188 protein-coding genes, 7 tRNA genes and 1 pseudogene (2 of these 196 running past the window's edge) are annotated in these 229858 nt (G+C 70.8%); 85 read left to right on the forward strand and 111 right to left on the reverse strand.

Annotated elements, in window-relative coordinates; all coding sequences use genetic code 11:
* Nucleotides 1-302: the 3' portion of a valine--tRNA ligase gene (locus tag AACH10_RS01065; RefSeq protein ID WP_341408496.1), read on the forward strand. Its footprint begins 2545 nt before the window's first position; only the last 302 of its 2847 coding nucleotides appear in the window; its start codon lies beyond the left edge, outside the window; it ends in the stop codon at nt 300-302.
* A 42-nt stretch (nt 303-344) separates the two neighbouring features.
* On the opposite strand, the gene AACH10_RS01070 is transcribed toward AACH10_RS01065, so the two are convergent.
* Nucleotides 345-1262, reverse strand: coding sequence for an NAD(P)-dependent oxidoreductase (locus AACH10_RS01070; RefSeq protein ID WP_341408497.1), 918 nt, complete (start codon nt 1260-1262; stop codon nt 345-347).
* 90 nt (nt 1263-1352) lie between these two features.
* On the opposite strand from AACH10_RS01070, the gene galU reads away from it, so the two are divergent.
* The gene (gene galU / locus AACH10_RS01075) at nt 1353-2219 is read left to right on the forward strand and encodes a UTP--glucose-1-phosphate uridylyltransferase GalU (RefSeq protein WP_341408498.1); all 867 of its coding nucleotides are present in this window, start codon (nt 1353-1355) and stop codon (nt 2217-2219) included.
* A 49-nt stretch (nt 2220-2268) separates the two neighbouring features.
* Here galU and AACH10_RS01080 read toward each other — a convergent pair whose 3' ends face one another.
* Genes AACH10_RS01080 through cysM form a run of 3 tightly spaced genes read right to left on the reverse strand, consistent with a single transcriptional unit; the run spans nt 2269 to nt 3993 of the window.
* On the reverse strand, nt 2269-2496 hold the full coding sequence (locus tag AACH10_RS01080) for a sulfurtransferase TusA family protein (RefSeq protein ID WP_341408499.1): 228 nt from the start codon (nt 2494-2496) through the stop codon (nt 2269-2271).
* A 37-nt stretch (nt 2497-2533) separates the two neighbouring features.
* Nucleotides 2534-3076 (reverse strand): NUDIX domain-containing protein, encoded by a 543-nt coding sequence (locus AACH10_RS01085; RefSeq protein ID WP_341408500.1) that lies wholly within the window; start codon nt 3074-3076, stop codon nt 2534-2536.
* A gap of 11 nt (nt 3077-3087) precedes the next feature.
* Complete coding sequence (cysM, locus tag AACH10_RS01090) at nt 3088-3993, reverse strand: cysteine synthase CysM (protein ID WP_341408501.1); 906 nt, start codon at nt 3991-3993, stop codon at nt 3088-3090.
* Nucleotides 3994-4160: 167 nt separating this feature from the next.
* On the opposite strand from cysM, the gene AACH10_RS01095 reads away from it, so the two are divergent.
* The 3 genes from AACH10_RS01095 to AACH10_RS01105 all read left to right on the forward strand — a co-directional run bounded on the left by AACH10_RS01095 (nt 4161) and on the right by AACH10_RS01105 (nt 6263).
* A tRNA-Leu gene (locus tag AACH10_RS01095) sits at nt 4161-4245 on the forward strand.
* 23 nt (nt 4246-4268) lie between these two features.
* A complete protein-coding gene (locus AACH10_RS01100) occupies nt 4269-4985 on the forward strand; it encodes a rhomboid family intramembrane serine protease (RefSeq protein ID WP_341408502.1) in 717 nt (238 codons plus the stop codon).
* A gap of 195 nt (nt 4986-5180) precedes the next feature.
* Entirely contained in the window at nt 5181-6263 is a 1083-nt protein-coding gene (locus tag AACH10_RS01105) for a S1C family serine protease (RefSeq protein ID WP_341408503.1), read from the forward strand.
* Between the two features lie 9 nt (nt 6264-6272).
* On the opposite strand, the gene AACH10_RS01110 is transcribed toward AACH10_RS01105, so the two are convergent.
* Nucleotides 6273-7178 carry an SDR family oxidoreductase gene (locus tag AACH10_RS01110; RefSeq protein WP_341408504.1) on the reverse strand — a complete coding sequence of 302 codons (906 nt, stop codon included), beginning with the start codon at nt 7176-7178 and terminating at the stop codon, nt 6273-6275.
* 79 nt (nt 7179-7257) lie between these two features.
* On the opposite strand from AACH10_RS01110, the gene AACH10_RS01115 reads away from it, so the two are divergent.
* The 3 genes from AACH10_RS01115 to AACH10_RS01125 all read left to right on the forward strand — a co-directional run bounded on the left by AACH10_RS01115 (nt 7258) and on the right by AACH10_RS01125 (nt 10646).
* Nucleotides 7258-8295, forward strand: coding sequence for a CDP-6-deoxy-delta-3,4-glucoseen reductase (locus tag AACH10_RS01115; protein ID WP_341408505.1), 1038 nt, complete (start codon nt 7258-7260; stop codon nt 8293-8295).
* A gap of 10 nt (nt 8296-8305) precedes the next feature.
* On the forward strand, nt 8306-9298 hold the full coding sequence (locus tag AACH10_RS01120) for a Bug family tripartite tricarboxylate transporter substrate binding protein (RefSeq protein ID WP_423228553.1): 993 nt from the start codon (nt 8306-8308) through the stop codon (nt 9296-9298).
* 100 nt (nt 9299-9398) lie between these two features.
* Nucleotides 9399-10646, forward strand: a complete 1248-nt coding sequence (locus AACH10_RS01125; RefSeq protein ID WP_341408507.1) for a nucleoside recognition domain-containing protein — start codon at nt 9399-9401, stop codon at nt 10644-10646.
* Here AACH10_RS01125 and AACH10_RS01130 read toward each other — a convergent pair.
* Nucleotides 10637-12712, reverse strand: coding sequence for a sensor histidine kinase (locus AACH10_RS01130; RefSeq protein ID WP_341408508.1), 2076 nt, complete (start codon nt 12710-12712; stop codon nt 10637-10639). The genes AACH10_RS01125 and AACH10_RS01130 overlap by 10 nt on opposite strands.
* Nucleotides 12697-14151 carry a sigma-54-dependent transcriptional regulator gene (locus tag AACH10_RS01135; RefSeq protein ID WP_341408509.1) on the reverse strand — a complete coding sequence of 485 codons (1455 nt, stop codon included), beginning with the start codon at nt 14149-14151 and terminating at the stop codon, nt 12697-12699. The genes AACH10_RS01130 and AACH10_RS01135 overlap by 16 nt, the downstream gene beginning before the upstream one ends.
* A 132-nt stretch (nt 14152-14283) precedes the next feature.
* Between AACH10_RS01135 and AACH10_RS01140 the strand changes: the two genes are divergently transcribed.
* Together AACH10_RS01140 and AACH10_RS01145 are read left to right on the forward strand one after the other, a co-directional pair.
* On the forward strand, nt 14284-15150 hold the full coding sequence (locus AACH10_RS01140) for a 3',5'-nucleoside bisphosphate phosphatase (RefSeq protein ID WP_341409187.1): 867 nt from the start codon (nt 14284-14286) through the stop codon (nt 15148-15150).
* Nucleotides 15151-15219: 69 nt separating this feature from the next.
* Nucleotides 15220-15852 (forward strand): L-threonylcarbamoyladenylate synthase, encoded by a 633-nt coding sequence (locus tag AACH10_RS01145; RefSeq protein ID WP_341408510.1) that lies wholly within the window; start codon nt 15220-15222, stop codon nt 15850-15852.
* A gap of 19 nt (nt 15853-15871) precedes the next feature.
* On the opposite strand, the gene AACH10_RS01150 is transcribed toward AACH10_RS01145, so the two are convergent.
* The 3 genes from AACH10_RS01150 to plsY are packed head-to-tail and all read right to left on the reverse strand — an operon-like array spanning nt 15872 to nt 17407.
* The gene (locus AACH10_RS01150) at nt 15872-16264 is read right to left on the reverse strand and encodes a glutaredoxin family protein (protein WP_341408511.1); all 393 of its coding nucleotides are present in this window, start codon (nt 16262-16264) and stop codon (nt 15872-15874) included.
* A gap of 39 nt (nt 16265-16303) precedes the next feature.
* Nucleotides 16304-16648 (reverse strand): RidA family protein, encoded by a 345-nt coding sequence (locus AACH10_RS01155; protein WP_341408512.1) that lies wholly within the window; start codon nt 16646-16648, stop codon nt 16304-16306.
* Nucleotides 16649-16651: 3 nt separating this feature from the next.
* Nucleotides 16652-17407 carry a glycerol-3-phosphate 1-O-acyltransferase PlsY gene (gene plsY / locus AACH10_RS01160; protein ID WP_341408513.1) on the reverse strand — a complete coding sequence of 252 codons (756 nt, stop codon included), beginning with the start codon at nt 17405-17407 and terminating at the stop codon, nt 16652-16654.
* A 208-nt stretch (nt 17408-17615) separates the two neighbouring features.
* Between plsY and AACH10_RS01165 the strand changes: the two genes are divergently transcribed.
* Entirely contained in the window at nt 17616-18125 is a 510-nt protein-coding gene (locus AACH10_RS01165; RefSeq protein WP_341408514.1) for a copper chaperone PCu(A)C, read from the forward strand.
* A 39-nt stretch (nt 18126-18164) separates the two neighbouring features.
* Here AACH10_RS01165 and AACH10_RS01170 read toward each other — a convergent pair whose 3' ends face one another.
* The 14 genes from AACH10_RS01170 to AACH10_RS01235 all read right to left on the reverse strand — a co-directional run bounded on the left by AACH10_RS01170 (nt 18165) and on the right by AACH10_RS01235 (nt 33554).
* A complete protein-coding gene (locus AACH10_RS01170; protein ID WP_341408515.1) occupies nt 18165-18533 on the reverse strand; it encodes a hypothetical protein in 369 nt (122 codons plus the stop codon).
* A 70-nt stretch (nt 18534-18603) separates the two neighbouring features.
* On the reverse strand, nt 18604-19353 hold the full coding sequence (locus AACH10_RS01175; protein ID WP_341408516.1) for a DnaJ domain-containing protein: 750 nt from the start codon (nt 19351-19353) through the stop codon (nt 18604-18606).
* A gap of 156 nt (nt 19354-19509) precedes the next feature.
* The gene (locus AACH10_RS01180) at nt 19510-21243 is read right to left on the reverse strand and encodes a methyl-accepting chemotaxis protein (RefSeq protein WP_341408517.1); all 1734 of its coding nucleotides are present in this window, start codon (nt 21241-21243) and stop codon (nt 19510-19512) included.
* A gap of 171 nt (nt 21244-21414) precedes the next feature.
* On the reverse strand, nt 21415-22137 hold the full coding sequence (gene rpe / locus AACH10_RS01185; RefSeq protein WP_341408518.1) for a ribulose-phosphate 3-epimerase: 723 nt from the start codon (nt 22135-22137) through the stop codon (nt 21415-21417).
* Complete coding sequence (gene fba / locus AACH10_RS01190) at nt 22137-23204, reverse strand: class II fructose-bisphosphate aldolase (RefSeq protein WP_341408519.1); 1068 nt, start codon at nt 23202-23204, stop codon at nt 22137-22139. The genes rpe and fba overlap by 1 nt, the downstream gene beginning before the upstream one ends.
* A 27-nt stretch (nt 23205-23231) precedes the next feature.
* On the reverse strand, nt 23232-24425 hold the full coding sequence (locus AACH10_RS01195) for a phosphoglycerate kinase (RefSeq protein WP_341408520.1): 1194 nt from the start codon (nt 24423-24425) through the stop codon (nt 23232-23234).
* A complete protein-coding gene (gap, locus tag AACH10_RS01200; RefSeq protein ID WP_341408521.1) occupies nt 24422-25453 on the reverse strand; it encodes a type I glyceraldehyde-3-phosphate dehydrogenase in 1032 nt (343 codons plus the stop codon). Before gap ends, AACH10_RS01195 begins: the two co-directional genes overlap by 4 nt.
* 30 nt (nt 25454-25483) lie before the next feature.
* Nucleotides 25484-26155: an HAD-IA family hydrolase gene (locus tag AACH10_RS01205; protein ID WP_341408522.1), complete on the reverse strand. Its 672-nt coding sequence runs from the start codon at nt 26153-26155 to the stop codon at nt 25484-25486.
* Nucleotides 26152-28227, reverse strand: a complete 2076-nt coding sequence (gene tkt, locus AACH10_RS01210) for a transketolase (RefSeq protein ID WP_341408523.1) — start codon at nt 28225-28227, stop codon at nt 26152-26154. Before tkt ends, AACH10_RS01205 begins: the two co-directional genes overlap by 4 nt.
* A 31-nt stretch (nt 28228-28258) precedes the next feature.
* Entirely contained in the window at nt 28259-29146 is an 888-nt protein-coding gene (locus AACH10_RS01215) for a phosphoribulokinase (RefSeq protein WP_341408524.1), read from the reverse strand.
* 26 nt (nt 29147-29172) lie between these two features.
* On the reverse strand, nt 29173-30252 hold the full coding sequence (locus AACH10_RS01220) for a class 1 fructose-bisphosphatase (RefSeq protein WP_341408525.1): 1080 nt from the start codon (nt 30250-30252) through the stop codon (nt 29173-29175).
* A 28-nt stretch (nt 30253-30280) separates the two neighbouring features.
* On the reverse strand, nt 30281-31237 hold the full coding sequence (gene cbbX, locus AACH10_RS01225; protein WP_341408526.1) for a CbbX protein: 957 nt from the start codon (nt 31235-31237) through the stop codon (nt 30281-30283).
* A gap of 37 nt (nt 31238-31274) precedes the next feature.
* The gene (locus AACH10_RS01230; RefSeq protein ID WP_341408527.1) at nt 31275-31718 is read right to left on the reverse strand and encodes a ribulose bisphosphate carboxylase small subunit; all 444 of its coding nucleotides are present in this window, start codon (nt 31716-31718) and stop codon (nt 31275-31277) included.
* Nucleotides 31719-32057: 339 nt separating this feature from the next.
* Complete coding sequence (locus tag AACH10_RS01235) at nt 32058-33554, reverse strand: form I ribulose bisphosphate carboxylase large subunit (RefSeq protein WP_341408528.1); 1497 nt, start codon at nt 33552-33554, stop codon at nt 32058-32060.
* Nucleotides 33555-33687: 133 nt separating this feature from the next.
* On the opposite strand from AACH10_RS01235, the gene AACH10_RS01240 reads away from it, so the two are divergent.
* The 3 genes from AACH10_RS01240 (at nt 33688) to AACH10_RS01250 (ending at nt 36490) form a co-directional block, all read left to right on the forward strand.
* Complete coding sequence (locus AACH10_RS01240) at nt 33688-34620, forward strand: LysR family transcriptional regulator (protein ID WP_341408529.1); 933 nt, start codon at nt 33688-33690, stop codon at nt 34618-34620.
* 46 nt (nt 34621-34666) lie between these two features.
* Nucleotides 34667-36055: a DUF3422 domain-containing protein gene (locus AACH10_RS01245; protein ID WP_341408530.1), complete on the forward strand. Its 1389-nt coding sequence runs from the start codon at nt 34667-34669 to the stop codon at nt 36053-36055.
* A gap of 93 nt (nt 36056-36148) precedes the next feature.
* Nucleotides 36149-36490, forward strand: coding sequence for a hypothetical protein (locus tag AACH10_RS01250; protein ID WP_341408531.1), 342 nt, complete (start codon nt 36149-36151; stop codon nt 36488-36490).
* 70 nt (nt 36491-36560) lie between these two features.
* On the opposite strand, the gene AACH10_RS01255 is transcribed toward AACH10_RS01250, so the two are convergent.
* Both AACH10_RS01255 and AACH10_RS01260 read right to left on the reverse strand, forming a co-directional pair.
* Nucleotides 36561-37052 (reverse strand): aminoacyl-tRNA deacylase, encoded by a 492-nt coding sequence (locus tag AACH10_RS01255; RefSeq protein WP_341408532.1) that lies wholly within the window; start codon nt 37050-37052, stop codon nt 36561-36563.
* A 107-nt stretch (nt 37053-37159) separates the two neighbouring features.
* The gene (locus AACH10_RS01260) at nt 37160-38221 is read right to left on the reverse strand and encodes an aldo/keto reductase (RefSeq protein ID WP_341408533.1); all 1062 of its coding nucleotides are present in this window, start codon (nt 38219-38221) and stop codon (nt 37160-37162) included.
* 220 nt (nt 38222-38441) lie between these two features.
* On the opposite strand from AACH10_RS01260, the gene AACH10_RS01265 reads away from it, so the two are divergent.
* Genes AACH10_RS01265 through AACH10_RS01275 form a run of 3 tightly spaced genes read left to right on the forward strand, consistent with a single transcriptional unit; the run spans nt 38442 to nt 39960 of the window.
* Nucleotides 38442-39008: a DUF2975 domain-containing protein gene (locus AACH10_RS01265; protein ID WP_341408534.1), complete on the forward strand. Its 567-nt coding sequence runs from the start codon at nt 38442-38444 to the stop codon at nt 39006-39008.
* Nucleotides 39009-39034: 26 nt separating this feature from the next.
* Nucleotides 39035-39301 carry a helix-turn-helix domain-containing protein gene (locus AACH10_RS01270; RefSeq protein WP_341408535.1) on the forward strand — a complete coding sequence of 89 codons (267 nt, stop codon included), beginning with the start codon at nt 39035-39037 and terminating at the stop codon, nt 39299-39301.
* Nucleotides 39298-39960 (forward strand): hypothetical protein, encoded by a 663-nt coding sequence (locus AACH10_RS01275; RefSeq protein ID WP_341408536.1) that lies wholly within the window; start codon nt 39298-39300, stop codon nt 39958-39960. Before AACH10_RS01270 ends, AACH10_RS01275 begins: the two co-directional genes overlap by 4 nt.
* A gap of 7 nt (nt 39961-39967) precedes the next feature.
* On the opposite strand, the gene AACH10_RS01280 is transcribed toward AACH10_RS01275, so the two are convergent.
* Together AACH10_RS01280 and AACH10_RS01285 are read right to left on the reverse strand one after the other, a co-directional pair.
* Nucleotides 39968-40822, reverse strand: coding sequence for a sulfurtransferase (locus AACH10_RS01280; RefSeq protein WP_341408537.1), 855 nt, complete (start codon nt 40820-40822; stop codon nt 39968-39970).
* Between the two features lie 69 nt (nt 40823-40891).
* Nucleotides 40892-41818, reverse strand: coding sequence for an alpha/beta fold hydrolase (locus AACH10_RS01285; protein ID WP_341408538.1), 927 nt, complete (start codon nt 41816-41818; stop codon nt 40892-40894).
* Between the two features lie 75 nt (nt 41819-41893).
* Between AACH10_RS01285 and AACH10_RS01290 the strand changes: the two genes are divergently transcribed.
* Entirely contained in the window at nt 41894-42427 is a 534-nt protein-coding gene (locus AACH10_RS01290) for a GNAT family N-acetyltransferase (RefSeq protein ID WP_341408539.1), read from the forward strand.
* Here the strand turns inward: AACH10_RS01290 and AACH10_RS01295 are convergent.
* On the reverse strand, nt 42424-43572 hold the full coding sequence (locus AACH10_RS01295) for an HD-GYP domain-containing protein (RefSeq protein ID WP_341408540.1): 1149 nt from the start codon (nt 43570-43572) through the stop codon (nt 42424-42426). The genes AACH10_RS01290 and AACH10_RS01295 overlap by 4 nt on opposite strands.
* Nucleotides 43573-43727: 155 nt before the next feature.
* Here AACH10_RS01295 and AACH10_RS01300 point away from each other — a divergent pair, with 155 nt between their 5' ends.
* A complete protein-coding gene (locus tag AACH10_RS01300; protein WP_341408541.1) occupies nt 43728-45440 on the forward strand; it encodes an acetate--CoA ligase in 1713 nt (570 codons plus the stop codon).
* 7 nt (nt 45441-45447) lie between these two features.
* On the opposite strand, the gene AACH10_RS01305 is transcribed toward AACH10_RS01300, so the two are convergent.
* Genes AACH10_RS01305 through AACH10_RS01315 form a run of 3 tightly spaced genes read right to left on the reverse strand, consistent with a single transcriptional unit; the run spans nt 45448 to nt 48710 of the window.
* Entirely contained in the window at nt 45448-45861 is a 414-nt protein-coding gene (locus tag AACH10_RS01305; protein ID WP_341408542.1) for a PIN domain-containing protein, read from the reverse strand.
* Between the two features lie 12 nt (nt 45862-45873).
* Nucleotides 45874-46101 (reverse strand): DUF6364 family protein, encoded by a 228-nt coding sequence (locus AACH10_RS01310; RefSeq protein ID WP_341408543.1) that lies wholly within the window; start codon nt 46099-46101, stop codon nt 45874-45876.
* A 56-nt stretch (nt 46102-46157) separates the two neighbouring features.
* Nucleotides 46158-48710 (reverse strand): UvrD-helicase domain-containing protein, encoded by a 2553-nt coding sequence (locus AACH10_RS01315; RefSeq protein WP_341408544.1) that lies wholly within the window; start codon nt 48708-48710, stop codon nt 46158-46160.
* On the opposite strand from AACH10_RS01315, the gene AACH10_RS01320 reads away from it, so the two are divergent.
* The 3 genes from AACH10_RS01320 to AACH10_RS01330 all read left to right on the forward strand — a co-directional run bounded on the left by AACH10_RS01320 (nt 48705) and on the right by AACH10_RS01330 (nt 51990).
* On the forward strand, nt 48705-49421 hold the full coding sequence (locus tag AACH10_RS01320; protein WP_341408545.1) for a hypothetical protein: 717 nt from the start codon (nt 48705-48707) through the stop codon (nt 49419-49421). The two genes, AACH10_RS01315 and AACH10_RS01320, sit on opposite strands and share 6 nt — an antisense overlap.
* 182 nt (nt 49422-49603) lie before the next feature.
* The gene (locus AACH10_RS01325) at nt 49604-50224 is read left to right on the forward strand and encodes a TRAP transporter small permease subunit (protein ID WP_341408546.1); all 621 of its coding nucleotides are present in this window, start codon (nt 49604-49606) and stop codon (nt 50222-50224) included.
* Complete coding sequence (locus tag AACH10_RS01330) at nt 50221-51990, forward strand: TRAP transporter large permease (protein WP_341408547.1); 1770 nt, start codon at nt 50221-50223, stop codon at nt 51988-51990. The genes AACH10_RS01325 and AACH10_RS01330 overlap by 4 nt, the downstream gene beginning before the upstream one ends.
* Nucleotides 51991-52114: 124 nt before the next feature.
* On the opposite strand, the gene AACH10_RS01335 is transcribed toward AACH10_RS01330, so the two are convergent.
* From AACH10_RS01335 to pmbA, 3 genes are all read right to left on the reverse strand, one after another.
* Complete coding sequence (locus AACH10_RS01335; RefSeq protein ID WP_341408548.1) at nt 52115-53197, reverse strand: TRAP transporter substrate-binding protein; 1083 nt, start codon at nt 53195-53197, stop codon at nt 52115-52117.
* Nucleotides 53198-53465: 268 nt separating this feature from the next.
* A complete protein-coding gene (locus AACH10_RS01340; protein WP_341408549.1) occupies nt 53466-54548 on the reverse strand; it encodes a TRAP transporter substrate-binding protein in 1083 nt (360 codons plus the stop codon).
* A gap of 147 nt (nt 54549-54695) precedes the next feature.
* Complete coding sequence (gene pmbA, locus AACH10_RS01345; protein ID WP_341408550.1) at nt 54696-56069, reverse strand: metalloprotease PmbA; 1374 nt, start codon at nt 56067-56069, stop codon at nt 54696-54698.
* Between the two features lie 104 nt (nt 56070-56173).
* Between pmbA and yjgA the strand changes: the two genes are divergently transcribed.
* Both yjgA and mog read left to right on the forward strand, forming a co-directional pair.
* Nucleotides 56174-56782, forward strand: coding sequence for a ribosome biogenesis factor YjgA (gene yjgA, locus AACH10_RS01350; RefSeq protein ID WP_341408551.1), 609 nt, complete (start codon nt 56174-56176; stop codon nt 56780-56782).
* Complete coding sequence (gene mog / locus AACH10_RS01355; RefSeq protein ID WP_341408552.1) at nt 56766-57368, forward strand: molybdopterin adenylyltransferase; 603 nt, start codon at nt 56766-56768, stop codon at nt 57366-57368. Before yjgA ends, mog begins: the two co-directional genes overlap by 17 nt.
* 7 nt (nt 57369-57375) lie before the next feature.
* On the opposite strand, the gene cysE is transcribed toward mog, so the two are convergent.
* Together cysE and AACH10_RS01365 are read right to left on the reverse strand one after the other, a co-directional pair.
* Nucleotides 57376-58155, reverse strand: a complete 780-nt coding sequence (gene cysE / locus AACH10_RS01360; protein ID WP_341408553.1) for a serine O-acetyltransferase — start codon at nt 58153-58155, stop codon at nt 57376-57378.
* A gap of 45 nt (nt 58156-58200) precedes the next feature.
* Nucleotides 58201-58875: an RNA methyltransferase gene (locus AACH10_RS01365; protein WP_423228554.1), complete on the reverse strand. Its 675-nt coding sequence runs from the start codon at nt 58873-58875 to the stop codon at nt 58201-58203.
* 268 nt (nt 58876-59143) lie between these two features.
* Between AACH10_RS01365 and AACH10_RS01370 the strand changes: the two are divergent.
* The 4 genes and pseudogenes from AACH10_RS01370 to AACH10_RS01385 form a co-directional block, all read left to right on the forward strand.
* A pseudogene (locus tag AACH10_RS01370) lies at nt 59144-60160 on the forward strand (inositol monophosphatase family protein); the annotation flags it as partial.
* A gap of 455 nt (nt 60161-60615) precedes the next feature.
* A complete protein-coding gene (mutS, locus tag AACH10_RS01375; RefSeq protein WP_341408555.1) occupies nt 60616-63237 on the forward strand; it encodes a DNA mismatch repair protein MutS in 2622 nt (873 codons plus the stop codon).
* A gap of 18 nt (nt 63238-63255) precedes the next feature.
* A complete protein-coding gene (locus tag AACH10_RS01380; protein ID WP_341408556.1) occupies nt 63256-64083 on the forward strand; it encodes a proteasome-type protease in 828 nt (275 codons plus the stop codon).
* A gap of 155 nt (nt 64084-64238) precedes the next feature.
* On the forward strand, nt 64239-65072 hold the full coding sequence (locus AACH10_RS01385) for an HDOD domain-containing protein (RefSeq protein WP_341408557.1): 834 nt from the start codon (nt 64239-64241) through the stop codon (nt 65070-65072).
* Between the two features lie 53 nt (nt 65073-65125).
* Here the strand turns inward: AACH10_RS01385 and AACH10_RS01390 are convergent, their stop codons facing one another.
* Together AACH10_RS01390 and AACH10_RS01395 are read right to left on the reverse strand one after the other, a co-directional pair.
* Nucleotides 65126-67033 (reverse strand): PEP-CTERM sorting domain-containing protein, encoded by a 1908-nt coding sequence (locus tag AACH10_RS01390; RefSeq protein ID WP_341408558.1) that lies wholly within the window; start codon nt 67031-67033, stop codon nt 65126-65128.
* A complete protein-coding gene (locus AACH10_RS01395; RefSeq protein WP_341408559.1) occupies nt 67030-67734 on the reverse strand; it encodes a PEP-CTERM sorting domain-containing protein in 705 nt (234 codons plus the stop codon). Before AACH10_RS01395 ends, AACH10_RS01390 begins: the two co-directional genes overlap by 4 nt.
* Nucleotides 67735-67896: 162 nt before the next feature.
* Between AACH10_RS01395 and AACH10_RS01400 the strand changes: the two genes are divergently transcribed.
* The 12 genes from AACH10_RS01400 (at nt 67897) to AACH10_RS01455 (ending at nt 80632) form a co-directional block, all read left to right on the forward strand.
* Nucleotides 67897-68454 (forward strand): ECF-type sigma factor, encoded by a 558-nt coding sequence (locus AACH10_RS01400; protein WP_341408560.1) that lies wholly within the window; start codon nt 67897-67899, stop codon nt 68452-68454.
* 25 nt (nt 68455-68479) lie between these two features.
* A complete protein-coding gene (locus AACH10_RS01405; RefSeq protein WP_341408561.1) occupies nt 68480-71377 on the forward strand; it encodes a serine/threonine-protein kinase in 2898 nt (965 codons plus the stop codon).
* A gap of 64 nt (nt 71378-71441) precedes the next feature.
* Nucleotides 71442-72275, forward strand: coding sequence for an alpha/beta fold hydrolase (locus AACH10_RS01410; protein WP_341408562.1), 834 nt, complete (start codon nt 71442-71444; stop codon nt 72273-72275).
* Nucleotides 72276-72379: 104 nt separating this feature from the next.
* A complete protein-coding gene (locus tag AACH10_RS01415; protein WP_341408563.1) occupies nt 72380-73735 on the forward strand; it encodes a dicarboxylate/amino acid:cation symporter in 1356 nt (451 codons plus the stop codon).
* 94 nt (nt 73736-73829) lie between these two features.
* Nucleotides 73830-74789, forward strand: coding sequence for a dihydrodipicolinate synthase family protein (locus tag AACH10_RS01420; protein WP_341408564.1), 960 nt, complete (start codon nt 73830-73832; stop codon nt 74787-74789).
* Nucleotides 74790-74884: 95 nt separating this feature from the next.
* Entirely contained in the window at nt 74885-76528 is a 1644-nt protein-coding gene (locus tag AACH10_RS01425) for a CTP synthase (protein WP_341408565.1), read from the forward strand.
* A gap of 16 nt (nt 76529-76544) precedes the next feature.
* A complete protein-coding gene (gene kdsA / locus AACH10_RS01430; protein WP_341408566.1) occupies nt 76545-77402 on the forward strand; it encodes a 3-deoxy-8-phosphooctulonate synthase in 858 nt (285 codons plus the stop codon).
* A 19-nt stretch (nt 77403-77421) separates the two neighbouring features.
* Nucleotides 77422-77730, forward strand: coding sequence for a DUF1330 domain-containing protein (locus AACH10_RS01435; protein WP_341408567.1), 309 nt, complete (start codon nt 77422-77424; stop codon nt 77728-77730).
* A gap of 81 nt (nt 77731-77811) precedes the next feature.
* Nucleotides 77812-79098 carry a phosphopyruvate hydratase gene (gene eno / locus AACH10_RS01440; RefSeq protein ID WP_341408568.1) on the forward strand — a complete coding sequence of 429 codons (1287 nt, stop codon included), beginning with the start codon at nt 77812-77814 and terminating at the stop codon, nt 79096-79098.
* 45 nt (nt 79099-79143) lie between these two features.
* Nucleotides 79144-79419 carry a cell division protein FtsB gene (gene ftsB, locus AACH10_RS01445; protein WP_341408569.1) on the forward strand — a complete coding sequence of 92 codons (276 nt, stop codon included), beginning with the start codon at nt 79144-79146 and terminating at the stop codon, nt 79417-79419.
* The gene (pnuC, locus tag AACH10_RS01450; RefSeq protein WP_341408570.1) at nt 79416-80078 is read left to right on the forward strand and encodes a nicotinamide riboside transporter PnuC; all 663 of its coding nucleotides are present in this window, start codon (nt 79416-79418) and stop codon (nt 80076-80078) included. The genes ftsB and pnuC overlap by 4 nt, the downstream gene beginning before the upstream one ends.
* Nucleotides 80075-80632 carry an AAA family ATPase gene (locus tag AACH10_RS01455; RefSeq protein WP_341408571.1) on the forward strand — a complete coding sequence of 186 codons (558 nt, stop codon included), beginning with the start codon at nt 80075-80077 and terminating at the stop codon, nt 80630-80632. Before pnuC ends, AACH10_RS01455 begins: the two co-directional genes overlap by 4 nt.
* Nucleotides 80633-80660: 28 nt before the next feature.
* On the opposite strand, the gene AACH10_RS01460 is transcribed toward AACH10_RS01455, so the two are convergent.
* From AACH10_RS01460 to flhB, 5 genes are all read right to left on the reverse strand, one after another.
* A complete protein-coding gene (locus tag AACH10_RS01460; protein WP_341408572.1) occupies nt 80661-81374 on the reverse strand; it encodes an RNA polymerase sigma factor FliA in 714 nt (237 codons plus the stop codon).
* A 30-nt stretch (nt 81375-81404) separates the two neighbouring features.
* On the reverse strand, nt 81405-82229 hold the full coding sequence (locus AACH10_RS01465) for a MinD/ParA family ATP-binding protein (protein ID WP_341408573.1): 825 nt from the start codon (nt 82227-82229) through the stop codon (nt 81405-81407).
* A gap of 57 nt (nt 82230-82286) precedes the next feature.
* On the reverse strand, nt 82287-83963 hold the full coding sequence (gene flhF / locus AACH10_RS01470; RefSeq protein WP_341408574.1) for a flagellar biosynthesis GTPase FlhF: 1677 nt from the start codon (nt 83961-83963) through the stop codon (nt 82287-82289).
* Between the two features lie 40 nt (nt 83964-84003).
* Entirely contained in the window at nt 84004-86085 is a 2082-nt protein-coding gene (flhA, locus tag AACH10_RS01475; protein ID WP_341409188.1) for a flagellar biosynthesis protein FlhA, read from the reverse strand.
* Nucleotides 86086-86177: 92 nt separating this feature from the next.
* Entirely contained in the window at nt 86178-87326 is a 1149-nt protein-coding gene (flhB, locus tag AACH10_RS01480; protein WP_341408576.1) for a flagellar biosynthesis protein FlhB, read from the reverse strand.
* 333 nt (nt 87327-87659) lie between these two features.
* Between flhB and AACH10_RS01485 the strand changes: the two genes are divergently transcribed.
* Nucleotides 87660-103301: a beta strand repeat-containing protein gene (locus AACH10_RS01485; RefSeq protein WP_341408577.1), complete on the forward strand. Its 15642-nt coding sequence runs from the start codon at nt 87660-87662 to the stop codon at nt 103299-103301.
* 262 nt (nt 103302-103563) lie between these two features.
* On the opposite strand, the gene AACH10_RS01490 is transcribed toward AACH10_RS01485, so the two are convergent.
* Complete coding sequence (locus tag AACH10_RS01490) at nt 103564-105021, reverse strand: glycosyltransferase domain-containing protein (protein ID WP_341408578.1); 1458 nt, start codon at nt 105019-105021, stop codon at nt 103564-103566.
* Nucleotides 105022-105285: 264 nt separating this feature from the next.
* On the opposite strand from AACH10_RS01490, the gene gmd reads away from it, so the two are divergent.
* Genes gmd through AACH10_RS01515 form a run of 5 tightly spaced genes read left to right on the forward strand, consistent with a single transcriptional unit; the run spans nt 105286 to nt 109382 of the window.
* Nucleotides 105286-106323 carry a GDP-mannose 4,6-dehydratase gene (gene gmd, locus AACH10_RS01495; protein WP_341408579.1) on the forward strand — a complete coding sequence of 346 codons (1038 nt, stop codon included), beginning with the start codon at nt 105286-105288 and terminating at the stop codon, nt 106321-106323.
* Entirely contained in the window at nt 106320-107243 is a 924-nt protein-coding gene (locus tag AACH10_RS01500) for an NAD-dependent epimerase/dehydratase family protein (protein WP_341408580.1), read from the forward strand. The genes gmd and AACH10_RS01500 overlap by 4 nt, the downstream gene beginning before the upstream one ends.
* 19 nt (nt 107244-107262) lie before the next feature.
* On the forward strand, nt 107263-107670 hold the full coding sequence (locus AACH10_RS01505; protein WP_341408581.1) for a cupin domain-containing protein: 408 nt from the start codon (nt 107263-107265) through the stop codon (nt 107668-107670).
* Nucleotides 107667-108251, forward strand: a complete 585-nt coding sequence (locus AACH10_RS01510) for a class I SAM-dependent methyltransferase (RefSeq protein ID WP_341408582.1) — start codon at nt 107667-107669, stop codon at nt 108249-108251. Before AACH10_RS01505 ends, AACH10_RS01510 begins: the two co-directional genes overlap by 4 nt.
* 18 nt (nt 108252-108269) lie before the next feature.
* A complete protein-coding gene (locus tag AACH10_RS01515; RefSeq protein ID WP_341408583.1) occupies nt 108270-109382 on the forward strand; it encodes a DegT/DnrJ/EryC1/StrS family aminotransferase in 1113 nt (370 codons plus the stop codon).
* Between the two features lie 169 nt (nt 109383-109551).
* On the opposite strand, the gene AACH10_RS01520 is transcribed toward AACH10_RS01515, so the two are convergent.
* From AACH10_RS01520 to flhD, 18 genes are all read right to left on the reverse strand, one after another.
* On the reverse strand, nt 109552-110280 hold the full coding sequence (locus AACH10_RS01520; RefSeq protein WP_341408584.1) for an FkbM family methyltransferase: 729 nt from the start codon (nt 110278-110280) through the stop codon (nt 109552-109554).
* A gap of 27 nt (nt 110281-110307) precedes the next feature.
* Nucleotides 110308-113607 (reverse strand): DUF268 domain-containing protein, encoded by a 3300-nt coding sequence (locus AACH10_RS01525; protein WP_341408585.1) that lies wholly within the window; start codon nt 113605-113607, stop codon nt 110308-110310.
* Between the two features lie 94 nt (nt 113608-113701).
* Complete coding sequence (locus tag AACH10_RS01530) at nt 113702-114388, reverse strand: glycosyltransferase family 2 protein (RefSeq protein WP_341408586.1); 687 nt, start codon at nt 114386-114388, stop codon at nt 113702-113704.
* Between the two features lie 46 nt (nt 114389-114434).
* On the reverse strand, nt 114435-115496 hold the full coding sequence (locus AACH10_RS01535; protein WP_341408587.1) for a hypothetical protein: 1062 nt from the start codon (nt 115494-115496) through the stop codon (nt 114435-114437).
* A 28-nt stretch (nt 115497-115524) separates the two neighbouring features.
* Complete coding sequence (locus AACH10_RS01540) at nt 115525-116682, reverse strand: glycosyltransferase family 4 protein (protein ID WP_341408588.1); 1158 nt, start codon at nt 116680-116682, stop codon at nt 115525-115527.
* A 22-nt stretch (nt 116683-116704) separates the two neighbouring features.
* Nucleotides 116705-118126, reverse strand: coding sequence for a TolC family protein (locus AACH10_RS01545; protein WP_341408589.1), 1422 nt, complete (start codon nt 118124-118126; stop codon nt 116705-116707).
* 118 nt (nt 118127-118244) lie between these two features.
* Nucleotides 118245-119483: a beta-barrel domain-containing protein gene (locus AACH10_RS01550; RefSeq protein ID WP_341408590.1), complete on the reverse strand. Its 1239-nt coding sequence runs from the start codon at nt 119481-119483 to the stop codon at nt 118245-118247.
* A 37-nt stretch (nt 119484-119520) separates the two neighbouring features.
* Complete coding sequence (locus AACH10_RS01555; RefSeq protein WP_341408591.1) at nt 119521-121842, reverse strand: type I secretion system permease/ATPase; 2322 nt, start codon at nt 121840-121842, stop codon at nt 119521-119523.
* 109 nt (nt 121843-121951) lie between these two features.
* Nucleotides 121952-123742, reverse strand: a complete 1791-nt coding sequence (locus tag AACH10_RS01560; RefSeq protein WP_341408592.1) for an O-linked N-acetylglucosamine transferase, SPINDLY family protein — start codon at nt 123740-123742, stop codon at nt 121952-121954.
* 216 nt (nt 123743-123958) lie between these two features.
* Nucleotides 123959-124600, reverse strand: coding sequence for a protein phosphatase CheZ (locus AACH10_RS01565; RefSeq protein ID WP_341408593.1), 642 nt, complete (start codon nt 124598-124600; stop codon nt 123959-123961).
* A gap of 21 nt (nt 124601-124621) precedes the next feature.
* Nucleotides 124622-125020, reverse strand: coding sequence for a chemotaxis response regulator CheY (cheY, locus tag AACH10_RS01570; protein ID WP_341408594.1), 399 nt, complete (start codon nt 125018-125020; stop codon nt 124622-124624).
* Between the two features lie 142 nt (nt 125021-125162).
* Nucleotides 125163-127517, reverse strand: a complete 2355-nt coding sequence (locus tag AACH10_RS01575; RefSeq protein ID WP_341408595.1) for a hypothetical protein — start codon at nt 127515-127517, stop codon at nt 125163-125165.
* 115 nt (nt 127518-127632) lie between these two features.
* A complete protein-coding gene (gene motB, locus AACH10_RS01580) occupies nt 127633-128577 on the reverse strand; it encodes a flagellar motor protein MotB (protein ID WP_341408596.1) in 945 nt (314 codons plus the stop codon).
* Nucleotides 128578-128709: 132 nt separating this feature from the next.
* Nucleotides 128710-129567 carry a flagellar motor stator protein MotA gene (gene motA / locus AACH10_RS01585; RefSeq protein ID WP_341408597.1) on the reverse strand — a complete coding sequence of 286 codons (858 nt, stop codon included), beginning with the start codon at nt 129565-129567 and terminating at the stop codon, nt 128710-128712.
* 60 nt (nt 129568-129627) lie between these two features.
* Nucleotides 129628-130503 carry a class I SAM-dependent methyltransferase gene (locus AACH10_RS01590; RefSeq protein ID WP_341408598.1) on the reverse strand — a complete coding sequence of 292 codons (876 nt, stop codon included), beginning with the start codon at nt 130501-130503 and terminating at the stop codon, nt 129628-129630.
* Between the two features lie 237 nt (nt 130504-130740).
* Entirely contained in the window at nt 130741-131793 is a 1053-nt protein-coding gene (locus tag AACH10_RS01595; protein ID WP_341408599.1) for an HD-GYP domain-containing protein, read from the reverse strand.
* Between the two features lie 184 nt (nt 131794-131977).
* Nucleotides 131978-132541 carry a flagellar transcriptional regulator FlhC gene (gene flhC, locus AACH10_RS01600; protein ID WP_341408600.1) on the reverse strand — a complete coding sequence of 188 codons (564 nt, stop codon included), beginning with the start codon at nt 132539-132541 and terminating at the stop codon, nt 131978-131980.
* 48 nt (nt 132542-132589) lie between these two features.
* A complete protein-coding gene (gene flhD, locus AACH10_RS01605) occupies nt 132590-132913 on the reverse strand; it encodes a flagellar transcriptional regulator FlhD (protein WP_341408601.1) in 324 nt (107 codons plus the stop codon).
* A gap of 321 nt (nt 132914-133234) precedes the next feature.
* Between flhD and AACH10_RS01610 the strand changes: the two genes are divergently transcribed.
* The 10 genes from AACH10_RS01610 (at nt 133235) to AACH10_RS01655 (ending at nt 143587) form a co-directional block, all read left to right on the forward strand.
* Nucleotides 133235-134038, forward strand: coding sequence for a response regulator (locus AACH10_RS01610; protein ID WP_341408602.1), 804 nt, complete (start codon nt 133235-133237; stop codon nt 134036-134038).
* 316 nt (nt 134039-134354) lie between these two features.
* A complete protein-coding gene (locus AACH10_RS01615) occupies nt 134355-135686 on the forward strand; it encodes a hypothetical protein (RefSeq protein ID WP_341408603.1) in 1332 nt (443 codons plus the stop codon).
* Between the two features lie 765 nt (nt 135687-136451).
* Nucleotides 136452-137315, forward strand: a complete 864-nt coding sequence (locus AACH10_RS01620; RefSeq protein ID WP_341408604.1) for a flagellin N-terminal helical domain-containing protein — start codon at nt 136452-136454, stop codon at nt 137313-137315.
* Nucleotides 137316-137589: 274 nt separating this feature from the next.
* Complete coding sequence (locus tag AACH10_RS01625) at nt 137590-138453, forward strand: flagellin N-terminal helical domain-containing protein (protein WP_341408605.1); 864 nt, start codon at nt 137590-137592, stop codon at nt 138451-138453.
* A gap of 339 nt (nt 138454-138792) precedes the next feature.
* Nucleotides 138793-139659, forward strand: coding sequence for a flagellin N-terminal helical domain-containing protein (locus AACH10_RS01630; RefSeq protein ID WP_341408607.1), 867 nt, complete (start codon nt 138793-138795; stop codon nt 139657-139659).
* Between the two features lie 181 nt (nt 139660-139840).
* Nucleotides 139841-141322, forward strand: coding sequence for a flagellar filament capping protein FliD (fliD, locus tag AACH10_RS01635; RefSeq protein WP_341408608.1), 1482 nt, complete (start codon nt 139841-139843; stop codon nt 141320-141322).
* Nucleotides 141323-141465: 143 nt separating this feature from the next.
* Entirely contained in the window at nt 141466-141900 is a 435-nt protein-coding gene (gene fliS, locus AACH10_RS01640) for a flagellar export chaperone FliS (RefSeq protein WP_341408609.1), read from the forward strand.
* A 27-nt stretch (nt 141901-141927) separates the two neighbouring features.
* On the forward strand, nt 141928-142227 hold the full coding sequence (locus tag AACH10_RS01645) for a flagellar protein FliT (protein WP_341408610.1): 300 nt from the start codon (nt 141928-141930) through the stop codon (nt 142225-142227).
* A 17-nt stretch (nt 142228-142244) separates the two neighbouring features.
* Nucleotides 142245-143018 carry a flagellar brake protein gene (locus AACH10_RS01650; protein ID WP_341408611.1) on the forward strand — a complete coding sequence of 258 codons (774 nt, stop codon included), beginning with the start codon at nt 142245-142247 and terminating at the stop codon, nt 143016-143018.
* A gap of 2 nt (nt 143019-143020) precedes the next feature.
* Nucleotides 143021-143587, forward strand: coding sequence for a pilus assembly FimT family protein (locus tag AACH10_RS01655; protein WP_341408612.1), 567 nt, complete (start codon nt 143021-143023; stop codon nt 143585-143587).
* A gap of 4 nt (nt 143588-143591) precedes the next feature.
* Here the strand turns inward: AACH10_RS01655 and fliE are convergent, their stop codons facing one another.
* Nucleotides 143592-143936, reverse strand: a complete 345-nt coding sequence (gene fliE / locus AACH10_RS01660) for a flagellar hook-basal body complex protein FliE (protein ID WP_341408613.1) — start codon at nt 143934-143936, stop codon at nt 143592-143594.
* A gap of 237 nt (nt 143937-144173) precedes the next feature.
* Between fliE and fliF the strand changes: the two genes are divergently transcribed.
* From fliF to AACH10_RS01730, 14 genes are all read left to right on the forward strand, one after another.
* Complete coding sequence (gene fliF / locus AACH10_RS01665) at nt 144174-145877, forward strand: flagellar basal-body MS-ring/collar protein FliF (protein WP_341408614.1); 1704 nt, start codon at nt 144174-144176, stop codon at nt 145875-145877.
* A 66-nt stretch (nt 145878-145943) separates the two neighbouring features.
* Nucleotides 145944-146939 carry a flagellar motor switch protein FliG gene (fliG, locus tag AACH10_RS01670; protein WP_341408615.1) on the forward strand — a complete coding sequence of 332 codons (996 nt, stop codon included), beginning with the start codon at nt 145944-145946 and terminating at the stop codon, nt 146937-146939.
* Nucleotides 146926-147999, forward strand: a complete 1074-nt coding sequence (locus tag AACH10_RS01675; RefSeq protein ID WP_341408616.1) for a FliH/SctL family protein — start codon at nt 146926-146928, stop codon at nt 147997-147999. The genes fliG and AACH10_RS01675 overlap by 14 nt, the downstream gene beginning before the upstream one ends.
* Nucleotides 147996-149492: a flagellar protein export ATPase FliI gene (gene fliI / locus AACH10_RS01680; RefSeq protein ID WP_341408617.1), complete on the forward strand. Its 1497-nt coding sequence runs from the start codon at nt 147996-147998 to the stop codon at nt 149490-149492. Before AACH10_RS01675 ends, fliI begins: the two co-directional genes overlap by 4 nt.
* A gap of 34 nt (nt 149493-149526) precedes the next feature.
* Entirely contained in the window at nt 149527-149985 is a 459-nt protein-coding gene (fliJ, locus tag AACH10_RS01685; RefSeq protein WP_341408618.1) for a flagellar export protein FliJ, read from the forward strand.
* A gap of 121 nt (nt 149986-150106) precedes the next feature.
* Nucleotides 150107-152380, forward strand: a complete 2274-nt coding sequence (locus tag AACH10_RS01690; RefSeq protein ID WP_341408619.1) for a flagellar hook-length control protein FliK — start codon at nt 150107-150109, stop codon at nt 152378-152380.
* A gap of 198 nt (nt 152381-152578) precedes the next feature.
* Entirely contained in the window at nt 152579-153223 is a 645-nt protein-coding gene (locus AACH10_RS01695; RefSeq protein WP_341408620.1) for a flagellar basal body-associated FliL family protein, read from the forward strand.
* A 73-nt stretch (nt 153224-153296) separates the two neighbouring features.
* Nucleotides 153297-154304 (forward strand): flagellar motor switch protein FliM, encoded by a 1008-nt coding sequence (fliM, locus tag AACH10_RS01700; protein ID WP_341408621.1) that lies wholly within the window; start codon nt 153297-153299, stop codon nt 154302-154304.
* Nucleotides 154297-154734 (forward strand): flagellar motor switch protein FliN, encoded by a 438-nt coding sequence (gene fliN, locus AACH10_RS01705; RefSeq protein WP_341408623.1) that lies wholly within the window; start codon nt 154297-154299, stop codon nt 154732-154734. Before fliM ends, fliN begins: the two co-directional genes overlap by 8 nt.
* A gap of 16 nt (nt 154735-154750) precedes the next feature.
* Nucleotides 154751-155134, forward strand: a complete 384-nt coding sequence (locus AACH10_RS01710) for a FliO/MopB family protein (protein WP_341408624.1) — start codon at nt 154751-154753, stop codon at nt 155132-155134.
* Complete coding sequence (fliP, locus tag AACH10_RS01715) at nt 155124-155924, forward strand: flagellar type III secretion system pore protein FliP (protein WP_341408625.1); 801 nt, start codon at nt 155124-155126, stop codon at nt 155922-155924. Before AACH10_RS01710 ends, fliP begins: the two co-directional genes overlap by 11 nt.
* 16 nt (nt 155925-155940) lie before the next feature.
* Nucleotides 155941-156210, forward strand: a complete 270-nt coding sequence (gene fliQ, locus AACH10_RS01720) for a flagellar biosynthesis protein FliQ (protein WP_341408626.1) — start codon at nt 155941-155943, stop codon at nt 156208-156210.
* A 9-nt stretch (nt 156211-156219) separates the two neighbouring features.
* Complete coding sequence (gene fliR / locus AACH10_RS01725; protein WP_341408627.1) at nt 156220-156981, forward strand: flagellar biosynthetic protein FliR; 762 nt, start codon at nt 156220-156222, stop codon at nt 156979-156981.
* Between the two features lie 112 nt (nt 156982-157093).
* Nucleotides 157094-157921, forward strand: coding sequence for an HDOD domain-containing protein (locus AACH10_RS01730; protein WP_341408628.1), 828 nt, complete (start codon nt 157094-157096; stop codon nt 157919-157921).
* A 37-nt stretch (nt 157922-157958) separates the two neighbouring features.
* Here AACH10_RS01730 and AACH10_RS01735 read toward each other — a convergent pair whose 3' ends face one another.
* The 4 genes from AACH10_RS01735 to AACH10_RS01750 all read right to left on the reverse strand — a co-directional run bounded on the left by AACH10_RS01735 (nt 157959) and on the right by AACH10_RS01750 (nt 164856).
* Nucleotides 157959-159665: a chemotaxis protein CheW gene (locus tag AACH10_RS01735; RefSeq protein WP_341408629.1), complete on the reverse strand. Its 1707-nt coding sequence runs from the start codon at nt 159663-159665 to the stop codon at nt 157959-157961.
* Nucleotides 159666-159678: 13 nt separating this feature from the next.
* On the reverse strand, nt 159679-162894 hold the full coding sequence (locus AACH10_RS01740) for a PAS domain S-box protein (RefSeq protein ID WP_341408630.1): 3216 nt from the start codon (nt 162892-162894) through the stop codon (nt 159679-159681).
* 175 nt (nt 162895-163069) lie between these two features.
* On the reverse strand, nt 163070-163705 hold the full coding sequence (locus tag AACH10_RS01745) for a response regulator (protein WP_341408631.1): 636 nt from the start codon (nt 163703-163705) through the stop codon (nt 163070-163072).
* The gene (locus AACH10_RS01750) at nt 163702-164856 is read right to left on the reverse strand and encodes a hybrid sensor histidine kinase/response regulator (protein WP_341408632.1); all 1155 of its coding nucleotides are present in this window, start codon (nt 164854-164856) and stop codon (nt 163702-163704) included. The genes AACH10_RS01745 and AACH10_RS01750 overlap by 4 nt, the downstream gene beginning before the upstream one ends.
* Before the next feature lie 171 nt (nt 164857-165027).
* On the opposite strand from AACH10_RS01750, the gene AACH10_RS01755 reads away from it, so the two are divergent.
* From AACH10_RS01755 to AACH10_RS01790, 8 genes are all read left to right on the forward strand, one after another.
* Nucleotides 165028-165489, forward strand: a complete 462-nt coding sequence (locus AACH10_RS01755; protein ID WP_341408633.1) for a hypothetical protein — start codon at nt 165028-165030, stop codon at nt 165487-165489.
* Nucleotides 165490-165551: 62 nt separating this feature from the next.
* On the forward strand, nt 165552-165914 hold the full coding sequence (locus tag AACH10_RS01760) for a response regulator (protein WP_341408634.1): 363 nt from the start codon (nt 165552-165554) through the stop codon (nt 165912-165914).
* 66 nt (nt 165915-165980) lie between these two features.
* Entirely contained in the window at nt 165981-168131 is a 2151-nt protein-coding gene (locus AACH10_RS01765; protein WP_341408635.1) for a chemotaxis protein CheA, read from the forward strand.
* Between the two features lie 91 nt (nt 168132-168222).
* On the forward strand, nt 168223-169983 hold the full coding sequence (locus tag AACH10_RS01770; protein WP_341408636.1) for a methyl-accepting chemotaxis protein: 1761 nt from the start codon (nt 168223-168225) through the stop codon (nt 169981-169983).
* 132 nt (nt 169984-170115) lie between these two features.
* Nucleotides 170116-171690 carry a methyl-accepting chemotaxis protein gene (locus AACH10_RS01775; protein WP_341408637.1) on the forward strand — a complete coding sequence of 525 codons (1575 nt, stop codon included), beginning with the start codon at nt 170116-170118 and terminating at the stop codon, nt 171688-171690.
* A 145-nt stretch (nt 171691-171835) separates the two neighbouring features.
* Entirely contained in the window at nt 171836-172381 is a 546-nt protein-coding gene (locus tag AACH10_RS01780; RefSeq protein WP_341408638.1) for a chemotaxis protein CheW, read from the forward strand.
* A 103-nt stretch (nt 172382-172484) separates the two neighbouring features.
* On the forward strand, nt 172485-174305 hold the full coding sequence (locus AACH10_RS01785; protein WP_341408639.1) for a methyl-accepting chemotaxis protein: 1821 nt from the start codon (nt 172485-172487) through the stop codon (nt 174303-174305).
* A 32-nt stretch (nt 174306-174337) separates the two neighbouring features.
* On the forward strand, nt 174338-176287 hold the full coding sequence (locus AACH10_RS01790; protein ID WP_341408640.1) for a methyl-accepting chemotaxis protein: 1950 nt from the start codon (nt 174338-174340) through the stop codon (nt 176285-176287).
* 40 nt (nt 176288-176327) lie between these two features.
* On the opposite strand, the gene AACH10_RS01795 is transcribed toward AACH10_RS01790, so the two are convergent.
* A complete protein-coding gene (locus AACH10_RS01795; RefSeq protein ID WP_341408641.1) occupies nt 176328-178925 on the reverse strand; it encodes an ABC transporter permease in 2598 nt (865 codons plus the stop codon).
* 133 nt (nt 178926-179058) lie between these two features.
* On the opposite strand from AACH10_RS01795, the gene AACH10_RS01800 reads away from it, so the two are divergent.
* Complete coding sequence (locus AACH10_RS01800; RefSeq protein WP_341408642.1) at nt 179059-179934, forward strand: DODA-type extradiol aromatic ring-opening family dioxygenase; 876 nt, start codon at nt 179059-179061, stop codon at nt 179932-179934.
* A 79-nt stretch (nt 179935-180013) separates the two neighbouring features.
* Here the strand turns inward: AACH10_RS01800 and AACH10_RS01805 are convergent.
* From AACH10_RS01805 to hemC, 6 genes are all read right to left on the reverse strand, one after another.
* Nucleotides 180014-180090, reverse strand: a tRNA-Arg gene (locus AACH10_RS01805).
* Between the two features lie 88 nt (nt 180091-180178).
* Nucleotides 180179-180255 (reverse strand) — tRNA-Arg (locus tag AACH10_RS01810).
* A 56-nt stretch (nt 180256-180311) separates the two neighbouring features.
* Nucleotides 180312-181556, reverse strand: coding sequence for a heme biosynthesis HemY N-terminal domain-containing protein (locus tag AACH10_RS01815; protein WP_341408643.1), 1245 nt, complete (start codon nt 181554-181556; stop codon nt 180312-180314).
* A gap of 33 nt (nt 181557-181589) precedes the next feature.
* Nucleotides 181590-182810: a uroporphyrinogen-III C-methyltransferase gene (locus tag AACH10_RS01820; RefSeq protein WP_341408644.1), complete on the reverse strand. Its 1221-nt coding sequence runs from the start codon at nt 182808-182810 to the stop codon at nt 181590-181592.
* A gap of 53 nt (nt 182811-182863) precedes the next feature.
* Nucleotides 182864-183667, reverse strand: a complete 804-nt coding sequence (locus AACH10_RS01825; RefSeq protein WP_341408645.1) for a uroporphyrinogen-III synthase — start codon at nt 183665-183667, stop codon at nt 182864-182866.
* A gap of 33 nt (nt 183668-183700) precedes the next feature.
* Complete coding sequence (gene hemC, locus AACH10_RS01830; protein ID WP_341408646.1) at nt 183701-184648, reverse strand: hydroxymethylbilane synthase; 948 nt, start codon at nt 184646-184648, stop codon at nt 183701-183703.
* Between the two features lie 202 nt (nt 184649-184850).
* On the opposite strand from hemC, the gene ppc reads away from it, so the two are divergent.
* Together ppc and AACH10_RS01840 are read left to right on the forward strand one after the other, a co-directional pair.
* The gene (ppc, locus tag AACH10_RS01835; RefSeq protein ID WP_341408647.1) at nt 184851-187712 is read left to right on the forward strand and encodes a phosphoenolpyruvate carboxylase; all 2862 of its coding nucleotides are present in this window, start codon (nt 184851-184853) and stop codon (nt 187710-187712) included.
* Between the two features lie 103 nt (nt 187713-187815).
* The gene (locus tag AACH10_RS01840; RefSeq protein WP_341408648.1) at nt 187816-188724 is read left to right on the forward strand and encodes a DUF4394 domain-containing protein; all 909 of its coding nucleotides are present in this window, start codon (nt 187816-187818) and stop codon (nt 188722-188724) included.
* A gap of 57 nt (nt 188725-188781) precedes the next feature.
* Here AACH10_RS01840 and AACH10_RS01845 read toward each other — a convergent pair.
* The 28 genes from AACH10_RS01845 to scpA all read right to left on the reverse strand — a co-directional run bounded on the left by AACH10_RS01845 (nt 188782) and on the right by scpA (nt 218297).
* Nucleotides 188782-188857: transfer RNA gene (locus tag AACH10_RS01845), tRNA-Glu, on the reverse strand.
* A gap of 52 nt (nt 188858-188909) precedes the next feature.
* Nucleotides 188910-188985: transfer RNA gene (locus tag AACH10_RS01850), tRNA-Ala, on the reverse strand.
* A gap of 141 nt (nt 188986-189126) precedes the next feature.
* Nucleotides 189127-189202, reverse strand: a tRNA-Glu gene (locus AACH10_RS01855).
* 52 nt (nt 189203-189254) lie between these two features.
* A tRNA-Ala gene (locus tag AACH10_RS01860) sits at nt 189255-189330 on the reverse strand.
* A 98-nt stretch (nt 189331-189428) separates the two neighbouring features.
* Nucleotides 189429-190844: a glutamate--tRNA ligase gene (gene gltX / locus AACH10_RS01865; RefSeq protein WP_341408649.1), complete on the reverse strand. Its 1416-nt coding sequence runs from the start codon at nt 190842-190844 to the stop codon at nt 189429-189431.
* A 6-nt stretch (nt 190845-190850) separates the two neighbouring features.
* Complete coding sequence (locus AACH10_RS01870) at nt 190851-192125, reverse strand: O-succinylhomoserine sulfhydrylase (protein ID WP_423228542.1); 1275 nt, start codon at nt 192123-192125, stop codon at nt 190851-190853.
* 7 nt (nt 192126-192132) lie between these two features.
* Nucleotides 192133-193659, reverse strand: coding sequence for an amidophosphoribosyltransferase (gene purF, locus AACH10_RS01875; RefSeq protein ID WP_341408650.1), 1527 nt, complete (start codon nt 193657-193659; stop codon nt 192133-192135).
* 67 nt (nt 193660-193726) lie between these two features.
* On the reverse strand, nt 193727-194257 hold the full coding sequence (locus tag AACH10_RS01880) for a CvpA family protein (protein WP_341408651.1): 531 nt from the start codon (nt 194255-194257) through the stop codon (nt 193727-193729).
* 9 nt (nt 194258-194266) lie between these two features.
* A complete protein-coding gene (locus tag AACH10_RS01885) occupies nt 194267-195169 on the reverse strand; it encodes an SPOR domain-containing protein (protein ID WP_341408652.1) in 903 nt (300 codons plus the stop codon).
* A gap of 95 nt (nt 195170-195264) precedes the next feature.
* A complete protein-coding gene (gene folC / locus AACH10_RS01890) occupies nt 195265-196596 on the reverse strand; it encodes a bifunctional tetrahydrofolate synthase/dihydrofolate synthase (protein ID WP_341408653.1) in 1332 nt (443 codons plus the stop codon).
* A gap of 64 nt (nt 196597-196660) precedes the next feature.
* Complete coding sequence (gene accD / locus AACH10_RS01895) at nt 196661-197533, reverse strand: acetyl-CoA carboxylase, carboxyltransferase subunit beta (protein WP_341408654.1); 873 nt, start codon at nt 197531-197533, stop codon at nt 196661-196663.
* A 41-nt stretch (nt 197534-197574) separates the two neighbouring features.
* Entirely contained in the window at nt 197575-198387 is an 813-nt protein-coding gene (trpA, locus tag AACH10_RS01900) for a tryptophan synthase subunit alpha (RefSeq protein WP_341408655.1), read from the reverse strand.
* Nucleotides 198384-199685 carry a tryptophan synthase subunit beta gene (gene trpB, locus AACH10_RS01905; RefSeq protein ID WP_341408656.1) on the reverse strand — a complete coding sequence of 434 codons (1302 nt, stop codon included), beginning with the start codon at nt 199683-199685 and terminating at the stop codon, nt 198384-198386. The genes trpA and trpB overlap by 4 nt, the downstream gene beginning before the upstream one ends.
* 74 nt (nt 199686-199759) lie before the next feature.
* The gene (locus tag AACH10_RS01910; protein WP_341408657.1) at nt 199760-200419 is read right to left on the reverse strand and encodes a phosphoribosylanthranilate isomerase; all 660 of its coding nucleotides are present in this window, start codon (nt 200417-200419) and stop codon (nt 199760-199762) included.
* Nucleotides 200416-201225 (reverse strand): tRNA pseudouridine(38-40) synthase TruA, encoded by an 810-nt coding sequence (gene truA, locus AACH10_RS01915; RefSeq protein WP_341408658.1) that lies wholly within the window; start codon nt 201223-201225, stop codon nt 200416-200418. Before truA ends, AACH10_RS01910 begins: the two co-directional genes overlap by 4 nt.
* Entirely contained in the window at nt 201222-203849 is a 2628-nt protein-coding gene (locus tag AACH10_RS01920) for a motility hub landmark protein FimV (RefSeq protein WP_479725272.1), read from the reverse strand. The genes truA and AACH10_RS01920 overlap by 4 nt, the downstream gene beginning before the upstream one ends.
* A 310-nt stretch (nt 203850-204159) precedes the next feature.
* On the reverse strand, nt 204160-205302 hold the full coding sequence (gene asd, locus AACH10_RS01925) for an aspartate-semialdehyde dehydrogenase (RefSeq protein WP_341408660.1): 1143 nt from the start codon (nt 205300-205302) through the stop codon (nt 204160-204162).
* 96 nt (nt 205303-205398) lie between these two features.
* The gene (leuB, locus tag AACH10_RS01930) at nt 205399-206490 is read right to left on the reverse strand and encodes a 3-isopropylmalate dehydrogenase (RefSeq protein ID WP_341408661.1); all 1092 of its coding nucleotides are present in this window, start codon (nt 206488-206490) and stop codon (nt 205399-205401) included.
* 371 nt (nt 206491-206861) lie between these two features.
* Complete coding sequence (gene leuD, locus AACH10_RS01935; protein ID WP_341408662.1) at nt 206862-207512, reverse strand: 3-isopropylmalate dehydratase small subunit; 651 nt, start codon at nt 207510-207512, stop codon at nt 206862-206864.
* A gap of 13 nt (nt 207513-207525) precedes the next feature.
* Nucleotides 207526-207648, reverse strand: a complete 123-nt coding sequence (locus AACH10_RS01940; RefSeq protein WP_341408663.1) for an entericidin A/B family lipoprotein — start codon at nt 207646-207648, stop codon at nt 207526-207528.
* A 20-nt stretch (nt 207649-207668) separates the two neighbouring features.
* Nucleotides 207669-209093, reverse strand: a complete 1425-nt coding sequence (gene leuC, locus AACH10_RS01945) for a 3-isopropylmalate dehydratase large subunit (RefSeq protein WP_341408664.1) — start codon at nt 209091-209093, stop codon at nt 207669-207671.
* Between the two features lie 4 nt (nt 209094-209097).
* Nucleotides 209098-210087 (reverse strand): LysR substrate-binding domain-containing protein, encoded by a 990-nt coding sequence (locus tag AACH10_RS01950; protein WP_341408665.1) that lies wholly within the window; start codon nt 210085-210087, stop codon nt 209098-209100.
* Nucleotides 210088-210371: 284 nt separating this feature from the next.
* On the reverse strand, nt 210372-210818 hold the full coding sequence (locus AACH10_RS01955) for a universal stress protein (RefSeq protein ID WP_341408666.1): 447 nt from the start codon (nt 210816-210818) through the stop codon (nt 210372-210374).
* 94 nt (nt 210819-210912) lie between these two features.
* Entirely contained in the window at nt 210913-211377 is a 465-nt protein-coding gene (locus tag AACH10_RS01960; protein ID WP_341408667.1) for a VOC family protein, read from the reverse strand.
* Between the two features lie 11 nt (nt 211378-211388).
* Complete coding sequence (gene accC, locus AACH10_RS01965) at nt 211389-213419, reverse strand: acetyl-CoA carboxylase biotin carboxylase subunit (RefSeq protein ID WP_341408668.1); 2031 nt, start codon at nt 213417-213419, stop codon at nt 211389-211391.
* A gap of 22 nt (nt 213420-213441) precedes the next feature.
* Nucleotides 213442-214974, reverse strand: coding sequence for an acyl-CoA carboxylase subunit beta (locus AACH10_RS01970; RefSeq protein WP_341408669.1), 1533 nt, complete (start codon nt 214972-214974; stop codon nt 213442-213444).
* A gap of 47 nt (nt 214975-215021) precedes the next feature.
* Nucleotides 215022-216062, reverse strand: a complete 1041-nt coding sequence (gene meaB, locus AACH10_RS01975) for a methylmalonyl Co-A mutase-associated GTPase MeaB (protein WP_341408670.1) — start codon at nt 216060-216062, stop codon at nt 215022-215024.
* Nucleotides 216063-216143: 81 nt separating this feature from the next.
* Nucleotides 216144-218297, reverse strand: coding sequence for a methylmalonyl-CoA mutase (gene scpA / locus AACH10_RS01980; protein ID WP_341408671.1), 2154 nt, complete (start codon nt 218295-218297; stop codon nt 216144-216146).
* 79 nt (nt 218298-218376) lie between these two features.
* On the opposite strand from scpA, the gene AACH10_RS01985 reads away from it, so the two are divergent.
* The 4 genes from AACH10_RS01985 to AACH10_RS02000 all read left to right on the forward strand — a co-directional run bounded on the left by AACH10_RS01985 (nt 218377) and on the right by AACH10_RS02000 (nt 223388).
* The gene (locus AACH10_RS01985; RefSeq protein WP_341408672.1) at nt 218377-219036 is read left to right on the forward strand and encodes a GntR family transcriptional regulator; all 660 of its coding nucleotides are present in this window, start codon (nt 218377-218379) and stop codon (nt 219034-219036) included.
* 108 nt (nt 219037-219144) lie between these two features.
* Nucleotides 219145-220305: an ADP-forming succinate--CoA ligase subunit beta gene (gene sucC / locus AACH10_RS01990; RefSeq protein WP_341408673.1), complete on the forward strand. Its 1161-nt coding sequence runs from the start codon at nt 219145-219147 to the stop codon at nt 220303-220305.
* A gap of 16 nt (nt 220306-220321) precedes the next feature.
* Entirely contained in the window at nt 220322-221221 is a 900-nt protein-coding gene (sucD, locus tag AACH10_RS01995) for a succinate--CoA ligase subunit alpha (protein ID WP_341408674.1), read from the forward strand.
* Between the two features lie 121 nt (nt 221222-221342).
* Nucleotides 221343-223388, forward strand: a complete 2046-nt coding sequence (locus AACH10_RS02000) for a secretin N-terminal domain-containing protein (protein ID WP_341408675.1) — start codon at nt 221343-221345, stop codon at nt 223386-223388.
* 13 nt (nt 223389-223401) lie between these two features.
* Here AACH10_RS02000 and AACH10_RS02005 read toward each other — a convergent pair whose 3' ends face one another.
* The 8 genes from AACH10_RS02005 to AACH10_RS02040 form a co-directional block, all read right to left on the reverse strand.
* Nucleotides 223402-224280: a type VI secretion system-associated FHA domain protein gene (locus AACH10_RS02005; protein ID WP_341408676.1), complete on the reverse strand. Its 879-nt coding sequence runs from the start codon at nt 224278-224280 to the stop codon at nt 223402-223404.
* A gap of 242 nt (nt 224281-224522) precedes the next feature.
* Nucleotides 224523-225836, reverse strand: a complete 1314-nt coding sequence (gltA, locus tag AACH10_RS02010) for a citrate synthase (protein WP_341408677.1) — start codon at nt 225834-225836, stop codon at nt 224523-224525.
* 24 nt (nt 225837-225860) lie between these two features.
* The gene (locus AACH10_RS02015) at nt 225861-226160 is read right to left on the reverse strand and encodes an FAD assembly factor SdhE (protein WP_341408678.1); all 300 of its coding nucleotides are present in this window, start codon (nt 226158-226160) and stop codon (nt 225861-225863) included.
* A gap of 70 nt (nt 226161-226230) precedes the next feature.
* On the reverse strand, nt 226231-226935 hold the full coding sequence (locus AACH10_RS02020; RefSeq protein ID WP_341408679.1) for a succinate dehydrogenase iron-sulfur subunit: 705 nt from the start codon (nt 226933-226935) through the stop codon (nt 226231-226233).
* Nucleotides 226936-227032: 97 nt separating this feature from the next.
* The gene (sdhA, locus tag AACH10_RS02025) at nt 227033-228844 is read right to left on the reverse strand and encodes a succinate dehydrogenase flavoprotein subunit (RefSeq protein WP_341408680.1); all 1812 of its coding nucleotides are present in this window, start codon (nt 228842-228844) and stop codon (nt 227033-227035) included.
* 29 nt (nt 228845-228873) lie between these two features.
* Complete coding sequence (gene sdhD / locus AACH10_RS02030) at nt 228874-229236, reverse strand: succinate dehydrogenase, hydrophobic membrane anchor protein (protein WP_341408681.1); 363 nt, start codon at nt 229234-229236, stop codon at nt 228874-228876.
* 41 nt (nt 229237-229277) lie between these two features.
* On the reverse strand, nt 229278-229715 hold the full coding sequence (gene sdhC, locus AACH10_RS02035) for a succinate dehydrogenase, cytochrome b556 subunit (protein WP_423228543.1): 438 nt from the start codon (nt 229713-229715) through the stop codon (nt 229278-229280).
* 127 nt (nt 229716-229842) lie between these two features.
* Nucleotides 229843-229858, reverse strand: the final stretch of a protein-coding gene (locus AACH10_RS02040; protein ID WP_341408683.1) for a GntR family transcriptional regulator. 782 nt of this gene lie beyond the right edge of the window; 16 of the gene's 798 nt are visible here — the last part of the coding sequence; the start codon falls outside the window, past its right edge; its stop codon occupies nt 229843-229845.

The following is a 229858-nucleotide window of genomic DNA, read 5'->3' on the forward strand; positions in this document are numbered from 1 at the left end:
AGGTGCAGGTGTTCACCGACGACGCCGCCTTCGCCGCGGCCAGCGCCATGGCCCCGGTGGCCGTGCAGGGCACGCTGCGCCTGGCGCTGAAGGTGGAGATCGACGTGGTCGCCGAGCAGGCGCGCCTGGGCAAGGAGATCACCCGCCTGGAAGGCGAGATCACCAAGGCCGAGGCCAAGCTTGGCAACGAGAGCTTCGTGGCCCGTGCGCCCGCCGCCGTGGTGGAGCAGGAGCGCGGTCGCCTGGCCGAGTTCGGCGCCACGCTGGCCCGCCTGCGCGAGCAGCTGGCACGGCTGGGCTGACCGGCGACGGGCCGCGATCGACGCGGCCCGGGTGCGCCCCGCTCAATAGGCGTTGGGCATCGCCGGCAGTGACAGCGCCATGTCGATGCGCTTGGCCACGTCCCAGGCCGCACGCACGCGCGACTCGCGCGTGGTGCTGGCCACGCGCGGCGTCACCTGCAGCGTGTCGATCTGGTGCAGCGGCCGGCCGGGCTCGAGCATCTGCGGCTCCATGCTGTCGAACCAGGCCGCGGCCATGCGGCCCGTGCCCAGCACATCGGCCAGCGCGGCCTCGTCGAACAGGCTCGACGGCGTCAGGCTCACCAGCACCTGGTTGGGCTTGCAGAACGCCAGGTAGCGCTCGCCCAGCAGCTGCTGGTAGCGGGGGAAGTAGCTCAGCATCACCGCGACGCAGTCGCTGGCCTCCATCAGTTCGCGCAGGCCCACCGGCTCCACGCGCAGCATCTGCCAGGCCGGGTCGTTGGCGTGCAGCATCGGGTCGTAGCCGATCACATGCGCACCAAAGGCCTCCAGCAGCCGTGCCAGCGGCTCGGCCGCCGGTGCCATGCCGATCAGGCCCACCGTGGTGTCGCCCAGTTCGCGCCCGACCAGCAGGCCCTCGGCATTGACCACCGGCACGCGGCGCAGCATCTGCAGCAGCGCACCGATCATGAACTCGGCCTCGGCCTGCGAGGTGGCATCGCCGGGCCGGATCACATCCACCCCGGCCCGTGCGCAGGCCTCGGCATCGATGTTCTCCACGCCGGCCGACAGGCGGCCCACGGCCCTGAGCATCGGCGCCTCGGCCAGCGCGTCGGCATCCACCGACACCGGGGGCGGGATGATCAGCGCCCGCACCTGCGGCAAGGCCTGACGCAGCGCGCGCGGATCACGTGCCAGATCAGGGGCATAGCGCACTGGATGACGGGCCACCAGCCACTGCATCACCTCGGGGTCGATCGGCTCCACGACGAGGATCATCGCGACGCTCCCCGCGTGACTTCTGGGGGGGCAACCGTCACGGACGGCATGCCAGAATCATTCGAATCCCACACGACAACTGCTGTTCTTATGATGGTCAAGAAGGCGATCTTCCCTGTAGCGGGCCTCGGCACGCGGTTCCTGCCGGCCACCAAGGCGCAACCCAAGGAGATGCTGCCGGTGGTCGACAAGCCACTGATCCAGTACGCCGTGGAAGAGGCTTATGCGGCGGGCGTGCGCGAGATGATCTTCGTCACCGGTCGGCACAAGCGCCCGATCGAAGACCACTTTGACATGACCTTCGAGCTCGAGGTAGCCCTTGAACAAGCGGGTAAAGCCGAATTGCTGGAAGTTGTCCGCAGCGTCAAGCCGGCCGACATGGAGTGCATCTACGTGCGCCAGGCCCAGGCGCTGGGCCTCGGCCACGCCGTGCTGTGCGGCCGCCGGCTGGTCGGCAACGAGCCCTTCGCCGTGCTGCTGGCCGACGACCTGATGGTCGGCGAGAAGCCCATCCTGAAGCAGATGGTCGAGCAGTTCGCCGAGTGGCAGGCGTCCATCCTGGCCGTGCAGGAAGTGCCGCCCGAGCACACCAAGCGTTACGGCATCGTCGCCGGTACGCAGGTCAATGACCGCCTGGTCGACATCACCCGCATCGTCGAGAAGCCGGCACCCGAGGTCGCGCCGTCCAACCTGGGCGTGGCCGGCCGCTACATCCTCACGCCCGGCGTGTTCCGCGAGATCGAGAACCAGCCGCGTGGCGTGGGCGGCGAGATCCAGCTCACCGATGGCATCGCCGCGCTGCTGCGCCGCGAGAAGGTCTTCGCCTACCGCTACGACGGCCGGCGCTACGACTGCGGCAGCAAGGAAGGCTTCCTCGAGGCCAATGTCGAGCTGGCACTGGCCCACCCGCAGCTGGGCCCGGGTTTCCGCGAGTTCCTGAAGACGCTGCCCCTGTGAGCGCCGGCGCCGGTGGCGCCGTGGCAGTGATGCCAGGGCGCCCATCGGCTCAGCGGCGGCGCAGCAGGTGCACGAACTCGCCGCCGGCGCTGGTCTGCTCGACCAGCTCGTTGCCGGTCTGACGGCAGAAGGCCTGGAAGTCGCGCACCGATCCGGGATCGGTGGCCACCACCTTCAGCAGCTCACCGCTGTGCAGTTCGGCCAGGGCCTTCTTGGCCTTCAGGATGGGCAAGGGGCAGTTCAGCCCGCGCGTGTCGAGTTCCTTCTGGGCTTGCATGGTGGGACGCCGATCGTGCAAAAAAAGCGCCGCGATTCTAGGTGCGCGGCGGGAACTCGATGAACTGCGGCTCGTGGCCGCGGCTGCGCAGCCAGTCGGCCAGGGCGATGCCGGTGCCGGCCCGCCAGCAGCGCAGGTCGGCCAGGTCGAACAGCTTGTACTCCGACAACTCGGGCGACAGCCGCACCTCGCCACGCGCCAGCGCGTGGTAGGCGATGATGACCTGGTTCATGCGCTGGAAGTCGTAGACGCCCACCAGCTTCAGGTCCAGCACCTCCAGCGCGGTCTCCTCCGCCACCTCGCGGCGGATGCCGTGCTCGGGCGATTCGCCGGCCTCCATGAAGCCGGTGATCAGCGCGAACATGCGGCCGCTCCAGGCGGCATTGCGCGCCAGCAGCACCTTGCCGCCCTGGTCGGCACACTCGACGATGGCCGCCAGCACCGGCGTGGGGTTGTTCCAGTGCGTCCAGCCGCAGGCCGGGCAGCGCAGCCGGGTCTTGGGGCCGCCGTCCTCCCACTGCTCGATGGCCTCGAGCGGCGTGGCACAGCTGGGGCAGAAGCGGAAGGCGTCGCGCGACATGGCGGGCGCGCTCAGGCCGGGAACACGCCGGTGGACAGGTAGCGCTCGCCGCGGTCGCAGACCACGAAGGCAATCGTCGCGTCGCGCACCTGCTGCGCAATCTGCAGCGCCACCCAGCAGGCACCCGCGGCCGAGATGCCGGCGAACAGGCCTTCCTCGCGCGCCAGGCGGCGCGCCATGTCCTCGGCATCGGCCTGGCTGACCAGCACCAGTTCATCGACGCTGCTGGCGTCGTAGATCTTCGGCAGATAGGCCTCGGGCCACTTGCGGATGCCGGGGATGCGCGAGCCCTCGGACGGCTGCGCGCCGACGATGCGCACGCCCGGGTTGCGCTCCTTCAGGTAGCGGCTCACGCCGGTGATGGTGCCGGTGGTGCCCATCGCGCTGACGAAGTGGGTGATGCGCCCCTGGGTCTGCTGCCACAGCTCGGGGCCGGTGGTCTCGTAATGGATGCGCGGGTTGTCGGCGTTGGCGAACTGGTCGAGCACATGCCCCTTGCCGTCGTTGCGCATCTGCTCGGCCAGGTCGCGTGCGTACTCCATGCCACCCGAGCGCGGCGTGAGGATCAGTTCGGCGCCGAAGGCCTTCATGGTCTGGGCGCGCTCGATCGACAGGTCCTCCGGCATGATCAGCACCATGCGGTAGCCGCGGATCGCGGCCGCCATCGCCAGCGCGATGCCGGTGTTGCCGCTGGTGGCCTCGATCAGCGTGTCGCCCGGACGGATGTCGCCACGCTCCTCGGCGCGGCGGATCATGCTCATCGCCGGCCGGTCCTTCACCGATCCGGCCGGGTTGTTGCCTTCGAGCTTGCCGAGGACCACATTGCCACGGGCCGCGCCTGCGGCGCCGGGCAGGCGCTGCAGCTGCACCAGCGGCGTCTGGCCGATGACATCCTCGATCGTGGGGTAGCGGGGCATGGACACGTGATGAACCTCCGGGCGACGATTGTGTCAGCGCCGGGCGGTGGCTGCTGTGTGCCCCGCGACATCCCGCGGCGGCCTTCGGCGCACCCGGCGGCCACCGGATGCGGCGCACCCCCATGACATAATCCGAGGCCACGCCGCTCCTTCCCCGGAGCGCTCCTGCCCGCGTGACGAAATCGGTAGACGTAGCGGATTCAAAATCCGCCGCCGCAAGGCGTGCCAGTTCGAGTCTGGCCGCGGGCACCACTGCTCTCCCAGCCCACCTGCCGATGCTGCAACTGCCCCCGGTCACCAAGGCGCTGCTGCTGGCCTGCATCGCCGTGTTCTGCGTGCAGTCGCTGCTGCCCATCCTGCCGATCGGCGCCTACCTGGCGCTGTGGCCGTTGTCCAGCGGGCACTTCTGGCCGTGGCAGGTGCTGAGCTACGGTTTCCTGCACGGCGACTTCACCCACCTGCTGTTCAACATGCTGGGCATGTGGATGTTCGGCCGCGAGCTCGAAAGCCTGTGGGGCGGCAAGCGCTACGCCCACCTGCTGCTGGCCAGCCTGGTGACGGCCGCCATCGCCCAGTTGCTGGTCACGCTGCTGATCGGCAGCCGCGCGCCGACGGTGGGCGCCTCGGGCGCGCTGTACGGCCTGCTGCTGGCCTACGGCATGGTGTTCCGCCACCGCATGTTCGATCTGGTGGGCCTGCTGCCGATGGCACTGATGCTGCTGCCGGGCGACATCTTCCAGACCCTGGGCCTGATCCTGTTCGTGCTGCTGCTGGCCAACCGCCAGATGGTGCCGATCCCGCCGGTGATGATCCCGGCGATGACGATGGTGGCCATCTTCGGCGGCATCGAGTTGTTCATGGGCCTGATGCACTACCGGGATTCGGGCATCGCCCACTTCGCCCACCTGGGTGGCATGCTCGGCGCTTGGCTGCTGATGCGCCACTGGCGCAACGGCGGCGGCACGCGCGGCAAGGTGCGCCGCATCCACTGAGCGGCCCGTCGGCCCGTCGGGCCGGCGCTGGCCGCGTCGCGTCCACCATCCTTGGGATGTGACCGCCCGCCCGTCACAGACCGATACCCACGTCCTCCTGCAGAGGTCTAAGCTGTGCCCAACCCCCCATCGTGAGCGGGGAACTCGGGAATGCCTCATGCTTGCACGCATCGCATTCCCGTCGGGAGCGCTGCCATGCACCGAGGTCTGTCCCCCTGGAGTCTGACCGCCTGGACCGCCATGCTGGCGGTGGTGGCCGCCGTGCTACTGGTGTGGCCGGGACTGGGCAACGCCCAGGGCCTGCTGCCCGCCGGGGCCACGCCCGCCGCGCTGGCCGACCGCTCGAAAGCCCTGGACCGCGCCCGCGAAGCCATGGTGGGCGTGCAGGTCACGGCGGTGGACGACGCCCGCTCGATCCGCAGCCTGGGCCGCGAGCGCGCCGGCTCTGGCGTGGTGATCGAGCGCGACGGCCTGGTGCTGACCATCGGCTACCTGGTGCTGGAAGCCGAGTCGGTGCTGCTGCAACTCGACGACGGGCGCACCGTGCCGGCGCGCGTGCTGGGCTACGACGGCGCATCGGGCCTGGGCCTGGTGCAGGCGCTGGCGCCACTGGGCATCGCGCCGGCGCCGCTGGGTCGGCCGGGGGCCCTGGACCTGCAGCAGCCGCTGCTGGTGGCCACCGGCGGATCGGATGCGGCGGTCAGCACCACGGCACTGGCCGCGCGGCGCGCCTTCGCCGGCACCTGGGAATACCACCTCGAGCAGGCGCTGATCACCGCGCCGGCGCGGCGCGATCACAGCGGCGCCGGTCTGTTCGATGACCAGGGGCGACTGGTGGGCATCGGCTCGCTGTTCCTGGCCGACGGGCGCGCTGGCGGTGAGCCGACCGCGCCGGCCGAGGCCGGCGGCCCGGCCAACCTGTTCGTGCCGGTGGACCTGCTGCCCCCGGTGCTGGACGAACTGCGCCAGCGTGGCACCACCCAGGCCAGCCGACGTGCCTGGCTGGGCCTGAACTGCGTGGAACTGGCCGGCGCGCTGCGCGTGGTGCGCGTCACCCACGACAGCCCGGCCGATGTGGCCGGCCTGGAGGTGGGCGACCGCATCCTGCGCATCGATGGCGCCGAGGTCCATTCACTCGCCGCGCTGTGGCAGGCCCTGTGGGCCGGCGGTGCCGAGCGCGAGGTGGTGCTCGACATCCTGCGCCAGGGCGAAGCCCAGGCCGTCAAGGTCTACAGCGTCGACCGCCTGAAGACCCTGCGCCGGCCGCAGGGCATCTGAGGCCGGCGTTCAGCCGGTCAGGCCCTCGACCACCGTCGGGTAGCGCAGCACCAGGCGCAGCTCGCGCTTGAGCCGGCCGTTGAGCAGCCGGCGCGATTCGGCCATGAAACTCAGCTGCATCGGTGACAACTGGCCCGCCGCCTCGGCCCGGCGCACGCGCGGCGGCGGCGCCAGGCCGCACAGCCGGGCCGCCAGATCGAAGTACTCGCCCATGCGCAACTCGGTGTCGTCGCTGGCATGCAGCACGCGCTGCGGTTGCCCACGCAGCAACGCCGCCACGCAGGCACGCGCCAGGTCGTCGGCGTGGATGTGGTTGGTGTAGACGTCGTCCTCGGGTGCCAGCACCGGCGTGCCGCGCAACAGGCGCTCGCGCGGGTGGCCGCCGGGCCGGTCGGGCGCGTAGATGCCGGGGATGCGCAGGATGCTCACCGCCACGCCGACCTCGCGGCCGAAGCGGCGCACCTGGCGCTCGGCATCGACGCGGCGGCGCGCGCGGTCGGTGGCCGGGGCCACCGTGCGGGTCTCGTCGAAGCGCGCGCCGGCGCAGTCGCCGTACACGCCGGTGGTGCTGGCATAGACCAGGCGCTTCAGCCGCCCGGGCTCGCGCGCCACGCCGCGGGCCAGCGCCTGCAACAGGTGCGCGGTGCGTGTGTCGGTGGCGCCCTGCCCTGGCGGCGGCGCCAGGTGCAGCACCGCATCGGCCAGGCCGGCCAGGCGGCGCAGGCTGGCGGCATCGTCCAGGTTGCCCACCAGCGGCACGGCGCCGGCGGCACGCAACTCGGCGCAGCGCGCCGGGCTGCTGGTCAGCGCCAGCAGGCGCCAGCGCCCGGCCAGCAGGCGCAGCACGCGCAGGCCCACATCGCCGCAGCCCACCACCAGCAGCGTGGGTCGGCGGTGGCGGGGTGTGGGCGTCATGGTCGGTGGGCTTTGGGCAGGGGCAGGCAAAATGGCGGGTTCAGTGTAGTTCGCACGCCTCCCCAGCCCCGCCTTCACCATGACCTTCACCGTCACGCTCCAGCCCTCCGGCCGCGCCTTCGATGTGGCACGCGACGAGACCGTGCTCGCCGCCGCCATTCGCCAGGGCATCGGCCTGCCTTATGGCTGCCGCGACGGCGCCTGCGGCTCGTGCAAGAGCAAGCTGATGGACGGCCGCGTGATCCACGGCGCGCACCAGCTGAAGGCGCTGAGCGAGGCGGAAGAAGCCGCCGGCATGATCCTCACCTGCTGCGCCACGCCGCAGACCGACTGCACCGTGGAGGCGCGCAGCGTGCCCGGCGCGGGCGAGTTCCCGGTGCTGAAGATGCCCACCCGCGTGCTGGCCATCAGCAAGCCCACGGCCGATGTGGCGCTGCTGCGCATGCTGTTGCCGGCCAACCAGAGCTTCCAGTACCGCGCCGGCCAGTACGTCGAGTTCCTGCTGCGCGACGGCTCGCGCCGCAGCTACTCGATGGCCAATGCGCCCACCAACGTCGGCGAGCCGCCCAGCATCGAGCTGCACATCCGCCACATGCCCGGCGGCAAGTTCACCGACGTGGTGTTCTCCACGCTGAAGGAGAAGGACATCCTGCGCATGGAAGGCCCGTTCGGCAGCTTCTTCCTGCGCGAGGGCGACAAGCCCATGGTGCTGCTGGCCTCGGGGACCGGCTTCGCACCGATCAAGGCGCTGATCGAGCAGCTCAAGACCAGCGGCAGCCAGCGCCCGGCCGTGCTGTACTGGGGCGCGCGCCGCAAGGCCGACCTGTACATGCACGACTGGGCGGTGCAGGCCGCCGCCGAACTGCCCAACCTGCGCTATGTGCCGGTGCTGTCGGAGGCCACCGCCGACGACGCCTGGACCGGCCGCACCGGCTTCGTGCACCAGGCCGTGATGGCCGACCTGCCCGACCTGTCGGGCCACGAGGTCTATGCCTGCGGCGTGCCGGTGATGGTGGATGCGGCGCAGCGCGACTTCACGGCGCAGTGCCAGCTGCCGGCCGACGCGTTCTTCGCCGACGCGTTCACGTCGGAAGCCGACAAGAACCCCGCGGCCTGAGCCCATGCCGATGTCTTTCCTGCCGCGCCGCTCGCTGCTGGCCACCCTGGCCCTGTGTACCCTGGCCGGGGCCGCCGCGGCCCAGCCCGCGCCCAAGCCCATCCGCCTGATCGTGCCCTACCCGCCCGGCGGCCCGCTGGACATCGCCGCGCGCACGCTGGCCGCCGCGGTGAAGGATTCGCTGGGCACCGTGGTGGTCGACAACAAGCCCGGTGCCGGCGGCAACCTGGGCGCCGACCTGGCGGCCAAGGCCGCACCCGACGGCACCACGATCGTGATGGGCGCGGTGGCCACGCATGCCATCAACCCCTGGCTGTTCAAGAAGCTGCCCTACGACCCGATCCGCGACTTCACGCCCATCACCCGTGTGGCGCAGGTGCCCAATGTGCTGGTGATGAACGCCGAAGCGGCGCAACGCCTGCACATCGCATCGCTGGCCGACCTGGTGGCCTACGCCAAGAAGAACCCCGGCCGCCTGAACTACGGCTCGGGCGGCAACGGCAGTGCCGGTCACCTGGCCGGCGAGATGTTCAAGGCCCAGGCCGGCGTGTTCATGGTGCACATCCCGTACGCCGGCGGCAACCCGGCGCAGCTGGGCCTGCTGTCGGGCCAGGTGGACCTGAACTTCGACAACCTGGCCACGGCTTCGGCCAACATCAAGAGCGGCAAGCTCAAGGCGCTGGCGGTCACCGGCACGCGCCGCAGCGCCGCGCTGCCCGAGGTGCCCACCGTGGCCGAGGCCGGCGCCAAGCTGGGCCTGGCGCAGTTCGACGTGGGCACCTGGTTCGGCCTGTTCGCACCGGCCGGCCTGCCCGCGCCCGAGCTGGCGCGCCTGCACAAGGCCTTCACGGCCGCGCTGGACGCGCCCGACACCAAGGCCCGCTTCGCCCAGCTGATGGCCGAGCCCTCGCCCACCACGCCCGAGCAGTTCGCTGCCTTCGTGAAGGCCGAGCTGGCCAAGTACGGCCCGGTGGTCAAGGCCTCCGGCGCGACGGTGGATTGACGTGCCCCCACGTCGCGTCGCTCCTGCCCCCCGAGGGGGCGCTCAGGCCCTTCGGGCGGCCGGGCGGGCCTGAGACCCGCTGCGACCCCAGCGCGCAGTCATGGTGCTGAACCTCGTCTGGATCGCCTTCGTGCTGCTGGGCCTGCTGGCCACCGCGGTGCAGGTGGCGCAGGGCCAGGCCGATGCCGCCACCCGTGTGCTCACCGGCCTGTTCGACGCGGCCAAGACCGGCTTCGACATCTCGCTGGGCCTGGTGGGCGTGATGTGCCTGTGGCTGGGCCTGATGAAGATCGGCGAGCGGGCCGGCGTCATCGGCCTGTTCGCGCGCGGCATGGCGCCGTTCTTCCGGCGCATCTTTCCCGGCATCCCGCCTGGCCACCCGGCCGGCGGCAGCATCGTGATGAACGTCAGCGCCAACATGCTGGGGCTGGACAACGCCGCCACGCCGCTGGGCCTGAAGGCCATGCGCGAGCTGCAGGAGATCAACCCGGACAAGGCCGTGGCCAGCGATCCGATGATCATGTTCCTGGTGCTCAACACCGCGGGCATCACGCTGATCCCCACCTCGGTGATCGCCATCCGCCAGGCCATGGCGGCCGAGCAGGGCCTGGCCGGCTTCAACGGCGCCGACATCTTCCTGCCCACGCTGCTGGGCACCTTCGTGTCCTTCGTGGCCGGGCTGCTGGCCGTGGCCTGGGTGCAGCGCATCCGCCTGCTGAACTGGCCGGTGGCGGCCTTCTTCGGCGGCTTCGCGGCGCTGATGGGCGGACTGTGGGCCTGGCTGGCACCGCTGCCAGCGGCCGTGATGGCTCAGCGCATCGGCCTGCTGGGCAGCGGCTGCATCCTGGCCATCGTGGCACTGTTCGTGGCCGCCGGGGCGCTGCGGCGCGTGAACGTCTACGAGGCCTTCGTCGACGGTGCCAAGGAGGGCTTCGGCGTCGCGGTGCAGATCATCCCGTACCTGGTGGCCATGCTGGTGGCGATCTCGGTGTTCCGTCACAGCGGCTGCATGGCCTGGCTGATCGACGGCATCGCCGCCACGGTGCGCGCGCTGGGCCTGGACGACCGCTTCGTGCCCGCCCTGCCGGTGGGGCTGATGAAGACGCTGTCGGGCAGCGGTGCACGCGGCCTGATGGTGGACGTGCTGAAGACCTACGGCGTCGATTCCTTCCAGGGCAAGCTGGCGTCCATCATCCAGGGCTCCACCGAGACCACCTTATACGTGCTGGCGGTGTATTTCGGCAGCGTCAACATCAGCCGCACCCGCCATGCGCTGGCCTGCGGGCTGTTTGCCGACGCCGTCGGCCTGGTGGGCGCGATCTTGATCGGCTACGCCTTCTACGGCTGAGGTCTGCCGCCCTCGGTCAGCAGCAGCACCTGCATCGCCGCGCCGCCCTCGGCACGGTTGGCCGCGCGGATGTCGCCGCCGTAGCGCTCGACGATGCCGCGGCTGATCCACAGGCCCAGGCCGGTGCCGTCCTTCTTGCGCGTGACGAAGGGCTGGAACAGCTCGCGCAGCAGGCCTTCGTCCAGGCCCGGTCCGGTGTCGGCCACCTCCAGCAGCACGCCGGGACGGCCCTGGTCGTCGGCCCAGTCGCGCGTGGCCAGCGTCAGCGTGCCGCCGCCGGCCATGGCCTGGATGGCGTTGACCATCAGGTTCACCAGCACCTGCTGCAGTTCCTGGCGGTTGATGCCGGCCGGCCGCGTGGTCTCGAAGTGCCGCTGCACCGCGATGCGGCTGCTGGCCAGCAGGTGGCTCACCAGCACCAGGCTGTCGTCGATGGCGCGGGCGGGGTCCACCGCCTCCACGTAGCCGGCGTATTCGTTGGGCCGGGCGAACTGCAGCAGCTGGGTCACGATCAGGCGCATGCGCTCGATCTGCTCGTCGGCCAGGCGCAGCTCGTCGGCCACCTTGCGCGCATCGGGGCCCAGCAGTTCGCGCGCCAGGTCCAGGTTGCCCTGGATCACCGCAATCGGGTTGTTCACCTCGTGCGCGATGCTGGCGGTGAGCTGGCCCACGGTGGCCATCTTCTCGCTGCGCAGCAGTTGCTGCTGGGCGGCGGCCAGCGCCGCGGTGCGCTCGGTGACCTTGGCGTCGAGCTCGGCATTCCAGCGCTGCAGCTGGGCGTTGCGCTCGGCCAGCGTCTCGAGCAGGCGGTCGAGGTGGCCGGCCAGCGCGCCCAGTTCGTCGCCGCTGTCCACATCGCCCACGCGGGCGCCCAGCGTGCCGGCCTCCACCTGCTGCATCGTGCGGTCCATCTGCTCGATGGGCCGGAAGATGCGCCGCGCCAGCCGTGCCGACGCGGCGGCCGCCGCGATCATCACGCCGAAGAACACCGCCCCGATGCCGGCCAGCACGCCCCACTTCAGCCAGGTGAAGGGCCGCTCGAGAAAGCCCACGTAGAGCATGCCCACGCGCCGGCCCTGCGCGTCGTGCAGCGGCTGGTAGGCCGAGACATACCAGTCGCTGACCACGAAGGCACGGCCCAGCCACAGGTTGCCGCGCTCCAGCACCGCCTCGCGCACCGCCTGCGACACGCGCGTGCCGATGGCCCGCGCCTCGCCGCCCTGCCCCTGACCGTCGCCGAACAGGCGCACATTGGTGGAGATGCGCACATCGTCGAGGAACAGCGTGGCCGTGCCCTGGCTGCCGAAGGGCAGTGCGCCCTCGGGGTAGACGATGGCATTGATGTGGTCGATGAAGGGCAGGTTGCGGTTGAGCAGCAGGCCGGCCTGCACCCAGGCCAGCACCTGGCCCTGCGCGTCGCGCACCGGGGCCAGCGCGCGCAGCACCATCGCGCGGTCTTCCACCTGGCGGTCGCTGGGCTGGGCGGCGCGCGTGCTCAGCAGGCCCACCGCCACGCGCTGGCGCAGCGCCAACGGCAGCAGACCCTGCTCGGTGGGCGACAGGATGGCGACGCTGGCCTGCACGCGTTCGTCGGCCGGCGGCAGGGCCGGGGCCGCGGCCTCGCGACCCGAACCGCCGTCGGCTTCGCCATCGCCCACCCACAGCCGGCCATCGGGATGGCGCAGGTTGATGAAGTCCAGCCCCTCGCGCGCCTGGATGCGCAGCAGCAGCGCGCGCACCGCGGCGTCGCTGACCGGGGCTGGCTGCAGCGCCCCGCGCAACACACCGCGCAGCACCTCGTGCAGCGCCTGCGATTCGGCCACCGCGCGCGTGCTGGCCGCCACCTCGCCCTGCACGCGCTCGAAGTAGCCCTGCGCCACCGCCAGGTCAGAGCGTGCCTTGGTCACCAGCAGACGGTCCACCGCCGCGTCGCCCCAGGCCAGCAGCACCAGGCCCAGCAAGGGCAGCACGCCCAGCAGCGGCAGCAGGGCCAGCGCCTGCAGCTTGCGGCGGATGGGCCAGGCGCCGAAGTCGCGCCAGGGCGCTGCGATCAGCCCGCGCCCCACTCGGCCACCCGGCGTTCCAGCGTGCGGCGTGAGATGCCCAGCAACTGCGCGGCGCGGGTCTTGTCCTGGTCCACGGCGGCCAGCACGGCCTGGATGTGCTGCTTTTCCAGCGTCTGCAGGTCGGTGGGCCGGCCACCGCCCATGCCCGCCCCCACGCCCGCCCCCGCCGCCGCGCCGGCGTAGGGGCCGCCGGCCTTGTCCTGCCGGGCCAGGCCCTGGTACAGCGCCGAGACGTTCAGCGCCCCCAGGATCAGCGAGCGCTCCACCAGGTTGCGCAGCTCGCGCACATTGCCCGGCCAGTCGTACTGCTGCAGGTAGTGCAGCTCGTCGTCCGTGACCTCGATCGGCGCCACGCCCAGGCGCGGTGCCAGCGTGGCGACGAAGTGCGCCACCAGCGCGGCGATGTCTTCCTTGTGCGCGCGCAGTGGCGGCAGGTTGATCTCGACCACCTGCAGCCGGTAGTACAGGTCGGCACGGAAGCGCCCGGCCGCCACCTCGTCGGCCAGGCGGCGGTTGGTGGCGGCGACGATGCGCACATCCACCGGCACCTCCTGCTCGCCGCCCACCGGGCGGATGCGCCGCTCCTCCAGCACGCGCAGCAGCGTGGCCTGCAGGCGCGGCGGCAGCTCGCCCACCTCGTCGAGGAACAGCGTGCCGCCCTGGGCATAGACGAACAGGCCGTCGCGGCCCGGCTGCGCCGTGTCGCCGGGCTCGGGATGCGGCGTGCCGGCATGGCGCCAGGCCTGGCCAAACAGCTCGATCTCGATGGCCTCGGGCGACAGCGTGGCGCAGTTCACCGGCACGAAGGACCCGTCGGCGCGCGGGCTCAGCCGGTGCAGGGCCAGCGCGGCCAGCTCCTTGCCGGTGCCCGATTCGCCGCTCAGCAGCACCGTGCTGTGCACCGCCGCCACGCGGTGCAGCGCCGCCTGCAGGCCGCGCATGGCGATCGAATCACCCACCAGCGCATCGGCCGCCGGCTGCTGCTGGCGCGACAGGCTGCGCCGCAGCACGAAGTTTTCGCGCCGCAGCGAGGCGCGCTCCAGCCCGCGCTCCAGCGCACTGACGATCTGCGTCACACGGAAGGGCTTGAGGATGAAGTCGCTGGCGCCGGCGCGCAGCGCCTCGATGGCGGTATCGAGGTCGGCAAAGGCGGTGATCAGCACCACCTCGGCGCCGAAGCCGCGCTCGCGCAGCTGCTTGAGCCAGTCGATGCCGCTCTGCCCCGGCAGCGCGATGTCCAGCACCACCAGGTCGACGCGGTGGCGCTGCAGCAGCGCCTCGCCGGCCTCGGCCGATTCGGCCGACAGCACCTGGCCTACGCGGCTGGCCAGCGTCTTCTCCAGGAAGTTGCGCATGCCCGGCTCGTCGTCGACCACCAGCACGGCGGCCAGCGGCCAGCGCACGGTGGCAGAGGGTTCGGCAAGCTCGCGGGGGACCATGGCGCGGCATTGTAGAAACGCCCTGCGCCGCGCTGGGCAGCGCCCGCCGGTGACAATGCGGGCGTGTCTGAATCCACCACCCGCCCACCGGCCGCGTCCTCGCCTGCGCCCACGCCGAGCCCGCTGAATCCGCTGAGTCCGTTGACCAATGCCGACCTGCACAGCCACTCGCGCTGCTCCGACGGCACGCTGAGCCCCGGCGCGCTGGCCGAGCGCGCCCATGCCCAGGGCGTGCAGCTGTGGGCGCTGACCGACCACGACGAACTGGCCGGCCTGCCCGAGGCCGCCGAAGCCGCGCACGACCTGGGCCTGGACTTCCTCACCGGCGTGGAGCTGTCGGTCAGCTTTGCTGGCGAGACGGTGCACATCGTCGGCCTGGGCTTCGACGCCGACCACCCCGACCTGGCCGCCGGCGTGGCGCGCACCCGCGGCGGCCGCATCGAGCGCGCCCGCGCCATGGCCGAGGGGCTGGCCCGCGCCGGGCACCCGGGCGCCTTCGAAGGCGCGCTGGCCTACACCGGCAACCCCGACCTGATCGCCCGCACGCACTTCGCACGCTGGCTGATCGAGACCGGCGTGTGCAGCGACATGGGCATGGTGTTCCGCAACTACCTGAAGCCCGGCAAGCCCGGCTATGTGCCGCACCAGTGGGCCGGGCTGGGCGACGCGGTGCGCTGGATCACCGCTGCCGGCGGCATGGCGGTCATCGCCCACCCGGGCCGCTACCCCTTCAGCCCGAGCGCCGAGTACGCGCTGTTCAGCGAGTTCCACACCCATGGCGGGCGCGGCGTCGAGGTGCTGACCGGCAGCCACGGCCAGGCCGACACGCTGAAGTACACCGACATGGCGCGCGAGTTCGGCCTGGCCGCCTCGCGCGGCAGCGACTTCCATTCGCCCGAGGAAAGCCGCACCGACCTGGGCGCCCTGCCCGACCTGCCGGGCACGCTGACGCCGGTGTGGATGGCGCTGGCGCACCGGGTGAACCGTACCCGCGCCTGAGGGTTCGGCGCTGGCCCGGCGACCGGCGGCACGGGCGTACAGTGTGAGGGCACATCACCGGCCCCGCGCATGTCGCAGTACTTCGAAGTCCACCCCGAGAACCCGCAGGCCCGCCTGCTGCGCCAGGCCGCGCAGATCCTGCACGCCGGCGGCGTAGCGGCCGTGCCCACCGACTCCAGCTACGCGCTGGTGTGCCACCTGGATGACAAGGCCGCGGCCGAGTCGCTGCGGCGCATCCGCGGTGTCGACGACAAGCACCACCTCACGCTGCTGTGCCGCGACCTGTCGGAGCTGGCCAGCTACGCCCGCGTCGACAACAAGCAGTACCGGCTGCTGAAGCTGGCCACGCCGGGGCCCTACACCTTCATCCTCGAAGCCACCAAGGAGGTGCCGCGGCGGCTGTCGCACCCGTCGCGCCGCACCATCGGCCTGCGCGTGCCCGACCATGCGGTCACCCAGGCCCTGCTGGCCGAGCTGGGCCAGCCGCTGCTGGCCACCACGCTGATCCCGCCGGGCGAGACCGAGCCGCTGAACGATCCCGAGGAGATCCGCGAACAGTTCGAGAAGCGCATCCAGGCCGTGGTGGATGCCGGCGCCTGCCAGCGCGCGCCCACCTCGGTGATCGACCTCACCGGCGACGAGCCGGTGGTGGTGCGCGCCGGCCGCGGTGATCTGGCCCGTCTGGGCCTGTCGGTCGACTGACCTGGCGCACCCGGCCCGGTCAACCCGGCTGGGCCAGCCGGTCGCGCAACTGCTGCGGGCTGAAGCCCAGCTGCACCTGGCCGCGCACCAGCAGCACCGGCGTGCCCGGCTGCATCAGCGCGCGGAACTGCGCGTCGCAGGCCGCGTCGCGCTCGATGAAGCATTCGGTGAACGGCACCTGCTGCGCCTGCAGCCACAGGCGGGCCTGGGTGCAGTAGTGGCAGGTCACGGACGACAGCATGCGGATGTCGCCCGGCCGGGCCACGGCCGCCAGTTCGCGGCCCAGCGCGCCGTCGCGGTGCTGCTGCCACCAGGACAGGGCCGCCGAGGTGCCCAGCACCAGTGCCGCTGCCACCCACAGCGAGCGGCGTGAGCCGGCGGGCGGGGTGCCGGGGGCGGTGGGTTCGGCCATGCGCTCAGACTCGGCGAGGACGGCGCCGGCCGCGTGCGGTCAGAGCGCCGCGGTGACGACGATCTCGACCTTCCACTCGGGCTTGGCCAGCGCGGCCTGCACGGTGGCGCGCGGCGGCGTGTGGCCGGGCACCACCCAGGCTTCCCACACGCTGTTCATGCCGGCGAAGTCGGCCAGGTCGGCCAGGAAGATCTGCGCGCGCAGGATCTTGGTCTTGTCGCTGCCGGCGCGGGCCAGCAGCGCGTCGATGGCAGCCAGCACCTCGCGGGTCTGCTCCTCGATGGTGGGGGCGGCGCCCACGGCCACCTGGCCGGCCAGGTAGCACACCCCGTTGTGCACGGCCATCTCGGACATGCGGGCACCGACATCGAAACGCTGGACCATGGATCAGTTTCCTTTGGATGAAGAAGATGAAGACGAAGAGGAGGCTTGGGCGCCCGGCGCGCGGGTGTCGGGTGCCTCGACATGCAGGCGATGGCGGCGGTGCCGGCGACGGCCCCGGCCGGACTCGTCGGGCTTGGCGCCCAGCTTCGATTCCTTGCCGGCGACCAGGTTCATGATGTTGCGCCAGTGCCGCCAGATCAGCATCAGGCTCATGATCGTGACGGCCAGCGCCACGACCGGGCGGTCGAAGAACATCAGCGTGAAGAACGGGGCGAACACCGAGGCGATGATGGCCGCCAGCGACGAGTAGCGGAACATCGCCGCCACCAGCACCCAGACGATCAGCGTGGCCACGCCCAGCATCGGCTCATACGCCAGCAGCACGCCCAGCGCGGTGGCCACGCCCTTGCCGCCCTTGAACTTGAAGAACACCGGGTACAGGTGGCCCAGAAACGCGGCCACGCCGACGAAGGCGATGGTGGCGTCCACCAGGCCGAAATCGGCGGCGTAGTACGACACCAGCGCCGTGGGCACGTAGCCCTTCAGCGCGTCCAGCAGCAGGGTCAGCGCGGCGGCTTTCTTGCTGCCCGAGCGCAGCACATTGGTGGCGCCCGGGTTGTTGGAGCCGTAGGTGCGCGGGTCGGGCAGGCGCATCAGCTTGCTGACGATCACCGCGAACGACAGCGAGCCGATCAGGTAGGCGACGAACATCGCCGCGTAGCTGTAGATCAGGTCGAGGTGGGGACGGATCGCATCCATGGCATCGAGACTTCGAGGGGGCAGCGCCGCCACACGGCGCTGGCAATGCTTCAGTGTAAGGCGGCGTTACAGCCGCCGCCGGCCGCCGGCGACGCGCTCCCCCGGATCACGCGCCACCGGGACAGGGGCCGGCGCCACGTATGCTGGCGGCCTGCCGGCACCGGCCGGCGCGTTCCCAACTGTCTGGCACCCTGCCTGGAGATCGACCATGTTCCTGTTCCATGCCCACTGGCTGCGCCCGGCCGCCACACTGGCCGCCTTGGCCCTGGCCGGCCTGTCCGCTTCCGCCCAGACCACCGTGCAGGACGCCTGGGTGCGTGGCGTGGTGGCCCAGCAGAAGGCCACCGGGGCCTTCATGCAGATCACCTCGGCCCGCGGCGGCAAGCTGCTGTCGGCCAGTTCGCCGGCCGCCGGTGTGGTCGAGATCCACGAGATGGCCATGGACGGCAACACCATGAAGATGCGCGCGCTGACTGAAGGGCTGCCCCTGCCCGCCGGCAAGCCGGTGGCGCTGAAGCCGGGCGGCTACCACGTGATGCTGATGGACCTGAAGGCGCCGCTGAAGGCCGGCGACACCGTCGAGCTCTCGCTGGTGGTCGAAGGCAAGGACGGCAAGAAGGAAACCGTGCCCGTGAAGGCCGCGGTGCGCGCGATGGGTGGCATGGGCGCCGCCTCGGGCGCCGGCCACGATCACCACGGCATGCACAACAAGAACTGACGGCGCGGCGGCAGGCCGGCGCGCCGGTTCAGCCCCGGGTCAGCGCGGGCTGCGCTTCTTGGCCGCCGGCTTGCGCGCCGGCTCGTCGACCGGGTGGCCGCCCGGGGGCGCCGAGAACAGCTTGGCGGCGCGGCCCTTGAGCTCCAGCAGTTCGCTGGGGGTGATCGAGTAGGTGCGGCCGACCACGTCGACCTCGATGCGGAACTCGACTTCCTTGCTGCCGTTGGACAGCGTGCCGCAGGTGAAGTCGTAGTCCTCGCTCTCGGCGGGGAAGCCCTCTTCCTCGATGTCGAAGTCGACGTACTTGACCTGGGTGATCTCGCCGCTGGCCAGGTCGAGCATGCCCTTGGATTCGATCACCTCGTCGGCGAGTTCGTCGTGGATGGTGATCGGCAGCTTCAGGTCCATGGTGCGCTTGCGGCGGTTCGGCAAAGGGGCGGCATCATGCCACAGCCGCCCGCCCAGGCGGCCACCCCGCTCAGGCCCGCGCCGACACGAACACGCCGGTGGGCTGCAGCAGCATCGCACTGATCAGGCGGCCGTGCATCAGGTGCCAGGGGCCCTGGGCGCGGTGGCTGTCCACCACCTCGGCCACCGCCTCCAGCGCGCCGTCGATCAGGTGCACGCGCTGGCCCGGCTGCAGGGCCGCCGGGGTGTACAGGCTCAACCCGGTCAGCGACAGGTCGCGCCAGCGCACCGGCACCGGCTGGCCGGGCCAGCCAACCTGCAGGCTGGCCACATGGTGCTTGTCGCGCCGCACCGCGCCGCGCCGGCCCAGCAGCTCGTGCGCCTGGCTACCGGGCACCGGCAGCGCGGCCAGCGGCGCGTGGCAGCGCGTGCAGCGGCTGTCGGGCCGCGGATGGTGCGGGCCCGGCAGCGCGCACAGCGGGCACGGCCGGCCGGCCAGTGCCGGCTCGGGCGCCAGCGGCGCCAGGCCGCGCGCGGCCTCGGTCTGCCGGCGCAGCTCGCGGTCGTACTCAGCGCGTCGCTCGGGGTCGCCCAGCACCTGCCAGGCGGCATTCACCAGCGCCGCCTCGGCATGGCTGCCGCCCAGGTCGGGGTGCAGCCGCAGGCGCTGCATCAGCGTGCGGTAGCTGGCCTGGATCACGGCCGCGGGCGCCTCGGGCTGCACATGCAGCACGCGGTAGAGGTTGCGGCGGTTGTCCGGCGCCGCGCCACCGGGGGCCACGTCGAGGGGGTCGTGCGGCAGGTCGGTGGGCGCGGTCATGCTGCGTTTCTCGGGGAGGATCGCCTCTCATCGGCAGCTGGCGCCACAACTTGAGCCGGAAGTGCGCCGGTTCACCCCGCCAGTCACCCGGCCAGTCACCCGGCTGATACCCCCGTGCAGCCCTGCACAGGGGCGCCGGGCCGGGGCCGCAGCGGGTCAGAAGGTTTCCCAGTCGGCCTCGGCCTTGCTGGCCGACGGCGCGGCCAGGGCAAGCGCGGGCGCGGGCGCGGGCGCCGGTGCGGCACGCACCGCGGCCTGCGGGCGCACCGCCGGCGCCGCCGACGGCATGGGCCGGCGCGTGGCGGCGGGCAGCACCTCCACCGCAGCCGGCAGACCGCGCGCCGACGCCAGGCGGAAGGTGCCCACCAGCGCGGCCAGCTTGCCGGCCTGCTGCTTCAGGCTCTCGGCGGCGGCGGCGCTCTGCTCCACCAGCGCGGCGTTCTGCTGCGTCACCTGGTCGAGCTGGGTCACGGCCTCGTTGACCTGGCCCATGCCCTGCGACTGCTCCTGCGTGGCGGCGCCGATCTCGGTGATCATGTCGGCCACGCGCTGCACCTGGTGCACCACGTCGCCGATGCTGGCGCCGGCCTCGGACACCAGCTGCGCACCGGCCGATACCTTCTCCACGCTCTGGTGGATCAGGCCCTTGATCTCGCGTGCCGCGTCGGCGCTGCGCTGCGCCAGCGTGCGCACCTCGCCGGCCACCACCGCGAAGCCGCGGCCCTGCTCGCCCGCGCGCGCAGCTTCCACCGCCGCGTTCAGCGCCAGGATGTTGGTCTGGAAGGCGATGCCGTCGATGGTGCCGATGATGTCGGCGATGCGGCGCGAGCTGGCGCTGATTTCGTCCATCGTGGTCACCACGCGGCCCACCACCTCACCGCCGCGGCCGGCGGCCTGGCTGGCCGACTGGGCCAGCTGCGTGGCGGTGCTGGCGGTGTCGGCGCTCTGTCGCACGTTGGCCGTCATCTGCTCCATCGACGCCGCGGTCTGCTCCAGGTTGGAGGCCTGTTCCTCGGTGCGCTGGCTCAGGTCGGCATTGCCGCTGGCGATCTGCGAGGAGCCGGTGGCGATCGAATCGCTGCTCAGGCGCACCTGGCTGACGATGTCCACCAGGCTGTCGTTCATGCTCTTGAGCGCCGACAGCAGCTCGGCCAGCTCGTCACGGCCCTGCACGTCGATGTGGGCGCTGAGGTCGCCCGCGGCCACGGTGCGGGCCACGGTCACCGCACGCGCGATCGGGCCGGTCAGCGAGCCCGTCACCCACCAGGCCAGGCCGCCACCCAGGCCCACCGCCAGCACCAGGCCGGCCATCACCCACAGGCGCGCATTGGCATACAGCACGTCGCCCTGGCGACTGGCATCGTCGGCGCCCTTGGCATTCAACGCGATCAGCTGGTCGAGCACGGCGTCGAGTTCCTCGAAGCGCTTCTGCGACTCGCCCCGGATCAGCGTGGTGGCCTCCTCGTTGCGGTTCTGGCGCGACAGGGCCAGCACCTTGTCATGCTCGGCCAGGTAGGCCGTCCACAGGCCCTTGAAACGGTCGTAGAGCTGGCGCTCCTCGGGGCTGGAGATCAGCTTCTCGTAGGCCGAGCGCTCCTTCTCCAGCTTCTGCAGCAGGCCGGTCATCTGGGCTTCCCAGCCGGCCATCGCCTTGTCGTCGGTGGACAGGATGTGCTGCAGCTCGCCCACCCGCAGGTCCGACACGAACATGGCCATGGCCGCGGTGCCGCGCACGCTGGGCAGCCAGTTCAGCTCGATGTCGGTGGAGGTCTGGTTGACCCGCGCCAGCTGCAGCGTGGCGAACACGCCCAGCAGCACGGTGAGCACCAGCACGCTGGCGAATGCGAGGCCCAGGCGGGCGCCAATGCGCAAGTTTCGGAGATGGTCCATGGGGCAGCGGTCTTCTAGCGGACAGAGGAGCCGCGCGCCCGCACAGGCAGGACGGCACGGCCGGCAAACGAAATGCCGGCAGCCTTGCCCCAGGACTTCAGGCCGGCTGCCAGAAAGCAGCAGACAGAGCCTACCGGCCGCCCGCCTGCGGCAATCGCCCGAGCAGGCCGCCTAAGCCCCGCCTGTTGCGCCGAGCGCCGCCACGGCCCCAGCCCGCAGCGACGCGATGCTGGCCGACCAATCGGCGCTGCCGAACACCGCCGAGCCGGCCACGAAGGTGTCGGCGCCGGCCGCGGCGATGGCGCCGATGTTGCCGGGCTTGACGCCGCCGTCCACCTCCAGCCGCAGCGCACGGCCGCTGGTGGCGGCATACGCATCCAGCCGCGCCCGCACCTGCCGCAGCTTGGGCAAGGTGGATGGGATGAAGCGCTGGCCCCCGAAACCGGGGTTCACGCTCATCAGCATCACCAGGTCCAGCTGGTCCATCACGTCGTCCAGCCAGGCCAGCGGCGTGGCCGGGTTGAACACCAGGCCGGCCTGGCAACCGCAGTCGCGGATCAGCGCCAGCGTGCGGTGCAGGTGGCGCGTGGCCTCGGGGTGCACGCTGATCAGGCCGGCGCCGGCCTGGGCGAACATCGGGATCAGCGCATCCACCGGCTCGACCATCAGGTGCACATCCAGCATGGCCTGGCCGGCATGGGGCTTGATCGCCTCGCACACCATGGGTCCGAGGGTGAGGTTGGGCACGTAGTGGTTGTCCATCACGTCCACATGGATCCAGTCGGCCCCGGCGGCCAGCACGCCCGAGACGGCCTCGCCCAGGCGGGCGAAGTCGGCCGACAGCAGGCTAGGCGCGATGACGGTGGGCTGGCGTGCGTCGGGCGGCGTGCGCATCAGGCCGCCTGCTTCAGCGCCGCGCGCTCGCCGTCGTAGCGCTGCGCCATGGCCGCCAGCGGCAGCACCTGGATGCGGCTGGCCTGGCCGGCGCAGCCAAAGGCCTCGAAACGCGCCATGCAGATGCCGCGCGCCGCCGCGGTGGCGGCCTTGAAGAAGGCGCGCGGGTCGAACTCCTCCGGCTTCTCGGCCATCAGCTGGCGCATCGCGCCGGTCATGGCCAGGCGGATGTCGGTGTCGATGTTGACCTTGCGCACGCCCGAGCGGATGCCGCGCACGATCTCCTCCACCGGCACGCCGTAGGTCTCGCGGATGTCGCCCCCGAAGCGGCGGATGGTGGCCAGCCACTCCTGCGGCACGCTGGAGCTGCCGTGCATCACCAGGTGGGTGTTCGGGATGGCGGCATGGATGGCCGCGATGCGCTCGATGGCCAGGATGTCGCCAGTAGGCTGGCGGGTGAACTTGTAGGCGCCGTGGCTGGTGCCGATCGCGATCGCCAGCGCATCGACGCCGGTGGCGGCCACGAAATCGGCGGCCTGGTCGGGGTCGGTCAGCAGTTGGCTGTGATCGAGCGTGCCTTCGGCGCCCACGCCGTCTTCCTCGCCGGCCTGGCCGGTCTCCAGGCTGCCCAGGCAGCCCAGTTCACCCTCGACGCTGACGCCCACCGCGTGGCTCATTTCCACCACGCGGGCGGTGACGGCCAGGTTGTGGTCGTAGCTGGCAGGCGTCTTCTGGTCTTCCAGCAGGCTGCCGTCCATCATCACGCTGGAAAAGCCCGAGCGGATGGCCTGCTGGCACACGGCCGGCGAGGCACCGTGGTCCTGGTGCAGGCACACCGGCAGCTGCGGGTACTGCTCCAGCACCGCCTCGACCATCTTGCGCAGGAAGGGCTCGCCGGCGTATTTGCGCGCACCGGCACTGGCCTGCAGGATCACCGGCGCACCGCAGGCCTCGGCCGCCTGCAGGATGGCCTGGATCTGCTCCATGTTGTTGACGTTGAAGGCGGGCACACCGTAGTCGTGCTCGGCGGCGTGGTCGAGCAATTGGCGCAGCGAGATCAGGGGCATGGCAGGTCTCCTTGATGAATGGCGATGTCAGTGGGAGGCACGCTCGCTGAGCACGACCAGGGCCGGCAGCGTCTTGCCTTCGAGCAGTTCGAGGAAGGCGCCGCCGCCGGTGGAGATGGTGTCCACCTGGCCGGCGATGCCGTACTGGGCGATGGCCGCCAGCGTGTCGCCGCCACCGGCCAGGCTGTAGGCCGGGCTGGCGGCGATGGCGCGGGCGATGGTGGCCGTGCCCTGGCTGAAGGCCTCGAACTCGAACACGCCGACGGGGCCGTTCCAGACGATGGTGCCGGCGGCCTGCAGGCGCTCGGCCAGGCGGGCCGCGGTGCGCGGGCCGATGTCGAGGATCAGGTCATCGTCGGCCACCTCGGCGGCGGGCTTGATCGTGGCCACCGCGTCGGCAGCGAAGGTCTTGGCGCAGACCACATCCTCGGGAATGGGCACCTCGGCGCCGCGGGCCTTCATGGCCGCCATCACCGCACGCGCCTCGTCCAGCAGCTCCGGCTCGGCCAGGCTCTTGCCGATGGGTAGGCCGGCGGCCAGCATGAAGGTGTTGGCGATGCCGCCACCGACGATCAGGCCATCGACCTTTTCGGCCAGGTTGCGCAGGATGCTGAGCTTGGTGCTCACCTTGCTGCCGGCCACGATGGCCACCAGCGGGCGCTTCGGTGCCTGCAGCGCCCGCGTGATGCCCTCCACCTCGGCCGCCAGCAGCGGTCCGGCGCAGGCGATGGGTGCAAAGCGCGCAATGCCGTGCGTGCTGGCCTCGGCGCGGTGCGCCGTGCCGAAGGCGTCGTTGACATACAGGTCGCACAGCGCGGCCATGCGGCGGGCCAGCGCCTCGTCGTTCTTCTTCTCGCCGGGGTTGACGCGGCAGTTCTCCAGCATCACCAGCTGGCCGGGTTGCACGGCCACGCCATCCAGCCAGTTCGTCAGCAGCGGTACCTCGCAGCCCAGCAGTTCACCCAGGCGCTGCGCCACGGGCGCCAGCGAGTCCTCGGGCCGCAGTTGGCCCTCGGTGGGCCGGCCCAGGTGGCTGGTGACCATCACCGCGGCGCCGGCCTTCAGCGCCATCTGGATGCCGGGCACCGCGGCGCGGATGCGGGTGTCCTCGGTGATGCGGCCCTGGGCATCCTGCGGCACGTTCAGGTCAGCGCGGATGAACACGCGCTTGCCGCTGGCAAAGCCCGAGGCCAGCACATCGGCCAGGTGCAGCAGCTTCATCGCTCGGCTCCGCTGTTGGTGGTGCCCAGGTCGGCGCCGATCACGCGCGCCATCTCCAGCACCTTGTTCGAGTAGCCCCACTCGTTGTCGTACCAGGACACCACCTTCACGAAAGTCTTGTCGAGCGCGATGCCGGCTTCGGCGTCGAACACCGAGGTGCAGCTCTCGCCGCGGAAGTCGGTGGCCACCACCTTGTCCTCGGTGTAGCCCAGCACGCCCTTCATCGCGCCTTGACTGGCCGCCTTCATGGCCGCGCAGATCTCGGCATAGCTGGCTTCCTGGTCCAGCTCGACGGTCAGGTCGACCACCGACACGTCGCTGGTGGGCACGCGGAAGGCCATGCCGGTCAGCTTCTTGTTCAGCTCGGGGATCACCACGCCCACGGCCTTGGCGGCGCCGGTGCTGCTGGGGATGATGTTCTCCAGAATGCCGCGGCCACCGCGCCAGTCCTTGTTGCTGGGGCCGTCCACGGTCTTCTGCGTGGCGGTGGCGGCGTGCACGGTGGTCATCAGGCCGCGCCGGATGCCGAAGCTGTCGTTCAGCACCTTGGCCACCGGGGCCAGGCAGTTGGTGGTGCAGCTGGCGTTGCTGATGATGGTCTGGCCGGCGTAGGTCTTGTCGTTGACGCCGTAGACGAACATCGGCGTGTCGTCCTTGCTGGGGGCCGACATGATGACCTTCTTGGCGCCGGCCTTCAGGTGGGCTTCGGCGGTTTCCTTGGTCAGGAACAGGCCGGTGGACTCGACCACGAGGTCGGCGCCCACGTCGCCCCAGGCCAGCTCGGCCGGGTTCTTCACCGCGGTCAGGCGGATCTTCTGGCCGTTGACGATCAGGTTGCTGCCGTCGACCGAGACCTCGCCCTTGAAGCGGCCGTGCACGCTGTCGTAGGTCAGCATGTAGGCCAGGTAGTCGGGCTCCAGCAGGTCGTTGATGCCGACCACCTGGATGTCCGAGAAGTTGGCGATGGCGGCGCGGAACACCATGCGCCCGATGCGGCCGAAGCCGTTGATGCCGATGCGAAGAGTCATGGAACTGCTCGAAGGAGAATGAGAAAGGGATCAGGCGATGGCCATGCGTGGCGCGGCCTGGGGATGGAAGTCGTCGAAGTGCGCGATGAAGCCGTCGGGCGCGTCGGGGCCGGTGGCGGGCAGCTCGGCCTGCGGGTAGCCATGGCGCACCAGCCACACGCCGATGCCGGCGGCGCGCGCGGTGCGCAGGTCGGTCAGCGAATCGCCCACCAGCAAGGCCTCGTGCGGTTCGGCCTGCAAGGCCGTGAGCGCGTGCTGCACCACGCCGGGGTGCGGCTTCTTGACGTTGAGCGTGTCGCCTGCCACCACCAGGTCGAAGGCCTCGGCCAGGTCATGCCGCGCCAGCAGACGGTGCGCGAAGCCGGCCTCCTTGTTGGTCAGCACCGCTAGGCGAAAGCCTTGGGCGCGCAGCCGCGCCAGCAGCGGACGCACGCCGTCGAACACGCGGCTGTTGGTGCCGCAGCGGTCGGCATAGTCCCAGGCGAACTCGTTCCATGCGCTCAGCGCCTTGGCTGGTGGCGCGCCGGCATGGCTGAGCGCCTTGGCCAGCAGCGCCCGCGCGCCATCACCGATCCAGCCACGCACCAGGTCGGCATCCACCGGCGGCAGATCGGCACGGCGCAGCGTGAGGTTCAGCGCATCGCCGAGCTCGGGCGCGGTGTCGATCAGCGTGCCGTCGAGATCAAACAGGATGACCTTCATGCGGCGACCCGCTCGGCAATGGCCACGCGCTGGCGCACGGCCGCCATCACGCGTTCTGCCGTGAAGCCGAAGTGCGCCATCAGCTGCGGCCCGGGCGCCGAGGCGCCGAAGCTGGCGATGCCCAGCACCGCACCGGCGCGGCCGGTGTAGCGGCGCCAGCCGTCGGGGTGGCCGGCCTCCACCGCCACCACCGGCAGCGTGGGCGGCAGCACGGTGTCGCACCAGCCCTCGCCCTGGGCGTCGAAGCGCTGCGTGCAGGGCATGGACACCACGCGCACGGCCAGGCCCTCCTCGTCCATCAGGCGGCGCTGGGCTTCGAGGGCCAGGGCCACCTCGCTGCCGGTGGCCAGGATCACCGCCTTCGGTCGCTGTCCGGCCGGCGCGTCGCGCAGCACATAGCCGCCGCGGGCGATGTCGGCGCGCTGGGCCGGCGTGGCGGCCTGCGGCAGCGCCTGTCGCGACAGGATCAGCGCGCTGGGGCCGTCACCGCGGGCCAGCGCCTCGGTCCAGGCCACGGCGGTCTCCACGCCATCGGCCGGGCGCCACACATCCAGGCCGGGGATCAGGCGCAGCGAGGCGATGTGCTCGATGGGCTGGTGCGTGGGGCCGTCCTCGCCGACGCCGATGGAGTCGTGCGTGAACACCTGCACCACGCGCTGGCCCATCAGCGCGGCCATGCGGATGGCGTTGCGGCTGTAGTCGCTGAAGGTCAGGAAGGTGCCGCCGTACGGGATGAAGCCGCCGTGCAGCGCCATGCCGTTCAGCGCCGCGGCCATGCCGAACTCGCGCACGCCCCAGCTGAGGTAGTTGCCGGCGCGGCCGGGGCCGGCCTTGCGGTGGCCCTTGAAGTCGGTGAGGTTGCTGCCGGTCAGGTCGGCCGATCCGCCCAGCAGTTCGGGCAGGCCGGGCGCCAGTGCGTCGAGTGCCAGCTGCGAGGCGCGGCGCGTGGCGATGGGCTTGGCATTGGCCTCGGCCAGCGCCTGCACGGCGGCGGCGGCATGGTGCTCGTAGTCCAGGGGCAGCGCGCCCTGCTGGCGGCGGCGGAACTCGGCCGCCAGTGTCGGGTGGGCATCGGCATAGGCCGCGAAAAGCGCCTGCCATTGCGCATGGCGCTGGCCACCGGTGTCGCGCGCATCCCAGGCCTGGCGCAGGGCCGCAGGCACCTCGAAGGGTGCGGCGGTCCAGTCCAGCGCCGCCCGCAGCGCGGCGATGCCGGCCGCGCCCAGCGGCGCACCGTGCACATCCGCCGTGCCCTCGTGGCCGATGGCACCCTTGCCGATGGTGGTGCGGCAGACGATCAGTGTGGGCTTGGCACCGGGCCGGCGCGCCTGCGCCGCGGCGTGGCCGATGGCGGCATCCAGCGCGGCCAGGTCATGCCCGTCCAGCGGACCGATGACGTCCCAGCCGCAGGCGCGAAAGCGCGCCGGCGTGTCGTCGGCGAACCACTCGCCCACCTGGCCGTCGATGCTGATGCCGTTGTCGTCGTACAGCGCGATCAGCTTGCCCAAGCCCAGCGTGCCGGCCAGCGAGAGGGCCTCCTGGCTGATGCCTTCCATCAGGCAGCCATCGCCCAGCGCCACCCAGGTCAGGTGGTCGACGATGGCGAAGCCGTCGCGGTTGAACTCGGCCGCCAGCAGGCTCTCGGCCAGCGCCATGCCCACGGCATTGGCCAGGCCCTGACCCAGCGGGCCGGTGGTGGTCTCGACGCCGGGCGTGTGGCCCACCTCGGGATGGCCGGGCGTGCGGCTGCCCAGCTGGCGGAAGCGCTGGAGCTCCTCGATGGGCAGGTCATAGCCCGTCAGGTGCAGCAGGCCGTAGAGCAGCATCGACGCATGGCCGTTGCTGAGGACGAAGCGGTCGCGGTCGGGCCAGCGCGGATCGGCCGGGTCGTGCTTCAGGTGGCGGTGCCACAGCACGGTGGCGAAATCGGCCATGCCCAGCGGTGCGCCGGGGTGGCCGCTGTTGGCCTGCTGCACGGCATCGGCGGCCAGCACGCGCAGCGCATTGGCCATGCGGCGCAGCTGCGGGATGTCGGCGCCCGTGGCGGCCGGCAGGTGTTCGGGGGCGTTCATGATGGGTCTCCTCGGTGTCCGGGCGGCGCGTTCACTGCGCCTTGCGCTTGAGATCCATCAGCCGCAGGATCATCGGCGTGAAGATCAGCTGCATGGCCAGGCCCATCTTGCCGCCCGGCACCACGATGGAGTTGGGCCGCGTCATCCACGAGCCGTGCAGCATCGACATCAGGTACGGGAAGTCGATGCCGCGCGGCTTGGCGAAGCGGATCACCACCATCGACTCATCGGCCGTGGGGATGTCCTTGGCGATGAACGGATTGCTGGTGTCCACCGTGGGCACGCGCTGGAAGTTGACATGCGTGCGGCTGAACTGCGGGCACAGGTGGTTCACGTAATCGGGCATGCGGCGCAGGATGGTGTCCACCACCGCCTCCTGGCTGTAGCCGCGCAGCGTCTGGTCGCGGTGCAGCTTCTGGATCCACTCCAGATTGATGATGGGCACCACGCCAACCAGCAGATCCACATGGCGCGCCACGTCCACGCCGGCATGCTCGCCCTGGCCCACGTAGCCACCGTGCAGGCCCTCGTAGAACAGCAGGTCGCTGCCCGGCGCCATGTCCACCCAGGGCGTGAAGGTGCCGGGCTCGCCGCCCAGCGCCTTGGCCTCGTCGGCATCGTGGATGTACTTGCGCACCTGGCCGCCGCCGGTCTCACCGTAACGCGCGAACGTGGCGTCCAGCTCGGCCAGCAGGTTGCTTTCGGGGCCGAAGTGGCTGATGCGCGGGCCCTCGCCGGCATCGGCCGCGCGCACACGCTCGCGCATGGCCTGGCGGTCAAAGCGGTGGAAGGAATCGCCCTCGACCACCTGGGCCTGGATGCCCTCGCGGCGGAAGATGTGGGCGAAGCTCTTCATCACCGTGGTGGTGCCTGCGCCGCTGCTGCCGGTGATCGCGATGATCGGGTGCCTCTGAGACATGTTTGCTCCTGATTTGATGAAGGGGCTCAGGCCGGCTGCTGCGCCCGGTACAGCGAGCGCTCGTTGAACAGCGGTGACTCGAAGGGCTGGTCGGTGCCGCGGTCGTGCTCGGCGTGGTAGCGCTCGATGCGCTCGACCTCGTGGCGCGAGCCCAGGATCAGCGGCACGCGCTGGTGCAGGCCGTCGGGGGCCAGATCCATGATGCGGGCGCGGCCGGTGCTGGCGCTGCCGCCGGCCTGCTCCACCAGCCAGGCCATCGGGTTGGCCTCGTACATCAGGCGCAGGCGGCCGGCCTTCGTCGGATCCTTGGTGTCGCGCGGGTAGAGGTAGACGCCGCCGCGCATCAGGATGCGGTGGGTGTCGGCCACCATGCAGGCGATCCAGCGGGTGTTGAAGTCGCGCCCGCGCTCGCCCGCGCGGCCGGCCTGGCATTCGGCGATGTAGCGCGCCACCGGCGGCTCCCAGAAGCGCGCGTTGCTGGTGTTGATCGCGAACTCGCTGCTGTCCTCGGGGATGGTCAGATCCGGATGCGTGAGGATGAAGTTGCCGATCTCGCGGTCCAGCGTGAAGCCGTGCGTGCCGCGGCCCACGGTCAGCACCAGCATCGTGGCCGGGCCGTAGATGGCATAGCCCGCGGCCACCTGGCGGCTGCCGGGCTGCAGGTAGTCGGCCTCGGCGGGCGCGGCCTCGCCGTCGTGGCGCAGCACCGAGAAGATGCTGCCCACCGAGGCGTTGACGTCGGTGTTCGACGAGCCGTCCAGCGGGTCGTAGACCAGCAGGTAGCGGCCGCGCGAGAACTCCGCGGGGATGGGCAGCGGGTGCTCGTGCTCCTCGCTGGCCAGGCCGGCCAGCAGGCCGCCCCACTCGCAGCTGCGTACGATGGCCTCGTCGGCCAGCACGTCGAGCTTCTTCTGCTGCTCGCCCTGCACGTTCTCGTTGTCGATGGCGCCCAAGTAGGCGCCGAGCGCGCCCTTGGCGGTCATCGCGGCAATGGCCTTGACGGCGGCGGCCACATCGACCAGCAGCGCGCCCAGGTCGCTGGCATCGGGCATGTCGTGCAACTGCTGGATCAAAAACTTCGACAGCGTGGTGCGTCCGAGGTGCATGGGAAATCCTTGGAACTTCAGGGGGGTGTCAGGTGGATGCGGCGAACACCCGGCTGGCGCGGATGTCGTCGGCGGTGATCGTGGTCAGTGCATCGCGGTCGAGCACGCGCTCGGCATCGGCGAACAGGCGCGAGGCCTGGCGCAGCCGCGCGCGGTCGAGCGCGTTGCGCACGCTGCGCGCATTGGCAAAGTGCGGCTGCGTGATGCGGCGCGCGATGTACTCGGCGAACGCGCCCTCGGCCGCCGCATCGAAGCGGTAGTGCTGGCCGTGCAGCAGGCGCAGCGCGATCTGCAGCAGCTCAGGCGGGCTGTAGTCCGGAAAGTCGAGGTGGTGCGCGATGCGCGAGCGCAGGCCGGGGTTGCTGTGGAAGAAGGTGTCCATGCGGTTGCCGTAGCCGGCCAGGATCACCACCAGGTCGTCGCGCTGGTTCTCCATGGTCTGCAACAGGATCTCGATGGCCTCCTGGCCGTAGTCGCGCTCGTTCTCGGGGCGATACAGCGTGTAGGCCTCGTCGATGAACAGCACGCCGCCCATGGCCTTTTTCAGCACCTCGCGGGTCTTGGGCCCGGTGTGGCCGATGTAGCTGCCCACCAGATCGTCACGGGTCACGGCCACCAGGTGGTCGCGCCGCACATAGCCCAGGCGGTGCAGCAGCGTGGCCATGCGCAGCGCCACGGTGGTCTTGCCGGTGCCGGGGCGGCCGGTGAAGGCCATGTGCAGCGTGGGCGAGGTCGTCGTCAAGCCCTGTCCCAGCCGCAGCCGGTCGATCACCAGCAGCGCGGCGATGTCGCGGATGCGGGCCTTGACCGGCGCCAGGCCGACGAGCTCGGTGTCCAGTTCATCCAGCACGGCCTGCACCTGGCTGCCGGCCATGACCTCGGCCACGGTGCGGGGGGCTGGCGCGACAGCAGGCGCATCGGCCGGCGCCGGAGTCGTGGCCGCAGGCACGGTGGTGCCTGGGATGGAATACAGCGGTGCGCCCATGGTGCTCGTCGCCTCGATGCAGCCGTGATGTGGACGCTCAGACGCCGGTGTAGCGCTCGGCCTCGGGGCGGTCGGTGGCGTACGAGTGCACGGTGGTGCGCATCGTGCGGCCGGCCACTTCCTGGCGCGCCAGGCCGAAGCCGGGCTCCACCGCCGGGCGGTTGACGATGAAGCTCATCGTGATCGACTCGACGCCGCGGGTCGAATCGAAGGCCATCAGGCGGATGTAGTGGCGCGGAAACGCGGCGCGGCACGCGTTCATCTCCTGCAGCACACCGGCGGCGTCCTGCAGGTCGAACATGGGCATGCCGTACATCTCCCAGTACGTGTTGCGGGGATGCGGGTCGTCGGTGTATTCCACGCTCCAGGCGTAGCCCTTGTTCAGGCCGTACTGGATCTGGGCCGCGATCTCTTCGTTCGTGAGATCGGGCAGGAAGCTGAACTGGCCCTGGGTGAGGCGGCCGGTGGGGTTGGTCATCATGGTTGGGTTCTCCTGTTCAGGAATTCGTTATTGCTTGCTGATGTCTGCACGAGTCACAGGCGGCTGGGGTGGCGTACTCCGCTCATGTCCTCTGCCGCCGGCCATAGGCCGGCGGCTCCCCCTTTACTTCGCTCCGCACGCCACCCCATCCACCTGTGCAGCACCATCCCCGCACGCCGAGGGCATGCCACGGTGGTGCCGGAGCGGGACGGCAGGGGGCTTCCCAGAGCGAAGTAAAGGAGGAGCCGAATGCCGAAGGCGTTCGGCGGGGGACATGAGCGGCGGGAAGCCCCCTGGCGGCCCGCTCAAGCGCAGGTCATCGCAAGCAGAAGAGCAATCTCAAGCAGCAACCGCAGGGGTCACCGCAAAGTCGCTGGTATCCGTGCTCGCATAGTTGAAGGACACGTCCTTCCACGTCTCCAACGCCTGCTTCAGCGGCGTGCAGAAGCGCGCAGCGGCTTGAAGAATCTCCGGACCTTCGGATGCAATGTCACGGCCCTCATTGCGCGCCTTCACCATGCACTCCAAGGCCACACGGTTGGCCACCGCACCCGCCTGGATGCCCGCCGGGTGGCCGATGGTGCCGCCGCCGAACTGCAGGATCACGTCGTCGCCGAACAGGTCGATCAGCTGGTGCATTTGGCCGGCATGGATGCCGCCCGAGGCCACCGGCATCACCTTGCGCAGGTCCGCCCAGTCCTGGTCGAAGAACAGGCCGCGGGACAGGTCCTGCTTCGTGTAGCTGTCTCGGCACACGTTGTAGTAGCCCTGCACCGTCATCGGATCGCCTTCGAGCTTGCCGACTGCCGTGCCCGTGTGCAGATGGTCCACGCCCGCCAGGCGCAGCCATTTGGCCATCACGCGGAAGCTCACGCCGTGATTCTTCTGCCGCGTGTAGGTGCCGTGGCCGGCGCGGTGCATGTGAACGATCATGTCGTTCTTGCGCGCCCAGTTGGCAATGCTCTGGATCGCGCTCCAGCCGATGATCAGGTCGACCATGATCACCACGCTGCCCAGTTCCTTGGCGAACTCGGCGCGCTCGTAGATGTCTTCCATCGTCGCGCCGGTCACGTTCAGGTAGCTGCCCTTGACCTCACCGGTGGCGGCGCTGGCCTTGTTGACGCCTTCCATCACGTACAGGAAGCGGTCACGCCAGTGCATGAAGGGCTGCGAGTTGATGTTCTCGTCGTCCTTCATGAAGTCCAGGCCACCCTTCAGCCCTTCGTAGATCACACGGCCGTAGTTGCGACCGGAGAGCCCCAGCTTCGGCTTGGTGGTCGCGCCCAGCAGCGGGCGGCCGAACTTGTCCAGGCGCTCGCGCTCCACCACCAGGCCGGTGGGCGGACCGCGGAAGGTCTTCACCAAGGCCACCGGCATGCGGATGTCTTCCAGCCGGGCCGCCTTCAGCGGCTTGAAGCTGAACACGTTGCCGATCAGGCTGGCCGTGATGTTGGCGATCGAGCCCTCTTCGAACAGGATGATGTCGTAGGCCACCCAGGCGAAGTACTCGCCGGGCCGGCCGGGCACGGCTTCCACCTTGTAGGCCTTGGCGCGGTAGCTGTCGCAGGCGGTCAGGCGGTCGGTCCACACCACCGTCCAGGTGGCGGTGCTGCTCTCACCGGCCACGGCCGCCGCGGCCTCGATCGGGTCCACCCCCTCCTGCGGCGTGATGCGGAACAGGCACAGCGTGTCGGTGTCCTTGGGCGCGTAGTCGGCGTCCCAGTAGCCCATCTGGCGGTACTTCAGCACGCCGGCGCTGTAGCGCTTTTTCTGGTCGGTGATCTGGCCCTCGGCGGCGGCGGGCGCCAGCGTGGCAGCGGTGTTCGGTGCGTTCATCGGGTGTCTCCGGTGGGCAGTGGGGGTGCGTTGGAACGCACTCTAAAAACCGGAATGGATAAGCACCAGTCAAACTTGCTTGCCTTTGACTTCAGCTTTTGCTTAAATCAGGGTGAACCCTAGATCCCTGGTCATGAACATCACCTTCCGTCAGTTGCGCGTGTTTGCCGAGGTCGCCCGCAGCGGCAGCGTGCAGCGTGCGGCCGAGGCGCTGCACCTCACGTCGCCGGCGGTGTCGATGGCGGTCAAGGAGTTGGAGGGCCAGGTCGGCATGCCGCTGTTCGACCGCGGCAGCCGCAAGCTCGTCCTGTCGACGGCGGGCGAGTACTTCCTGGTCTACGCCCGGCGCCTGCTGGCCACGCTGAAGGAGGCCGAGGACGCGATGGCGCGCTTCACGCGCATCGAGACCGGCCTGCTGACCGTGGGCATGGTCAGCTCGGCCAAGTACTTCCTGCCGGCGCTGCTGGCCGAGTTCCACCGCGAGCACCCGGCCGTGGAGGTGCGGCTCAAGCTGGGCAACCGCGAGCAGCTGGCCGCGATGATGGCCGCCAACGAGGTGGACTTGGCCATCATGGGCCGCCCGCCCAAGGAGTTTCCGAACCGCGCCGAGCCCTTCGCCATGCACCCGCATGTGCTGATCACGGCGCCCGAGCACCCCTTCACCGCGCTGGAGACCGTGCCCGCCGCCGCGCTGGCGCGTGAGCCCTTCATCGTGCGCGAGGCCGGCTCGGGCACCCGCGCGGCGCTGGAGGAATACCTCGACACCCACCACCTCAAGCCCATGGTGGTGATGGAAATCGACTCCACCGAGGCCATCAAGCAGGCCGTGATGGCCGGCCTGGGCGTGGCGCTGGTGTCGCTGCACACCATCGGCCTGGAATGGCGCAACGGCCTGGTGGCCGCGCCGGCCGTCGAAGGCCTGCCGCTGATGCGCCGCTGGCATGTGGTCAACACCGCCGCCAAGCTGCTCTCGCCCGCCGCTGAAGCGTTGCGCTATTTCGTGCTCGAACACGGCGAGGCCCGGCTGGCCGCGATGTTCGGCGACGACGCGCCGCAGGTGCTGTGAGACCACCGACCGGCACGACCCAATTTCCCACCTCCGAGCCCCGCCCATGACCACCGACCCGAGCACCACCTCGCACGGCGTGCCCTTTCCGCCACGCGATCTGCTGGCCCTGCACCAGGAGCTGCACGCCCGCCCCGCCCTGCCCACACGGCCCACCTGCGTGGTGTCGTCGTGGGTGCATGCCGGCATGAGCGCCGAGCGGGCCGAGGCCGCGCTGGCCACGCTGTGCCTGGCCTGCGGCAGCACGCCACCGGCACCCGACGCGCGCCACCATGTGCTGCACGCGCCCGGCTTCGCGCTGAAGCTGGAGCGGCATGGCGAGTTCGTGAGCTTCCAGCTCAACCGCCCGCTGCCCGACATCGCGGCGGCCGGAAACGAGCCCGACGACGCCACGCTGTCGGCCCTGCTGCAGAGCGCCAGCGCGCTGCCGGTGCTGCCCGACGCCTTCGTGGCCCTGCTGTCGGGCGAGGGCGCCGGCCGCCTGGTGGCCGCCAGCCATGTGCTGCTGATCGACGCCCGCGAGCACGAGGCCATGCTGGGCCGCTGCCAGGCCTTGCTGAAGGCCCAGGCCGGCGGCGGCCAGGACGATGCCGCCACGCTGGCCGGCGCCTGGATCGGTGATGGCCAGCGCGGCGCCCTGCTCACCCACCTGCGCCTGGGCACCGACGGCTTCACGCGCTTCGTGCTGCTGGACTTCGGCCTGCCGCTCGACCAGGCCGCGCGCGAGGCCCAGCGCCTGGGTGAGATCGAGGCCTACCGCATGCTGGCGATGATGGGCTTCCCGGTCGCGCAGCAGGAGGCCGCGCTGCTGGGCGAACTGGAGCGCACGCTGCAGGGCACCGTGGACGCCATGGCCAACGACCGCAGCGCCGACGACACGCAGGCCTTCGAGACCCTCACCCGCCTGGCCGCCGAGGTGGAGCACAGCACGGCGCGCACGCGCTACCGCTTCTCGGCCACGCGGGCCTACCACCGCATCGTCGAGCGCCGCCTGGCCGATCTGCGCGAGCAGCGCATCCCCGGCGTGCAGACGCTCTCGGGCTTCCTGTCGCGCCGGTTCACGCCGGCCATGGCGCTGTGCGAAAGCACCGATGGTCGGCTGACCGACATCGCTGAGCGCATCAACCGCGCCACCAGCCTGGCGCGCGTGCGCATCGAGGTGCGGCGTGAAGAGGGCAACCAGGAGCTGCTGCGCGCGCTCGCCACACGCCAGAAGCAGCAGCTGCAGCTGCAGCAGACGGTGGAAGGCCTGTCGGTGGTGGCCATCAGCTACTACGCGCTGGGCCTGGTGGGCTACCTGGCCAAGGCCGCCAAGGTGCTGCCGGTGCTGGAGCCGCTGCACCTGCAGCCCGACCTGGTGGTGGGCCTGGCGGCCCTGCCCATCGTGGCCGGCGTCGCGTGGTTCGTGCAGAAGTTACGCAAGCACCTCGAATGACCGGAACGGCCCCCGCGAATGGGTGGTGCCACCCCCTGCTCACGGGCTGCGCGCGCCTTGAGCCTGCCATGTAACGGATCGATACTGCCCTACATGGAAAGTATTTCGACACCCCGCCGGTCCGGTCTGCCCTGGGCAGCCAACCTCGCCACGCTGGCCGTGGTGGTGGTGACCACGTGGTGGTCGGGTGCCCAGCGCCCGGCCCCGGCGTCCACGGCCCAGGTCGAACAGGCTGCGCAGCCGCAGCCCGGCGCCCTGCCCGCGCAGCAGCCGGCCCATGCCGCGCAACCGCCCGCAGCCGAGCCGCTGCCGCTGCGCGTCAAGGCCGACGGTGCTGCGGCCACCGGCGCCACGGTGGCCCAGGCCACGCTGCTGGGCGGCAGCCTCGCCGCCAGCCCGCTGCAGCCGGTGGCCTTCAAGGCCCTGACGCGCTGATCATCCCCCCAGGCCGGTCACGGCCCGGTACCGACAGGGGCGCTGCGGCGCCCCTGGTCGTTTCTGCCGCTCAGATGGCGCAGCTGACCGGCTGGGCCCCCAGCACCTGGGCCAGCACCGCGGGCGCCAGACCCACCAGGTAGCCGCGCCGGCCACCGTTGATCAGGATGCGCTCGAGCGCCATCACGCTGGCCTCCACGTACACCGGCACGCCGGCGCGCTTGAAGCCGAAGGGCGAGGTGCCGCCGACCAGGTAGCCGCTGTGGCGCTGCGCCTCCTCGGGCTTGCAGGGCTCCACGCCCTTGGCGCCGATCGCCCGCGCCAGGTTCTTGGTGCTCACCTGCTTGTCGCCGTGCATCAGGATGATCAGCGGCTCGCTGCGTTCGTTCTTCATCACCAGCGTCTTCACCACCGCATGCTCGGGCCAGCCCAGCTGCTTGGCCGATTCGGCCGTGCCGCCGTGGTCCACGTAGTCGTAGACATGCTCGGTGAAATCCACCCCGGCCTGGCGCAGCAACGCGGTGGCCGGGGTCTCGCTGACGTGTTTGTCCTTCTTCGCCACGTGGCGCTCCCAAACGGAGGAGCCGGACGAGCGCCCGGCCGCCCGAAGCCGGCCGGCCGACCCGCCCGGCGGGTGGCCCCGCGTCACCGCGGGGCCGGGTGCTTCATTCACTGCGCGGGGTCGCGGAGTTCCCAGCGGATCTTGTCGACAGCGGCCAGCAACTCGGGGGACAGCTGCACGTTCCAGGCGTCCAGGCACTCGTCGAGCTGGGCCACGCTGGTCACGCCGATGATGGTGCTGGCCACGCGCCAGCTGCGGTAGCAGAAGGCCAGCGCCAGCTGCGTGGGTGTCAGGCCGTGCTCGCGCGCCAGGGCGTTGTAGCGGCGGGCGGCGGTCAGCGTGTCGGCTCGCGCCCAGCGCTGCGCGCGCATGCTTTCGAATTTGGCCAGCCGGCCCAGCTGCGGCTGCGCGGGGTCGAAGCCCGGGCCGTCGTACTTGCCGGTCAGCGCCCCGAAGCCCAGCGGCGAGTAGGCCAGCAGGCCCACGCCGGTGCGGTGCAGCACCTCGTCCAGACCGTTGTCGAGCGAGCGGTTCACCAGCGCATAGGGGTTCTGCACGGTGGCCACGCGCGGCAGGCCATGCTGCTCGGCCAGGCGCAGAAATTCCATCAAGCCCCACGGCGTCTCGTTCGACAGGCCGATGTGGCGCACCTTGCCCGCCTTCACCAGGCCGGCCAGGGCCTGCAGCTGGTCGTGGATGGACGTGAATTCGCGGTCCTTGGACGGGTCGAAGTAGATCGCGCCGAAGGCCGGCGCGTTGCGGTTCGGCCAGTGGATCTGGTAGAGGTCGATCACCTCGGTGCGCAGGCGCTTCAGGCTGTCGTCGCAGGCGGCCACGATGTGCTCGGGCTTCAGGTCGGCGGCGCCGTCGCGGATCCAGGGCATGCCACGCGACGGACCGGCCACCTTGGTGGCCAGCACCAGCTTCTGGCGCGCCCCGGGGCGGGCGTCGAACCAGCGGCCGAGGATGGTCTCGGTGGCGCCAAAGGTCTCGCGCCGCGCCGGCACGGCGTACATCTCGGCGGTATCGATGAAATTGATGCCGCGCTCGCGTGCGCGGTCGAGGATGGTGAAGGCGGTGGCCTCGTCGACCTGCTCGCCGAAGGTCATGGTGCCGAGGCAGATCTGGGTGACGCGCAGATCGCTGCCGCCGAGTTGCGTGAAGTCCATGGAAGAGCCCGAAGGGTTGTCGTGGATCGGTGCACGCGCCGCGGCGGATGCACCAGGAAGGCTGCGCCGCGCAGTGTGCCGCATGCCACGGTGGCGGCCGTCGCGGCGGCGACGCAAGCTCGGTCCGTGCCCCTCGCGGGCGGGCCATCCACAGACCTGCGCATGCATCTCGCTGGACGATCAATGTTTATTGTTTTACAGTAATTTCATCATGCCTGACGTGAAACTCAATCCTGTGGTGACGCCGGTCTTCCCGACCGATGCCTTGCGCTGGCGCGTGGGCACGGTGCGGGCGCTGGTGCTGCTGGGCGCCGTGGCGGCGCCCTTGTTGACGCTGGTGCTGTGGACCTCCGACGACTGGCTGCGCGCCGTGGCGCCGCAGCTCACCGGTCTGGCCGCCGACACCCGCTTCACCATCGACGACCGCGCCCGTGCCTGGGGTGCCGCGGCTTCGCTGCCGGTGCTGGCCCTGGTGCTGTGGACGCTGTGGCGGCTGTGGCAGCTGTTCGGTGAATACGCCCGCGGCCAGGTGTTCAGCCGTGCCGCGCTGGGCCACCTGCGCGGCTTTGCCCGCGGCCTGCTGGCGCTGGGCCTGGCGGGCCCGTTGCTGCGCACCGCCGTGGCGCTGGCCCTCACCGTCGGCAACCCGCCTGGGCAGAAGCTGCTGGTGCTGAGCATCGACCTGTCCGACTACGCGCAGATGCTGGTCGGCGCGGTGCTGCTGACCATCGCCGCGGTGATGGACCATGCCGCCGCGCTGGCCGAAGACAACGCCGGCTTCGTGTGACGCGGCCCGCCGCTCGGAGCTGACGCATGCCCATCGTCGTGCACCTGGACGTGATGCTGGCGCGGCGCAAGATGCGCTCGCGCGAGCTGGCCGAGCGCATCGGCATCACCGAGCAGAACCTGTCGCTGCTCAAGAGCGGCAAGGTGCGCGGCGTGCGCTTCGACACGCTGGCGCGCATCTGCGCGGTGCTGCAGTGCCAGCCGGGTGATCTGCTGGGCTGGGAGCCTGGGCCGCAGGACGCTGCCGAGCCGGCGTCCGGCCCCGAGCCCGACCCGGAGCCCGACCACGCGTGAAGCCGCCCCGCCACCGCGCGCTGGGCCTGCTGGTGCTGGCCCTGCACCTGGGCCTGGGGCTGAGCCTGCACCTGGCGCTGCGGCGCCCACCCGCCACACCCGCCACACCCACCCGCCCGGGGCCGGTGCATGTGTGGATCTCGCCGCCGGCAGCCCGACCCGAGCCACCAGCGCCCGCGCCGGTTCGCCCGTCGCCGGCCGCGCTGCGGGCCGCGATCCCGGAGCCACCGGCGCTGCGCACGCGGCCTGATCGCGAGGTGGCGGCCCAGGCCATCACCCTGCCCGTGCCGACGGCTGCAGCGGCCGCATCCGCCAGCCCCACCGCCACTGCCACCACCACGACCACCACCGCCGCGACACCGGCCACGCCATCCGCCTCGGCCCCCTTGAACCTGGCGCTGCCTGCGCGCCCGGCCTCGGCCCCGCTGCCCTCCGGCTGGGCGCGTGACGACCCGCGCGTGCACAGCCCGCCGTTGAATGGCGACGAACGCATGGCGCGCGCATTGGGCACCGACACCACGCTGCGCACCGTGCGCCGGGGCGATGGCTTCGAGCTGCGGCGCGGCAACGGCTGCGTGCAGGTGCAGCCCAGCCGCGCCGGCCAGATCCTGCCGGCCGACAGCAGCGCACCGCGGCCCTCGCTGGTGGGCAGTTGCTGAGGCGGCTTCAGCCGGTGGCCACCACCGCATCCGGCTGGGCGCACCACTCGCTCCACGACCCGGGATAGAGCGTGGCGCCGGCCAGGCCGGCCGCCTGCAGCGCCAGCAGGTTGTGGCAGGCCGTGACGCCGGAGCCGCACTGCATCACCAGCGCATCGGGCGTGTGGCCGGCCAGCAGCGCCTGCCATTCGGCGCGCAGCGTGTCGGCTGGCTTGAAGCAGCCGTCGGCGCCCAGGTTCAGCCGGAAGAAGCGGTTCAACGCACCGGGAATGTGGCCACCCACGGGATCGAGCGTCTCGTTCTCGCCGCGGAAGCGGTCGGCCGCGCGGGCATCGACGATCAGCCGGCCCGGCGTGCCCAGACTGGCGCGCAAGGTGGCGTAATCCAGCGTGGCCTGCAGCGGCTCGCGCAGCGCGAACGCGGGTTGCGCCGCCAGCGTGCGGGCCGGGCCGCTGTTCAGCGCGCCACCGGCCGCCTGCCAGGCGCCGATGCCACCATCGAGCACCTGCACGTCGGCATGGCCCAGCCAGCGCAGCATCCACCAGGCGCGCGCGGCGTACATGGCGCCGGCCTGGTCGTAGGCCACGATCGGCAGGTCGTCGCGCAGCCCGCGCGCCGCCAGCGTGGCGGCAAAGGTCTCGCGTGTGGGCAGCGGGTGGCGGCCGTTGCGGCCGGTCTTGGCGCTGGACAGGTCGCGGTCCAGGTGCAGGCGGATGGCGCCCGGCAGGCGGGCCTGCTGGTGCAGCCGCTCGCCGGCGGCGGGATCGGCCAGGTCGAAGCTGCAGTCGACGATCTGCACGGGCGTGCCGGCAGCCAGCCGGGCCTGCAGTTCAGCGGCGGAAATCAGGGGCGAGGTGGACATGGCGACAAGCGGCTCCCGCGGCGGTGTGATGCCCGCCATCATCGCCCAACCACCCTCCGGCGCCGCGTATTACCGCAGGAAGTCGGCCATCGCGGCCGCCAGGGCCTGCGGCTGGTCATGGTGCAGCATGTGGCCGGCACCGGGCAGCAGACATTCGCGCACGTCGCGCACCTGGGCCAGGCGTTGACGGAACTCGGCCAGCGTGTAGCGGCCGTTCCAGAACTTCTCGGGCGTGGATTCGCCGCCCTGCACCCACAGCGTGGGCGCGGTGATGGCCGCCCAGGTGGCCATGGCATCGGCCGCGCGATAGGGCACCGGGTTGACGCGGCGGTGCGCGGCATCGGCCCGCAGCTGCCACTGGCCGTCGGGCTGGCGCTCGGCCCAGTGCGCGGCCAGCCATTCGGCGCGGTCGGCCGGCAGGCGCGGGTTGTTCTGGCGCAGGCGCTGCGCCACGTCGGCCAGGCTGGCATAGGGCTTCAGGCGTTGCGGCGTCTTCAGCTCGTCCAGCCACTGCGCCAGCCGGCCGGGCGCCTGCGCGGGCGGCAGGTCGGGCAGGCCGAAGCCTTCCAGGTTCACCAGGCGGCGGATGCGCTGCGGGCGCACGCCGGCATAGGTCATGGCCACGTTGCCGCCCATGCTGTGGCCAATCAGGTCCACCGGCACGTCGGATGACAGCGCATCGAGCAAGCCGTCCAGATCGCCCACATAGTCGGGGAACCAGTAGGCATCGGTGCCGGGCGGTGGCAGCGTGCGGCCGAAGCCGCGCCAGTCGGGTGCGATCACGCAGGCCTCGTCACCCAGCGCATGCAGCGCATCGACGACGAACTGGAACGAGGCCCCCACGTCCATGAAGCCATGGGCCATCACGCGCAGCGGCACGCCGGGCTGCGGCTCGCCCCATTGCAGCAGGTGGATCTGCAGCCCGCGCACCGGCACGAAGCGGCTGCGGGCATGGCGCAAGGCCTGGTAGGGCGTGGGGCTGGGGGCGGGGCTCATCGGCGCGCACTGTAGGCGGCGGCCGGGCCGGCGGCTGTCGCTGCGCCGACAGGCCCCGATGCCAGAATGGCCCGCATGAGCCTCGAACCCGCCCACGCCTTCACCCTGCGCCCGGCCGAGCCGCGCGACGTGCCCGCCATCGTGGGCCTGATCACCGAGCTGGCCGAGTTCGAATCGCTCACGCATCTGCTGCAGGTGACGCCCGAGACCCTGCACCCGCACCTGTTCGGCGAGCGGCCGGTGGTGGAAAGCGTGGTGGCCGAAGTGCCCGGCGCGACGGCGGGCGCAACGGCTGGCGAAGTGCCGCGGGTGGTGGCCTTCGCCCTGTTCTTCACCAACTTCTCCACCTTCCTGGCCAGGCCGGGCCTGTACCTGGAAGACCTGTACGTGCAGCCGGCGCAGCGCGGGCTGGGCATCGGCCGTGCGCTGCTGCAGCACCTGGGTGCACTGGCGGTGGCGCGTGGCTATGGCCGCTTCGAATGGAGCGTGCTCGACTGGAACGTCAACGCCATCGGCTTCTACGAGAAGATGGGCGCCACGGTGATGCCCGACTGGCGCATCTGCCGCGTGGCGGGCGAGGCACTGCAGGGCTTTGAACGGAAGATTTAGCCCGCCGCCAGCATCACCAGCATCTCGGGCGAGATGCCCGACTGCAGCATCTGTCCGCTGATCACGGCCTGGATGGCATAGCCCTTGATCGAGGTGTCGCGACGCAAGGGCTGGCGCAGCGGTGTGCCGCTGGGCGTGCTCATCACCGCCACCACCGGCGTGGTGACGGTGGGGCCGCGGCGCACCACCAGGCCGCACTCGCCCGACACCAGGCGCACATAGCAACCCGGCGGGTAGACGCCGAACTCCTTGACCAGCGCGGCGGTCATCGGGTGGCCGGGGTCCTGCATGAACATCTGCCGTCCGGCCTGGTCGGCGGCCATGGCCTGGCGGCTGCCGCGCGGGCTGAGCTTGGCGGTGTAGATGTCGGCGCGGCGCACCAGGTCGGCGGTGTCGCAGATGCTGCGCGCGCCGCTGGGGTAGCCGCTGCCATCGGGCACCTCGTGGTGCTCGGCCACGGCGCGCAGCCACTCGGCATCGCTCACGCCGCTGAGCTCGAGCATCAGGCGGCTGAAATCGGGGTGGGCGCGGATCGCGTCGCGCTGCTCGTCGGTCAGCGGCGTGCTCTGCTGGGCCAGTTCGCCCTGCAGCTCCAGCATCGAGATGTTCATCGTCAGCGCCACCTTGAAGGCGCGCTGCGCATCGTCGGCCGCCCAGCCCAGGCGCTGGGCCACCAGCAGCGCGGTGATGGCCGCGTGCATCGAGCGGTTCACGCCGTACTGCGCCATCGCGTTGCCCTCCTGGCGCAGCACCTGGAAGATGGCCAGGTCGCGGTCGCGCTCGATCAGCGTCACCACGGTGGGTGTGGCGGCGTCCAGCGCGTCGACGAAGGCCTCGTCACCGGCGGCGTGGCGCAGCGTCTCGCCCAGGTGGTACAGGCTGCGGTTCCACAGGCCGGGCAGTTCGTGCGGCTTGGCACGCCGCGCCTCGGCGGCGGGGTCGGCCAGCTCGGCGATGTCCACCAGCGCGCCCCGCTCGAACAGCGCGCACATCTGTTCGTAGTTCTCGACCAGCTGGCCGCGCGCCAGCAGCAGCGTGCGGTCGGCGTCGTACACGTTGAACGGCAGCGACGCTGCGATCGCCACGCGATGCTTGAACTGCGACAACGGGGAAAACTGCACGGTGGCGGGAGCGGTGGACTGCATGGGACGGCTCGCTGTGAGGACTATCAGAACTGATAGAAGTGACCTGCTTGGGGGCGTTATCGGGTCAGGCCAGCGGGACTTGAGGGGAACCCTCAATCGGTTGCAGGTGAAATCCGCAAAAAGTGAAAGGGTCAACTCCACCACAATGGCAGGCCATGAGTGCGCCCACCGACCGCCATGCCGCCCTGCACGCCAGCTTCCGCTGGCAGGTGCCGGCGCAGTTCAACATCGCCGAGGCCTGCTGCGGCCGCTGGGCCCGGCGCACGCCGCGCGCGGTGGCCATCCGCTGGCAGCGTGAGAACGGCGAGCGCGGCAGCCTCAGCTACGGCCAGCTGCAGCGCCAGGCCAACCGCCTGGCCCATGCCCTGGCACGGCGCGGCGTGGCGCGCGGCGACCGCGTGGCCATCGTGATGCCGCAGCGCGTGGAAACTGCCGTGGCGCACATGGCCGTGTACCAGCTGGGCGCGGTGGCCATGCCGCTGTCGATGCTGTTCGGCCCCGAGGCGCTGGAGTACCGGCTGCGCGACAGCGGCGCGCGGGCAGCCATCGTCGACGAAAGCGCCATCGCCAACCTGCGCGCCGCGCGGCCGGCCTGCCCCGCGCTGGCCTGCGTGATCGCGGTGGGCCAGGCCACCGGCCAGGGCGACATGGACTGGGCCCCGGCGCTGGCCGCCGAGCCCGACCGCCACGACCCGGTCGTGACCGGCGCCGACGACCCCGCGGTGCTGATCTACACCAGCGGCACCACCGGCCCGCCCAAGGGCGCGCTGATCCCGCACCGGGCGCTGATCGGCAACCTGTCGGGCTTCGTCTGCAGCCAGAACTTCTTTCCGCAGGACGACGCGGTGTTCTGGAGCCCGGCCGACTGGGCCTGGACCGGCGGCCTGATGGACGCGCTGCTGCCCACGCTGTACTTCGGCCGGCCCATCGTCGCGTACCAGGGCCGCTTCGACCCCGAGCGCGCGCTGGCGCTGATGGCCGAGTACAAGGTGACCCACAGCTTCCTGTTCCCCACCGCGCTGAAGGCCATGATGAAGGCCGTGCCGGAACCCAGGCAACGCTTCAGGCTGCGGCTGCGCGCGGTGATGAGCGCCGGCGAGGCGGTGGGCGACGCGGTGTTCGCCTGGTGCCAGCAGGCGCTGGGCGTCACGGTCAACGAGATGTTCGGCCAGACCGAGATCAACTACATCGTCGGCAACTGCACCCGCAGCCTCGATGCCCAGGGCCGCCTCGCCCCCGGCTGGCCCGCCAAGCCCGGCAGCATGGGCCGCGCCTACCCCGGACACCGCGTGGCGGTGATCGATGACGACGGCCGCGAATGCCCGCGCGGCACGCCCGGCGACGTGGCCGTGCACCGGCTGGACGTGCATGGCCAGCCCGACCCGGTGTTCTTCCTGGGCTACTGGAACAATCCGCAGGCCACCGCCGCCAAGTTCACCGGCGACCCGGCCGATTCATGGTGCCGCACCGGCGACACCGCCGTGATGGATGCCGACGGCTACCTCTGGTACCAGGGCCGCAGCGACGACGTGTTCAAGGCCGCCGGCTACCGCATCGGCCCCAGCGAGGTGGAGAACTGCCTGGTCAAGCACCCGGCCGTGGCCAACGCCGCCGTGGTGCCCAAGCCCGACGCCGCGCGCGGCGCCGTGGTCAAGGCCTATGTGGTGCTGTCGCCGGGCTTCAGCGGCGACACTGGCCTGGTCGAGGCGCTGCAGCAGCACGTGAAAGGCCGGCTGGCGCCGTATGAATACCCGAAGGAGATCGAGTTCATCGACGCGCTGCCGATGACCACCACCGGCAAGGTGCAGCGGCGGGTGCTGCGGCTGCAGGAAGAAGATCGCGCGCGGGCGGCAACAGCCGGCCGCTGAACCTGGCTCAGGCAGAGGCGAAGGGGTTCTCGACCAGCAATTTGCCCAGGCGCCGGCCGGCCTGGAAGTCCTCGCTGCACAGGCGGGCGCAGCCGCTGACCATGGCCGCCTGCGCGATCAGCGCGTCGTAGAACGACAACCCGTGGGTGACATGCAAGTCCAGCGCGGCCTGGATCAGGTCCGGCGTGGTCGGCACCACCTCGAAGCCGGCGTAGAAGGCCAGCCTCTCGCGCACCAGCGCCGGCGGCAGGCCCAGTTTGCGCAGCGCCACATTGGCGAATTCCTGCAGCACCTGGGTGGACAGCAGGCCCTCGCCGGCCAGGCGCAACTCGCAGATCAGGGCCAGCGCGCGGGTCTGCTTGGCCGGCTCATCACCGGCATCGGCGTAGACCAGCACGTTGGTGTCGATGAAGCTGCGCATGAGAGCTGGCGGTCAGCGCCGCTCATTGGCCTCGTCGCGATCGAAGCGCCAGCCGCCTAGCCGGCCAGGCGTCTGCTGGGCCGACGCCTCGAAGCTGGCCACTTCGGCCTCGCGTTGCTGCGCGCCAGCCAATTGCTCGAGGTAGTCCCGCACGGCCTGGTTCAGGCTCTTGCCCATCGCCTGGGCGGCCTGGCGGGCACGGTCGGCCAGTTGCTCGTCGACGGACAGGGTGATGTTCATGGCAGCCCTCAATGTACACACATATTATGTGTGCACGGTAACCGGAAATTCAAGCCTCAATCCACCGGCGTCAGCTTGGCCACCGACAGCGCCAGCCACTTCGGCCCGTGGCGGCCGAAGTTGACCTGCGCGCGGGCGTCGGCGCCCGAGCCTTCCAGCGTGATCACCACGCCCTCGCCGAACTTGGTGTGGAACACCGCCTGGCCCACGCGCAGTCCGTGGCCCGACTTGGCCGCCTGCGCGTTGGCCATCGCCGTGGGCACCGGGCCGCCGCCGGTCAGCGGCGCGTCGCGGCCGGCGCCGTAGCCGTCGCGGCCGCCCCAGGGCACGCGCTTGCCGTCGCCGCTGTCGCCACCGCTGTCACGGCGCCAGCTGGGCGGGCGGTTGTCCTGCCGGCCGGCGCCGACGATGCCGCCGGGGCCGGTGCCACGCTGCCAGGCCTGCTGGTACTCCTTGGCGTAGCCCGAGCCGAAGCCCTGGTTGCGCGGCGTCAGCCACTTCAGCGCACCCTCGGGCAACTCATCCAGGAAGCGGCTCTTGACGTTGTAGCGCGTCTGGCCGTGCAGCAGCCGGGTCTGGCTGTAGCTGAGGTACAGGCGCTTGCGCGCCCGCGTGATGGCCACGTACATCAGCCGGCGCTCTTCCTCCAGGCCGTCGGTGTCGCTCATCGCGTTCTCGTGCGGGAACAGGCTTTCTTCCAGCCCGGTGATGAACACCGCATCGAACTCCAGGCCCTTGGCCGAGTGCACGGTCATCATCTGGATCGCGTCCTGGCCGGCCTGGGCCTGGTTGTCGCCGGCCTCCAGCGCCGCGTGGGTCAAGAAGGCGGCCAGCGGCGACATGATCTCGCCGGTCTCGGCATCGGGGGCCAGCGGCGCCACCGGTGCCGGGGCGATGCCATCCGGGCCCTCGCGACGGTCCGCCAGCGTGCCCGGCCCGATCTCGTCGACCGGCAGCGCGACCGCGTCCTTGCCGAAGCCCTCCTGCGTGACGAAGGCCTCGGCGGCGTTGACCAGTTCCTCCAGGTTCTCGATGCGGTCCTGGCCTTCCTTCTCGGTGCGGTAGAAGTCCAGCAGGCCGCTGGTGGCCAGCATCTTCTCGATGATCTCGCGCAGCGTCAGGCCGCGCGTGGCCTCGCGCAGGCCGTCGATCAGGCCGTTGAAGCCCAGCAGGTTGGCGCCGCCCTTGCCGGCCACGGCCGACACGCTTTGGTACAGGCTGCGGCCGCTCTGGCGTGCGGCGTCCTGCAGCAGCTCCAGCGTGCGCGCACCGATGCCGCGGGTGGGGAAGTTCACCACCCGCAGGTAGCTGGTGTCGTCGTTGGGGTTCTCCACCAGGCGCAGGTAGGCCAGCGCATGCTTGACCTCGGCACGCTCGAAAAAGCGCAGCCCGCCGTACACGCGGTATGGCACGCCGGCATTGAACAGCGCGCTTTCCATCACCCGGCTCTGCGCGTTGCTGCGGTACAGGATGGCGATCTCGCTGCGCGCCAGGCCGCCGCGGTGCAGGCCTTGCGCCTCCTCCAGCAGCCACTGGGCCTCGGCGTAGTCGCTGGTGGCCTCGTGCACGCGCACCGGCTCGCCAGGGCCGGCCTCGGTGCTGAGGTTCTTGCCCAGACGCTTGCTGTTGTGGGCGATCAGGGCATTGGCCGAGTCGAGGATGTTGCCGAACGAGCGGTAGTTGCGCTCCAGCTTGATCAGGTGGCGCACGCGGTACTCGCGCTCGAAGTCGGCCATGTTGCCCACCTGCGCCCCGCGGAAGGCGTAGATGCTCTGGTCGTCATCGCCCACCGCGAACACGCTCTGGCGCAGCGTGCCGCGCGCGCGCTCGCCGGTGTTCTCGGGCGGCGCGAACATCTTCAGCCAGCGGTACTGCAGGCGGTTGGTGTCCTGGAACTCGTCGACCAGGATGTGCGCGAAGCGGTGCTGGTAATGCTCGCGCAGCGCCGGCTGGTCGCGCATCAGCTCGTAGGTGCGCAGCATCAGTTCGGCGAAGTCGACCACGCCCTCGCGCTGGCATTGCTCTTCATAGGCGCGGTAGATCTCGACCATGGTGCGCGTGTTGGGGTCGCGCGCATCCACATCGGACGGCCGCTCGCCCTCCTCCTTGCGCGCGGCGATGAACCAGCTCACCTGCTTGGGCACGAAGCGCTGCTCGTCCAGGTTCATGGCCTTGATGACGCGCTTGACGGCCGAGAGCTGGTCGCCGGTGTCCAGGATCTGGAAGCCCTGCGGCAGGCCGGCCAGCTTCCAGTGCGCGCGCAGGAAGCGGTTGCACAGGCCGTGGAAGGTGCCGATCCACATGCCGCGCACCGGCACCGGCAGCATGGCCGACAGCCGGTGCAGCATCTCCTTGGCCGCCTTGTTGGTGAAGGTCACGGCCATCAGCCCGCCGGGGCTGACCTGGCCGGTGGCCAGCAGCCAGGCGATGCGGGTGGTGAGCACGCGGGTCTTGCCCGAGCCCGCGCCGGCCAGGATCAGCGCCGGTTCGGCAGGCAGCGACACGGCCGCATGCTGCTCGGGATTCAGGCCTTCGAGCAGCCGGGCGGTGCCACCCGCCCCAGGTGCGGGCGGGGAGAACGGATCGTCGTGAAAATGCGGCGCATGCATCCATGGATTCTAGGAGTGGGCCTGACCCTGGCTGGTCTCGCCGGCAGTGCCGGCGCAGCGCAGCCCGCGGCGACGCCGGGCCCCTGTCCGGCCGCCCAGGCCCCGGTGCGCGAGCGCTTCACGGCCGCCGACTGCACCGACTGCTGGGCCGCGCCCGATGCCGCCGACACCACGGGTGCGGCGGACGCCGCCGGGAAGGCCGGCCCGCCCGGCCGAACCGGCCGCACCCGCCCGGCCACCTGGACGCTGGACTGGCTGCTGCCGCGCGGCGACGACGCGCCGATGTCTGCCGCCGCGCTGCCCGCCGGCACCGAGCGCCAGCAACGCGCCGCAGCCGCGCTGGCCCAGCCGTCCGGCGCCTGGCCACGCGGGGCGCGGTTGCAGGTGGAGTCCGGCCCCGCCTGGCAGGGCTACTTCGGCCTGCGCCTGAGCCTGCGCACCCCACGCGGCCTGCCCCCGGGCGCCACCGCCTGGCTGGCGCTGGTGGAAAAGCTGCCGGCCGGCAGCGAGGGCTCGGCCGCGCCCCGGTGGCTGGTGCGCAACGTGGCCGGCCCGCTGCCGCTGGACACGCTGCAGCCGGGCCGCGCATTCAGCCACCTGACCGCGCTGCGCTGGCCCGACGGCGCCCAGCCCGAGCGCCTGCGCGCCCGCGGCTGGATCGAGTCGGCCGACGGCCGTGTGCTGGCCATGGGCGCCGACCGCTGTCCCTGAGCACGCCACCGCTGGCGGTTCAGTGCTTTCCCTAGAGCCGCCGAACTTTCAACTGACGTTCAGGCGTGCGTCCTTACATTTGCCATGTGCGCAGGCGCACGGGTGCAGTCTTGCGCCCGACAACAACCACGGACGCGCCGCACGCCCTCTCCCACCCAACGACAACCATCCCCGGAGGTGACGTGACTCCCTTACTGCCCCTGTCGCGGGCGATCGACAAGCTCAATGAGTGGGTCGGTTCCGCGGTTTCGTGGCTCGTGCTCGCGGCGGTGCTGATCAGCGCCGGCAACGCGATCGTGCGCAAGGCCTTCAACAACAGCTCGAACGGTCTGCTGGAGATCCAGTGGTACCTGTTCGCCGCCGTGTTCCTGCTGGCAGCCGGCTACACCATGCTGCGCCAGGAGCACGTCAAGATCGACGTGATCCTGGGCAAGTTCAGCCGCCGCACCCAGGTGAAGGTGGAGATCTTCGGCATCGTCGCCTTCCTGTTCCCGTTCTGCTGGAAGGTCATCACGCTGGTCTGGCCGCTGGTGGTGCAGGCCTACAACACCGGTGAGATGTCGTCCAACGCGGGCGGCCTGATCCGCTGGCCGGTGTACGCGCTGGTGCCCGCAGGCTTTGCGCTGCTGTGGCTGCAGGGCGTGTCCGAGCTGATCAAGCGCCTGGGCTTCCTGGCCGGCGTGTGCGACGACCCCGCGGTGAAGAAGGACGCCAAGTCCGCCGAGGAAGAACTGGCCGAGATCATCCGCGCCCGCGCGGAGGCCGAAGCCGCCGAGAAGGCTGCCAAGGGAGCCCAGGCATGAGCGAGTTCCTGCACGCCTACATGGCGCCCCTGATGTTCGGGGGCCTGATCGTTTTCCTGCTGATGGGCTTCTCGGTGGCGTTCTCGCTCGCCGCGTCGGGCCTGTTCTTCGGCTGGGTCGGCATCCAGTATGGACTGCTGCCCGAATCGCTGATGCAGGCCCTGCCGCTGCGGGTGTTCGGCATCATGCAGAACGACACGCTGCTGGCGATCCCGTTCTTCACCTTCATGGGCCTGATCCTCGAGCGATCAGGGATGGCCGAGGACCTGCTCGACACCATCGGCCAGCTGTTCGGCCCGATCCGCGGCGGCCTGGCCTTCGCGGTGATCCTGGTGGGCGCGATGCTGGCCGCCACCACCGGTGTGGTGGCCGCGTCGGTGATCTCGATGGGCCTGATCTCGCTGCCGATCATGCTGCGCTACGGCTATGACCGGCGCGTGGCCTCGGGCGTGATCGCCGCATCCGGCACGCTGGCGCAGATCATCCCGCCCTCGCTGGTGCTGATCATCATGGCCGACCAGCTGGGCAAGAGCGTGGGCGACCTGTACAAGGGCGCCTTCATCCCCGGCTTCGTGCTGACCGGCCTGTACATCGGCTACATCGTGCTGGTGGCCATCATGCGCCCCAGCTACGTGCCGGCGCTGCCGCCCGAGGCCCGCACCATCCGCGAGCCCGACGGCGGCTCGGGCCTGCGCTCGCTGGGCCTGCTGTTCGTGGCCTCCACCGGCCTGGCCGTGGCCTTCGCCAAGACCCGTCCGGCCACCACGCCCACCGACGAGCTGATCGTCGTGAGCATGTGCGTGGGCGTGGGTGTGGCCTTTGCGCTGTCGGTGGTCAACAAGACGCTGAACCTGGGCCTGCTGTCGAAGATGGCCGAGCGCGTGACCTTCGTGCTGATCCCGCCGCTGGGTCTGATCTTCCTGGTGCTGGGCACCATCTTCCTGGGCGTGGCCACGCCCACCGAGGGTGGCGCGATGGGTGCCGTCGGCGCCCTGGCCATGGCCCTGGCCCGCAAGCGCATCGACCTGAAGCTGCTGCGCCAGGCGATGGACTCGACGATGAAGCTCAGCTGCTTCGTCGTGTTCATCCTGCTGGGCTCCACGGTGTTCAGCCTGGCCTTCCAGGGCGTGGACGGCCCGAAGTGGGTGGAGCACCTGCTGACCAGCCTGCCCGGCGGCCAGCTCGGCTTCCTGATCGTGGTGAACATCCTGGTCTTCGTGCTGGCGTTCTTCCTCGACTTCTTCGAGTTGAGCTTCATCGTGGTGCCGCTGCTGGGCCCAGTGGCCGAGAAGCTGGGCATCGACCTGGTCTGGTTCGGCGTGCTGCTGGCGGTGAACATGCAGACCTCGTTCATGCACCCGCCGTTCGGCTTCGCGCTGTTCTACCTGCGCAGCGTGGCGCCCACCAACGACTACAAGGACCGCGTCACCGGCAAGCCGGTCGAGAAGGTCACCACCGGCCAGATCTACTGGGGCGCGGTGCCCTTCGTCATCATCCAGATCATCATGGTGGGCCTGGTCATCGCCTTCCCGAACCTGGTGTCGGGCGGCCTGGACAAGAAGGCCGAGATCAACGTCGACAACGTGCAGCTCGAGGTGCAGCCGGCCAACGACGGCGGCAAGGAGATGGACGCGGCCAAGCTGTTCGGCGTCGAGCCCTCGGCCTCGGCACCGGCCGGCGCCGAGCCGGCCAAGGACGCACCAAAGGACGAAGATCCGATGGAAGCCGTCAAGCGCAGCCTGCAGCAGGACGCGCAGAAGAAGTGAGCGACGTGCGGGGCGTGCGCGCCCCGCACACCCTGTGCCCCCAAAGCAAAAGGGCCCTGCCGCGAGGCAGGGCCCTTTTTTCATGGCCAGGTGGCCGGGCGGTGCACCGCCCGGTGCGCCGGGCTCAGAGCTTTTGCGACTGCATGAAGTCGTCGAAGCCGGCCTCGGCGAAGCGGAACCACAGGTTCTGGTCGCGACGGAAGTTGGCGTAGTCGTCGTACACCTTCTTCCAGTTCGGGTTCTTGGCGCTCAGGTCGCTGTAGAGCGCCAGCGATTCCTTGAAGGCCAGGTCCATCACGTCCTTCGGGAAGCGGAACAGCTTGGTGCCGCCGGCCACCAGCTGCTTGAGCGCGCCGGGGTTCTTGGCGTCGTACTTGGCCTGCATGTCCACATGGGCGTAGGCGGCCGCGCACTCGACGATGGCCTTGTACTCGGCCGACAGGCCGTCATAGGCCTTCTGGTTGATGAAGAAGTCCAGCTGCGGGCCGCCCTCCCACCAGCCGGGGTAGGCGTAGAACGGGGCCACCTTGTTGAAGCCCAGTTTCTGGTCGTCGTAGGGGCCGATCCACTCGGCCGCGTCGATCGTGCCCTTCTCCAGCGACTGGTAGATCTCGCCACCGGGGATGTTCTGCGGCACGCCGCCCATGCGCTCGACCACCTTGCCGGCGAAGCCGCCGACGCGGAACTTCAGGCCCTTGATGTCGGCCGCGCTCTTGACTTCCTTGCGGTACCAGCCACCCATCTGCGAGCCGGTGTTGCCGCCCGGGAAGCTCATGATGTTGTACTGCTTGTAGAACTCGCGCATCAGCTTCAGGCCGTTGCCCTCGAACATCCAGGCCGTCATCTGGCGGCTGTTCAGGCCGAAGGGGATGGCGCAGCCCAGCGCGAAGGTCTCGTCCTTGCCGAAGAAGTAGTAAGGCGCGGTGTGCGCGGCCTCGATGGTGCCGTTCTGCACGCCATCCACCACGCCGAAGGCGGGCATCAGTTCACCGGCCGCATGGGTGGAGATGGTGAACTTGCCGCCCGACAGTTCCTTGACCTTGGCGGCGAACACGTCGGACGCGCCGAAGATGGTGTCCAGCGACTTCGGGAAGCTCGAGGCCAGACGCCAGCGCACCTGCGCCTGGGCATGCACGATGGCCGGTGCCGTGCCGGCAGCCAGCACGCCGGCCAAGCCGGCACCACGAACGAACGAACGACGCTCCATGGAACGGTCTCCTCGAAGGGGGATTGAGTGGAAATGCAGACCCGCTCTGCACTGCCGCCGCATTCTAGGGAGGCCCTGCCGGAACCCGATGGGGTGAAGCCCTTGGTTTTGCGCGCGCCGGCGCCCCATCGCGCCCCGATCGCGCGCCATGGCCACACCGCGCCGAAAACGCCGAAAGCCCCATGGGCCGACAAGGCACATGGGGCCGTTCGCGCCAGCCCTGGGCGGGCCGTGCGCGCTGCCGCCGGACAGCCCGGCGGCGCTCAGGTCACAGCTTCTGGGCCTGCATGAAGTCGTCGAAGCCGGCCTCGGCGAAGCGGAACCACAGGTTCTGGTCGCGGCGGAAGGTGGCGAAGTCCTCGTACACCTTCTTCCAGTGCGGGTTCTTGCCGCTCAGTTCGCTGTACAGGGCCTGCGATTCCTTGAAGGCCAGTTCCATCACGTCCTTGGGCAGACGGAACAGCTTGGTGCCGTTGGCCACCAGCTGCTTCAGGGCCTGGGGGTTCTTGGCGTCGTACTTGGCCTGCATGTCCACATGGGCGTAGGCCGACGCGGCCTCGACGATGGCCTTGTACTCGGCCGACAGCGCGCCATAGGCCTTCTGGTTGATGAAGAAGTCGATCTGCGGACCGCCCTCCCACCAGGCCGGGTAGGCGTAGAACGGGGCCACCTTGTTGAAGCCCAGCTTCTGGTCGTCGTAGGGGCCGATCCACTCGGCCGCGTCGATCGTGCCCTTCTCCAGCGACTGGTAGATCTCGCCGCCGGGGATGTTCTGCGGCACGCCGCCCATGCGCTCGACCACCTTGCCCGCAAAGCCGCCGATGCGGAACTTCAGGCCCTTGATGTCGGCCACGCTCTTGACTTCCTTGCGGTACCAGCCGGCCATCTGGGCGCCGGTGTTGCCGCCCAGGAAGTTGATCATGTTGTAGTTGGCGTAGAACTCGCGCATCAGCTTCAGGCCGTTGCCTTCCAGCATCCAGGCGGTCATCTGGCGGCTGTTCAGGCCGAAGGGCACGGCCGCGCCCAGCGCGAAGGTCTCGTCCTTGCCGAAGAAGTAGTACGGCACGGTGTGGCAGGCCTCGATGGTGCCGTTCTGCACGCCGTCCACCACGCCGAAGGCGGGCATCAGTTCACCGGCGGCATGCACCGAGATCTGGAACTTGCCACCCGACAGCTCGCCGACCTTCTTGGCGAACACGTCGGCCGCGCCGTAGATGGTGTCGAGCGACTTCGGGAAGCTCGAGGCCATGCGCCAGCGCAGCTGCGCCTGGGCGTTGACGACGGCGGGGGCGGCACCAGCGGCCAGGATGCCGGCCAGGCCAGCGCTGCGTACGAAGGAACGGCGTTCCATGCGGGATCTCCTCGTCTGAATGGCAGCGCCGCAACAGGTGGCGCCGGATCGGGCGGGAGTCTCGGACAGGGCAGCTTGCAGTTCCCTGAAGACGCGGTCAGGTGCGCGCGGAACCGAGGGTAAGCCCTGATCCGCCGCAAGAAACGCTCAGCTGCCGGCCACCTTCATGCGGTCGATCAGCAGCGAGCCGATGCGCTTGCCGCCGAGCTGGTACTCGTCGGCGCCGAGCGCCACGATGCCGCGCAGCATGTCCTTCAGGTTGCCGGCGATGGTGACCTCGTGCACCGGGTGCACGATGCGGCCGCCCTCGACCCAGAAGCCCGCGGCGCCACGGGAATAGTCGCCGGTGACGCCATTGACGCCCTGGCCCATCAGCTCGGTGACGAACAGGCCGCGGTCCAGCTTGCGCAGCATCTGCTCCAGGTGATCGCCGGGCTGGGTCAGGCGGCTGGTCAGGCGCAGGTTCTGCGCGCCGCCGGCGTGGCCGGTGGTCTTGAGCCCCAGCTTGCGCGCCGAGTAGCTGGACAGGAAGTAACCCTGCAGCACGCCGGCCTCCACCACGCGGCGCTGCCGCGTGGCCACGCCCTCGTCGTCGAAGGGCGCGCTGCCCTTGCCCTTGGGGATGTGCGGCGCCTCGTCGAGGTCGAGGTGGTCGGCCATCACCTGCGTGCCCAGGCTGTCCAGCAGGTAGGTGGCGCGGCGGTACAGCGCGCCACCGCTGGTGGCGCCCACCAGCGCGCCGATCATGCCGGCGGCCAGCGTGTTCTCGAACAGCACCGGCACCTCGCAGGTGGCGATCTTGCGCGCGTTCAGGCGCGACAGCGCGCGCTCGGCGGCATAACGGCCCACGGCCTCGGGCGCGGCCAGCTCCATCGGGTCGCGCATCGAGGTGTACCAGGCGTCGCGCTGCATGTCGCGGCGGTGCGAGGCGATGGGCGCCACCGAGATCGAATGCCGCGAGCTGGCATAGCCACCGCGGAAGCCACGCGAGTTACCGGCCCAGAAGTGCGACTGCTGCGCCGAGACGCCCGCGCCCTCGCTGTTGCTGATGCGCGGATGGGTGGCGAAGGCCGCGGCCTCGCTGCGGCGTGCCAGCTCGGCGGCGGTGTCGGCGTCCAGCGCCCAGGGGTGGAACAGGTCGAGGTCCATGCCGGCCACGTCGGGCGTGGCCAGGTCCTCGGCCTCGGGCAGGCCGGCGGCGGGGTCTTCGGCGGTGAAGCGGGCGATGTCGTAGGCCGCACGCACGGTCTGCTCGATGGCGGCACGCGAGAAGTCGCTGGTGCTGGCATTGCCGCGGCGCTGGCCCAGGTAGACGGTGACGCCCAGGCTCTTGTCGCGGTTGCGCTCCACGTTCTCGAGCTCGCCCTTGCGCACCGACACCGACAGGCCGGCGCCCTCGCTCACCTCGGCCCCGGCGTCGCTGGCGCCCAGGCCCTTCGCGATGGCCAGCGTGTCCTCGATGATCTGCTGGAACTGCTCGCGGTCGAAGGCGAAGCCCTGGGAGGTGGTGGATCCGGACATGGGGTGCTTTGGCTGGCGCGCGGCGAAGCGGCTGGAGAGGGGGGAATGAACGGGAACCGAGGTAAGAGACAATCATAGCCACCCCACCCAACCTGTCTGGCCCCATGCGGCAACGTCCCACCGACGCCCTCCCCGATGAATCTTCCGGCCTGGATGGCATTGCCATCGAGACCGGCCGCCCCAGCAAGACGCGCATGAAGCAGCAGGCCCATGACCTGCAGAAGCTCGGCGCCGAGCTGGCCGCCCTGCCCGCCAGCCGCCTGGCCGCGCTCGACATGCCCGAGGCGCTGCGTGATGCCATCGCCGAGCTGCGCCGCACCAAGAGCCACGAGGGCAAGCGCCGCCAGCTGCAGTTCGTCGGCAAGCAGATGCGCTTTGCCGATCCCGAGCCGCTGCGCGAGGCCGTGGCCGCCTTCAAGCTGGGCTCGGCCCAGGACACGCTGCGCCTGCACGACACCGAGCGCTGGCGCGACGAGATGGTGGCCAGCGACGACGCCATCACGCGCTGGGCCAGCGAGTTCCCGGGCAGCGACCTGCAGCAGCTGCGCAGCCTGGTGCGCGCCGCGCGCACCGATGCCGCCGCCGCGCCCGAGAAGCGCAACGGCCGCGGCTACCGCGCGCTGTTCCAGTTCATCAAGCCCTGGCTGGCGGCCGATGGCGCGGCCGACCCCGACGACGAATCCAGCGAAGACGACGATGAGCACGACGAGTGAACTGCACGACCCGGTGACCATTGGCGTGGTCTCGATCAGCGACCGCGCCTCCACCGGCGTCTACGAGGACAAGGGCATCCCGGCGCTGCAGGACTGGCTGGGCCGGGCGCTGAAGAACCCGATCACCTGGCAGCCGCGCCTGATCCCCGACGAGCGCGAGACCATCGCCGCCACGCTGCGCGAGCTGGTGGACGAGGTGAAGTGCGACCTGGTGCTGACCACCGGCGGCACCGGCCCGGCGCTGCGCGACGTGACGCCCGAAGCCACGATGGATGTGGCCGACAAGGAGATGCCGGGCTTTGGCGAGCAGATGCGCCAGATCAGCCTGAACTTCGTGCCCACGGCCATCCTGAGCCGCCAGGTGGCGGTGATCCGCGGCAAGACGCTGATCATCAACCTGCCCGGCCAGCCCAAGAGCATTGCCGAGACACTGCAGGGCCTGCCGCATGCCGAGCGCCCGGTGCACGGCATCTTCGCCGCCGTGCCCTACTGCATCGACCTGATCGGCGGCCCGTACCTGGAGTGCAACGACGAGTTCACCAAGGCCTGGCGGCCGAAGACGGCCGTCAAGCCGCAGCGCGGCTGAACGCGGCTTACTTGACCAGGCGGTTCAGGCGCTCGGCGTCGAATCGCTCGGTCACGCAGGCGTCGTCGGGCACGCAGTCGCCGGCCGGCAGTTCGCGCGCGCCGGACGACAGCGTCTCGATCGCCCGCCACAGCAGCGCGATCTGGTGCTCGTGGCTGGAGGCGTTGTCGATCAGGCCCTTCATGGCCTGGGCCACGGGGTCGTCGCCCTGAGTCACGCCGTAGGCCGAGAAGCCCATCTTGGCCGCGGCCTGTTCGCGCGCGGCATCGGCGCTCTTTTGCACGATGCGCGCCGGAATGCCCACCGCCGTGGCGCCGGCCGGCACCGGCTGCAGCAGCACGGCATTGCTGCCCACGCGCGCGCCGTCACCCACGGTGAAGCTGCCCAGCACCTTGGCGCCGGCCGAGACGATCACGCCGCGGCCCAGCGTCGGGTGGCGCTTGGCGCCCTTTTCCAGCGATGTGCCGCCCAGCGTCACGCCCTGGTAGATGGTGCAGTCGTCGCCGACCTCGGCAGTCTCGCCGATCACCACGCCCATGCCGTGGTCGATGAACACGCGACGGCCGATGGTGGCGCCGGGGTGGATCTCGATGCCGGTGAGAAAGCGGCCGATGTGCGACAGGAAGCGCGCCGGCCAGCGCATGCCGCGCAGCCAGAAGCGGTGCGCCAGGCGGTGCCAGATCAGTGCATGCAGGCCCGGGTAACAGGTGAGCACCTCCCAATTCGAGCGCGCGGCGGGGTCGCGCTCACGAATGCAGGCGATGTCTTCACGAAGGCGGCTGAACATGACGGAACTTCCAGCGGAATAGCCAGGGCAGTGTAGCGGCGGGGCTCAATCCTTGCTGGCCGGGGCGGTGGCGGCCGCGGCGCGGGCTATGCCGCGCAGGATGTGCACCTCCTCGCGCGTGAGCTGGGCGCGGTTGAGCAGCTGGTTCAGCCGCGGCATCAGCTTCTTGGGTGCCACGGGGTCGAGAAAGCCGATGGCTTCGAGCGTGCGCTGCCAGTGCGCCAGCGCGCCGGCCACCTCGTCGGCGCCGGCCAGCGCGGCATCGGGCGTGCGCGGCTGCACGGCAAAGCCGCCCAAGGCCATGCGCCAGTCGTAGGCGATCAGCTGCACCGCCTGGGCCAGGTTCAGGCTGCCGTAGTCGGGGTGGGTGGGGATGCTCAGGCAGGTGTGGCAGCGCCACACGTCCTCGTTGGCCAGACCGTGGCGCTCGCTGCCGAAGACGAAGGCCACCGCCGGCGCCGGCGCCGGCTGGGCCGGATCGGCCAGCGTGGCGAAGTGCTGGCGCGGCGCGACCGTGGGCGGGCCGAAGTCGCGCGGCGTCATCGCCGTGGCGCAGGCGTGGGTGACGCCGGCCAGCGCGGCGTCCAGCGTGTCGACGATGCGCGCGCGGGCCAGGATGTCGGCCGCGCCGCTGGCCAGGGCCACGGTCTCCTCCTGGCTCAGCACGTCGGCGAAGCGCGGCTGCACCAGCACCAGATCGGCGAAGCCCATCACCTTCATCGCCCGGGCCGCGGCGCCCACATTGCCGGGGTGGCTGGTGCGCACCAGCACGAAACGTGTGCCATTCACGGGCGGCGGCAAGGGCTGAATGTCGGCGAGGTCGGTCACAGGCGGCTAAAATGCGGGTTTTCTTGGGTGGACTCGGCCGGCAATTGTCGGCGGTCAGCCCGGAACGCGCGCTCTTTTCCTCCGTCGGCCCCCTTTCCTTCCCGCCCGTCCGGTGCGTTCGCTTGCGATCCACGGCGCGCCCGGACCTCCAGGACTTTCCATGTCGCAATCCCTGCACCCCATGCTCAACATCGCGATCAAGGCCGCCCGGGCCGCAGGCGCGATCATCAACCGGGGTTCGCAGGACCTGGACCTGCTGAAGATCAGCCACAAGGGGCCGAACGACTTCGTCAGCGAAGTCGACCACGCGGCGGAAGACGCCATCATCGAGACCCTGCTCGAGGCTTATCCCGGCCACGGCATCCTGGCCGAGGAGTCGGGGCGCGAGCGCGGGGCCAAGCACAGCGACTACGTCTGGATCATCGATCCGCTGGACGGCACCACCAACTTCCTGCACGGCCTGCCGATCTATGCCGTGTCCATCGCGCTGGCCTACCGCGGCAAGGTGGAGCAGGCCGTGGTGTACGACCCCAACCGCAACGACCTGTTCTACGCCTCCAAGGGCCGCGGCGCCTTCCTGAACGACCGCCGCCTGCGCGTGTCCAAGCGCGTGCGCCTGGCCGATTCGCTGGTGGGCACCGGCTTCCCGTTCCGCCGCGGCGACAACTTCCAGCGCTACATGAAGATGTTCGAGAGCGTGATGCAGAACTGCGCCGGCCTGCGCCGCCCCGGTTCGGCCGCACTCGACCTGTGCTACGTGGCCGCCGGCTGGTACGACGGCTTCTTCGAGACCGGCCTGTCGCCCTGGGACCTGGCGGCCGGCTCGCTGATGATCACCGAGGCCGGTGGCCTGGTGGGCAACTTCACCGGCGAAGCCGACTTCCTCTACCAGCGCGAACTGGTGGCCGGCAACCCGAAGGTCTATGCCCAGTTGGTGACGCTGCTGGCGCCGTACTCGCGCGCCATCAGCCGTGACGAGGACGCGCCGGCCGACGGCGCCGAGACGCCGGCTGGCGAGCAACCTGCCGCCGCGCTGGCCGCGGCCCTGGGCGTCAGCGCCGACACCGCCGCCGCACCGGCCGCCGCCGAGGCCTCGGGCGACGCCGCGGCCCCGGCCGTGCGCGAGCGCAAGCCCGTGCGCATCCGCAAGCCCGAGCCGGTGGCCGAGGCCGCCGACGGTGCCACCGGCGAGGCAGCCGCCCCCGGCGACGCCCCGGTCGAACGCGCCCCGCGCCCCGCGCCCACGGTGACCCGCAAGCCGGCCGAGGCCCGTGACCCGCGTGACCCGCGTGACCCGCGCGATGCCCGCGGCCCCCGCAGCGGCGGTGGTGGTGGGTTTGGCGGCGGTTTTGGCGGTGGCCGCGACGCCGGTGGCCCCGGTGGCCCCGGTGGCCCGCGTGGCCCGGCCCGCGGCGGCCCGCAGGGCGATCGCCGTCCGCCGTCCAAGACCGCCGGCGGCCCGCGCCCCGGTGGCAAGCCCGGCTTCAAGACCGGCGGTGGCCGTGGCGGCCAGGGCGGCGGTGGCCAGGGTGGCGGCCGCGGTGGCCGCGGCGGCCCGGCGCCGTTTTGAGCGCGCGCTGAACGCCGCCGCTTCGTCCCCGTCTCACCGTCCCACGCAGTCCCCGTTCCGCGATGACCGGCGCGCCCGCCACGCCTGAGCCGTCCCTGCCCGATCTGTCGGCCCACACGCCGATGATGCAGCAGTACCTCCGGATCAAACACGAGTTCCCCGAGACGCTCGTGTTCTACCGGATGGGCGATTTCTACGAGCTGTTCTTCGACGACGCGCGCAAGGCCAACCGCCTGCTCGACATCACCATCACCACCCGCGGCCAGAGCGCCGGCGAGCCGGTGGTGATGGCCGGCGTGCCGGTGCACTCGGTCGAGAACTACCTGGCGCGCCTGATCAAGCTGGGCGAGGCCGTGGCCATCGCCGAGCAGGTGGGCGACGTGGCCACCGCCAAGGGCCCGGTGGAACGCAAGGTGGTGCGCGTGGTGACGCCCGGCACCGTGACCGACAGCGAACTGCTGGCCGACCGGGTGGACACCCTGCTGCTGGCCGTGACCAAGCAGCGCGCCACCTGGGGCCTGGCCTGGCTGGGCCTGGCCAGCGGGCATCTGGGCGCCACCGAATGCGGCGAGCGCGAGCTGGCCGGCTGGCTGGCGCGGCTGGATCCGGCTGAGTTGCTGCTGCCGCAGGAACTGGCGGCCAACCCGACCACCTTGCCGGCCGCCATCACCCAGCACCGCGCCGCGCGCACCGTGCGGCCCGACTGGCAGTTCGACACCGCACTCGGCGTGCGCAAGCTCACCGCGCTGCTGAAAGTGGCCTCGCTGCAGGGCTTCAATGCGCAGGACCTGCCCGTGGCCCAGGCCGCCGGCGCCGCGCTGCTGGCCTATGCCGAGCACACCCAGGGCCAGGCGCTGGCGCATGTCACCGCGCTGACGGTGGAGCGCGCCACCGAACTGCTGGACCTGCCGCCGGCCACGCACCGCAACCTCGAGCTCACGCAGACGTTGCGCGGCGAGGACGCGCCCACGCTGCTGTCGCTGCTGGACAGCTGCCGCACCGGCATGGGCAGCCGCCTGCTGCGCCACTGGCTGACGCACCCGCTGCGCGACCGGTCCGCCGCCACAGCACGCCACGAGGCCATCGGCGTGCTGATCGCCGCCGGCGAAGGCCGCGACGGCCCGCTGCGCCAGGCGCTGCGCCACATCAGTGACGTGGAACGCATCACCGCCCGGCTGGCGCTGCGCCAGGTGCGCCCGCGCGAGCTGTCGGGCCTGCGCGCCACGCTGCTGGCCCTGCCGGCGCTGCGCGAGCTGGCGCCGCATGGCGCGCCGCTGCTGGAGGCCGTGCACGCCGGCCTGGCGCCTGAAGGCACCCTGGCCCAGCTGCTGGCCGCGGCGATTGCCGAAGAACCCGCCGTGCTGCTGCGCGACGGCGGCGTCATCGCCACCGGCTTCGATGCCGACCTGGACGAGTTGCGCGCCATCGGCCAGAACTGCGACGCCTTCCTGATCGACCTGGAACAGCGCGAGCGCGCGCGCACCGGCATCGGCAACCTGCGCGTGCAGTTCAACCGCGTGCACGGCTTCTACATCGAGGTGACGACCAGCGGCCTGGACAAGGTGCCGGCCGACTACCAGCGCCGGCAGACGATGAAGAACGCCGAGCGCTTCATCACGCCGGAGCTCAAGGCCTTCGAGGACAAGGCGCTGAGCGCGCAGGACCGTGCGCTGGCGCGCGAGAAGTGGCTGTTCGAGCAGCTGCTCGATCAGTTGCAGGCGCACCTGCCGGTGCTGGGCGCGCTGGCCCGCGCACTGGCCACGCTGGACGCGCTGGCGGCACTGGCCGAGCGCGCCGCCACACTCGACTGGTGCCGCCCGCAGTTTGTGCCCCACCCGTGCATCGACATCTCCCAAGGCCGCCACCCGGTGGTGCAAGCGCGCCTGGCCGAGACCGGCGGGCCGGATTTCATCGCCAACGACTGCCGGCTGGATGCCAAGACCCGCATGCTGGTGATCACCGGCCCGAACATGGGCGGCAAGAGCACCTTCATGCGCCAGGTGGCGCTGATCGTGCTGCTGGCCAGCATGGGCTCGTACGTGCCGGCGCGCGACTGCCGCCTGGGGCTTGTGGACGCCATCCACACCCGCATCGGCGCCGCCGACGACCTGGCCAATGCGCAGTCGACCTTCATGCTGGAGATGACCGAGGCCGCCGCCATCCTGCACAGCGCCACCGAGCACAGCCTGGTGCTGATGGACGAGATCGGCCGCGGCACCAGCACCTTCGACGGCCTGGCGCTGGCCGGCGCCATCGCCAGTCACCTGCACGACCGCAACCGCGCCTTCACGCTGTTCGCCACGCACTACTTCGAGCTGACCGAGTTTCCGGTCAAGCACACGCAGGCGGCCAACATGCATGTCTCGGCGGTGGAGAGCGGGCACGACATCGTGTTCCTGCACGCCATCGAGCCCGGCCCGGCCAGCCGCAGCTACGGCGTGCAGGTGGCGCGCCTGGCCGGCATGCCGGCCACGCTGCTGCGCCAGGCCCGCCATGCGCTGGAATCGCTGGAAACCCAGGCCAAGGCCGGCGATGCGCAGGTGGACCTGTTCGCCGCGCCGCCCGAGGCCGCCGCGCCCGAGCCCAGCCGCGTGGAGGCCGCACTGGCCGCCATCGACCCCGACAGCCTGACCCCGCGCGAGGCGCTGGACGCGCTGTACCGCCTCAAATCCCTGCAGCCTTGAGCCACGACTGACCCTGCCATGACCTACTGCATCGGCATCCGCCTGAACGCCGGCCTGGTGTTCCTGAGTGACAGCCGCACCAATGCCGGCATCGACCAGATCAGCACCTTCCGCAAGATGATGGTCTACGAGAAGCCGGGCGACCGCTTCATGGCGCTGCTGTCGGCCGGCAACCTGAGCATCAGCCAGAGCGTGCGCGAGATCCTGCAGCTGGAAAAGCTGGATCGCGGCCCCGACCAGGAGCCGCTGACGATCTGGAACGCCGAGAGCATGTTCGACGCCGCCCGCGTGCTGGGCGCCGCGGTGCGCCGCGTGTACGAGCAGGACGCCCCGGCGCTGCGCAACGCCGGCATCGACTTCAACGCCAGCTTCATCTTCGGCGGCCAAATCAAGGGAGAGGCGATGCGCATGTTCCTGGTCTATTCGGCCGGCAACTTCATCGAGGCCACGCGCGAGACCTGCTTCTTCCAGGTGGGCGAGAGCAAGTACGGCAAGCCCATCCTCGACCGCATCCTGACGCCCGAGACGCCGCTGGACGAAGCCGCCAAGTGCGCGCTGGTGTCGATGGATTCGACGCTGAAATCCAACCTGGGCGTGGGCCTGCCGCTGGACCTGCTGGTCTACGAGGCCGACAGCTTCCAGAGCGCGCAGCATGTGTGCATCGACGAGCACAACGCCTACTTCCGCATGATCCGCAACACCTGGGGCCAGCGCCTGCACGAGGTGTTCGAGGCCATCGACGACCCGCGCTGGGACGGCGGCGACACCACCCACCCGCTGATGGGCGGCAGCGCGCGCTACGAGCCGATGCGCAAGATCAGCAAGCCGGGCGACCGCATCGTGTGATCCGGCGCGCCCGGCCGTCGGCGGCGCGGGCGCAGCGGGTTTTCCCGCATCATGCTGCAGCGCGACGGCGTCGATTCGTCGGAAGCGCCTCGGCCTGGCAGGCAGTCGGAGGGGTCGGCGCACAGCCCTTCCCATTGCCCCCGGCGAGGTGATCCATGGACCGACAAGACCCTTTCCTGCAACAGGCCGCCGCGATGCCGGCCATGCCCGAAGTCGCACGCAAGTTGTTGAAATCCTTCGATCGCGATGACCTGGCGATCGGCGAACTCACCCACCTGATCGGACAGGACCAGACCCTGTCGGCCAAGGTGCTGCGCATGGCCAACTCGGCCCGCTACGCCCCCACGCGCACCATCGCCGTGCTGTCGGACGCTGCGGCCTGCCTGGGCATGCGCACGCTGCGCGACCTGACCCTGTCGGCGTCGATGACCGGCGCCTTCCCGTCGCTGCCCGGCTTCGACCGCCTGGTCTTCTGGCGCGACAACCTGGCCAACGCCGCCTATGCCCAGACGCTGGCGCGCGGCCTCGACGCCGACCCCGACGTGGCCTACCTCGGCGGCCTGATGCTGCGCACCGGCCAGGTGCTGATGGCCATGGTGGTGCCGCAAGCCATGGCCGAGGTGGCCCGCCACCACCTGGACATGGACGTGGACACGCGCATCGGCTTCGAGCAATCCATCGTCGGGCGCTCGCACCCCACCGTGACCGCGGCGCTGGCCCGGCACTGGCAGTTCCCCGAGGCGCTGGCCTCGGCCTTCGAGGCCGCCGCCGAGCCGCTGGCGGCGCGGCCCTTCTGCCGGCTGGGCGCGGTGCTGCGCCTGGCCAGTGTGGTGACCGAGTCGCGCGACCGCGGCCTGAGTGCCAGCGCCGGCCTGCTGGCCGCCCAGCCTGAGTTGGTGGAGCACCTGCAACTCGACCTGGAGTGGCTGGAAACCCACCTGCCCGCCCACGCCCTGGCCACGGCCGGTGCCGACATGCTGATGAACTGACAACCGGTGGCCGGTGGCCGATTGACGAAAAGGCCACCGCGCCGTCAGCGGCGTCAGCGGCGGCGCATGCGCCGCACGCCGGCCAGCACCGGCAGGCCCAGCAGCCACAGCCAGGCCGCGCCGGGCTCGGGCACCGCCGACGCCCAGGCCACGGCGGGCAGAGGCGAATCCACGCCGCCGATGCGCAGCAGCGTGACGCCGGGGCTCACCGTCAGCGACAGCTGCGCGCCGAAGTCCAGCGCCATCGGCGCGCCGGGCTGCGCCTCGATGGCGCCGCTGGCCAGCACGCGGCCGCGCAGGTCCAGCGCGGCATACAGGCTCACGAAGCCGCTGCACAGGCCGCGCGCCACGCTGCAGCCGCCGTTGTTCAGCATCCCGGCATAACCCAGCACGGCGCCGGCCACGTCCTGTTCGCTGCGCCACACCGGATCGAGCATCGGGTGCGACTCGCCGGTGTCCGCGCCGGCCAGCTGCAGGTAAGCCTGCACGCCGCCGATGCGGCCGTTGGCACCGGTGTTGCCATCCACCTGCCCGTCGATGCGCAGGCTCAGCGCCACGTGCACCGGCTCGGCACGGGCGATCGGGTAGACCAGTTCGAAGGTCTCGAACAACTCGGCGAACGGATAGGCCGCCACATACGCCTCGCGCACACCGCCGCCCGGCGCGGCGTAGGCCACATGCGTGGTGTCGAAGCGCAGCCCCAGGCGGCCGGCCAGCAGATCGCTGGACACCTCGGTGCTGCCGGCAAAGGCCAGCGCCTCGGGCACGCCCGGCTGGCGCAGCCCGGCACGGCCCTGCAGCACCACGCGCGCACTGTCGCTGACAGGCGCCGTGTCCTCGCGCAGGCTGGCCGCAGCGGCGTCGTTGAACGGGGTGGACGTCACCACCACGCTGTGCTGCAGCAGGCCGTCGCGCCAGCGGCTGCCGCTGACCTGGGCGTCCTGCAGGTCGCCGTTGGCCCAGGTGCCCAGCGAGGCACCCACCTGGGCCCGTCCGGCCTGGGCCACCAGAGGCAGGCCCAGCAGCAGGCAGCCGGCGATCACCCCCCGGCGCAGCCAGGCCGGGCCACGGCGCACCACACGGCGCACCACGCGGCCGCCCTGGCGACAGGATCGGCCCGCCTGTCGCAGGGCGCCGAGCGCCACGCCGCCCAGCATCAGCGCCCAGGTGCCGGGCTCGGGCACGGCGGTGGCGAAGTCGTACCCGCTCGCCCCCAGGGTGTTGAGGCCCGCCACCGACGGCGCCAGCCTGTAGCCGGCCGAGTGGTAGAAGTCGACCTCGGCGCTGCGCGCCACCCGGGCGCCGGCGGCGACGTAGGTGCCGGCGTAGAGCATGCCGTCGATGGCCAGCGTGTGGCCCACGGTGGTGTCCAGCGTCAGCGAGAACACACCGGTGGCCTGGTTGCGCGCATCCCAGTGCAGGCTGACGGCGGCACCGCTGCTCACGTCGCGCAGGCGGGCTTCGGCGATCGCATCGGCGCTGTAGCGACCGCCGATCTCGAAGTTCGGGCTGCTCACCGTGCCGTCCAGGCGCAGGTCCAGCCGGTAGCGCACCGGCGTGCCGGCGGCCAGGCCGGCGCCCTGCACCAGCACCTCGTCGTAGAAGCGCAGTTCGGCCGTGCCATCGGCGTAGCCGTCCTGCACCGTGACGCCACCGCTGCAGCAATAGGCGTAGTCGGACGCGGCATAGGCCTTGAGCAGGCCGATGCGCCCGAGCAGCCGCGCCGTGGCACTGCCATGCGCGGTGCTGGCAAAGCTGTCCAGCGCCTGCAGTTGCGTCGCACCGGGCTGGTTCAGCAGGTCGATGTCCTGGTTGTCGGTGCCGCCCAGGCCGGGCACCGGATAGGTGGTGACGGCATGCGCCCGTGCGTGGCCGCTGAACTGGTAGGTGGCCTGGGCCGGCAGCGACAGGCTGGCGGCCAGCGTCAGACTGGCCAGTCCGATGGCGCGTGCGAGGTTCATGCCCGGTCCTCCGTCGGCGATGTGGCGTCGATGCTGACGCGACGCCGCGCGCGCAACCATCCCGCACATCCCAGGCCGGCCAGCCACAGCAGCCCGGTGGCGGGCTCGGGCACGGCACTGGTCAGCATCTCCACGCGCAGGCCGGTGGGGCTTTGCGTGCTGAGGGTGTCGAACTCCAGCACGTTGACGCCCGGCAGGATGCCCTGGGTGATCGTGAACGCCTGCCAGCCGGTGGCATCGGGCACCGTGAAGCCGCTCAGCGCCATGCCATTGAGGCGGATGGCCACGCCGCCATCGTCGGCTGCCCAGCGGCCGACGATCTGCCAGGCCGGGGCACTGTAGGCCGACAGGTCGAAGGTGGTGCGGTAGGTGATGCGGTCGGTGCTGCCATCGGGCGCATCGGTGATGTACAGCGCGGCCGAGGGCGTGATCCACGACGAGGCGCCAGCCAGGCCATCGGTCAACCACGCGCCGGCCGGCGGCCCGCCCAGCGGTGCGCCATCGGCATCGTGGAAGGCATAACCCGGGCCAAACACCGATGGGCTGACGATCTGGTAATGCGGATCCACCGCATAGCTGGCCAGCGGCGCGCCGGCATTGTCGACACCGGTGTTGTACGGACCGGGCCGGGCGGCCAGCACGGGGCCGGCGGCCGCCAGCAGGACGCCGAGCGCCAGGGCGGCGCGGGTGATCGGATGCATGGTGTCACTCTCCTGGTTGGGGTTTCGGGGTGGCCCGCCCGGTGCCGGATGCAGGCGCACGGACAGCCCATGCACCAGCCAACGGCGCCCGACCCTGCCCCCGGACACGCGCCCCTGCATTCATGGGGGTAGGCCCGGCGTGCCCATGCGAAGATGGCCCGCATGCCGCCCGACACCCCGGCCGCGCTGCCCCCGGCCTGGGCCGCCGCCTACCCCGAGCTGAAGAAGATCGCCCGCGCGCGGCTGCACGCCGCCGTGCCGGCCGGTGCGCCGGTGGCGGGGCTGAACACCACCGCCCTGGTGCACGAGAGCTTCTTGCGCCTGGCGCAGCGGCTCGAGGCCCTGCAGTTCAGCAGCCACGGCCACTTCTACGCCTATGCCTCGCAGGTGATGCGCTCGGTGATCGTCGACCTCGTGCGCGAGCAGCAGGCCCAGCGCCGCGGCGGCGACCTGCAGGCGGTGACGCTGGACACCGCACTGTCCGAAGCGCTGGCCACGCCAGCCGACGGCACCGAGACCGAAGCCGAGGCCCTGCGCGTGGACGCCGCGCTGACCGCGCTGGCCCGGGTGGAGCCGCGCCTGGCCCAGGTGGTGGAGATGCGCTATTTCGCCGGCATGAACGACCTCGAGATCGCGCAGGCACTCGGCCTGACCGACCGCACCGTGCGGCGCGACTGGGACAAGGCGCGCGCGCTGCTGCGCACCATGCTCGCCGGATGAGCGTCCAGGCCCGGCGTCCACCGCGATGAACCCGCCACCGCTGCCTTGCCCGCCCGAGCGCTGGCCCGTGTTCAGCGCCCGGCTGGATGCCCTGCTGGCCTTGCCCGATGCCGCCGCCCGCGCCGCCGCGCTGGCCACCCTGCCCGCCGACGAGGCCGACCTGGCGCCGGCCCTGGCCGCGGTGCTGGCCGCCACACCCGCCACCGTGGGCGATGGCTTCCTGGATGCCGGCCCGCAGTGGCCCGCCAGCCCGGCCGGCGGCGAAGCGGACGCCGCTCCCGGCCTGCAGGCCGGCCAGCGCATCGGCCCGTATGCGCTGCTGCGCGAGCTGGGCCGCGGCGGCATGGGCGTGGTGTGGCTGGCCGAGCGCGCCGATGGCGCCTTCCAGCGCCAGGTGGCGCTGAAGCTGCCGCACCGCCACCTGCTGGAGAACCTCAACGCCGCCGCGGTGCGCGAACGCTTCGCCCGCGAGCGCGACATCCTGGCCGGGCTGGCGCATCCGCACATCGCCGCCTTCTTCGATGCCGGCGTCACGTCCGAGGGCCAGCCCTGGCTGGCGCTGGAGGCCGTGCCGGGCGAGCCGATCACCGACTGGTGCCGTTGCCATGCCCTGCCGCTGGCGCAGCGGCTGGCGCTGTTCGGCCAGGTACTCGATGCGGTGGACCATGCCCACGCCCGCTTCGTGGCGCACCGCGACATCAAGCCGGCCAATGTGCTGGTGACGCCCGAGGGCCAGGTCAAGCTGCTGGATTTCGGCATCGCCCGCCTGCTGCACGCCGACGACCCCGCCGGTGCCGACAGCACCGCGCTGACGCGCGAAGGCAGCGTGCTGGCCACGCCGCGCTACGCCGCGCCCGAGCAGCTGGCCGGTGGCCCGGTGACCGCCGCCACCGACGTGCATGCGCTCGGGCTGATGCTGTTCGAGCTGCTGACCGACACGCCCGCCTTCGACGGCGCCGCACCCGCACTCGCACCCGCGCGACCGCAGGACCGCGAGCCACCGCTGCCCTCGCGCCGCGCGGCCACCCCGGCGCTGCACCGCGCGCTGGCCGGCGACCTGGATGCGATCACGGTGCGCGCGCTGCAGCCCGATCCGGCGGCGCGCTACGCCTCGGTGGCGGCGCTGGCCGATGACCTGCGCCGCCAGCGCGAGCACCGGCCGATCCGCGCGCGCCGCATCACCGTGTGGGCCCAGGCATGGCGCTACGCAAGGCGGCACCGCCTGCCGGTGGCGCTGGCCTCTGCGCTGGTCGTAGCACTGCTCGCCGGCAGCGCCGGCGTGGCCTGGCAGGCGCACGAGGCACGCACCCAGGCGCGCCGTGCCGAGGCCGTGAAAGACTTTCTGCTGGGCGTGTTCAGCGCCGCCGATCCGCGCCTGGCCGGTGGCAAGCCCGATGGCGCCACCACCGCCAAGACCCTGCTCGACCGCAGCGCCGCGCGCATCGACGAACGCTTTGCCACCGACCCCGAGCTGCGCATCGAGCTGCTGCGCACCGCCGCCGACATCTACCGCGAGCTGGGTGAGCAAGGCGCCTACCAGGCCCTGCAGCAGCGCCAGCTGGCCCTGGTGCGGGATCGATTCGGGCCGTTGCACGACAACATCCTGACGGCCGGCCTGGAAGCCGCGACCCAGGCCTATTTGGCCGGCGACCCGGCCGAGTGCCGCCGCCTGCTGGCCGGCCTGGACGCGCCGATCCGCCAGGCCGGCCGCGACCGCTCGGCGCTGCGCGCGCACTGGTGGATGAACCAAGGCATCTGCCAGCGCGACCAGCCCGACCAGGCCGCCGCGCGCCTGGCCGCGCTGCAGCGCGCCGAGGCCCTGTTCGCCGATGTCGAGCCTGGCCAGCGCGGCCATGTCACGGCGTGGGCGGAGATCGCCACCGAGCACAACTCGGCGCTGCGCCTGACCGAGGCCATGGCCGCCAACCAGCGGGCCATTGCGCTGGCCGAGCAACTGCCGCAGCGCAACGAGGCCGAGCTGCAAACCCTGTACGGCAACCTTGGCCTGTACCTGCAGCAGGCCGGGCGGCTGGCCGAGTCGGCGGTGGCGCTGGGCCGCGCGGCCGACATCGCCGAGCGCACCAGCGGTGCCGACTTTCCCACCGCCTGGGTGCCGCGCGCCCGCCACGCCCGCACGCTGCACCTGGCTGGCGACCGCGCCGCCGCCCTGCCGCTGTTCGAGGCCCTGATGCGCCGCCTGCCGCCGGCCGAGCAGGCCACGCCCGACGCCAGCCTGGCGCGTGAGCAGTACGGCGAGCGCCTCACCGCCGAAGGCCGGCCCGATCTGGCGCTGCCGCTGCTGCAGGCCGCCGAAGCCGGCTTCCGGCGCAAGGCCAGCTTCGAGTTCGACCTGCGCCGCTGCCGGCGCAGCCTGGGCGATGCGCTGGCCCAACTGGGCCGCCTTGACCAGGCGCGCGAGGTGCTGGCCCTGGCCAAGGCCGACTACGAGGCGCATGACGCGCCGCAGGCCCAGCCCAGCGTGGCGATGCAGGAACGCTGGGCCCGCCTGCTGCTGGAAACGGGCGATCTGGCGGGCGCGCAGCAGCACTACCAGCGGCTGATCGCCGTGGCCGCCAACCAGAACTGGGCGCATGTGACGCTGGCCCATGCCGGCCTGGCGCGCGTGGCGCTGGCCCGCGGCGAGTCCGCGGCGGCGCTGCAGCACAGCGCCGATGCGCTGGCCGGCTGGCAGGCGCTCACCGGCTTTCGCGACGTGCGCATGCAGCACCACCTGTGGCGGGTGCGCGCCGCCGCGCTGCTGGCGCATGGCCAGGCGGGCCAGGCGGGCCAGGCCGCCCAGACGCCCCAGACGCCCCAGGTGGCCGAAGGCCGTGCGCTGCGCGAGCAGGCGCTGGCCGCCGCCCGCCGCACCGACGCGCCCGGCAGCCGCACGCTGACCCAGGCCGACTACCTGGGGCTGTGACGCGCCAGCGCGCTGGACGCGGCACTCCAATGGCCGCACCGGGCAGCCGCGACAATCCCGGCCCATGTCCGTTCCGCAGTCCGGCGATCGCGCCCACGCCCCCACCCTGGTCTTCGCCCACGCCAACGGCTTTCCGGCCTGCAGCTACCGCCAGCTGTTCGCAGCGTGGCGCGCCGCCGGCTGGCGCGTGGTGGCGCCGCCCATGCTGGGCCACGACCCGGCCTACCCGGTGGCCAGCAACTGGGCGCGGCTGCGCGACCAGCTGGCCGATTTCAGTGCCCGGGAAGCCCCCGGCGGCGCCTGGCTGGTGGGCCACTCGCTGGGCGGGCTGCTGAGCCTGATGGTGGCCAGCAAGCACCCCGAGCGCGTGCGCGGCGTGGTGCTGCTGGATTCACCGGTCATCACCGGCTGGCGCGCGCACAGCGTGCAGGTGCTCAAGGCCAGCCGGCTGATGCCGCGCGTGTCGCCCGGCAAGGTGTCGCAGACCCGGCGCATGGCCTGGCCCAGCCGCGAGGCGGCGCACGCCCACTTCGCGGCCAAGCGCAAGTTCGCACGCTGGGCGCCCGACGTGCTGGCCGACTACCTGCGCGACGGGCTGGTCGAGGCCGCCGACGGCAGCGTGACGCTGGCCTTCACGCGCGAGGTGGAAACGCGCATCTACAACACCCTGCCTCACCACCTGGGCACGATGCTGCGCCGCCACCCGCTGCGCTGCCCGCTGGGCTTCGTGGCCGGCACGCGCTCGCGCGAGGTGCGCCAGGGCGGGCTGGACACCGCCCACCGCCTGGCCGGCGAGCGCTTCGCCTGGATCGAGGGCTCGCACCTGTACCCGATGGAACGCCCGGCCGAGACGGCCGCCACGGTGCTGACGCTGCTGGGCACCATGGTCGCGGTCTGATCCCCGTCAGCCGGCCGCCGGGCGTGGCGGCGGGCTGTGGAAACTACGCACGTCAGGGTTTTCCCGTGGTCGCATGATGCGCGACCCCTGAGGAAAACCCTGATATGGCCGACCATTCCACCCCGATCACCGCTGCGGCTGCCAAGCCGCCGTTCTACCGCTCGCTGTATGCGCAGGTGCTGGCCGCCATTGCGCTCGGCGTGCTGCTGGGCCACTTCGCCCCGGCCACCGGCGAGGCCATGAAGCCCCTGGGCGACGGCTTCATCAAGCTGATCAAGATGATCATCGCGCCGATCATCTTCTGCACCGTCGTCGTCGGCATCGCCGGCATGGAGGACATGAAGAAGGTGGGCAAGACCGGCGGCCTGGCGCTGCTGTACTTCGAGATCGTCAGCACGCTGGCGCTGATGATCGGCCTGGTCATCGTGAACCTGGTGGGCCCCGGCGTGGGCATGCACGTGGACGCCAAGGCGCTGGACACCAAGGCCATCGCCGCCTACACCGCACCGGGCAAGATGGGCAGCACCACCGAGTTCCTGCTCAACGTCATCCCCAGCAGCGTGGTCGATGCCTTCGCCAAGGGCGACATCCTGCAGGTGCTGCTGTTCTCGGTGCTGTTCGGCTTCGCGCTGCATGCCTTCGGCGGCCGCGGCACGCTGGTGTTCGACTTCATCGAGAAGCTCAGCCACGTGCTGTTCCGCATCGTCGGCATCGTCATGAAGGTGGCGCCGATCGGTGCCTTCGGCGCGATGGCCTTCACCATCGGCAAGTACGGCGTGGGCTCGCTGGCCGCGCTGGGCCAGCTGATGGCCACCTTCTACCTGACCTGCGTGGTGTTCGTGTTCGGCGTGCTGGGCCTCATCGCCAAGGCGCACGGCTTCTCGATCTGGCGCTTCGTGCGCTACATCCGCGAGGAACTGCTGATCGTGCTGGGCACCAGCAGCAGCGAGAGCGTGCTGCCGCGCATGATGGCCAAGCTGGAGAACCTGGGCGCCAGCAAGAGCACCGTGGGCCTGGTGGTGCCCACCGGCTACAGCTTCAACCTCGACGGCACCAGCATCTACCTGACCATGGCCGCGGTGTTCATCGCCCAGGCCACCGACACGCCGATGACGCTGACCCAGCAGCTCACGCTGCTGGCCGTGCTGCTGCTGACCAGCAAGGGCGCGGCCGGCGTCACCGGCTCGGGCTTCATCGTGCTGGCGGCCACGCTCAGCGCCGTGGGCAACGTGCCGGTGGCCGGCCTGGCGCTGATCCTGGGCATCGACCGCTTCATGAGCGAGGCGCGTGCGCTGACCAACCTGGTGGGCAACGGCGTGGCCACGCTGGTGGTGGCCAAGTGGTGCGGCGAGCTCGACAGCGACCGGCTGGAACACCACCTGGCGCACGAGACGCTGGAAGAAGGCGACGCGCCCGAGGCGGTGCTGGACGCCACCGACGCGCAGATGGCCGGCCGCTGACCGCGGCGGGCGGCAGGCCTGCGGAATAATTGGTCATACGATAAGACCAAGTCGCAGCGAGCAGCTGCCAGCCATCCGCAGGAGACAAGCCGCCATGAGCCCCGCGCAAACGACCACCCCGACAGCCACCGCCGCCGCCACCGCCCGCTACCGCGGCGTGTTCCCGGTGGTGCCCACGCCCTTCCACCCCGACGGCAGCCTCGACCTGCCGGGCCAGAAGCGCGTGGTCGATTTCATGATCGACGCCGGCTCCAACGGCCTGTGCATCCTGGCCAATTTCAGCGAGCAGTTCGTGCTCAGCGACGACGAGCGCGAGACGCTCACGCGGCTGATCCTCGAACACGTGGCCGGGCGCGTGCCGGTGATCGTCACCACCACGCACTTCAGCACCGACGTGTGCATCGCCCGCAGCCTGCGCGCCCAGGCGCAAGGCGCGGCCATGGTGATGGTGATGCCGCCCTACCACGGCGCCACGCTGCGCGTGGGCGAGGCCGCGGTGGGCGAGTTCTACCGCCGCCTGGCGGCCGCGCTGGCCATTCCGGTGATGGTGCAGGACGCGCCGATGGCCGGCACGCCGATGTCGGCCGCCTTCCTGGCCCGGCTGGCGCAGGAGACCGCGAACGTGCGCTACTTCAAGATCGAGACACCCGGCGCCGCCACCAAGCTGCGCGAGCTGATCGCGCTCGGCGGCGAGGCGATCGAGGGCCCCTGGGACGGCGAGGAAGCCATCACGCTGCTGCCCGACCTGCACGCCGGCGCCACCGGCGCGATGACCGGCGGCGGCTACCCCGACGGCATCCGCCAGATCCTGGACGCCTGGACCGCCGGCGACCGCGACACCGCCGCCGAGCGCTACGCGCGCTGGCTGCCGCTGATCAACTACGAGAACCGCCAGGGCGGCATCCTCACCGCCAAGGCCCTGATGCAGGCCGGTGGCGTGATCGCCTGCGACGCGCCGCGCCACCCCTTCCCGCCCATGCATCCGGCCGTGCGTGAAGGCCTGCTGGCCACCGCACGCCCGCTCGACCCGCTGGTGCTGCGCTGGGGGCGCTGAGCGGCCCACCCCTATAATCGCGCTTTACCACCAGAGCATTCGTGGGCGGCGCCGGCCAGCAGCCAGGCTGAGGTCCCGCACGGATGCGTCACGACATGACCAAGTACGTCTTCGTCACCGGCGGTGTGGTGTCCTCCCTCGGCAAGGGCATCGCGTCGGCCTCGCTGGCTGCGATCCTGGAATCGCGCGGCTTGAAGGTCACCCTGATCAAGCTGGACCCCTACCTCAACGTCGATCCGGGCACCATGAGCCCGTTCCAGCACGGCGAGGTGTTCGTCACCGACGACGGTGCCGAGACCGACCTCGACCTCGGCCACTACGAGCGCTTCATCACCACGCGGATGAAGCGCAGCAACAACTTCACCGCGGGCCAGGTCTACAAGAGCGTGCTCGAGAAGGAGCGCCGCGGCGACTACCTGGGCAAGACGGTGCAGGTGATCCCGCACGTCACCAACGAGATCCAGGAATTCGTCAAGCGCGGCGCTGAAGGGCACGATGTCGCCATCGTCGAGATCGGCGGCACCGTGGGCGACATCGAGTCGCTGCCCTTCCTGGAGGCCGTGCGCCAGATGAGCCTGCGCGCCGGCCCCAATGCCGCCGCCTTCGTGCACCTGACCTACGTGCCCTACATCGCCGCCGCGGGTGAGCTCAAGACCAAGCCCACCCAGCACACGGTGCAAAAGCTGCGCGAGATCGGCATCCAGCCCGACGTGCTGCTGTGCCGCGCCGACCGCGAGGTGCCGGCCGACGAGCGCGAAAAGATCAGCCTGTTCACCAACGTGGTCCAGCACGGCGTGATCAGCATGTGGGACGTGGACACCATCTACAAGGTGCCGCGCGTGCTGCACGAGCAGGGCCTGGACGAGCAGATCTGCATGAAGCTGCAGCTTCTGACCAAGCCGGCCAACCTGCAGCGCTGGGACCACCTGGTGCACGAGGTGCTGCATCCGAAGCACCAGGTCACCATCGCCATGTGCGGCAAGTACACCGACCTATCGGACAGCTACAAGTCGCTGAACGAGGCGCTGCGCCACGCCGGCATCCACCACCACGCCCGCGTGAAGATCGAGTACGTCGACGCCGAAACGCTGACGCCCGACACCGTGGACAGCCTGGCCCAGTTCGACGCCATCCTGGTGCCCGGCGGCTTCGGCAAGCGCGGCATCGAGGGCAAGATCCTGGCCGCGCAGTACGCCCGCGAGCACAAGCTGCCGTATCTGGGCATCTGCCTGGGCATGCAGGTGGCCACGATCGAGTTCGCACGCCATGTGGCCGGCCTGGCCGACGCCAACTCCACCGAGTTCGAGCCCGCCACGCCGCACCCGGTGATCGCGCTGATCGACGAATGGCAGGACCGTGACGGCACGATCCAGAAGCGCGATGCCAGCAGCGATCTGGGCGGCACCATGCGCCTGGGCGCGCAGAGCTCCGACGTCAAGCCCGGCACCATCGCCTTCGAGATCTACGGCGCGGTGGTCACCGAGCGCCACCGCCACCGCTACGAGGCCAACGAGAAGTACCTCGACCAGCTGCAGAAGTCCGGCCTGGTGATCAGCGCCATCACCCAGCGCGAGAAGCTGACCGAGATGGTCGAGCTGCCGCGCGAGGTGCACCCGTGGTTCGTGGGCGTGCAGTTCCACCCCGAGTTCAAGAGCACCCCGTGGGACGGCCATCCGCTGTTCATCGGCTACATCGGCGCGGCCCTGGCCCATGCCGGCAAGCCGGCCGTGACCGACTGATCAGGGAGCGCGCGCGATGCAACTGTGCGGATTCGACGTCGGCCTGGACCGGCCCTTCTTCCTGATCGCCGGCACCTGCTCGATCGAGAGCCTGCAGATGTCGCTCGACGTCGCCGGCACGCTGAAGGAGGCCTGCACGGCGCTCGGCATCCCGCTGGTCTACAAGGGCTCGTTCGACAAGGCCAACCGCTCGTCGGGCACCAGCCAGCGCGGCGTGGGCCTGGACGCCGGCCTGAAGATCCTGGATGAAGTGCGGCGCCAGACCGGCCTGCCGGTGATCACCGACGTGCACGACGAGGCCCAGGTGGCCCCGGTGGCCGCGGTGGTCGACATGCTGCAGACCCCGGCCTTCCTGTGCCGCCAGACCGATTTCATCCGTGCCGTGGCCCAGTCGGGCAAGCCGGTGAACATCAAGAAGGGCCAGTTCCTCGCGCCCTGGGACATGACCAACGTCATCGACAAGGCGCGGGCCGCGGCCCGCGAGGTGGGTCTGAGCGAAGACCGCTTCCTGGCCTGCGAGCGCGGCGTGAGCTTCGGCTACAACAACCTGGTGGCCGACATGAGCAGCCTGGCCGAGATGCGCAAGTCGGGCGCGCCGGTGGTGTTCGACGTGACCCACTCGGTGCAAAAGCCCGGCGGCCTGGGCGGCAGCAGCGGCGGCGCGCGCGAGATGGTGCCGGTGCTGGCGCGTGCCGGCGTGGGCGCCGGCGTGGCCGGCCTGTTCATGGAAACCCACCCCGAGCCGGCCAAGGCCTGGTCGGACGGCCCCAACGCCGTGCCGCTGAAGCACATGCGCGCGTTGCTGGAGCAGTTGGTGGCACTCGACCGCGTGGTCAAGAGCCGGCCGCTGCTGGAAAACGACTTCGCCGCCTGACCCCGACCGGAGCCCCGCCATGCCCGCCGCCTACCTGATCGTCGAATCCAACATCAGCGACCCCGAGGCCTTCAAGCGCTACATGGCGGCGGCGCCCGAGGTGGTGAAGGCCTTCGGCGGCGAGTACCTGGTGCGCGGCGGCCGCATGGCCGTGCAGGAAGGCGACTGGACACCGGCCCGCCTGACCGTGCTGCGCTACCCCAGCTTCGAGGCCGCGCAGGCCATGTACAACAGCCCCGGCTATGTTGCGGCCCGTGCCCTGCGCCAGGGCGCCACGGCCTGCTTCAACATGGTGCTGGTCGAAGGGGTGGACGCGCAGCCGGTCTGAGCCGCCGCCCGCCCGAGAACCCCGCCTCGACCCGACCCGACCCGACCCGAGAATTCCAACTCCACTTTTCTGAGGACTTGCATGAGCGCCATCGTCGACATCGTCGGACGTGAGATCCTGGACAGCCGCGGCAACCCCACCGTCGAGTGCGACGTGCTGCTGGAAAGCGGCGTGATGGGCCGCGCCGCCGTGCCCTCGGGCGCCAGCACCGGCAGCCGCGAGGCCATCGAGCTGCGCGATGGCGACAAGGCGCGCTACCTCGGCAAGGGCGTGCTCAAGGCCGTCAACCACATCAACACCGAGATCTCGGAAGCCGTGCTGGGCCTGGATGCCGCCGAGCAGGCCTTCCTGGACAAGACCCTGATCGACCTGGACGGCACCGAGAACAAGAGCCGCCTGGGCGCCAACGCCATGCTGGCCGTGTCGATGGCCGTGGCCCGCGCCGCGGCTGAAGAGAGCGGCCTGCCGCTGTACCGCTACTTCGGCGGCATGGGCGGCGTGCAGCTGCCGGTGCCGATGATGAACGTCATCAACGGCGGCGCCCACGCCAACAACAGCCTGGACCTGCAGGAACTGATGATCATCCCCGTGGGCGCGCCGTCGTTCCGCGAGGCCCTGCGCTGGGGTGCCGAGACCTTCCATGCACTGAAGAAGATCCTGCACGACAAGGGCATCAGCACCGCCGTGGGCGACGAGGGCGGCTTCGCCCCCAGCGTCGAGAGCCATGAGGCCGCCATCCAGCTGATCCTGCAGGCCATCGACATGGCCGGCTACACCGCCGGCGAGCAGATCGCCATCGGCCTCGATTGCGCCGCCAGCGAGTTCTACAAGGACGGCAAGTACGTGCTGGAAGGCGAAGGCGGCATCGCGCTGACCGCCGCGCAGTGGACCGACATGCTGGCCAGCTGGGTCGACAAGTACCCGATCATCAGCATCGAAGACGGCATGCACGAGGGCGACTGGGACGGCTGGAAGCTGCTGACCGAGCGCCTGGGTGGCAAGGTGCAGCTGGTGGGCGACGACCTGTTCGTCACCAACACCAAGATCCTGAAGGAAGGCATCGACAAGGGCATCGCCAACTCGATCCTCATCAAGATCAACCAGATCGGCACGCTGACCGAGACCTTCGCCGCCATCGAGATGGCCAAGCGCGCCGGCTACACCGCCGTGATCAGCCACCGCTCGGGCGAAACCGAAGACTCCACCATCAGCGACATCGCCGTGGGCCTGAACGCCGGCCAGATCAAGACCGGCTCGCTCAGCCGCTCGGACCGCATGGCCAAGTACAACCAGCTGCTGCGCATCGAGGAAGACCTCGGCGAAGTGGCCGTGTACCCCGGCCGCGCCGCGTTCTACAACCTGCGCTGACCGGCGCAGCCGCGCACCCACCGCGACGACGAGAGGCGGCCCGCCATGCGCTTCGTCACCCTGGCGCTCGTGGCCCTGCTGGCCGTGGTGCAGTACAGCCTGTGGCTGGGTGACGGCGGGCTGCGCCACGTGGCCGCCAAGCAGCGCGAGCTGGACGGCAAGCTGCGCGCCAATGCCGAACGCCAGCGCACCAACGAGCGCCTGCTGGCCGAGGTGGACGACCTGCGCCAGGGCCTGGAGATGGTGGAAGAGCGCGCGCGCAGCGAGCTGGGCATGGTCAAGCCCGACGAGGTGTTCGTGCAATACCTCGCCAAGCGTTGAACAGCCTGCTCGCCGCGCTGTCCGACGCCCTGCTGCAGCCCCTGGCCGCCCCCGGCGGCAGCCCGATCACCGGGCTGGAGCTGGCGGCCTGCGTGCTGTCGGTGTGGATGGTGGTGTGCAATGCGCGCGTCAACCCGCTGGGCTGGCCGCTGGCCATCGCCAGCTCGGCGCTCTACGCCTGGCTGTTCGCGCACAGCAAGCTGTACGGCGAGGCCGCGCTGCAGGGCGTGTTCATCGCCGCGGCGCTGTGGGGCTGGTGGCAGTGGCTGCGTGGCACCGGTGACGACGGCGCGCCGCTGGCGGTGCGCCGCCTGGGCCGCGGCGGCCTGCTGAAGGTGGCGCTGGCCACGCTGGCCGCCTGGCCGCTGCTGGCGCTGCTGCTGTCGCACGCCACCGATTCCGACGTGCCCTGGCTCGATGCGCTGCCCACCGTGGGCAGCCTGGCCGGCACCTGGCTGCTGGCCCGCAAGTGGCTGGAGAACTGGCCGGCCTGGGTGATCGTGAACCTGGTCAGCATCGGCCTGTTCGCGGTGAAGGGCCTGTGGCTCACCGTGGGCCTGTACGCGCTGTTCACCGCCATGGCGCTGTGGGGCTGGAAGGCCTGGGCGGCGCTGGCGCGCGCGCCAGCCGCCGCACCGGCCAGCACGGCCCGCCCATGAGCGGCGGCACCACGCCGCGCCCGGCCCGGGTGATCGGCATCCTGGGTGCCGAGAGCACCGGCAAGACCGCGCTGGCCCAGGCCCTGGCGTCGCAGCTGGCGGCGGCCACCGGCCTGCGCTGCACCTGGGTGAGCGAGTGGCTGCGCCACTGGTGCGAGGCCGAGGGCCGCACGCCCCGGGCCGACGAGCAGGCCGACATCGCACGCGCGCAACATGCGCGCATCGACGCCGCGGCGGCCACGCACGACCTGGTGATTGCCGACACCACGGCGCTGATGACGGCGGTCTACAGCCAGCAGTTCTTCGGTGACGACGGGCTGGACACGCTGGCCGTGGCCCTGCACCGGCGCTGCGACGCCACGCTGCTGACCGCGCCGGACCTCGCGTGGCAGCCCGATCCGCTGCGCGATGGCCCGGCCGTGCGGGCGCAGGTGGACACGCGCCTGCGCGACATGCTGACGCGCCACGCCCTGCCCTGGCACGGTGTGCAGGGCCTGGGCGCGGCGCGGGTGGGATCGGCGCTGGCAGCACTGGCGCCGCTGCTGGCTCGCTGAGACGGGCGGCAAGGCGCCGCCATCCTCATCACCAGGTGCGCAGGCGCGAGCGCAGGCGCGCGATGCTCTGGCTGTGCAGCTGGCACACCCGGCTCTCGGTCACCTTCAGCACGGCAGCGATCTCCTTGAGATTCATGTCGTGCTCGTAGTACATGCTCATCACGTACTGCTCGCGCTCGGGCAGGTTCTTGATGGCCTCGACCAGCGCCTCGCGCATGCGGCGGTCTTCCAGCAGGGCCAGCGGATTGGCTTCCTCGTCGGCCACATGGCGGTCGAGGTAGTCGTCGTCGCCGTCCTCGCCGGTCATGTCCTCCAGGTAGACCAGCTGGGTGCCACGCACCTTGCCCAGCAGTTCCTGGTACTCGCTGAGCGACATCTCCATTTCCTTGGCGATCTCGCTCTCGCTGGGCGCGCGGCCCAGGCGCTGCTCGAGCTTGTGCACCGCGGCCTCGATGCTGCGCTGTTGGCGGCGTTCGCCACGGCTCATCCAGTCGCTGCCGCGCAACTCGTCGAGCATGGCGCCGCGGATGCGCTGGGTGGCGAAGGTCTCGAACTGCACGCCCATGCTGGCGTCGAAGCGCGACAGCGCGTCGGACAGCCCGATCATGCCCACCTGGATGAGGTCGTCCAGCTCCACGTTGGCCGGCAGCTTGGCGATCATCTGGTGCGCCAGCCGTCTGACCAGCGGGCTGTACTGCTTGAGCAGCGCGTTCGCGTCGAGTCGGCCCTTTTCGGTGTACATGGCGAGGCTCCGGGGGGACGGTACGGTCATTCAGTTCAATCGGCCGGGCTGCGATGCAGGCATCGCAGCGGCATGCAGGTAGGCGTGGCTGGCGCCGGCATCGCCCAGGTCGGCGCCCGAGGGGCGCTCCTGGGGCAGCTGCGCCTGGGCCAGGAAGTGCAGGTCGTCGCTGACGGCGGCGCGCGCCGGCGCGGTGGGGTCGACCACCGCCCAGCAGCCGATGGCGGCGCCCAGGAAGTGGTCGGCGCACTGCGCCAGGCGTTCGGCGGTCTGGCGCGCGCGGCGGGCGGACATGTCGCCCACCACCACGGTGTCGTAGGTCAGCGGGCCCAGGCGCTGGCCCAGCAGTTTCATCGCCGCATAGGCCTCGGTCAGGCTGTCGGGGCGCAAGCCGGCCATCAGCACCGGGCGCGGCGCCCGGCCGCTGAACAGCCGGCGCAGGTCGGACGCGCCGGCATGCACCAGCACGATGTCGGCCTGCGGCGCGGCCACCGACAGCGCCTGCAGGAAGCCGGCGGTGCTGGCGCGGTGGTCCAGGTAGCGCATCGGCAGGCCGCGGGCGGCCAGGTAGCCCACGCTGGGCGACAGGCGTTCGATGCAGGCCGCCAGGTCCACCGCGGCCAGCTCGTGCGGCGCGCTGGCGGTGTCGGCGGCATCGACCACCAGGGTGCGCAGGCCGGCACCGGCAAAGGCCGTGCACAGGCGCTCCATCACCACGCCGCCGAAGCCGACATGCGGGTTGTGCACCAGGGGCACGAAGCGCTGGCGGCTGCCGGCGAACAGCTGCCGCAGGCCATGGGCCTGGTCGACGGGCTGGCGGCGCGGGCGGGCGACGGTGGCGGCGTGCTGGGTCATCGGGGGTACGGCGGCGGTCGGATGGGCGGGGGGTTCGGGGGATCGGGGGATCGGGCCTCAGGCGTGCAGGCCGGTGCCGCGCGCGGCGGCCGCGCCCTGCGCCGCCGGCGTGGCAGCGAAGAGCAGGTTCACGTCGTCGGCGTCCAGGCGCCAGGTGGCCCCGCCGCTGGGACGCAGCGCGCGCTGCACCAGGGCCTGGGCGCTCAGGCGGTGCCAGTCCTCGGGCACGCGCTGGCCGTTGGCCACGCCCACCACGCGGGACTTGTGCCGGATCAGCGCATCCAGTGCCGGGCCCAGCTTGACGGCCTCGTCGAGCTTGGACAGCACCACGCCGTGGCAGCGCGCCACGTCGTAGCCGACCATCACGTCCTCCACGGTCTCGCCCTGGGCCGCGGCATTGAGCACCAGCAGCTTGCGGATGGCCGGGTGCGACAGCATCTCCAGCAGTTCGCGGGTGCGGGTGTCGCGCTGGGCCATGCCGGCCGTGTCGATCAGCACCAGGCGCTTGCTCTGCAGCAGCTCCAGCAGGTCTTCCAGCGAGGCGCGGTCGTGGGCGGTGTGCACCGCCACGCCCAGGATGCGGCCATAGGCGCGCAACTGCTCGTGGGCGGCCACGCGGTAGGCATCCAGCGTGATCAGGCCCAGGTTGTGCGCACCATACTTGGTGGCGAAGGCGGCGGCGATCTTGGCCGTGCTGGTGGTCTTGCCCACACCGGTGGGGCCGATCAGCGCCAGCACGCCCTCGTGGTCCTCGATGGCCGGCTGGCCCTCGTCGGTGACCAGGTTGCGCTCCAGCACCTCGGCGGCCCAGGCCAGGTCGTCGGGCAAGTTGGCGGGCAGCTGTTGCACCAGCTTGCGCACCAGGCCGGGCGACAGGCCGGTGTCGAAGAGCCGCTGCGCCAGCGCCACCTGCTTGGGGTTGCGCTGCAGCTTCTCCATGAAGGCCAGCATGCCGAAACGCTCTTCGATCAAGCTGCGCACCGAGCGCAGCTCGGCCAGCGTCTCGTCCTGGCCCGACAGGTTCACCGGCGTGGCCGCGCGCAGGCCGCGGGCCGGGCGGATGACCGGCGGCGGCTCGTCGTGCAGCGGGGCCTCGTCGTCCAGCAGCGGCGCATGGCGGCGCACGCGGGCGGCCAGGCCGCTGGCGGGCGCTTCGGCCGCGTTGCGGCGCGGACCGCCGTTGACCACGCGCAGGCCCGGCGCCTCGGCGCCCGGCTCGGGCACGCGTGCGCCCTGGCCGGCCGCCTGCGTGGCAGCCAGGCTGGCCGCCAGCGTCTGGCCGCTGTGGCCGGCCTCGCGCTCGAGCTCGTTCTGGCGGCGGCGCAGCATGCGTTCACGCACATAGTCCTGGAACGACAGCGTGCTCATGCCCAGGCGCTGCACGTCCTCGTCGACACCGGACGGGCCGGGGGCGTCGAAGGGCGCGGCACCGGCCGGCATCTCGATGCGCGGCTCCAGGCGCTCGCCGCGCGCGGCGATGCGCTCGGCCAGGCTGGGGCGGCGCTCGGCCGGGGCGGCAGGCGCCGCGGCACGGGCCGGGCGGGCCGGCGTGGCCGCCGGAGCGCGCGACGCCGCACTCTCGATCTGCTGCATGCCGTCCGGCGCCATGGCCAGCACTTCCACGCCACCGGGGGCGGGCCGGGTGGAGAGCACCACGGCGTCGTCGCCGAGCTGCTCGCGCACCTGGGCCAGTGCCTCGCGGGAGGTCTTGGCGGTGTATCGCTTGATGTTCATGCGGCCTCCGGTACGACGCGCTCAGGGCAGGCGTTTGAAATCATGCGGTGCCTCCGATGATGGAGCCGATGCGGATGGTGTGGGTCTCAGGAATCTCGCTGTGCGACAGCACCTTCAGCCGGGGCGCCGCGCGCTTGAGCAGGCGGGCCATGGGCATGCGGATGGGGTCGGGCACCAGCAGGCAGGCGGGCTGCCCGAGGTCTTCCTGTTTGCGGGCGCTTTCGGCGGCCTCGCGGGCCAGGGTGTCGGCCACGCCCGGGTCCAGCGCCGCGCCATGCGGCGAGGTCAGGGCCTGGGTGACCAGACGCTCCAGTTCGGGTTCGAGCGCGATCACGTCGAGTTCCTTGGCCGGCCCGTAGATCTGCTGGACGATCAGGGGCGCCAGGTGCACGCGGATGCGCTTGGCCAGCTCGCCGGGGTCGGTGATGGTGGCCGCGTGCTCGGCGATGCCTTCGATGATCGAACGCATGTCGCGGATGTGCACGCCCTCCTCCAGCAAGAGCTGGAGCACCTTCTGCAGGGGGGCGATGCCGATCATCTTGGGAACCACGTCTTCGATCAGTTTCGGGGCCAGTTTGGTCACGTGCTCGACGAGCTGCTGGGTCTCGACGCGGCCAAGCAGGCGTGCCGCCGAGACTTGCATCAAGTGTGAAAGATGGGTCGCCACGACGGTCGAGCAATCAACCACCGTAAATCCGTTCATCTGTGCCATCTCGCGGTGGCGCTCCTCGATCCAGGTGGCGGGCAGGCCGAAGGCCGGATCGATGGTGGGTGTGCCGGGCAGCTTGACGCTGGCGCCACCGGGGTTGATGGCCAGGTACATGCCCGGGAAGGCCTCGCCCTCGCCCACCACGGCGCCGCGCAGCAGCACGCGGTACATGCTGGGCTTGAGCTCGAGGTTGTCGCGGATGTGCACGGCCGGCGGCAGGAAGCCCACCTCCTGCGCGAACTTCTTGCGCACGCCCTTGATGCGGCTGAGCAGATCGCCCTGGCGCGCCTTGTCCACCAGCGCGATCAGGCGGTAGCCCACCTCCAGGCCCAGCGCGTCCACCGGCTGCAGGTCGTCCCAGCTGGCCTCGGCATTGGCGGCCTGGGCCTCGGGCGGGGCCGGCGGCGGCGCGTCCTTGCTGGCCTTGGCCTGCTTGTCCAGCCACCACGCCAGGCCGCCGAGCGAGGCCCCCATCAGCAGGAACACCAGGTGCGGCATGCCGGGAATCAGGCCCAGCAGCGCCACGATGCCGCCGGCAATGCCCAGCGACTTGGCGCTGGAGAACACCTGCGCACCGATCTGGCTGCCGATGTCGGCATCCTTGCCCACGCGCGAGACCACCATGGCCGCGGCCACCGAGATCAGCAGCGCCGGAATCTGCGCCACCAGCGCATCGCCCACGGCCAGCAGCACGTAGCGGTCGGCGGCGTCGCCGGCGCCCATGCCGTGGCTGACCACGCCGATGATGAAGCCGCCGACGATGTTGATCACCAGGATCAGCAGGCCGGCCACGGCGTCGCCGCGCACGAACTTGCTGGCACCGTCCATCGAGCCGAAGAACTCGGCCTCGGTGGCCACCTCGGCGCGCCGGCGCTTGGCCTCCTTCTCGTCGATCAGGCCGGCCGACAGGTCGGCGTCGATGGCCATCTGCTTGCCAGGCATGGCGTCCAGGGTGAAGCGCGCGCCGACCTCGGCGATGCGCTCGGCGCCCTTGGTGACCACGATGAAGTTGATCACCACCAAAATGGCAAAAACGATCAGGCCGACCGCGAAGTTGCCACCCACCAGCACCTTGCCGAAGCTCTCGATCACATGGCCGGCGGCAGCGGCGCTCTGGTGGCCCTCCATCAGCACCACGCGGGTGGAGGCCACGTTCAGGCTCAGGCGCATCAGCGTGGTGATCAGCAGCACCGTGGGAAAGGCCGCGAAATCCAGCGGCTTGATCATGTGCGCGGCCACCAGCATCACCACCAGGGCCATCGCGATGTTCACGGTGAACAGCAGGTCCAGCGCCAGCGCCGGCAGCGGCAGCACCATCATCGCCAGCACCAGCACGATGAACACCGGCGCGCCCAGCATGCGCAGCAGCCCCAGGTCCAGGCCGGCGATGCGCTGCTCCACGCGCTGGCCCATGGGGCTGGCGCGCACCGGGCCCAGCAGGGCGTTCAGTCGGGCGATCAGTTCGTTCATCGCGTGTGTCGTGGGTTAGGCAGGCCGCGCGGCCATCAGGTCGGTTCAGCGGCCGCGGCGTACAGCGGGTCCATGTCGGCCGGCACCTCGATGGCGCCCAGATCGGGCGGCATCGGCCCGCGGCCGGCCAGCGCATTGCGCAGGCGGTACACATAGGCCAGCACCTGCGCCACGGCGGTGAACAGGCGCTGCGGCACCTCCTGGTCCACCTCGGTGTGGGCGTACAGCGCACGCGCCAGCGGCGGCGCCTGCAGCACCGGCACCTTGTGCTCGCGGGCGATGTCGCGGATCTTGAAGGCCAGCAGGTCGGTGCCCTTGGCCACCACGCGCGGCGCGGCCATCTGGCCGTCCTCGTACTTCAGCGCCACGGCGTAGTGGGTCGGGTTCATCACCACCAGGTCGGCGGTGGGCACGGCGGCCAGCATGCGCTTGCGGCTCATCTCGCGCATGCGCTGGCGGATGCGGCCCTTGACCTCGGGGTTGCCTTCGTTCTCCTTGTGCTCCTGCTTGGCTTCCTGGTGGCTCATGCGCAGCTGGCGCATCAGCATGAAGCGCTGCAGCGGCACGTCGATGGCGGCGGACACCGCCAGCGCGATGACCAGCAGCATCAGCCCCGAGACCAGGGTGTCGGCGGTGTGGGTGATGGCCGGCAGCAGCGGCATGCCCAGCGCGTCGCGGAAGACCGGCAGGCGCAACCAGACGTAAGCGGCACCGATGACGCCCACCACCAGCGCCAGCAGGCAGGCCTTGCCCAGATCGGCCAGGCGGCGGCCCGAGACGATCTGGCCCAGGCCGCTGATCGGGTTGAGCTTGCCGAAATTGGGCGCCAGCGGCTTGAAGGTGAAGTTCCAGCCCCCGGCGGCCACGCTGCCAGCCAGTGCCAGGCCCACCGCCAGCACGCCCAGCACGGCCAGCATCTGCAGCCACACCCAGCCCAGCTCGGCCAGGCGGTCGAGCATCGCGCCCTCGTGTGACAGAAGTCGCGCATCGAAACTCAAGCCCGAGCGCAGCACGGCCGACAACCGTTGGCCGAGGTGCGGCATCAGCACCACCAGCAGCGCGCCCCCCGCGCCCACGACCACCAGATGCGCCAGGTCGCGCGAACGCGCCACCTGGCCCTCTTCGCGGGCCTTGCGGATCTTGCGTTCCGATGCGGGTAATTGGCGGTTCTGGTCGTCGGCCATGGTGGGCGGGACGGCGCACGCGCACGTCCCCCAAGAGATCAGGCGACGCCATGTTGCCCGCCGGTCCGGGCCCGCCAGAGAGCGATAAGGCCCCGCAAAGCCTCGGTTTTCGGGCCAGTGTGTCGCCCCGGAAACGCCGACAGTGGCCGACAGCGTGAATTGGTGTGCCCGCACCTTCCGTTACGACGACGGAATTCAAGTTGGCACAGGCCGCGCCCGATAAGGCAACGAGGAACGCGCCGAAGGTGCGGCCATCGTTGCCATTGAAGGCGGCGACGCACCCCAACCGGCTGCCAGACAGCTCCAGACATCAGTGCCGAAGGATCCAAGACCATGGCTTCCAACATCTCGAACATGACGCCCGCGGAGATCGCTGCGCTGACCACGACCCAGATCGCGGCACTGACAGCGTCCGACTGGGCCGTGTTCAGCGTCGACCAGATCGCTGCCCTGACGGCGGATCAGATCGGCGCGATCTCGGTGCAGCGCATGGCGGTGCTGAACTCGGCGCAGATCGGGGCCTTCGACCCGGCCGACTTCGCGGTCATGAGCACCGCGCAGCTGCGTGCGATCGCCACCAGCGCCGTGCCGGCGATGGCGGCGGCAGACTTCGACGCGCTGAGCCCGACGCAGATCAGCGCGCTGACCACCGGCCAGGTGCGGGCGATCTCGACCACCGAGGTGGCCTCGATCGCCGGCAGCACGCTGACCGGCATGAACACGCTGCAGATCACGTCCCTGAGCAGCGCCCAGCTGGCCGCCCTGACCGATGGCCAGATGCAGACGCTGAGCAGCGCGCAGCTGGTGGCCCTGAACACCGCGCAGCTGGCCTCGCTGGCCAGCGATGACCTGCGCTCGCTGACCGCCGACCAGTTCGCCACGCTCACCAGCCGCCAGCTCGGCGCGCTGTCGAGCGCCCAGGTCACCAGCCTGGAAGCCACCTACGTGGCCGGCCTCAGCACCGCCCAGCTGCGCGGCCTGAGCACCGCCGCCGCCGCAGGCCTGGAATCGTCGGACCTGCTGGCGCTGAGCTCGGCCCAGATCGCCGCCTTCACCACCAGCCAGGTGCGCGCGCTGGGCAATGCCGCGCTGGCCGGCATGGATGCCGACACCGTGGGCCGCTTCTCGTCGGCCCAGATCGCCGCGCTGAGCAGCGAGCAGATCGGTGCCCTCACCTCCACCCACCTGCAGGCCCTGTCGCTGGGCCAGGTGGCCGCGCTCACCAGCGCCCAGTTCGGCGCCCTGGGCGTCAACGGACTGAATGCACTGACCACGGCCCAGTTCCAGGGCTTGACCAGCGTGCAGATGGGCATGCTGTCGGCCACCCAGGTGGCCGGCCTCGAGACCGAAGACCTGGCCGCGCTGAGCGCGGTGCAGCTCAGGGGTCTGGGCACCGCCGCCATCGCCGCGCTGAACAGCGCCGAGCTGGCCGTGCTGAGCCCGGCCCAGGTGGCCCTGCTGGGCACGGCCCAGGTGCGCGCGCTCGACAGCGCCGACCTGTCGGCCCTGGGCACCGCCACGATTGCCGCCTTGTCCAGCACCCAGATGCCCGGCCTCACGCTGGGCCAGCTGGGCGCCCTGAGCTCCGACCAGCTGCAGGCCCTGACCAGCCAGCAGCTGCGCGCGCTGACCACCGCCCAGCTGTCGGGCCTGGGCAGCGACGACCTGAACGCGCTGACCAGCACCCAGTTCCAGGCACTGACCAGCGTGCAGATCGGTGCGCTGACCTCGGCCCAGGTGCGAGCGCTGGAATCGGATGACCTGGCCGCGCTGACTTCCACCCAGCTGCGCGCGCTGGCCCCGTCGGTGCTGGCCGCCCTGGACAGCACCGACGTCGCGGCCCTGACGGCCGACCAGCTCGGCGCGCTGAACTCGGCCCAGCTGCGCGCCCTCGAAACCGCCGACCTGGCGGCCGTGGACGCCAGCCGCCTGGCCGGCCTGAGCTCGGCCCAGATCGGCCAGATCACCAGCAGCCAGCTGCGTGCGCTGACTTCCGATCAGCTGCAGGCCCTGGGCAGCTTGCAGCTGCGCGGCCTGACCTCGGCCCAGGTGGCCGCGCTGGGCACCGACGACGTCAACACCCTCACGGCCACGCAGATGGCCACACTGGGCACAGCCCAGATGGCCGCGCTGACCAGCACCCAGCTGGGTGCGCTGTCCACCGAGCTGCTGGCCACCCTGGGCACCGCCCAGATCCGCGCCATCGACGCCGACGACATCGCCGCACTCGACAGTGCGGATTTCGCCGTCATGAATGCCGGCCAGCTGGGCGCGCTCACGTCCAGCCAGCTGGCCAAGATCGACACCGCGGACCTGGCCGGTCTGCAGTTGTCGGCGCTGGCCGGACTGACCAGCAACCAGTTGGCCGCACTCAGCTCGGCCCAGCTGGCCGCACTGTCCAGCGACCAGCTGCGCGCATTCACCACGGCCCAGCTCTCGGGCCTGACCACCGCCCAGCTGGCCTCGCTGGGCACCGATGACCTGAACACGCTCACCAGCGCACAGATTTCGGCGCTGAGCACCAAGCAGATCGTCGGCCTGACCAACGCCCAGATCGGGGCGATGGCCAGCGACGACCTGGTGGCCCTGAGCAGCGCACAACTGCGCGCCCTGGGCACCCGTGGCATTGCCGCGCTGGACAGCACCGACCTGGGTGCGCTGACCACCGCCCAGCTGGCCACGCTGACCACCGCACAGATCGGAGCCATCGAGACCAGCGACATCGTCGGTCTGAGCGTGGCCTCGCTGGCCACGCTGGCCACCCCGCAGATCGCGGCGCTGTCCAGCGCCCAGCTGGGGGCCCTCACGTCCGACCAGCTCCAGGGCCTGACCACCGGCCAGCTGCATGCGCTGAGCCCCGAACAGGTGGCGTCGCTGTCCAGCGACGACCTGAACGTGCTGACCTCGGCCCAGCTGCAGGCGCTGACCACCTCGCGCATCGCGGCACTGACCTCGGACCAGATCGACGCGCTGAGCTCGGATGACCTGCGCGCGCTGAGCACGCTGCAGATCCGCAGCCTGACCACGGCACAGATCCATGCATTGGCCACGGACACGGTCAACACGCTCACCACCGACCAGTTCGCCGCACTGAGCAGCGTGCAGATCGGCGCGCTGAGCACCGACCAGGTGGCCAACCTGTCCAGCGATCACCTGGGCGCGCTGAGCACCTCGCAGATCCGCGGCCTGAGCACCGGCGACATCGCCGCGCTGAGCAGCGCGGACGTCTCGCTGTTCAGCTCCAGCCAGCTCGGCGCACTGAGCTCGGCCCAGCTGCGTGCCATCGAGACCGGCGACATCGTCGGCATCGACACCGAGACCCTGTCGCTGCTGGGCTCCGCCCAGATCGGGCAGCTCACCGTGGCCCAGCTCGGCGCCATGAGCAGCGACCAGCTGCGCGCCATCACCACGCTGCAGGTGCGTGGCCTGACCACCGCGCAGGTGGCGGGCCTGGGCACCGATGACCTGGTGACGCTGTCGACGGCCCAGTACGCCGCGCTGTCCACCGCCCAGGTGGCCGCCCTCACCAGCGATCAGGTCGCTGCCATCGCCAGCGACGACCTGCGCGCGCTGACCTCGGCCCAGATCCGCGCCATCGAGACGCGTGACCTCGCCGCCTTCGACAGCGCCGACCTGAACGCACTGACCGCTGACCAGGTGGCTGCGCTGGGTTCGGCACAGATCCGCGCGCTGGCCACCGATGACCTGGCCGGCCTGTCGGTCAGCCAGCTCACCGCCAGCCAGGTCGGGGCGCTGACAAGCGCCCAGCTGGCCGCACTCGGCACCGACCAGCTGCAGTCCCTCACCAGCACCCAGCTCGGCGGCCTGACCAGCACGCAGATCGCCCAGCTGGGCACCGATGACCTGCGCAGCCTGACCACGGAGCAGTACACCCAGCTGGTGACGCGCCAGATCGCGGCCATGACCAGCCTGCAGGTGGCCAACCTGGCCAGCGACGACCTGGCCAGCCTGTCCAGCGACCAGATCCGCGCGCTGGGCACCGGCATGATGCGCGCCTTCGACAGCGCCGACCTCGCCGCGCTGGGCGCCGACCAGATGGCCGGCTTCAGCTCGGCACAGCTGCAGGCGCTGGACAGCGCCGACCTCAAGGGCCTGTCCAACAGCGCCCTGCAGGCCCTGAGCACGGCCCAGGTCGGTGCCTTGACGTCGGCGCAACTCACGGCACTGGCCTCCGACCAGCTGGTGGCCCTGACCACCAGCCAGGTGGCGGCGCTGGGCACCGCACAACTGGCCGCACTGGGCACCGACACGCTCAACACGCTCACCGCCACGCAGTTCCAGGCGCTGAGCACACGCCAGATCGCTGCCCTGAGCGGCACGCAGGTCGGCAAGCTCGAAACCACCGACCTGGCCGCACTGAGCTCGGCACAGATCGCCGCGCTGTCCACCGCCGGCATCGCCGCGCTGGACAGCACCGACCTGCAGGCCATGGGCACGGCCCAGTTCGCGGCGCTGAGCACGACGCAGGTGCGCGCCCTGGAAACGGCCGATCTGGCCGGCCTGGGCACCGACGACATCGCCGCCCTGAGCTCGCTGCAGGTGGCCGCCCTCAGCACCCAGCAGCTCGGCGCACTGGGTTCCGACCAGATGCGCGCACTCAGCAGCCTGCAGATGGCCGGCCTGTCCACCGCGCAGCTGGCGGCCCTGGGCACCGACGACCTGGCGGCGCTGACCACGGCCCAGATCCAGGCCCTGAGCACCAGCCGCATCGCCGTGCTGACCAATGCCCAGCTCGCCAACCTGACCAGCGACCAGCTGCAGGCCCTGACCTCTGCCCAGGTGCGCAGCCTGACCACCGGCCAGATCGCCAGCCTGGGCAGCGACGACCTCAACACCCTCACCTCGGCGCAGTTCATCCAGCTGACGACGGCACAGATCGCCGGTCTGTCGAGCAGCCAGATCGGCACGCTGACCACCGAAGACCTGAGCGCGCTGACCAGCGCCCAGGTGGTGGCCATCGAGACCCGTGACCTGGCCGCGTTCGACAGCGCCGACCTCGCCGCACTGACCTCGGGTCAGCTGGCCGCGCTGCGCACGTCCCAGATCGCCGCGCTGGACAGCCAGGACATGGTCGGCCTGAGCGTGTCCAGCCTGGCCGGTCTGGCCACCGCCCAGATCGCCGCGCTGACCACGGCCCAGCTGGCGGCACTCAGCAGCGACCAGCTGCGTGCCCTGTCGGAGACCCAGCTGCGCGGGCTCACCTCGCAGCAGATCTCGTCGCTGTCGACCGACGACCTCAACACGCTGACCAGCACGCAGTTCCAGGCGCTGACCTCGACCCAGATCTCCTGGCTGACCGAAGCCCAGATCGCCAAGCTCGAGTCGCAGGACCTGGCCGCGCTGTCCAGCGTGCAGATCCGCGCCATCGAGACGCGCGACATCGCCGCGCTCGACAGCGCCGATTTCGCCGCCCTGACCAGCGGCCAGCTCGCCGCACTGTCCAGCGCCCAGCTGCGCGCCATCGACAGTGCCGACATGGGCGGCCTCAGCGTGGGCACCCTGGCCGGCCTGAGCAGCGTACAGATCGCCGCACTGGCCACCAACCAGCTGGCGGCCCTGGCCAGCGACCAGTGGCGCGCACTCGACACCGGCCAGCTGCGCGGCCTGACTACCGGCCAGATCGCCCAGATGACCACCGATGACCTGGGCGCGCTGACCAGCACCCAGCTGTCCTCGCTGGCCACGCTTCAGATCAGCGCACTGACCAGCGCCCAGCTGGCGGCCCTGCCGTCGGACAGCCTGGCGGCGCTCGGCACCGCGCAACTGCGCGCCATCGATTCCCGCACGCTGGCCGGACTGGACAGCGCCGACATCGCCGCCCTCACCTCGGTGCAGGTGTCGGCCCTCACCTCGGCCCAGCTGCGCGGCCTGGAGACCGGTGACGTGGCCGCCCTGAGCGTGGGCGCGCTGCAAGGCCTGGGCACGGCCCAGATCGTGGGCCTGACCAGCCAGCAGCTGGCCGCCATGGGTTCCGACCAGTGGCAGAGCCTGGGCACCGCCCAGTTGCGCGGCCTGACCACCAGCCAGATCGCCGGCCTGACCAGCGATGACCTGAATGCGCTGACCTCGGTCCAGATCTCGCAGCTGGGCACGCAGCAGATCGCAGCGCTGACCAGCGCCCAGCTGGGCAAGATGGAGTCGACCGACCTGGCCGCGCTGAGCAGCGCCCAGCTGCGCGCGCTGAGCAGCCTGGCCATGACCGGGCTGGACAGCGCCGACCTGGCCGCGTTCGGTGTCGAGCAGACGGTGGCCATGACGGCCGACCAGGTGCGCGCCCTGGGCAGCGACGACATCGTGGGCCTGAGCACCCGTGCCCTGTCCGGCCTGGGCAGCACCCAGTTCGCCGCGATGAACAGTGCCCAATTCGGCAGCCTGAGCTCCGACCAGGTGGTGTCGCTGTCCAGCGACCAGCTGCGCGGTCTGAGCACCCAGGCCCTGGCCGCCCTGGGCAGCGACGACCTCAACGTCCTGACCACCACCCAGTTCTCGCAACTGAGCACCGCCCAGATCGCGGCCCTGACCAGCGCCCAGCTGTCCAAGCTGGAAAGCGCCGACCTGGCGGCCCTCACCAGCGCGCAGATCCGCGCGATCGAGACACGCAACCTGGCCGCGCTGGACAGCGCCGACCTGGCCGCCCTGTCCTCGGCCCAGCTGGCCGCGATGACGTCCACCCAGCTGGCGGCCCTGGACAGCGCCGACCTGGTGGGCCTGAGCGCCTCCGCACTGGCCGGCGTGGCGCCCTCGCAGATCTCCGGCTTCACCACGGCCCAGCTGGCGGCCCTGGGCAGCGACCAGTGGCGTGCGCTCGGCTCGGCCCAGCTGCAGGCCCTGAGCTCGCGCCAGATCGCCAACCTGACCAGTGACGACCTGAATGCACTGACCACGACGCAGTTGCAGGACCTGACCACCACCCAGCTGAGCATGCTGACCAGCACCCAGCTGGCCGGCCTGGCGTCCGACAGCCTGCAGGGCCTGAGCAGCGTGCAGCTGCGCGGCCTGACCACCGCCCAGCTGGCCTCGCTGGGCTCGGACGACCTGCGCGTGCTGACGAGTGACCAGTTCACCCAGCTGACCACCGCGCAGGTGGCCGCGCTGACCACCTACCAGCTCAGCGCGCTGGAGAGCACCGACCTGGCCGCGCTCAGCTCGCTGCAGCTGCGCGCCATCGCCAGCCGCGACCTCGCCGCCTTCGACAGCGCCGATCTGGCCGTGCTGAGCTCGACCCAGATCTCGGGTCTGACCACCTCGCAGATCCGCGGCCTGGACAGCGCCGACCTGGTGGGCCTGAGCACCGACACCCTCAGTGGGTTGAGTGCGGCTCAGATGGCTGGCTTCAGCACCACCCAGCTGGCGGCCCTGGGCAGCGACCAGTGGCGCTCGCTGAGCAGCACCCAGCTGCGTGGCCTGAGCACCGAACAGATCGTCAACCTCACCACCGACGACGTCAACGCGCTGACCAGCAGCCAGCTGGCCGCCCTGACCACGGCCCAGATGCTGGCCCTGTCCTCGGTGCAGCTGTCCTCGCTGGGCAGCGACGACATCGCCTCGCTGACCACCGCCCAGATCCGGGCCCTGGAGACGCGTGACATCGCCGGCCTGGACAGCGCCGACTTCGCCGCCATGAGCTCGGCCCAGGTGGCCGCCATGACCACCGAGCAGCTGCGCGCCATCGAGTCGGGCGACCTCGCGGCCATGAGCACCGCCGGCATCGCTGCCATCGCCACGGCCGGTCTGGCCGCGCTGAGCACCGTGCAGCTCGGCGCCCTGGGCTCTGACCAGTGGCAGGCCTTGTCCAGCGTGCAACTGCGGGGCCTGACCACCGCGCAGATCGCCGGCATGTCCACCGAGGACCTCGGCGCCCTGACCACCGACCAGCTCGGCGCCCTGACCACCGAGCAGCTGCGCAGCCTGACCACCTCGCAGGTGGCCTCGCTGGACAGCACCGACATCGCCTCGCTCAGCTCGACCCAGCTGCGTGGCTTCGGCACTGCGCAGATCGCCGCGCTGGACTCGGCCGACCTGGCCGGCCTGACCACGCAGCAGGCCGCCGGCCTGAGCTCGGACCAGCTGCGCGCCATCGAAACCGCCGACCTGGCCGCGCTGAACACCACGGCCCTGGCCGCGCTGGGCACCGGCAACATCGCGTCGTTCACCACGGCGCAGCTGGCCGCCCTGGGCAGTGACCAGTGGCGCTCGCTGTCGACGGTGCAGCTGCGCAGCCTCACGGCCACGCAGATCGCGAACCTCACCACGGACGACCTGGGCGCGCTCACCACCGACCAGCTGTCGCGTCTGAGCACCGACCAGATCGCGGCACTGACCACCACCCAGGTGGCCTCGCTGGACAGCAGCGACATCGCGTCGCTGACCAGCGCCCAGCTGCGCGCGCTGAACACGCCCGACATCGTGGCGCTGGACAGCGCCGACCTGGCAGCCCTGAACACCGCCCAGGTGGCCTCGCTGACCGTGGCCCAGCTGCGTGCCCTCGAGACTGCCGATCTGGCGGCCATCACCACGGCCGGCATCGCCGCCCTGGCCAACGCCAGCATGTCGGCCTTCAGCACGCGCCAGATCAACGCGCTGACCAGTGACCAGCTGCAGGCCCTGACCACCGGTCAGATCCGTTCCCTGTCCACCGAGCAACTCACCGGCCTGGGCACCGACGACATCGTCGCGCTGTCCACCACGCAGATCGCCAAGCTCAGCACCGAACAGCTGAGCTCGCTGAGCACGGTTCAGATCAACGCCCTGCAGAGCGAAGACCTCGCCGTGCTGGGCACCGATCAGATCCGGGCCCTGAGCAGCGCCGCCATCGCCGCGCTGGACAGCGCCGACCTGGCCGTGCTGACCTCGGCCCAGGTGGCCGCCATGTCGTCCGACCAGCTGCGTGCCATCGAGACCGCCGACCTGGCAGCCATGACCACGGCGGCGATCCTCACGCTGCCCACCGAGGCGCTGAGCGGCTTCAGCACGGCCCAGCTGGCGGTGCTGGGCAGCGACCAGTGGCGTGCGCTGAGCACGCAGCAGCTGCGCGGCCTGACCACGGCCCAGGTGGCCAACATCACCACCGAGGACCTCACAGCACTTTCCACCAGCCAACTGGCCGGCCTGAGCGGCGACCAGATCGCGGCCTTGAGCACGGCGCAGATCGCCGCGCTGGACAGCAGTGACTTCGCAGCCCTCGGTACCGACCAGATCCGCGCCATGGAGACGCGTGACCTCGCCGCGCTGGAGACCGCCGACGTCGCCGCACTGACGTCCACCCAGGTGGCCGCCCTCACCGGCGACCAGCTGCGTGCCCTCGAGACCGCCGACCTGGCAGCCATGACCACCCAGGCCCTGGCAGCTATCGGCGCCGACAAGATGGCCTCGCTGAGCACACTGCAGCTGGCCAACCTGGGCAGCGACCAGCTGCGCGCACTGACCACCGACCAGCTCCGCAGCCTGACCACGGCCCAGATTGCCTCGCTGGCCACCGACGACCTGGGGGCCCTCTCCACCGCCCAGCTGGCCTCGCTGACCGACGACCAGATCACCGGCCTGTCGACGACGCAGTTCGCCTCGCTGGACAGCTCGGACATCGCGGCACTGGGCTCCGACCAGATCCGCGCGATGGAAACCCGCGACATCGCGGCGCTGGACAGCGCCGACATCGCGGCCCTGTCCTCGGTGCAGTTCACGGCCATGGGCACCGGCCAGCTGGCGGCCATCGAATCGGCCGACATCGGCGGCATCACCACGGCCTCGCTGGCGGCGATCAGCGCCGCCAACGTGTCGGCCTTCAGCACCCGCCAGCTGGCGGCGCTGGGCAGCGACCAGTTCCGCGCCCTGACGGCCGAGCAACTGGTCGGCCTGACCACCAGCCAGGTGGCCGGCCTGGGCAGCGATGACCTGAATGCACTGTCGACGACGCAGTTCGCCGCCCTCAGCTCGAACCAGATCGCCGCGCTGACGACCAGCCAGATCAGCACGCTGGAAAGTGCCGACCTGGCGGCCCTGACCGCCGGCCAGATGGCCGCCATGAGCACCCGCGGCATCGTCGCGATCGACAGCGCCGATGCCCCGGCACTGAGCTCGCTGCAACTGGCCGCGCTGAGCACGGCCCAGATCCGCGCCTTCGAGACCGCCGACCTGTCGGTGCTGACCACCCAGGCCCTGGTGGGGCTGAACACCGTGCAGCTCACGGCACTCAGCACCGCCCAGCTGGCGGCGCTGGGCACCGACCAGCTGCGCGCACTCACCACCGAGCAGGTGCAAGGCCTGTCCACGGCCCAACTGGCCAGCCTGGGCACCGACGACCTGCGCAGCCTGAGCGCCGACCAGTTCGCCGCCTTCACCAGCACGCAGCTGCAAGGGCTCACCACCCAGCAACTCGCCAACCTGGAAAGCGCCGACCTGGCCGCGCTGAGTTCGGTGCAGATCCGCGCCCTCACCACCCAGGGCATCGCGGCCTTCGATTCGGCCGACCTGGGCGTGCTGAGCGCCGACCAGGCCGGCGTGCTGACCACCAGCCAGGTTCGCGCCATCGAATCGGCCGACATTGCCGGCCTGTCGATCAGCGCCCTGGGCGGCCTGGGCACCAGCCAGATCGCCGCGCTGACCACCACCCAGCTGGGCGCCATGTCCAGCGACCAGCTGCAGGCGCTCAACGCCACCCAGCTGGCCGCGCTGAGCACCGCACAGCTGGCCGGCCTGGACAGCGCCGACCTGAACACGCTGACCGGTGACCAGTTCAGCTGGCTGAGCACGGCACAGGTCGCCGGCCTGACCACGCTGCAGTTCTCGACCATCACCAGCGCCGACCTGCAGGCGCTGACCACGGCCCAGGTGCGCGCCATCGAGACGCGCGACATCGAGGCCCTGGGCTCCGACAGCATCGCGGCCCTCACCGGCAACCAGCTGGCGGCCCTGAGCACGGCACAGATCCGCGCCATCGACTCCGGCGACATCAGCGGCATCGGCGTCAGCGCCCTGGCCAGCCTGAGCTCGACCCAGGTCGCCGCGCTGACCACCGCCCAGCTCGAGGCCCTGGGCAGCGACCAGATCCGCGCACTCAGCGCCGACCAGCTGGGCGGGCTGAGCACCGTGCAGCTGGGCAGCCTGGGCAGCGCCGACCTGAACGCGCTGACCGCCAGCCAGTTCCAGCAGTTGAGCACGCTGCAGATCGCCGGCCTGACCTCGCTGCAGCTGAGCACGATGGAGTCCACCGACCTGCTGGCACTCAGCCCCAGCCAGGTGGTGGCGATCGAGACCCGTGACCTGGTGGCACTGGACAGCGCCGACTGGTCGGCGATGACCGCCACGTTCGTCGGCAACCTGAGCACTGCCCAGGTGCGCGCCATCGAGACCGGCGACATCATCGGCATCGGCGTCGGCGCCCTGGCCGGCCTCAGCTCGGCCCAGGTGGCTGCGCTGAGCACCGCCCAGCTCGCCGCCATGGGAACCGACCAGCTGCAGGCCCTGAGCCAGCAGCAGATGGCCGGCCTGACCACGGCGCAGATCGCCTCGCTGTCGACGGAGGACCTGAACACCCTCACGGCAACCCAGTTCGGCTACTTCTCCACGGCGCAGATCGCTGCGCTGGGCACCGAGCAGGTGGCCAAGCTCGAGACCACCGACCTGGCCGCACTGAGCGCCGCCCAGGTGGGTGCCCTGAGCACCCGTGACATCGTGGCGCTCGACACCGCCCAGGCCAATCTGCTCAGCGCCACCCAGGTGGCCGGGCTGACCACGGCCCAGGTGCGCGCCCTGCAGACCGAGGACCTCGCGGCGCTGTCGAACGCGGGCTTCGCGGCCCTGAGCTCGGCCCACATCGCCGCGCTGGGCACCGACCAGCTCGGCGCCCTGGGCACCGATCAGCTGCAGGCCCTGAGCAACAACCAGCTCGCCGGCCTGACCACGCAACAGATGGCGACCCTGTCCACCGAGGACCTGAACACCTTCACGGCCAGCCAGTTCCAGGCCCTGAGCACGCGTCAGATCGCTGCGCTGGGCACCGAACAGGTCACGCTGCTGGAGACCGCCGACCTGGCCGCGCTCAGCTCGGCCCAGATCCGCGCCCTCAGCGCCGCCAGCATCACGGCGATGGACAGCTCGGACCTGGCCGTGCTCTCGGCCGAGCAGGTCTCGGGCTTCAGCTCGACCCAGCTGCGCGCCATCGACAGCCAGGACATCGTGGGCCTGTCGGTCAGCGCCGTGCGCGGCCTGACCTCGACCCAGATCGCCACGCTGACCAGCGACGAAATCGCCGGCCTGTCGTCCGATCAGGTGCAAGCCCTGTCCGACACCCAGTTGCGCGGCCTGACCGCCGGCCAGGTGGCGGCGCTGACCAGTGACCAGCTCGGCACGCTGACCGGATCGCAGTGGGCCGGCCTCTCGACCGCCCAGATCGCAGCCCTGACCAGCGAGCAGGTCAGCGTCATCGCCAGCGAAGACCTGATCATGCTGACCACGGCCCAGGTGCGCGCTCTGGCCACCGAAGACATCGTGGCCATGGACAGCGCCGACCTGATCGCCCTGACCGGCGAGCAGATGCAGGCCCTGAGCGCAGCCCAGGTGCAGGCGATCCAGACCGACGACATCAATGCGATGCTCGGCTCGCTGAACGACCTGGGTGTCACGCAGATCCGCGCGCTGAGCCAGGCGCAGATCAACGCCATGGCCACCGACACCGTGGTGGCCCTGAGCGCCGACAGCGTGGCGGCCCTGACCACCGAGCAGGTGAGCTGGCTGGACAGCACCGACCTGCGCGTGCTCACCGCCGACCAGCTCGGCGCCATGACCAGCAGCCAGCTGCGCGCCCTGGACACGGCCGACATCGGCAGCATCACCGTGGCCACCCTGGGCGGCCTGACGGCGGCCCAGGTGGCCAACCTGACGAATGCCCAGCTGGCGGCCCTGGGCAGCGACCAGCTGCAAGGCCTCAGCGACAGCCAGATCGCCGGCCTGACGACCAGCCAGCTGCGCTCGCTGGGCACCGATGACCTGGCCACGTTGACCGGCACCCAGTTCCAGGCGTTGACCACGCGCCAGATCGCCGGCCTGGGCACCGACCAGATCAACGCCCTGACCAGCGAGGATCTGCAGGCCTTCACCGCCTCGCAGATGGCCGGCTTCAGCACCCTGCAGCTGGCGAAGATGGGCAGTGACGACGTGGCCCTGCTCACCGGCGAACAGCTGGGTGCGCTGAGCACGACCCAGCTGCGAGCCATCGAGAGCGTGGACATGGTGGGCATCGGCCTGACCGCCCTGGCCGGTCTGTCGGCCACCCAGGTGGGCGCGCTGACCAACGGCCAGCTGGCCTCGCTGAGCAGCGACCAGCTGCAGGCGCTGACCGACGAGCAGTTGCGCGGCCTCGGCACCAGCCAGATCGCCAACCTGGGCACCGACGACCTGAACACGCTGACCGCCAACCAGTTCCAGCAGCTGACCACGGCCCAGGTGTCGGCCCTGACCGCCACCCAGCTGCAGAAGCTGGAGAGCACCGACCTGTCGGCGCTCAGCGGCACCCAGATCGCGGCGCTGCGCACGGCGCAGATCGCCAGCCTGAGCAGCGACAACCTGGCTGTGCTGACCGGCGAGCAGCTGGCTGCGCTGACCAGCGCCCAGCTGCGGGCCATCGAGACCGGCGACATCGGCGCCATCGGTGTCACCGCGCTGAGCAGCCTGCGCGCCGACCAGATCGCCGTGCTGACCACCCAGCAGCTCGGCGCGATGGGCAGCGACCAGCTGCAGTCGCTCAGCAACGAGCAACTGGCAGGAATGGGCACCGCCCAGCTGGCCGGCCTGTCGACCGACGATCTGAACACGCTGACGGCGACGCAGTTCGCGTCCCTGTCGGCCAGCCAGATCGCCGGCCTGACCACGCTGCAGGTTTCGAAGCTGGAGTCCACCGACCTGGCCGCCCTGAGCGGTGACCAGATGGCGGCCCTGCGCACCGCACAGATCGCCGGCATGGACTCGGCCGACCTCGCCGTGCTGAGCGCCGAGCAACTCGGTGCCCTGAACACGACGCAGCTGCGCGCCATCGAGACGGCGGACATCACCGGTGTCACCGCCGCCGCCCTGTCGGGCCTCACGGCCAACCAGGTCGGCAGCCTGACGACCGCCCAACTGGCGGTGATGACCAGCGACCAGCTGCAGGCGTTCAGCGCCGACCAGCTGGCGGGCCTGACAACGGCCCAGCTGGTGGCCCTGTCGACCGACGACCTGAACACCTTCACCGCCTCGCAGTTCCAGGCGCTGTCGGCCAGCCAGATCTCGTCGCTGCTCACCAAGCAGATCGCCAGCCTGCAGAGCGAGGACCTGAACGCGCTGTCGGCGCACCAGGTCCGGTCGATGACCACCGCGCAGCTGGCGGCACTGGACAGCGCCGACCTGGCCGCCCTCACCGGCGAGCAGCTGTCGGGCCTGTCGAGCACGCAGATGCGGGTGCTGGACAGCGCCGACGTGGGCGGGCTGAGCAACGACGCCCTGGCCAGCCTCACCGGCGCCCAGGTGGGTCAGCTCACCGTCGGACAGATCAGTGGCCTGTCGACCGACCAGCTGCAAGCCCTGTCGGAGCAGCAGATCGCCGGCATGACCACGGCCCAGATCGCGGTGCTGGACAACACCGATCTCGCGGCACTGACCGACGCCCAGTTCCAGGCCCTGACCACGGCCCAGATCGCCGGCCTGTCGACGTCGCAGATCTACAACCTGACCGCCAGCGACTTCACCTTGCTGAGCGTGGCCCAGGTGCGTGCGATCGAGACGGCAGACATCGCCGCGATGACGGCCTCGGGCCTGGCTGCGCTCGACGGTGACCAGTTCGCCGCCCTGAGCACGGTGCAGATCCGCGCCATCGAGACGGCGGACATCGCGGCGCTGTCGGCCAGCGACCTGCAGGAGTTCACGACGGCGCAGATCCGGGCGCTGACCACGCAGCAGTTCGCCGCGCTGGACAGCACCGACCTGCCGCAGCTGTCGGCCACGCAGTTCGCCGCGCTGGGCACGCAGCACATCCGCACGCTGGACAGCGGCGACATCGCCTCGCTGACCAACGAGCAGATCTCGGCGCTCACCACGGCCCAGGCGGCATCGCTGACCACGGCGCAGATCGTGGCCCTGACCGACGGCCAGATCAGCGCGCTGGAGGTGGCCGACATCTCGGCCATGTCGATGACCCAGTCCGCGGCCTTCTCGACCGACGACTACAACCTGATGAGCGCCTCGCAGCAGGCCGCCCTGAATGCGTTGTCGCCGATCGTGCTGGACCTGGACGGCAACGGCGTCACCACGCTGTCGGCGGCCGAGGGCGTGCAGTTCGACCTGACCGCCACCGGCAACGTGGGCCAGTACGGCTGGGTGGGTGGCAACGACGGCCTGCTGGTGCGCGATGTCAACGGCGACGGCGTGATCAACGACGGCAGCGAGCTGTTCGGCGCCGCCACCAAGCTGGCCGATGGCCGCAGCGCCGGCAACGGCTACGTGGCGATGACCGCACTCGACAGCAACAGCGACGGCAAGCTGAGTGCGGCCGACACCGCCTTCGGCGAGCTGAAGGTGTGGGTCGATGCCGACCACGACGGCCAGACCGACCTGGGCGAACTGAAGGGTCTGGTCGACCTGGGCATCGCCTCGCTGGATCTGGCGCACAACAGCTCGACCGAGACCGACAACGGCAACCTGCTGGCGCTGCAGGGCAGCTACACCACGACCGACGGGGCTTCGCACCAGATGGTCGACGTGTGGTTCGCCAAGCAGTCCGCCGACGGCAGCGCGCCGGCGATCGGCGACCTGCTGGCCGCCCCGGCCACCGACCTGGTGCCGGGCGCCACGGGCGATGCGGCGGCCGGACCGGCCACGCCGGCCAGCACCCAGGTGGCGGCCGCGGGCGATGCCGCTGCGGCGCCGACGACGCAGCTCACGTCGATCGAGGAAGAGCTGCTGCGCAACCAGCCGCCGCTGGTCTGACGCCAGGCCGGCCGCCAGCAGCGGACCGGCAGCACCCAACCGGTGCCCACTGCGGCGCACCATCCCGAAAGGGGTGGTGCGCCGCAGTCACGTTCGCTCCCCGGCCTCGACACGCGGCGCAGCACGGCGCCGGGTCGGCGCGAGGCCCCGACCGAAGGGCGAACGGCGAACGGCGAATGAGAAACGCCGCCGATGCGGGGCACGGGCGGCGTGACGGATCAGGATGGCGGGGCGTCGGCCCGCCGGTGCTGTCAGGCTTGGCTCAGGTGGACGGTGCGCCCCAGGCCAGAGCCACCAGCGCGTTGGGCACCGGATCGGCCAGGCTGTCGTGATGGGCCGGACCGAGCGAACTGCGTGTCGGCGAACCGGTCACGTCGGCCATCAAGGCCTCGGCAGCACGGGCCTCGTCGAGCGAGGCCGACCCTGCCAGCACCGCGACGAACAGGCCGGCGTTCCGCGGCTGCAGCCGCGCCAGCTTCTGCGTGGCGGCCTGCAATTTCGCAGCCGGCACACCCAGGGCGATCAGCACGGGGTAGGCCCCACCCTGCGGCAGGGCGAACACGCGACCGGCGCTGGCCAGATCGTCAAAGCCCACATCGAGCACGTCGGTCCGGCTGCCCGGGCCGAAGAACTGCACCAGGGCATGCGAGGCGGCATCCAGTTCGGCGGCCGAGAAGCCCAGGGCGTCCGGCACATCCGTCAGGCGCACCACCAGCACGCGCTGGCCGTCGCGTCGCCAGGGCCGCATCAGGCCCTCCAGCGCCCCGGCCAGGCCGCGCCGCGGTGACACCTGGGCGCCCAGGCTGGCACGGTGCTGCCAGCACAGGTACTCCAGCAGTTCGGTGCGGCACTGGTACTGCGGCTCACCGCCGCGCCCGTGGGCCAGCGCATGGCGGCGCGGGTTGGCCACGGCCTCGGGGTCGTCACGGTGCTGCCAGGCATAGCGTCGCGCATCGAAGCTGGCGCGCAGGCGCTCGGGCGACAGCGACCCCTGCCAATGCAGGAACTCGTTGTCGCGGGTGATGCCGGGAAAGTAGTCGATCTCGATGCCGGCGCGCCGGCGCGCCATGTCCAGCGACAGCTGGTCGCGCTTGCTGTAGGCCAGAATGCTCTCCCACCACAGGCGGCCGAAGTGCCGCACCACCGGCGCCTGGTGGCTGCGCAGCAGCACCGTGCCTGTGGTCAGCGGCGTGATCTCGGCCAGCGGCCCCTGCTGGGCATACGCATCCAGCTGGCGGCACACGGTGGCGACATCGTCGTAGCCCAGCATCGCGATGGCGCCGGCCTCCTGGTGCAGGTGGGTGTGGCGCGAATGCTTGAAGGCGCGGAACACGAAGGCCCGGCCCTCGGCATCCACCTGCCGCGTGTGCAGGTCGGCCGACTGCGGCAGGCGCTTGAAGGTGACGGTGTTGTCGATGTAGAGGCTGTAGGCCGCGTCCGGGAAGTAGGCATCGGGCATGGCCTTGGCGCGGCGCGAGGCCTTCTCGGGCGCCAGGTGCGACTCGTCGATCGGCACACAGCGCCACACCGGCGAGCGCAGCTCGGGGTTGTCGGTCAGGCACACGAAGTCGAGCACCAGATCGCTGCCGGCGCCGGCCGGCAGGACCGACAAGGGGTTGTTCAGCGCCTCCTTGGCACCGATCAGCACCGTGTAGATCACCAGGCGCGTGCCGGGACCCGCCGGTGCGGGCGCTTGCGAGGAGGACGGAGGGACGCTCATGGTCGTTGATTCTGGACAGCGGCGGCCGCGGCCGAGGCCACGAAATGCGCCCGCTTTGCCGGCCTGAAGCTGCCGCCACAGCGGCGCCGGCACCGGCCACACCCGCTCGCCAGGCTGGGAACAGCACCGTGTTTGCCCGCCTTTTGCCGCTCAAGTCCGGCGCTGGCCGGTGTCCAATGCGCAGCAAGTGGCGGCATGCCGGCCTCGCCTGCGGGTGGGGTCCTGCCCGGTGCGGCCCCCCAACTTCGAGCCAGGGACACCCTCATGAAAAAAGCGTTCATCACCGGCATCACCGGCCAGGACGGCTCCTACCTCGCCGAATTCCTGCTCGCCAAGGGCTACGAGGTGCACGCCATCCTGCGCCGCAGCTCGGTGTTCACCACCAACCGCATCGACCATGTGCTGGACCACGAGCGGGTCAAGACCTACCACGGCGACCTCACCGATTCCAGCAACCTGCACACCCTGCTGTCGCGCGTGCAGCCCGACGAGGTCTACAACCTGGGGGCGCAGTCGCACGTGGCGGTCTCGTTCGAGGTGCCCGAATACACCGCCGAGGTGGACGCGCTGGGCACCATCCGCCTGCTCAACGCCATCAAGGACCTGGGCCTGAAGCCGCGCTTCTACCAGGCCAGCACCTCCGAGATGTTCGGCGGCCTGCCCGAAACGGCACCGCAGAGCGAGCGCACGCCCTTCCACCCGCGCTCGCCCTACGGCGCGGCCAAGCTCTATGCCTACTGGGCCACGGTGAACTACCGCGAGGCCTACGGCCTGCACGGCAGCAACGGCATCCTGTTCAACCACGAGTCGCCGCGCCGCGGCGAGACCTTCGTGACCAAGAAGGTCACCAAGGCCGTGGCCCGCATCGCCCAGGGCCGCCAGCAGCAACTGAGCCTGGGCAACCTGGACGCCAAGCGCGACTGGGGCTATGCCAAGGATTACGTGGAAGCCATGTGGCTGATGCTGCAGCAGGAACGGCCCGACGATTACGTCATCGCCTCCGGCGAGACCTACAGCGTGCGCCAGTTCGTCGAGATGGCCTTCGCCGTCACCGGCGTGGCGCTCGACTGGGTGGGCGAAGGCGTCCATGAGCGCGGCGTGTGCCGCGTCACCGGCAAGACCCGCGTCACCGTGGACCCGCGCTACTTCCGCCCGTCCGAGGTGGATCTGCTGTGGGGCGACCCGACCAAGGCGCGAGAGAAGCTGGGCTGGCAGGTCAAGACGCCGATCAAGGACCTGGTGCGCATCATGGTCGAGTACGACCTGCGCCACGACGACTACGGCTGGAGCGACGAAGAATGATCCTGGTCACCGGCGCCACCGGCTTCGTCGGTCGCCGCGTCTGCCGCCAGCTGGCGGCGCGCGGCCTGGCTCACACGCCCACCAGCCGCTCGCTGGGCCTGGACCTGCGAGACGCCGCCGCCACCACGGCCTTCTTCCGCGAGCTCAGGCCTACCCAGGTGATCCACTGCGCGGCCCATGTGGGCGGCATCCAGTGGGGCGCCAAGCGGCCGGTGGAGATCTTCCAGCACAACCTGCAGATGACGCTGTCGCTGTGCGAGGCCGCGCAGGCCAGCGGTGTGCAGCGCATCGTCAACCCGATCTCGAACTGCGCCTACCCGGCGCAGGCCACGCTGTTCAAGGAAGACGAATTCTGGGACGGCCCGCTGCATGAATCGGTGCTGGTCTACGGTTTCGTGCGCAAGGCCTCGTGGGTGGCCAGCTGGGCCTGGCGCCAGCAGCACGGGCTGGACACGCTGAACCTGATCCTGTCGAACATGTACGGCCCCGGTGACCACTTCGAGGAAGAGCGCTCGCATGCGCTGGGCGCGCTGGTGATGAAGATCGTGCGCGCCCACCAGCAAGGCCTGCCCGAGGTGGTGGTGTGGGGCAGCGGCACGCCGGTGCGCGAATGGCTGCATGTGGACGACGGCGCCGAGGCGCTGATCCGCGGCCTGGACGCCCCGGCCACCGCCGAGCCGGTGAACGTGGGCGTGGCCCACGGCGTCAGCATCATGGCCATGGCCGAGCTGATCCGCGACGTGGTGGGCTACCGCGGCCGCCTGGTGCTCGACCCCGCCAAGCCCGACGGCGCGCCCCACAAGACCGTGGACGGCACGCGCGGCGCGGCACTGCTGGGCTGGCGCCCGTCGCGCGACTTCGAGGCCGGCGTGCGCGAGACCGTGGCCTGGTACCTGCAATCCCTGGCCCAGGCCAGCTGAACACGACGGAGCGCCACGCATGGCCATCACCGAGATCAAGCAGGACGCGCTGGTGCTGGCGCGCCACATCCCCGCCGCCGACGCCTGGGGCGACGGGCTGAAGTTCTTCTCGCCCGATGGCGACTACCAGCAGGTGGGCACCTGGGGTTATGACGCCGGCAAGACCCTGCAGGCGCACAGCCACAACGAGGTGACACGCAGCGTGCTGTGGACGCAGGAGGTGCTCTACATCCGCGCCGGCCGCGTGCTGGCCGAGGTGTACGACACCGCTGACCAGAAGGTGGCCGAGCTGGAAGCCGGCGCCGGCGACCTGCTGGTGCTGCTGCGCGGCGGCCACGGCTACCGCATCCTGGAGGACGGCACCCAGGTGCTGGAGATCAAGAACGGCCCCTACGTGGGCGCCGATGCCGACCGGAGGCGCCTGTGAGCACCCCCGCGCCAGGCACCGGCCTGAAGCTGCACCTGGGCTGCTGGCACCGCCACTTCCCCGGCTGGGTGCATGTGGACCTGTGCGACATGCCGCACATCGACCACCGCTCGTCCATCGACCAGTTGCCCTTCATCGACGACGGCGCGGCGCAGCTCGTCTACTGCAGCCACGCGCTGGAGTATTTCGACCGCCAGCAGGCGCTGGGCGTGCTGGCCGAATGGCGCCGCGTGCTGGCCCCCGGCGGCACGCTGCGCCTGGCCGTGCCCGACTTCGAGGCGCTGATCCAGGTCTACCAGCGCACCGGCGAGCTGGCTCGCGTGCTGGGCCCGCTGTACGGCCGCATGGCCATCCCCACGCCGCAGGGCGAGCAGTGGCTGTACCACCGCACCACCTACGACGAGCGCTCGCTGACCGCCCTGCTGGCCGAGGCCGGCTTCACCGCGCCGCGGCGCTGGGACTGGCGCGAGACGGAACATGCCCACATCGACGACCACTCGCAGGCCTACTTTCCGCACATGCAGAAGGAGACCGGCCTGCTGGTCTCGCTGAACATGGAATTCACCCGCCCTGCGGACTGACCCCGGCCTGGATACCCCATGAGCGACACCGACTTCATCCCCCAGATGCGCCCGCTGTTCGGCGCCGACGAGCGCGCCGAGCTGCTGAGCTACCTCGACGAGGACGGCTTCTTCACCGAGTTCAAGCGCACCGAGGCCTTCGAGGCCGAGATCGCCCGCTACACCGGCGCACGCCACTGCGTGGTGGTGAACAACGGCACCGTGTCGCTCACCCTGGCTGCGGTGGCGCTGGGCATCGGCCCGGGCGACGAGGTGATCTGCCCCGACTACACCATGATCGCCACGCCCAACTCGGTGCAGATGCTGGGCGCCAGGCCGGTGTTCGTGGACGTGGAGCCCGACACCCTGGTGATGGACGTGGCGCTGGCTGAGCGCGCCATCACGCCGCGCACCAAGGCCATCATGCTGGTGTCGGCCAACGGCCGCGCACCGCGCGCCGGCATCGCCGCCTTCGAGGCCTTGTCGCAGCGCACCGGCATCCCGCTGATCGAGGACGCCGCGCAGTCGCTGGGCTCGTGGTACGACGACGGCCGCACTGAGCGTCGGCATGTCGGCCGCGCCGGCCGCATCGGCAGCTTCTCGTTCTCGGCACCCAAGATCATCTCCACCGGCCAGGGCGGCGCCCTGATCACCGACGACGACGCCCTGGCCGCCCGCCTGCGCAAGCTCAAGGATTTCGGCCGCTCGGGCGGCGGCAACGACGTGCACGACAGCATCGGCTGGAACTTCAAGTTCACCGAGCTGCAGGCCTGCGTGGGCCTGGCGCAGATGCGCCAGCTGCCCGACCGGGTGGTGCGCAAGAAGGCCATCTGGCGCCGCTACGCCGAAGGCCTGGCCGGCGTGAGCGGCTACCGCCTGTTCGACCATGACCTGTCGCTGTGCACGCCGTGGTTCATCGACGGTGTGGCCGAGCGCCGCGACGAACTGGCCGCGCACCTGAAGGCCCGCGGCATCGGCACGCGCACGATGTACCCGCCGATCCACCGCCAGAAGGCCTATGACCTGCCGGGCGACCACCCGGTGGCCGAACGCATCGGCCGTGACGGCCTGTGGCTGCCCTCGATGATCCAGCTCACCGACGCGCAGATCGACCGCATCTGCGGCGAGATTGCGGCGTTCTACGCCGCCTGAGCACGGGGCTGGCCGCCCTGGGCGGCATGCAAGCTGCATTGGACACCCTGCCCGTCGCGGTCACAGGGTGAATCGCTCGACCGCCGCCGCGTGCGCGCCTGGCGCGCGCCGCTGCGGTGTCTGCCGGGCCCGCGCCCGGCATCGCACACGGGCGCGACAGGGCGGCGGGTCAACGCACCGGAACGTTCAGGCGATGGGCGATCGAGAACACGTTCTCGCCGATGTAGACGAAATCGCGGTCACGGTCGGCCACCGCGCGCAGAAAGTTGCGCGATGTGCCCTGGGTGGGCAATGCCCAGTCGTGGAGTTCGGTGATCATCAGCGCGAACTCGTCGATCCAGTCGCAACGGCCTTCGAACAGCGTCGACTCATAGCCTTCGATGTCGACCTTCAGGATGAACGGCAGGTAGCCGTCGCGCCAGCTGAAGCGCTCCAGTAGTTCAGGCATCGTCACCGTGTCGATGCCGCTGCACTCGCACGCACGCGTGCGAAAGCCCACCGGATCGGTCTCGGGATTGGCGATCTCCACGCGTTCGTGGCGGCTGCTGGCTGCCCGGTGCAAGGCGACGATCTGGTCGCGCTGGCGTGCGTTGGCCTGCAGCATCTCGAAATTGGACGACTCCGGCTCCACGGCCACCACGGTGGCCTCTGGCCACATCAGGCTGAAGTAGGCCGCGCTGAGCCCGATGTTGGCGCCGAGGTCGACGATCAGGGGCTTCCAGCCCTGGGCCAGCGCCTGCTCGTAGAAGCGTTGCAACTGCGGCCCGCGCTTGAGGCGGCTGAGCGAAAAGGGCTGCTGCCCGAAGATCTGGTCATACAGCTGCACTTCGTACTTGTCAGCCCGCAGCGCCACGGTCAGGGTCTGGGCCCCGTGGGAAATGGTCCGGCTCTCGATCACGCGCTTCTCCCTATCGGTCGTTGCCGCTCAGAGCACATCGGCGGCCAGCCGTTCCCGCACCGCTGGCGGTACGAAATCGAAGATGTTCGAGGCCAGCACCAGATCACCGGCTCCGGCATCGACCTCTTCGATGGAGGCGACCTGGTAGCGAACCGGCGTGCGGCCCAGGAAATCGCGCACCGCGTCGTAGTTCGCGTCACTGGCCAGCCAGGAGCCCGGGCCGTTGACCAGGCAGTTCGAATCGCGGAACTGCTCCCGCGCGTCGTGGATGTCCAGGCGTGCGGCCACGTCGATGCGGTTGTCGCCCACGTTGCGCATGCCCCAGACCTGCAGACCATTGCCCTGCGGCTGCACACGCGCGAAGGCCAGCGTGCGCAGGATGTCGAACACCTCGCGCTCGTACAGCGCACCCACCCGGGCTGCGCGCAGCAACCGCTGGGTCAGGGGTTCGGCGGCCGACACCGCCATGCGGCCGTCGGCGGCCAGATCCACCGGCGCCAGCAGGTAGCGTTCGACGAAGTCGCGCCGCGTGGGCGACTGGGTGATCAGCCCGTGCACCGCGCGCGAGAAGGCCACGGTGCAGGGGTTGACGTCGAACATCACCAGCTCGGCAAACCCCTGGTCGCCGCAGGCCACCATCTGGTCCAGGCTGAAGAAGCCGCCGCAACTGGCCACCAGACGGCGGCCCTGCCAGCGGCCACGCCCGTCGCGCAGCTGCTGCACATGGCGCGCCACCAGGCTCATGGCCTCGGCGGTGCCCAGATACACATCGTTCCAGCCGCTGAAGGACGCCCGGCCACGCGCCGCGGCGTCGAGACCCAGCGCCTGGTAGAAGCCGGGCACGCTGTCGTAGGGCACGGTGGCGTCGAGCCCCTGCAGCGTGAACAGCAGGTTGCGCGCCGTGCATTGCACGCCCGGCAGGCGCGCGATGGGCGACACGCGGGTCGAGCACAGCGCCGCCAGTGCGGCCAGCTGCGGTTCGTCCAGGCAGTTGGCGATGCAGTGCTCGGTGCGCACCGCCTCGGTGGCCCAGTCGCGGCTGGCGGCGTTGTGCTCCAGCACATGCACATGGCGGAAGCGTGCCAGCGCCCAGCGCAGCACGGCCACCATGCGCTCGCGGGGCACATCGCAGCCCAGCAGCACATGCAGCACGCAGTGCTCGATGCCGGCATGCACCGCAGGATCAGCAGCCAAGGCTTCGTCCACCGACAGATTGATACGCTGCGCCTCCAGTTCGCGGAAGCCGAAGGGACGCACATGCGTCACCTCGACGAAGCGGGCGCCACCCACGGCCTGCGCCGTGGCCTGCAAGGCCACCAGGTGCGGGTCGACGCCCACACGCACCGGGCCCTGGGCCGCGGCCCGGGCGATCGCCTGGGCGGCCAGGCCCGCAGCATCCTGGTCCGGGGCCGTCGCCACCGGCGCGGAGGCACCCGACACCCGGCCACGCCCCGTCTCGAAGCCCGCATTGCTGAAGCCCGGCGCTCCGAAGCACAGCAGCGGCTGACGCAGCTTGCCCAGCGGCAGGCGTCCCAGGCTGTCCAATGTCCAGCCCTGACGCAGCGTGGGTTCGGTCTCTTCACGGGCCAAGTACTCGGCATCCGGCGTGGACAGTCCCACCAGGTTCAATCCGCCGACGCGCCCCAGGGCCTGGATGCGCGTGGGCCCGTAGATGCGGTGGGCATTGAAGTGCGTGAGGTCCTGCCCCACCGGCACTGCCAGCCCGCACAGGCCGTGCGGCGCCAGGCAGCGCGACATCAGGTAGAAGGTGTAGAGGTCGCCCAGCGGCTGGAAGCGGTCGCCATAACGGCCCAGGCCCGAATGCTCGATGGAGCTGTACGACAGCACCATGTCATAGCCCGCCGCATGCTGCGGCAGCTCGGTCAGGTACTGGTCCCAGGTGATCGAGCGCAGGCGCGTGGGCACGGCCGGCAGGCCGTCGGTCCAGGCGATCTCGCGGTACTCCACGGTCACCACCTCGCGCGCGCCGTACAGCGCGCACAACAGCTCCAGCCAATAGGTCTCCGAGCCGATGATCAGCACGCGGCTGCCGCGCACATGACCGGCCAGGCGGCTGATCTGGCCGCGCGCCTCGGGGTACGGGCACAGCGCCCGGAACTGTGCCTCGGACAAGCCGGCATCACCGCCAGCCACCAGGCGCTCGAACTGGCGCGTGTCCCAGCGCAGCGTGGGCGTACCGTTGCTGGTGTTGATCATGCGCTCGAGCATCGGCACCTTCCAGCCCAGCGTCTCCCAGTACAGGTAGTCGCGCGGCAGCGTCTCCAGCGGCGCCGGGCCGGCCACTGAGCCCTCGGTGGGCAGGTGGTGGCCCTGTGCGCCTCGCGGCAGCAGCGCGGTGCACCGAGCGACGAAGTCAGCGTTCAACATTTCCGGCGTCAGCGCGTCCGCCGTCGCGCTTGCAGCAGCGTCGGCCTGCAGTACGCCGTGCAGGTGGCGCGAAATCTCGGCAAAGGTGCTGCCGGGATGAAACACCACCAGATCCACGCAGCTGAGCAGGTAGATGTCGGTCAGCGCGTCGAGGCCATGCTCGACGCTGATGGTGTAGCTGTCGGGATCGCCCCAGACCTGCTTGCCCTCATTGAGCGCCAGGTGCAGGCGGTCGTTGCGGCTGATCACCTGGCCGGGGAAGGCCTCGCGCAGGCCCTGCTCAAGCTGCGCGTCCTCGGTCGACAGGAAGAACCGCTGTCCACCCAGGCGCTCTCGCACCAGCTGGCTGTACTGTTCGATGGCCTGCTGCAGGCCGAAGTCGGTCCCGCGGGCATGCACGCCCTTCAGCGACTGCCAGGGCTGGCCGGGGCCGGCCCACAGGCCCAACTCGGCGGCCTGGGCGATGACCTTGTCGCGCACCTCGGCCGACGGCACCAGGCTGCGCAACGCGGCGATGCTGCGCTCGCGCGGCACGCTCTGCAGGTAGTCGTTGTCGTAGACGATGACCACGTCGGCGCTCTCATCCAGTCGAAGGGCCTGGCTGTGGCGTGGCGGGGTGCGCTGGGCCAGCTTCAGCAACTGGTCGCGGCCGAAGCGCTCGGCTTCGCGCTGCACGTTGTGGCCGGGCCCCTTCTCGGTGAACAGGGCCAGGCTGAGCTCACTGCGGCCCAGCGCCTCGATCTCGTCGAGCGTGATGGCCTCGAAGCGTGTGTCGAACAGGCGCTCCAGCGGTGTCAGGCAGCCATTGGGCGTGATGTTGTCCCAGTAGACGCGCAGCCGGCGGCCGGTCATCTGGCAGTAGGCCATGGCAGCGGCCAGTGGCCGCAGCCGGTTGCCCAGGCCGCTGGTGCAGTAGACGATGTAGAGCTTGTCGGACATGCGGGAACCCCCAGTAGGTGCTCCCGCAGTGTGGCCAGACTTGAGCTGGCCGAAGCCCGGAAGAACGGTCCTGCGGGCGCCCTGTCCGACGCTTTCAGGCGATGGAGGCCACCTCATGCCACCCGAACCGCAGCAGCCCCTTGGGCTTGGGCAGGCCGATCTGCTGCTTGAACTGCGCCAGCGCATGGTTGTGCGTGGTGTCGCGGCTCAACCCGCCGGTGCGAAAGCCCATCTGCTCGAAGGCGATGTCGGTCAGCAGCAGTTCCTGGCCGACATGCTTGCGCCACATGGTGCGGAAGACCACGTCCTCGTAGCCGTAGTGGCCGCAGAAGTCCTCGTCGTAGCCGCCGGCCTGGAAGAAGCCGCGGCGCGTGATCAGGAAGGTGTTGATGTGCGGCTCGACATCCACGCCGTTTTCCACCCGGCGGAACACATACAGGCGCAGCGGGTCCAGCCGCGGCAGGGCCGCCACCAGCTTGGCGATGGCGGCCTCGTCGGCGATGTTGTCGGCGTCGAAGTACAGCATCCACTCGGTGCGCGACTGGATGGCGGCCAGGTTGCGGCAGCCGGGCATGTTCCAGTCGATGTCGTCGTCCACGCGCAGCAGGCGCAGGTCCAGCGGGCCGGGGTCGATCTGCAGCGGCGTGTCGGAGTGGTCGTCGATGATCAGGAACTGCAGCTGGCTCAGCAGTTCGGGCGCGAAGCGCTTCCAGCGCTCGATCTGCCGGTCCACCGGCCCCTGGGCGTTGTAGACATGGGTGATCAGGGTCAGCTGCGGCATGGTCATCGGGGCTCGTGCGGGGGTGGGCCGGCGTGGTGGGCCGGGCTCAGGCGATGTGGGTCAGGCACTGGGGGTTGATGTAGAGCCGCGCGCCGGCGGCGCACAGCGCGGCGTGGTAAGGCACGTGCTCGCACACCTCGCGGCCGTGCACCAGGCCGGTGTAGCGGCCCCGGGACGCGATGGCGCCCTTGTACAGGCCGAAGCCGGCGAAGGCCGAGCGCACCGGCACCCAGCCCTTGACGCGCTGCGGCGCCAGGATCTGCGTGGCGGCGTGGATGTCGCGGCCCTCGTACAGCGCGGCGTTCAGCCGGTGCTTGCCCTCGCCCACGTAGTCGTCGCGGCAGAAGTGGTCTTCGCGCAGCGCGTAGGTGTCGTAGTACAGCGGCCAGGACAGCGGGAACACCGCGTCCCAGGCCGCTTCGTGGCGGAAGTTGCTGAGGAACCCGGCGGTGGAGAAACGCGGGCCCACCAGGCCGTCCAGGTCGGCCCAGGCGATGTAGTCCCACGGTCCACGGGCCAGCGCATGGTCGAGCAGCCGGTTTCGGCCGTAGGCCAGGCGCTCGGTGCGCAGCGGCATGCGCGCGGCGATGCCGCGCTCGCTGTGCAGGTGCAGCAGGCGGTCGCGCGCCATCTGCGCCAGCAGCGCGTCGGTGCCATCCACCGAGTCGTTCTCGTAGACGTGGATCTCGTGCGCCGCGAACAGCGTGCCCAGCTCGCGCAGCCGGGTGATCGAGGCCGGCAGGGCCTTGGCGCAGTCGCGCGCCGTGCCCAGGAAGGCGATGCGCGCGCCGCGCAGGCGCTGGGCGATCTGCTCGTCGCTCTCGGCCGGCAGCATGTCCAGCCGCCCCAGCGGCGCCACCTCGGCGGCCGCATCGGCGCCCGGCGCGGCCAGGATGTCGAAGCCGAAGCGCGCCCAGTTGTCCGGCCGGTCGAAGCGGATCTGCGCCATGTCGCCGTCGATCTGCAGCCGGCAGGCCGGCGTGTCCCAGTCCAGCGGCTCGTGCACGCGGGCCACGCCGATGCGCACGTCGAGGATGGGCACGCCCGGCGTGCGCAGGGTCAGGCCCTGCACGAAGCCGAAGCCGTCGTTGGCGAGGCGGTGTCTCATGGCCGGTGCTCTCCGGGCGGCAGCCGGCTCACAGCTGGGCCAGCAGGTCCTGGGTCACGCGGGCCCAGGTGTAGTCGGTGGCCAGGCGCGCGCGGGCGGCCAGGCGCTCGGGGGTGTCGCGCGGCACGCGGCCAGCGGCCACGGCCTGCATGCACTCCACCAGGGCGTCCACGTCGGGCACCAGGAAGCGGCCGAACATGTTGGGCTCGTCGGCGGCGGTGCCCTCGCGCGAGGGCAGCTTCAGCGCCAGCGCCTCGGGGCAGAAGTCGTCGGTGGCGCCGCCGTCGGTGACGATCACCGGCGTGCCGCAGGCCATGGCCTCCAGCACCGGCAGGTTGAAGCCTTCGGCCCGGTACGGCGAAACATAGGCATCGGCCACGCCGTACAGCGCGCGCAGCTGGCCCTGGTCGAGGCTGCCGCTGATCAGCGACACGCCGGCCAGCACGTCGGCCGTCATCAGACCCGGGTGCTCGCGCGCCACCTGGGCCAGCACGCGGTCGGCGCCCAGGCCGTACATGGCCTTGTGGTCCTTGAGCAGCAGGCGCACCTTGGGGTTCTTCTGGCGCACACGGGCGTAGGCCTGTACCAGCAGGTCCAGGCCCTTGTTCCAGGTGGCCACGCCCACGTTCAGGAACAGCGTCTCGTCGTCGGCCACGCCCAGCGCGGCGCGGCCGGCGCGGCGGTCCAGCGCGTTCAGCGGCTGGAAGGTGTCGGCCTTGTAGCCATGCGGCACCACGGCCACGCCGGCGGGGTCGAAGCCATGCTCCAGCAGCCGGTCGCGCGACCAGCGCGAGGGCGTGACGATGCGGTTGCCGTCGCGCGTGTAGGCGCCCAGGTCGGGCGGCACGGCGTCGAAGCATTCGGGCGTGATGCCGCATTCGGTGACCATGAAGGTCACGGTCTTCTGGTTCGCCGGCAGCACGCTGGCAAAGGGCGACGAGATGCGCAGCAGCGTGTCGATGGCCTCATCTTCGGGCGGCGCCGGGATGGCGTCGATGCGCGCCTGCTCCGCCGGCGAGAAGCCTGCGGGCATCTCCTTGGCGTTCCAGCGCTTCATGAAGAAGGGCACGTCGCGGTGGTACAGGCGCAGACCGGGCTGCTCCAGCATCACCAGCAGCTGGAACTGGTTGACCAGGGCGATCGAATGGCTGATGCCGCGCCAGCCTTCGACACAGATCGTCTTCATGCGGTGTGCTCTCCGGCCGCCCTCAGGGCAGCCAATTCCTCAGGCCGCTGCCCATCGACAGCAGCATGGCGTTCATCTGCTGGCCGTCGTGCAGCGCGTTGACGTACTGCACGCGCAGGTTGTAGTGCTCGCTCTCGGCGGCGATCACGTCGAACAGCGAGCGCCGGCCCAGCTGCTGCCACTGCTGCAGCGTGAAGTTGCGCAGGCGGTCGCTCTCGCGCAGCACCAGGCTGATGCGGCGCAGGCGGTCGAAGGCATTGCCGGTCTGCTCGTGGATCTCGGTGATGCGCTGGCGGCGCTGCTCCAGCGCGTCGGCGCGCTGCAGCGAGGCCGCCTCGGCGCGCTTGCGCGCGGCGGCGACCGAGTGGTCCACGGCCTTGTTGATCAGCGGCACGCTCAGTGTCACGCCGGCGCTCAGCGTGCCGTTGTGCCGGCCACTGGTGCCCACCGCCGAGCCACCGGCCACGGCGGCGCTGCCGTTGACGTTCCAGCCCACCTGCGGCCGCGTGCCGGCTTCCACCGCGCGCGCCATCTCGCGCATTGCGGCGGCGTTGGCGCCCAGCTGTTCGATCTCCACCGAGCCCTCGGCGGCGGTCAGCACGTCGGCCAGGTCAGGCACGGCCAGCAGCACGGTGCTCAGGCCGTCGATCGACGGCAACCCGGCGCCCACCACGCGGCGCAGCTTGGCCTCCACCTGCCGCGCCTGCGACACGGACTGGGCCTGCTGCAGCTCGGCCTGCATCAGCTGCTTGCGCGCCTGCACCAGCTCGCTCTGGCGGCCGCGGTCGGCGGCCACGATGGTCTCCAGCGCCTCCACCAGGCAGCCCATCTTGCGCGCGTTCTGCCCGTAGATGGCGGCCGTCATGCGGTAGCGGCTGCGCTCGAAGGCCAGCGACACGGTGGACAGCGTGATCTGCTCCTGCGTGCTCAGGTGGCCCAGGCGGGCCACCTCGGTGAGCTGACGCCGCCAGTCGATCACGCGGTCGGCGCGGCCGCCGTCCCACAGCATCTGGCTCAGCGTGATGCCGGCACTGGCCTGCACCTGGCTGCCGCGCAGCGCGCCGGTGTCCACCAGCGACGGCGACATCGAGCCGGTGAGTGCCGCCTGCGGCAGCTTGCCGGCACGGGCCTCTTCCAGGTCCTGCAGGGCGGCGTCCACCAGGGTGCGGGCGGCGTTGATGCCGTTGCTCTGCGCGATGGCGTCGCGCACCAGTTCGCCCAACTGCTGGCGCGCGTCGGTCGGCTGCGCAGCCGTGCCGGAGGCCGGGGCGGTGGCGGCGTCGCTGTGGGCCTGGGTGCCACCGGCCAGCGGCGCCTGGGGTTCGACGCGGGATTCGTCGACGCAGGCGGCGTGCAGTGCGGGGGCGGCCAGGGCCAGCGAGGCGGCCAGCGCCGTGACGGCCTGGCGGGGTCGTGCAACGAGGAGACGGCGGGTGCGTGGCATGGCGGATCGGTCACGGCGCCACCCGGAAGGCGGGTGGCTTGACAGCCATTACACGCTGCGTGGGGCCGCGTCGATCGGGCGAACAGGGCGCCGTTTGACGCCGTTTCCGGCCCGGCGGTCAGCGCTCGGTGAAGGCCTCCTGGGCCTTCATCATCGGCCGCACCAGGTAGGCCAGCACGGTGCGCTGGCCGTTGCGGATCTCGGCCGTGCCCAGCATGCCGGGCAGCACCTGCAGCGGCTTCTTGCCGGCTTTCAGCGTGCTGGGATCGGCGCGCACCAGCGCGCGGTACCAGGTGGCCTCGGCACCGGCCGGGCTGGCGTTGGCGTCGCCGATCGCGTCGGGGCTCAGCGTCTGCAGCTTGCCGTGCAGCATGCCGTAGATGGTGTAGTCGTAGGCGGTGAGCTTGATCTCCACCTGCTGCCCCACCTTCACGAAGCCCACGTCGGCCGGCTTGATGCGCAGCTCCACCAGCACGTCGGCGGCCAGCGGCACGATCTCCATCACCGGCGCGCCGGCGGTGATCACGCCGCCCAGCGTGTTGACGCGGATGTTCTTGACGATGCCGCGCACCGGGCTGGTCAGCGTGGTGCGGCGCAGCATGTCGTCGCGCACCACCTGCTGCTCCTCCAGCATGGTCAGCTCGGTTTGCACCTTCACCAGCTCGGCGCTGGCGTCCTGGCGGAAGCGGTTGCTGCGCTCGGCGTTCTGCATGCCCATGTCGTTGACCTGGCGGCGCAGGCGCATCACCTCCACCTCGCTGACCAGGCCCTTGGCCGACATGCTCTCGCTGACCGCCAGTTCCTTCTCGAGCAGGCGCTGGTTGCGGCTGTTGACGGCCAGCGCGTCGCCCAGCGCGCGCTGGCGCGACTGGTACACGTCGGTCTCGGCGCGCAGCACGCCGGGCACGGCCTTCACATCGGCCGGAAATTCCAGCGCACGGCCGCTGGCCTCGGCCTGCAGGCGGGCCACCTGGGCCATCAGGCTCAGGCGCTTGGCGCGGCTCTCGCCCTGCTGGGCCTCCACGCGGGTGGGGTCCAGCAGCGCCAGGGCCTGGCCGGCTTCCACCGTCTCGCCCTCGCGCACCTTCATCTCGCGCAGGATGCCGCCCTCCAGGCTGGCGATGACCTGCTCGCGGCCCTCGGGGATCACGCGGGCGTCGGCGCGGGTGATCATGTCCACCTTGGCCAGCGAGGCCCACACGATGGCCGCCACCAGGGCCGCCAGCATCAGGTAGATCGACCAGATCGCCGCGCGCGCCGGCTCCAGGTGCAGCGCCGCCTGCGTGGGCGTCAGGAACTGCTCGTCGCCGGGGCGCAGGGCACCCAGGCCGTCGCGGGCGAACGGGGAGGTGGACATCGCGGGCGCGCCTCGGCTGGCTGCGTTTCAGGGGGGCTCAGACCGCCGCGCGGCGCTCGGCCGGCTGCGTGCTGGGATGGCGGTGCACATTGGCCGGCGGCGCACCGGCGCCCTGCCCTGGCGCCGCCTGCGCGGCCGGCTTGGCGCCCGACAGCGCCGCCAGCACCGCGGCCTTGGGGCCGTCCATCACCACGCGGCCGGCATCGACCACGATGATGCGCTGCACCAGCTCCAGCACCGCCGGGCGGTGCGTCACCATCACCAGCGTGCAGCCCTGGGCGGCCTCGTTGAGCTGGCGCAGGAACACCAGCTCGCTCTGGGCGTCCATCGAGCTGGTGGGCTCGTCCATCAGCAGCACCTTGGGCCGGGTGATGAGGCTGCGCGTCAGCGCCACCAGCTGGCGCTGGCCGCCCGACAGCAGGCTGCCCGATTCGCCCACCGGCATGTCCCAGCCCAGCGGGTGGCTGTCGACCACGCGCTGCAGGCCGGTCAGGCGCGCCACCGCGCCCAGGCGGCCCAGGTCGGCGCTGGCGCGGCCCAGCAGCACGTTGTCGCGCAGCGTGCCGTTGAACAGCCGCGAATCCTGCGGCACATAGCCCACCGCCGCGCGGAAATCATTCGGGTCGATCTGGCGCAGATCCACGCCATCGACATCCACCATGCCCTCGCCCGGCCGGTACAGGCCGGCCACCAGGCGCAGGATGGTGCTCTTGCCGCTGCCGATGCGGCCCAGGATGGCCACGCGCTCGCCGGGCTCGAACACCAGGTTCACGCCCTTGAGCACGCCCGGCGCCTGCTGGCCGGGCGCGGCCGGGTAGGCAAAGCTCACATCGTGCAGCGCGATGCGGCCGCGCAGTCCGCGCAGCGGAATGTAGGACTGCCCCTCCACCCGGTCGGTGGGCTGGGACATCACGCGGTCCAGCGCGATCATCGCGGCGCGGGCGCCCTGCCAGCGGTTGGCCAGCGTGACCAGCGAGGTCAGCGGCGCGATCGCGCGCATCGCGAACATCACGCCGCCCATCAGCGCGCCGGCGGTGATGACCTTGGATTCGATCAGGTACACGCCCCACACCAGCATCACCAGCGTGACCAGCTGCTGCGACAGCATCGACACGTTCATCGACAGGTTGGTGATGGCGCGCGACTTGATCTGGCTGTGCACCGCCGCGGCGGTGCTGTGCTCGTAGCGGTGCAGGAAGCGGCCCTGCGCACCGGTGGCCTTGATGTCCTCGATGCCCTCCACCGCCTCGACCAGCAGGCCGTGCAGGTCTGCCTGCTGCTGCATGTGGGCGGTGCTGGCGCGGCGCATGGTGCCCTGCACCACCACCAGGCCGATCAGGATGATGGGCACGGCCAGCAGCGGCACCACGCCCAGCGGGCCGGCCATCACGAAGGTCATACCGATGAAGATGGCGATGAACGGCAGGTCGCTGGCCGCCGACATGGTGGCCGACGAGCAGAACTCGCGCACCAGCTCGATCTGGCCGACGATGTGCGAATACGCGCCGGCCGATTCGGGCCGGTGCTCCATGCGCACTGCCAGGCTCTGGCGGAACAGCTGCGTGCCCACCAGCAGGTCGGCCTTCTTGCCGGCCAGGTCGATCAGGTAGCCGCGCAGCTGGCGCGCACTCAGGTCGAAGATCAGCGCCAGGCCGCCGCCGATGGCCAGCGCCCACAGCGTGGCGAAGGCCTGGTGCGGGATCACCTTGTCGTAGATCACCGAGGTCAGCGTGCCGGTGGCCAGCATCAGCGTGTTGCTGAGCAGGGCCGCCAGCATGGCGCCGCGGTAATAGGGCGAGAAACGGCGCAGCGTGCCCCACAGCCAGTGGCTGCCGGGGTCGCGCATGGCCTCGCGGATTTCGGGCGCGGCCTGGGCCGAGGCCCGCGTCTCGACGGGCTTGGGCGTGGCCACCAGGGCCACACCGGCGTATTCGGCGCGCAACTCGTCCAGCGTGGCCTGCAGGCTCTGGTGCTCGGGGCCGGGCATCACCAGGTCGCACAGCTGGCCGCCGTCGGCCAGCGGCGTGCGCGCCACCAGCACGCAGGCGTCGCCGCTGCGCAGCAGCAGCACCGCCGGCAGCAGCACCGGGGCGATGTCGGCGATCTCGCGCTGCACCAGGCCGGCGTTGAAGCCGGCCTCGCGCAGCGCGCGCACGGCCTGGTCGGGGCCCAGCGCGCCGTTCAGTTCCTGCCCGTGCAGCAGCGACGCGATCGACCGCTCCTGCCCGTGGTGCTGTGTCAGCCACAGCAGGGCATGGGCGAGCGCATCCTCGGCCAGGCCCGCGGGGCCCGGCTCGTCGACGCCGGCGGGCACCGGCTCGGGCGCCGCGTCGAACGGTGGAATGTGGCGTTGGCTCACGAGGTCGGCAACAGATCACGGCGCCTGCCGGCAGGCAGCCGCGACGGATGGGCCCGCCATCGGCGATGGCGGTGCGGGGCTCGGGATGCGGTGTGCGCGCGGGTCGGTGTCAGTGGCGGTGGGCGAGCGCCAGGCGCTCGAATTCGGTCTCGATGTCGCGCACCAGGCGCGGCACGTCGAACAGCGGCGAACTTCGCCCGTGTTCGTCCAGGTAGCGGCGGTACGAGGCGGCACGCGCCGGCTCGCGGCCGATGCGGATCGCCAGCTTCTCGTACTCTGCCAGCGAGTCGGTCACCAGATCGGGCAGGCCGGCGGCGGTGAGCAGGCTGCCGGCCATGCGCGAGATGTAGGTGCGCCCCGACCAGGTGACGATGGGCAGGCCCATCCACAGCGCATCGCTGGCCGTGGTGCCGGCGTTGTACGGGAAGGTGTCCAGCATCAGATCCGCACAGCGGAATCTGGCCAGGTAGTCCGGCGGCGCGGCGCGCCCGGCGAAGATCAGCCGCTCGCGCGCCACGCCATGGGCATCGGCACAGCGCAGCATGTTGTCCTGGGCCGTGTCGTTGTCGGCCAGCAGCCACAGGACGCTGTCGGGCACGCCGGCCAGGATGCGCATCCAGGCCGAGAACACCGGCTCGGTGAACTTGTGGTTGTTGTTGAACGAGCAGTAGACGAACTTGTCCGGCGGCAGCCCGGCCTCGGCCCGCGTGGGCGTGCGGCCCACCTCGCGCTGGCGGTCGCTCACCTGGTAGCAGTGCGGCACGCGGATCGGCCTCTCGGTGCAGTACGGCTCCAGCTCGGGCGGCAGCACGAAGTGATCGGCCAGGATCCAGTCCACCCCCGGCAGGCCCGAGGTGCCGGGCAGGCCCAGGTAGCTGACCTGGATGGGTGCGGCGCGGTAGCCCAGGATGGCCGGACGCGCGCCGTTGGTCAGCCCCTGCAGATCCACCAGCACGTCGATGCCGGCCTCGGCGATCAGCCTGGCCGCCGTGGCGTCGTCCACGCCGTCCAGCCGCACCACATGGTCCATCGCGCGCAGGATGCGCTGGCGCTGCGGCATGTTGCTCTCGGGCGTCCAGCAGAAGGCCCAGACCTCGAATTTCGAGCGGTCGTGCAGCTCGAACAGCTCGGGCGTCAGCAGGCCCACGGCATGCATGTGCAGATCGCCCGACAGGTAGCCGATGCGGATCTTGCCGGTGCGTGGCGGTGCCACCGAGTGCAGCGGCACCGGCTGCGCCTTGGGCACGCGCTCGCTGGCGAAGCGCACCGCCGACAGCAGCTGCATCGCCGGATCGTCGGACAGACCCATCATCGCCAGCAGCGAGGTGCCCATCACCAGCTTGTTCGGCCCCACCTCGCCCACCGGCTCCCAGGCCGGCCATTCGCACTGCTTCTGGCGCAGGTGCACATAGTGCTGCACCACGTTGGGCTGGTCGGCGTTGAGCTCGAGGCTGCGCTTGAGCTCGGCCTCGGCCTCGGGGTAGCGGCGCAGTTGCTCCAGCAGGCGGCCGCGGTTGTTCAGCGCGTGCACCCGCAGGTCGGCCTGCGCGGCGCCGTCGAGCACGGCCTGCCACTGGGCCAGCGCGCCATCGGTGTCGCCGCGGCGCTCCAGCAGGTGGCCCAGGTTCAGCCGGGCGTGGGGGAAATCGGGCTGCAGCGCGATGGCGCGCAGGTAGGCGGCCTCGGCCTCGTCGGCGCGGTTCATCGCGCCCAGCAGCGTGCCGAGGTTGAAGCAGGCCACATGCACCATGGCCTGCGGCGCGGTGTCGATCCAGTCGCGGTAGACCTGCACCGCAGCAGCCATGTCGCCCGCCGACTGCAGGCGCTGGGCCTCATGCACCAGTTCCACCAGCGTGCGCGGCGGCACGGCCGGGTGGGCGGGGGTGTGCGGGTTCGACATGGGGGCGCTCTGGGACATCAGGGTGGCAGCGGACATGCAGGCTCCGGCAAGGCGTTCAGGAATTCGGCCATGCTAGGAGCCCGCCCCCTGCGCCGTTGCCCCGATAAGGGCCCCATTCCCTGGCCTTTCGGCACCCGCCCCGCCCCCGCGCGCGGCGGCGCCACAAACACGAAAGCGGCCCGCAGGCCGCCTTTCACATCGTGGGAACCGGGCTGTTCAGAAGCCCAGGCTGGCGAGCAGATCATCCACTTCGCCCTGGTCCTGCACGATGTCGGTGCGCCCTTCCGGGTTCACCACGGGGCCGTGCAGCACGTTCGGATCGACCTTCTCGCGCTGCTCGGGCGGCACCACCTGCACCAGCAGCTTGACCAGGCTGTCTTCCAGCTCGTTGGCCAGGGTCACGACCTTCTGCACGACCTGACCGGTCAGGTCGTGGAAGTCCTGGGCCATCATGATGTCGGTCAGGTGCGCGTCCACGGCGTTGGTGCGCCGCTCGACGTCGCTGACGAAGTTCATCACCGCGCCGCTGGCGATGGCACGCACCGGGTCGGCCGTCAGTTGCTGGGCCAGTGCCCGCGTCTGGTCGGCGATCTGGGCCTGCTCGGCCTTGGCCTGGTCGACTGAGTTCAGCACCTTCTCGGCGGCTGCGGCGGTCTTGGCGGCGATGTAGGTCAGGCGGCTGCGCGCGTCGGGCAGGCCGTCGGCGGCGATCTGCAACTGCGGCATCACGCCCAGCTGGCGCAGTGTGTCGTGCAGCAGCCGGGTGATCTCGCCGATCTTCTGTACCACCTCGGGCGAGGCCATGGCATTCGACGTCGCCCCTGCAGGCAGCAGGGCTTCCATGTTTTCCATCTTCATGTCAGCGGTCTCCAGGCTGCCTCAAGCCGCGGCGGCTTGGAGTTTCTGCATGATCTTGGTCACCTTCTCCTCGAGCGTCGCCTTGGTGAAGGGTTTGACCACGTAGCCGGCCGCACCGCTCTGGGCGGCCAGCAGGATGTCCTCCTTGCGGGCCTCGGCGGTGACCATCAGCACGGGGATGTGCTTGAGGGCCGGGTCGGCCTTGACCGCCTTGAGCAGGTCGAAGCCGTTCATGTTCGGCATGTTGATGTCGCTGACGACGAAGTCGTAGCGCGCGTTCTTCAGCATCTGCAACGCGACGGCACCGTCCTCGGCTTCGTCGGCGTTGTTGGCCCCCATCTCTTTGAGCAGGCCCCGCACGATGCGACGCATCGTGTTGAAGTCGTCGACGATCAAGAACTTCAGGTCGGCGGGATTCATCGCATTCCTCTGGTCAGGTGTTTCCGGTCACGAGCGTTCCTCGTTATCGGAGGCAGCGCCGGAAACTTGAATGGCGTGCCAGCGGTCGTCGCCGGCCGGCCCAAAGACCCTGAACCAGGCTCATCAGGGGCTTTGGACAGGGTCAGGCGGCCATCAGCCGGTGGCCGGGCAGCCCGCTGCCGCTGCCGCTGCCGCCGCTGCCACCACCACCACCGCCGCTGCGCCCCGGCGGGGGCAGGCGGGCGGGCCGCGGCGGGCCGACCACCGCGTTGTCGCTGCGCTGGCGCAGCGCCGACGCGAAGTCCACCGCGTAGACCCGTCCGCGAGCGGCCGGACGCAGGCTTGCGGCGGCGGTGTCGGCCCTGTCGGTGGCCAGGGTCGCCGCCTGCGGAATCGTTCGCGGCACCGGCCGGGCAGGCGCCGGCGCAGCACGCGGGCGCAGGCTGGCGTTCAGGCAGGCGTGGCGCAGCGGCGCCCACAGGCCGTCGCGCACCGTCGCCCGGCCCCAGGCCAGCGGCAGGCCCTGGGCCAGACAGGCCACGGTGACGCTGGCCTCGACCAGCGCATCGACCGCATTCACCGGCAGCGTTCGAACACGCCGCCGCCAAGCCTCCACCGGCAGCGCGGCCGCCCAAGGCGCCCACGACGCCCACGGTGGCGCCGCACGTGCCCGCTGGGCCCGTGCAGGCTGGCCGGGCCCGGACGGCAGCCGATCCCCCGCGGTGACTCGGGCACCGGAGTCGACGGCTCGCCGGTGCGCCGGCCACAGCGCCGGCCACAGCCCCGCCAGCCTGGCGACCAGCGTGCCGGTCGGGGCTGTCTGGGCTGTCTGAGCTGTCGGGGCGGGCGCCAGGCCCACCGTCGCAGCACCGGGGTCGCCGGCCACCACGGCGGCCAGGCCCGGCGGCGGCGCCCCCAGGCGTCCGGCCGGCCATCGGGCCCATTGCGGCCAGCGTGTCCACTGGCGCCAGGCGGCCCATTGCGGTGATCGCTGAGGTCGATGCCGTTGCACCGATTGCGGCGATTGCGTCGTTCGCGGCCTTCGCAGCGCTTGCAACGCTTGCAGCGGTTGGGACCACCGTGGCCACCCGGGCACGGACAGGCGCACGCCTCGCCGCGCGGACTGGGCGGGTGGCGGCGTGGACCGGCGGTCCGGCGGCGCGTCGGCAGCGTCCAGCAGCCATCGTCGGTCGATGGCTGTGTCACGCCAGCGCAGCACCGCAGCGCCACCCGGTGGCGCGGTGGTTCGTCGGTCGGCCGTTGGCGGATCGGCCAGCATGGGTTCATGGCGGGCGTGGCGTGCCAGGCCGGCGGAGCGGTCCAGGCCGGGATCCCAGCCCGGTTCGGGCAGGGGTTCGCGCCAGACGTTGGTGGACGCAGCCGGCTGGGGCTCGCGCCGCGGTGTTGCGGCCCAAGCGACCGTGGCCGACGGGCCGCGCAGGCGCAGGCGGCGCACCAGCGCCCCCACCCACACCTGCACGCGGCGCAGGCGCCCGACAAACTGGCGCCGCATCTGCGCGGCACCGCTGTGATCGTCGAGAAAGCGCAGATCCAGCACCACGCCGTCCTGGGCCGCGTCGGCACGCGCCACGGGTTCGGGCGCCAGCGCCGGCGTGTCCGCCAGATCCGGTATCGGCCGTGGCGACGGCGTCCGGGCTTGCGCCGGCACGGTGTCGCGCGGCAGCGTCTGTGCCTGTGTCTGCGTCGGTGTGTGCGTCGGCGGCAAGGCCTGCGTCGGCGGCAGCGTCTGCAGCGGCATCGGGGGCTGCGCCGGCGCCTGCGCCAGGTTCCAGCGCGGCAGCGGCAGCTCGATCACGTCGTCGAGCACCGGAAGGTCTTCGGGCACCAGCGGCCGGCCAGCCGCCGAGGTGGCCATCGGCGCCGCCCGCGGTGCCGGCGACGGCGTGGGCACCAACGGTGCGGGGCCTGTTGGGCTGGGCACCGACGGCGCACGCGCCACGGGCGGCACACCAGGCCGGCCCGCTGTCGCTGGGGGCGTGGCCACCGGGGCCGCCGTGGCCGCCGGGGCGGCACGCCGGCCCTGCACGCGGCGCATCAGCAGGCCCGGGCCGACGCATTCGCCGGCCAGTTCGGTGTCGGTGACGGCGAAGGCCATCGGCTCGGGGGTGAAGACCACCACCTCGCAGCGCCGGGCCTCGCCGGGCCGCCCGTGCAGGGCCGTCACCACGCAGGCGTCGCCGGTGGCCAGGGTCAGCACGGCCGGCAGGTCGGCCGGCATCAGCTGCACCGGGCTGGTGTGTCCGATGTAGGTGTCACAGCCCAGCCGCTGCAGGGCCTGCAGCGTGCGGTCGGGGTCCTGGGCGAAGGCGGCGGCGTCCAGGCCGCTGAGGGCCATCACGTCGGGCTGCAGGCCCAGGTGGGCGGTGAGCCAGGGCAGCACCTGCGCGATCGAGCCAGCCGGCGGCAACGCGGGCGCGTCGGCCAGCCAGATCATCGGCGGATCGGACAGCAGGTCTCTGGAATCGAAGGCGATCATGGCGGTACCCCTCAGGAGAGCGGAGCTTGACCACCATGGTAGGCAGGGGTGCCGGGAACATGAGCCCGATGAGCCGGGCTTTCACCGGCCAGTTCGGCGCCGGGGCGCCGCGGGGTCAGCGGCCGGCGGCCGGCTTGGGCGCGACGTTGAGCGCCGGGGCCTCGTCGCTGTCGGCGTTGTCCGGTGCGCCGGGCCGCAGGAAGCGGTTCTCGGCGTCGCGGTTCATCACGATGATGCTGATGCGCCGGTTCTGCGGGTCGTTGGGATCGGCCGGGTTGAACGGCTGGCTGGAGGCCAGGCCCAGCACGCGCAGCACCCGGTCGTCGCCCAGGCCGCCGCCGATCAGTTCGCGCCGCGCCGCGTTGGCGCGGTCGGCCGCCAGTTCCCAGTTGCCGTAGCCCTTGTCACCGCCGGGGAACGGCATGGCGTCGGTGTGCCCTTCCAGCGTGATGCGGTTGGGCACCTCGGCCAGCACGCTGCCGATGGCGCGCAGCAGGTCGCGCATGTGCGGCTTCACCAGCGGGCTGCCGGAATCGAACATCGGCCGGCTCTGCTCGTCGACGATCTGGATGCGCAGGCCGTCGCGGGTCATGTCCAGCTTGATCTGCGACGAGAACTGGGCGAGTTTGGGGCTGTTCTGCAGCTCCGACTGCACTTTCTCGCGCAATTCCTCGAGCATGGCGCCCTCGACGCGCTGTTGCTCGGCCTTCAGGCGCTGCAGGTTGATGGTGTGGCGCGGTGCCGGCACGTCGCCGGCCTTGACCTGACCGTGGCTGCGGCTCAGGTCGGTGCCGCCGCCCTTGATCACGCTGGACGAATCGCCCGAGCCGGAGCCGCCGTTCAGCAGCGCCACCTTCAGCGGCGAATTGAAGTAGTCGGCAATGCCCTTCTTGTCGCCCTCGGTGGTGCTGCCCAGCAGCCACATCAGCAGGAAGAAGGCCATCATCGCGGTCACGAAGTCGGCGTACGCGATCTTCCACGCCCCGCCATGCGCCGCATGGCCGCCCTTCTTCACCTTCTTGATGATGATGGGCTGCAGCTTCTTGGCGTCACCAGCCATGGTTCTCCCCGAAGCGCACCGGTGGCGGCAGGGTCGCGGTCAAACCAAGCAGCCGCCGCGGAGCCGGCTTTGCCGGGCCGCTGGCTGCGCCCCCCTGGGGGGAAGCGCCGAAGGCGCTACGGGGGTCGGCCATCACTTCTTCTTCACGTGCTGTTCGAGTTCGGAGAACGTCGGACGGTCGTCGGAGAACAGCACCTTGCGGCCGAATTCGATCGCCACCTGGGGCGCGTAGCCCTGCATCGAGGCCAGCAGCGTGGTCTTGATGCACTGGAATTCCTTGCCGGCGTCTTCCACCTTCTGCTCCAGCAGGCCGCCCAGCGGCTCCACGAAGCCGTAGGCCAGCAGAATGCCCAGGAAGGTACCCACCAGGGCCGAGCCGATCATGCCGCCCAGCACCGCCGGGGGCTGGCCCACCGAGCCCATGGTGTTCACCACGCCCAGCACGGCGGCCACGATGCCGAAGGCCGGCAGGCCGCCCGCCAGCCGCCCGATGGCGGCCACGGCGGCGTGCTCTTCCTGGTGGTGCGTCTCGATCTCGCTGTCCATCAGGCTCTCGATCTCGTGGGCGTTCAGGTTGCCCGAGACCATCATGCGCAGGTAGTCGGTGATGAACTCGACCACGTGGTGGTCGTTGCCCACCACCGGGTACTTCTGGAAGATGGCCGAGTTGTGCGGGTCTTCGACGTCCTTTTCGATCGACATCAGGCCCTCCTTGCGGGCCTTCTGCAGGATGTCGTACATCAGCGCCAGCAGCTCCATGTAGCGGGCCTTGCTGAATTTGCTGCCCTTGAAGCACTGGCCCAGGCCGGCCAGCGTCTTCTTGGTCACCTTCATCTGGTTGTTGGCCAGGAAGGCGCCGAAGGCCGAACCGAAGATGGTGGTGAACTCGAAGGGCAAGGCCTTCAGGATCACGCCCATGTTGCCGCCGTGCACGATGTACACGCCGAAGATGCAAGCCAGCGCGAGAACCCAACCGATGATGACGAACATGGTGCGTTTTCGAAGGTGAAACCGGTCGGCACGCCCCGCGGGACGCACCGGTTCGCTGATTTATCGGCGGCCCGGGGTGCGGATTGAGCCGGAACTGGCGCCCCGGTACGGCTTGTTCTCGATGCGGTAGACCCACACCGGTTGCGCGCCGGGCCGGCGCAGCACGCGCGCCGGCGGCACGCCGGGCACGGCGAAGTCCAGGCTCACCAGCCAGCGGCCGGGTGCCATCTCGGCGCAGGCCTTGTCCCAGGCGCGGGCCATCGATTCAGGACGCTGGAACAGGTACACCAGGTCCAGGCCCGACCAGTCCTCGGCCCACAGGTCGCCGCGGCGCACCTGGGCGAAGCGGCAGCGCCAGCGCGCGGCCAGGGCCAGCGGCCAGCTCCATTCGGTGCCCTGCAGCCGGGCCTGCGGGTATTCGGTGTGCAGGGCCTCCAGACCCTGGCCCAGGCCGCAGCCGGCGTCGAGCACGCGTGCGCCAGCCGGCAGCGGCACCTGGCGGGCCAGGCCCTGCAGCGCCCGCGGCGGCGTGGGAAACAGCGGCGCATCGCGCCAGGCGCGCAGCGGGTAGGCCACCAGCAGCAGGCCCAGCGGCAGCAGCCAGGCCCAGGCCGGCACGCCCTGCGCCAGGCCGCTGCCCAGCATGGCCAGCGGGAAACCGCCACCCAGGATCATGCGGCGCCAGGTGCTCAGGCCGGGCCAGGCCAGGGCCAGCGCGGTGCAGGCCACCAGGCCGGTGCCCAGGGCCAGCCAGGGGCTGGCACCGGCCAGGCGCAGCACCAGCGTCAGCAGCCAGGCGGCCAGCCAGCCCAGCAGCGCCGGCGCCGGCCAGCGCAGGCGCGCGGCCAGGCCGGTCGCCAGCGCGGCGGCGCGACCGGTTTCGGCGGTGTGCGGCGACGGCGCAGGGGCCGCGGCAGCAGTGGCGTGGGCAGACATGCGCGCCAGTGTGTCGATCACGACATGCGCGCGGTCGTCCGAAATGCGGGGCGATCCGGGCCCGGTGGGTCCGTCGGTCGGGTTCGAGACCTGAATAACCGGCAAATCCGATGAAACCGGCAAAATTTCACGGGCTGTCGCGGCGGACGGGCGCCCGGACTGGCGTCCGGACAGGCGCGTGGACGGGCGCTCAGGGGTGCTGACCGGCGGCGCCATCAGTCCGGCCCGCCCGGTCGGTCAGCGCAGGCGCAGCAGCTGCGCGTGCGGCACGGTCAGCGGCAGCGGCGACAGATCGGGGTCGAGGCTGCCGGTCACGGCATGGGCCGGATCGGCGGTGTCGCGCGACACCGGCTGGGCCAGCGGCTGGCCCTGGGCGTCGGCCAGCACGGCCACGCGTGGCAGGTTGGCGCGCAGGCCGCGGGCGATGACCACGCCGCGCTCGCCATTGGCCAAGCGCACCGGGCTGCCGGGCGGGTACAGGCCCAGCGCGCCGATCATCGCGTGGCCGATCTCGTCGGTGGTGCCGTCCGGGCCCACGCAGGCGGTGCGCGCGGCCAGTACCGGCGACAGCGGCGGCCGGTCGGCGCGGCAGGCCAGCGCGGCGGCGAAGCGGTCGACCCGGCGCAGCAGCCGGGCCGCGGCCGCGGCCGGCGGCAGGCGCATCAGCGGCAGCGCGTCGGGCGCCTCGTCGTGGTGGTGGCGCACGATGGCCAGCCACAGTTCGTCGTGCACGCCGGCCGCGGCCAGCGTGTGCGCAGCCGCCACGGCATGGGTGTCGATGCGCGCCTGCTCGGCCACCGAGGGCGGACCGTCGTGCTCGGCCAGGCGGTCCTGCAGCGCGCGCAGCGTGCAGTTCATGGTCAGCGCGGCCAGCGCCAGGGCCTCGCCCTGGTGGTCGCTGCCGCCCAGGCGGGCATGGGCTTCGCGCGCCACCCACCAGCACAGCCAGGCGTGGCGGTCGCTGTAGCCGGCCACCTCGTGGCCGGCGCGCAGGATCAGCCAATACAGCGCGGCATCGGGCTGGGCATCGACCACGGCGGCGGCGCGGCGGTGCAGGTCGCGCAGGCGCGACTCGGCCACGCCGGGCGCGGTTTCGTGCGGCAGCGCCACCAGTTCCTCGGCCAGCGCGGCCAGCAGCGGCGGCCAGGGGTCAGTGGTGGACGGGGCGTCGGCCAGGATGGGATGCACGGCGCTGGGCGGTACCGGCAGCGGGGCCGCGGCGTCGACCGACGCGGCATCGCGCGGCGTGGTGGACGGCCGGGCTTCAGGAGGCGTGGTGGACGTGGGCATGGTCATGGACTGGAACAGGGACGACAGGAAAAAAAAGAGGCGGCTTCCGTGAGGAACCCGCCTGCAAAGCACAGGGGACTGTGCCAGGAGGAGACAAGCAAGAAAAACTGCGGTCGCTGAGTTCGCTATCGGCCGCCAGACGCCGGGGCTCGAGGCCGGCGCCGGGCCACCGCGGGCGAAGGCATCAGTCGGCCATGCATTCCTGCACGCTCGGCAGGCGGATGGCGCCGGCATTGCGCCCCTTGCCGGCCCGGGCGGGCGGGTTGCACAGGCCGCACACATAGTGGCGGGCGATCTCGTGCGGGTGGGTCACGAAGTGGCCGCCGCACTTGCTGCACTTGGTCATGGTGAGCATGCCGTTGTCGACGAACTTCACCAGGCGCCAGGCGCGGGTGACCGACAGCTGCGGCTCGAGGTCCTGCGCGCCCACCTGTTCCTGGTAGAGCTTGTAGGCCTTGATCACCGTGTCGATCTCGTCGAGCGCGGCCACCTTGTTCAGGTATTCGTGGATGTTCAGGAAGAGGCTGGCATGGATGTTGGGCTGCCAGGTCATGAACCAGTCGGTGGAGAACGGCAGCTGGCCCTTGCTGGGCGACTTGCCGGCGACCTCCTTGTACAGGCGCAGCAGGCGCTCGTAGCTCAGGTCGGTCTCGCTCTCCAGCACCTGCAGGCGGGCACCGAGCTTGATCAGCTCGACAGCGGTCTCGATCTGCTTGGCTTCGGTCAGGATGCTCTTGGTGCGCGACATGGTTCTCTCTCCTTGATGTTTGTCAGGTTCGGCGTCGAGGCCGGCGGCTTACGCAGCCTCTTGATGGCGGCCGGCCATCAGGATGCTGGCGTGCAGGCGGCTGACGGCGTCGTTGGCGGCCGACTTGCCGTGGCTGGTCAGCAGGCCCCAGACCATGTCGTCGTCGCAGCGCATCTTGCACAGCAGTGTGTTGCTGGAGGCCACCTTCATCATCTGGGCGGGGGTCAGCGCGGCGATCAGGTCGGCGGTGCCCTCGTTGATGCCCAGGCGGAACAGGGCCTGGTCGCGGTCGATGCGCACCAGCGACTGGGCCAGCATCAGGTACGACAGGTTGGCTTCGCGGATCTCGGCGAGGATCTGGTCGGTGTTCATGCTTGCTCTCCGGTGGGGTGGCGGGTTGGTATGGGATGAACTGTAGGCACCGGAACTGGGCCGGAACATTGGCCTGTCTCCGCTTCTGAAGTCCCGTTTCTTCTGTGCCCTTGTCAGACAAATTCCTACACGCCGCGCCCGGCCGCAGACCTGTCATCCCGCCAGGCGACGATGCCCCTGCTGCCAGCAGGCCCGCTGGCACAATGACCCGGCACCTCCAGTGGCCGCCTGTGGCTCGCCTCGTGGCCCGCCCAGGCCCGCCGGCCGACACCCCGGCGCCGGGGCCGCCGCGCCGGGAGTGACTGCACGAGACCTGAACCGATGTTGTCTTCGATCCTGGACGCCCTGAGCACCCACGGCCTGCCGCTGGCCCTGGCCCTGGCCATGGTGGTGCTGGCCGCGCTGGCCCTGGTGCTGCTGGGCCGGCGCAAGCGTCGCCCTCCTCCGTCCACCGCGCCCACCGCGCCCACCCCACCCACGCCGCCCGCCCCGGCACCGTCGCACCGCCCGCCGGTGGCCGCCCCCGGCCCGGCGCCCGTGCGCCGCGCGGTGCCGCCGTCACCCGTGCGTGCCCCGGCGCCCCCGCCCGCACCCACGCCGGCCGCCCGGCCTGTCGCCCGGCCCGTGGCGCCACCGCCCTCGGCGCAGCCCACGACGCCGCAGCCCCGCCCCGCCGCGCCCGCCACGCCCCCCGCGCCGGCCACGCCACCGGCGCCGGCCGCACCGCCCCATGTCACCTCGGCGACACAAGCCGCCGCACCGCTGCCGCTGCTGCTGGTCGACGATTCCGCCGTGGTGCGCGCCAAGCTGCGCAAGCTGCTGGAAGGCGCCGGCCATGCGGTGGTGCAGGCGCGCGACGGCGTCGAGGCCCTGGCCCTGCTGGATCAGCAGCCCTTCGCGCTGCTGATCACCGACCTCGAGATGCCCCACATGAACGGCGCCGAGCTGATCGCCGCCGCCCATGCGCGGCCGGCGTTGGGCCGCCTGCCGATGCTGGCCATCACCGGCCACGACGAGATGCAGGCCCAGCTGCAGGGCTTCGCGCGCCTGCACGGCGTGCTGCGCAAGCCCTGGGACGACGCCGATCTGCTGCAGCGCGTGCAGCGGCTGCTGCCCCGGCACTGAGCCCCGGCACCGGGCCCCGGCACGGATTCTTCTGTCCGCACGGGCCGGATGCGCCCGGCCGCGTTCTGGCCCGGTTTCGCCGGGCTATTCGGCCTTTAGCCGCCGGCCGCGCTGCCTAGACTGCCTCCCAGCGTCGAAACACCGCCAGCGCCATGCACCCGACCCAGCTGCCCCACCCGATCCCCACCTGCTCCGGCCAGAGCACGTGGATCCCCGGTGCCCGGCATGGCTTGGCTCCGGTCGGCAACGGCCGTCCCGCGCGCTGAATCCCGAAGACACCCACTGCGACCCGAGCCCCTCTGCCCTGGAGCCCACCATGAACGTCAGCACGATCGTCAGCCTTGATGACCTCGTCCGCGAGGACACCTGGCCCGCCAGCGAGTTTGTGCTCGACCTGGTGCGCCTGCCCATCTTCCATGCCAGCGGTCTGCGCGTCAGCAAGACCCCGCACCGCGCCGACGGCCACGGCCTGAAGCCCGGTTTCTCGATCCAGCAGTTCCGTGCGCTGTGCATGGTGGATGGCCAGATGCCGACCTGGCAGGCCCTGCACCATGCCGTGCCCGCCGCCGCCGCCGACTACCTGCTGCAGCACCTGCCCGCCGACGCGCTGGTGCTGGGCCACGAGATGGCGCCCTGGCTGATCGCGCAGCTCGACAGCGCCGATGTCGCCTGGGTCGACCTGCGCATGTCGCCGCTGCGCTTCGGCAGCGACCTGGTGATGGGCCTGCGCACCAACCGCGCCGAGATCCACGCCGCCGTCGCGCCGCTGGCCATGGGCACCGCCGAGCTGGTGGCCGAGGCCTCGCAGATGGCCGCCCGCGCCCGGCTGCGCCGCCGCGGCGAGTCGCAGCTGCGCCTGCCGGCCGACCCCGTGATCTTCGTCGGCCAACCCGAATGCGAAGCCTCGCTGGTGCAGGCTGATGGCCGCATCGTGCGCGCCAGCGACCATGCCGAGACACTGCAGCGCCTGGCCCGCACCGGCCCGATGCTGTACCTGGCCGACCCGCGTGCCGGCGACTTCGCCCGCATCGAGCGCGAGACGCTGGAGCGCCTGATCGGCCAGCGCGTGCCGTTGTGCGAGATGGACGCCTACGAGCTGCTGGCCTGCGACGACGAGATCACGCTGGTCGGCCTGTCCTCGGGCGTGCTGCTCGAGGCGCAGTGGTTCGCCCGCAAGGCCTACGCCCTGCACGGCACCTCGGCCACGCCCAGCTTCGAACCCATGCCCACGCCCGATGGCTACCTGCAGATCGCCTCGCACACGCTGCTGGGCGAGGCCTTGTGGAGCGCCGCGCTGCAGCAGCCGCTGCGCGAGGAGCCCATCGTGGTGGCGCCGCGCGCCAACCTGCTGCGCGAGCTGCGCAACGATTGGGCCGGCTACGCCGAGGCCACGCTGCGTGGCAGCGCGCTGGTGCGCGAGGCCTTTGCCCAGGCCGGCGGCCTGCGCCAGGCCGACGCGCTGCGACGCGCCGAGAACGAGCTCGCCCACACCAAGGACGAGGTGCGCCAGCTGCGCGCCGAGCTGGACCAGCTGCGCCGCGTGCTCGACGAGACCGCGCGCATCGCGGCCAATGCCGCCGCGCTGGCGCGGCCGATGCCGCCGGTGCGGGGCAAGCCCGCCACCACCGCGCGCAAGGCCGCGGCCTGACCGGCTGCGGGCCCGGCCCGGCACCCGTCTGCCTGCCTGCACCGCTGCGCCGCCGCGCAGCGCGTGCCACCGTCCCTGCCCACGCCCGCGGCGGCGCCGCGTGAGCCTGCTCCCCAGGGCCTGACACGGCCCGCGCACGGCCTGCCCCCTTGGCCAGCGCGCACCCATGGCCAGTCCGCGCACGGCGCGGCTGCGCCCACCCATGCTGCAAGGCACGCGACTGCGATGGCATACGGCCATGCGCGTACGCCTGCCCATGCGCGCACGGCTGCCCATGCGCGCTGAACGCGCCGAAGCCCCCCGCCCCCCGCCCCCTGCCCCCGGCCCGCCACGCGCCAGCCGCGGTGCGCCATGCAGCGTCCGGATTGCCCCCGAAACGCGGGCTGTTTTTGCGCTAAACCCCTGCCACACCCCGACTTGAGTGCTTTCTGAGCCCTTTGGCGTGCCGAACTTCACGCGAAGGACCCGAAAGCGTATTGACAGTCTCGAAAAAAAGGGAGCGATACAGGCCTCAAGTTGCGTTTCCAGCGGGCCGATACCCAACCCAACGGGCAGACAACAACATCTGACCGGGGTCCGGTTAGCCGGCCGATGGACGAAGGCTCCCACCCGGGAGCTCGTCGAGCCAAAGGCGACTAGCGCGGGCGTGCTGATCCCCAGCAATGAGGATCAGCGGCAAAGGTGGTGATGACCGCAAGGAACCCCACCACTGGCGAAAACGCCGGCGCTTCCGCCGGGATTCATGGAAACGGAAAGGAAACCATCGTGCCTCAGACCATCAACACCAACATGTCTTCGCTGAACGCCCAGCGGAACCTGAACACCAACCAGTCGTCGCTGGCCACGTCGATGCAGCGCCTGTCCTCGGGTCTGCGTGTCAACAGCGCCAAGGACGACGCCGCCGGCCTGGCCATCGCCGAGCGCATGAACGCCCAGGTGCGTGGCATGAACGTCGCGGTGCGCAACTCCAACGACGGCATCTCGATGGCGCAGACCGCGGAAGGCGCACTCGGCAAGGTGACCGACTCGCTGCAGCGCATGCGTGAACTGGCGGTTCAGGCCTCCAACGCCACGGTGACCGGCTCGGACAAGGACTCGCTGGACAAGGAATTCGGCGAACTGTCGAAGGAAATCCAGCGCGTGCTGGGTGCCACCAACTTCAACGGCAAGCGCATGCTGGCCGGTGACGCCGGTGCCCAGACCTTCCAGGTCGGTGCCAACACCACCAGCGACGACACCATCGACATCCAGACCACCAACCTGACCCAGGACGCCACGATCACCGTGGTGGCCGGCACCGACAACACCGGTGCGGGCCGGGCGGTGATCGACAACACCGCGGCGCTGTCGGACATCCACACGGTGATCGACAACATCGACACGGCGATCAACACGGTCAGCGGCGAGCGCGCCACGCTGGGTGCCTCGCAGAACCGCTTCGAGTCGGTGGTCTCGAACCTGCAGGTCTCGGTCGAGAACCAGAGCGCCGCGCGCGGCCGCATCATGGACACCGACTTCGCGGCGGAAACGGCCAACATGAGCCGCGCCAACATCCTGCAGCAGGCTGGCACGGCGATGGTGGCGCAAGCCAACCAGTTGCCGCAGCAAGTCCTGTCGCTTCTTCGATGAGTTTGGGCCAGCCCTGATGGAGTCGGCCGCGGCGGCTGCGGCCCCGCAGGCCGCGCCCTCCGGATGACAAGGCGCCGCTACTCCCCCGGGAGCCGGCGCCTTGTCTTTTTTCACGGCCAGAAGAACTAAGCGTTCAAGCAAGCGGCCGATCGGTCGATAAGTGTTGCAGCAGCCTCGTTTTTCGGGCAACCGGAAGCCGCAGGCCGTCATTGCAACGCCAAAGACGCGACATTGCCGCGCATTGGACGCGATTCATTGAGCGAAGGAGTCGTTCGTGCCTCAGACCATCAACACCAACATCGTCTCGCTGAATGCCCAGCGAAACCTGAATGCCTCGCAGGACTCGCTGTCCGTCTCGATGCAGCGCCTGTCCTCGGGCCTGCGGGTGAACTCGGCCAAGGACGACGCGGCGGGACTGGCCATCGCCGAACGCATGAGCGCCCAGGTTCGCGGCATGACCGTGGCCATGCGCAACGCCAACGACGGCATCTCGATGGCCCAGACCGCCGAAGGCTCGCTGGGCAAGGTGGCCGACGCCTTCCAGCGCATGCGTGAACTGGCGGTGCAGTCGGCCAACGCCACCAACTCCGACAGCGACAAGGATTCGCTGGACAAGGAGTTCGGCGAGCTGGCCAAGGAAGTGCAGCGCGTGCTCGGCGGCACCAGCTTCAACGGCCTGAAGGTGCTGGGCAGCGACGCCGGCAACAAGAGCTTCCAGGTGGGCGCCAACACCAGCTCCAACGACACCATCTCGATCACCACCACCAACATGACCACCGACGGTGACATCACCGCGGTGGCAGGCACCGACAACAGCGGCAGCGGCCGCGCCGACATCTCGTCGGCCGCCACCGCCAACGACATCAAGAGCGTGATCGACAAGATCGACACCGCCCTCGACAAGGTGAGCACCGAGCGCGGCACGCTGGGCGCCTCGCAGAGCCGCTTCGAATCGGTGGTGTCGAACCTGCAGGTCTCGATCGAGAACCAGAACGCCGCCAAGGGCCGCATCATGGACGCCGACTTCGCCAGCGAGACGGCCAACATGAGCCGCGCGCAGATCCTGCAGCAGGCCGGCGTGGCCATGGTGGCCCAGGCCAACCAGCTGCCCCAGGCGGTGATCAGCCTGCTGCGCTGAACGGCCCACCCAGCGCCGCAGCGACGCGGCGCCGCATCCCCCTCCCCGACGCCCCGCCGGCCTGACACAGCCGGCGGGGCGTTCTTGCGTGTGTCACGGGCGCAAACTGAGGCCCCTTTGCTCCGCATTTCGGCCTAATGCCGAAGCCCTGCCCTTCTCACAATTCGTCCAACGCCTGAGCTCTGCCGCACAGGCGCCGTCCGGAAGCACTGACGACCGATTCGCCAGTGGAACCAGCCGGTCTCGAAAGCGGCAGGCGGCAATCAGCAGTACGCCGCGTGTGCTTTCGGAATGCCGGCCGATTTCCGCCGGGTGTCGTCGAATCTCGAGGAGTGGCAAATGCCCCAGACGATCAACACGAACCTTTCGTCGCTGAACGCGCAACGGAACCTCAACACGTCTCAGTCTTCCCTGGCCATCTCGATGCAGCGGCTTTCCTCCGGCATGCGCGTGAACTCCGCCAAGGACGACGCCGCCGGCCTGGCGATTGCCGAGCGCATGACGGCCCAGATACGCGGCATGAACGCCGCGGTGCGCAACGCCAACGATGGCATCTCGCTGGCGCAGACCGCCGAAGGCGCGCTCGGCAAGGTGGCCGACGCCCTGCAGCGCATGCGTGAGCTGTCGGTGCAGGCGGCCAACGCCACCAACTCGGCCAACGACAAGGATTCGCTGGACAAGGAATTCGGCGAGCTGGCCAAGGAAGTGCAGCGCGTGCTGTCGGCCACCACCTTCAACGGCTCGCACATCCTCGGTGCCGAAGCCCGCGAACTGGTGTTCCAGGTCGGCGCCGGCACCAGCAGCGAAGACACGATCAACATCACCACCAGCGACCTGACCTCGGACGCGCTGATCACCGTGGTGGCCGGCACCGACGCCGCCGGCAGCGGCCGCGCCTCGATCGCCTCGACCGCGGCGATCACCGACATCCACACGGTGATCGACAACATCGACAGCGCGCTGGACATGCTGAACAACCAGCGTGCCACGCTGGGTGCCTCGCAGTCGCGCTTCGAGTCGGTGATCTCGAACCTGCAGGTCTCGGTGGAGAACCAGAGCGCGGCCAAGAGCCGCATCATGGACGCCGACTTCGCGGCGGAAACCGCCAACCTCAGCCGCTCGCAGATCCTGCAGCAGGCCGGCAACGCGATGGTGGCGCAGGCCAACCAGATGCCGCAGCAGGTGCTCAAGCTGCTGCAGGGCTGACCCCGCGGGCCCATCGCAGGCGCCGCCGGCACGGCCACCCGCCCTGTCCCGACGCCCAGCCCCAGGCGGCCCGGTCTTCCGGGCCGTTGTCGTTTGCGCGGCCCCATGCGCCGGGTGAGCGCCCCGCGCCTCAAGCCCGCGCCCGCCCGGTCGAAAACACGCACGTCTAGGAGCGTCCGCCATGGCCACCTCATCCGTCAGCAGCAGCAGCACGATCAGCTCGGCCGGCATCGGCAGCGGGTTGGACGTGAACGGCATCATCACCAAGCTGATGTCGGTGGAATCGCAGCCGCTGAACCTGTTGCAGGACCAGGCCACCAGCCTGAACGCCAAGCTCTCCAGCTTCGGCAAGCTGCAGAGCTACATGTCCACGCTGCGCGAGAAGGCCAATGCGCTGACCTCCACCACGCTGTGGAACAGCACCACCGCCACGCCCAGCGATGCCAGCGTCGTCAAGGCCAGCACCGCCACCAGCGGCACGACGGCTGCCGCCGGCAGCTACGCGCTGGAGGTCAGCCGCCTGGCCACCGGCCAGACGGCCAGCAGCGCCGCGCTGGCCTCGGGCGGTACGCTGTCGGCCGGCACGCTGACCATCGAGCTGGGCACCTGGACCGGTGGCACCGCCACCACGCCGCCCACCGGCTTCGAGGCCAAGGCCGGCAGTTCGGCGGTCAGCATCACCATCGGCGACGGGGACACCAGCCTGGCCGCCGTGCGCGACAAGATCAACGCTGCCGGCGCCGGCGTGGTGGCCACCATCGTCACCGACAGCGCCGGCTCGCGCCTGTCGCTGCGCTCGCGCGAGACCGGCGCCGAGAACGGATTCCGCATCGGCGTCAGCGAGACGGCCGACGACGGCCAGGCCACCACCGGCCTGTCGGCGCTGGCCTACGACGCCACCGTGGCCGACACGCCGATGTCGCGCACCGTGGAGGCCGGCAACGCCAGCGCCACGATCAACGGCATCGCCATCAGCTCGGCCAGCAACACGCTCGACAACGTGGTCGACGGCCTGACGCTGACGCTGCAGAAGACCACCACCACGCCGGTGACGGTGGATGTGGCGGCCGACTCGGCATCGATCAAGACTGCCATCACCGACTTCGTCACCGCCTTCAACGCGGTGGCCAGCTTCATCCACACCCAGACCGCCTACAACGCCGACACCAAGAAGGGTGGCGACCTGCAGGGCGACTCGGGGGCGCTGGCGGTGCAGACGCAACTGCGCGCCGTGCTCAACCAGGCCAGCAGCGCCTCGTCGGTGTTCGGCCGGCTGTCCGAGGTGGGCATCACGATGAAGACCGACGGCTCGCTGGACACCAATGGCAGTAAGCTCGACAACGCCCTGGGCAACCTGGGCGAGTTGCGCAAGGTGCTGGTGGCCGACGGGGCCGACAGCGGCAGTTCGGGCTTCGTGCGGCGCTTCAAGCAGCTGTCGGACGCCATGCTCGGCTCCGACGGCCTGTTCGACAGCCGCAGCGCCGGGCTGCGCACCAGCATCGACCGCAACAGCAAGTCGCAGACCAGCATGGAATTGCGCCTGAGCATCACCGAGGCCCGCCTGCGCAAGCAGTACCAGGCGCTCGACACCACGATGGCGCAGATGTCCACGCTGAGCAGCTACATCACGCAGCAGCTCAAGACCAACAGCAGCAGCAGCTGACGCGCCGCGCGCGCACCGCGCCGCCGGCCCTGCCGACCGGTGGCGCGTGAAGGGCGTGACAACCCGGGTCTTTACCGGCTCAAGTCCGCCCAGGGGTCGTCCGATAAATCTCTCAGGACAAACGACCCGACACACGGCCCCCCATGTACAGCGTCTCGTCAGCCGCCAGCCCCCGCATCCGCCACCTCGCCGGTGCCTACCACCATGTGGGCGTCCAGACCATGGTCGCCAGCGCCAGCCCGCATCAGCTGGTGGCGATGCTGTTCGACGGTTTCATCGTGGCGCTCAACCGCGCGCGCGGTGCCATCCGCAACGGCGACACGGCGCTCAAGGGCGAATCGATCGGCCATGCCGTGCGCATCGTCGACGAGGGCCTGCGCTCGGCGCTGAACCTCAAGGACGGCGGCAAGCTGGCCCAGGACCTCTCGGACCTGTACGGCTACATCTGCGTGCGTCTGACCCAGGCCAACCTGCGCAGCGACGAAGCCGCGCTGGAGGAATGCCTGACCCTGATCCAGCCCCTGCGCGAGGCGTGGGCGGCCATTGCCGACCAGGTGCAACCTGGTCCCCGCTCCTGACCGGCACCAAGACCATCGGTGGAACACATGAACAGCAGTCTTATCACGTTCTACGAGGCCATCGAGCGCGCCAGCGCCGACATGCTGGAGGCCGCCCGTGCCGGCAACTGGGACCATGTGATCAAGCTCGAGGGCGCCTGCGTCCTGCTGATCAGCCAGTTGAAGAATGCCGCGCGCAACAACGCGCTGAGCGCCGAGGAAAGCCAGCTCAAGTCGCGCATCATGAAGCGCGTGCTGGTCAATGACGCCGAGATCCGCCACCTGGCCGAGCCCTGGCTAGAGGACATCGACGACATGATGAACGGCCGGCGCAAGACCATCCACTGAGCCCCCGGCGAACGGCCATGCCCGCCGACTTCCAGGACACCCGGCCCACGCCGGTCGACGACGCCGACGCGGCCCTCGCCGAGTTCCGCTGCGAGCGGCCGGGCGAGGTGCTGGCGCTGCTGCGCCAGGTGCGCGATGCCGACGCGCCGGTGGCGCTGTCCACCCCGGGGGGCGGCAGCTTCACGGCCAGCCTGTGGAGCATCGACGCCGACCGCGGCGTGCTGTCGCTGCAGGTCGAGCGCGCCGATCCGGCGCTGACCGGCCTGGTTGACGGTGACGAGGCCACCGCGGTGACCTACCTCGACTCGATCAAGCTGCAGTTCGACCTGGACGGCCTGGTGCTGGTGCGCGGCGACCGCGCCACCGCACTGCAGGGCCGGCTGCCGCGCTGCATCTACCGCTTCCAGCGCCGCGCCGCCTACCGCGTGCGCCCGCCCGAGCGCGCCACGCCCTCGGCCTCGCTGCGCCACCCGGCCATGCCCGAGATGCAGCTCACGCTGCGGCTGATCGACATCAGCAGTGGCGGCTGCGGCCTGCTGCTGCCCGACGACGTGCCAGCGCTGCCGCTGGGCATCGTGCTGCACGGCGTGCGGCTGGAACTGGACAACGCCACGCGGCTGGAGGTGACGCTGCGCCTGCTGCACGCCAGCTCGATGCAGGGCGCCGACGGCGCCAGCGCCGGGCTGCGCCTGGGCTGCGAGCTGCTGGCCGTCACGCCCGAGGAGCAGCGCGCGCTGCAGCGCTACATCGACCTCACGCAGCGCCGCCGGCGCCTGCTGTCGCTGGACTGAGCGTGCGCCGCCCTGCCCCCGCCGGCGACGCACGGGTCGCCGCGCCGTCGCGCCTGGGCTTCACGCTGGTGGAACTGGCCATCGCGATGGCCGTGCTGGCGGTGCTGATGGCCGCCGGTGCGCCGTCGTTCAGCGCCGCCATCGCCCGCCACCGGCTGCAGGCCACGGCGCGCCATCTGCAGGCCGACCTGTCGCTGGCCCGCCAGGAGGCGGTGACCCGCGGCCTGCCCGCCCATGTCAGCCTGCAGGCGGGCGCCCAGTGGTGCTGGGCGCTGAGCCTGGGCGCCGCGGTGGACTGCCGCAACGCGCGGCCCGGCGCCTTTGCCGGTGGCCGGGTGATCAAGGTGGTGCGCGCCGACGCGCATCCGAACATCACGCTGGGCCAGGCCGACGCAATGGTGCTGGACGGCCGCACCGGCACGCGCGTGTCCGAGCCCGGCCAGGTCCTGTTCCTCGCCGCCCACGGCGAACGGCTGGCGCTGCGGCTGAACACGCTGGGCCGGGCCACCCTGTGCACGCCGGCCGGCGCGATCAGCGGCGTGCCGGCCTGCGCCACGCCAGGCGGCTGAGCGCTCAGACTTGCATGTTCATGATGTCGGTGTAGGCCTGCACCAGGCGGTTGCGCACCGACAGCGCCGCGGTGAAGCCCAGCTGGGACTTCTGCATCGCGATCATGGTCTGCTCGAAGCTCACCTCGGGGTTGCCGAGCTGAACTTCCTCCTGCAGCGCCTTCGTGGTGTTCTGCGCGTCGCTGACCGCGCGCAGCGCCTGGGCGATGGCGACCTGGAAGCTCGGCGACTCCTCGGTCGCCTGCGGCTTGCTGGCCGCGCCCGCGCCGCCCAGCGGCGTGCCATCGGTGCGCAAGCCGGCCCGCGCCGCCGCCTGGGCGAAGTCGAAGGGCTTGAGCTCGAGTTTCATGGCCGAGGCGCGTGGGACGGAAGGAGCGGTGTGGCAGGGGCGGCGGGCGCGCAAGACCGTGACGGCCTTCTCGCATGCCAGCACTCTAGGGGCGGCGCTCGGCCGCGATGGCGCGAACTGAAGCCCGAATTGCGGGCTGTTTGCCCCTTGGCCGTGGGCTTTGGCGCCGAACAATCGCCTTCGATCGGGGCCCACCGTCCGTGCCCCGCATGCCCCCCTCACGCCGCACACCACCCCATGGACGCCGCCGTCACACCGCTGACCCCCGCCAACGCCGCCGCCGAACTGGCCGAGCGCGAACTGGCCGACGCCGTGCAGACGCCGATGCAGCGCCTGAAGGCCCTGCCTGCGCGCAAGAAGTGGATGGCCGGCCTGGGCCTGGTGGGCCTGCTGGTGGCGCTGCTGCTGCTGATGCAGCTGAACAAGCCCGACAGCATGGCGCCGCTGTTCCGCGGCGAGCTGTCCGACAAGGACGCCGGCGCCGTGCTGGCCCAGCTCGACACGCTGCAGGTGCCCTACAAGATCAAGTCCGACGGCTCGATCATGGTGCCGGCCGAGCGCGCCAACGCGCTGCGCATGAAGCTGGCGCTGATGGGCCTGCCCAAGAGCAGCAGCGCCGGCGCGGAGCTGCTGGACAAGCAGCGCTTCGGCCAGAGCTCGCTGCAGGAGCACACCACGCTGCGCATGGCCATGCAGGCCGACCTGGAGCGCACCATCGGCGCGCTGCCCATGGTGCAGGCCGTGCGCGTGCACCTGGCCCTGCCCGAGCAGCGCGGCTTCTACCGCGAGCAGGCCAAGCCCAGCGCCTCGGTGGCGCTGACGCTGCATCCGGGGCGCGTGCTCGACAAGGGCCAGGTGGCCGGCATCGTGCACCTGGTCAGCTCGTCGGTGCCCGAGCTGAACCCCAAGGCCGTCAGCGTGATCGACCAGGACAGCACGCTGCTGTCGCAGACCGCCGACGGCGACCGGCAGGACCTCACCCAGCAGCAGCGCGCCCACGTGCAGTACGTGGAGAAGAAGCTGCTCGAGCGCGTCAACGAGATCCTCGAGCCGGCGCTGGGCCGCGACAACCTGCGCGCCACCGTCACCGCCGACATCGACTTCAACCAGGTGGAGACCACGGCCGAGGCCTACCGCCCGAACCAGACGCCCGAGACCGCCGCCATCCGCAGCCAGAGCAACCTGGAGACCTCGGGGCCTGGCCAGATCCTGCCCACCGGCGTGCCCGGCGCGGCCAGCAACCAGCCGCCCACCAGCGCCAACGCGCCCATCACCGGCGCCTCGCAGCCGCTGCAGCCCGCGCAGGCCGGCACCGCCGGCGGCGGCACCAAGCGCCACAGCCAGATCAACTACGAGGTCGACCGCCGCGTCGACGTCACGCGCAACGCCGTCGGCACCATCAAGCGCATCAACGTGGCGGTGCTGGTCAACCACCGCATGGTCACCGACGCCAAGGGCAAGAGCACGGCCCAGCCGCTGCCGCAGGAAGAGCGCGACAAGCTCACCGCCCTGGTGCAGGAGGCCGTGGGCTACAGCAAGGACCGCGGTGATTCGGTCACCGTGGCCACCATCCCGTTCCGCGCCGAGCCCAAGCCCGAGGAGCCGCCGCTGTGGAAGCAGCCCTGGGCCCTGGAGATGCTGAAGACGGCCGCCGTGCCCACGGTGATGCTGCTGGTGGCCCTGCTGCTGATCTTCATGGTCATCCGCCCGGCGCTGGCCAAGGAGAAGCCGCCCGAGCCGCCGCCCGAAGCCGGTCTGGACGCCGTCGTCGACGACCCCGAGGCCCTGCCCGCCCCCGAGGACGAGATGGCCGCCGACGATCCCGAATCGCCCGAGAAGCTGCGCATCCTGGCCGATGCACGCGAGATGGCCAAGGCCAACCCGCTGGGCGTGGCCAACATCCTGCGCTCCTGGATGAACCCCGACGAAGCCAAGAAGTGACGCCCGGGCCGGCCCCCGCCGGCCCGCCGACCGCCCCACCGCAAAGCCCAGACCGAGAAGACCACCATGGACGACAAGGGCGTCGAAGACGCAGCCATCCTGCTGATGACCCTCGGCGAGGAAGAAGCCGCCGAGGTGTTCAAGCACCTGGCGCCCAAGGAAGTGCAGAAGCTGGGCGAGACCATCGCGCGGCTGAAGATCGTGCCGCGCGAGCGCCTGGGCGCCGTGCTGGGCCGCTTCGGCGCCGAGGCCGTGGAATCGCAGGTGCTGGTGGCCGACACCGACGAGTACGTCAAGAGCGTGCTGCGCAAGGCGCTCGGCGAGGACAAGGCCAACCTGCTGATCGACCGCATCCTGCAGGGCAACGATGTCACCGGCATCGAGGGCCTGAAGTGGATGGACCCGCAGACCGTGGCCGAGCTGGTGCGCAACGAGCACCCGCAGATCGTGGCCGCGATCCTGGTGCACCTGGACCCCGACCATGCCGGCGCCATCCTCAAGTGCCTGACCGAGCGCCAGCGCAACGAGGTGCTGATCCGCATCGCCACGCTGGACGGCATCCAGCCGGCCGCGCTGCGCGACCTGAACGACGTGATGGGCACCGTGCTGGCCGGCGGCGAGCGCACGCGCAAGTCCACGCTGGGCGGCGTCAAGCCGGCGGCCGAGATCATCAACCTGCTGGGCAGCGCCTACGAGACGGCGGTGCTCGACTTCGTGCGCGAATCCGACGCCGATCTGGCGCAGAAGCTGATGGACAACATGTTCGGCTTCGACGACCTGATCAAGCTCGACGACAAGGGCTTCCAGGCGGTGCTCAAGGAAGTGCAGAGCGAATCGCTGGTGCTGGCGCTCAAGGGCGCCGCGCCCGAGCTGCGCGACAAGGTGTTCAAGAACATGTCCAGCCGCGCGGCCGAGACGCTCAAGGAAGACCTGGACGGCCGCGGCCCGGTGCGCGTGTCCGACGTGGAAGCCGAGCAGAAGGAAATCCTGAAGATCGTCCGCCGCCTGGTCGACGAGGGACAGATCGTGCTGGCCTCGGGAGGCGGCGATGACTTCGTCTGACGCTGGCGAGCGCCCGCGCACCCCGTACACCCGCTTCATCCCGCGCGAAGAGCTCGAGGGCGTCACGGTGCGGATGCCGGGCCGCCTGGGCACCGCCTTCGACCAGGACGGCCCGGGCGCCCAGCCCACCCGGCCCTGGCAGCCGCTGGACGGCGCCGCCGAAACGCCGGCGGCCCTGCGCAGCGCCAGCGCCAAGGTGGCCGGCCTGGCCACCGCGCTGCGCCCCGGCACCGCCGTGCCCGACCTGTCGCTCGATGACGGGGCCCTGCCCGGCGCGGCCCACGCCGCCGCCGCACCGGCCGCGCGCAGCGCATCGGCGGCCTTCGCCGCCCGTGTGGCGCAATCGGCACCGCCAGCGCCGTCGGCCCCATCGGGTGCCGCGCACGGGGAGGACCTGCTCGCCGCCGCGCTGGCCGCCGCCGCGCAAGCCCAGTCACAGGCCCAGTCACAAGCCCAAGCCCAGATGCAGGCCGAGGCCGATGCCCGCATGGCCGAGATGCAGGCCCGCGTGGACGCGCTGGAGGCCGAAGTGGCCGCCGCCCGCCAGGCCGGCTACCAGGACGGCTACCGCGACGGCCTGGTGGCGCTGGACAGCTTCAAGAGCAGCTACGCACAGCAGGTCACGGCCCAGGTGGGCCAGGTGCTGCAGTCGCTGGACGGCGAACTGCGCCAGCTCGAGCAGAACGCCGCCGCCAGCCTGGCGCGCGTGGCCATCGCGCTGGCGCGCCAGGTGGTGCGCCACGAGATCGCCACCCGGCCGGCCCAGGTGATGCAGGTGGCCGAGGAGGCCGTCAACGCCGTGATGACCGGCGCCCGGCACATCACGGTGAAGCTGCACCCCGACGACCATGCCCTGGTGGCCCAGGGCTGCGCCGATCTGCTGGACGCGCGCGGCGCCCGCCTGGTGGCCGAGCCGTCGGTGGAGCGCGGCGGCTGCCTGGTGGACACCGAGGCCGGCGGCGTCGATGCGCGCGTCGCCACCCGCTGGGCCGCCGTGATGCAGACCATGGGCAGTGCCGCCCCCTGGCACGCCGACGAAGCGCCGGAGTCGGGCGCATGAGCCCCACCGCCCACGAGATCGACGCCGAGCTGCCGCTGGCGCCCTCCTCGGCCGACCTGGCCGACCTGATCGACGACCCCACCGGCGCCGAGTCGCCGCGGCTGGCGCGCTGGGCGCACTGGCTGCGCGACCTGGAGGCCTGCGCCCAGGTGCGCGTGCCGCTGCAGAGCCACGGCACCCTGGTGCGCGTGACCGGCCTGGTGCTCGAAGCCGCCGGCGTGCGCGCCCCGGTGGGGGCGGTGTGCGAGGTGCGCAGCGAGGGCCAGGAACCCGTGGCCGCCGAGGTGGTGGGCTTCAACGGCGACCGCGCCTTCCTGATGCCCACCGGCGAACTGCACGGCCTGGCCAGCGGCGCGCATGTGGTGCCGCGCGTCACGCCCAACACCCTGCCGCAGCTGGGCCGCGACAACGCCCTGTGGCGCCGCAGCGAGGACCGCGGCCTGCACCTGCCCATGGGCGACGGCCTGCTGGGCCGCGTGCTCGACGCGCACGGCCAGCCCATGGACCGCGGCGGCCCGCTGCAGCATGTGCGCAACGAGCCGCTGCAGCGCCGCCCGATCAACGCGATGGACCGCGACCCGGTGCGCCAGCCGCTGGACACCGGCGTACGCGCCATCAACAGCATGCTCACCGTGGGCCGCGGCCAGCGCATCGGCCTGTTCGCCGGCACCGGCGTCGGCAAGTCGGTGCTGCTGGGCATGATGGCCCGCTACACCGCGGCCGATGTCATCGTCGTCGGCCTGATCGGCGAGCGCGGCCGCGAGGTCAAGGAATTCATCGAGGACATCCTCGGCGAGGAAGGCCTGCAGCGCAGCGTGGTCGTCGCGGCGCCTGCGGATGCGCCGCCGCTGGTGCGCATGCAGGGTGCCACCTACGCCACGGCGATTGCCGAGCACTTCCGCGACCAGGGCCGCCACGTGCTGCTGCTGATGGACAGCCTGACCCGCTTCGCGATGGCGCAGCGCGAGATCGCGCTGGCCATCGGCGAGCCGCCGGCCACCAAGGGCTACCCGCCCAGCTGCTTTGCCAAGCTGCCGCAGTTGGTCGAGCGCAGCGGCAACGGCCTGCACGGCGTGGGCTCGATCACCGCGTTCTACACCGTGCTCAGCGAGGGCGACGACCAGCAGGACCCGATCGCCGACGCGGCGCGCGGCATCCTGGACGGCCACATCGTGCTCTCGCGCGACCTGGCCGAGGCCGGCCACTTCCCGGCCATCGACGTCGAGAAGTCGATCAGCCGCGTGATGACCAGCGTGGCCCCGCGCGAACAGCTCGATGCCGCCCGCCGCGCCCGCGCGCTGCTGGCCCGCCTGACCAAGGCACGCGACCTGATCCAGCTGGGCGCCTACCAGCCCGGCCACGACCCCGAGCTCGACCTGGCCGTGCAGTTGCAGCCGCAGCTGATCGCGCTGCTGCAGCAGGACATGCGCGACCGCGCGACGCTGGACGCCAGCCGCGCCCAGCTGCTGCACGTGCTCAAGCGCGCCGGCTGACCCCTGAACCCATCCCCCGCCACGCAGCCCCACCATGGACTCGATCGCCCTGCTCCACACCCTGCTGCAACGCGCGGAGGCCGAGCGCGACAGCGCACTGGCCGTGCTGCGCCAGGCCGAAGCCCAGCTGCGCGCCGCCGAGGCCCAGGCCGAACAGCTGCGCAACTACCGCAGCGAGTACGACCAGCGCTGGACGCTGCGCTTTCGCCAGGCCGGCGGCGGCACGCGCGAGCTGCTGCAGCACCACCAGACCTTCGGCCTGCGCCTGGACGAGGCCATCACGCACCAGCACGGCAGCACCACCCAGCTGCAGCAGCGCGCCGAGCGCGCCCGCGCCGCGCTGCTGCAGCGCGAGCAGCGCGTGGCCGCCGTGCGCAAGCTGATCGAGCGCCGCGAGCAGGAGCTGGGCCGCATCGCCCAGCGCCGCGAGCAGCGCGCCGAAGACGAGATGGCCATGCGCCAGCACCAGCGCCGCATGGCACTGCAGGGCTGAGCGGCCCACCGCGATCGCCCGACCGCCGGACCGCCCGACAAGCCCGACAAGCCCGAACGCCTGCCCACCGCGCCCGCGCCGGCACCCGCCCCGCTCGCCAAGACCGCCCCGAGACCGCACGATGGCCCTCAGCCTCTCCGCCTTCCTGCCCACCGACACCCGCCGCACCGCCGGCCCGCCCACCAGCCAGGGCACCAGCCCGAGCACCAGCCCGAGCACGGGCCAGGCCGCGCAGGGCAACCCCGGCGCCTACGGCAACGCCTTCGCCGACCTGCTGCGCGACACCCAGACCCGCGCACTGACCAGCCCCGCGCCCGCCGCCGCGGTGCAGCCCGTGCCGGCCACCACGGCCAGCCCGCGATCTGCCGCCACGGCCACGGTGACGACCGCCAGCGCACCCACCAGTGCGCCCGTCACCCCACCCGTCAGCGCGCCCGCCAGCCGCCCGGTGGCCAGCGGCACCTCGGCCATCAGCACCTCGGCCAACAGCGCGCCGGCCCGGTCCACGGCCGAGGCCAGCGCCACTGACGCCACCACTGACGCCGGCACCGACGCCACCACGGCGTCTGCCGACGGCGCATCCGACGCCGCCCCGGCCTCGGCCCCCGCCAACCGCGCCGCCGCGCCGGGCCGCAGCACGACCAACACCGCGGCTGCCGCCCGACGCAACGGCAACAGCAGCAGCAGCGGCAGTGGCAGCAGCACGGCCGATCTGCAGGCCCACGCCGCCACGGCCACGGCAGCCAGCACGGCCGGCAACGGTGCGGCCGGCGCCACCGCCACGCGGGGCGCCGACAGCGCCGCGCTGGCCGCCGCAGCCGCCAGCCGCCCGGGCCGCCGTGCCGACGCATCGGCCGACGCCTCCGCCAGCGATGCCGGCGACGCCACCCGCGCCGAGGCGCAGCGCCTGCCGGGCGACGACGCGGCCGCGCCGGCCTCAGCCGACGCAGTGGCGCGCCAGCCCACCGCCGCCGACACACTGCCGGCCGCGGTCATGGCACCGCCCCCGGTGGCCGACCCGGCCGCTGCGGCACGCACCGGCGCCACGGCGCCCGATGCCGCGCAGCCCGACCCCGCCGTTGGCACGCCATCGCTGTCCGCCCTCGGCGGGGCCGAGCGCGGGGTGGCCGGCATCACCGACACGGCCAGAGCGGCCAACACGGCCAGCCCAGCCAGCACCGCAGAAACGCCACTGCCCGGCGCCAGCGCCCAGGCGCTGCGCCCGCGCACGGCTGCGGCCGATGCCCCGCTGGCCGCCACCGCGTCCAGTGGCGCCGCGGCCAGCACCGCCAGCACCGCCGCCACGGCCGGCGCGCAGCACACCGGCGCCGGCACCGAGGCCGGTACCAGCCCCGCAGCCGACGCGGCGGGCCGCCGCGGCCGCCGCGACGCCACCGACCCCGCCACCGCCGACGCCGCCAGCAGCGCGCTGGCCCAAGCCCAGGTCCAGGCCCAAAACCAGGCCCAGGCCAGCCTGCTGCCCAGCGCAGCGCCCGGTAGCCCGGCAGCCCAGGACACGCGCGGCAGCGCCACGTCCCCCGACGGCACCGCCCGCCAGCCCCTGCCGGCGGCCCCGTCCGCCGGTCCCGAGGACGGCGGCCGCAGCGGCGCGCTGTCGATCGACGGCCTGAGCCCGGCCGACGGTGCAGCGGTGACGCGTCTGGCGGCCTCTGGCGCTGCCGCCGCCTCGGCCCGCAGCGGTGCGGCCGCCGGCGCCACCCCCGACACGGCCACCCGCCCGGCAGGCGGCTTTGCCGCCGCGCTGGCCCAGGCCGGTGGCGCCGGTACGGCCGAGGCCGTGCGGGCCGACACCGCCACCCCGGCGCTGGACGCCGGCCGCAGCGCCGCCCCGGCCGAGGCCCTGGCCACGCTGGCTGCCGCCGGCAGCCCGGCCAGCGCGACGGCGGGCGGCACCAGCGCCGCCAGCGCCGCACCGCGCCAGGCCAGCATCCCGGTGCCGCTGGACAGCCCGACCTTCGCCCCCGCACTGGGCGCGCAGGTGGCGGTGTTCGCGCGCGACGGTGTGCACGAGGCGCGCCTCGAACTGCACCCGGCCGAGATGGGCCCGATCACGGTCAACATCACGGTCGACGGCACCGCTGCCCGGGTCGACTTCCAGGCCGACCTGGCGCCCACGCGCGCGGCCATCGAATCCTCGCTGCCGGCCCTGGCCGGCGCGCTGCAGGAGGCCGGCCTCACGCTGGCCGGTGGCGGCGTGTTCCAGCAGTCGCCCGGCCAGCAGGGCCAGGGCCAGCCCCGTCCCGATGGCCAGGCCACGGCCGGCCAGGCAGCCACGCCCGGTGGCCGCGACGGCACCGGCGATGGCAGCCCCACGGCCGGCACGCATGCGGCCGCGCCGGTGCGCGCCCGCGGCCTGGTCGACCTGGTGGCCTGAAAGCCTGGGGACTGGAGCCTGGGCGCCCCGCGCCGCCAGGGCCCCGGCACGGCCGGGCCCGGCCCCAGCCGCAAGACAGCGTGTTTTCCGCCGGCTTTTTCGGTTCATCACCGAGGCCGCGGCTCCGAATAATCGATCGAAGAGCCTGAACGGGCGGCACGGGCCGTCCGGACCGGCTTGCCGATCCCTGGAGAACGCATGTCCGCCGCACCCGCCGCCACCGCCGATGCCGCCGCCGCCCCCGCGAAGGGCGGCAAGAAGAAGCTGATCATCATCATCGTCGCCGTGCTGCTGCTGCTCGTGCTGGGCGGTGGGGGTGCCTTCATGATGCTGAAGAAGAAGCCCGCCGCCGAGGACGAGGAAGGCGGTGACGGCCACGCCAAGACCAGCAGCCATGCCAAGGCCAAGGAAGAGCACGCGCCGCCCCCGCCGACGCTGCGCGACCCGAAGAAGCCGCCCACCTTCGTGCCGCTGGACGCGTTCACCGTGAACCTGGCCGACAAGGACGCCGAGCGCTATGCGCAGATCGGCGTCACGCTGGAGATCGACGATCCCAAGCTGGCCGACCAGCTCAAGGTCTACATGCCGGCCATCCGCAACAACGTGCTGATGGTGCTGAGCAACAAGACCGCCGCGCAGCTGCTCAGCCGCGAGGGCAAGGAGAAGCTCGCCCGCAACATCCTGCTGGCCTCGGTGCAGCCGCTGGGCTACCCGGTGGACTTCGAGGAGGACGAGGACGCCGAACAGGCCGAGGACGCGCCGAAGAAGAAAAAGAAGAAGAAGCGCGTGGTCGTGCAGTACCCGGTGACCGCGGTGCACTTCTCCACCTTCATCGTGCAATGACCGCCACGGCGGCCATTCACCCGAACCCCATGCATGTCTGGCGCAGCCACCGCGCCATGAACCCGGCAGCAGCATGAACCAGCAGATCCTTTCGCAGGACGAAGTCGATGCCCTGCTGCAAGGCATCACGGGCGAGAGCCAGAAGCTCGACGCGCCCGCCGAGGTCAAGGCCGAGGGCATCCGCGACTACGATCCGGCCAGCCAGGAACGCATCGTCCGCGGCCGCATGCCCACCATGGAGGTGGTGGCCGAGCGCTTCGCCCGCAACATCCGCCTGGGCCTGTTCAAGCTGATGCGCAAGAGCCCCGAGGTCTCGATCTCGGGCATCAAGGTGGTGAAGTACAGCGCCTTCCTGCGCGAGATCGTGGTGCCCACGAACTTCAACATCGTGGCCGTCAAGCCGCTGCGCGGCCATGGCCTGGTGATCTGCGAGCCCACGCTGGTGTTCGCGGTGATCGACGCGCTGTACGGCGGCGTGGGCAAGTTCCACACCCGCATCGAGGGCCGCGACTTCTCGGCCACCGAGCAGAAGGTGATCCGCCGCCTGGTCGACTGCATCAGCGAGGAGTTCGCCAAGGCCTGGAGCGGCATCTACCCGATCGAGCTGGAGTACCAGCGCTCGGAGATGCAGCCGCAGTTCGCCGCCATCGCCACCGCCAGCGAGGTGGTGGTGACCTGCTCGTACTCGCTGGAGATCGGCGACACGGTCGGCACGATCCACTTCTGCATCCCCTACTCCACGCTGGAGCCGATCCGCGACGTGCTCTACAGCACCATGCAGAGCGACGTGGCCGACCCCGACCGCCGCTGGGTCAAGCTGCTGCGCCACGAGATCCAGCTGGCCGAGGTGGAGCTGTGCGCCGAACTGGCCACGGCCGACGCCACCGTGGGCCAGCTGCTGAGCTTCAAGCCTGGCGACTTCGTCGAGCTGGACCTGCTGCCGCAGATCCTGTCCAAGGTCGACGGGGTGCCGGTGTTCAAGTGCAACTACGGCACGTCCAACGGCCGATACGCAATCAAGATCGATAGCCTGCTGACGGTGGACCGCCGCGGCTGGCTGGGGGAAGAAGACCATGGCTGACGACAACGCCTTCATGTCCGAAGAGGACCGCATGGCCGCCGAATGGGCGGCCGCGCTGGAGGAGGCCAAGCCCACCGAGACCGCGGTGGCGGCTCCGGCGCCAGCGTCGGCGGCCCCGCAGTTCGCCAACTTCAGCGCGCCCGGCGCCGACGGTGCACCGCCGGTCAACGACCTGAACATGATCCTGGACATCCCGGTGCAGCTCACCGTGGAGCTGGGCCGCACCCGCATCCCCATCAAGAACATCCTGCAGCTGGCCCAGGGTTCGGTGGTGGAGCTGGACACGCTGGCCGGCGAGCCGATGGACGTGCTGGTCAACGGCTACCTGATCGCCCAGGGCGAGGTGGTGGTGGTCAACGAGAAGTTCGGCATCCGCCTGACCGACATCGTCACGCCCAGCGAGCGCATGCGCCGCCTGAGCCGGCTGTGAGCGCGGAAGGCTGCCCGTGAGTTCCTCTGTCTCCCTGCTCGGCCCGCTGCTGGCCTTTGCGCTGATCGTCGCGCTGATCCCGCTGTCGCTATGGCTGCTCAAGCGCTCGCCGCTGGGCGCCCGCCTGGGCGTGCCGGCCGGCACCGCCCAGGGCAGACCGATGCGCCTGGTGGCCGCACTGTCGCTGGCGCCGGGCCAGCGCGTGGTCACCGTCGAGGTGGGCACCGGCGACGACCGCCGCTGGCTGGTGCTGGGCTGCACGCCGCAGGCCATCCACACTCTGCACACGCTGGCGCCGCAGGCCGAGCCGAGCGCCGCCGCACCGGCCGCCTTCCCCGGCATGGCCGGCAGCTTCGCGCAACTGCTGGCGCGCCAGCCGGGAGGCCGCGATGCGCGCTGACCGCCGCCTGCCGGCCCGCCCGTTTTTTTCGCCCGCCGCCTGGCGCGTGGCGCGCATCCTGGGCCTGTCGGTGATTTCGGCCGTTCCTGCAGCGGCTTTAGCGCAATCGCAGGCGGGCGGCCCGGGCCTGCCGCTGGTCATCGGCTCGGCCGGTGGCACCAGCTACTCGGTGCCGGTGCAGACGCTGCTGTTCTTCACCGCCCTGAGCTTCCTGCCGGCGGTGGTGCTGATGATGACCGGCTTCACCCGCATCGTCATCGTGCTGTCGCTGCTGCGCCAGGCACTGGGCACGCCGGCCGCGCCGCCCAACCAGGTGATCGTGGGCCTGAGCCTGTTCCTCACCTTCTTCGTGATGTCGCCCACCATCGACAAGGTCTACACCGAGGCCTGGGTGCCGTACTCGGCGCAGAAGATCGACTTCACGCAGGCCGTGGCCATCGGCAGCCAGCCGGTGCGCGCCTTCATGATGAAGCAGACGCGCCAGAGCGACATGCAGCTGTTCCGCAAGCTGGCCAAGGTGCCCGACGGCACCGCTGCCACCGATGTGCCCTTCACCGTGCTGGTGCCGGCCTTCGTGACCAGCGAGCTCAAGAGCGCGTTCCAGATCGGCTTCATGATCTTCATCCCCTTCCTGATCATCGACATGATCGTCGCCAGCGTGCTGATGAGCCTGGGCATGATGATGCTGTCGCCGGTGCTGGTGAGCCTGCCGTTCAAGCTGATGCTGTTCGTGCTGGCCGATGGCTGGAACCTGCTGCTGGGTTCGCTCGCAGCCTCCTTTGCACAGTAACCCCAGGGCCCCCGTCATGGATTCACAACAAGCGTTCCACCTCGGCCAGCAGGGCCTGTACATGCTGCTGATGGTCTCGGCCCCGCTGCTGGTGGCCGTGCTGCTGGTGGGCCTGGTGGTCAGCATCTTCCAGGCGGCCACGCAGATCAACGAGCAGACGCTGAGCTTCGTGCCCAAGGTGCTGGCCGCCGTGGCGGTGCTGGCCATCGCCGGGCCGTGGATGCTGACCATGCTCACCGAGTACATCCAGCGCACGCTGATGGCCATTCCCACCGCGGTGGGCTGAGGCCCGCGCATGATCAGCGTCACCGAAGCCCAGTTGCTGGCCTGGCTGACGCCGGTGTTCTGGCCCTTCGTGCGGGCGCTGGCGCTGCTGGCCAGCCTGCCGGTGTTCAGCCAGCGCGCCGTGCCCACGCGGGTGAAGATCGGGCTGGCGCTGTTCATCGCGCTGGCCGCCCAGCCCTCGCTGCCGGCCATGCGGCCGGTGGCACTGGACTCGCTGCCCGCCTTCACCATGGTGGTGCAGCAGATGCTGGTGGGCCTGGCGCTGGGCTTCTCGGTGCGCATCGTGTTCTCGGCGGTCGAACTGGCCGGCGAACTGATGGGCCTGCAGATGGGCCTGAACTTCGCCGGCTTCTTCGACCCGGTCAGCGCCTCGCAGGGCACGGCCAGCGCGCGCTTCATGGGCACCATGGTGGCCTTCCTGTTCGTGCTGATCGGCGGCCACCTGGCGATCATCGGCGCGCTGGTGCGCAGCTTCGAGGTGTTCCCGGTCGGTGACGAGCCCTTCGCCTTCCTGCGCGCCACGCAGCCGCACCTGTGGGGCCGCGAGGTGTTCAGCCTGGGCCTGTGGATCGCGCTGCCGCTGGTGGGCATGCTGCTGTTCGTCAACCTGGTGCTGGGCGTCATCGCCCGCGTGGCGCCGCAGATCAGCATCTTCTCGGTCGGCTTTCCCATCACGCTGGCCGTCGGCCTGATCGGCATGCTGCTGACGCTGCCGCTGATGGAGCAGCCCTTCGCGATGGCGCTGCAACGCATGCTGGCGCAATTCCAGTAACGGCACTCAAGTTGTCGCCAGGGCCGCCGATAACCCTCGCAAACCCGGGCAGGTGACGCCTGACCGGCCCGACCCGCAGCGGTCGACCCACAGCCCCTCCGACACCCGGCCCATGTCGCCCGTCCTCAGCTTCTTCAGGCCGCCCGTGGTGCTGCCGGCCATGCCGGAGGTGGCGCGCCGCCTGCTCGCCACCTTCGGCCGCGACAACGTCACGATCGACGAACTGGTGACCATCGTCGGCACCGACGCCGCGCTGTCGGCACGCCTGCTGCGCCTGGCCAACAGCCCGCGCTACGCGCCCAGCCGGCCGGTCACGCGGCTGCACGAGGCGGCCCAGATCATCGGCCTGGGCGCGCTGCGCGGCCTGGCCCTGGGCGCCAGCCTGGCCGACTGCTTCCCGCACCCGCCCGGCTTCGACCGCCTGCGCTTCTGGCGCCAGAACCTGGCCACCGCCGGCCATGCCCGCTGGCTGGCCCAGGCCGCCAGCGTGGACGCCGACACCGCCGAAACCGCCGGCCTGATGCTGCGCAGCGGCCAGCTGCTGATGCTGATGCACGAGCCCGGCCTGCTGTCGCTGGTGGAGGCGCTGACCGGCCCGCCCGACAGCGTGTTCGAACTGGAGCGCCTGCACTTCGGCTGCACCCATGCCGAGGTGAGCGCCGAGCTGGCCGTGCGCTGGCGCTTCCCCACCGCGCTGGTGGACGCGCTGCACAGCGCCAGCAACCCGCTGGGCACGCGGCCCTTCCTGCCCATGGGCGCGGTGCTGCGCCTGGCCAGCGTGCTGGCCGATGCCGGCGACGCCGGCCTGGACCCGGTGGCCTCGGTGGACCTGGCCCAGCCCGAGCTGGGCCGCGCGCTGGGCCTCGACCTGGGCGGCATGGCCGACCTGTGCCCGCACCACGCCATGCTGACGCTGGCGGTGGACGCCTTCGTCTCCTGATCCCGACGGCCGGGCCGGCGGGACGCCGGGCCCGCGCTCAGGCCGCCAGCCGCTGGCTTTGCAGCGCCTGGGCGATGGCCCCCAGGTCCAGCACCCGCAGCATGCGCTGCTCGGCCCCCTGCCCCACCTGCGCCAGCGTGCGCGAGCGCAGCGTGTGGGTCAGCGCATCGGCCTCGCCCAGACCATGCGACGGCAGCGACGGCTCCCAGTCGGCCGGCTCGATGGCGCGCAGCCGCGGCACGGCAAAGCCCAGCCAGGCCTCGCCGGCCTGCACCACCAGCACGCTGGCATCGATGCCGGGCGCCAGCTGGCCCACGGCGGCCAGGCGCGGCAGGTCCAGCACCGGGATCGAGCGGCCGCGGTCGACCACCAGGCCCACCAGCGCGCCACCGCCCGTGCCGGCCGGCGAAGCGGCCGCGTCGGCCGTGCGGTACGGCAGGATCTCGGCCAGCTGCTCGATCGGCACCGCCGCCTCGCCCGCCAGCTCGAAGGTCACCATCGCCCGGCGCGCGGCCAGCGCACCGTCGCCACCGGTGGTCAGGCCCAGCGCCCCCACCACGGCCGCGGCCTGGGCCTGGCCCACGGGGGTCTGGGTGCTGGCCAGCGCGCACAGCGGCTCGTCCTGGCGCAGGCCGGTGTCGTCCAGCACCAGGCATTGCGCCGCACCGCCGGCGCCGCGCAGCTCGTCGCGCAGGGCGGCGGGCAGCGCGTCCAGCGGCAGCGCGCCGCTGAACAGGGCCGGCCGCGGCAGCGCAAAGGCCGGCACCGGCACCACGGCGTCGCGGGCCACGCCCACCACGTCGATCACGCGTTCCATCAGCAGCCCGACCAGGCCCGGGCCGCAGTGCAGCAGCAGCAGCTCGCGCATGCCGCCCTCGGGCAGGCGCCCCAGGCCCAGGTGTTCCAGCAGGTCGACCACCGGCACGCGCTCGCCCTGGTAGGGCACCACGCCGCGGCAGGCGCCCATGGCCAGCACCGAGCGCTCGATCACCGGCGCCGACAGCGTGGCGTGCACCGCCATCGCATCAATGCACAGCACCAGCGGGCCGCTGCGCATCAGCATCATCGGCACCGCGGTCGGTGCGGCCTGCGCCTGGCCGGCGCCGCTGCCGTGGTGGCTGCGTTCGGGCTCGGGGTCCTCGACCATCGGCATCTCGGGCAGCGTGGCCAGGGCCTGCGGACTGAGCAGGTTGACCAGGCGGTCGTCGTCGGCGCGCCGCAGGCTGCCGGCCAGCAGCGGCAGGGCGCCGCCGCTGACATGCATGCGCTTGAAGCTGCCGTCGGCCACGCGGAACACGCCGGTCACATCGTCGGCCAGCAGGCCCAGCAGCCGCCCCTCGTGCACCATGATCACCACGCAGGGAAAGCGCGCATCGTTGCTGTTGCGGCACAGCGTCAGGCGCAGGTCGAGCACCGGCAGCATCACGCCGCGCAGGTCGATCGCGCCGATCAGCCCGTGCGCCTTGCTGGGCACGCAGTGCAGCGGGGTCAGCGGCACCACCTCACGCAGCGCGCCCATCGGCAGGGCCACCTCCAGCGTGCCCATCATGAAGCCGCCGCAGCCCTCGTACACGGCCTGCGCCAGCACGGTGTCGGCCACATGGCCGGCGTCGCCCGCGTGGCCCGTGCCACCGGCGCCACCGGCCGCCCGCAGCACCGTGGCCGGCGTGCGCCCGGGGGGCGGCACCGGCACGGCATCGCCCGGGTAGCCGGCGTCGAAGGCCGGCACGTCGTAGCCCGTCATCGCCGGTGCTCCGTCACTGGGCGCGCGGGCCCGAGGACGGCACGGTCAGCTCGGCGATCAGCGACGACACCGCCTGCGCCGACAGGCGCTGGCTCTCGGTGGCGCGGGCGATCTGGCCCACGCTGCCGTCGGTGCGTTCGACGGCGCGCAGCACGCCCTCGAAGCTGTGCGCGGCCTGGCGGCTGACCTCGGCGCCCTGCCCCACCTGCATCACCGATTCGTCGATCAGCTTGGCGATCTCGCGCGCGGCGGTGCTGCTGCGTTCGGCCAGCTTGCGCACCTCGCCGGCCACCACGGAGAAGCCCACGCCATGCTGGCCGGCCCGCGCCGCCTCGATGGCGGCGTTGAAGGCCAGCAGGTTGGTCTGGTTGGCGATCTCGCCGATGGCCCGCACGATCTCGCCCATGCGCATCGAGCCCGCCTGGATCGCGGCGATCGCGGCGATCGACTTCTCCAGCGCGGCATGGCCGGCGCGCGCCGCCTGGTTGGCGGCATCGGCGTTCTCGGCGGCGGTGCCGGAGTTGGCGGCGATCTCGGTGATGCTGGCCGCCAGCTGGGCGATGCTGTCGCGCATCTCCTCGCTCTTGGCGGCGATGCGGCGCTCCAGCTGCACCTCGTGGGTCACGTCGAAGGCGTACTTGATGATCTTCGAGACCTTGCCGTTGAGGTCGAAGATCGGGTTGTAGGTGGCCTGGATCCACACCTCGCGGTTGTACTTGCCCACGCGCTGGAAGCGGCCGCTGATGAACTCGCCCTCGTTCAGGCGCAGCCAGAACACGCGGTACTCGGTGCTCTGCGTGTACTCCGGCGAGCAGAACAGGCTGTGGTGCTGGCCCTGGATCTCGCGCAGCGTGTAGCCCATCGCCGCCAGGAAGTTGCGGTTGGCGTTGAGCACCCGGCCGTCCAGGTCGAACTCGATCACCGCCTGGCCCTTGTCGATGGCCTGGACACGCGCCTCGAACTCGGCATTGCGCAGCTTGGCCTCGGTCACGTCGGTGGCGAACTTCACCACCTTCACCGGCCGGCCCGAGGGGTCGAACACCGGGTTGTAGGTGGCCTGGATCCACACCTCGCGGCCGTTGCGGCCCAGGCGCCGGTATTCGCCGCCGAACACCTCGCCGCGCGACAGGCGCTCCCAGAAGTTCATGTACTCGGCGCTGGCGGCCTCGTCGGCGTCGACGAACATGCGGTGGTGGCGGCCCTGGATGTCCTCGAGCCGGTAGCCCATCAGCTTCAGGAAGTTGGCGTTGGCGCGCAGCACCTTGCCGTCGATGTCGAACTCGATCGTGGCCTGCGCGCGGTCGATGGCCTCGAGCTTGCCCTGCGCCTCCAGCCGCGCATTCTTGTCGGCGGTGATGTTCGTGGCGATCAGGATCACCTTGGCCAGCTTGCCGTCCAGGCCCATCACCGGGCTCAGCGTGGTGGCGAACCACAGCTCGCGGTCGTTCAGGCCGCGGCCGCGCATCTCGCCGAACACCGCCTGCCCGGCGGCCAGCTTGCCCCAGTTGTGTTCATAGGCCGGGTTGCGCACGTCCTCCTCGAACTGCACGAAGGAGCCGGGCTTGCCCACCACCTGCTCGCGGTCGTAGCCCAGCACGGCCAGCAGGCGGTCGTTGATCGACAGGATGGTGCGCCGGGCGTCCATCTCCAGCACGCAGGAGCTGCTGCTGAGCGCCGACATGCGCGCGGACATCTCCAACGCCTGCATCTTGCTGTCGGTGATGTCGGCGCAGAACTTCACCACCTTCACCACCTGGCCGTCGAGGTCGAAGATCGGGTTGTAGGTGGCCTGGATCCACACCTGGCGCCCGCCCTTGGCCACGCGCAGGTAGTCGCCGCGGTCGAACTCGCCGCGGCCCAGCTTCAGCCAGAACTGGCGGTAGGCGCCGCCGCTGGCCTCGCCGGGCTCGACGAACATGCGGTGGTGCTGGCCGATCACCTCGTCGATCTGGTAGCCCATCAGCGCCAGGAAGTTCTCGTTGGCGGTGAGCACATGGCCGCTGAGGTCGAACTCGATCACGCCCTGCGAGCGACCGATGGCCGCCAGTTTGCTGTCGTCCTCGAGCGACTTGGTCTTGGCGTCGGTCACGTCGGTGGCGAACTTCACCACCTTGTACGGCTTGCCGTCCACGTCGAGGATGGGCGTGTAGGTGGCCTGCAGCCACACGGTGCGGCCGCTGGCGGCACGGCGGCGGAATTCACCGCCCTGCGGCTGGCCGTCGCCCAGTTCGGCCCAGAAGTCCTCGTACTGGCCACTCGCCGCGAACTCGGGGTCGCAGAACAGGCGGTGCGACTGGCCGATGACCTGCTCGGCACGGTAGCCCATGGTCTGCAGGAACAGGCTGTTGGCGGCCAGCACCGTGCCCTGCATGTCGAACTCCACCACCGCCTGGGTGCGGTCGATGGCGGCGATGATGCCGTCGGCCTCGAGCACGCGCCGCTTGCTGTCGGTCACGTCGATGGCGTACTTCACCACCTTGATCGGCCGGCCGTCGATGCCCAGCACCGGCATGTAGGCCGCCTGCAGCCACACGGTGCGGCCCTTGGCATCGCGGCGCTCGAACTCGCCGGTGCAGTGCTGGCCGGCGCGAAGGTGGTCCCAGAAGGCCTGGTAGTCGGGGCCGTCGGCGAACTCGGGCGGGCACAGCAGGCGGTGCGGCTGGCCCACCACCTGCTCGCGTGCGTAGCCCATGGCCTGCAGGTACAGGTCGTTGGCGGCCGTCACCCGGCCGTCGAGGTCGAACTCGATGACCGCCTGCGTGCGGTCGATGGCGGCGATGCGGCTGTCGTTCTCGAGCGCCTGGCGCTTGATCTCGGTGACGTCGTAGGCGAACTTCACCACCGACACCACGCGACCCTGCTCGTCGAGCACCGGGTTGTAGCTGGCCTGGGTGTGCACGATGCGCCCGTCCTTGCCGCGGCGCTGGTACTGGGCGGTGAAGTGCTCGCCGCTGCGCAGGCGGTCCCAGAACTCGTGGTAAGCCAGCGAGGCCGCCTCGTCGGGATCGCAGAAGATGCGGTGGTGCTGGCCGACGATCTCGTCTTCGCGCTCGTAGCCGAACAGGTCGAGGAAGTTGCGGTTGGCGCGCAGCACGGTGCCATCGAGCGCGTACTCGATGACCGCCTGGCTGCGGTCGGTGGCGGCGTAGAGGCTGGCGATCTCGGCGGCGGGGCGCTGGGCCACGGCGTCGCGCAGCGCGACGGCTTCGTCTCGGGAATGGGCGGACAAGGGCGAACTCCGATGCGTGAGGCGTTGCGAGGGCACCGCCGCATCGTCGACAACCGGTCCCCCCTCACGCAGCACTGGCGCGCGTGACCCCGGATGCTTGTGCAGTCCTCTGGGAGCGCATATCGGCCCCCGAACAGCGAAGTTGAGCGTCGCCCCGGCGGCCCGAAGCCAGGCCTCAGTCGCCCACCAGCCCGTTGCGGATGGCGTACACCGTGAGTTCGGCGTTGTTCTGCAGGCCCAGCTTTTCAAGCACCCGTGCACGGTAGACGCTCACCGTCTTGGGGCTGAGCGTGAGTTCTTCCGCGATGTCGGCCAGGCGCTTGCCCGAGGCGATCATCACCAGGGTCTGCAGTTCGCGGTCCGAGAGCTTGTCGTGCGCGTTCTCGGGCGCCGGCATGGTCAGGCTTTCCACCAGCATCTGCGCGATCTCGGGCGTGACGTATTTCCGCCCCTGGGCCACGGTGCGCACGGCCGCCACCAGGCCCTGCGGGTCGCCACCCTTGTTCACGTAGCCGTAGGCGCCGGCGCGCAGCGCGCGGATGGCGTACTGGTCTTCGGGGTACATGCTGACCACCAGCACCTTGACCGGCGAACCCTCGTCCTTGAGCGCGTGCATCACGTCCAGCCCGCTGCGGCCGGGCAGGTTGATGTCGAGCACCAGCACATCGCAGCGCGTGCCGCGCATCAGCGCGCGCAGCTCGCCGTAGTCGCCGGCCTCGCCCACCACCTCGATGTCGGCGGCGTCGGACAGGGTGTCGCGGATGCCGCGCCGGATCAGCGCGTGGTCGTCACACAGAATGACTTTGATCATGGGTTGTCGTCCCAGCCCAGGGTGTCGGGATCGTCGAAATCGGTGTCGTCGGCGCCACCGGCGCCGGGGATCGGCACGCTCAGCATCAGCACCGTGCCCTGGCCGGGGCTGCTGGACACGTCGACCCAGCCGCCCACGGTGCCGGCGCGCTCGTGCAGGCCGCGCAGGCCGAAGCTGCGCGCCTTGGCCAGGTCGGCCTTGGACAGGCCGCGGCCGTTGTCGCTGACCTCCAGCGACAGCACGCCGCGCGCCAGCGACAGGTCGATCAGCACCTTGCTGGCCTGGGCGTGCTTGGTCACGTTGGTCAGCGCCTCCTGCGCGAAGCGGTAGGCCACCAGCGGCACGCCGGCGGGCAGTTGCATGCTGTCGTGGCTGGTCTGGCAGATGCAGGTGATGCCGTGGCGCTTCTCGAAGGCCTGGGCCATCCACTGCAGCGCCGGCACCAGGCCCTGTTCGAGGATGGCCGGACGCAGGTTCAACATGATGCGCTGGCTGGCCTCGACCGCATGGGCCACGGTGTCCAGCGCGGTGGCCACGCGGTGCTGCACCTCGGGCACATCGACATGCCGGGCGATCCAAGACAGGTCGAACTTGATGGCCGTCAAGCTGCCGCCCACGTCGTCGTGGATCTCGCGCGCGATGGCCGCGCGCTCCATCTCGATGCTGGTCTGCAGGTGCTGGGCCAGCTCACTCAGGCGCTGGCGGCTGGCGGCCAGCTCGCGGTCGGCCTGCTGGCGCGCCAGGCGCTCGTGGTGGGCCTCGATGGCGTGCTCCACGGCCGGCGCCAGGCGCGCGAGGTTGTTCTTCAGCAGGTAGTCGGACGCGCCGTTGCGCATGGCGGCCACGGCCGTGTCCTCGCCGATCTCGCCCGAGACCAGGATGAAGGGCAGGTCGCAGCCGCTGTCCTTGAGGATCTGCTGCGCGCGCAGGCCGGTGAAGCCGGGCAGCTTGAAATCGGACAGCACCACGTCCCACGGCCAGCCGTCGCGACCGCTGGCCAGTTGGCGGGCGAACTCGGCTTCGGTGTCCACGCGCAGCGCGTCCAGGCGGTGGCCGGCGCGGGCCAGATGGGCCATGGCCAGGTCGTGGTCGAGTGGGGAATCCTCGACGTGCAGCACGCGCAGCACCCGATCGGGGGTCGAAATGGGCATGGCCGGAGTATGGCAAAGCCCACACCCCATGCCGGACCTGCCCGGCGCAGTGAGGAATTGGCACCGGTTGAGCCCCAACTTCGCCCTAATGTTTCCGGCCCCGGCGCCGAAAAATCGCGAAGCCCCTGCCATCCGGAGCCTCCGGAATGCCGGGCTGAACGTGGAGTGACGATGCCCGACGACGAACTGACACCGCAGGTCCCCAGCGCCGAGCTCAGCCTGACCGTGGCGGCCGACCTGCAGGACAGCCTGATGGTGGCCCAGAACGACCTGGACCGCCTGCAGCGCCTGCTGTCCGATGCCACGGAGACGTTGATGGGCCATTTCTATGGCGCCTCGGCCCAGATCACGCGTCTGGCCCGGGCCGCCGCGCAGCACCCCGAGTTGCAGAGCGAAGGCCTGCACGAGGCCATGCAGCACCTGGGCGGCGCCGTCACGGCGCTGCAGTTCCAGGACATGGCCTGGCAACTGATCGGCCATACCCAGCGGCGATTGCGCAGTTGCGCCGACCGGCTGGCCAATGACGTGATGGGCGACGACGAAGAAGGCGCCGCCATCGTGGAGGAAGCCCCGTTGCGACCCAACCCCGTGACCCAGGACGAGATGGACGCCGGCTCGATCGAGCTGTTCTAGACCGCCACCCGACCGACCCGACAGCCCCAACAGACAGCCCTCATACAGCCCGGAGAATGACCATGCACTCGATCCTCGCCGTCGACGATTCCGCCTCCATGCGCCAGATGGTGTCCTTCACGCTGAAGAACGCCGGCTTCAACGTCGTCGAGGCCGTGGACGGCCAGGACGCCTGGGAGAAGGCCGGCCAGCGCGACTTCAGCCTGGTGCTGACCGACCAGAACATGCCCCGCATGGACGGCATCTCGCTGACCAAGAAGCTGCGTGACAGCCCCAAGTTCAAGAGCACGCCAATCCTGATCCTGACCACCGAGTCCAGCGACCAGATGAAGCAGGCCGGCCGCGCCGCAGGCGCCACGGGCTGGCTGGTCAAGCCCTTCGACCCCGCCAAGCTGATCGAAGTGATCGGCAAGGTCATTCGCTGACCGTCCGGCCCGCGGGCCGCGACCGCAACCGTCTGACCACCGCATCATTTTCGGGAGATCCCAGTCATGGGTGACATGAGCAACGAAGGCGCGCACCTGTCCGCCGGCATCGACCTGAGCCAGTTCTTCCAGGTCTTCTTCGAGGAGGCGGGCGAAAACCTCGAGTCGATGGAGCAGATGCTGCTCGAACTCGACGTGTCGGCCGCCGACGACGAGGAACTGAACGCCATCTTCCGCTGCGCCCACTCGGTCAAGGGTGGCGCCGCCACCTTCGGCTTCACCGACGTGGCCGAGCTGACGCACCAGATGGAGGCCCTGCTCGACAAGCTGCGCCGCCACGAACTGACCCCCACCGCGCAGATGGTGGACGTGCTGCTGGCCTCGGGCGACGCGCTCAAGGCCCTGCTGGCGCGCCACCAGGGCGCCGGCAACGAGGTGCCCGACACCACCGAGCTGCTGGCCACCATCCGCACGCTGTGCGCCGGTGGCACCCCCGCGCCGGTGGCCGCCCCGGTGATGGTGGCACCACCGCCGCCGGCCCCGGCCCCGGCGCCGGTGGCCGCGCCGGCCGGCGCCGCCGCCGCCAACCTGCTGCGCACGCTGGAACTGCGCGTGGGCTCCCTGCCCGATCCGAGCATGGCCGACAACCTGGTCGAGCTGTTCAAGGAGATCGACGGCCTGGGCACCATCGAGCCGCTGGACGCCGGCCGCTCGGCCGACGGCATGCGCCGCTTCAAGATCGTCACCACCAGCAGCGACAACGACCTGCTGGACCTGTTCACCTTCCATGTGCCACGCGAGGCGGTGCAACTGCAGCCGCTGGGCCCCGGCTACGGCTTCCACGAAGGCGCGCCGGGTGCGCCGCCGGTGGAGGCTCCGCCGGCGCGTGAGGTGGGCTACGGCTTCTTCGACAACGCCCCCGGCGCACCGGGCGCCGCCGCGCCCGCGCCGGCCGCCGCCAGCGACAGCGCCGCACCGGCCCCGGTGGCCGAGGCGCCCAAGCCCGTGGCCAAGCCGGCCGCACCGCGCGCCGAGGCCAAGCCGCCCGCCGCCGACGCCGCCACGCTGCGCGTGGCCGTGGAGAAGGTGGACCAGCTGATCAACCTGGTGGGCGAGCTGGTGATCACCCAGGCCATGCTGGCGCAAAACAGCAAGAACCTGGACGCCGCGCTGCACCAGCAGCTGGGCGCCGGCCTGGCCGACCTGGAGCGCAACACCCGCGACCTGCAGGAAGCGGTGATGTCGATCCGGATGATTCCGATGTCGATGGTTTTCAACCGCTTCCCGCGCATGCTGCGCGATCTGGCGGCCAAGCTGGGCAAGAAGGTCGAGCTGGTGACGCAGGGCGAAGCCACCGAGCTCGACAAGGGCATGGTGGAGAAGATCACCGACCCGCTGACCCACCTGGTGCGCAACAGCTGCGACCACGGCATCGAGAGCCCGGCCGACCGCCTGGCCAAGGGCAAGCCCGAGCACGGCACCATCACGCTCGTCGCCAGCCACCAGGGCGGTTCCATCGTCATCGAGGTGCGCGACGACGGCAAGGGCCTGAACCGCGAGAAGCTGATCAGCAAGGCGCGCGAGAAAGGCATCGACGCGCCCGACTCGATGAGCGACAACGAGGTCTGGAACCTGATCTTCGCGCCCGGCTTCTCCACCGCCGAGGTCGTCACCGACGTGTCGGGCCGCGGCGTGGGCATGGACGTCGTCAAGAAGAACATCATGGCGCTGGGCGGCTCGGTGGACATCGATTCCGCCGAGGGCTACGGCATGAGCGTCAAGGTGCGCCTGCCGCTCACGCTGGCCATCATGGACGGCATGAGCGTGGGCGTGGGCGAGGAGTGCTACATCCTGCCGCTGGGCTCGGTGGTCGAGTCGTTCCAGGTGCAGGACAACATGGTCAAGACCATCGGCACCACCGGCCGCGTGGTGGAAGTGCGCGGCGAGTACATGCCGGTGATCGACCTGGAGAAGGTGTTCGAGGTGCCGCGCTTCGACTTCGAGCACGTTAGCAACATCATGGTGGTAGTCGAGAGCGAGGGCACGCGCGTGGCGCTGCTCGTCGACGAACTGCTCGGCCAGCAGCAGGTGGTGGTGAAGAACCTGGAAGCCAACTACCGCAAGGTGCCCGACGTGTCCGGCGCCACCATCATGGGCGACGGCCGCGTGGCCCTGATCCTCGACATCCTGTCGCTGGTGCGCCGCACGCGCCACTGACCTGCCCCACCCCCGCGCCGGCCCTGCGCCGGCGCCACCCCTGCCCTGCGTGCGGCCCGCCCGGCGGGCCGCAGCGAACACGACTGCCTCCATGAACCTTCAGAACCTGCGCATCGCCGCCAAGCTGTGGCTGGTGGTCGGCCTGTTCATCGCCGCCCTGCTGGCGCTGATCGGCTTCGCGGCCCTGCGATCGGCCGCCTCGCAGGCCGACGCCGACCGCGTGCTGGGCCAGGCCGAACTCAAGATCCACCTGGCCGGTGAATGGAGCGGCCTGACCGACGCCACGGTATCGCGCGTGATCGCCGCGGCGATCAGCAGCGACGAGACCGTGACCGTCGCGTTCAAGGAACAGAACGAGAAGTCCATCGCGCAGATCTCCGAGCTGCAGAAGCAGCTCAAGGAGCTGGCCACCAGCGACGCCGAGCGCGCGCAGATGGACAAGATCGGCGACCTGCGCAAGAAGGCGCTGGCGCACAACGCCAACATCGTGGCCCTGCGCAAGGACGGCAAGGGCGATGCCGCACGCGAGCTGGCCACCGGCCCGTTCCGCGCCGATGCCGCCGTCTACCTGCAGGCGCTGCGCGAGTTCGTGGTGATGCAAAAGGAGCTGTCACGCCAGGGCCGCGAGCGCGTGGCCGCCGAGCGCCGCCAGACCGTGGTGGTGGCGGCCGTGGCCGTGGCCCTGATCATCGCCGGCATGGTGGCCGGCACGCTGGCCCTGGTGGGCAGCATCCGCAACCCGGTGCGCGAGGCCGTGGGCCTGGCCGACCGCATTGCCGCGGGCGACCTGAGCGCACCGCGCACCGCCCACCGCGGTGACGAGTTCGGCGAGCTGATGACCGCGCTGGGCCGCATGGCGGCGTCGCTGTCAGGCACCATCGTGCAGGTGCGCCAGGCCAGCGACTCGATCCGCACCGCCAGCGCCGAGATCGCCGCCGGCAACCAGGACCTGAGCCAGCGCACCGAGCAGACCGCCAGCAGCCTGCAGCAGACCGCCAGCTCGATCGAGCAGCTGACCGGCACCGTGCGCCAGAGCGCCGACTCGGCCGCCCAGGCCAACCAGCTGGCCGCCAGCGCGCAAAGCGTGGCGCAACGCGGCGGCGAGGTGGTGAGCCAGGTGGTCAGCACCATGGATGAGATCAACACCGCGTCCAAGCGCATCGCAGACATCATCGGCACCATCGACGGCATCGCCTTCCAGACCAACATCCTGGCGCTGAACGCGGCGGTGGAAGCCGCCCGCGCCGGCGAGCAGGGCCGCGGCTTCGCGGTGGTGGCCGGCGAGGTGCGCAGCCTGGCGCAGCGCAGCGCCGAGGCCGCGCGCGAGATCAAGAGCCTGATCAGCGCCAGCGTCGAGAAGGTGGAATCGGGCTCGCGCCTGGTGCAGGACGCCGGCAGCACGATGAACGAGATCGTCAGCAGCGTCTCGCGCGTCACCGACATCATCGGCGAGATCAGTGCCGCCTCGGCCGAACAGAGCTCGGGCATCGGCCTGGTCAACGGCGCGGTGACCGACCTGGACCAGATGACGCAGCAGAACGCCGCGCTGGTGGAGCAGAGCGCTGCCGCCGCCGAGAGCCTGAAGTCGCAGGCCGACCGCCTGGCCAGCATGGTGGCCACCTTCCGCGCCGATGGCGCCGCCGCGCCGGCCATGCCGCCGGCCGCCAGCCCGGTGCGCGCACCGGCGGCCGCCCCGGTGCTGCACAGCGCGCCGGCCGCGCGCCCGGCCCCGGCGCTGCAGGCCCCCAAGGCCGCCGCACCGCGTCCGGCACCGGCCCCGGTGGCGGCACCTCGCCCGGCCCCGGCGCCCGCGGCCAGCAGCACGGCCGACGCCGACTGGGAAACCTTTTGATCCCCTGCGCAGCGGCCGGCCCCGTGCCGGCCGCTGCGCCGGATGCCTGACCCGGTCCGCCTGCGCCCGCCGTATCCGCGCCCGGCCGACCGATATCTTTCTGGCAGTACCCCCACCCTGCGGAGCGCGGTGATGAATTCGGCGATGCAATGGATGCGCGGCTACTCGATCCGGTTCCGCATGCGCGCGGCGATTGCCGTGGTGCTGGGGCTGTTCGGGCTGGTCGGCTTGGCCGGCCTGCTGGGCGGCCGGAACCTGGGCGTGCTGAACCAGGACATGGTGCACCACTCGATGGCCGAGCAGCGGGCGGTGGCCGATGCCCGCTTCACGCTGGCCCAGGTGCGCCGCTTCGAGCAGGACGCGGTGATCCACTACGAGGACGGCGAGGCGGTGGCGCGCGACCGCAAGTCCTGGCAGCAGACCGTCGAGGCGCTGAAGAGCCAGCTGGGCAAGCTGCTGGAAGGCGAGGACGACGCCGACAACCCGCATGCGCGAGCGGCGCTCAAGGCCATCGAGGAGTACGCCACCGCGTCCAAACCGGTGTTCGACACGCTGCAGGCCGGCAACTACGACAACGCCCGCACCGCCGACCGCATGCTGGCGCGCGCCAAGCACCACTTCCAGACGATGGAGGCGGAGATGGAGGCCATCACCGTGATCCTCGACAAGGAAGCCAAGGCCACGCAACAGCAATTCGACGACGAGCTGCAGCGCACCACGGTGCTGTTCGTCGGCGTGCTGGCGATGGTGGTGCTGGTGGTGGTGCCGACCACGCTGCTGAACTCGCAATCGATCACCGGCCCCATCGTGCAGGCGCGTGCGGTGGCCCAGGCCATCGCCTCGGGCGACCTGACCCAGCGCATCGTGGCCGAGGGCAGTGACGAGGCCGCCGACCTGCTGCGCGGCCTGGCCTCGATGCAGGACGCGCTGCGCACCCTGGTGGGCGAACTGCGCGACGCCTCGGGCAGCATCCAGCGCTCGTCGGGCGAGATGGCGGCCGGCAACCTGGACCTCAGCGGCCGCACCGAGCAGGCCGCCAGCAGCCTGCAGCAGGCCGCCTCGTCGCTGGAGCAGATCACCGATTCGGTGCGCCAGAGCGCCGAGTCGTCCGGCCAGGCCAGCGCGCTGGCGCAGTCGGCGCAGGACGTGGCCCAGCGCGGCGGCTCGGTGGTGCAGCAGGTGGTGGCCACGATGGACCAGATCCACAGCGCCTCCAGCCGCATCGCCGACATCACCGGCGTGATCGACGGCATCGCCTTCCAGACCAACATCCTGGCGCTGAACGCGGCGGTGGAAGCCGCCCGCGCCGGTGAACAGGGCCGCGGCTTCGCCGTGGTGGCCGGCGAGGTGCGCAGCCTGGCGCAGCGCAGCGCCGAGGCCGCACGCGAGATCAAGAGCCTGATCGGCGCCTCGGTGGAGCGCGTGTCGGCCGGTGCCGAGCAGGTGCGCGAGGCCGGCCGCACGATGGACGAGATCGTCGATTCGGTGCAGCGCGTCAGCCGCATCATCGCCGAGGTCACCACCTCGGCCGACGCGCAGAGCCAGGGCATCGGCGAGGTCAGCGGCGCCGTCACCGGGCTGGACCGCATGACGCAGCAGAACGCCTCGCTGGTGGAGCAGACCGCCGCCGCAGCCGAGAGCCTGTCCGACCAGGCCAAGGCGCTGACCGGCATCGTCGGCCGCTTCCGCATCGAGAGCGTGCATTGATTCACGACCACCGGTGCCCGCCGCGCGGCCAGGCCGCCTGCGGCACCGGCCACGCCTCAACCGGCGCCAGACCCCGCCGATAACCCCGACAGGCCCGCAAGCCAGCGCGCCCGCACCTACCGCCCCCGACTGGAGAACGCACGCCATGGACATGATCACCGACGCCGCCGCCGTGGCCCGCCACGAGGCCCAGCGCGCCATCGAGGCCGCCGGCCAGCGCGCTGCCACGCTGCAGGCGCACAACGGCGAGTACCTCACCTTCCGCCTCGGCGCCGAGGAATACGGCATCGACATCCTGCGCGTGCAGGAGATCCGCTCGTACGAGCAGCCCACGCGCATCGCCAACGCGCCCTCGTTCCTGAAGGGCGTGGTCAACCTGCGTGGCGTGATCGTGCCCATCGTCGACCTGCGCCTGAAGCTGGGCTGCGACAGCGCCGACTACACGCCGTTCACCGTGGTCATCGTGCTGAACCTGCGCGGCCGGGTGGTGGGCGCGGTGGTGGACTCGGTGTCCGACGTGCTGGAGCTGGCGGGCGACAGCATCCGCCCGGCCCCGGCCATGGGCACCTCGGTCGATGCCGCCTTCATCACCGGCATCGCCAGCGTCAACGAGCGCATGCTGATCCTGATGGACATCGAGGCGCTGATGGGCAGTGCCGACATGGGCCTGCTGGAGCAAGCCGCCACCTGAGCGCCGGCGCGATCCCCCCAGCGAGTCGGGTACGCGCCTGCGCCAGTCGATCGCCCGAGACCCCTTCGAACCTGTCTTCTCGCCCGGGAGTTCCCAGATGCAGATGAAACTCTCCACCCGCCTGTGGTTGCCCACCATCGTCCAGCTCACCGTGGTGGTGGCGCTGGCCGGTCTGATGGCCGTGCGCACGCAGAGCAACATCGCCGAATCGAATGCGCAGCAGGCCGCGCAGCAGACCAAGCTGGAGGACGCCTCGGACTGGCGCGGCCTCACGGCATCGAACATCGTCCGCACGCTGGCCAGCGTGCAGGGTGACGACCCCAAGGTGGCGGCCGCGCTGAAGCCGCAGATCGAGGCCACGACGGCCAAGATCAGCGAATTGCAAAAGCGCATCGAATCGCTGGCCGACACCCCGGAAGAGAAGGACGCGCTGGCCAAGGTGGCCGAGACGCGCAAGGCCTACATCGCCGCGCGCGACGAGGTGCGCAAGCTCAAGGCCGACGGCAAGCACGAGGAGGCCACCGCGGCGCTGGACAGCAAGATGCGGCCCAAGGTGGAGGCCTACACCGCCGCCCAGACCGCCTTCCTGACGCTGCAGCAGACGCGCAGCAACGCGCTGCGCGAGGCCACCGGCCGCGACCGCATGCGCACCGTGTGGGCCGTCGTCGGCGTGATGCTGGTGGTGGTGGCCGGCATGGCCATCGGCGCCCTGCTGACCGTGCGCGCCATCGCCCGCCCGATGAAGGAACTGGCCGACACCGCGCACCGCATCGGCGAGGGCGACCTGACCGTCAACATCGACACCAGCCGCCATGACGAGATCGGCGAGGTGATGAACTCGCTGGCCCACATGCGCGACGCACTGCAGCGCGTGGTGGGCGAGGTGCAGCAGGTGGCCGAATCGATCCAGGTGGCCAGCACCGAGGTGGCCAGCGGCAACCAGGACCTGAGCCAGCGCACCGAGCAGGCTGCCAGCAACCTGCAGCAGACCGCCAGCTCGATCGAGGAGCTGACCGGCACCGTGCGCCAGAGCGCCGACTCCGCCGCCCAGGCCAACCAGCTGGCCGCCAGCGCCCAGAACGTGGCGCAGCGCGGCGGCGAGGTGGTGAGCCAGGTGGTCAGCACGATGGACGAGATCAACCACGCGTCGAAGAAGATCTCCGACATCATCGGCACCATCGACGGCATCGCCTTCCAGACCAACATCCTGGCGCTGAACGCGGCGGTGGAAGCCGCCCGCGCCGGCGAACAGGGCCGCGGCTTCGCGGTGGTGGCCGGCGAGGTGCGCAGCCTGGCCCAGCGCAGCGCCGAGGCCGCGCGCGAGATCAAGAGCCTGATCGGCGCCAGCGTCGAGAAGGTGGAATCGGGCTCGCGCCTGGTGCAGGACGCCGGCAGCACGATGAGCGAGATCGTCACCAGCGTCTCGCGCGTCACCGACATCATCGGCGAGATCAGCGCAGCCGCCGGCGAGCAGAGCTCGGGCATCGGCCTGGTCAACAGCGCGGTGAGCAACCTCGACCAGATGACGCAGCAGAACGCCGCGCTGGTGGAGGAAAGCGCCGCCGCCGCCGAGAGCCTGCGCGAGCAGGCCCACCGCCTGGCCGAGGTGGTGAGCACCTTCAAGGTCAACGGCAGCACGGCCCGCGCCAGCCACGCGGTCGCCGCGCCGCGGCCGGCCGCCAACCGGCCCGCCAGCAGCCTGGCCAGCGCCGGCAGCGCTCAGGCCACGGCCACGGCCACTGCCACGGCCACGCGCACGCCGAGCCCGGCGCCGGCCCGCCCGGCCACGCCGGCCCCGACCGCGGCCCCGGCCCGTCCCGCCGACGTGGCGCAGGCCGCCATCGGCCAGGCCCGTGACAGCAGCGCGCGCAGCACCGCCCCCGCCAGTCGCGCCGTCTCCGACGACGACTGGGAAACCTTCTGAACCCCGCGGCACACGCCCACGGAGCCCCAGCGATGCACGCCTCCCTTTCCCTCCCTGGCCGCCCTTCCGGCGGTTCGTCCCTGGCCCGACGCATCTCGCTGGGTGCCGCCGGGGCCATCGCCGCGGTGATGCTCGGCATCTGCGCCGTGATGGCCTGGGCCACCGCGCACGAGACCCGCGGCCACGTTGAACGCCTGGCTTCCGAGCGCGCCCATGCGGCGGCGCAGTCGCTGGAGGCCTTCGACGAGGCCGCCCGCCAGGTGACCGAACGCTTCTACACCAGCTTTGCTGAAGGCTTTGCCAAGGACTTCAGCCTGGATGCCGCCTCGGGCGAGCTGCGCAACGCCGGCGAGAAGCTCAACGGCAGCTTCACGGCGGTGGACAAGTTCGCCGCCAGCACCGGCGGCGTGGCCACGATCTTCGCGCGCAAGGGCGATGACTTCGTGCGCATCACCACCTCGCTGAAGAAGGAGAACGGCGACCGCGCGATGGGCACGATGCTCGGCAGCGGCCACCCGGCCTTCAAGAAGATGATGGCCGGTGACAGCTACACCGGCCGCGCCTTCCTGTTCGGCAAGCACTACATGACCCGCTACCAGGCGGTGAAGGATGGCGCCGGCCAGGTGGCGGGCATCCTGTTCATCGGCTTCGACCTGTCGGCCTTCCAGGCCACGCTGGACAAGATGGTGGCCGAGGGCAAGCTCTACGACACCGGCGGTCTGGCCGTGATCGACCCGAAGAAGGCCCCCGCCGACGCGGTGTTCGTGGCCCACCCGACGCTGCGCGGCAAGAAGGTGACCGAAGCCTGGCCGGGCGCCGAGAAGTCGCTGGCCATGCTGGCGGCCGCCGGTGCCGACAGCGGACCCCAGGCGCTGCCGGTGCCGCTGCTGGCCGCCGGCGACAACCGCTGGGCCGTGGTGCGCAAGGCGCCGGGCTCGGGCTGGTGGCTGGTGGCCGAGGTGAGCGACACCGAGGCCATGCGCCCGCATTACGCGGCCATGCTGCCCTTCGTGGCCTTGTTCGTCGGCGCGGCCGTGGTGCTGGGCCTGGGCATGGCCTGGCTGCTGCGCAACGGCGTGTCGCGCCCGCTGGCCGATCTGGGCCAGCACCTGGAAGCCGTGGCCCAGGGCGACCTGACCCATGCCGTGCGGGTGGACCGCCACGACGAGATCGGCCGCCTGATGCAGCAGGTGGAAGCGATGCGCGAGAACCTGGCCAGCACCATCCAGCGCGTGCGCCAGGCCGCCGAATCGATCGGCACGGCCAGCAACGAGGTGGCCAGCGGCAACCAGGACCTGAGCCACCGCACCGAGCAGGCGGCCAGCAACCTGCAGCAGACCGCCAGCTCGATCGAGCAGCTGACCGGCACCGTGCGCCAGAGCGCCGACTCGGCCGCCCAGGCCAACCAGCTGGCCGCCAGCGCGCAAAGCGTGGCCCAGCGCGGCGGCGAGGTGGTGCAGCAGGTGGTCAGCACGATGGACGAGATCAACCACGCGTCCAAGAAGATCGCCGACATCATCGGCACCATCGACGGCATCGCCTTCCAGACCAACATCCTGGCGCTGAACGCCGCGGTGGAAGCCGCGCGCGCCGGCGAGCAGGGCCGCGGCTTCGCGGTGGTGGCCGGCGAGGTGCGCAGCCTGGCGCAGCGCAGCGCCGAGGCGGCGCGCGAGATCAAGAGCCTGATCGGCGCCAGCGTCGAGAAGGTGGACTCGGGCTCGCGCCTGGTGCAGGACGCCGGCAGCACGATGCGCGACATCGTCAGCAGCGTCTCGCGCGTCACCGACATCATCGGCGAGATCAGCGCCGCCGCCGGCGAGCAGAGCAGCGGCTTCGGTCAGGTCAATGGCGCCATCGGCAACCTCGACCAGATGACGCAGCAGAACGCCGCGCTGGTGGAAGAAAGCGCCGCCGCCGCCGAGAGCCTGCGCGAGCAGGCGCACCGACTGACCGAGGTGGTGAGCACCTTCAAGGTGAGTTGACGCACGCCCCAGGCGGCGCCGCCGGGTTCAGGCCCTGCGCTCAATCGGCGGCCTGGCGCAGCGTGTGCATCACGGGGCGGCGCAGCACCTCGCGCAGGCCCCACCAGCCGGCGGCCCAGGCCAGCAGCGCGCCGGCCGCCAGGCCGGCCAGCGGCACCCAGGGCGCAGGCGTCCAGACGAACTCGAACACGCGCTGGGCCAGCAGCCCGCCCAGCACCACGGCGGCCAGCGAGGCCAGCAGCCCGGCCAGCGCGCCCACGCCCAGCAGCTCGGCGCGCTGCACCCGGCGCAACAGCGTGCTGCCGGCGCCCACCGCGCGCATCACGGCGTACTCGCGCGCGCGACTCTCGCGCGTGGCCGTCACCGCGGCGAACAGCACCACCACGCCGGCCGCCAGCGTGAAGCCGAACAACACCTCCACCGCCCGGATCACCTGGTCCAGCACCTGCTGCACCTGGGCCAGCGAGGCGGTGAGGTCGACATTGGTCAGGTTCGGAAACTGCCGCGCCAGCGCCCGGTCGAAGCCGGGGGCGGCGGCCGCATCGGGCGCACGGAATGCGCTGATGTAGGTGCTGGGCACGCCGTCCATGCGCGACAGCGGGAACATCACGAAGAAGTTCACCCGCATCGAGCCCCAGTCCACCTTGCGCAGGCTGGTGATGCGGCCCTCGCGCGGCTGGCCGGCGATGTCGAAGCGCAGCCGGTCGCCCAGCTTCAGCCCCAGGGTCTGCGCCAGGCCGACCTCCACGCTCAGGCCGTCGGCCTGCTCGGGCACCCAGGCGCCGGCGCTCAGCTGGTTGTGCGCGGGCAGCCGGGCGTCGTGGCTGAGGTTGAACTCGCGCTCGACCAGGCGCTGGGCGCGGTCGTCGGCGTACTGGCCGGGCGCCACCTCGCGGCCGTTGATGGCCACCAGTCGGCCGCGGATCATCGGGTACCAGTCGTAGCGCGTGACGCCGGCCGTCTTCAGCGCGGCCTGGAAGGCCTCGCCCTGCTCGGGCTGCAGGTTGATGACGAAGCGGTTGGGCGCGTCCACCGGCGTGGCGCGGCGCCAGGCCGAGATCAGGTCGGTGCGCAGCAGCACCAGCAGCACCAGGGCCAGCAGGCCGACCGACAGGGCCGAGACCTGCAGCACCACGAAGGCCGGCCGCGCCGACAGCTGTCGCGTGGCCAGCACCAGCCAGCGCGGCGCGCTGGCGCCCAGCATCCACCAGCGCGGCGCGCTGTCGGCCACGGCGCGGCGCAGCACCCACACCGCCACCCAGGCCAGCAGCGCGAACAGGCCCACCGCCACCGCGAAGCCGCCCACCGCGATGGCGCCCATGGTCAGGTCGCTCGAGGCTGCCAGCAGCAGCGCCGCGAAGCCCGCCGTGCCCGCCGCCAGCACGCCCAGCGAAGCCGGGCGCAGGCCGCCCACGTCGCGCCGGATCACGCGCAGCGGCGGCACCCGGGCCAGTTGCAGCACCGGCGGCAGGCCGAAGGCCATCAGCAGCATCAGGCCCACGCCCAGGCCGAACAGCGCCGGCCGCGCGTCGGGCGGCGGCAGCTGGGTGTCGAACAGCCCGGCCAGCAGCGTGACGAAGACGAAGTGCACCGCGAAGCCCAGCGCCACGCCGACCGCGCTGGCCACCACGCCCACGGCGCCGAACTCGAGCGCATAGGCGCCGGCGATGGCGCGCTGCGGCGCGCCCAGCACGCGCAGCATGGCGCAGTCGTCCAGGTGGCGCTGGGCGAAGTCGCGCGCCGCGATGGCCACCGCCACCGCCGCCAGCAGCGCCGCCAGCAGGGCCACCAGGTTCAGGAAGCGCTGCGCGCGGTCCAGCGTCTGGCGCATGGCCGGCTGGCCGGCGTCGATGGACTCGATGCGCACACCGCGCAGCCTGGCCGTGGCCACCTGGCCCTCGGCCCAGCGCACGAACTCGCGCACGCCGGGATCGGCCACGCCACGGTCGCCGCGCGCCGGGCTGGCCGCAGCCGCCACGGCCAGGCGCCAGGTCACGCGGCTGGCCGGCTGCACCAGGCCGGTGGCGTCCAGGTCGTCGGCATGCAGCATCACGCGCGGCGCGAAGGTGGCGAAGCCGGTGCCGCGGTCGGGTTCCTGCACGATCAGGCGGTCGATGGTGAAGCGGCTGTCCCCCAACAGCAGCGCATCGCCGAGGTGGAGCTGCAGCACATCCAGCAGCGCCGGATCCACCCACACGCGGCCGCGCGGCGGCCCTTGCGTGACCGCGGCCACCGGCCCCTCGGCCGCACTGCGGGTGCGCAGCACGCCACGCAGCGGATAGCCTTCGGACACCGCCTTGATGGCCGCCAGGCGCACGCCGCCACCCTGGTCGTCGGTGGCCCGGGCCATGCTGGGAAAGCTGGCGTTGCTGGCCACGCGCAGGCCCAGCGTCCGGGCCTTGGCCGCGAACTCGGGCGGCAGCGGCTGGTCGCTGGCCACCACGGCATCGCCGCCGAGCAATTGCATGGCATCGCGCGCCAGCGCCCCATCGAGCCGGTTGGCGAAGAAGCCCACGGCCGTCAGCGCTGCCACGGCCAGCACCACGGCCACCAGCAGCAGGCGCAACTCGCCGGCGCGGGCGTCGCGCCAGGTCTGGCGCCAGGCCAGCGCCAGGGTGGAGACAGGCAGGCGGCGCATCGGGGTCGACAGTTCACGGGGCATGGCCGGCACGGTACACCAGCGCCATGGCAACTGCCGGCATCGTGGCGATTGAACCCCGCATGCAGCACCTTCGAACGGCGGCCACCGGGCGCGCTGCTGTAATGGCCGCATGGACACCGCCACTGCCACCACACCCACCCGACTGGCCGGCCCCACGACGGCCATCGCCCCGATCTACCTGAGCCACGGCTCGCCGATGACCGCGCTGGAGCCCGGCGTGGCCGGTCCGTTCTGGCAGGCGCTGGGCGCACGCATCGACGCCAGCGTGGGCCGCCCGCGGGCCATCCTGGCGGTCTCGGCGCACACGCTGACGCGCGAGCCGGTGCTGCTGGCCGCCGCGCGCCACACCACGGTGCACGACTTCTCCGGCTTCCCCGAGCCGCTGTACCGCCTGCGCTACGACGCCCCGGGCGAGCCGGTGCTGGCCCAGCGCGTGGCCGGGCTGCTGAAGACCGCCGGGCTGCCGGCGCATGTGGTGCCCGAGGGCGGCCTCGACCATGGCATCTGGGCGCCGCTGCGCTTTGCCTGGCCGCAGGCCGACATCCCGGTGCTGCCGCTGGGCTTTCCGCCCGACTGGAGCCCCGCGCGGCTGTTCGCGCTGGGCCAGGCGCTGGCGCCGCTGGCCGCCGAGGGCGTGCTGGTCTACGGCAGCGGCAGCATCACGCACAACCTGCGCCTGGTGTTCGCCTCGCGCTCGGGCGGCATGCCGCCGCTGGACGCCGCCGAGATGCCCGAGAGCGCCGCGTTCCGCGGCTGGTTCGCCGAGCGCAGCGCCGCAGCCGATTGGGACGCCCTGCTCGACTACCGGCGCCAGGCCCCGCATGCGGCCCTGATGCACCCCACCGACGAGCACCTGCTGCCCTTCTACGTGGCCGCGGGTGCCGCCGGCCGCGTGCCCGCCACCCGGCTGCACGACAGCATCACCTACGGCTGCCTGGGCATGGACGGCTACGGCTTCGGGCCCGGCGCCGGTGCGCTGGCCTGACCGGCGGCCGCAAAGAAAAACGGGTCAGATGCGCAAGGCATCTGACCCGTTGATCCAGCACCGGGGAGACCCGGACATCTGGCGCGGCTGGCAGGATTCGAACCCACGACCCCTTGGTTCGTAGCCAAGTACTCTATCCAACTGAGCTACAGCCGCAAATTTTTGAACAACTGATCTTCTGAAACGAAACCTCTTGGAGAGGACAACGGGTTACGAGATCACTCTCGTAACCCGTTGATTTGGATGGCGCGGCTGGCAGGATTCGAACCCACGACCCCTTGGTTCGTAGCCAAGTACTCTATCCAACTGAGCTACAGCCGCGAAGCCTCGCAGTATACAGCGTTTTTTGCCAGGCTGGCAAGTTCACGCAGATTTCGTCAATCGATGGCCGCCGCGGCGCGGTGGCAGGTGTTGGCCCGCTCCTCGTCGCCCTCCTCGGTGGCCAGGTGGGCCAGCGTGCGCCAGGCCTGGCGGCGCGCACGCGACTCCAGTGCGGCGTCGGTGGCGGCCTGCTCCAGCGGACGGCGCGCCTTGCCCCACAGCTGGCGCTCGGCGAACACCGCGCCGGCGGCGGCCTGCACCGCCGATTCCGACGCATGCGCGCGCTGCGCCGCCTCGAGCCGCGGCAGCCAGTCGGGGCCGATGCCGGCCACCGCATCCACCAGCGCCAGCGCCACCTGGGCGCGGCCGTCGGTGCCCAGCGTCTCCAGCCGGTCCCAGAACGGACGCAGCCACAGGCGGGCATCCTCGGGCGCCCCCAGCGCGGCGATGCGGCGCGCGGCACGGCCGGCCACGAAGGCATCGCGCTGGTCGGCGGTGTCGAACTGCTGCCAGGTGCGGCGCAGCTGGTCGGCATCGTGTGCGTCGTCCAGCGCCTCGAAGGCCAGCGCGCGCAGCAGGGCCTGTGCCGCCGTGGCGGTGAAGGCCTGGTGGTTGGCCAGCAGGCGCGCGGTATGCAGCGCCTCCAGCGGGCGGCGGCTGATGCGCGCGGCCTGCAGCTTCAGGCGCAGCGCCTGGGTGCGGCGCGCCACGCCCGGCTGCAACTCGGCCAGCAGGGCCTCGGCACGCGGACCGTCGCGGTCGTCCAACGCCCACTCGGCGGCCAGCAGGCGCGCGCCGTCATCGGCCGCGCTGGGGCCCAGCTTGCGCACCAGGCGGAAGGCGCGCTGCAGCATCTCGTCGCGGCGGCCGCGGTCCTGCAGGCGGTGCAGGCCGCCGGCGGCGATCACATGCGCCAGCACCAGGAACTCGTGGTCGTCGTGCAGCACCTCCACCTCGTCGCGGATGGCGATGGCGCGCTGCGCGGCCTTGTGCGCCCGGCTGTAGCGGCCGGCGAAGTACTCGGTCAGCGCCTCGCGCATGGCCGACTGCGCGGCGCGCTCGCGCTGCAGTGCACGCCACTCGCGCGCGCGGGCAGGCAGGCCCACCAGGGCATCGATGGCCTGCATGGCCGAGACGACCACGAAGCCGATGCCCAGCGCGGCCAGCAGGAAGAAGTTCAGCGACAGGTCGAGCCGCCAGCCGCTCCAGTAGAACGAGGCCAGGCCGTTGTTGTCGCCCAGCGTCAGCGCGGCCACCACGGCCACGACGAACAGCAGGACGAGCCAGATGACGGTGCGCATCGGTGTCAGGCGCCTTCGGGGTGCAGACCGGGCTCAGCGCCCGGCCTGGGCCGCGGCCAGGGCCGCCAGGGTTTCATCGGGACGCGGCAGGTTCAGCTGGCGCGCCTGCCCGGCCACCTGGCGCACGGTCTCGCTGGTCAGCGTGACGCGGCGCGCGCTGTGGTCGAAGTAGCGGTCCAGCGAGTTCAGCGCATCGCGCAGATCGCTCTGCGCGGTGTCGAACTGGCGCGACAGCAGCGCCAGCCGGGCGTTCAGCAGGCGCAGCTTCAGGTTCTCGCGCAGGAACCAGGCCTGCTCGGGCGCCACCAGCATGGCCTCGGGCGCGTCGATGCGGGTCACGCGCACGAGGCCGCGCACCTCCTGCCAGATGCGGCCGGTGACGGTCAGCCAGCCGTCGCGCAGCGTGGGCCACCACTGTGTCCACACCGGTTCGGGCGCCGAGGCGGCGGCCGATGCCGCGCGGCCGGCAGCGGCCGCCCCCTTGGCCGGCGCCGAAGCCGCCGTGCCCGCGCCGATTGCCGCGGCCGCCGCGGCGTTCCGGCGCTCGATCTGCGCGGTGAGCGGCAACTCGTCCACGGTGCGGATGGCCTCGTCCAGGCGGATGGTCAGGCCGGCGATGTCGGTCACGGCGACGGCGCGCACGCGGTCGAGGTCGCGGGCGATGGCACGGCGCACGCGCTCCAGGCGCGGCTGGTTCATGCGCGCCAGTCGTTCCTCGGCCTGGCGCAGCGCGGCGGTCAGCGGCTCGGCGCTGCCAGTGATGGCGCCCTGCTGCACGGCCACGCGCAGCGCGGCATCGATGTCGGCCAGCGCGTTCTCGTCACGCGAGCGCGACAGCTGCTGGATCAACTCCTCCAGCTGGCCGCGCTGCATGGCGGTTTCGCTGACGCGGGCATCCAGCAAGGCGATCTTCGATTCGACGGCCTGCACCGTGTCCAGCGACTGGCGCGCCAGCGCCCGCGCTTCGACGGCCTGGCCCTGGCTGTCCTGCTGGCGGCGCACCAGCTCCTGCTCGAGCGCCTTCACGCGCTGCTGGCCCAGCAGGGCCAGGGTCAGCGCCGCCACGGCCATGGCGCCAACGGCGGCACCGGTGGGCAGCACCCAGCCTGGCAAGGCGGGTGCCGCGGCAATGGCTGAGGCAGCGGCAGCGGGCGCCGATGCCGGGCCGGCCGCGGACGGCGTGGCCGGTGTCACGGCGGCGGTGGACGCCTCGGGGCGCACGTGGTCGGCTGGGGTGTCGGCGTCATTCACCATCGCGGTCATTGTATCGACCGCCCCCTGCGACGCCGGGCCAGCCGGCACCCCACTCAGGCCTGGGGCACGGATCCGTCGGCCGGGCCCGCCAGCGCGTCCGCCACGGCCTCGGGCGATGGTGACACCTGCCGCACCAGGCCGAAGCCCAGCGCCTGCGCCGAGGCCGCAATGCGCGGGTGCGTAGCCAGCGCCAGCGAGGTCGACCAGTCGGCCCCAGGGGCCAGCTGCGGCAGGTGGCCCACGGCCTCGCTGCTGCTGAACAACCAGGCATGGGCGGCCGGCCGGTCGAGGGCGACGGCCAGTCGGGCCTGCTGCGCGGCATCCAGCACCGGGGCGCCCCGGCGGTAGGCCTCGACGAAGGCGACCTGGGCGCCGGCGGCGCGCAGCGTGTCGGCCAGCCAGTCGCGCCCGCCCTCGCCCCGCACGATCAGCGCCGATCCGCCCTGCCAGTCTCGGCGCGGCTGCAGGCAGCGCCACAGGGCTTCGGAATCGAAGCGGCCGTCGGCCTCAGGGGGCGACACGATGGCCGCTGCCGGCACGCCGGCCGTGCGCAGCGCCCGCGCCGTGCCCGGGCCGGTGCTGCCCGCCCACACCGTGGCGGGCCACACCGCAGCGTCCGGGCGCTGCGCGAAGAAGCGCTCCACCGCGCTGGGGCTGACGAACATCACCAGCGTGCGTGACGGCACCGTGGCCCAGGCCGCCCGCACGGCCGCGGCGTCGGGCGCGTCGCCGATCGCCAGCAGCGGCAGCGCGCTGGCCGGCAGGCCCAGCGCCTGCAGCCGGCCCACCCACTCGTCGGCCTGCGGTTGCGGCCGGGTGACGAGCACGCAGCGCAGCGCACCGCTGGCGTGGCGCATGCAATCGCCCCGTGATCCGGCCGCGCCGTCCGCTCAGGCCGCTGGCGCGGCCAGGTAGGCCTCGGCGCCCTGCGCCCGCAGGCGGGCCGCCGCCGCCTCGCCCAGCGCGGCGGCGGCTGCCGTCGCATCGGCCGCGGCCAGCGGCGTGGCCGAGATGCGGGTGCGCAGCAGCGGGCGCGTGGGCTCGCTGGCCGAACCCAGCGCGGCATTGATGGTCAGCGTGTCGCCCTGCCAGGTGGCGTGGGCGGCCAGCGGCATGCTGCAGCTGCCGCCCAGCGCGCGCGAGACCGCACGTTCGGCATGCGCCGCCAGCCAGGTGGGCTGGTGCGTCAGCTCGCCCAGCTGGGCGCGCAGCGTGGTGGCGTCGGCGCGCACCTCGATGCCCAGCGCGCCCTGGCCGGCGGCGGGGATCATGTCGGCCGGATCGAAGGTGGCGCGGATGCGCTCGCCCAGGCCCAGGCGCTTCAGGCCGGCGGCGGCCAGCACGATGGCGTCGTAGCCGCCTTCGTCGAGCTTGCGCAGGCGCGTGTCGAGGTTGCCGCGCAGCGGCTCGATGCGCAGGTCGGGCCGCAGGGTCAGCAGCTGCACCACGCGCCGCAGGCTGCTGGTGCCCACCACCGCGCCCGGCGGCAGCTCGGCCACGCTGGCGTAGCGGCTGGAGACGAAGGCGTCGCGCGGGTCTTCGCGCTCGAGCACGGCGGCCAGCACGAAGCCGTCGGGCAGCTCCATCGGCACGTCCTTCAGCGAGTGCACGGCCAGGTGGGCGCGCCCCTCCTCCAGCGCCACCTCCAGCTCCTTCACGAACAGGCCCTTGCCGCCCACCTTGCTGAGCGAGCGGTCGAGGATCTGGTCGCCGCGGGTGGTCATGCCCAGCAGCTCGACGGCAAGGCCGAAGCGCTGGCCGAGCAGCGCGCGCACATGTTCGGCCTGCCACAGGGCAAGGCGGCTTTCTCGGGTGGCGATCAGGGTGGGCTGGGTCATCGTGCCGCGGATTATCGCCGCGCACCGCTTTGGCGCAGCCCGGCGCGCGGGCGCGGGCACGCCGCTTGCACGCTGCGCGACCGCGCAACGCGGGCGTGCCGACGGCCGCCCATGACGCGCGGCGCGCGCGCTGGTACGATCCGGCCGACCGCCTGTCGATGGGTAATTTGGTTACATCGTCAGAGACACACGGAGAACGTCCATGCCCCGCGCCGCAGCACCCCGCCGATCCAGCAAGAACCCCTCGGAATCCCAGCAGCGCGACGACATTCGCGACGCCGCCGAGAAGAACAAGCCGCTGGTCGAGGATATCCGGTTACTCGGCCGCATCCTGGGCGACGTGATCCGTGAGCAGGAGGGAACCGAGGCCTTCGAGCTGATCGAGCGGGTGCGCCGGCTGTCGGTGGCCTACCGCCTGAAGAAGGACGCTTCGGCCGGCCGCGTGCTCGACCGGCTGCTGAAGAACCTGTCGGCCGACCAGACAGTGAGCGTGATCCGCGCCTTCAGCTACTTCTCGCACCTGGCCAACATCGCCGAAGACCGCCACCATGTGCGCCGCCGCGTGCACCACGAGCGCCAGGGCCACCTGCAGGAAGGCTCGCTGGCCGTGACCTTCGAGCGCCTGCACCGCGCCGACATCCGCGCCGCCGACGTGGCGCAGATGCTCGACCACGCCTACATCGCCCCGGTGCTCACCGCCCACCCCACCGAGGTGCAGCGCAAAAGCATCCTGGATGCCGAGCGCGCGGTGGCCGAGCTGGTGGGCCAGCGCGACGAACTGCCGACCGAGCGTGAACGTGCCGACAACGAGGCCCTGCTGCGCGCCCGCGTCACGCAGCTGTGGCAGACGCGCATGCTGCGCTACACCAAGCTGACCGTGGCCGACGAGATCGAGAACGCGCTCAGCTACTACCAGAGCACCTTCCTGCGCCAGATCCCGCGCCTGTACCGCGAGCTGGAGCAGCACCTGCACGGCCACAGCGTGCCCAGCTTCCTGCGCATGGGCCAGTGGATCGGCGGCGACCGCGACGGCAACCCCAACGTCACCGCCGACACGATGCGCATGGCCCTGGCCAAGCAGAGCGAGGTGGCGCTGCGCTTTTACCTGACCGAGGTGCATGCACTGGGCGCCGAGCTGTCGATCAGCCAGATGCTGGCCGGCGTGACACCCGAGATGAAGGCCCTGGCCGAGGCCTCGCCCGATGCCAACCCGCACCGCGAGGACGAGCCCTACCGCCGCGCGCTGATCGGCATCTACGCCCGCCTGGCCGCCAGCCTGCATGCACTGACCGGCACCGAGGCGCTGCGCCACGCGGTGCCGCCGCAGAACCCGTATGCCGGCCCCGACGAGTTCCTGGCCGACCTGCGCGTCATCGAGGCCAGCCTGAAGGCCCACCACGCCCAGGCGCTGGTGGCGCCCCGCCTGGCGCCGCTGATGCGCGCGGTGCAGGTGTTCGGCTTCCACCTGGCCACACTCGACCTGCGCCAGAGCAGCGACAAGCACGAGGCCGTGCTGGCCGAGCTGCTGGCCACCGCGCGGCTGCACCCCGACTACTCGTCGCTGGACGAGGCCGCCAAGCGCGCGCTGCTGCTGCAGCTGCTCAACGACGCGCGGCCGCTGCGCGTGCACGGCGCCGACTATGGCGAACTCACCCGCGGCGAGCTGGCCATCTTCGAGACCGCGCGCGAGATGCTGGCGCGCTATGGCCGCGAGGCACTGCGCCACTGCATCATCAGCCACACAGAGAGCGTCAGCGACCTGCTGGAGCTGCTGCTGCTGCTGAAGGAATGCGGCCTGATGACCGGCACGCTGGACGCCGGCGCACGCAGTGCGCTGATCGTGGTGCCGCTGTTCGAAACCATCGGCGACCTGCGCCTGGCGGCGCCGATCATGCGCGAGTACTACGCCCTGCCCGGCATCACCGCGCTGATCACCGCCAGCGGCGGCGAGCAGGACATCATGCTGGGCTACAGCGACAGCAACAAGGACGGTGGCTTCTTCACCAGCAACTGGGAGCTGTACCGCGCCGAACTGGCCCTGGTGGCGCTGTTCGAGCCGCTGCGCGCCGAACACGGCATCACGCTGCGCCTGTTCCATGGCCGTGGCGGCACGGTGGGCCGTGGTGGCGGCCCCAGCTACCAGGCCATCCTGGCCCAGCCGCCGGGCACGGTGAACGGGCAGATCCGCCTGACCGAACAGGGCGAGGTCATCGGCAGCAAGTACGCCCACCCCGAGATCGGCCGCCGCAACCTCGAAACCCTGGTGGCCGCCACGCTGGAGGCCACGCTGCTGCATGGCAGCACCAGCCACAAGCCGGGCCAGACCGCGGGCGCCCCGAAGTCCTTCCTGGAGGCCGCGGCACAGATCAGCGACGCCAGCTTCGCCGCCTACCGCAAGCTGGTCTACGAGACCGGTGGCTTCACCGACTACTTCTTCTCGGCCACGCCGATCCGCGAGATCGCCGAGCTGAACATCGGCAGCCGTCCGGCCAGCCGCAAGGCCACGCGCGCCATCGAAGACCTGCGCGCCATCCCCTGGGGCTTCAGCTGGGGCCAGTGCCGCGTGGCGCTGCCGGGCTGGTGCGGCTTCGGCTCGGCGGTCGAGGCCTACCTGGCGGGCACCGACGGCGGCGCCGGGGCCGACAAGCGGCTGGAACTACTGCAGAAGATGCACCGCCAGTGGCCGTTCTTCCGCACCCTGCTGTCGAACATGGACATGGTGCTGGCCAAGAGCGATCTGCGCATCGCCGCGCGCTACGTCGAGCTGGTGGAGGACAAGCGACTGGGCAAGCGCATCTTCACGGCCATCAAGGACGAGTGGGAGCGCACGGCGGGCGTGCTGTCGCGCATCACCGGTGAGGCCGAGCGCCTGCAGGGCAACCCGGCGCTCGCACGCTCGATCGAGCACCGCTTCCCGTACCTGGATCCGCTGAACCACCTGCAGGTGGAACTGATGCGCCGCTATCGCAGCCGCAAGGACGGGGCGCCGGACAACGAGCGCCTGCAGCGCGGCATCCACCTGTCGATCAACGGCATCGCCGCCGGCCTGCGCAACACCGGCTGACCCCGCGAACGCGGGGGCCCGGCGCGCATCCACTGCCGCTGGGCCGCGTAAGGGCCTGGGAACCCCCGCCGCGGTGGCGGGTGGACACCCCAAGGAGCCCCGCATGCCCCTGCGCTCACTGTTCCGTCCGGCCACCCTGGCCGCCGCCATCCTGTCGCTGTGCGCCGGCGCCAGCCAAGCCATCACGCTGATCGGCCTGACCAGCGCCAACGAGATCGCGCGCATCGACACCCAGTCCATGGCCGACAGCCGTGTCGCCATCACCGGGCTGAGCATGCCCGGCGAACGCCTGGTGGGCCTGGACACCCGGCCCAGCGACGGCATGCTCTACGGCGTCAGCACCGCCAACAAGATCTACACGCTCGACGCCATGAGCGGCATGGCCACCTGGCGTGCCGACCTGTCGGCGCCGGTGATCGTGGCGTCGCGGGGCTACGGCATCGACTTCAACCCGGTGGCCGACTACAACGGCGCCACCTCGCTGCGCCTGGTCAGCAGCGCGGGCGACAACTTCGCGATCAACGCGAACTCCGGCGTGGTGGGCAACGCGGCGAACAAGATCGCCAGCGGCTACAGCGCCGTGGCCTACACCAACAGCATGCCGTTGATGCCGCCGGCACCGGCCAGCACCGCGCTGTACTACATCGACAGCCAGAGCGACATGCTGCGGCGCGCCAGCGGGGCCTTCAACACGCCCACGATCACCGATGTGGGCGCGCTGGGCATCGACGTGCTGCGCGCCAATGGCTTCGACATCGCCGGCAATGGCATGGCCTATGCCGCACTGACGCTGGACGATGCGAGCCTGGCCACCGGCATCTACCGCATCGACCTGGCCAGCGGCCAGGCCTCGCTGCTGCGGCAGTACCAGGGCACGCTGGGCGGCTTGACGGTGAGCGCCGTGCCCGAGCCCGGCACCTGGGCCATGCTGTGCGCTGGCCTGGCCTGGGTGGGCCTGAGCGCCTGGCGTCGCCGTCATCCGGCATCGGCATCGGCGATGCCGCAGGCCTGAGCACCGCGCAAAGAACAACGCCCGCAGTGCTTGCACACTGCGGGCGTTTCACGCGCTTGGCGTCCCCTAGGGGATTCGAACCCCTGTAGTCACCGTGAAAGGGTGGTGTCCTAGGCCTCTAGACGAAGGGGACTGATGACTGACATTGTTGTTTGAACAGCGACCACCCGCAACCCGAAGGAAATTGGTGGAGGTAAGCGGGATCGAACCGCTGACCTCTTGCATGCCATGCAAGCGCTCTCCCAGCTGAGCTATACCCCCGGACTCCTGCACCATTGCCACCAGGGCAACAGCGCCTGAACCATGCTGTTCAAGCAACCGAATACAAACGGCGCCGAAGCGCCGCCTTGTGGAACAGCGCTTTCGCGCTGCCCCTTGCAGAACCCTGCCGAAGCAGAAATCTGGCGTCCCCTAGGGGATTCGAACCCCTGTAGTCACCGTGAAAGGGTGGTGTCCTAGGCCTCTAGACGAAGGGGACTGAAACCTTCACATCGTTTGAACAGCGCCACCGCCGCGCCCCGAAGGGCTGTTGGTGGAGGTAAGCGGGATCGAACCGCTGACCTCTTGCATGCCATGCAAGCGCTCTCCCAGCTGAGCTATACCCCCGTCGGCTTGTCGCGAATCACGGCCTTGCATTGCTGCCTGGCTGCGTTTCGCTTCAAACGTTTTGCTGTTCAAGCGAGTCCATGACTATAGCACGAGCTTTAGAACGACTGCAAGCGCTCCGCCACCATTTTCTTGTCGAACAGGGCCAGCACGGCGTCCACCGAGGGCGTCTGCGCGCGGCCGCACACCAGCACGCGCACCGGCATGGCCAGTTGCGGCATCTTCAGGCCGTGCTGCGTGAGCGTGGCCTTCATCGCCGCAGCGATGCCGGCCTTGTCCCAGGCGGCGGCGTCCAGCTGCGCCACCAGCGTGGCCAGCGCCGGGCGGATGGCATCGGTCAGGTGCGCGGCGCGCTCCTCGTCGCTGGGCGTCACCGGCGCGAAGTACATGGCCAGCCAGTCGGTCAGTTCCAGCGTGGTGCTGCAGCGGTCCTTGAACAGCGCACACATGGCGGCCAGGCGCGCATCCGCCGCCGCCGCGATGCCACGCTTGGCCAGCTGCGTGACCACCAGGCCCGCCAGGCGGCCATCGTCGGCGGCCTTCAGGTGCTGGGCGTTCACCCAGGCCAGCTTGGCCGGGTCCCACTGCGCCGGGCTCTTGGCCAGGTGGCTGCCGTCGAACCACTGCACCATCTGCTCCAGGCTGAACAACTCGTCGTCGCCATGGCTCCAGCCCAGGCGGGCCAGGTAGTTCAGCATGCCCTCGGGCAGGTAGCCAGCGTCCTCGTAGGCGGTGACGCTGACCGCGCCGCGGCGCTTGCTGAGCTTGAGCCCGTCGTCGCCGAGGATGATCGGGCAGTGGCCGTAGTTGGGCAGCGGCGCGCCAGCGGCGATGGCGTGCCAGATGTTGATCTGCCAGGGCGTGTTGTTGATGTGCTCATCGCCACGGAAGACATGCGTGATGCGCATGTCCAGGTCATCGACCACCACCGCGAAGTTGTAGGTGGGCACACCGTCGGGGCGCTGGATGATCAGGTCGTCGATCTCGGTGTTGCTGATGCTGATCGGGCCCTTGACCAGATCGTCCCATGTGACCACGCCGTCCGGCGGGTTGGCAAAACGCACCACCGGCTTCACGCCGTCGGGAATGGCCGGCAGCACCTTGCCCGGCGCCGGACGCCAGCGGCCGTCGTAGCGGGTCTTCTCGCCACGGGCCTTCTGCGCCTCGCGCATGGCGTCCAGTTCTTCCGGGCTGCAGTAGCAGCGGTAGGCGGTACCGGCCGCGATCATCTGGTCGATGACCTGCTGGTAGCGGTCGAGCCGCTGCATCTGGTAGATCGGGCCTTCGTCGTGCTGCAGGCCCAGCCAGGCCATCGAGGCCAGGATCTGGTCGACCGAGTCCTGCGTGGAGCGGGCTACGTCGGTGTCCTCGATGCGCAGCACGAACTCGCCGCCGTGGTGGCGGGCATAGGCCCAGCTGTACAGCGCGGTGCGGGCGGTGCCCAGGTGCAGGAAGCCGGTGGGCGACGGGGCGATCCGGGTACGGACAGGGGTGCGGACGTTGGAGGTGCTCATACGGACTCAGAAACCCAGTTGCGACAGGCCGCGCTGCAGGTCGTCGGTGATGTCGTCGACATGCTCCAGGCCGACGGCAACGCGGATCAGGCCCTGGCCGATGCCGGCGGCCTGGCGCTGCGCCTCGGTGAGGCGCCCGTGCGAGCTGGTGGCCGGGTGGGTGATGATGGTCTTGGTGTCGCCCAGGTTGGTGGCGATGCTCAGCACGCGGGTGCTGTCGATGACCTGGAAGGCGGCCGCACGCGCTGCTTCAGGGCTGTCGGCCTTGACGTCGAAGGACACCACCGCGCCGCCCAGGCCCGACTGCTGGCGCATCGCCAGCGCATGCTGCGGATGCGAGGCCAGGCCGGGGTAGTACACCCGGGCGACGGCCGGGTGGGCTTCCAGCCAGCGCGCCACGGCCAGCGCGGCCTCGCTCTGCGCCTTCATGCGCAGGTACAGCGTCTCCATGCCCTTCAGCGCCACCCAGGCGTTGAACGGCGCCAGCGTCATGCCGGCGGTGCGCAGCGTGGGGCCGAACACGTCGACGATCTGCTTGCTGGCACCGCACAGCGCCCCCGACATCACGCGGCCCTGGCCGTCGAGGTACTTGGTGCCGGCATGCATCACCAGGTCGGCCCCCAGCGCCAGCGGGCGCTGCAGCGCCGGCGAGCAGAAGGTGTTGTCCACCGTCAGCAACGCGCCGGCGGCGTGGGCGATCTCGGCCAGCGCGGCGATGTCGCACACCTCGGTCAACGGGTTGGTGGGCGTCTCGGCGAACAGCAGCCGGGTGTTGGGCTGGATCGCCGCGCGCCATTCGGCCAGATCGGTCTGCGACACGAAGCTGGTGGTGACGCCGAACTTGGCGAATTCCTTGCCGAACAGGCCCACGGTGGAGCCGAACACCGAGCGCGAGCACACCACATGGTCACCGGCCTTCAGCAGGCCCATGCCCAGCAGCAGGATGGCACTCATGCCGGTGGAGGTGGCGATGGCGGCTTCCGCCCCTTCCATGGCCGCCAGGCGCTGTTCGAAGCTGCGCACCGTCGGGTTGCTGGTGCGGGCGTAGGTGAAGTCCTCCATGTTCGCGAAGCGCCGCGCCGAGGTCTCGGAATCGGGCTGCACGAAGGCGGTGGTGAGGAACAGCGCCTCGGAGTTCTCGCCATGCTGGCTGGGCGCCAGGGCCGTGCGCACGGCCAGGGTCTCGGGGCGCAGGCCCTCGGGCAGGCGGGCGCGGGCGATGCGGGCCGCCTCGCTGTCGGCGGCGGGCGCCCGCGCGGCGTCGTCGTGTCGGTCGGTCATCGGTGGATCAGGGCTCGCTGCGGTTCTGCAGCGTCAGGCGGCTGCGCGCGGGGCCGTCCTCGTCGTCGTTGCGGGCGGCCGTGCGCTGGGTCGAGATGGCGTCGAAGTCCTCGGCCGAGACGTCGCCGGTGATGTAGCGGCCGTCGAAGCAACTGGCCTCGAAGCCGGTGACCGCCGGGTTCAGCTGGGCCACCACGCGCTTCATCGCGTCCACGTCCTGGTAGATCAGCGCATCGGCGCCGATGTAGGCGCGGATCTCCTCGATCGTGCGGCCGTGGGCGATCAGCTCCTCCTTGGTCGGCATGTCGATGCCGTACACATTGGGGTAGCGCACCGGCGGCGCGGCGCTGGCCATGTAGACCTTGCGGGCGCCCGCGTCACGGGCCATCTGCACGATCTCCTTGCTGGTGGTGCCGCGGACGATGGAGTCGTCCACCAGCAGCACGTTGCGCCCCTTGAACTCGCTGGCGATGGCGTTGAGCTTCTGGCGCACGCTCTTCTTGCGCTGGCCCTGGCCCGGCATGATGAAGGTGCGGCCGACGTAGCGGTTCTTCACAAAGCCTTCGCGGTAGGGCTTGCCGATCTTCTGCGCCAGCTGCATCGCACTCGGGCGGCTGCTCTCGGGGATCGGGATCACCACGTCCACCTCGCTGGGCGGCATGGTGTTGATCAGGCGCTGGGCCAGCGTCTCGCCCATGTTCAGCCGGGCCTGATAGACCGAGATGCCGTCGATCACCGAATCGGGCCGTGCCAGGTACACGTACTCGAACAGGCAGGGGTTGAGCACCGGCTTCTCGGCGCACTGCTGGGCGTGCACCTTGCCGTCCAGGTCGATGAAGATGGCCTCGCCGGGCGCCACGTCGCGCACCACGCGGTGGCCGGTGCCTTCCAGCGCCACGGTCTCGCTGGCCACCATCACCTCGGCACCGCCATCGGGCAGTTGGGTCTCGCCGAACACCAGCGGGCGGATGCCGTAGGGATCGCGGAAGGCCAGCAGGCCATGGCCGGCGATCAGCGCGATCACCGCATACGAGCCGCGGATGCGCTTGTGCACACCGGCCACGGCGCGGAAGATCAGCTCGGGCGTCAGCGGCACGCTGCGGCCGGCCAGCTCCATCTCGTGGGCCAGCACGTTGATCAGCACCTCGGTGTCGCTGGCGGTGTTGATGTGGCGGCGGTCGACATCGAACAGCTCCTGCTTCAGCGCATGGGCGTTGGTCAGGTTGCCGTTGTGCACCAGCACGATGCCGTAGGGCGCGTTGACGTAGAAGGGCTGGGCCTCTTCCTCGTTGAAGGCGTTGCCGGCCGTGGGGTAGCGCACCTGGCCCAGGCCCACCGGGCCGGGCAGCGCGCGCATGTTGCGGGTGCGGAACACGTCGCGCACCATGCCGCGCGCCTTGTGCATGAAGCACTGCGTGCCCTGCATGGTGACGATGCCGGCCGCATCCTGGCCGCGGTGCTGCAGCAGCAGCAGCGCGTCGTAGATCAGCTGGTTGACGGGCGAGCGCGAGATGACGCCGACGATGCCGCACATGGTGGATGGATCCTGAGAGTCGAAGAACGGAATGTGGAGGCCGCTGCGGTCAGGCGCAAGCGGAAGGTCAATCGGTGGGCTGTCGGGGCATGCTGCCGGGCGCGGCGGGCAGGTGCCGGGCCACGGCCTCGGGCAGCATCGGACGCAGGCCCTGCAGCAGCACGCCCAGCCACGCGGCGCCATGCGAATCCTGCCAGGGCTGAGAGCGCACGGCCGGCGTGAGCGCCACCACGGTGGCCAGGGCCAGCAGCAGCACGCCGCCGCGCAGCAGGCCGAAACCGGCGCCCAGCGTGCGGTCGATCAGGGTCAGCGGCGTGGCCTGCACCAGCAGGCGCACCAGCCGCGCCAGCAGCGCCCAGGCCAGCAGCGCGGCGAGGAAGGTCAGCGCGAAGGCCAGGCCCTGCTGCAGCGCCGAGCCCGGCGTGCCGAACGGCAGGTGCTGCGCCACGGCGCCCGACCACAGTTGCGCGGCCACATAAGCCACCAGCCAGCCCACCAGCGACATCAGCTCGAACACCAGGCCGCGCCACAGACCGACCAGCACCGACGCCAGCAGCACCGCCAGCAGACTCCAGTCGACCCAGCCCAGCGCCGCCATGGCCAACCGTCACAGCGTCAGCAGATTGGCCTGCAGGCCCGACGCACGCAGCTTGGCCGCCGCCTTGTCGGCCTCGGCCTTGGTGGCGAACGGGCCCACACGCACGCGGGTGCGCTTGCTGCCGTCCACCTCGACCACCTGCGTGTAGGTCTTGAAGCCCAGCTTCTCGACCTTGGCGCGGGCCTCGCGCAGCTTGGCGGCGTCGGTGTAGGCACCCACCTGCACCACCACGCGGGCGCTGGCGGCGGCACTGGCCGGCACGGCAGCCGCGGGCTTGCCGTCCAGCAGCGCCTGGGCGCGCTGGGCGTCGGCGGTGGGCTTGTCTGCCGTCTTGTCTGCGGTCTTGGCGGCCGGCTTGCTGGCCGCCGGTGCGGGCGCCGCCGCGCTGGCGGCGGCGTGCGGCTTGCTGGCCGGCTTCATGGCCTGTGCAGCCACCACGGCGGCCGTGCCGGCCGCCACCGCAGCTGCGGCGGTGCCGGCGCCCTTGCCGGGCGCCGACGCCTTGGGCGCCACCTCGCGGCCCTGCTCTTCGGCACGTTCGGTGATCACGTCCGGCACAGCCGCCGACTTGCCGGCGGTGGCCGATGCGGGTGCAGCGTCGTGGCGCTCAGGCTGGTCGGGCGGTGCCGGCAGCGGCGCGGCGGCCACGGTGGACGCGCCCGGTGCGGGCGCCAGAACCAGGGGCGGCGCCTTGTCCTTCTGCGGGATCTCGATCGGCACGTCGACCGGGATCGGCCGCGGCTGGGTTTCGAACAGCAACGGGAAGCCGATGATGCCGGCGGCCAGCAGCACGGTGGCGCCGATCAGGCGGCGACGGGCGCGCACCCGGGCGGCGGCCACGGCGTCGGGGGCGGAGGCCCCGTCGGACGAGGAGGCCTCGGACTTGCGCTTGAATTTGTCGAGCAGACCCATGCGGGGCGGGGGTCGCGAGGGCTGGGCCGAAGGGCGGGCATGGCACCCGTGGCTGGCAGCCGGACCGGCAGTTCAGGCCCGATCCACCGATGCGGTCAGCCCAGGTGCCGGGCCGCCAAACGGGGCAGGCCGTCCTTCAACACGCCACCCACGGTGTAGAACGAGCCGAAGACAGCGATTCTATCAGTCGGGTCCGCGCCGGCCGCTGCCGCCGCCAGGGCCTGGGCCGGGTTGGCATGGGTGTGCACGGTCACCGCACGGCCGGCGCTGGCGGCCGTGACGGCCTGGGCCAGTTCGGCCGCGGTGGCGGCGCGGGGCAGCGGCAGATCGGTGAGGTGCCACACGTCCACCAGCGGCGCAATGCGCGCCAGCAGCGTGGCGATGTCCTTGTCGCGCATGGCGCCGAACACTGCGTGCGTGCGCGGGTAGAAGCCCATCTGGTCGAGGTTGAGCGCCAGCGCGGCCACGGCCTGCGGGTTGTGCGCCACGTCCAGCACCAGGGCCGGCTCGCCGGGCACGATCTGGAAGCGCCCGGGCAGCTCCACCAGCGCCAGGCCCTGGCGCACGGCCTGGGCGTTGACCGGCAGCCGGTCGCGCAGCGCCTCGAAGGCCGCCAGCACGCCGGCGGCGTTGAGCAACTGGTTGGCGCCGCGCAGCGCCGGGTAGGCCAGGCCGGCAAAGCGCCGGCCTCGCCCGCTCCAGGCCCATTGCTGGCGGTCGCCCGAGACATTGAAGTCGCGCCCATGCAGCCACAGGTCGGCACCCAGGGCCTCAGCGCGCGCAGCAATGCTGGCCGGCGGCTCGGGGTCGCTGACGATCGCGGGCCGGCCGGCGCGCAGGATGCCCGCCTTCTCGCCACCGATGGTCTCGCGGTCGGGGCCGAGGAACTCGGTGTGGTCGAGTGCGATGCTGGTGATGACCGCGCAATCTGCGTCGATGGCATTCACCGCATCCAGCCGGCCGCCCATGCCCACCTCCAGGATCACCAGGTCGAGCTGGCCGGCGCAGGCGCGCTCGGCCAGGCAGCGCAGGATGGCCAGCGTGGTGAACTCGAACCAGGTCAGCGTGATGGCCGGCTCGCCGGCCGGGCTGGCGCAGCGCGCCGCCTCCACGGCCGCGAAGTGCGGCAGCAGCTCCGCCTCGGCCACCGGCGCGCCGTTGACGCGGCAGCGCTCCTGGAAGTGCACCAGGTGCGGCTTGATGTACAGGCCCACGCGGTAGCCCGCGGCCAGGCCGATGGCCTCCAGCATCGCGCAGGTGCTGCCCTTGCCGTTGGTGCCGGCAACGCTGATGACCGGCACCTCGCCGAAGCTCAAGCCCAGCCGGTCGCGCACCGCCACGCAGCGCTCCAGCGTCATGTCGATGGTCTTGGGATGCAGTTGCTCGCAGTGGGCGAGCCAGCCATCCAACGTGGTGGGCAGGGTCATGGTCGGTTGCTCAAAGCAGATCGGGCCCCGCAGGGCCCGATGCTGGTGAAGGGCTCAGGCTGCCTCAGGCAACGGCATCCGCGCTCTGGCGCTGCAGCATGGCCAGCATGCTGGCGATGCTCTGGCGCAACTGCCGGCGGTCGACGATCTGGTCGACCGCGCCCTTGGTCATCAGGAACTCGGCGCGCTGGAAGCCTTCAGGCAACTTCTCGCGCACGGTGTTCTCGATCACGCGCGGGCCGGCAAACCCGACCAGCGCCTTGGGCTCGGCGATCACCACATCGCCGACGAAGGCGAACGAGGCCGACACGCCGCCCATGGTCGGGTCGGTCAGCACGCTGATGTAGGGCAGTTTGGCCTTGGCCAGGCGGGTGAGCGCCGCATTGGTCTTGGCCATCTGCAGCAGGCTGAACAGGCCTTCCTGCATGCGCGCGCCGCCGGTGGCGGTGAAGCACACGAAGGGCACCTTCTGCTCGACCGCCGCCTCGACACCGCGCACGAAGCGCTCGCCGACCACCGAGCCCATCGAGCCGCCCATGAAGTCGAACTCGAAGCAGGCGGCCACCAGCGGCACGCTCATCACGGCGCCGCCGATGACCACCAGCGCGTCGGTCTCGCCGGTGGTTTCCAGCGCGTCCTTCAGACGCTCGGGGTACTTGCGGCTGTCCTTGAACTTCAGCGGGTCGACCGGCACCACCTCCTGGCCGACCTCGTAGCGCCCTTCGGCGTCGAGGAACGCATCGAGACGCGCGCGCGCACCGATGCGGTGGTGGTGGCTGCACTTGGGGCAGACGTTGAGGTTCTTGGCCAGGTCGGTGTTGTAGAGCACCGTGTCGCACGACGGGCACTTGACCCACAGGCCTTCGGGGACCGAACGGCGCTCGGTGGGGTCCGTCTGCTGGATCTTGGGGGGCAGCAGTTTCTCGAGCCAACTCATGCGGTGCTCTCCTTCTTCAACAACAAGACCGGCAACCGAGGTTACCGGGCATCCAATGCGGCGCGGATCTCGGCCATGAAGCCGCGGGCCACGCCGGCCACCTGGTCTCGCGGGGCCTTCTCCAGCAACTGGATCAGGCGCGAGCCGATGACCACCGCGTCCGCCACCTGGGCCACCGCCCGGGCCGTGACGGCGTCACGAATCCCGAAGCCTACCCCAACCGGCACGTTGACATGCGCGCGGATCCGTGGCACCGCTTCGGCCACGGCCGAGGTGTCCAGGTGGCCGGCGCCGGTCACGCCCTTCAGCGACACGTAGTACACGTAGCCGGTGGCGATGCGGCCGACCTGGGCCATGCGCTGCTCGGTGCTGGTGGGCGCCAGCAGGAAGATCAGGTCGAGTCCGGCGGCTTTCAGGTCGGCGGCAAAGGTCTCGCACTCTTCCGGCGGGTAGTCGACGATCAGCAGGCCATCGACGCCGGCCGCCGCCGCATCGCGGATGAAGGCGCCGGCACCGCGCTTCTGGTCGTAGCGCTCCACCGGGTTGGCGTAGCCCATCAGCACCACCGGTGTGGTGGCGTTGCCGGTGCGGAACTGGCGCACGATGTCCAGCACCTGCGTCGTGCCGATGCCGCGCGCCAGCGCGCGTTCGCTGGCCTGCTGGATGACCGGGCCATCGGCCATCGGATCGCTGAACGGCACGCCCAGTTCGATGATGTCGGCGCCGCCGGCGGCCAGCGCGGCCATGATCTCGGGCGTGGCGTAGGCGAACGGATCGCCGGCGGTGACGTACGGGATCAGGGCCTGGCGGCCCTCGGCCTTCAGCTTCGCAAGCGTGTTGGCGATGCGGCTCACTTCTTCACCTCCACGACTTGCTCGCCGCCCTTGACGGACTGTCCCCGGCACGACGGCCGGCAGTAGAAATCGGCACCCGACAGGTCGGCCACGGTGCCGATGTCCTTGTCGCCGCGGCCGCTCAGGTTGACCAGCAGGTGCTGGTCGGCCGGCAGCGTGGCGGCCAGCTTCATCGCATAGGCCACGGCGTGGCTCGATTCCAGCGCCGGGATGATGCCCTCGGTGCGGCACAGGCGGTGGAAGGCCGCCAGCGCCTCGTCGTCGGTGATGCCCACGTATTCGGCGCGGCCGATGTCCTTCAGGTAGGCATGCTCGGGGCCCACGCCGGGGTAGTCCAGGCCGGCCGAGACCGAGTGCGTCTCGATGATCTGGCCGTTGTCGTCCTGCAGCAGGTAGGTGCGGTTGCCGTGCAGCACGCCGGGCGAGCCCTTCTGCAGCGAGGCCGAATGCTTGCCGCTGTCCAGGCCCTGCCCTGCGGCCTCGACGCCGATCAGGCGCACCCCCTCGTGCGGGATGTAGGGGTAGAAGATGCCCATGGCGTTGCTGCCGCCGCCCACGCAGGCGATCACCGCATCGGGCTGGCGCCCGGCCGGGCCACCCAGCGACTGGATCATCTCGGGCATCTGCACCAGGCACTCGTCGCCGATCACGCGCTGGAAGTCGCGCACCATCGCCGGATAGGGGTGCGGGCCGGCCACCGTGCCGATGATGTAGAAGGTGTTCTCGACGTTGGTCACCCAGTCGCGCATGGCCTCGTTGAGCGCGTCCTTCAGCGTCTTGCTGCCGCTCTCCACCGGCACCACGCGGGCGCCCAGCAGGTGCATGCGGTAGACGTTGGGGCTCTGGCGCTTGACGTCCTCGGCACCCATGTAGACCACGCATTCCAGGCCGAAGCGCGCACAGATCGTGGCCGTGGCCACGCCATGCTGGCCAGCGCCGGTTTCGGCGATGACGCGCGGCTTGCCCATGCGCTTGGCCAGCAGGGCCTGGCCGATGGTGTTGTTGACCTTGTGCGCACCGGTGTGGTTGAGGTCCTCGCGCTTCAGGTAGATCTGTGCGCCGCCGATCTCGCGCGACAGGCGCGCCGCGTGATACACCGGGCTGGGGCGGCCGACGAAGTGCCTGAGCTCACGCTGGAATTCGGCGATGAACTCGGGATCGTGGCGGTAGTGCTCGTAGGCGGCGTTGAGTTCGTCGAGCGCATGCACAAGCGTCTCGGAGACGAAACTGCCGCCGTAGTTCAGGCCGTTGACGGGCCCGAAATGCCCTTGGGCATCGGGTTGCTGGTAGTCGATCATGGCAATGGGATCCGGAATGCCGCTGCCCGGCCGGGGCGGCGGCTGCAAATGACTGGCGGGGCGCACGCCGCCGCTCAACCGGCGGCGTCGGCGATGCGGGCATCGGCCTCACGCACCGCATCGCAGAACTGGCGCATCAGCACCGCGTCCTTCAGGCCCTTGGCGACTTCGACGCCGGAAGAGACGTCAACCGCCCAGGGGCGCACCTGCAGGATCCCATCGATCACGCTTGCAGGATTCAACCCACCAGACAAAACGACCGGACGGGCGACGTTGGGAGGTACGAGTGACCAATCGAAGGCCTTTCCACCGCCACCGTAGCCCTCGACATGGGCGTCGAGCAGGATGCCGGCAGCGTTCGCGAATGCGAGGGCGAAGTCTAGCAAAGCGAAGCCCGGCGCCATGCGCGCGGCCCGCAGGTAGGGGCGTTGCGCGGCGTCGCAATCGGCCGGCGTCTCGTCGCCGTGGAACTGCAGCAAGGCGTTGGGCACCGCCGCCACGGCCTGGGCGATCTCGGCCGGCGTGGCGTTGACGAACAGCAGCACCGGTGTCACGAAAGGCGGCAGACGCCGCGCCAGGTCGGCCGCACGTGCCACGCTCACCGCACGCGGGCTCTTGGCGTACAGCACGAAGCCGATGGCGTCGGCGCCGCAGGCCACCGCGGCATCGACATCGGCCTCGCGCGTCAGGCCGCAGATCTTGATGCGCGTGCGTTGGGTCAGGGGTTGCGTCATGGGAACCAGTCCATCGCCGGCGTGTGGATGGGGATGCCGTGGCGCGCATCGTAGTCGGCGCCAGCGAAATACAGGCCGTCGGCGGCGAAGGTGGGCGCCGCGGCATCGCGGCTGCGTGCGGCCAGCACCTCGGCCATCCAGCCCGGCGGCTGGCGCCCGGCGCCGATGGTGACCAGGCAGCCCATGATGTTGCGCACCATGTGGTGCAGAAACGCCGAGCCGTCGAAGTCGAAGCGCCAGTAGCCACGCTCGGGCTCGCCGCGATAGGCCATCGAGATCGCGCGCAGCGTCTTCACCGGGCTTCTGGCCTGGCATTCGGCCGAGCGGAAGGACGAGAAGTCATGCTCGCCGATCAGATGCGCGGCGCCGGCGCGCATGGCCTCGCCGTCCAGCGGCCGGAAGGTCCAGCCCACCTGCCCGGCCTCCAGCGACGGGCGCAGCGGCGACTCCAGCAGCAGGTAGCGGTAGCGCCGGCCGATGGCCGAGAAGCGGGCGTGGAAGTCGGCCTCGACCGGCTGGCACCACTGCAGGCCGATGTCGTGCGGCAGGTAGCGGTTGGTGCCGCGCAGCCACGAGAAGGGCTCGCGGCTGACCGGGCTGTCGAGGTGCACCACCTGGTTGAAGGCGTGCACGCCGGCGTCGGTGCGGCCGGCGCAGTGCACCTCGATGGGCGTGTCGGCGAAGCGGCTCAGCGCCTGCTGCAATGCATCTTGCACCGTGCCGCCGCCGGGCTGGCTCTGCCAGCCGCGGTAGGCATTGCCGCGGTAGGCGACGCCGAGCGCGATGCGCTGGACGCCGGCACTCACCCGAGGCTGTCGAGCATCGCCTGCGCCTTGGCGCGCAGCGTGCCCTGGGCCTTGGCCACGACCTCGGCCACGAGGTCGCGAGCGCCCTCCAGATCGCCGATCTGGCGGAACTCCTCGGCCAGCTCGAGCTTGCGCGCCAGCGGGTCGGCGTCCTCCGGCAGCAGATGCTCCAGGTGGCCCGGTGCGGTGGGCGTGGTGTCGTGCGCATCGAGGCGCGAGTCGCCGAAGCCCTGCGGACCGGTGTTGCGCACCGACACCATGGTCTGCGTGCGCTGGTCCAGCGGGTCGTCCAGCGACATCGACAGCGAGTCGAAGTCGAGGTCGGCGCGCTGCGTGTCGGCCGCCGGCATGCGCGGGGGCACCTGGGTGCGCGCGTTGAAGTCGAAGTCTAGGCCGTTGTCGGCCGGACGCCGCAGCCCCGGCGCCAGCGGCTGGGTCATCTCGGCCGGCTGCGTGGGCAGGTCGCCCGGCGCGGTGAGATCGAGGTCCAGATCCAGGTCGATGTCCAGGTCGACGCTGTGCGGTTGGGTGGGCTGGGCCGCCGGATCGTCGGGCGACAGCGTGCTCTGGCCATGGGTCAGCGCATGCGGCTGCGTGGTGGCCGACAGCGGCTCGACGACCACGCGCTCACCGTCGAGGATGATCTCCTCGGGGTGGCCACCCGGCTGGTAGAGCTGGTTGTCGGGATCGATCTGCAGGCCGAGCTCCTGGGCCCGCGCCCAGTCACCGCCCATGCCCTTGGTCAGCGCATACAGCTGCGTGGCCAGCAGCTCGAAGCCCTTGGTGTCGCGGCGCTTGGCGTACACCTCGAGCAGCTTGGTGCGCACGGCCAGCCGGTCGGGCGTGGCGCGCATCGCTTCCTTGAGGATTTCCTCGGCCTGCAGGTCGCGGCCGTAGGCCAGGTAGACATCGGCCTCGGCCACCGGGTCCACATCGCCGATCGCATCGAGCTGGCTGAGCGAGTAGCCCATCGAGCTGGCGCCGCTGGGCGACGCGTCGCGCGTGTCCACGCGCTGGCCGCCGCTGGCCCCGAAGAACGAATCGGGCTGCATGCGGCTCTCGAGGAACGAGGTCTCGGTGCCGGCCTTGTCGAGCTTGCGCCGCGCGCGCCAGGCGATCAGGCCGCTCAGCGCCACCACCAGACCGCCCAGGCCGGGCAGCAGCCAGGGGTTGGCAGTCAGGCTGTCCATCAGACTGCCCCCGGCGGCCGGCTCGGGTGGCGGCGCCGGCCGCACGGCCGGCTTGCTGGCCGGCAGCGCCGCCGTGACCGGCAGCGGCGCAGCGCTGCTGGCCGGCGGCGTGGCCACCGCCGTGGCGGGTGCCGGGGCTGGCGGCAGCACGGCAGGCGCCGAGGCCGCCGTGGGCGCGGGGGCCGGCGCCACCGCCGGGGCCGGCACGGCCACGCCCGGCGCGACCTGGGCGGTGCCCTGCTGCACCTTCTTCAGCTCTTCGACATTGCGCGTCAGTTCGGCCACACGGGTGGCGGCTTCCTTGCGCTCGGTGGACTGCGAGGCCTGCACCTCGGGCGCATTGGCCTTGACCGCGCCGCTGCTGAGCTTGAGCTTGTCGGGCGTGGGCGCGACGGCCTGCTTGCGGTCGTCGACCGAGGCCTGCACATTGCCCTGGGCGCGACCGGTCGGCACGGTCTGCGCCGGCGCGGGCGGCGCCTCGGCCGCAAGCTTGCCGCGGTAGGCGCCGAAGTCGTTGCTCTGGGCGATGATCAGGCGCTTGGCCTCGGCCACCGGAATGCCCTTGAGCGTCTCGGCCGCCGGCACCTTCAGCACCGAGCCGGCGCGCAGGCGGTTGATGTTGTCCTTGATGAACGCGTCGGGGTTGGCGCGGTACAGGCCGGCCAGCATCTGGTCGAGCGACACGCCGGCCGGCGCGGTGCGCGCGGCGATGCGGCTGAGCGACTCGCCAGGGCGCACGGCATGCTCGGTGGCACCCGGGCCGGCCGGCAGCGGCGCCGGACGTTGACCCGCTTCAGCCGCCACGGGCGCCGGGGCGGGTGCCGGCGGACGCGGACGCTCGGCCCGCTCAACCCGCTCGGGGGCGGGCGTGGGCGCCGGCGACGGCGCAGGACGAGGCGCGGCGGCCTGGCGCGGGGCCGGCGCCGGCGCGGCAGAGGGCGCCGGCTCGGGCGCCGGGCGCGGCGCGGCGGCGATCACCGGGGCCACCGGCGCCGGGGCCGGCGGCGGCGCGTTGCGGCTGCCGGGCGGGTCGAACAGCAGCGTGTATTCGCGCACCAGGCGGCCGGTGCTGGAGTTCACCTCGAGGATCACCTCGATGAAAGGCTCCTGCACGGCACGGTCGCCGCTCAGGCGCACATAGGCGCGACCGTCGCGCCGCACCACCGAGGCCTGCACCCCGGCCAGCACGGCGTTGTAGTCGACACCGGCGGCGCGGTAGGCGTCGGGCGAGGCCACGCGCACATTCAGCGAGGCTGCCTCGTCGGGCGCCAGGCTGGTGATGTCGATCTCGGCACGCATGCCCTCGCCGAGGGCCGACTGGACTGTCAGGCGCCCCAATCCGACGGCCGATGCGTCGAGCGGCGCGGCGCCGAGGGCCGCGAGAGCGGCCAACGCCAGCGCGGTGCGGGCGGCGAAAAGGGGGCGGTTGTTCAAGGCATCTCCACAACAGCATCAGGGCCCTGCCAGTCGGCAGCGCCCCCAAGGGTGATTGTCAGGCCCTGAGCGGACACCCGAACCCAACCCCGGATGCACGAAACCACAATAGCATCAGGCAGATACGCTGACAAGCTCATGCATTGTCTGACGTTCGGCGGCGCGCCGGCACATGCGCTTCGCACGCCACTCGCGATGTTGCCATGTGACAACGGGTGGTTCCCGTCACCGGTAACCACCCGTCACACGACAGCCGTCACGCTTTGGGGCGCGAACGGCCCGCCCGATCAGCCGCCGTGGCGGCCGGGCCTCACTGCGCGACCAGGATGCGCAGCATGCGGCGCAGCGGCTCGGCAGCACCCCACAGCAGTTGGTCGCCGATGGTGAAGGCGCCCACGTACTCGGGGCCCATGGCCAGCTTGCGGATGCGGCCCACGGGGATGGTCATCGTGCCGGTCACGGCCACGGGCGTCAGATCCTGGATCGTGGCCTCGCGGGTGTTGGGCACCACCTTCACCCACTCGTTGTCGGCGGCGATCATGGCTTCCAGGTCGGCCGTGGGCACGTCCTTCTTCAGCTTGAAGGTCAGGGCCTGGCTGTGGCAGCGCATGGCGCCCACGCGCACGCAGAAGCCGTCGACGGGAATCGCGGCGGAGCCGAAACCCTCGCCCTGGCCGAGGATCTTGTTGGTCTCGGCCATGCCCTTCCACTCTTCCTTGGATTGGCCATTGCCCAGGTCCTTGTCGATCCAGGGGATCAGCGAGCCGCCCAGCGGCACACCGAAGTTGGCCGTCTCGGCGGCCGACAGGCTGCGCTGCTTGGCGATGACCTTGCGGTCGATCTCGAGGATGGCACTCTTGGGGTCGTCGAGCAGGGCGCGCACCTCGGCGTTCAGCGTGCCGTACTGCGTGAGCAGTTCGCGCATGTGCTGGGCGCCGCCGCCGCTGGCGGCCTGGTAGGTCTGCGTGGACATCCACTCGACCAGGCCCGCCTTGTACAGCGCGCCCACGCCCATCAGCATGCAGCTCACCGTGCAGTTACCGCCGATCCAGTCACGGCCGCCGGCGGCCAGGCTGTTCTTGATCACCGGCATGTTGACCGGGTCGAGCACGATCACGGCCTTGGGGTCCATGCGCAGCGTGCTGGCGGCATCGATCCAGTGGCCGGTCCAGCCCGCGGCGCGCAGCTTGGGGTAGACCTCGGTGGTGTAGTCGCCGCCCTGGCAGCTGATGATGACCTCGCAGCGCTTGAGCGCGTCGATGTCGTAGCCGTTCTGCAGCGTGGTCTCGTTCTTGGCCATCGCCGGGGCCGCGCCGCCGGCGTTGCTGGTGGAGAAGAACAGCGGCTCGATCAGATCGAAGTCACGCTCGGCCTGCATGCGGTCCATCAGGACCGAGCCGACCATGCCGCGCCAGCCGACCAGGCCGACGAGAGGGTTCTTGGACAGTGCCATCTCAATTACCTTTTCAACAAGTCTCCAGACCCTGGGTTCTCCCGGCTCGTTCGCCAGGGTCCAGAGGGAGGGTGTGGGCGAAACGATCCGAGAGCGTCAGCTCTTGGTAATGGTTTTGCCGGTAATCGCAGCGACGACCGCGTCGCCCATGGCGACGGTGCCCACCTTCTGCGTGCCTTCAGACCAGATGTCGCCGGTGCGCAGACCGGCAGACAGCACCGCCTGCACCGCGGATTCGATCCGGTCGGCGGCTTCGGGCTGGTTGAGGGAGTAGCGGAGCATCATGGCAGCGGACAGGATTGTAGCCAACGGGTTTGCAACACCCTTACCGGCGATGTCGGGCGCGCTGCCGTGGCTGGGCTCATACAGGCCCTTGTTGGCCTTGTCCAGGCTGGCCGAGGGCAGCATGCCGATCGAGCCGGTGAGCATGGCGGCCTCGTCCGACAGGATGTCGCCGAACATGTTGCCGGTGACCACCACGTCGAAGGCCTTGGGCGCCTTGACCAGCTGCATCGCGGCGTTGTCCACGTACATGTGCTCCAGCGCCACGTCGGGGTACTGGGCGTGCACTTCGGTGACGACGTCCTTCCAGAACTGGAAGGTCTCCAGCACATTGGCCTTGTCGACCGAGGTGACCTTCTTGTTGCGCTTGCGGGCGGCCTGGAAGGCGACGTGAGCGATGCGCTCGATCTCGGGCTTGGAATAGCGCATCGTGTCGAAGGCTTCCTCGGCACCGGGGAAGTGGCCATCGACGGCGACGCGGCGGCCGCGCGGCTGGCCGAAGTAGATGTCGCCGGTGAGCTCGCGGATGATCAGGATGTCGAGACCCGCGACCAATTCCGGCTTCAGACTGCTGGCATGGGTCAGCTGGGGGTAGCAGATGGCCGGACGAAAGTTTGCAAACAGGCCCAGGTGCTTGCGCAACCCCAGAATGGCCTGTTCAGGCCGGAACTGGCGCTCGAGCTTGTCGTACTTCCAGTCGCCCACGGCGCCGAACAGCACGGCGTCGGCGCTCTTGGCCAGGTTCAGCGTGGCCTCGGGCAGCGGGTGGCCGTGGGCGTCGTAGGCGGCGCCGCCGACCAGGGCGGATTCGGTCTCGAACTTCAGGTCGAGGACATTCAGCACCTTCACGGCCTCGGCCATGATTTCGGTGCCGATGCCGTCACCGGGGAGGATGGCGATCTTCATGGGTTGCTCTCTTCTCTTTACGGTATTGCTTGAAATCGTGGCTTGGGTGGGTTGACTGGCTCTTGCTTGCTTCGGTTTGCGCGGGGTCCGCGGCCACCGGGTGACCGGATTCCTCCATGTCCCCCGCCGGCCTGAAGGCCGGCTCCTCCTTTACTTACGGAATCCGGTCACCCGGCGTCCGCGGCCCTGGAGCCGTCCCGCACTGCGCCGAAGTTCTTTGGCATGCGGCGCTGGTGCCGGAGCGTCGGGGTGGGGTGACCCCTTTCACGCAAGTAAAGGAGGAGGCGTCCGCAGGGCGCCGGGGGACATGGAGTGAAAGGGGGCACCCCAGCCCGGCGCGATCACTCAGACCGAAGCTAGACAACAAAAACTCAACCAGCCAGCTTCTGCGCCAACCAAGGCATGCGCGCAATGCGCTCCGCCTCGAAGGCCTTGATCTTGTCGGCGTGGCGCAGCGTCAGTCCGATGTCGTCGAAGCCGTTGACCAGGCAGTATTTGCGGAAGGCCTGCACGTCGAACGGGATCTCCTGGCCATCGCCCTTGACGATCACCTGGCGCGGCAGATCGATCGTGAGCTTGTAGCCCGGAAAGGCGGCCACCTCGTCGAACAGGCGGGCGACCACGGCCTCGTCCAGTTGAATGGGCAGCAGGCCGTTCTTGAAGCAGTTGTTGAAGAAGATGTCGGCGAAGCTGGGCGCGATGATGCAGCGGAAGCCGTACTGCTCCAGCGCCCAGGGCGCGTGCTCGCGGCTGGAGCCGCAGCCGAAGTTCTTGCGCGCCAGCAGGATGCTGGCGCCCTGGTAGCGCGGCTGGTTCAGCACGAAGTCGGGATTCGGCTTGCGGCTGGCGATGTCCTGGCCGGGCTCGCCCTTGTCGAGGTAGCGCCACTCGTCGAACAGGTTGGGGCCGAAACCCGAACGCGCGATCGACTTCAGGAACTGCTTGGGGATGATGGCGTCGGTGTCGACGTTGGCGCGGTCCATCGGGGCCACCAGGCCCTGGTGCACGGTGAAGGCTTGCATGGTGAGTTTTCGCTTATTTCTTGGCAGCGCCTTCGATGGTCTCGCCGGCCTTCTTGATGTCCTGGCCGACACCCTTGATGGTGTTGCAGGCCGAGAGGCTCAGCACGGCGGCGAGCAGAAGGATGAAACGGGTCATGTCGGGCTCCTGGTCGGGATTCAGGCGATGCGACGAACGTCGACGAAGTGGCCGGCCAGCGCGGCGGCGGCGGCCATGGCGGGGCTCACCAGGTGGGTGCGCCCCCCATTTCCCTGGCGGCCTTCGAAGTTGCGGTTGCTGGTGCTGGCGCAGCGCTCGCCGGGCTCCAGCCGGTCGGCGTTCATGGCCAGGCACATGCTGCAGCCGGGCTCGCGCCACTCGAAGCCGGCGGCCTTGAACACCTCGTGCAGGCCCTCTGCTTCGGCTTGCGCCTTCACCTGGCCCGAGCCGGGCACCACCATCGCCAGCTTGACGTTGCTGGCCACCTTGCCGCCCACCTTGCGGATGACGGCGGCGGCTTCGCGCATGTCCTCGATGCGGCTGTTGGTGCAGCTGCCGATGAACACCTTGTCGATGGTGATGTCGCTGACCGCCTTGTTGGGCTGCAGGCCCATGTAGGTGAGCGCGCGCTCGATGGCGCCACGCTTGACCTCGTCACGCTCCTTGTCGGGATCGGGCACGCGGCCGTCGATGGGCAGCACCATCTCGGGGCTGGTGCCCCAGGTGACCTGCGGCAGGATCTGCGCGGCGTCCAGTTCCACCACGGCGTCGAAGTGCGCGCCGGCATCCGAGTGCAGGTTGCGCCACAGGCTCACGGCATGGTCCCACTCCACGCCCTGCGGCGCGAACGGGCGGCCCTTGACATAGTTCAGCGTGGTGTCGTCCACGGCCACCAGGCCGGCGCGGGCACCGGCCTCGATGGCCATGTTGCACACGGTCATGCGGCCTTCCATCGTCAGGCCGCGGATGGCCGAGCCGGCGAACTCGATGGTGTAGCCGGTGCCGCCGGCGGTGCCGATCTTGCCGATGATGGCCAGCACGATGTCCTTGGCGGTGACGCCCGGCGCCAGCTTGCCGTCCACCTTGACCAGCATGTTCTTGGCCTTCTTGGCCAGCAGGGTCTGCGTGGCCATCACGTGCTCGACCTCGCTGGTGCCGATGCCGTGGGCCAGAGCGCCGAACGCGCCGTGCGTGCTGGTGTGGCTGTCGCCGCACACCACGGTCATGCCCGGCAGCGTGGCGCCGTTCTCGGGGCCGATGACATGCACGATGCCCTGGCGCTTGTCCAGGAACGGGAAGTACGCCGCGGCGCCGAAGGCCTTGATGTTGGCGTCCAGCGTGGTCACCTGCTGCTTGCTGGTGGGGTCGGTGATGCCGTCGTAGCCCAGATCCCAGCCGGTGGTGGGCGTGTTGTGGTCGGCCGTGGCCACGATGGAGCTCACGCGCCACACCTTGCGGCCGGCCAGGCGCAGGCCCTCGAAGGCCTGCGGGCTGGTGACTTCATGCACCAGGTGGCGGTCGATGTAGAGGATGGCGGTGCCGTCTTCCTCGGTGTGGACGACATGGTCGTCCCACAGCTTGTCGTAGAGGGTGCGAGCTGTCATGGGTTTACCTCTTGGGGGAGCGGGATTGTCGCGCCGAAGCCGTTTCAGGCCCAGCGTCGGGGATGTCGGACGGCACGGCGGCCAACGGGCACAGCGCGTCGACGAAGCGCTGCACCACCGCCGGCTGCACGGCCTGCGGGCGCACGGCCAGCAGGTAGGGGCGGCGCGCCCAGTCCTCGGCCAGCGTCAGCGGCGTCACGGCGAAGATGCGCGCAAAGCGCTGCGCCACCACCGCCGGCAGCACGGCCACACCCAGGCCGGCCTCGACCAGCTGGGCGATGGCGTCGAAGCCGCGCACCTGCACGCGCACGTTCAGCGTGCGGCCCAGGGCCTGCGCGCGCTCGCGCATCTGCTCATGTACCGCGGCACCCAGGTGCAGGCCGACGATGTCGTAGTCCAGCAGCGCGTCGAAGCGCACCGCGCCGGCCGGCGCATCGGGCTGCGCCTGCGCCGCCAGGCGTTCCAGCGCATGGCCGCGCGGCGCCAGCACCGCCAGTTCGCCATCGCGGTAGGGGCGGCAGTCCAGCCCGGCCTCGTGCTGCGGCGGCACGAAGATGCCCACGTCGGCACGGCCGGCGGCCACCGCCGCCTGCACCTCGGCGCTGGTGAGGTCTTCCAGGCTGATGCGGATGCCCGGGTGCGCCTGGCTGAAGGCGGCCAGATCGGCCGGCAGGCATTCGGCAATGGCGCTGGCATTGGCCGCGATGCGCAGATGGCCCTTGATGCCGCGCGAGAACTCCACCACCTCGCTCTCCAGCGCATGCAGGCTGGCGTGCAGCGAACGGATGTGGCGCACCAGCGCCCGGCCCGCCTCGGTGGGCTCGACGCCGCGCGCACGGCGCTCGAACAGCGCCACACCCAGGCGGGTTTCCAGGTCGCTCAGGCGCTTGCTGGCGGCGGCCAGCGCCAGGTGCTCGCGCTCGGCGCCGCGCGTGATGCTGCGCGTCTCGGCGATGGCGAGCACCAGGTTCAGCGTGACGAGGTCGAAGCGCATGCGGCGCGGCGGCGGGCCGCGGGACGGGCGCGGCAGTGGCGAAATGGCGGGAGGAACGGGGTGCGGCCCCGCCCTGGACACCGCCGCCACCGACTCACATCGGTGAACGTGGGCGGGGGCGGGGGGTCGCGCCGGGTGGGCGCCAGGGTGTCCGAGGGGGCCGCAGCCGAATCATCGGCGAAGGCTGCATCACGCGTGCACGCGAGTCCTCAATTCACCCTTCGCGCACCGCGAAGTCTACGCCCATGCTGCCCGCATGCGCCGCAGCGGGTGCAGGCTGGCGATCAGCCCGCGTCGTCGCCGACCGGCGCGCGCACCAGGGTCACCGGCACCGCGCTGTGCGCCAGCAGGGCCAGCGCCACGCTGCCGGGGCTGCTGGCTTCGGCGTCGGAGACACCGCGCGCGCCCATCACCACCGCGTCGCAGCCGTAGTTCTCCAGCAGTTCCAGCAGCAGGGTTTCCGGCTGACCGCCGGCCACCTCGCTCTCCCACGACAGGTTGGCCGCGGTCAGCAGCGCCTCGGCGGGCGCCAGCAGGTCGGCGCCAGCGTCGGTGCGCACATGCTCCAGCACCTCGGTGTCGTGGGCGGTCACCACCTCGTACAGCGACGGGGGCTCCTGCACGTTCACCAGCACCATCTCGGCGTCCAGCCCGGCGCGGGCCAGGGCCAGCGCGTGGTGCACGGCCGCCAGGGCGTGGGCCGAACCGTCGATGGGCAGCAGGATCTTCATGCGGGGCTCCGGAGGGCATGGGATGGAGCCCAGCATACGCCCGCCGCTGCCGCCGGTCTTGCCCGACGTCAAGCCGGCGGACGCGGGCGCCCGCTCAGCCCAGCGCCGCCACCACCTCGGGCGGGGCCTGCACCAGCTCGATCAGCACGCCCTCGCCGCCGATCGGAAACTCGTCGCTGGCCTTGGGGTGGATGAAGCAGATGTCGTGGCCGGCGGCGCCTTGGCGGATGCCACCGGGCGCGAAGCGCACGCCGTTGGCACTCATCCATTCCACCGCCTTGGGCAGATCGTCCACCCATAGGCCCACATGGTTCAGCGGCGTGGCGTGCACGGCGGGCTTCTTCTCGGGGTCCAGCGGCTGCATCAGGTCCACCTCGACCGCATGCGGCCCCTGCCCCAGCGCGCAGATGTCCTCGTCGACGTTCTCGCGCTCGCTGACGAAGGTGCTCTTGACGCTCAGGCCGAAGATGTCGACCCACAGCTTCTGCAACCGGGTCTTGTCGGGCCCGCCGATGGCGATCTGCTGGATGCCGAGGATCTTGAAAGGCTTGGTGCTCATGTCGAAGGTTCTCAGGCGAACTTGATGATCGGCTGATCGACCGACAGGCTCTCGCCCTGGGCCGCCAGCACCTCGGCCACCGTGCCATCCTGCGCCGCGGTGAGGATGTTCTCCATCTTCATCGCCTCGATGGTGGCCAGGCGTTCGCCCGCCTGCACGGCCTGGCCGGGCTTGACCGCCACATTCACCAGCAGGCCGGGCATCGGCGAGAGCAGGAACTTGCTCATGTCGGCCGGCGCCTTGAAGGGCATCACGCGCAGCAGTTCGGCGGCGCGGGCACTCATCAGCTGCACATCGATGGCCAGGCCGTTGTGCGCCACGCGGTACCACAGGCCGTGGCGCTCCACCTGGGCGGTGAAGGGCAGGCCGTTGCAACTGCCCTCGGCGCGGATGCCGCCGAAGCGCCAGTCCTTGTCGATGTCGTAGCGCTTGCCGCCCTCGATGGTGACGGTGATGTGGCCGTTGGCCTGGATGCGCAGCGGCACATAGCGGTGCTGGCCGCCCTCGCCCTTGACCACGGCGGTGAACTGCTCGCCGATCTGCACGCCATGGCCGGGCAGCTGGCCGCTGATGCCGGCGGCGCGGTCGCGGTAGCGGCGGTACACGGCGGCGGCCAGGGCCACCAGGAAGTCGGGCTCGTCGTGCGGCACAACCCCGGCCGAGAAGCCCTTGGGGTAGTGCTCGGCGATGAAGCCGGTGTTGAAATCACCCGACTGGAACTTCGGGTGAGCCAGCAGCGCGCTCTGGAACGGGATGTTGCTGCTGATGCCGCGGATCACGAACCCGTTGAGCGCCTCGCGCATCTTCTCGATGGCATCGGCGCGATCGGCGCCGTGCACGATCAGCTTGGCGATCATCGAGTCGTAGTACATCGGGATCTCGCCGCCCTCGTACACGCCGGTGTCCACGCGCACGCCACCGCCCTCGGGCACCGGCAGCGCGGCTTCCATCGTGGTGGCCGGCGGGGCGTAGCGCACCAGGCGGCCGGTGGACGGCAGAAAGTTGCGGAACGGGTCCTCGGCGTTGATGCGGCACTCAATGGCCCAGCCGCGGCGCGGGATGTCGGCCTGGCTGAAGGCCAGCGGCTCGCCGGCGGCCACGCGGATCATCTGCTCCACCAGATCGAGCCCGGTGATGCACTCGGTGACCGGGTGCTCCACCTGCAGGCGGGTGTTCATTTCCAGGAAGTAGAAGCTCTGGTCCTTGCCGACCACGAACTCCACCGTGCCCGCGCTCTGGTACTTCACGGCCTTGGCCAGGGCCACGGCCTGCTCGCCCATGGCCTTGCGCGTGGCGTCCGAGATGAAGGGCGACGGCGCCTCCTCGATCACCTTCTGGTGCCGGCGCTGGATCGAGCACTCGCGCTCGTGCAGGTAGACCACGTTGCCTTGGGCATCGCCCAGCACCTGGATCTCGATGTGGCGCGGGCTCTCGACGAACTTCTCGATGAACACGCGGTCATCGCCGAAGCTGTTGCGCGCCTCGTTGCGGCAGGCGGAAAAGCCCTCGAAAGCTTCCTTGTCGTTGAAAGCCACGCGCAGGCCCTTGCCCCCGCCACCGGCGCTGGCCTTGATCATCACCGGGTAGCCGATGTCGCGGGCGATCTCCACCGCGCGCTCGGGCGACTCGATGGCGTCGTTCCAGCCGGGGATGGTGTTGACCTTCGCCTCATTGGCCAGCTTCTTCGAGGCGATCTTGTCGCCCATCGCCGCGATGCTGTAGTGCTTGGGGCCGATGAAGGTGATGCCTTCTTCTTCCACGCGCTTGGCGAAGTCCTCGTTCTCGCTGAGGAAGCCGTAGCCCGGGTGCACGGCCTGCGCGCCGGTGCTCTTGCAGGCGGCGATGATCTTGTCGGCCACCAGGTAGCTCTCGCGGCTGGGTGCGGCACCGATGAACACGGCCTCGTCGGCCAGCTCCACATGGCGTGCGTCGCGGTCGGCTTCCGAGTACACGGCAACCGTCTTGATGCCCATCTTGCGGGCCGTCTTGATCACGCGGCAGGCGATCTCGCCGCGGTTGGCAATCAGGATCTTGGTGAACATGTTTTCTTCTCCTGGTGCGCGATCAGAGGGGGATGTTGCCGTGCTTGCGCCACGGGTTCTCGACCTTCTTGTCACGCAGCATCGCCAGGCTGCGGCAGATGCGCTTGCGGGTCTCGTGCGGCTGGATCACGTCGTCGATGAAGCCGCGGCTGCCGGCCACGAACGGGTTGGCAAAGCGGGCCTTGTATTCGGCCTCGCGCGCGGCCAGCTTGACGGGATCGTTCTTGTCCTCGCGGAAGATGATTTCCACCGCGCCCTTGGCGCCCATCACCGCGATCTCGGCATTCGGCCACGAGAAGTTCACGTCGCCGCGCAGGTGCTTGGAGCTCATCACGTCATACGCGCCGCCATAGGCCTTGCGCGTGATCACGGTCACCTTGGGCACCGTGCACTCGGCGTACGCGTACAGCAGCTTGGCGCCATGCTTGATGATGCCGCCGTACTCTTGCGACGTGCCGGGCATGAAGCCGGGCACATCGACAAAGGTGACCACCGGGATGTTGAAGGCATCGCAGAAGCGCACGAAGCGCGCGGCCTTGATGCTGCTCTTGATGTCCAGGCAGCCGGCCAGCACCATCGGGTTGTTGGCCACGATGCCCACGGCCTGGCCGTCCATGCGGCCGAAGCCGATGACGATGTTCTTGGCGTAGTCGGGCTGCAACTCGAAGAAGTCGCCGTCGTCGACCACCTTGGTGATCAGCTCCTTGATCTCGTAGGGCTTGTTCGGGTTGTCGGGCACCAGGGTGTCCAGCGACAGGTCCAGGCGCTCGGCCGGGTCACCGCTCGGGCGCACGGGCGGCTTTTCCTTGTTGCTCAGCGGCAGGTAGTTGAAGAAGCGCCGCAGCATCAGGATGGCCTCGACGTCGTTCTCGAAGGCGAGATCCGCCACGCCGCTGCGCGTGGTGTGGGTGGTGGCGCCGCCCAGTTCCTCGGCCGACACTTCCTCGTGCGTCACGGTCTTCACCACCTCGGGGCCGGTGACGAACATGTAGCTGCTGTCCTTGACCATGAAGATGAAGTCGGTCATGGCCGGGCTGTACACCGCGCCGCCGGCGCAGGGCCCCATGATCAGGCTGATCTGCGGGATCACGCCGCTGGCCATCACGTTGCGCTGGAACACCTCGGCATAACCGCCCAGAGACGCGACACCTTCCTGGATGCGCGCGCCGCCCGAGTCGTTCAGGCCGATCACCGGTGCGCCCACCTTCATGGCCTGGTCCATCACCTTGCAGATCTTCTCGGCATGGGCTTCACTCAACGCGCCACCGAAAACGGTGAAATCCTGGCTGAACACGAACACCAGGCGGCCGTTGATCATGCCGTAGCCGGTGACCACGCCATCGCCCGGAATCTTGTTGTCGGCCATGCCGAAGTCGGCGCAGCGGTGCTCGACGAACATGTCCCACTCTTCGAACGTGCCCTCGTCGAACAGCAGCTCCAGCCGCTCACGTGCGGTCAGCTTGCCCTTGGCGTGCTGCGCATCGATGCGCTTCTGGCCGCCACCCAGGCGCGCCTTGGCGCGCTTTTCCTCGAGCATCTGCTGGATGTCATGCATGTCGGTTTCTCCTCGGTCGGAAAACGGAAATTGAGAGAACAGCGTGTTCAGTGAAAGAGGTCGAGCAGGCGGCGGGCGGCCACCGAGGCCGCCACGCGGCCCTGCCGCACCTCGTCGCTCAAAGCCGGCAGCGCCTGCTGCACGGCCGGGTGGTCCTTGAACTGGCGCTTCAGGCCGGCGTCGATGCGTTCCCACATCCAGGCCTGGTCCTGGGCCTGGCGGCGTGCGGCGAGCCGGCCGTTGGCGGTCTGCACCGTGCGGAACTGCGTCACCGCCGCCCAGAACTCATCGAGCCCCGAGCCCTTCAGCGCACTGAGCTGGATGACCAGGGGCTGCCACGTGGCCACCGGCTGGTGGCCATGGTCGGGGTGGCCATGCACGCCCATGCTGGCGATCAGCCGCAGCGACGAGGTGATTTGCGCCCGCGCCCGCGTGGCCGCGGCGGCATCGATGTCGGCCTTGTTGATCACCACCAGGTCGGCCAACTCCATCACGCCCTTTTTGATGGCCTGCAGGTCATCACCGGCGTTCGGCAGCTGCAGCAGGCAGAACATGTCGGTCATGCCGGCCACGGCGGTCTCGCTCTGGCCCACGCCCACGGTCTCGACGATCACCACGTCGTGGCCCGCGGCCTCGCACACCAGCATGGCCTCGCGCGTTTTCTCGGCCACGCCGCCCAGCGTGCCGCCGCTGGGGCTGGGACGGATGTAGGCGCGCTCGTCCATCGACAGCCGCTCCATGCGCGTCTTGTCGCCCAGGATGGAGCCGCCGCTCACGCTGGACGATGGGTCCACCGCCAGCACCGCCACGCGGTGGCCGCGCTCGATCAGGAACAGGCCCAGCGCCTCGATGAAGGTGCTCTTGCCCACGCCGGGCACACCGCTGATCCCCAAGCGCAGCGAGCGCTCGGGATGCGCCTGGCCGCTGAAGGGCAGCAGCGCGTTGAGCAACGCGTCGGCGCGCGCGCGGTGGTCGGCGCGGGTGCTCTCCAGCAGCGTGATGGTCTTGGCCACGGCACGGCGGCGCCGCGCGGTGTCGGCACCCGTCACACCGTCGAGCAGGGGCTGGTCGGCCAGCGGCAGTGTCATCGGGCCGGATCTCCCCCAGGGCGCCGCGGGACGCGTCGCCCCTGCGCGCCGCACGCGACGAGACGCAGGTCTCGTCGCATGTCAGCGCGCAGCCTTGCGGATCTGCTCCAGCACATCCTTGGCGCTCACCGGGATCGGCGTGCCGGGGCCGTAGATGCCCTTCACGCCGGCGTCGTACAGGTGGTCGTAGTCCTGCTGCGGAATCACGCCGCCGACGAACACGATGATGTCGTCGGCGCCCTGCTTCTTCAGCTCGGCAATGATGGCCGGCACGAGCGTCTTGTGCCCGGCGGCCAGCGTGCTGATGCCCACCGCGTGCACATCGTTCTCGATGGCCTGACGCGCGCACTCCTCGGGCGTCTGGAACAGCGGTCCGATGTCCACGTCGTAGCCCAGATCGGCAAAGGCCGTGGCCACCACCTTGGCGCCGCGGTCGTGGCCGTCCTGGCCCAGCTTGGCGATCATCACGCGCGGGCGGCGGCCGGCTTCATCCGCGAACGCAGCGATCTCGGCCTTCAGCTTGTCCCAGCCCTCGGCCGAGTCGTACGCGGCGGCATAGACGCCGGTCACCTTCTGGATGTCGGCGCGGTGGCGGCCGAACACTTCTTCCAGCGCATCGCTGACCTCGCCCACGGTGGCGCGGGCGCGGATGGCATCAATCGCCAGGCCCAGCAGGTTGCCGCTGTTGCTGCGCGCGGCCTCGGTCAGCGCGGCCAGCGCGGCGGCCACCTTGGCGCCATCGCGCGTGGCCTTGATCTGCTGCAGGCGGGCGATCTGCATCTCGCGCACCTTGACGTTGTCGACCTCCAGGATGTCGACCTTGTCCTGCGTCTTCAGCTTGTACTTGTTGACGCCGACGATCACGTCCTTGCCGCTGTCGATGCGGGCCTGCTTCTCGGCCGCGCTGGCCTCGATCTTCAGCTTGGCCCAGCCCGAGTCCACGGCCTTGGTCATGCCGCCCATGGACTCGACTTCCTCGATGATGGCCCAGGCCTTGTCGGCCATGTCCTGCGTCAGGCTCTCCATCATGTAGCTGCCGGCCCAGGGGTCGACCACGTTGCAGATGTGGGTCTCTTCCTGAATGATCAGCTGCGTGTTGCGCGCGATGCGGGCCGAGAACTCGGTGGGCAGCGCGATGGCCTCGTCGAAGCTGTTGGTGTGCAGCGATTGCGTGCCGCCGAACACCGCGGCCATGGCCTCGATGGCCGTGCGCACCACGTTGTTGTACGGGTCCTGCTCGGTCAGGCTCCAGCCGCTGGTCTGGCTGTGCGTGCGCAGCATCAGGCTCTTGGGGTTCTTGGCGTTGAAGCCCTTCATGATCCGGGTCCACAAGAGGCGCGCGGCGCGCATCTTGGCGATCTCCAGATAGAAGTTCATGCCCACGGCCCAGAAGAAGCTCAGGCGCCCGGCGAAGTCGTCCACGTCCAGGCCCTTGGCCAGCGCGGTCTTCACGTACTCCTTGCCGTCGGCCAGCGTGAAGGCCAATTCCAGCGCCTGGTTGGCGCCGGCTTCCTGCATGTGGTACCCGCTGATCGAGATCGAGTTGAACTTCGGCATGTTCTTGGCCGTGTACTCGATGATGTCGCCGATGATCCGCATGCTCGGCTCGGGGCCGTAGATGTAGGTGTTGCGGACCATGAACTCCTTGAGGATGTCGTTCTGGATGGTGCCGCTGAGCTTGTCCTGGCTGACGCCCTGCTCTTCCGCCGCCACCACATAGCCGGCCAGCACCGGCAGCACGGCGCCGTTCATGGTCATCGACACCGAGACCTTGTCGAGCGGGATGCCGTCGAACAGGATCTTCATGTCCTCCACGCTGTCGATGGCCACGCCGGCCTTGCCCACGTCGCCGGTCACGCGCGGGTGGTCGCTGTCATAGCCGCGGTGGGTGGCCAGGTCGAAGGCCACGCTGACACCCTGGCCGCCGGCGGCCAGCGCCTTGCGGTAGAAGGCATTGCTCTCTTCGGCGGTGGAAAAGCCGGCGTACTGGCGGATGGTCCACGGCCGCACCGCGTACATCGTGGCCTGCGGGCCGCGGATGAAGGGCTCGAAGCCCGGCAGCGTGTTGGTGAACGGCAGGTTCGCCGTGTCGGCCGCTGTGTACAGCGGCTTGACCGTGATGCCCTCCGGCGTCACCCAGTTCAGCGTACCCACATCGCCGCCGGGGGCCGACTTGGCGGCGGCCTTTTGCCATTGCTCGAGACTGGCGGGGGTGAACTCGGGGGTGTTGGACATGGCGGAATCCTCGGGGCGGGAACTCAGGGCATTGCAGGACTTGAAGCCTATTATGCATGATGCATAATTATGAATTCAAATGCCCGACTACGCCACACCCGCACCCGCCGCCCCGTTCACGCCGCGCGCCCTGTACCAGGACGTGGCCGAGCGCCTGCGCGAGCAGATCTTCAACCGCGTGCTCGAGCCCGGCAGCTGGATCGACGAGCAGAAGATCGCTGCCGAACTGGGCATCAGCCGCACGCCGCTGCGCGAGGCGCTGAAGGTGCTGGCCGTCGAAGGCCTGGTGACGATGAAAGTGCGCCGCGGCGCCTATGTCACCGAGATGAGCCGCGACGATGTGAGCCAGGTCTACCACCTGCTGTCGCTGCTGGAGAGCGATGCCGCCGCCCTGGTGGCCGGCCAAGCCACGCCCGCACAGAAGGCCGAGCTGGCCACCCTGCACCAGCAGCTGGAAGGTCAGGTGGGGCAGCGCGACGCGTTCTTCGCCACCAATGAGCTGTTCCACCTGCGCCTGCTGCAGATGGCCGGCAACCGCTGGACCCAGCAGATCGTGACCGACCTGCGCAAGGTGATGAAGCTCAACCGCCACCACTCGTTGTTCAAGCAGGGCCGGCTGGAGGAATCGCTGGCCGAGCACCGCGCCATCATGGCCGCCATCAGCGCCGGCGATGCCGAGGCCGCACGCCGCCTCACCCGCGCCCACTTCGACAACGGCCTCGAAGCCGCGGCGCTGTAGACGCCGCTGCCGCTCTCGGTTCCACTTCCGTTCCCGTTCCCATCGCATCAGCTTGCGGTCAGCCAGGCTCTCCACACTGCGCGCCGCACACCCTTCAGGAGCCACCCCGTGAAAATCCACGAATACCAAGGCAAGGAAATCCTGCGCCAGTTCAATGTGCCGGTGCCGCGCGGCATTGCGGCGTTCTCGGTGCAGGAGGCGGTGGAAGCCGCGCAGAAGCTGGGCGGCCCGGTGTGGGTGGTCAAGGCGCAGATCCACGCGGGTGGCCGCGGCAAGGGCGGTGGCGTGAAGGTCACCAAGACGCTCGACGGCGTGAAGGACCTGGCCGGCCAGATCCTGGGCATGCAGCTGGTCACGCACCAGACCGGCCCCGAAGGCCAGAAGGTGCGCCGCCTGTACATCGAGGAAGGCGCTGACATCGGCAAGGAGTACTACGTCTCGCTGGTGACCGACCGCGCCTCGCAGAAGGTGGCCTTCATCGCCTCCAGCGAAGGCGGCATGGACATCGAGGAAGTGGCCCACGCCACGCCCGAGAAGATCACCACCGAGCTGATCGATCCGCTCACCGGCCTGGGTGACGCGCAAGCCCGCAAGATCGCCGAGGCCATCGGCCTGACCGGCGTGTCGGTGGATCAGGCCGTGCCGCTGTTCCAGAACCTGTACCGCTGCTACATGGACACGGACGCCAGCCTGGTGGAGATCAACCCGCTGAACTGCGACAGCAAGGGCAACCTGATCGCACTCGACGCCAAGTTCAACTTCGACGCCAACGCGCTGTTCCGCCACCCCGAGATCGTGGCCTACCGCGACCTCGACGAAGAGGATCCGGCCGAGGTGGAAGCCAGCAAGTTCGACCTGGCCTACATCAGCCTGGACGGCAACATCGGCTGCCTGGTCAACGGCGCCGGCCTGGCCATGGCCACGATGGACACCATCAAGCTGTTCGGCGGCGAGCCGGCCAACTTCCTGGACGTGGGCGGTGGCGCCACGGCCGAGAAGGTGACCGAGGCCTTCAAGATCATGCTGAAGAACCCGGACGTCAAGGGCATCCTGGTCAACATCTTCGGCGGCATCATGCGCTGCGACACCATCGCCGAGGGCGTGATCACGGCCTGCAAGGCGGTGAACCTGGGCGTGCCGCTGGTGGTGCGCATGAAGGGCACCAACGAAGACCTGGGCAAGAAGATGCTGGCCGACAGCGGCCTGCCCATCATCGCCGCAGACACCATGGCCGAAGCCGCCACGAAGATCGTGGCCGCGGTGAAGTAAGCCCGAAGGAAAGAACATGAGCATCCTGATCAACAAGGACACCCGCGTCATCACCCAGGGCATCACGGGCAAGACCGGCCAGTTCCACACCAAGGGCTGCCAGGCCTACGCCAACGGCAAGAACGCGTTCGTGGCGGGCGTGAACCCGAAGAAGGCCGGCGAGAGCTTCGAAGGCATTCCCATCTACGCCAGCGTGAAGGAAGCCGCCAGCGCCCAGGGCGCCACGGTCAGCGTGATCTACGTGCCGCCGGCCGGTGCCGCGGCCGCGATCTGGGAAGCGGTGGAAGCCGACCTGGACCTGGCGATCTGCATCACCGAAGGCATTCCCGTGAAGGACATGCTGGAAGTGCGCAACAAGATGAAGGCCAAGGAAGCGGCCGGCGGCAAGAAGACGCTGCTGCTGGGCCCGAACTGCCCGGGCCTGATCACGCCCGAGGAGATCAAGATCGGCATCATGCCGGGCCACATCCACCGCAAGGGCCGCGTCGGCGTGGTCAGCCGCTCGGGCACGCTGACCTATGAAGCCGTGGCGCAGCTGACCGAGCTGGGCATCGGCCAGTCCAGCGCCGTGGGCATCGGCGGCGACCCGATCAACGGCCTGAAGCACATCGACGTGATGCGCCTGTTCAACGACGATCCGGACACCGACGCGGTGATCATGATCGGCGAGATCGGCGGCCCCGACGAGGCCGAGGCCGCGCGCTGGGTGAAGGCGAACATGAAGAAACCGGTGGTGGGCTTCATCGCCGGTGTCACCGCCCCTCCGGGCAAGCGCATGGGCCACGCCGGCGCGCTGATCTCGGGCGGTGCCGACACGGCCGACGCCAAGCTGGCGATCATGGAAGAGTGCGGCTTCACCGTCACCCGCAACCCCAGCGAGATGGGTCGCCTGCTCAAGGGCCTGCTGAAGCTCTGAGCCCGCTCGTGTCAAGCCGCCACCAAACGGCTTGACGCTTCTTCAGCCGCGGCACACACGCCGCCGCACAAGGCATCGTCAGCATGCGCGTCCGACACGCTCCGGACCCCGTGCCTGCACGATGCCCTTTCTCTTTCTGCCCGTCAGCGCGCTGCGACGGCACCGCGCGGCACAGCGCGCCCTGTGCGCCGTGCTGGCGGCTTCGCTGACGGCTGCCCCCGTCACCTGGGCAGCCCGACCGCCCACGGCGCGGTCGACGCCTCCCATCACGCTGAACTTCCCGTCGGCCGACATCGACACGGTCACGCGCGCCGTGGCGGCGATCCTGAACCGCCCGATCTTGCTGGACCCGCGGGTCAAGGGCACGGTGACGCTGTACAGCGAACAGCCGGTGGGACCGGCCCAGGCCTTCGCGATGTACCAGACCGCGCTGCGCGGCCTGGGCTACGCGGTGGTCGACCGCGATGGCCTGCTCACCGTGCTGCCCGAGGCCGAGGCCAAGCTGCAGGCCCGCACGCTGCCGCTGGGCGCGGGCGACGCAGGCACACCCAATCCGCCCGGTGACCCGGTGCTGACCCAGGTGCTGCGCCTGCGGCACGAGAGTGCGCAGAACCTGGTGGCGGTGCTGAGGCCGCTGATCTCGCCGAACAACACGGTCAACGTCAGCCCGGGCAGCAATGCGCTGGTGATCACCGACTACGCCAGCAACCTGCGGCGCCTGGCCACGCTGGTGGCCGCACTCGACGTGCCCAGCGCCAGCGACGTGGCCATCCTGCGCCTGCAGCACACCACAGCCACCGAGCTGCTGGCCACGGTGCAGAAGCTCGCAGCCGATGGCGGTGGCACGGCGGGTGGCGCCACTGGCGGAGGTGCCCTGCCCGCCGCCACCATCACCGCCGACGCGGCCAGCAACGCGCTGCTGGTGCGCGCCGCCACCCCCGCCCGGCTGGCCGCGCTGCGCGCGCTGGTGGCCCAGCTCGACCAGCCGGCAGCCGACAGCGAAGGCCTGGGCAGCCACCTGGTCTACCTGCGCCATGCCGATGCCACGCGCCTGGCCCAGGTGCTGCGCGCAGCCTTTCCGAACCTGGGCAGCACGGGCGGCGGCACGGGCGTTGGCGCCGGCGGCGCAGCGTCACCATCCACCGGCAGCGCCACCACGGCCGCGGTGATGGCCGAGGCCGGTGGCAGCAGCACGGGCAAGTCGGGCGCCTCATCCACCGCGGCCACCACGCCGGTGTCGGCCACCGCCGCGCCCAGCACCGGCGGCGGCATCCAGGCCGATCCGGCGACCAACTCGCTGGTGATCAGCGCCACCGGGCCGCAGTTCCGCAAGATCCGCGCATTGATCGACGGGCTGGATGCGCGCCGCGCGCAGCTGTACGTGGAATCGGTGATCGTCGAGGTGGACGCCAGCAAGGCCGTCGACGTGGGCCTGCAGTGGAAATCGATCTTCAACCTGTCGTCCAGCAGCACGCTGACGCTGGGCTCGCTGGTGATGGCGCTGCGCGCCACGGCGGGCACCAACATCCTGTCCACCGCCAACCTGGTGACGCTGGACAACGAGGAGGCCAAGATCGTCGTCGGCCAGAACGTGCCCTTCGTCACCGGCAACTACACCGTGGGCTCCAGCAGCAGCCCGTTCCAGACCATCGAGCGCAAGGACGTGGGCATCACGCTGCGCCTGCGTCCGCAGATCGGCGCCGACAACACCGTGCGCATGGCGATCTACCAGGAGTCGTCGGCCCTCTCCAGCACCACCGCCAGCGGCACCAGCAATGCCGGGCCCACCACGCACAAGCGCTCGATCGAATCGAACGTCGTGGTCGACGACGGCAAGTTCATCGTGCTGGGCGGCCTGATCGAGGACAGCCTGAGCCACGACGAGCAGGCCGTGCCCGGCCTGGGCGACCTGCCGCTGGTGGGTGGCCTGTTCCGCATGCGCTCGCACAGCCGCAGCAAGAGCAACCTGGTGGTGTTCCTGCGGCCGCACATCATGCGCGACGAGGCCGGCATGAACCGCGCCACCGCCGAGCGCTACACCTACATGCGCTCGCAGCAGGCGGCGGTGCCGGGCGACGGCCCGCCGCAGTTGGACGCCGAATCGCGGCCCGCCCTGCCCCCGCTGCCCGCCGCGGCCGGCGACGACGGCGCGCCACCGTCGCGCTGAGCGGCCGGCCGCGTCAGCTGCGCGGTGCCTCGTAGGCCAGCGCCAGGTGCCGCGCCAGCGCCTCGGCAAAGCCTTCGGCCCAGGGCTGCCCGGCCGGCAGGCCCATGCGCTGCCAGATCTCGAGGTACAGCGCCCAGCAGCGTGCCGCGTCGGCCGTGGAGGCCGAGCCGATGGCGCGCTCGAAGGCCTGCGGCGCCAGCGTGCGGCCCATGCGCTCGGTGGCGGTGTCCAGCGCATCGAGCAGCCGCTCCTGGTGCTGCAGCAGGTCGCCGGCCGCCTGGGCCACCGCGGCGCCGGGATCGGTCTGCGACAGCAGCGCATACAGCGCCTGCGCCGAGTCACCGGCCAGGCGCAGCGGATTGGGCTCACCGGCCAGCACCTCGGCCGGCCCGGCGCCGATGCGGGTGCGCACCCGCGCCTGCTGGGCCAGCAGGTGGTGCAGGCTGGCCACGGCCGCCTGGGCCAGGCCGGCCACGCGCAGCGTGAGCTGCAGCGCGTCGTGCCCCGCCAGCGCCGAGGCGGGCAGGCCCAGGCCCTCGGCCAGCGCCTCGCGCACGGCCTCGGCACTGGCGGCCGGCGGCAGGTTCAGCCGCACATGGTAGGGGCCCAGGCGGATGCGGTCGCCATGGCGCAGCAAGCGGTCGCTGCGCAGGCGGTCGGCCTCGTCGTTGACGAAGGTGCCGTTGGTGGACAGGTCGCGCAGCAGCACGCCGCGCGGCGTGGCCACCAGCTCGCAATGGCGGCCCGACAGCGCCAGCGTGGAATCGGGGATGGGCCAGTGCGCCGCCGGATCACGCCCGATGACGAATCGGGGCTGGCCGTCGGGCCAGTTCACCTCGGCATGCACACCGGGCGCCAGCTCGGCCCCACGCAGGATCTTCAGCGACACCATGGCGGCAACTTGGGGGCAGCGGTGGAGGACGGGCGACGGGTTGCGCGGCCCAACACGCACCGTGAGGGTGCGCCCGCCGCGCCGCCGCAGTATCGGCGCGCCCCCGCCCGGCCACAAGGCCGATTCACCCGCCAGGACCGCCCGAAACGCGGGAGATCGGTCCGACCATGAAAAAGGGCCACGCAACAGCGTGGCCCTGTGTCGGGACCGGGCAGGCGCGATGGCCTGCCCGGGGCGCGGGATCAGCCGCGCTCGGCCAGCGGCTTGACGTCGCGGCGGGGCGAGCCCACGAACAGCTGACGCGGACGGCCGATCTTGTACTCGGGGTCGGCGATCATCTCGTTGAGCTGCGCGATCCAGCCCACCGTGCGCGCCAGCGCGAAGATGGCGGTGAACAGTTGCACCGGGATGCCGATGGCGCGCTGCACGATGCCCGAGTAGAAGTCGACGTTCGGGTAGAGCTTGCGGGCGACGAAGTAATCGTCTTCCAGCGCGATCTTCTCCAGCGCCATGGCCAGCTTGAACAGCGGGTCGTTCTCGAGGCCCAGCTCCAGCAGCACTTCCTTGCAGGTTTCCTGCATCAGCTTGGCGCGCGGGTCGTAGTTCTTGTACACGCGGTGACCGAAGCCCATCAGGCGCACGCCCGAGTTCTTGTCCTTCACCTGGTTCATGAACTCGCCGACCTTGGCCACGCCGCCCATCTTCTGGATGTCTTCCAGCATGTTCAGGCAGGCCTCGTTGGCACCGCCGTGGGCCGGGCCCCACAGGCAGGCCACGCCGGCAGCGATGGCGGCGAACGGGTTGGTGCCCGACGAACCGCACAGGCGCACCGTGGAGGTGGATGCGTTCTGCTCGTGGTCGGCGTGCAGGATGAAGATGCGGTCGAGCGCGCGCTCGATCACCGGGTTCACCTTGTAGTCCTCGCACGGCGTGCCGAACATCATGCGCATGAAGTTGCCGGCGTACGACAGCTCGTTGCGCGGGTACATGAACGGCTGGCCGACGCTGTACTTGTAGGCCATGGACACCAGCGTGGGCATCTTGGCGATCAGGCGGATCGCCGCGATCTCGCGGTGCTGCGCGTTGTTGATGTCGGTGCTGTCGTGATAGAAGGCCGACAGGGCGCCCACCAGGCCGGTCAGCACGGCCATCGGGTGCGCGTCACGGCGGAAGCCACGCAGGAAGAACTGCATCTGCTCGTTCACCATCGTGTGGTTGGTGACGCGGCCATGGAAGTCCTTGCGCTGGCCTTCGTTCGGCAGGTCCCCGTACAGCAGCAGGTAGCAGGTGTCGAGGAAGTCGCAGTTCACCGCGAGTTGCTCGATGGGGTAGCCGCGGTACAGCAGCTCGCCCTTGTCGCCATCGATGTAGGTGATGGTGGAGTTGCAGCTGGCCGTGCTCAGGAAGCCCGGGTCGTACGTGAACTTGCCGGTCTGGCCGTACAACTTGCGGATGTCGATCACGTCCGGACCGATGCTGCCCTTGTAGATGGGCAGATCCATGCTGGGGCTGCCATCGGAGAAGGACAGCGTGGCTTTCACGTCGGAGGGGGTCATGGGCATTCCCTTTGTGGTCAGTGTCTAGACGGTCGGAACGGGCGAAGCACGCAACATGCCCAGCACCTCGGTCACCTCGGAGCGAGCGAGCTCACCCTCCGGCTCGCGGCGGGCGAGCAACAGGTCCAGCAGATCGTTGTCGGCCAGATCCATCAGGGCCTGAAGGCCGTCGGCATGGCGCACCGTGAGCGATTGCTCGTGGGCACGGAAGAAGCGCTCGATGAAGAGGTCGTTCTCCAGCATGCCCCGGCGACAGCGCCATTTCAGGCGGCTGAGCTCGGTGTCGCTCACCCGCGCATCGCCTGCGTTGCCGGCATTGTTCATGGCCTGTCTTGCGCTGCGCTGTCTGCGGGTGGCGGGATGAAACCGGGAGGTCGTGCGTGCGAGCCGGGGCTCAGACGGCGCGACGCACCATCAGTTCCTTGATCTTGCCGATGGCCTTGGTGGGGTTCAGACCCTTGGGGCAGACATCGACGCAGTTCATGATGGTGTGGCAGCGGAACAGGCGGTACGGGTCCTCGAGGTTGTCGAGGCGGGCACCGGTGTCCTGGTCGCGGCTGTCGGCGATGAAGCGGTAGGCCTGCAGCAGGCCGGCGGGGCCGACGAACTTGTCGGGGTTCCACCAGAAGCTGGGGCAGCTGGTCGAGCAGCTGGCGCACAGGATGCACTCGTACAGGCCGTTGAGCTCTTCGCGCTCCTCGGGCGACTGCAGGCGCTCCTTCTCGGGCGGCTGGGTGTCGTTGACCAGGTACGGCTTGATCGAGTGGTACTGCTTGAAGAACTGCGTCATGTCCACGATCAGGTCGCGGATGACCGGCAGGCCGGGCAGCGGCTTCAGCACCACGGTGCCCGGCAGATCCCGCATGTTGGTCAGACAGGCCAGGCCGTTCTTGCCGTTGATGTTCATGGCGTCCGAGCCGCACACGCCTTCGCGGCAGCTGCGGCGGAAGCTCAACGAGGGATCGAGCGCCTTCAGCTTGAGCAGCGCGTCGAGCAGCATGCGCTCGTTGCCGTCGAGCTCGACCTCGAGGGTCTGCATGTACGGCTTGGCATCCTTGTCGGGGTCGTAGCGGTAGATCTGGAACGTACGCTTCGTCATTGCATTCTCCAAGCAGTCGCCGCGGAGCCGGCTCGGCCGGGCCGCTGGCGGCGCCCCCTCGAGGGGGAGGCGCCGCAGGCGCTTCGGGGGTGGGTCGTCAGAACGTGCGGACCTTCGGGGGAACCGATTCCACCGTCAGCGGCTTCAGGTTGACGGGCTTGTACTCGAGGCGGTTGCCTTCGCTGTACCACAAGGTGTGCTTCATCCACTCCTTGTCGTTGCGGCCCAGCGGGAACTCGGGGTCGTCCGCGCCGCGCTCGTAGTCCTTGACGGTGTGGGCGCCGCGGCACTCGTGGCGGGCGGCCGCGCCTTCGATGGTGGCTTGCGCCGCCTCGATCAGGTTGGCCACTTCCAGCGCCTCGATGCGGGCGGTGTTGAAGACCTTGCTCTTGTCCTTCAGCGTGATGCCGTTGACGCGCTCGCGGATGGCCGCGACGGCGTGCGTGCCGGCGGTCATCAGTTCCTGCGTGCGGAACACGGCGGCATGCTTCTGCATCGTGGCGCGCAGGTCGTTGGCGACGTCCTGCGCGTACTCGCCGCCGGTGGAGGCGTCGAGCTTGGCGATGCGCGCCAGCGAGTAGTCGGCGGCGTCGGCCGGCAGGTCCTTGTGCGCCTTGGGCGACTTGGCCAGCGCGTCGACGATGTGGTTGCCGGCGGCCTTGCCGAACACCAGCAGGTCGAGCAGCGAGTTGGTGCCCAGGCGGTTGGCGCCGTGCACGCTGACGCAGGAGCACTCGCCCACCGCGTACAGGCCGTTGATGACCGCGTTCGGGTTGCCGTCCTTGGGCGCCACCACCTGGCCATTGATGTTGGTGGGGATGCCACCCATCTGGTAGTGGATGGTCGGCACCACGGGGATCGGCTCCTTGGTGATGTCGACGTTGGCGAAGTTGTGGCCGATCTCGAACACGCTGGGCAGGCGCTTCAGGATGGTGTCACCGCCCAGGTGGGTCATGTCGAGCACCACGTAGTCCTTGTTGGGACCGCAGCCGCGACCTTCCTTGATCTCCTGGTCCATGCAGCGCGAGACGAAGTCACGCGGTGCCAGGTCCTTCAGCGTGGGCGCGTAGCGCTCCATGAAGCGCTCGCCGTTGCAGTTGCGCAGGATGGCACCTTCGCCGCGGCAGCCCTCGGTCAGCAGCACGCCCGCGCCGGCCACGCCGGTGGGGTGGAACTGCCAGAACTCCATGTCTTCCAGCGGGATGCCGGCGCGCGCCGCCATGCCCAAGCCGTCGCCGGTGTTGATGAAGGCGTTGGTGCTGGCTGCGTAGATGCGGCCGGCACCACCGGTGGCGAACAGCGTGACCTTGCCTTCGAGGATGTAGACCTCGCCGGTCTCCATCTCGAGCGCGGTGACACCCAGCACATCGCCCGAGGCGTCGCGGATGATGTCCAGCGCCATCCACTCCACGAAGAACTGGGTGCGCGCCTTCACGTTCTGCTGGTACAGCGTGTGCAGCATCGCGTGGCCGGTGCGGTCGGCCGCGGCGCAGGCACGCTGCACGGGCTTCTCGCCGTAGTTGGCCGTGTGGCCGCCGAACGGACGCTGGTAGATCGTGCCGTCGGGATTGCGGTCGAACGGCATGCCGAAGTGCTCGAGTTCGTACACCACCTTCGGCGCCTCGCGGCACATGAACTCGATGGCGTCCTGGTCGCCCAGCCAGTCGGAGCCCTTGACCGTGTCGTAGAAGTGGTAGTGCCAGTTGTCCTCGGCCATGTTGCCGAGCGAGGCACCGATGCCGCCCTGCGCCGCCACGGTGTGGCTGCGGGTGGGGAAGACCTTGGAGAGCACCGCCACGTTCAGGCCGGCACGGGCCAGTTGCAGCGAGGCGCGCATGCCGGAACCGCCGGCACCGACGATCACCACGTCGAACTTGCGGCGGGCGACGGAAGACTTGATGTTGGCCATTGTGTTGTCGTCTTTCTTTCAGTCGCCGATCACAGGCGCCACAGCACCTGCACTGCCCAGCCGGCGCAGCCGATCAGCCACGCGATGGTGGCCACCTGCGCGGTCAGGCGCAGGCCCACCGGCTTGATGTAGTCCATCCACACGTCGCGCGTGCCCACCCAGGCATGCCAGGCCAGCGACACGATGACGACGAAGGTGAAGACCTTCATCCATTGCTGGGCAAAGATGCCCGACCAGGCGTCGTAGCCCAGCGGGCCACCGAAGATCACCTGCAACAGCAGCAGCACGGTGTAGAGCACCATCACCACCGCGGTGACGCGCTGGCTCAGCCAGTCGCGCAGACCGTAGTGCGCGCCGACGACGACGCGCTTGGAACCGTAGTTGACAGCCATGGAGAGAGTCCAGTCCTTGTTGTTGTCAGCGAGCGCGGCGCTCAGAACAGGCCGAAGAGCTTGGCGCCCAGCAGCACGGTCAGCACCAGGCTGGCGGCGAACACCACCACCGCCGAGCTGTGGCCCTGCTGCTTGGTCACGCTGTGGGTGGCGTCCATCCACAGGTGGCGCACGCCGGCGAAGGCGTGGTGCAGGAAGCTCCAGATCAGGCCCAGCACCGCCAGCTTGACGATGACCGCCGGCACGAAGCCGATGCCGGCCACGAAGGCGCTGGTGAAGGCGTCGTACGAGACCTCGGAGCTGACGCTCTTGTCGAACAGCCAGATCACGAAAGGCAGCAGGCCGAGCATGATCAGGCCGCTGGCCCGGTGCAGGATCGACAGCTTGGCCGCCAGAGGCAGCCGGTATTGCAGCGCCTCGATCAATTTCATGTTCTCGCCCGGTCGTGACACGGGCCGAGTCTTGGTGTTGTCTGCCATGTTTGGATGCCTTGACGTAATCCGGGTGAAACCCTTGGAGTTTATTGCAACGCAGCAGGCTTACCGCAGGCTTGTGCAATGCCCGACATGCCCGCAGCGCTGTCGCCTAGGCGACCGCGCTCTGCGCTCAATTCAGCTCGTTG

It is taken from the genome of Pseudaquabacterium inlustre, assembly GCF_038066595.1.
Classification (GTDB): Bacteria; Pseudomonadota; Gammaproteobacteria; order Burkholderiales; family Burkholderiaceae_C; genus Pseudaquabacterium; species Pseudaquabacterium inlustre.

What these genes read in the sequence shown, in the direction of transcription:
- AACH10_RS01310 (WP_341408543.1), bottom strand. Translation starts at nt 46,101, where the DNA reads ATGAACATCACCCTGTCCGTCGACGAGCAACTGGCCGACCGTGCCCGC.
- AACH10_RS01525 (WP_341408585.1), bottom strand. Translation starts at nt 113,607, where the DNA reads ATGTCCGACAAGCTCTACATCGTCTACTGCACCAGCGGCCTGGGCAAC.
- fliR (WP_341408627.1), top strand. Translation starts at nt 156,220, where the DNA reads ATGATCAGCGTCACCGAAGCCCAGTTGCTGGCCTGGCTGACGCCGGTG.
- rpe (WP_341408518.1), bottom strand. Translation starts at nt 22,137, where the DNA reads ATGCGCACGCCGCCCGACGCACGCCAGCCCACCGTCATCGCGCCTAGC.
- flhC (WP_341408600.1), bottom strand. Translation starts at nt 132,541, where the DNA reads ATGTCGCGCACCAAGAGCATCCTGACCGAAGCCAAGCAGATCGAGACC.
- ftsB (WP_341408569.1), top strand. Translation starts at nt 79,144, where the DNA reads ATGCGCTTCGTCACCCTGGCGCTCGTGGCCCTGCTGGCCGTGGTGCAG.
- fliM (WP_341408621.1), top strand. Translation starts at nt 153,297, where the DNA reads ATGAACCAGCAGATCCTTTCGCAGGACGAAGTCGATGCCCTGCTGCAA.
- AACH10_RS01770 (WP_341408636.1), top strand. Translation starts at nt 168,223, where the DNA reads ATGAACCTTCAGAACCTGCGCATCGCCGCCAAGCTGTGGCTGGTGGTC.
- AACH10_RS02000 (WP_341408675.1), top strand. Translation starts at nt 221,343, where the DNA reads ATGCCCTTTCTCTTTCTGCCCGTCAGCGCGCTGCGACGGCACCGCGCG.
- leuD (WP_341408662.1), bottom strand. Translation starts at nt 207,512, where the DNA reads ATGCAAGCCTTCACCGTGCACCAGGGCCTGGTGGCCCCGATGGACCGC.
- AACH10_RS01365 (WP_423228554.1), bottom strand. Translation starts at nt 58,875, where the DNA reads ATGAAGGTGATGGGCTTCGCCGATCTGGTGCTGGTGCAGCCGCGCTTC.
- AACH10_RS01880 (WP_341408651.1), bottom strand. Translation starts at nt 194,257, where the DNA reads ATGGCGGCGCTGGGCTGGGTCGACTGGAGTCTGCTGGCGGTGCTGCTG.
- motB (WP_341408596.1), bottom strand. Translation starts at nt 128,577, where the DNA reads ATGGCTGGTGACGCCAAGAAGCTGCAGCCCATCATCATCAAGAAGGTG.
- AACH10_RS01955 (WP_341408666.1), bottom strand. Translation starts at nt 210,818, where the DNA reads ATGAAGATCCTGCTGCCCATCGACGGTTCGGCCCACGCCCTGGCGGCC.
- fliQ (WP_341408626.1), top strand. Translation starts at nt 155,941, where the DNA reads ATGGATTCACAACAAGCGTTCCACCTCGGCCAGCAGGGCCTGTACATG.
- AACH10_RS01490 (WP_341408578.1), bottom strand. Translation starts at nt 105,021, where the DNA reads ATGAGCGTCCCTCCGTCCTCCTCGCAAGCGCCCGCACCGGCGGGTCCC.
- AACH10_RS01500 (WP_341408580.1), top strand. Translation starts at nt 106,320, where the DNA reads ATGATCCTGGTCACCGGCGCCACCGGCTTCGTCGGTCGCCGCGTCTGC.
- AACH10_RS01765 (WP_341408635.1), top strand. Translation starts at nt 165,981, where the DNA reads ATGGGTGACATGAGCAACGAAGGCGCGCACCTGTCCGCCGGCATCGAC.
- cysE (WP_341408553.1), bottom strand. Translation starts at nt 58,155, where the DNA reads ATGTTCAGCCGCCTTCGTGAAGACATCGCCTGCATTCGTGAGCGCGAC.
- AACH10_RS01280 (WP_341408537.1), bottom strand. Translation starts at nt 40,822, where the DNA reads ATGTCCACCTCGCCCCTGATTTCCGCCGCTGAACTGCAGGCCCGGCTG.
- trpB (WP_341408656.1), bottom strand. Translation starts at nt 199,685, where the DNA reads ATGATCGACTACCAGCAACCCGATGCCCAAGGGCATTTCGGGCCCGTC.
- AACH10_RS01285 (WP_341408538.1), bottom strand. Translation starts at nt 41,818, where the DNA reads ATGAGCCCCGCCCCCAGCCCCACGCCCTACCAGGCCTTGCGCCATGCC.
- AACH10_RS01220 (WP_341408525.1), bottom strand. Translation starts at nt 30,252, where the DNA reads ATGCACCTCGGACGCACCACGCTGTCGAAGTTTTTGATCCAGCAGTTG.
- AACH10_RS01460 (WP_341408572.1), bottom strand. Translation starts at nt 81,374, where the DNA reads ATGTACACCGAAAAGGGCCGACTCGACGCGAACGCGCTGCTCAAGCAG.
- AACH10_RS01070 (WP_341408497.1), bottom strand. Translation starts at nt 1,262, where the DNA reads ATGATCCTCGTCGTGGAGCCGATCGACCCCGAGGTGATGCAGTGGCTG.
- cysM (WP_341408501.1), bottom strand. Translation starts at nt 3,993, where the DNA reads ATGCCCCGCTACCCCACGATCGAGGATGTCATCGGCCAGACGCCGCTG.
- AACH10_RS01195 (WP_341408520.1), bottom strand. Translation starts at nt 24,425, where the DNA reads ATGAAGCTGCTGCACCTGGCCGATGTGCTGGCCTCGGGCTTTGCCAGC.
- AACH10_RS01395 (WP_341408559.1), bottom strand. Translation starts at nt 67,734, where the DNA reads ATGCATCCGATCACCCGCGCCGCCCTGGCGCTCGGCGTCCTGCTGGCG.
- eno (WP_341408568.1), top strand. Translation starts at nt 77,812, where the DNA reads ATGAGCGCCATCGTCGACATCGTCGGACGTGAGATCCTGGACAGCCGC.
- flhA (WP_341409188.1), bottom strand. Translation starts at nt 86,085, where the DNA reads ATGGGCCAGCGCGTGGAGCAGCGCATCGCCGGCCTGGACCTGGGGCTG.
- AACH10_RS01230 (WP_341408527.1), bottom strand. Translation starts at nt 31,718, where the DNA reads ATGATGACCAACCCCACCGGCCGCCTCACCCAGGGCCAGTTCAGCTTC.
- AACH10_RS01215 (WP_341408524.1), bottom strand. Translation starts at nt 29,146, where the DNA reads ATGTCTCAGAGGCACCCGATCATCGCGATCACCGGCAGCAGCGGCGCA.
- folC (WP_341408653.1), bottom strand. Translation starts at nt 196,596, where the DNA reads ATGACCCTGCCCACCACGTTGGATGGCTGGCTCGCCCACTGCGAGCAA.
- fliN (WP_341408623.1), top strand. Translation starts at nt 154,297, where the DNA reads ATGGCTGACGACAACGCCTTCATGTCCGAAGAGGACCGCATGGCCGCC.
- AACH10_RS02005 (WP_341408676.1), bottom strand. Translation starts at nt 224,280, where the DNA reads ATGGTGTCGCTGAAGATCCTGCGTGGGGCCGAGCTGGCGCCCGGTGTG.
- plsY (WP_341408513.1), bottom strand. Translation starts at nt 17,407, where the DNA reads ATGGATGCGATCCGTCCCCACCTCGACCTGATCTACAGCTACGCGGCG.
- AACH10_RS01165 (WP_341408514.1), top strand. Translation starts at nt 17,616, where the DNA reads ATGTTCCTGTTCCATGCCCACTGGCTGCGCCCGGCCGCCACACTGGCC.
- AACH10_RS01825 (WP_341408645.1), bottom strand. Translation starts at nt 183,667, where the DNA reads ATGCGCCACGCCAGCGGTGCGCTGCGCTGCGTGCTCGTCACCCGGCCG.
- AACH10_RS01390 (WP_341408558.1), bottom strand. Translation starts at nt 67,033, where the DNA reads ATGAACCTCGCACGCGCCATCGGACTGGCCAGTCTGACGCTGGCCGCC.
- AACH10_RS01795 (WP_341408641.1), bottom strand. Translation starts at nt 178,925, where the DNA reads ATGCGCCGCCTGCCTGTCTCCACCCTGGCGCTGGCCTGGCGCCAGACC.
- fliI (WP_341408617.1), top strand. Translation starts at nt 147,996, where the DNA reads ATGAGCCCCACCGCCCACGAGATCGACGCCGAGCTGCCGCTGGCGCCC.
- AACH10_RS01545 (WP_341408589.1), bottom strand. Translation starts at nt 118,126, where the DNA reads ATGCCACGCACCCGCCGTCTCCTCGTTGCACGACCCCGCCAGGCCGTC.
- AACH10_RS01110 (WP_341408504.1), bottom strand. Translation starts at nt 7,178, where the DNA reads ATGACGCCCACACCCCGCCACCGCCGACCCACGCTGCTGGTGGTGGGC.
- purF (WP_341408650.1), bottom strand. Translation starts at nt 193,659, where the DNA reads ATGTGCGGCATCGTCGGCGTCATCTCGCGCTCGCCCGTCAACCAGCTG.
- AACH10_RS01405 (WP_341408561.1), top strand. Translation starts at nt 68,480, where the DNA reads ATGAACCCGCCACCGCTGCCTTGCCCGCCCGAGCGCTGGCCCGTGTTC.
- AACH10_RS01755 (WP_341408633.1), top strand. Translation starts at nt 165,028, where the DNA reads ATGCCCGACGACGAACTGACACCGCAGGTCCCCAGCGCCGAGCTCAGC.
- AACH10_RS01245 (WP_341408530.1), top strand. Translation starts at nt 34,667, where the DNA reads ATGACCACCGACCCGAGCACCACCTCGCACGGCGTGCCCTTTCCGCCA.
- ppc (WP_341408647.1), top strand. Translation starts at nt 184,851, where the DNA reads ATGCCCCGCGCCGCAGCACCCCGCCGATCCAGCAAGAACCCCTCGGAA.
- AACH10_RS01735 (WP_341408629.1), bottom strand. Translation starts at nt 159,665, where the DNA reads ATGACGGGCTACGACGTGCCGGCCTTCGACGCCGGCTACCCGGGCGAT.
- AACH10_RS01115 (WP_341408505.1), top strand. Translation starts at nt 7,258, where the DNA reads ATGACCTTCACCGTCACGCTCCAGCCCTCCGGCCGCGCCTTCGATGTG.
- AACH10_RS01695 (WP_341408620.1), top strand. Translation starts at nt 152,579, where the DNA reads ATGTCCGCCGCACCCGCCGCCACCGCCGATGCCGCCGCCGCCCCCGCG.
- AACH10_RS01780 (WP_341408638.1), top strand. Translation starts at nt 171,836, where the DNA reads ATGGACATGATCACCGACGCCGCCGCCGTGGCCCGCCACGAGGCCCAG.
- hemC (WP_341408646.1), bottom strand. Translation starts at nt 184,648, where the DNA reads ATGACCCAGCCCACCCTGATCGCCACCCGAGAAAGCCGCCTTGCCCTG.
- pmbA (WP_341408550.1), bottom strand. Translation starts at nt 56,069, where the DNA reads ATGTCCGGATCCACCACCTCCCAGGGCTTCGCCTTCGACCGCGAGCAG.
- AACH10_RS01590 (WP_341408598.1), bottom strand. Translation starts at nt 130,503, where the DNA reads ATGTCTGCCCACGCCACTGCTGCCGCGGCCCCTGCGCCGTCGCCGCAC.
- AACH10_RS01455 (WP_341408571.1), top strand. Translation starts at nt 80,075, where the DNA reads ATGAGCGGCGGCACCACGCCGCGCCCGGCCCGGGTGATCGGCATCCTG.
- sucD (WP_341408674.1), top strand. Translation starts at nt 220,322, where the DNA reads ATGAGCATCCTGATCAACAAGGACACCCGCGTCATCACCCAGGGCATC.
- AACH10_RS01820 (WP_341408644.1), bottom strand. Translation starts at nt 182,810, where the DNA reads ATGGTGAATGACGCCGACACCCCAGCCGACCACGTGCGCCCCGAGGCG.
- AACH10_RS01425 (WP_341408565.1), top strand. Translation starts at nt 74,885, where the DNA reads ATGACCAAGTACGTCTTCGTCACCGGCGGTGTGGTGTCCTCCCTCGGC.
- galU (WP_341408498.1), top strand. Translation starts at nt 1,353, where the DNA reads ATGATGGTCAAGAAGGCGATCTTCCCTGTAGCGGGCCTCGGCACGCGG.
- gltX (WP_341408649.1), bottom strand. Translation starts at nt 190,844, where the DNA reads ATGAGCACCTCCAACGTCCGCACCCCTGTCCGTACCCGGATCGCCCCG.
- AACH10_RS01885 (WP_341408652.1), bottom strand. Translation starts at nt 195,169, where the DNA reads ATGGGTCTGCTCGACAAATTCAAGCGCAAGTCCGAGGCCTCCTCGTCC.
- AACH10_RS01205 (WP_341408522.1), bottom strand. Translation starts at nt 26,155, where the DNA reads ATGAAGGTCATCCTGTTTGATCTCGACGGCACGCTGATCGACACCGCG.
- AACH10_RS01550 (WP_341408590.1), bottom strand. Translation starts at nt 119,483, where the DNA reads ATGTCCACCTCCCCGTTCGCCCGCGACGGCCTGGGTGCCCTGCGCCCC.
- AACH10_RS01775 (WP_341408637.1), top strand. Translation starts at nt 170,116, where the DNA reads ATGAATTCGGCGATGCAATGGATGCGCGGCTACTCGATCCGGTTCCGC.
- fba (WP_341408519.1), bottom strand. Translation starts at nt 23,204, where the DNA reads ATGCCCCTGATCTCGCTGCGCCAATTGCTCGACCACGCCGCCGAGCAC.
- flhF (WP_341408574.1), bottom strand. Translation starts at nt 83,963, where the DNA reads ATGAACATCAAGCGATACACCGCCAAGACCTCCCGCGAGGCACTGGCC.
- gmd (WP_341408579.1), top strand. Translation starts at nt 105,286, where the DNA reads ATGAAAAAAGCGTTCATCACCGGCATCACCGGCCAGGACGGCTCCTAC.
- mog (WP_341408552.1), top strand. Translation starts at nt 56,766, where the DNA reads ATGAGCACGACGAGTGAACTGCACGACCCGGTGACCATTGGCGTGGTC.
- AACH10_RS01330 (WP_341408547.1), top strand. Translation starts at nt 50,221, where the DNA reads ATGAGCGAGTTCCTGCACGCCTACATGGCGCCCCTGATGTTCGGGGGC.
- AACH10_RS01870 (WP_423228542.1), bottom strand. Translation starts at nt 192,125, where the DNA reads ATGACCGACCGACACGACGACGCCGCGCGGGCGCCCGCCGCCGACAGC.
- AACH10_RS01650 (WP_341408611.1), top strand. Translation starts at nt 142,245, where the DNA reads ATGCCCGCCGACTTCCAGGACACCCGGCCCACGCCGGTCGACGACGCC.
- yjgA (WP_341408551.1), top strand. Translation starts at nt 56,174, where the DNA reads ATGCGGCAACGTCCCACCGACGCCCTCCCCGATGAATCTTCCGGCCTG.
- AACH10_RS01295 (WP_341408540.1), bottom strand. Translation starts at nt 43,572, where the DNA reads ATGCAGTCCACCGCTCCCGCCACCGTGCAGTTTTCCCCGTTGTCGCAG.
- AACH10_RS01515 (WP_341408583.1), top strand. Translation starts at nt 108,270, where the DNA reads ATGAGCGACACCGACTTCATCCCCCAGATGCGCCCGCTGTTCGGCGCC.
- AACH10_RS01315 (WP_341408544.1), bottom strand. Translation starts at nt 48,710, where the DNA reads ATGCATGCGCCGCATTTTCACGACGATCCGTTCTCCCCGCCCGCACCT.
- fliG (WP_341408615.1), top strand. Translation starts at nt 145,944, where the DNA reads ATGGACGACAAGGGCGTCGAAGACGCAGCCATCCTGCTGATGACCCTC.
- sdhD (WP_341408681.1), bottom strand. Translation starts at nt 229,236, where the DNA reads ATGGCTGTCAACTACGGTTCCAAGCGCGTCGTCGTCGGCGCGCACTAC.
- AACH10_RS01575 (WP_341408595.1), bottom strand. Translation starts at nt 127,517, where the DNA reads ATGATCGCCTTCGATTCCAGAGACCTGCTGTCCGATCCGCCGATGATC.
- AACH10_RS01125 (WP_341408507.1), top strand. Translation starts at nt 9,399, where the DNA reads ATGGTGCTGAACCTCGTCTGGATCGCCTTCGTGCTGCTGGGCCTGCTG.
- AACH10_RS01950 (WP_341408665.1), bottom strand. Translation starts at nt 210,087, where the DNA reads ATGCGCTTCGACCTCGTCACGCTGAACCTGGTGCTCGCCATCGCCGAG.
- leuB (WP_341408661.1), bottom strand. Translation starts at nt 206,490, where the DNA reads ATGAAGATCGCCATCCTCCCCGGTGACGGCATCGGCACCGAAATCATG.
- meaB (WP_341408670.1), bottom strand. Translation starts at nt 216,062, where the DNA reads ATGACACTGCCGCTGGCCGACCAGCCCCTGCTCGACGGTGTGACGGGT.
- AACH10_RS01800 (WP_341408642.1), top strand. Translation starts at nt 179,059, where the DNA reads ATGGACACCGCCACTGCCACCACACCCACCCGACTGGCCGGCCCCACG.
- AACH10_RS01080 (WP_341408499.1), bottom strand. Translation starts at nt 2,496, where the DNA reads ATGCAAGCCCAGAAGGAACTCGACACGCGCGGGCTGAACTGCCCCTTG.
- gltA (WP_341408677.1), bottom strand. Translation starts at nt 225,836, where the DNA reads ATGACCCCCTCCGACGTGAAAGCCACGCTGTCCTTCTCCGATGGCAGC.
- AACH10_RS01760 (WP_341408634.1), top strand. Translation starts at nt 165,552, where the DNA reads ATGCACTCGATCCTCGCCGTCGACGATTCCGCCTCCATGCGCCAGATG.
- AACH10_RS01155 (WP_341408512.1), bottom strand. Translation starts at nt 16,648, where the DNA reads ATGGTCCAGCGTTTCGATGTCGGTGCCCGCATGTCCGAGATGGCCGTG.
- AACH10_RS01240 (WP_341408529.1), top strand. Translation starts at nt 33,688, where the DNA reads ATGAACATCACCTTCCGTCAGTTGCGCGTGTTTGCCGAGGTCGCCCGC.
- AACH10_RS01530 (WP_341408586.1), bottom strand. Translation starts at nt 114,388, where the DNA reads ATGCCGCAGCTGACCCTGATCACCCATGTCTACAACGCCCAGGGGCCG.
- flhD (WP_341408601.1), bottom strand. Translation starts at nt 132,913, where the DNA reads ATGAACACCGACCAGATCCTCGCCGAGATCCGCGAAGCCAACCTGTCG.
- AACH10_RS01840 (WP_341408648.1), top strand. Translation starts at nt 187,816, where the DNA reads ATGCCCCTGCGCTCACTGTTCCGTCCGGCCACCCTGGCCGCCGCCATC.
- AACH10_RS01560 (WP_341408592.1), bottom strand. Translation starts at nt 123,742, where the DNA reads ATGTCGAACCCGCACACCCCCGCCCACCCGGCCGTGCCGCCGCGCACG.
- AACH10_RS01340 (WP_341408549.1), bottom strand. Translation starts at nt 54,548, where the DNA reads ATGGAACGCCGTTCCTTCGTACGCAGCGCTGGCCTGGCCGGCATCCTG.
- fliE (WP_341408613.1), bottom strand. Translation starts at nt 143,936, where the DNA reads ATGAAACTCGAGCTCAAGCCCTTCGACTTCGCCCAGGCGGCGGCGCGG.
- sdhA (WP_341408680.1), bottom strand. Translation starts at nt 228,844, where the DNA reads ATGGCCAACATCAAGTCTTCCGTCGCCCGCCGCAAGTTCGACGTGGTG.
- AACH10_RS01260 (WP_341408533.1), bottom strand. Translation starts at nt 38,221, where the DNA reads ATGGACTTCACGCAACTCGGCGGCAGCGATCTGCGCGTCACCCAGATC.
- AACH10_RS01565 (WP_341408593.1), bottom strand. Translation starts at nt 124,600, where the DNA reads ATGAAGATGGAAAACATGGAAGCCCTGCTGCCTGCAGGGGCGACGTCG.
- AACH10_RS01485 (WP_341408577.1), top strand. Translation starts at nt 87,660, where the DNA reads ATGGCTTCCAACATCTCGAACATGACGCCCGCGGAGATCGCTGCGCTG.
- mutS (WP_341408555.1), top strand. Translation starts at nt 60,616, where the DNA reads ATGACCGGCGCGCCCGCCACGCCTGAGCCGTCCCTGCCCGATCTGTCG.
- AACH10_RS01300 (WP_341408541.1), top strand. Translation starts at nt 43,728, where the DNA reads ATGAGTGCGCCCACCGACCGCCATGCCGCCCTGCACGCCAGCTTCCGC.
- AACH10_RS01150 (WP_341408511.1), bottom strand. Translation starts at nt 16,264, where the DNA reads ATGGCCGAACCCACCGCCCCCGGCACCCCGCCCGCCGGCTCACGCCGC.
- AACH10_RS01145 (WP_341408510.1), top strand. Translation starts at nt 15,220, where the DNA reads ATGTCGCAGTACTTCGAAGTCCACCCCGAGAACCCGCAGGCCCGCCTG.
- AACH10_RS01465 (WP_341408573.1), bottom strand. Translation starts at nt 82,229, where the DNA reads ATGACCCAGCACGCCGCCACCGTCGCCCGCCCGCGCCGCCAGCCCGTC.
- AACH10_RS01615 (WP_341408603.1), top strand. Translation starts at nt 134,355, where the DNA reads ATGAACGTCAGCACGATCGTCAGCCTTGATGACCTCGTCCGCGAGGAC.
- AACH10_RS01785 (WP_341408639.1), top strand. Translation starts at nt 172,485, where the DNA reads ATGAAACTCTCCACCCGCCTGTGGTTGCCCACCATCGTCCAGCTCACC.
- AACH10_RS01135 (WP_341408509.1), bottom strand. Translation starts at nt 14,151, where the DNA reads ATGGTCCCCCGCGAGCTTGCCGAACCCTCTGCCACCGTGCGCTGGCCG.
- AACH10_RS01335 (WP_341408548.1), bottom strand. Translation starts at nt 53,197, where the DNA reads ATGGAGCGTCGTTCGTTCGTTCGTGGTGCCGGCTTGGCCGGCGTGCTG.
- gap (WP_341408521.1), bottom strand. Translation starts at nt 25,453, where the DNA reads ATGACTCTTCGCATCGGCATCAACGGCTTCGGCCGCATCGGGCGCATG.
- fliJ (WP_341408618.1), top strand. Translation starts at nt 149,527, where the DNA reads ATGGACTCGATCGCCCTGCTCCACACCCTGCTGCAACGCGCGGAGGCC.
- AACH10_RS01290 (WP_341408539.1), top strand. Translation starts at nt 41,894, where the DNA reads ATGAGCCTCGAACCCGCCCACGCCTTCACCCTGCGCCCGGCCGAGCCG.
- accD (WP_341408654.1), bottom strand. Translation starts at nt 197,533, where the DNA reads ATGAGTTGGCTCGAGAAACTGCTGCCCCCCAAGATCCAGCAGACGGAC.
- AACH10_RS01305 (WP_341408542.1), bottom strand. Translation starts at nt 45,861, where the DNA reads ATGCGCAGCTTCATCGACACCAACGTGCTGGTCTACGCCGATGCCGGT.
- AACH10_RS01730 (WP_341408628.1), top strand. Translation starts at nt 157,094, where the DNA reads ATGTCGCCCGTCCTCAGCTTCTTCAGGCCGCCCGTGGTGCTGCCGGCC.
- fliS (WP_341408609.1), top strand. Translation starts at nt 141,466, where the DNA reads ATGTACAGCGTCTCGTCAGCCGCCAGCCCCCGCATCCGCCACCTCGCC.
- AACH10_RS01675 (WP_341408616.1), top strand. Translation starts at nt 146,926, where the DNA reads ATGACTTCGTCTGACGCTGGCGAGCGCCCGCGCACCCCGTACACCCGC.
- AACH10_RS01120 (WP_423228553.1), top strand. Translation starts at nt 8,306, where the DNA reads ATGTCTTTCCTGCCGCGCCGCTCGCTGCTGGCCACCCTGGCCCTGTGT.
- tkt (WP_341408523.1), bottom strand. Translation starts at nt 28,227, where the DNA reads ATGAACGCCCCCGAACACCTGCCGGCCGCCACGGGCGCCGACATCCCG.
- AACH10_RS01960 (WP_341408667.1), bottom strand. Translation starts at nt 211,377, where the DNA reads ATGAGCACCAAGCCTTTCAAGATCCTCGGCATCCAGCAGATCGCCATC.
- scpA (WP_341408671.1), bottom strand. Translation starts at nt 218,297, where the DNA reads ATGTCCAACACCCCCGAGTTCACCCCCGCCAGTCTCGAGCAATGGCAA.
- cbbX (WP_341408526.1), bottom strand. Translation starts at nt 31,237, where the DNA reads ATGGGCGCACCGCTGTATTCCATCCCAGGCACCACCGTGCCTGCGGCC.
- AACH10_RS01535 (WP_341408587.1), bottom strand. Translation starts at nt 115,496, where the DNA reads ATGAGACACCGCCTCGCCAACGACGGCTTCGGCTTCGTGCAGGGCCTG.
- AACH10_RS01790 (WP_341408640.1), top strand. Translation starts at nt 174,338, where the DNA reads ATGCACGCCTCCCTTTCCCTCCCTGGCCGCCCTTCCGGCGGTTCGTCC.
- AACH10_RS01415 (WP_341408563.1), top strand. Translation starts at nt 72,380, where the DNA reads ATGGCCGACCATTCCACCCCGATCACCGCTGCGGCTGCCAAGCCGCCG.
- AACH10_RS01320 (WP_341408545.1), top strand. Translation starts at nt 48,705, where the DNA reads ATGCATCCATGGATTCTAGGAGTGGGCCTGACCCTGGCTGGTCTCGCC.
- AACH10_RS01105 (WP_341408503.1), top strand. Translation starts at nt 5,181, where the DNA reads ATGCACCGAGGTCTGTCCCCCTGGAGTCTGACCGCCTGGACCGCCATG.
- AACH10_RS01270 (WP_341408535.1), top strand. Translation starts at nt 39,035, where the DNA reads ATGCCCATCGTCGTGCACCTGGACGTGATGCTGGCGCGGCGCAAGATG.
- leuC (WP_341408664.1), bottom strand. Translation starts at nt 209,093, where the DNA reads ATGACAGCTCGCACCCTCTACGACAAGCTGTGGGACGACCATGTCGTC.
- kdsA (WP_341408566.1), top strand. Translation starts at nt 76,545, where the DNA reads ATGCAACTGTGCGGATTCGACGTCGGCCTGGACCGGCCCTTCTTCCTG.
- AACH10_RS01380 (WP_341408556.1), top strand. Translation starts at nt 63,256, where the DNA reads ATGACCTACTGCATCGGCATCCGCCTGAACGCCGGCCTGGTGTTCCTG.
- AACH10_RS01385 (WP_341408557.1), top strand. Translation starts at nt 64,239, where the DNA reads ATGGACCGACAAGACCCTTTCCTGCAACAGGCCGCCGCGATGCCGGCC.
- fliP (WP_341408625.1), top strand. Translation starts at nt 155,124, where the DNA reads ATGCGCGCTGACCGCCGCCTGCCGGCCCGCCCGTTTTTTTCGCCCGCC.
- accC (WP_341408668.1), bottom strand. Translation starts at nt 213,419, where the DNA reads ATGTTCACCAAGATCCTGATTGCCAACCGCGGCGAGATCGCCTGCCGC.
- AACH10_RS01505 (WP_341408581.1), top strand. Translation starts at nt 107,263, where the DNA reads ATGGCCATCACCGAGATCAAGCAGGACGCGCTGGTGCTGGCGCGCCAC.
- AACH10_RS01630 (WP_341408607.1), top strand. Translation starts at nt 138,793, where the DNA reads ATGCCCCAGACGATCAACACGAACCTTTCGTCGCTGAACGCGCAACGG.
- AACH10_RS01610 (WP_341408602.1), top strand. Translation starts at nt 133,235, where the DNA reads ATGTTGTCTTCGATCCTGGACGCCCTGAGCACCCACGGCCTGCCGCTG.
- sdhC (WP_423228543.1), bottom strand. Translation starts at nt 229,715, where the DNA reads ATGGCAGACAACACCAAGACTCGGCCCGTGTCACGACCGGGCGAGAAC.
- AACH10_RS01815 (WP_341408643.1), bottom strand. Translation starts at nt 181,556, where the DNA reads ATGCGCACCGTCATCTGGCTCGTCCTGCTGTTCGTCGTGGCCGTGGTG.
- AACH10_RS01170 (WP_341408515.1), bottom strand. Translation starts at nt 18,533, where the DNA reads ATGGACCTGAAGCTGCCGATCACCATCCACGACGAACTCGCCGACGAG.
- AACH10_RS01420 (WP_341408564.1), top strand. Translation starts at nt 73,830, where the DNA reads ATGAGCCCCGCGCAAACGACCACCCCGACAGCCACCGCCGCCGCCACC.
- motA (WP_341408597.1), bottom strand. Translation starts at nt 129,567, where the DNA reads ATGTTCGTCATCATCGGTTGGGTTCTCGCGCTGGCTTGCATCTTCGGC.
- AACH10_RS01745 (WP_341408631.1), bottom strand. Translation starts at nt 163,705, where the DNA reads ATGATCAAAGTCATTCTGTGTGACGACCACGCGCTGATCCGGCGCGGC.
- AACH10_RS01595 (WP_341408599.1), bottom strand. Translation starts at nt 131,793, where the DNA reads ATGCCCACGTCCACCACGCCTCCTGAAGCCCGGCCGTCCACCACGCCG.
- AACH10_RS01540 (WP_341408588.1), bottom strand. Translation starts at nt 116,682, where the DNA reads ATGAAGACGATCTGTGTCGAAGGCTGGCGCGGCATCAGCCATTCGATC.
- AACH10_RS01940 (WP_341408663.1), bottom strand. Translation starts at nt 207,648, where the DNA reads ATGACCCGTTTCATCCTTCTGCTCGCCGCCGTGCTGAGCCTCTCGGCC.
- cheY (WP_341408594.1), bottom strand. Translation starts at nt 125,020, where the DNA reads ATGAATCCCGCCGACCTGAAGTTCTTGATCGTCGACGACTTCAACACG.
- fliD (WP_341408608.1), top strand. Translation starts at nt 139,841, where the DNA reads ATGGCCACCTCATCCGTCAGCAGCAGCAGCACGATCAGCTCGGCCGGC.
- fliF (WP_341408614.1), top strand. Translation starts at nt 144,174, where the DNA reads ATGGACGCCGCCGTCACACCGCTGACCCCCGCCAACGCCGCCGCCGAA.
- AACH10_RS01750 (WP_341408632.1), bottom strand. Translation starts at nt 164,856, where the DNA reads ATGCCCATTTCGACCCCCGATCGGGTGCTGCGCGTGCTGCACGTCGAG.
- AACH10_RS01180 (WP_341408517.1), bottom strand. Translation starts at nt 21,243, where the DNA reads ATGGACCATCTCCGAAACTTGCGCATTGGCGCCCGCCTGGGCCTCGCA.
- AACH10_RS01985 (WP_341408672.1), top strand. Translation starts at nt 218,377, where the DNA reads ATGCCCGACTACGCCACACCCGCACCCGCCGCCCCGTTCACGCCGCGC.
- AACH10_RS01435 (WP_341408567.1), top strand. Translation starts at nt 77,422, where the DNA reads ATGCCCGCCGCCTACCTGATCGTCGAATCCAACATCAGCGACCCCGAG.
- AACH10_RS01235 (WP_341408528.1), bottom strand. Translation starts at nt 33,554, where the DNA reads ATGAACGCACCGAACACCGCTGCCACGCTGGCGCCCGCCGCCGCCGAG.
- flhB (WP_341408576.1), bottom strand. Translation starts at nt 87,326, where the DNA reads ATGGCCGACGACCAGAACCGCCAATTACCCGCATCGGAACGCAAGATC.
- AACH10_RS02015 (WP_341408678.1), bottom strand. Translation starts at nt 226,160, where the DNA reads ATGAACAATGCCGGCAACGCAGGCGATGCGCGGGTGAGCGACACCGAG.
- AACH10_RS01690 (WP_341408619.1), top strand. Translation starts at nt 150,107, where the DNA reads ATGGCCCTCAGCCTCTCCGCCTTCCTGCCCACCGACACCCGCCGCACC.
- AACH10_RS01100 (WP_341408502.1), top strand. Translation starts at nt 4,269, where the DNA reads ATGCTGCAACTGCCCCCGGTCACCAAGGCGCTGCTGCTGGCCTGCATC.
- AACH10_RS01175 (WP_341408516.1), bottom strand. Translation starts at nt 19,353, where the DNA reads ATGACCGCGCCCACCGACCTGCCGCACGACCCCCTCGACGTGGCCCCC.
- AACH10_RS01970 (WP_341408669.1), bottom strand. Translation starts at nt 214,974, where the DNA reads ATGCATGACATCCAGCAGATGCTCGAGGAAAAGCGCGCCAAGGCGCGC.
- AACH10_RS02020 (WP_341408679.1), bottom strand. Translation starts at nt 226,935, where the DNA reads ATGACGAAGCGTACGTTCCAGATCTACCGCTACGACCCCGACAAGGAT.
- AACH10_RS01400 (WP_341408560.1), top strand. Translation starts at nt 67,897, where the DNA reads ATGCCGCCCGACACCCCGGCCGCGCTGCCCCCGGCCTGGGCCGCCGCC.
- AACH10_RS01085 (WP_341408500.1), bottom strand. Translation starts at nt 3,076, where the DNA reads ATGTCGCGCGACGCCTTCCGCTTCTGCCCCAGCTGTGCCACGCCGCTC.
- AACH10_RS01910 (WP_341408657.1), bottom strand. Translation starts at nt 200,419, where the DNA reads ATGACGCAACCCCTGACCCAACGCACGCGCATCAAGATCTGCGGCCTG.
- AACH10_RS01250 (WP_341408531.1), top strand. Translation starts at nt 36,149, where the DNA reads ATGGAAAGTATTTCGACACCCCGCCGGTCCGGTCTGCCCTGGGCAGCC.
- asd (WP_341408660.1), bottom strand. Translation starts at nt 205,302, where the DNA reads ATGGCACTGTCCAAGAACCCTCTCGTCGGCCTGGTCGGCTGGCGCGGC.
- AACH10_RS01410 (WP_341408562.1), top strand. Translation starts at nt 71,442, where the DNA reads ATGTCCGTTCCGCAGTCCGGCGATCGCGCCCACGCCCCCACCCTGGTC.
- AACH10_RS01645 (WP_341408610.1), top strand. Translation starts at nt 141,928, where the DNA reads ATGAACAGCAGTCTTATCACGTTCTACGAGGCCATCGAGCGCGCCAGC.